Origin of the sequence: Halomonas sp. 1513 (genome assembly GCA_001971685.1) — a bacterium.
Classification (GTDB): Bacteria; Pseudomonadota; Gammaproteobacteria; order Pseudomonadales; family Halomonadaceae; genus Franzmannia.
Window position 1 is genome coordinate 1 of sequence record CP019326.1, and the last position, 227,230, is coordinate 227,230.

The following is a 227,230-nucleotide window of genomic DNA, read 5'->3' on the forward strand; positions in this document are numbered from 1 at the left end:
ACGCGTGTGGATAACTTGCTGCTTGGGCGATACAATGGCCGGTCATTCATCAACGGGATGGTGAGGTCGCGTGTCGGTCGCTCTTTGGCAACAATGTTTGGATTTTTTGCAGGACGAGCTCAGCTCGCAGCAGTTCAACACCTGGATTCGCCCTCTTCAGGCGGAGCAGGGGGAATCCAACGAACTCTGCCTGTTGGCGCCCAACCGTTTCGTACGGGATTGGGTTAGCGACAAGTACATCAAGCGAATCAATGAACTACTACGCGAGCTGGCGCCCACCAAGCCGCCCAAGGTAACCCTTGTCGTGGGCAGTCGGCGTGCTGCGCCTAGCCCACAGCCGCGAGAACTGGGTAACCCGGTCTCTGCCACCCCACGTCAGCCCGCGGCACCGGCGGTGCATACCCCGCCACGTGGAGATCTGGCCGACGAGCGCGAGATCGAGGCGTCCACCGAGGCGTCGACCCGCGGCGGCTCCTCACGCGGTGGCGAGCGGCAGGTTCAGGTCGAAGGCAGTCTCAAGCACCAGAGCGGCCTCAATCCCAACTTTACCTTCGACACCTTTGTCGAGGGCAAATCGAACCAGCTGGCTCGAGCGGCCTCCCGCCAGGTCTCGGAAAATCCGGGGGGCGCCTATAACCCGCTATTTCTCTACGGCGGGGTTGGCCTGGGTAAGACGCACTTGATGCATGCGGTGGGCAATGCGCTGGCCACTCGCCGCGACAACGCCAAGGTCGTCTATCTGCATTCCGAGCGCTTCGTGGCCGATATGGTCAAGGCGCTGCAGCTCAATGCCATCAACGACTTCAAGCGTTTCTATCGCAGTGTCGACGCGCTGCTGATCGATGATATCCAGTTCTTCGCCGGCAAGGAGCGCTCCCAGGAGGAATTTTTCCATACCTTCAATGCGCTGCTCGAAGGTGGCCAGCAGATGATCCTGACTTCTGATAGATACCCTAAAGAAATCAATGGGGTAGAGGAGCGGCTCAAGTCCCGTTTTGGCTGGGGATTGACCGTGGCCATCGAGCCGCCGGAGCTCGAGACGCGGGTGGCGATCCTGATGAAGAAGGCCGACCAGGCCAAGGTCGACTTGCCCCACGATGCCGCCTTCTTCATTGCGCAGAAGATACGTTCCAACGTGCGTGAGCTGGAAGGCGCCTTGAAGAAGGTGATCGCCGACTCCCACTTCATGGGCAAGACGATCACCCAGGATTTCATTCGCGAGTCGTTGAAAGACCTGCTGGCGCTCCAGGACAAGCAGGTCGGGGTCGACAATATCCAGCGCACCGTCGCGGAGTACTACAAGATCAAGCTGGCGGACCTGCTCTCCAAGCGTCGCTCGCGCTCGGTGGCGCGACCGCGTCAGGTGGCCATGGCGCTGGCCAAGGAGTTGACCAACCATAGCTTGCCGGAAATTGGCGATGCCTTCGGCGGGCGCGATCACACGACGGTGCTGCACGCTTGTCGCAAGGTGCAATCTCTCAAGGAAGAAAGCGCGGATATCCGCGAGGACTACAAGAACCTGCTGCGATTGCTGACCAGCTGATCGCGGCGATGCAAGCCATTGAAACTCAGGATAAGAGTGGAGCCTCCATGAAATTTTCCATCTCCCGTGAAGCCTTGCTGCGCCCTTTGACGCTGGTCGCCGGCGTGGTCGAACGGCGTCAGACGCTGCCGGTGCTTTCCAACGTGCTGATTCAGGCCAGTGCCGACGAGCTATCTCTGACGGGGACCGATCTCGAAGTCGAATTGATCGGACGTACGGTCCCCTCTCAGGTTGAGCAGCCGGGGGCTGCAACGGTGCCGGCGCGCAAGCTGATGGACATCTGCAAATCGCTGCCCGAGCAGGCTGAGATCAGCCTTGCGCTGGAAGAGGGGCGCGCCGTGCTGCGTAGCGGCCGGTCGCGCTTCACCCTGTCGACGCTGCCAGTCGCGGAATTCCCCAATATCGAGGAGAGCCAGGGGAGCGTAGAGTTGAGTTTGCCGCGCGGCACCCTCAAGCACCTGATCGATGCTACCTCGTTTGCCATGGCCCAGCAGGACGTTCGTTATTACCTGAATGGCATGCTGCTCGAGCTGCGTTCCAACCTGGTGCGCACCGTAGCCACCGATGGCCACCGCCTGGCCGTCTGTTCGCGCCCGGTGGAGATCAGCGTCGAGCCGGCCCAGAAACTGATCGTGCCGCGCAAGGGCATCCTCGAGCTGGTGCGACTGCTCGATGACAGCGATGAGCCGGTGAGTCTTACCCTGGGTGCCAGCCATGTGCGTGCCCATACCGGTGACTTCACCTTCACGTCCAAGCTGGTCGATGGCAAGTTCCCCGACTATGAGCGGGTAGTGCCACGTGGCGGCGATAAGGTATTCATCGCCGAGCGGGCCGAACTTCGCCAGGTGCTATCGCGCACATCGATTCTTTCCAACGAGAAGTATCGCGGCGTGCGCTTGCATCTGGAAGAGGGCAACCTGCGCGTCATGGCTAACAATCCAGAGCAGGAAGAGGCCGAGGAGAATGTCGCCGTCGAATACAGCGGCGCGGCCATGGAGATCGGCTTCAATGTCGGCTATCTGATCGATGTACTCGGCGTGCTCGATGAGGATCGCGTGCAGATGACCCTGGCCGACCCCAACAGCAGTGCGCTGATGGAAGAGCCGGGTGGTGGCGACGCCATGTATGTCGTCATGCCGATGCGCCTCTAGGTCCGGACCCACGTCGACCACATGCCGATAGATCGCCTCGCCTTCCAGGGGCTGCGCAACCTGGCGCCCCTGGATATGCGTCCGCAGCCGGGTATCAATCTGTTATTGGGTGCCAATGGCAGTGGCAAGACCAGCCTGCTCGAAGGCATCCACGTGCTCGGTATGGGGCGCTCCTTTCGTACCCAGCAGCTCAAGCATGCCATTGCCCACGATGCCGATTCGCTGACGCTGCATGCACGCATCGCCGGTGATCCTCCGCTGCCGTTAGGGGTTCGTCGCCAACGCAGCGGTAGTGAGCTAGAAATGCGCATGGCCGGTGAGCGCGTGGCGCGGGTAGCACAGATGGTGGATGCCCTGCCATTGCAGCTGATCAACCCAGATGCATTTCGCCTGCTCGAGGGTTCTCCCTCTTCGCGCCGAGAGTTTCTCGATTGGGGTGTGTTTCACGTGAAACACGACTTCTTCGAGGTCTGGAAGGGTGTCAGGCGAGCACTGAAACATCGGAATGCCCTATTGAGGCATGATAGAATGGATGGTCGATCCCTGGCTGTTTGGGAGCATGAGCTGGCGCAATGGGGTGAACGACTCGATACCCTGCGCAGCGACTATATGACCGCCTTCGTGCCCGTTTTCGAGGAGACGCTGGCAGCCCTGCTGCCGCTCCCCGGACTGTCACTGCGCTACTCTCGGGGCTGGGATCGGCAACGCTCCTTGGCCGAGGTGCTCGAACAGGCCAGGGGTAGTGACCGCCAGATGGGGTTTACTCAGCAGGGGCCTCAGCGAGCCGATCTTCGTCTTAGGCTCGAGCGCCGGCCGGCGGTGGAGGTGCTGTCGCGGGGACAGCAGAAGCTGGTTGTCAGCGCCCTGAAGTTGGCCCAAGGGCGCCTGCTGGAACATCAGACGGGACGTCGCTGCCTGTACCTGATCGATGATCTGCCAGCAGAGCTCGATGCACGTCATCAACAAGTATTTTGTCAGTGGTTGGAGGCGATGCAGTGTCAGGCCTTCATCACCAGCGTAGAGCCTCAGGCACTGCACGGCGCCTGGCAACCGGAAACGCCGCTGGGTGTGTTTCACGTGAAACATGGCAAGATCGACCCGGATGGTTCGGTGGTATTGAGTCACGGAACGAAAGACTTCACGACGGAGTAGTCAATGAGCGAACAAGCTTACGACTCATCGAGCATCAAGGTCCTGAAGGGCCTGGATGCGGTACGCAAGCGTCCCGGCATGTATATCGGTGACACCGACGACGGCACGGGGCTGCACCATATGGTGTTCGAGCTGGTGGACAACTCCATCGATGAAGCTCTGGCAGGTTACTGCAGCGAGATTCGTGTCATCATCCACCCGGACGAAACGATCACCGTAAGCGACAACGGACGCGGTGTCCCCACGGATATCCATGAAGAGGAAGGCGTGTCCGCTGCCGAAGTCATCATGACCGTGCTTCACGCCGGCGGCAAGTTCGATGACAACTCCTATAAGGTGTCAGGCGGCCTTCACGGCGTAGGCGTGTCGGTGGTCAACGCCCTCTCGGAAGAGCTCAAGTTGACGATCTGGCGTGCCGGACTGGTGCATGAGCAGATCTATCATCACGGGGTGCCCGAAGCGCCGCTGGGTGTCGTAGGCAAGACAGAAAAATCAGGTACCCGGGTGCACTTCCGGCCGTCGCCCGATACCTTCGGCAATATCGAGTTTCACTACGATATTCTCGCCAAGCGATTGAGAGAGCTCTCTTTTCTCAATTCCGGCGTTGCCATTCGGTTGCTCGACGAGCGCAGTGGCAAAGAAGAACTGTTCCACTACGAGGGCGGGCTGCGGGCCTTTGTCGACCACCTCAACACCAACAAGACGCCGCTGAATCCTGTGTTCCACTTCAGCGCCGAGCGCGAGGATGGCGTTGGCGTCGAGGTGGCAATGCAGTGGAACGACACCTTCGCCGAGAATATTTTCTGTTATACCAATAATATTCCTCAGCGCGATGGTGGTACCCACCTGGCAGGCTTTCGCGCCTCCCTGACCCGAACCTTGAATAATTACATCGAGGCGGAAGGGCTGCTCAAGAAAGCCAAGGTCAATACCGCCGGAGATGACGCCCGTGAAGGCTTGACGGCGATTATCTCGGTCAAGGTGCCCGACCCCAAGTTCTCGTCGCAGACAAAAGAGAAGCTGGTCTCTTCTGAGGTCAAGACGGCGGTAGAACAGGAAATGGGCCGTTTGTTTGCCGAATATCTGGTGGAAAAGCCCAACGAAGCCAAGGCGATCGTCAACAAGATGCTCGAAGCGGCGCGCGCTCGTGAAGCGGCGCGCAAGGCGCGTGATATGACACGGCGCAAGGGCGCCCTGGATATCGCGGGCCTGCCCGGCAAGCTGGCCGACTGTCAGGAGAAGGATCCTAGCCTCTCCGAGCTCTACCTGGTCGAGGGTGACTCGGCGGGGGGCAGCGCCAAGCAGGGTCGTGACCGCCGTACCCAGGCCATCCTGCCGCTCAAGGGCAAGATCCTCAACGTGGAAAAGGCTCGCTTCGACAAGATGTTGTCGTCAGCAGAGGTGGGCACACTGATTACCGCACTTGGTTGCGGCATTGGGCGTGAAGAGTTCAATCCGGATAAGCTGCGCTATCATTCGATCATCATCATGACCGATGCCGATGTCGATGGCTCGCATATCCGCACCCTGCTGCTGACCTTCTTCTTCCGCCAGATGTCCCAGCTGATCGAGCGCGGCCACGTCTTCATTGCCCAGCCGCCGCTCTACAAGATCAAGCGAGGTAAGCAGGAGAGCTATCTCAAGGATGAACAGGCACTGATCGATTACCTGACCACCACCGCCCTGGATGGCGCGCGTCTCTACGTGAACGCCGATGCGCCGGGGATCGCAGGTGAACAGCTCGAGACGCTGGTCAACCAGTACCGTGACGTCATGAAGCGAATCGATCGGCTGTCGCGGGTCTATCCGAGCGAAGTCCTGCGCAAGATCGTGCATGCCGCCACCCTGGAGGCTGAAGCCAGCCTCAAGGATCGCGTCACCATGCAGCACTGGATCGAGTTCCTCCAGCAAGAAATGGACGATCTGGTGGCCTATCAGGGTGGTCCACGCTACACCTTCGAACTGCAAGAGGACACTGAGCGCGGCTTCTTCCTGCCTGCTGTCTCCTTGGCTGCGCATGGCGTGACGACGGACTACGTCTGGGGTGTGGATTTTTTCCGTAGCGCAGACTATCGCGCCATGGCCAAGCTTGGCGAAACGCTCAACGGCCTGCTGGACGAAGGTGCCTATGTGGCGCGTGGTGAGCGTCAACAGCCGGTGACGACCTTTTACGAAGCGCTCGAATGGCTGATGAAGGAGGCTCAGCGCGGCTTCTCCATCCAGCGCTACAAGGGGCTGGGGGAGATGAACCCGGATCAGCTGTGGGATACCACCATGAATCCGGAGACGCGGCGTATGCTGCGAGTCTCGATCGAGGATGCGGTGGCCGCTGACATGATGTTCAACACCCTGATGGGGGATGAAGTCGAGCCGCGTCGCGATTTCATCGAGCGCTTCGCGCTGGTGGCCAACCTCGACGTGTGATGTTTCACGTGGAACATGCGGGTTAGCGCCAAGCGCCAAGCCAAAGCCTCGACATTCTAGGGAATGTCGGGGCTTTTTTATCGTCGCAAGGGTGCTGCTATGTGCTTACTGCGCGTCTAGCAACCAGTCAGCGAAGCCGCTCAGGTCATCGAAGATCTGTGTTTGAGCTTCTGGAGAAGTGAGTTCCGGATGCTTGGCCAGGGTGCGCTCGCCCTTGCCCGTGCGAACCAGCACGGACCGGCAGCCCATGGATTCGCCGGCCTGGAGGTCGCGCAGGCTGTCGCCAACCATCCAGCTGCCCTTAAGGTCAGGCATGTGCAATGCCGTGCGGATTTGCTCGAGTAGGCCGGGGAGCGGCTTGCGGCAATCACAGTTATCCGCAGGTGAGTGTGGGCAGTAGGCGAGATGCGCTAACTCGCCGCCAGCGTCGGCCACCAAGGATTGCAGATGCTCATGCATGCTGGCCAGCGTGGCGTGGTCATAGTAGCCCCGCGCGATACCCGATTGGTTGGTGGCGACCGCGACGGTCCAGCCGGCGCGACACAGCCGGCCTATCGCATGGATAGCGCTGGGGTAGGGCAGGAACTCCTCCAGCGATTTCACATAGTCATCGGAGTCGCGGTTGATGACACCGTCGCGATCAAGAATTATCAGGCGGTCTGCTCTCGGCATGAGGATCCTGCTGTGTGCACGGCTGGGGAGTGAACGCAGAGTGTTTCACGTGGAACATCACCTGCCAAGTCCGCTCAGCGGCTCCCACGTCGTGTCGGGTTCGGCTGAGCCATGCCGTACAGCGCGGCATGTTCCACGTGAAACATTGGGCCGACTGCGAACGACTGGGCATAGAAAAGGGCCGGCGAGGGCAACTCGCCGGCCCTTGGGGGCTAGTGAATAGGGCTACTGCTGGAGTTCGGTGATATCCGCCACTTCCAGGAACAGGGACTGCAGTCCAGCCAGCAGCGCCAGGCGGTTATGGCGTACCGCAGGGTCCTCGGCCATCACCATTACCTGATCGAAGAAGGCGTCCACCGGCTCACGGAGGGTAGCCAGGCGATCCAGGGCGGCGCTGTAGTCGGCGGCCTGGAACAGCGGGGCGACCTCTTCGCGGCGCGCTGCGAGTGCCCGATGCAGGGCCTGCTCAGCATCCTCGTGCAGCAGCTGAGCGTCCACGCTGGTGCTACCGTCATGGTCCTGCTTGGCGAGGATATTCGAGACTCGCTTGTTGGCAGCGGCCAGAGCGGCAGCCTCATCGCGTGCGGTGAAGCCGTGTACGGCGCGCATGCGGCGGGCGAAGTCGAGTGGCTTGGTGACTGGGCGAACACGTACCGCCAGGTAGCTCTCGACCGAGATGCCTTCGTCCTGGGCCCAGGCACGGAAGCGATCGAGCATGTAGGCCAGCACGTCATCGACCAGCCCGTCGACCTTGGGCAGCTGCTGATGCTGTTCGACGGCCAGATTCAGTAGCTCACGAAGGTCGAGGTCGAGCTCGCCCTTGACCATGATGTTGAGGACACCGATGGCGGCGCGGCGCAGGGCAAACGGGTCCTTGGCGCCGGTGGGGCGCTGGCCGATACCGAAGATGCCGGTAAGGGTGTCGAGCCGATCGGCCAGTGCCAGTGCCAGGCCGGTACGCGACCGGGGGATCTCGTCAGTGGCAAAACGCGGCAGGTATTGCTCATAAAGCGCTTGAGCGACCTCCTCGGGCTCGCCGTCCTGGCGCGCATAGTAACAGCCCATGATGCCCTGCAGTTCCGGGAATTCGAGCACCATCTCGGTGACCAGGTCGCACTTGGCGAGCAGGGCGGCGCGCTCTGCGTGGGCGCTGCTACCGCCAATTCGTTCGGCGATGGCGTGTGCCACGATGGCACTGCGGCGGGCCTTGTCGGCCAGCGAGCCGAGTTGTTGCTGAAAGACCACGCTGGTGAGCCCGGCCTGACGTTCCGCGAGAGGCGTCTTGCGGTCGATATCATAGAAGAAGGCGGCGTCGGCCAGGCGCGGACGGATGACCTTCTCATTACCGTCGATCACCCGCTCGGGTTCATGGCTTTCGATATTGGCGATGGTGATGAACAGCGGCTTGAGCTTGCCGTGGTCATCGAGCAGGTGGAAGTACTTCTGGTTGGCCTTCATCGAGGAGATCAGACACTCCGGCGGCACCTCGAGGAAGCGTTCATCGAAGCTACCGGTAAGGGCCACCGGCCACTCTACCAGGCCGCTGACCTCGGTGAGCAGCGTCTCGTCGATGACCGCCTGGGCATCCTGCACCTCGGCTTCGGCGAGGACCTGCTCGCGAATGCGCTCGCGACGACGCTGGCGGTCGGCCAGCACGTAGGCGTTCTCCAGTGCGTCGAGGTAGTCATCGGGGTGGGTCAGCGAGATGGCTCCCGGGGCATGGAAGCGGTGGCCGTAGGTGATGCGGTCGGCACTCAGGCCCAGGGTCTCGGCCTCGATCACGCGATCGCCGTAGAGCATGACCAGCCAGTGCACCGGGCGTGAAAACTCGATACGCGACCCGCCCCAGCGCATGTTCTTGGGTACCGGCAAGCTTGTCACGGCCTTGTTGACGATACCCGGCAACAGCCGTTCGATGCTCTCGCCCTGCTGCTGTTCACGGAAGCCGAGCCAGGTGCCCTTATCGGTCTCGAGATGAATCAGGTCGCTGACCTCGACGCCGCAGGAGCGCGCGAAGCCTTGTGCCGCCTTGGTGGGCGCGCCGTCCTTGAAGGCCGCAGCGAGTGCTGGCCCGCGGCGCTCGACCTGACGGTCGGGCTGCTTGTCGGCCAGCTCGTGAATATGCACCGCGAGGCGCCGCGGCGTGGCGTAGGCGGTGACGCGGGAGAAGCTGACCTCGGCGTCGCTCAAGCCCTGGCGGATGCCCTCGGCGAGCGCATCGGAGAGGCGGTCGATGGCCGCGGGTGGTAGTTCCTCGACGCCGAGTTCAACCAGTAACGGGTGAAAAGCCATGCTCATGCATCTCCCTGTTTGTCGGCGGCTGTGGTGTCGAGCAGCTCGCGGCGAAGCTCATCCGGGGCCATGGGGAAGCCGGCGGCCCGGCGTGATTCATAGTAGGCGTGGGCCACGTCACGGGCCATGGTGCGAACACGCAGGATGAAGCGCTGGCGTTCGGTGACCGAGATGGCGTGGCGCGCATCGAGCAGGTTGAAGGTGTGCGAAGCCTTGAGCACCATCTCATAGGCGGGCAGCGGCAGGCCGGCCTCGAGCAGCTTGCTGCACTCGCGCTCCTGGTGGTCGAAGGCGTCGAACAGCGCCGGTACGTCGGCATGCTCGAAGTTGTAGGCCGATTGCTCGCGCTCGTTCTGCAGGTAGACGTCGCCATAGGTGACCTTGCTGCCGTCGGGGGCGTGGGTCCAGACCAGGTCATAGACACTGTCGACGTCCTGCAGGTACATGGCAATGCGTTCCAGGCCGTAGGTCAGCTCACCGGTGACGGGGTAGCACTCGATGCCGCCGGCCTGCTGGAAGTAGGTGAACTGGGTGACCTCCATGCCGTTGAGCCAGATTTCCCAGCCCAGGCCCCAGGCGCCAAGCGTGGGCGACTCCCAGTTATCCTCGACGAAGCGGATATCATGGACCAGCGGGTCGATACCCAGGCGCGCGAGGGAACCCAGGTAGAGGTCCTGGAAGTCAGAGGGGGAGGGTTTCATGACCACCTGGAACTGATAGTAGTGCTGCAGGCGGTTGGGGTTCTCGCCATAGCGCCCGTCGGTGGGGCGGCGCGAGGGCTGAACGTAGGCGGCGTTCCAGGTCTCGGGACCAATGGCGCGCAGGAAAGTGGCCGGATGAAAGGTGCCGGCACCGACTTCCATGTCCAGCGGCTGCATGATCACGCAGCCGTGTTCGGCCCAGTATTGCTGCAGGGCAAGGATCAGGCCCTGGAAGGTTGTCACGTCTGGCGTCGACTGTGTCATTGCTGATGCACCGTTGGCCCATGAATTCAAGAACCGCCAAGTATACAATTACCAGCGAATCGGTTATAGGCGCGGTGCAGGAATGTCGGCCTGGCCATCGGTCCGTGGCCTGCCTCCGGCAGGCGCGGCAACCAAGAGGATAGACACATGATCGTAGTCACGGGCGGCGCCGGGTTCATCGGCGCCAATCTGGTCAAGGCGCTGAACGCGCGCGGCCGCAACGATGTGCTGGTGGTCGATGACCTGAGCGACGGCACCAAGTTCGTCAACCTGGCCGACTGCACCCTGGGGGACTACCTCGACAAGGACGATTTCCTGATGCGCGTCGAGGCGGCGCTGCGCGGTGAAGAGGCCGGCTTGCCGAACATCGAGGCGATCTTTCACGAAGGCGCCTGCTCGGATACCACCGAGTGGGATGGCCGCTTCATGCTCGAGAACAACTTCGAGTACTCCAAGGTGCTGCTGCACTACTGCCAGCACAAGGGCATACCCTTCCTGTACGCCTCTTCGGCGGCGACCTATGGCGGCAGCGAGGTGTTCGTCGAGGCCCCCGAGCACGAGCGGCCGCTCAACGTCTACGGCTACTCGAAGCTGCTCTTCGACCAGTACGTGCGGGCGCGCTGGGAGCAGTTCTCGAGCCAGGTGGTGGGCTTTCGCTACTTCAATGTCTACGGGCCCCGCGAGCAGCACAAGGGCAAGATGGCCAGCGTCGCCTATCACCACCACACCCAGGTGCAGGCCGGCGAGAACCCCAAGCTGTTCGGCGCCTGGGACGGCTATGCCGCCGGCATGCAGAGCCGGGATTTCGTGTATGTCGGCGACGTGGTCGACGTCAATCTGTGGTTCCTCGACCACCCTGAGCAGTCGGGCATCTTCAACCTCGGCAGCGGCCGCGCCGAGCCGTTCAAGGCCATCGCCGAGAGCGTGATCGACTACTACGGGCGTGGCGATATCGATTACATCGACTTTCCCGACGAACTCAAGGGGCGCTATCAGAGCTACACCCGCGCCGATATCTCGCGGCTGCGGGCCGCTGGCTACTCCCACGACTTCAAGACCGTGGCCGAGGGCGTGCAGGCCTATCTGGAGTGGCTGAATGGCTGATGCCGGCGAGCGGATCCTGGTCGTGGGACCCTCCTGGATCGGCGATATGGTGATGGCCCAGAGCCTGCTGATGACCCTCAAGGCGCGCCACCCCGACTGCTATATCGGGGTGGTGGCGCCGGCCTGGTCGTTGCCGATGCTGGCACGGATGGCCGAAGTCGACGAGGCGGTTCCCCTCGAGGTGGGGCACGGAGAGTTTGGCTGGCAGGTGCGACGCCGGGTGGCGGTGACGCTGCGAGGTCGCTTCGATCGCGCCATCGTGCTGCCGCGCTCGTGGAAGTCGGCGCTGGTACCGTTCCTGGCGCGAGTGCCGGTGCGCCTCGGTTTCACCGGCGAGCAGCGGCTGGTGCTGCTCAATCAGCGTCGCCCCCTCGACAAGCTGCGGCTCGACCAGACCGTCAAGCGCTTCGTCTCGCTGGGCTTGCCGGTCGCTGAGGCGGCCGGCGGTGAGTTTGCGATCCCCCATCCGCGGCTGGCGGTGGACGCCGATAACCTGGTTGAGCTGCGTCTGCGCCTGGGGCTGTCGTCACGCCCGGCGATCGGCATGATGCCGGGGGCCGAATACGGTCCGGCCAAGCAGTGGCCACCGGCGTATTTCCGGGAGCTGGCCCTGTGGTTGGTGGAAGCCGGCTTCGAGGTGCGGGTGCTGGGTGGCCCCAAGGACGTCGAGGACGGCGAGCATATCGCCGCTGGCCTGGAGCACGTGCACAACCTGTGCGGCAAGACGCGTCTGGCCGATGCCGTGGACCTGCTCGCCGACTGCCAGCAGGTGGTGACCAATGACTCGGGGCTGATGCACGTTGCCGCGGCGGTAGGCACCCGGGTGCATGCGCTCTACGGCTCCTCGTCGCCGGCCTTCACGCCGCCGCTGAGCGCTCGCGCGCATATCCACCGCCTGGGGCTGTCGTGCTCGCCGTGCTTCGCCAGGGTCTGCCCGCTGGGCCACACCAACTGCCTCAACCAGTTGGTGCCGCAGCAGATCTTCGCGGCGCTGACCGAGCCCGCCTAGAGCACCGGCGGCAGCTGCTCCTCCTCCTCGCTGAGGCCCTCCTGCTCTTCCTGGCGGGTCGGCGCCAGGCCGTCCCACAGCCTCAGCTGCAGCTCACGCTCTTCGCGCAGCTTGGTGTTGATCAGTTGCAACTGGTGGCGTTCGAGCAGCGTCTGCACCGGCGACAGCAGCGAGGCGCCGAGGCCGGCGCGATGCTGGTGAATCTCGAAGCCCATGGCTTCGAGGATGGTCGGGAAAACGTCGACCATCGATGACTCGCGCTCGATGCGCTGTGGCTCCAGGTCGTTGCCGAGCAGCATGAAGGTGTTGTCGCGGGGGCTGGCGATCAGCTCATCCCAGGCCGAAACGCGCATGGTCAGGTGGTCGCTGGCGATGACCACCAGGGTGTTGTCGAGCAGTTCCTCGGCAGCCAGATCGTCGAGCAGCTCGCGGGTCAGCCAGGCGTTGCACTCCACCGAGTAGAGGATGTCGACGCCGTCGAATTCACCCTGGCGGTCGAGGCAGCGCTGGGCCGGATGACCGTAGGGCGCGTGGCCGCCGATGGTCAGGGTGGTGAGGTTCCAGGGGGCGTCGCCTGCGGCCAGCTCGCGCACCTCCTCGATGACGAAATCGAACAGGGTATCGTCGTAGAGGCCCCAACTGTTGAGGTACTCCGGGTCCTCCATGCGCGGGGTCAGCTCTTCGCGACCATAGACGGTGTCGTAGCCGTGGCCGTAGTAGAACAACCCTTTGCCGGCGAAGGTCTTGCTGGCGCCGCCCAGGTAGGTCTGCTGGTAGCCCTGCTCGCGGAGCAGGTCGCCGAGGCAGGTCACCCCGGGTACCACCTCGTCGAGGGGTTCGAACTGACGGTCATGAAGCAGGCCCGCGGGCATCAGCGGACTGCCGCACTGGCTGGCGATCATGCCGGCCATGGTCCAGCCGGTGTTATCGAGCTGGCGCACGCCCTCGAAGACCTTGGCATCCTCGCCGATGGCGTCGAGGTCGGCGTAGGCGTCGCCGAAACGCTCGCGGTCGGCGTAGGTGCGCTCGATGCTCTCCAGATAGATCAGCAGCAGATTGGGCGGCGTCTCCGGTGCGCTATGGATCACCGGCTCCACGTAGCGGCGGTCGAGCCAGGCACCGTCCTCGGCGACGATGGCGGCACTGCGCTGGGTGATGCCGTGGAGCAGTGGATTGCTGGCCAGCAGCAGCAGGGCCAGGATGCGTTCGAACAGCCGCCAACGGTGGTCGTGGCGCACCAGCCAGGTGAACGCCACGATGATCAGCACCGCACACAGCGTGGAGAGGATGGCGGCCAACACGCGGCTGGCGCCACCGTGGTCGGTCATCCCCGCCTGGAGATGAAAGTAGATGGCGCCGAGGTCGACGATGCCGAAGCTGGCCGCCAGATAGACATACAGCCACCACAGCAGCAGGGGGGCCAGCGACCAGGGAATTACCGCCTTGGGCGGCCGAGGGCGGCGTGGCGCCCCCCAGCGGAACAGATAGGCTGCGAGCAACCACGCCGCGGCGACCAGGAAGAATGGCCAGGGGCCGAAGGGCAGCAGCGAAGCGGTGGCGTAAGCCAGGCAGCCGCCCAGGAAAATCAGCGTCCACCAGCGGGGCTGGCGTAGCCTGGGGTTGCGAAGTACGGCGGGGGTCATGGCAAGCGCTCGGCAGTGTCTGAGTGCCTTCTAGCTTAGCAAGGCCGGGCCCCCGGTCATATGCTGCCGGCCGCCAGTTTGCCGGGTCCGGCGAGCGGCTCTACACTTGGCGGTTTGCCGACCCGTAAAGGATGCCCCATGACGCTGGCCGCGGTACTGATCGTAAAGAACGAGGCCGACCACCTGGCCGCCTGCCTCGATACCCTGCGCTGGGCCGATGAGCTGGTGGTGCTGGATGCCGGCAGCCAGGATGCCACGCTCGAGATCGCCCGGCGCTACGCCGACAAGAATGCCGACAAGGTCGAGGTCAACGCCGACTGGCAGGGCTTCGGGGTCCAGCGTCAGCGCGCCGAGGCGCTGGTCGAGAGCGACTGGATCCTGATGATCGATGCCGACGAACGGGTTACCCCCGCGCTGCGGGCCAGCATCGAGACGGCGGTGGCCGGGACGCCAGCCATCTATCGTCTGGCGCGCCTGTCCTGGTGCTTCGGCGCCTATATCCGCCATGCCGGCTGGTATCCCGACCGCGTCGCGCGGCTCTATCCGCGTGGCCGCGCGAGCTATGACGGTGCCCTGGTGCATGAGAAGCTCACCAATCCCGAGGGGCTGGCGGTGCGCGACCTCGACGGCGACCTGCTGCACTTCACCTACCGCGACCTGCGTCACTACCTGGAGAAGTCGGCCCATTACGCCCAGGCCTGGGCCGAGCAGCGCGCCGCGCGCGGCAAGCGCGGCAGCCTGGCCGCGGGTATCGGCCACGGCCTGGGCTGTTTCCTGCGCATGTATTTGCTCAAGGCGGGGTTCCTCGATGGCCGCGCCGGACTGCTGCTGGCGCTGCTGTCGGCGCACTCGACCTTCGCCAAGTACGCCGACCTGTGGGTCAGGACCCGGACCGCACCGCCAGACGATCCAGCAGCGCGCTGATACGCAGGGCGGCGTCGTTGAGGTCGATGCGCGACATGTCGCTCTCGCTGTCTTTGCCGGGCGGTGGGCTGAAGGCCAGGCGGCGTTCGGCGGCGTTGCAGGTCTGCCAGCGCAGCGGCGTCGATGAACGCTTGGCCGGATAGAACCCGGCGGTGGCCAGGTTCAGACAGCCGGCCACGTGGAGCGGGCCGGTGGAGCCGGCGATCAGCAGGTCGGCAGCGGCCAGGCCCTGGGCAAAGTCGCGCAGCGAATCGCGCGGCGGAACCAGCTGGGCGTCCAGGCCATGCTCACCCAGCGCGTTGCACAGCGTCTCGGCGGCCTGTTGCTCGCCGGGGCCGAAGGTCAGCAGCCAGTGCGGAGAGGCCTGGGCGTGACGTGCGATGGCGCTGGCCAGGTGGGCGTACTGCTCGAGGTCCAGGTTGACCGCTGAGCCACCGCTGCCCGGGTGCAGGAAGACCCAGGGGCGGGCGAAATCGAGGTCGAGGGTCTGCGCCAGGCGCCGCCGCTCGTCGTCGCGAGTCGCCGGCTCGAGCGGCCAGTAGGGCGGGGCCACCTGAGGCGGGGCGATGCCCAGTCGCGTCAGCAGGGCTTCGGCCAGCTCGAGGTTGTAGGCGTACTCGGGCTTGAGCGAGCGCGACCTGCGCTGGGTCAGGCGATGATTGTAGAATAGCTGCGCCCACTTGGTGGCCGGCGCCAGCCGCAGGGGAATGCCGGCGCGAAAGCCCAGCCAGGCGATACGCGGCGTCGAGAAGAGCGTCAGCAGCGCGTCGAAGCGCGCCGCGCGCAGCTGTTCGAGCAGCTCGCGCTGGGCCTGGCGCGGGGCGTCATCACCGGGGTCGAGGAGCACCGCGTCGATCCACGGGCAGGCCTCGGCCAGGGGGGCGGTATAGGCCGGCACCAGGGCGGTGACATGCAGCGCGGCGTCGGCCTGCTTGAGGCAGGCCAGCGCCGGCCAAGCGAGCATGAAGTCGCCGAGTTTATCGTTACGCACCACCAGAACGCGCCGCGGCGCTGCCTGGGGCGCGGTCATGGGAGAGTCGTCTTGTCGCACAAGGTCATGCACATCTGCCTCTCGAGCGGCTGGGGTGGTCTGGAAATGTATCCCTCGCGGATTATACCCGAGCTGCAGCGCCAGGGCTGGGAGGTCCACGGCCTGGCGCTGGCCGACTCACGGGTCGCCGAGAGCTTCGCGGCGGCGGGCGTGACGCCGCTGACGGTGGCGTCACGCGGTGGCGCACTGCTGGCCGTGGCGCGCATCCTGGGCTATCTGCAGCGCCATCGTATCCAGGTGCTGCACTGCCACAAGTCCTCCGATCTGCGCCTGGTCGCCCTGCTCAAGACGCTGCGGCCCAGCCTGCGGCTGTTCTTCACCGAGCACATGGGCGTGACCCGACCCAAGAAGGGACTCTACCATCGCTGGGCCTACGGTAAACTTAGCCGGCTATTCTCGATCAGCGAGGCCACCCGGGCGCGCAACCTCAAGGCCTTCGCGCTGCCGCCCGAGCGCATTCAGCGGCTCTACCTGGGCATCGATCCGACGCCCTATGCCGCCCACGGCGACATCGACGCGCTGCGTAGCGAGCTCGGCGCACCGCCCGGGGCACTGCTAATCGGCCTGCCCGGGCGGCTGACGCCGGGCAAGGGCCAGGATATCTGGCTGCAGGCGCTGGCGCGACTCGCCGTACGCGCACCGGCCCTGCAATGGCACGCCGTGATGATCGGCGGCTTGCATGCCAGCGAAGGCAGCGACGAGTCCTATGTCGCCGAGCTCGAGGCCAAGGTGGCGGCGCTGGGGCTCGCTGAGCGGATCACTTTCGCCGGCTTTCGCGGCGACCTGCCGCGCTTGCTGAGGGCGCTGGATATCGTCTGCATTCCCTCCACCAACGAGGCCTTCGGGCTGACGGTGATCGAAGCGATGGCCGCCGGCCGTCCGGTGATCGGCGCCGACAGCGGCGCGATTCCCGAGCTGCTCGACGGCGCGGTCGGACGCCTGGCCGCCCCCGACGACCCCGACGCCTGGGCGCAGCAGTTGCAGGCCCTGGCCGACGACCCCGCGCTGCGCCAGCGGCTGGGCTTGGCGGCGGAGGAGCGGGTACGCCGGGACTTCTCGTTGAGCGCCCATGTTGCGGCGCTATGTAACGCCTATGCGCGGGAATAGCCGCGGCGAATGGTCTCCATGGCACCCGGCGGGGCGTCGAACTTGGCCAGCGAGCGCGCCAGGCGGTCGAGGTTGGCGGCCTGCCAGGCGCCGGGCGGACGCAGCCGGCAGCGGTCGAGATCGATCAGCCATACCCGATCTGTCGCGTCGACCAGCAGGTTGCGGGCGTTGAGGTCGACGTGGTCGAGGCCGGCGGCATGGAAGCGTGCAATGCTGGCGCCGACCCGCTCCAGCAGAGTGGCGTCGGCGTCAGCCAGCCGCTCGGCCAGCGCCCGTGTGCCCGCCAGCCGCACGGTGATCAGCGCTGCCCGGTAGCTCAGGCCGTGCCGCCAGACGCAGGCCGCCACCGGCGGCGGCACCGGCAGGCCGCGGGCGTGGAGCTCGGCGGTGAGGCGCAGCTCGCGGAAGGCGCGGGTTCGTTCCAGGCCGGTCCACAGGTAACGATCACGGATGACGCGGCCGATCAGGCCGCCACGGCGATAGTGACGCAGCACCCACTGCTGTGAACCGGCCTGCACGAACAGGCTGGTGCCGCGTCCGGGTGCCTCGCCGACCACGCCGCCGTGCTGGCGCCAATAGGCGGGGGAGAACAGTGCGGGGTCGATTTGTGAGGCAGGCAAGGCGTCACATACACTGTGCGCATCATATAGAATGAACGTTTTCGCCGCCTGGAACCTTGCCAACTGCATGAAGCGTCCTCTACCCGCCCAGCCCCGCCATATCGGCATCCTGCGCCTGTCGGCGCTGGGCGATGTGTGTAATCTGGTACCCACCGTGCGTGCCTTGCAGCGCCAGTGGCCCGAGGCGCGCATCACCTGGATCATCGGCAAGGGCGAGCACAGTCTACTGGCGGGCCTGTCCGGGGTCGAGTTCGTGGTCTACGACAAGGCCTCCGGCCTGGCCGGCATGCGCGTGCTGTGGCGCCAGCTCGCCGAGACGCGCTTCGATGTGCTGCTGCACATGCAGCAGGCGATCCGCGCCAGCCTGCTGGGGCTGGGGCTCAAGACCGACGTGCGGGTGGGCTACGACAGGGCGCGCGCCAAGGACGCCCAGCACTGGTTCACCCACCGCCAGCTGCCGCCGCACCCGCGCGCCCACGTGGTCGATTCGTTCATGGACTTCGCGCGCCTGCTCGGCGTCGAGGATACTCGCCTCGAGTGGCGGCTCAGCGTGCCGGACGCCGCTTGCGACGAAGCCCGACGGTTGAGCGCCGGGCGTCGCTACCTGGTGGTCAGCCCGTGCAGCAGCGTGAGGGTGCGCAACTTCCGTAACTGGTCGGCGGAGGGCTTTGCCGCGGTGATCGAGCACGCCTGGCAGCAGTACGGCCTGGTCACCCTGCTCACCGGCAGCGGCACCCCCAAGGAGCGCGAGATGTGCGAGCGCATCGCCGCCCAGGTACCGGACCGCGAAGCGCTGGTCGACGCTGTCGGCCAACTATCGCTGAAGGGGCTGCTGGCGCTGATCGACGAGGCCCAGGCGGTAATCGCCCCGGACTCCGGCCCGGTGCACATGGCCAATGCCTTGGATACGCCGGTGATCGGCCTCTACGCCACTTCCAACCTGCAGCGTACCGGGCCCTATCACTGGCGCCACCTGGCGGTGGACCGCTACCCCCAGGCGGTGGCGCATTTTCTGCACAAGGACGTCGAGGCGCTGGGCTGGGGCGAGCGGGTGCGCCACCCCGACGCCATGTCGCTGATCGCCGCCGACGACGTCATCGACCGTTTGGATACCCTGCTCTCGGAGCCCCGTGATGAAACTTGACCTCACCGCCCTGGAACATGCCCGCGTGCTGGTGGTCGGCGATGCCATGCTCGACCGCTACTGGCACGGCGGCACCTCGCGGATCTCCCCCGAGGCGCCGGTGCCGGTGGTGCGCGTCGAAGAGGCCGACGACCGCCCCGGCGGCGCCGCCAACGTGGCGCTCAATATCGCCTCGTTGGGTGGCCATGCCGGCCTCGCCGGCCTGGTCGGCGACGACGCCAACGCCGACCTGCTCACTGCCCGCCTCGAGGATGCCGGAGTGAGCACTCACTTCCAGCGCAGCAGCGAGATTCCCACCATCACCAAGCTGCGCGTGATGAGCCGCAACCAGCAGCTGATTCGTCTCGACTTCGAGCAGGGGCTCGGCGAGGTGGATACCTCGGCGCTGCTGGCCCAGGTCGAGGCGGCGCTGGACGGCGTCGACCTGGTGATCCTCTCCGACTACGGCAAGGGCACGCTCAATCGCATCGAGGAACTGATCGCGCTGGTGCGCGGTGCCGGCAAGCGCGTACTGGTCGACCCCAAGGGCAGCGACTTCCGCCGCTACCGCGGGGCCAGCGTGATCACCCCCAACCTCACCGAGTTCGAGACGGTGGTTGGCGCCTGCCGCAGCGATGAAGAGCTGGCGGCCAAGGGGGAAGCGCTGCGCGCCGAGCTCGAGCTGGAGGCGCTGTTGATCACCCGCAGCGAAAAGGGCATGACGCTGATTCGTGGCGATCACGCGCCGCTGCACCTGCCGACCCGCGCCCGCGAGGTGTTCGACGTCACCGGCGCCGGCGATACCGTGATCGGCGTGCTCGGCCTGGCGCTGGCCGCCGACCACGGCTTCGCCGAGGCCATGACCCTGGCCAACCTGGCCGCCGGCCTGGTGGTGGCCAAGCCGGGTACCGCGACACTGTCGATCGCCGAGCTCTACACCGCCGTGCATGGCGACAAGCTCGCCGAGTTCGGGGTGATCGACGAGGCGCCGCTGATCGAGGCGGTGCGCGCCGCCCAGGCCCGCGGCGAGCGGGTAGTGATGACCAACGGCTGCTTCGACATCCTCCACGCCGGCCACGTTGCCTACCTGGAGCACGCCCGTCAGCTCGGCGACCGCCTGATCGTGGCGGTCAACGACGACGCCTCCATCGGACGCCTCAAGGGCCCCAAGCGCCCCATCAACCCGCTGGCGCGGCGCATGCAGGTACTCTCCGGCCTCGGCGCCGTGGACTGGGTGGTGCCCTTCGGCGAGGACACCCCGCAGCGCCTGATCGAGGCGGTATTGCCGGATATCCTGGTCAAGGGCGGCGACTACCGGCCCGAGGATATCGCCGGCGGCCAGGCGGTGCGTGACGCCGGCGGCGAGGTGCGCGTGCTGGGCTTCGAGGATGGCGTCTCGACCACCGCCATGATCTCCACCATCCTCGACCGCGAGCGCTGATGGCGGCGGGCAAGCCCTGGGCGCGGCGGCTCTATTCGCTGGCGCTGGCGCTGCTGACGCCGCTGGTGTGGCGTCGGGTGTGGCGCGAGCAGCGCCCCGCTCGGCCGCGCCGCGAGCGGCTGGGGCTGATTACGGCGCCGCCCGGCCCCGGCCTGTGGCTGCACTGCGCCTCGCTGGGCGAGGTGATTGCCGCCCGGCCGCTGATCGCGGCGCTGCTCGACGACTACCCCGGCCATCACCTCACGGTCACCACCATGACCGCCACCGGCGCCGAGCGCGTCGAGGCGCTGCGCCGTGAGGCGGGCCTGGCGGCGCGGCTTCACCACCGCTTCCTGCCCCTGGACTACCCCGGGGCGACGCGGCGCTTTCTGGCGCGGCTGGCGCCGCAGATGGCGATCATCTTCGAAACCGAGCTGTGGCCCAACCTGCTGGCCGCCTGCCGCCGGCGGGGCATACCGCTGGCGGTGGTCAACGGCCGGCTCTCGCCGCGCGCCTTTGCGCGCTACCGGCGAATCCGGCCGCTGATGCAGGACGCACTGTGCGGTGTCGACTGGCTGGCCGCCAAGTCGGAGGAGGATCTTGCCCGCTTCCGGGCGCTGGGCATGGCCGTCGACCGCAGCCAGGCGGTAGGCTCGCTGAAGTTCGATATCAGCGTGTCGCCGGAGCTGCGCAGCGCGGCACAGGCGCTGCGTACCGAGTTCGGCAAGCGGCCGGTATGGATCGCCGGCTCCACCCACCCAGGAGAGGACGAGCAGCTGCTCGAGGCTCATGCGCTGCTGCGTCGCTCTCACCCCGACGCCCTGCTGATCCTGGTGCCCCGTCATCCGCAGCGCTTCGCGGCGGTGGCAGCGCTGTGCGCGGCGCAGGGCATGGCGGCGCCGCGCCGCTCGCGAGAACAGCTACCCACGCGCAACGATGCGGTTTACCTGGGCGATACCCTGGGTGAGCTTACGCTGCTCTACGGTGCGGCCGATCTGGCCTTCGTCGGCGGTAGCCTGGTACCGGTGGGCGGCCACAACCTGCTCGAGCCGGCGGCGATGGGCACTCCGGTGCTCAGCGGTGAGCAGCTGGCCAACTTTCAGGACGTTGCCGAAACGTTCGCTGCGGCCGGTGCCCTGGTAAGCGTCGCCGACGCCGACGCGCTGGCCAGGGCGCTGGCCGCCCTGTTCAACGACGACGCCGAGCGGCTGCGCCTGGGCGAGGCCGGTCGGCTAGTGGTGGCGGCCAACCGCGGCGCCCTGGCGCGCACCCGGGAAGGTCTGGCGCGACTGCTAATAAGTGAGTGAGTGCTCGCTCACTCGATGGGCGTCAGGCGCTCGACGCCGTGCGTATCGCCGAGCAGCAGCACGTCGGCACCGCGGGCGGCGAACAAGCCGTTGGTGACTACCCCGACGATGGCGTTGAGTCGCGTCTCCATGGCCAGCGGGTCGTCGATCATGAAGTCGAAGCAGTCGATGATCTGGTTGCCGTTGTCGGTCACTACTCCCTGGCGATAGACCGGGTCAGCGCCGAGCTTGACCAGCTCGCGGGCCACGTAGGAGCGTGCCATGGGGATCACCTCCACCGGCAGCGGGAAGGCGCCGAGGCGCGCCACTCGCTTGGAGGCGTCGGCGATGCAGATGAAGCGCTCGCTGCAGGCGGCGACGATCTTCTCGCGGGTCAGCGCCGCGCCGCCGCCCTTGATCATATGCAAGTGAGCGTTCACTTCGTCTGCGCCGTCGATATAGAAAGGCACGCTGCCGACCTCGTTGAGCTCGAAGACCTCGATGTCGTGGCGCCGCAGACGCTCGGCGCTGGCCTCGGAGCTGGCCACGGCGCCCTTGAAGTCGTCGCGCAGCTCGGCCAGGCGGTCGATGAAAAGGTTGGCGGTGGAGCCGGTGCCGATGCCGAGCACGCTGCTGCGGGCGAGATGCGGACGGATTTCATCGATGGCGGCGGCGGCCACGGCGTCCTTGAGTTCGTCTTGGGTCATGGGAGTTGATCGCGGCTGGTGAATGTAGGCGCCGCCAGTATACGTCAGCCACCTGCCACTGTGGATGGCGCGCTGGACGCCGGGGCCGCGGCAATGCTACCAATAGGGGTTTTCTCTGCCGTTTACGGCAGGCGCTTTTCTCGCTGCCTTCCCCCATCAGGACATCAGGATGCTCGAAGCTACCGTCAAGAAGATTCTCCAGGCCCGGGTCTACGATGCCGCCCGCGAAACGCCGATCTCACCGGCACCCTTCCTTTCCCGTCGCTTCAACAACACCATTCTGATCAAGCGCGAGGACCTGCAGCCGGTCTACTCGTTCAAGATTCGCGGCGCCTACAACAAGATGACCCAGCTCAGCGAGGCGCAGAAAGCCAAGGGCGTGATCGCCGCCTCGGCGGGCAACCACGCCCAGGGCCTGGCCATGGCCGCCAAGCTGATGGGGGTCAAGGCGGTGATCGTGATGCCGCGGATTACCCCCGACATCAAGGTCCAGGCGGTGCGTGCCCGGGGCGCCAAGGTGATCCTCAAGGGCGACGCCTTCTCTGCGGCCGCCGAGCACGCCCGCGAGCTGGTCGCCGAGCACGGCTATACCTACATCCCGCCGTTCGACGATATCGATGTGATCGCCGGCCAAGGCACCATCGGCGTGGAGATCCTGCGCCAGCACGGCGGCCGCCTCGACGCGGTGTTCGTGCCGGTCGGCGGCGGCGGCCTGATTGCCGGGGTGGCGGCCTACCTCAAATACCTGCGTCCCGACATCAAGGTGATCGGCGTCGAGGCCGAGGACAGCGCCTGCCTCAAGGCGGCACTGGACGCCGGCAAACGGGTGACCCTGGACCAGGTTGGCGTGTTCGCCGAAGGCGTGGCGGTGGCGCAGATCGGTGAGATGCCGTTCAAGATCATGCGCGACCTCGTCGATGAGGTGATCACCGTCAATACCGACGAGATGTGTGCCGCGGTCAAGGACATCTTCGATGATACCCGGGCGGTGGCGGAAACCTCCGGGGCGCTGTCGCTGGCGGGACTCAAGAAGTATATCCAGCAGACCGGGGTCGAGGGCCATACCCTGCTGTGCATCAACTCCGGGGCCAATACCAACTTCGATCGCCTGCAGCATATCGCCGAGCGCACCGAGCTCGGCGAGCAGCGCGAGGCGATACTGGCGGTCACCATTCCCGAACGGCCGGGCAGCTTCAAGAAGTTCTGCAAGACCATCGGCAAGCGCATGGTCACCGAGTTCAACTATCGCTATGCGGACCCGGAGAGTGCGCATATCTTCGTCGGCGTGCAGGTCAAGCCGGGTGGAGAGGACCGCCAGGCGGTGATCGACCGGCTGCGTGAGGCGGGCTACCCGGTGGAGGATCTCACCGACAATGAGCTGGCCAAGCTGCATATCCGCCACCTCGGTGGCGGCCGGCCCAAGCAGCATTTCGACGAAGAGGTCTACCGCTTCGAGTTCCCCGAGCGGCCTGGCGCGCTAATGAACTTCCTGACCCACCTGCCCCACGATTGGAACATTTCACTGTTTCATTATCGTAACCACGGTGCCGCCTATGGCCGGGTGCTGGTGGGCATGCAGATCCCCAACGGCGATCGCAGCCACGTCGAGGAGCACTTCGACGAGATCGGCTATCGCTATTGGAAGGAGACCGACAACGCCGCCTATCGGCTATTCATGGCCTGATCGGCCAGGCATCTAGCGTAGTAAGCGCCAACTTACCTTGAGCTTCTGATATGGCAGGGGTTTGAGGGTCAAATCGTGGAATTGCGACGGTTGTTTTTGTCGCCCTTGGGGCCTATAGTCAGCCTGTCGTCAGGGGCGACATTAACGTTTCTGAATGTAACAATTCCACGGAGCTATACATGAAGCGCAAGCCCGATCTGGTCATGGCATTGGCGCTGCTGTTTGTCATCGGGGTGGTGGCGACCGGCTACGCCCAGGCACTCGCCGGCAGCTGAGCAGTCATCCCTGGTACGGCAGTGCCATGACCAGAGAACGACCGAGCCGATACGGGGTAACCCGTATCGGCTTTTTTTGCGCACGACTAGGTGCGCGGCGGGCGTATCACCCTAGTGTCGCTGACGATGGCATCCAGCGGGATATCCCAGCTGGCGCTGGGCAGCGCCGCGACCTGCTGGCAGGCGTGGGCGATACCCAATAGCCGTGGGCGCGGCCCACCGCGGCGGGTAAAGGCGAAACTGCGGTCATAGAAGCCACCGCCCATGCCCATGCGCTGGCCGTGGGCGTCGAAACCCACCAGCGGCAGCACTACCAGGTCGAGTGCCCACGCCGGCAGACGCCGAGCACGATGGGCGGCGTGGCGCGTGCTGGGCTCGAGGATGCCGAAACGGTTGCGCACCATCGGCGTGGCGGTGTGATAGTGGACGAACCACAGGCGGTTGGCGGTCAGCGGCATCAGTACCGGCAGATAGACGCGGGCGCCTCGCCGGCGTAGCCAGTCGACTAACGGCGTGGGATCGATTTCGCCATCGTTGGGCAGGTAAAGGGCAACGCGGCGAGCGCGCTGCAGCTCCGGCAGCAGGCGCAGTTGACGGCACAGGCGGCGTGAGGCCTCGCGCTGCTGGCTGGCGCTCAGCGCACGGCGGCGGCGGCGCAGGTCACGACGCAGCTGGCGTCGCTGCTCGGCGAGTGTCGAGATGGCATGGGTCACAGAGTGGCAACCGCGCGATAGATGTGAAGAGTTCTCCAGAGTGCCGCTGTCGTTCTGGCCCTTGAACCCATTGGTTCAAGGTGGGTGGCCGCAGACAGACCGTCAGGCTTTCCGTCGCACGGACATGCACACGGGTCTGTCTAGCATTTGGCCCCCTGGGTACTGCGCATAGGCTCGAGGGACTATAACGACTGGCGCACACCCCAGAGAACTCATTCATCCTATCAGAGGCAGAGGATGCACCAAAGGCGTCGCCGGGAATAATCGTGTTGGCTCAGCGTGGCGTAACGTCAGCGAGTGCCCGTTCGAGGCGTTCACCGAGCCGCTCGAGGGCGGCATCGCTGTCCTTGCGCTCGTCGAGGGCCTGCAGCAGCTCGTGGGTAATATTGAGCGCCGCCATGATGGCGATCTTCTCGGCGCCGAGGACCTTGCCGCGGGCATGAATGCCGTGCATGGCGCGATCGAGGTAGCGGGCGGAGCGATTGAGCTGCTCCTGCTCTTCCGGCGGGCACGCAATGACGTAGCCGCGCCCCAGCAGCGTGATCTCGGTGGTCGGCCGGCTGTCATCGGTCATGGTGCGCTCCCGGGCAGGGATGAGGGTGGGCCAAGAATGGGGCAGATGCGTTAGGCTATGACGATTCGATCATCATAAGAGAGCCGCTTGCAGACGGTCAACGCGCCGCGGCGGCTCGCCCTTCTCTTTCGGAAGTCTAGTCATGTCACTGATCAATCAACAGCTCAGCTTTTCCGACGTCGCCGACGCCTTTCTGATACACGGTAGCCTGCAGTCGCCCGCCTTCCTGGATGGTCGGCTGGCCGCCGGCCTGGCCCTCCATGACCTGGCCGCCGAAGCCTGGCTCAATGAGCTCTGTGATGCGCTGGGCGTCGACCAGCCCCACGACCAGGAAAGCGCCGAGGTGCTGCTGGCCTGGCGTCGCCAAAGCCTCGAGGCGTTGGCCGGCGAGGCGCTCAACTACGAGCCGCTGCTGCCCGACGAGATGTTCTCGTTGGCCGAGCGCGCCCGCGGCCTGCAGGAGTGGACACTGGGCTTTCTGGAAGTGCTCAACGATGTCGACCCCGTCCGCCGCCAGGGCTGGTCGGCGCCGCTGCGCGAAGCGCTGGACGACCTCGAGGGGCTGGCCGCCATCGACACCGAGCTTGAAGAGAGCAGTGAGAACGAGAATGACCTGTTCGCGCTTACCGAGCACGTCCGCATGGCGGCAATGCTGCTGTATACCGAGCAGCACCCCGGCAAGCCCCAGGTCGAACAGGTCGAGGAGCCCCACTGAATGTCGTCTCGAGATAGCATGCTGCTGCCCCCTGCCCTGCCGCGACCGGCGCCGATCGGCCTGGCCGAATATCGCCGCCGCCGCGACACCCTGATGGCCTCGCTGGCACCCAATAGCGCCGTGCTGCTGCCCTCCGCGGGCCTGGTGACCCGCTCGCGGGACAGCGAGTTCGCGTTCCGCCAGAACAGCGACTTTCACTACCTCACCGGTTTTCCCGAACCGGACGCCCTGCTGCTGCTGCTGCCCGGCCGCGAGGCCGGCGAGTGCGTGCTGTTCTGCCAGGACAAGGACGCCACCCTCGAAGCCTGGACCGGCATTCGCCTCGGCGCTGCTGGCGCCGAGGCCGAGTTCGGCATCGACCAGGCGTTCGAGAACGCCGAACGCGAGCCGCGCTTGGCAGAGTTGCTCGATGGACGCGAGACGCTCTACTTGCCCCTCAATGACGCCGAGGCCATGGCCCTGGCCGAGAGCGTACGCGCCGAGCTGCAGGGGCGCCGGCGTCAGGGGGCCATGGCGCCCGGGGGCTTTCGCGACGTGGCGGCGCTGCTTCACGAGCAGCGCCTGATCAAGAGCGAGGCGGAGCTGGCACTACTGCGCCACGCCGGCGAGATCTCGGCGCGTGCCCATCTGCGCGCCATGCGCAGTGCGGCGCCGGGGCTGCATGAGTATCAGCTGCAGGCCGAGCTGGAGCACGAATTCGTATGGCACGGCGCCAGCGGCCCGGCCTACGCCAGTATCGTCGGCGGCGGCGCCAACGCCTGCGTGCTGCACTACATCAGCAACCGCGCTGCGCTGCGCGACGGCGAGCTGGTGCTGATCGATGCCGGCGCCGAGTTCGAGCTCTATGCCGGCGATATCACCCGCACCTTCCCGGTCAACGGCCGCTTCAGCGCGGCCCAGCGCGCGCTCTACGAGGTGGTGCTGGCGGCCCAGGAGCGCGCCGTGGCGGCGGTGACGCCGGGGGTGACGCTCAAGGCGATTCACGACGGCGTGGTGCGCGATCTGACCCAGGGGCTGCTGACGCTGGGCCTACTCGAGGGAGACCTCGAGGCGAATATCGAGAGCGAGGCCTATCGTCGCTTCTACCTGCACTCCACCTCGCACTGGCTCGGCCTGGACGTCCACGACGTCGGCGACTATCGCCAGGGCGGCGAGCCGCGGTCGCTGGTGCCCGGGATGGTCCTGACCGTCGAACCGGGACTCTATGTGCCCGACGCCGATGACGTTCCCACTGAGTATCGCGGGATCGGCATCCGTATCGAGGACGATGTGGCGGTGACGGTAAACGGCCACGAGGTGCTGACCGCGGCGGTGCCCAAGCGGGTCGCGGATATCGAGGCGTTGATGGTCAAATCCTGATCGAGGTGGCGCACACGGGCGGTGGCGTTACGTAAATTACGTAATACTGGCGGGGTTCACTACGCATGAAACACGCAGTCTCACGGGTGGATATCGCCATCGTCGGCGGCGGGCTGGTCGGTGCCAGCCTGGCGGCGGCGCTGGCGCCGTTGATCGAGGGGCAGGGGCTCCGGGTGGCGGTCATCGAGCCGAGCGCCCTGCCTTCGAGTATAGACGCCGAGACGCAGGCGCAACCCAGTTTCGATGCGCGCGCCAGCGCCATCGCCCAGGGCTCCTGCGAACACTTTGCGCGGCTCGGGCTATGGCCGCAGCTGGCGCAGCAGGCCGAGCCGATCCGCACCATCCACGTCAGCGAGCGCGGCCGCCTGGGCGTGACCCGGCTGAGTGCCGAGGAGCTGGGGGTGGCGGCGCTGGGCCATGTAATCCCCAATGCCTGGCTGGGGCGGGTGCTGCACCAGCGGTTGGCGACACTGCCGCTCGACTGGCACTGCCCGGCGCGGGTCGAAATGATCGCGCCCCAGGCCGGCGGGCATCGCCTGGCGCTGTCGAACGGCACAGCGCTGGAGGCACAACTGACGGTGCTGGCCGATGGCGGTCGTTCGGGGCTCAAGGAGCAGCTGGGTATTGCCAGCCAGGCAGCCCCCTATGACCAGGTGGCACTGATTGCCAATCTCGAAGTCAGCAAGCCGCACCGCGGCATGGCCTTCGAGCGCTTCACGGCGGACGGCCCGCTGGCGCTGCTGCCGCTCTCCGGGCAGCGCATGGAGTTGATCTGGACCCACCGCGCGGGGGCCGAGCAGGCCACCCTGGCGCTTTCCGACAGCGACTTCCTGGCCCGGCTGCAAGCGGCGTTCGGCGATCGCGCCGGCCGCTTCCGCCGCGTCGGCAGGCGCCACTGCTACCCGCTGTCGCTGGTCACCGCCGAGGAACCCACTCGTCCTGGGCTGGTGGTGCTGGGCAACGCCGCCCATGCGCTGCACCCGGTGGCCGGCCAGGGCTTCAACCTGGCGCTGCGCGGGGTGATGGACCTGGTCGCGGCACTCGAGGCCGCGCGGCAGTCCGGCCTGGGCCCGGGCAGTCACGAGGTACTGGCCGACCTCGAACGCCGTCGCGGCGTCGACCGGCATAACGTGATCCGCTTCAGCGATGGCCTGATCCGGCTGTTCGGCATCGATAACGGGTGGCTCTCCCACGCCCGTGCCGCGGGCCTGGTGGGGCTCAACCTGGTGGGGCCGCTGCGCCGAGGTCTGGCGCGGCGCGCGATGGGCCTGGAGCGCTGAAACGGCGATTTGCGTCGGCACCAACGGCCCAGGGCCCGGCAGTCGATTGCCGGGCCCTGGGCGTTTAGTGGCGTTCGCTCACGCTTACTGCTTGGGCGTGACCGTATCGGCTGCGGCCGCGGTTTCGTCCGCCTCGATGGGCTCACGCGCTGGCTTGCCCGGTAGAATGGCGTCGAGCAGCAGCGCCGCTACCGCCGCCGGCACCAGGCCCGACTTGAGCAGCAGGCCGGCCTGGCCGGGCATGGTCTCGGAGATGGCTTCCACCGCCGGCAGGCCGATGCCCAGGCTCAGCGATACGGCGATGATCAGCATCGCGCGCTGATTGAGCTCGCACTCCTGGATGATCTTCAGCCCCGCCGAGGCGATCATGCCGAACATCACCACGCCAGCGCCGCCCAGCACCGCATGCGGCATGGCCGCGACCAGGCCGCCGAGCTTGGGGAACAGGCCCATGCAGATCAGCAGAATGCCGCCGATGGTCACCACGTGGCGGCTGACCACGCCGGTGAGGGTGATCAAGCCGACGTTCTGGGCATAGGCGGTGTTAGGCAAGGTGTTGAAGATCGCCGCGAAGGAGGTGGCCACGCCGTCGGCCATGACGCCGCCGGAAAGCTCGCGATCCTTGGCCTGGCGGCCGGCGCCGCCGATGGTGATGGCGGAGATGTTGCCGATGGTCTCCAGCCCCACCACGAACATGATCAGGGTCATGCCGATGATGGCGGTCAGCTGGAATTCCAGCCCGTACTGCAGCGGCCGGGGAATGGCGAACCAGGCGGCGTCGGCGACGCTGGCGAAGTCCACCATGCCAAGCAGGATCGCCAGGAGATAGCCGCTGGCCAGGCCCACCAGAATCGAGGCCGCCTTGAGGAAGCCGCGACCGAACTGGTGTACGCCGACGGTCACCACCAGCACGAAGAAGGCCAGGCCCAGGTTGGTGGGGGAGGCAAAATCTTCCGCTCCCACGCCGCCGGCGGCGTAGTTGAGACCCACCGGCATCAGGGTAATGCCGATCAACAGCACCACGATGCCGGTGACCACCGGCGAGAACCAGTGGCGGATCTTCTTGAGGAAGGCCCCCAGGCCCACCTGCAGACACCCGGCCACCAGAGAGGCGCCCAGCACCGCGGGTAAGCCGAAGGTGCCGGCCAGCGGCAGGGCCACCGGCAGGAAGCCGAAGCTGGTGCCCTGGACGATGGGCAAGCGGGCGCCGATCGGCCCCATGCCGATGGTCTGGACCAGGGTGGCGATCCCGGCGACGAAGAGGGCGACCTGAATCAGGAAGATCTGTTCGCCGGTGGTAGCGCCGATCACGCCGGCGATGATGATCGGCGGCGTCACATTGCCGGCGAACATCGCCATAATGTGCTGAATGCCCAGGGGGATCGCCTTGCCGAGCGGCGGCATGGCGTCGGGATCCTGATTGATGGTGCGTGAGGGACGCTGGCCCTGTTCGAGTTGACTCATGAGATAGCCTCTACTGTGCACTGTTTTTGTATACTGATAGTGGGCTCTTTCGACACACTAGCTCCGTTGTTGTGTACACAAAATAGACTTCTGTGAAAAACATTTCCACCCGTTTTGTGTATCGCACAGTGCTGACTCGAGTGCGCTGCGCCGGCGTGAGATACTCGGCGCTCCGGTCAGTCGTCAAGGAGATGCCCATGCAGGCGCAAGTGATCATCGTCGGTGGCGGAATGGTGGGCGCCAGCCTGGCGGCGCTGCTGGGCCAGGCGGGGCTGGCGGTGACGGTGGTCGACGGGCGGCCGGCCCCACTGCCACAGCCTTATCTTCCGAGCGCTACGCCATCGCCGCGGGTCAGCGCCCTGACGCCGGTGTCGCAGCGCCTGCTTGAGGGGCTTGGCGTCTGGTCGCGGCTGGCGCGGGTCACGCCCTACGACGGCATGCAGGTGTGGGATAGCGAGGGCAGCGGCGAGATTCACTTCAGTGCCGACCAGGCCGGGGTGCCTCAGCTGGGCCATATCGTCGAGAACGAGGTGGTGTTGGCAGCCCTGGCGTCGCGTCTCGGCGAACTGCCGAGCGTCACCCAGCGCTTTGCTGCGCGGGTCACGGGCTGGCGCGAAGGCGCGCCCGGCCACATGCTGACCCTCGATGACGGCAGCGAATTGACCGCACCGCTGGTGGTGGCCGCCGACGGCGCTCGCTCGCGGCTGCGTGAGCTGGCCGGCATCGAGACCCGCGAGGCCGACACCGGCCAGCGTGCCCTGGTCACCACGGTGCGCGTGGCGCGCAGTCACGCAGGGGTCGCCCGCCAGGTATTTCTCCCCAGCGGCCCGCTGGCGTTTCTACCGCTGACGCTCGAGGGCGAGCCACACTACTGCTCGATCGTCTGGTCGACGACACCGGATGAGGCCGAGCGGCTGGCCGGCCTGTCGCGAGGTGCGCTGGGGGCGGCGCTGTTCGAGGCCTTCGAGGGGCGGCTGGGGGAGGTCGAGGTGATCGACGACGCCATCGATATTGCGCTGGTGCAGCGCCATGCCCGCGACTACGTCAAGCCCGGCCTGGCGCTGATCGGCGACGCCGCGCACAGCATCCACCCGCTGGCCGGCCAGGGCGTCAACCTGGGCCTGATGGACGCCGCGGTGCTCGCCGAGGAGCTGCTCGAGGCGCAGCGCCGCGGTGCAGCGCTCGGCGACCCGCGCATCCTGGCGCGCTACGCTCGGCGGCGGCGCGGCGACAACGCCGCCATGCTGGCGCTGATGGATGGCTTCCGGCTGCTGTTCGGCGCCCGCCACCCGGCGCTGACCCTGGCGCGCAACGTCGGCCTCTCCGGCGTCGACCGGCTGACCCCGCTCAAGCGGCTGCTGATGCGCCAGGCCATCGGCCAGCGCGGCCGCCTGCCCGCGGCCTGCCGCTGAGGCGCGCGGCCGCCAGCGCGGCGGCCAGCTAGGCCGTGGCGTGGGTCCAGACCCGCGTCATGGCGTCGAGCTGGCGCGACAGGCGCGACTTGAGCGCCTCCAGGCTCATGGCATCGTCGCTGACGAACTCCACGAACATCATGTTGAGGCCGTTGAACAGCAGGTCGCCCAGGGCGTCGCTATCCAGCCGTGGATCGATCTCCCCCTGGGCCTGGCCGCTGGCGAGTAGCGCCTGCACCTGGGCGCGCAGGCGTTCATCGAGTTGATGGTAGAGCACCCCGTTGGGCGTCAGCGGCGCTTCGATGGAGAGCGCCATGGCGGCGCGCCACATCTCCTTGCTCAGGTAGTTGAGCGAGTGGTCGTAGTAGTGGTTGATCAGCGCCTGCAGGGCATCGCGCATACCCGCAGGCGGGCTGGCCAGCAGCGCCTCCCCGGCGGCCAGCACCTCCTCGACCTCCATGGCGACGATGGCGATCAGGATATCGCCCTTGGTGGCATAGTAGTTGTAGACCGTCCCCACCGAGACCTCGGCGATCTCGGCAATATCCTCGATGCGCACGTGACGATAGCCGCTGCGGCGAAACAGCAGCATGGACGCCTTGAGGATGCGGCGCTTGCGGTCGGCTTTCTGGCGTGTACGAAGTCCCGTCAATCACCGTCTCCCTGGTGAGCTGAGTAGCGTTTAAAAATATTATTGACGTCAAACTTGAATCTATTCAATATTTTTTTGAGCCAGCCAGTGCTCGTCGCTGCCGGCCGCTACCCAACACCGGGAGACAACAACATGAACAAGATCCGTTTTGCGCAGGCCGCCGGCCTGCCCGCCTGTGCCCTGTTCGGCCTGGCGGCAATGCCCGCCCAGGCCCAAGATAGCCTCAATGCGCTGGTATGGTGCGACCACACCGATGCCTCGCTGATCGAGCCCTTCGAGGAGGCCCACGGGGTCACCGTCAATCTGCGCGAGTACGAGGGTACCGGCGCCGCCTTCGCCATGCTCGAGCAGTCGCGGCCCGGCGACTGGGACGTGCTGGTCATCGATACCATCGACGTGCCGCGGGCCGTCGAAGCGGGCCTGCTGGCCGCGCTGCCGGATGACGAGCTGCCCACCGACGACTTCTTCCCCGAGGTGGTGATGGCCTCGAGCAACAGCGTCGATGGCACCACCTATGCGGTGACCGAGAAGTTCGGCTACAACACCATCTCCTACAACGCCGACCGGGTCGATCCCGCCGATCTCGATGATCTGCTGGCCATCTGGTCGGGTGAGAGCGGTTCACGGATCGCCATCTACGACTACTACCTGCCGGTGATCGGCCTGGTGGCGGCGGGCCTGGGGCTGGATACCCAGGCGCTTACCGCCGAGGACCTGCCGGCGATTCGCGAAGAGCTGTTCAAGATGAAGGCGGCGTCGCGCTCGGTGGGCGAAGTGGTAGCGAGCCAGACCGCCCTGGCCACCGGCGAGGCGGATATCATCGTCGGCGGTGGCGAATGGTTGACCGCGGTGCTGGCCGAGGAGCAGCCCGAGCTGACCTGGACGATTCCCGAGCAGGGCGCGGTGCGCTGGTCGCAGTCCATCGCCGTGCTCGAGGAGAGCCAGAATCGCGACCTGGCGGTGGAGTTCGTCAAGTACATCGTCAGCCCGGAAGGCCAGGCGGCGCTGGCCACCTCGTCATGCTTCTGGGGCATGCCGGCCAACCAGCGCGCCGGTGAGGTGCTCAGCGACGAACAGAAACAGGTGCTGCGCTGGGATGAACAGGACGACTACCTGTCGCGCACTCAGCTGTATCCGGCCCCCGATGCCCAGCTCGACGGCCAGATGCAGGACCTGTGGCTCGAGATGCTGCAGCACTGATCATGGCGATATCCACCACGCTGCGCGGCTGGGGGTTCGTCACCCCGGCCCTGCTCTGGACGCTGGCCTTCTTCGTCGCGCCTTTCGCCATCATGCTGGCGATGAGCCTGGCGACCCTGGAGGGCCGCGAGCTGATCTGGGGCTTCGATCTGGCCAACTACCGGCGCCTGTTCGGGCAGTCGTTCCTGGCTGGCGCCATTGTCGTGTCGCTGCAGATCACCCTGACGGTGACGCTGGTGTCGATTCTGCTGGCCTATCCGCTGGCCTGGATCATCGCCTTCCGGGTGCCGCCGCGCTGGCAGCGACTGGTGCTGCTGCTGGCGATCCTGCCGTTCTGGACCTCCTACGTGGTGCGCTCCTACTCCTGGCTGCTGGTGCTGTCCCGCGAGGGCATCGTCAACAAGGCGCTGATGTCGCTGGGGGTGATCGCCGAGCCGCTGCAGATGGCCAGCACACGCTTCGCTACGGTGACCGGCTTCGTGCACTTCTTCGTGATGCTGCTGACGCTGACGATTTTCGCCAACCTGGTGCAGCTATCGCCCAACTACCGGCGAGCGGCCACCGATCTCGGCGCCAGCGGCTGGCAGGCGTTTCGCCACGTGATTCTGCCGCTGACCCTGCCGGGTATCATGGTCGGGGCCTTCCTGACCTTCGTGCTGTGCATCGGCGACTACATCACGCCGCAGATTCTCGGCGGCAACAACGAGCTGACCGTGCCCCAGGTGATCATGGTGCAGCTGGGGCGTCGCGGTGACTTCCCGCTGGCCGCGGCGCTGTCGATCGTGCTGATGGGCCTGGTGAGCCTGGCCTATCTGGCCAGCGCGCGCTGGCTACGACTGGATCGGGTGTGACCATGCGTAGATTGCAGTGGGGCTATCTGTTCGTGGCCTTCGCCTTCATCTATCTGCCGGTGGCGTCGCTGGTGCTGTTCTCGTTCAAGGACGGCAGCCTGCCGCTGCCGCCCTTCGAGGGGCCGACGCTGCGCTGGTACGCCGAGGTGTTCGGCGACAGGCGCCTGATGGCGGCGCTGGGCCACTCGCTGATGGTGGCGGTGGGCTCGTCGCTGACCGCCTGCGTCCTGGGTTTCCTGGCCGCCTACGGCCTGGCCCGCCACGTGCTGCCGGGGTCAGTGTGGCTGCGTGGGCTGCTGATCGCCCCGATGACGGTCAGCTACCTGATCGTCGGCCTGGGCCTGCTGATCGTCTTCAATCAGCTCGGCATCGGCCTGTCGCTGTGGGCGGCGGGCATCGGCCACGTGGTGATCAACCTGCCGCTGTGCTTTGCGATCATCTACGCCTCGATGGGCGCCCAGCAGCAGAATATCGAGCGCGCCGCCCGCGATCTCGGCGCCGGCGAGGTGCGGGTGATTACCCAGGTCACGGTGCCGATGCTGGCGCCGGCGATCCTGGCGGCGTTCTTCCTGGCCATGACCCTGAGCTGGGACGAGTTCGTGATCGCCTTCCTGCTGACCCGCTTCGAGGTGACCCTGCCGGTGGAGATCTGGAGCCTGCTGCGCTCGGGGCTCTCGTCGAAGACCAACGCCATCGGCAGCATCGTGTTTCTCGGCTCCGCCGCCATCGTGCTGCTACTCGAACTGTTCATCTTCGGAAGGCGCCGCCCATGACTGCTCCCATTACCATCGAGTCGCTGTGCCACGACTTTCAGGACTTTCGTGCCCTGAGCGATATCGCGCTGGAGATCGACGCGGGGGAGTACATCGTGCTGCTCGGCCCGTCGGGCTGCGGCAAGACCACCCTGCTGTCGATCCTCGGCGGCTTCATCGTGCCCTCCCGGGGTGCGGTGAAGATCGGCGGGCGCGACATGACCGGGGTGGCGCCGGCCAAGCGGCCCACCACCACCATGTTCCAGGACTATGCGCTGTTTCCGCACATGACCCTGCGCGACAACGTCGCCTTCGGGCTGCGCATGCGCGGCATGGCCAGGCGCGAGCGCCACGCCCGCGCCGAGCGGCTGCTCGAGCTGGTCGGGCTGCACGGCGATGCCGGCAAGCGTCCCCACGAGCTGTCCGGCGGCCAGCGCCAGCGGGTGGCGCTGGCGCGGGCGCTGGCGGTGGAGCCGGATGTGCTGCTGCTCGACGAGCCACTGGGGGCGCTGGATCTCAAGCTGCGCCGCAGCATGCAGGATGAACTCAAGAGCCTGCAGCGCGAGTTCGGCACCACCTTCATCCACGTCACCCACGACCAGGAGGAGGCGATGGCCATCGCCGACCGCATCGTGGTGATGAATCGTGGCCGTATCGAGGACGTGGGGCCGCCGGAGCGGGTTTATCAGCAACCCGCCAGCCTGTTTGCCGCCAACTTCATGGGCGAGACCAACCGCCTCCCGGCCACGCGTGGGCCCCAGGGGCTGGAAACGCCGTTTGGCCCCCTCGCGGCGCCGCAGGCGCCGAGCGGCGACGGGCCCTTTACCGTCTGCCTGCGTCCCGAGCAGATTCGCAGTGGCACTGACGGCTGGTCGCTGGGCAGCGCGCGGGTCGGCGATAGCGCCTTCTTCGGCACCCATTTCCGCTGCCATCTACACTGTGAGGATGATGCCGAGACGACCCTGATCGCCCACCTGCCACCCGAGGTGCAGCCGCAGCCCGGGGCGCGGTTGACGCTGTCGGTGGATCCGGCGCGATTGAGCATCTTCGCTGCCGAGGAGGTGGCCCCATGAGCCAGCGTGCCCGCCCCCAGGAGTGGTATGCCACGCGCAGCGTGGGAGACGCCGTTACGCATATCGAAGAGCCCTTCATCCAGGCCTTCTATCGCTGCAATATCTGGCATGTGCGCGGCCGCGATCGCGACATGCTGGTCGACAGCGGCATGGGCGTGGTGTCGCTGCGCGAGTGGGTGCCGCTGGTCACCGAGCGGCCGCTGACCGCGGTGGCCAGCCATACCCACTTCGACCATATCGGCTGTCACCACGAGTTCGACGAGCGCGTGGTGCATCGCGCCGAGGCGGAGATCCTGGCCCAGCCCGGGCGTCGCGCCACCCTGGCCGACCCCTACGTCAGCGATGATATCTTCGAGCGGCTGCCCCCCGAGCCCTTCGCCGCCACCACCTACGCGGTCAAGGCGGCGCCCGCTACCCGGCTGGTGGAGGAGGGTGACGTCATCGATCTCGGCGACCGCGTCTTCGAGGTGATCCATACCCCGGGGCACTCGCCCGGCGGGATCGCGCTATGGGAGGCGCGCAGCGGCATCCTGTTCTCCGGCGACATCGTCTACGACGGGCCGCTGATCGAGGACACCTACCACGCCAACGCCACCGACTACGAGCGCTCCATGCGTCGCCTTCTTGAGCTGCCCTTGAGGGTGGTCCACGGCGGCCATTTTCCCAGCTATGGTCGCGAGCGGCATCGCCAGATCATTCGCGGTTGGCTGGATGGCAAGGCCCGCGGTAGCTGAGGGGCGCCCACCTCCCATGTAACGCAACGGGGCCTGGCGGTCGACCGCCAGGCCCCGGCCGTATTGACGGCGCGTGATTCCGCGGGGGTCAGCCCGCCGCGGAGCGGCGCTGGCCAACCACGTTGAGTGCCTTGAGCAGGTTGAGGGCTTCGTTGAGCTGGTAGTCGTCGCGCAGACGCTCGCTGGTGGCGCTGCGTTCGCGGGTCTCTTCCCGCGAGCGCAGGTGGCCCTCGAGGTCGGATTCGCGCAGCTGGCGGCTGCTCTCGGTGACTTCCAGCCGGCCGCGCACCACTTCCACGTCAGGCACGATGCCCTGGGCCTGAATCGAGCGCCCGTTGGGAGTGTAGTAGAGCGCGGTGGTCAGCTTGAGGCCGTCGCCGTTGCCCAGCGGCATGACCTGCTGCACCGAGCCCTTGCCGAAGCTCTCGGTGCCCATTACCACGGCGCGGCGCTGATCCTGCAGCGCACCGGCGACGATCTCCGCCGCCGAGGCGCTGCCGCCGTTGATCAGCACCACCAGCGGCACGTCCGGGGCGGCGGTGTCGCGGTTGGCGGAGAAGCTCAGCTCGCTGTCGGCCAGGCGGCCCTCGGTGTAGACGATCAGGCCGCTGTCGAGGAAGGCATCCGAGACCGCCACCGCGGCCTGCAGCACGCCGCCGGGGTTGTTGCGCAGGTCGAGCACCAGGCCGTCGAGGGGCGCGTCGGCCTCCATACGCGCCAGCGCCTGGCGCACCTGCTCGCCGGTGCGGTTCTGGAACTGGCTGACCCGCAGATAGCCGTAGCCGGGCTCGAGCAGCTCGCTGCGCACGCTCTCGCTGCGGATCACCTCGCGGGTCAGGGTGATGTCGCGGGGGCTGTCCTCGCCGCGCCGCTGGATGCTGATCTCGAGCTCGGTGCCGGGCTCGCCGCGCATCAGGTTGACCGCCTCCTGCAGCGACATGCGGTCGGTGGCCTGGCCCTCGACGCTCATGATCAGGTCGCGGGACTGCAGGCCGGCGCGTGAGGCCGGGGTGTCGTCGATGGGGGTGATCACCGTCAACTGGCCATCTTCCATGCCGACTTCGATGCCGATGCCGCCGAATTCGCCCTGGGTCGACTCGCGCAGGGTGCGGAACTCGTCCTGGTCGAGGTAGGCGGAGTGCGGGTCGAGCTCGCTGAGCATGCCGCGCATGGCGTTGCGTAGCAGGGTGCTGTCGTCGACTTCGTCGACGTAGGCGCGCTTGATGCGTTCGAAGATCTCGGCGAAGGTCTGGACATCCTCGACCGGCAGCTCGTTACCCGGCGTGCTGTTGGCCGCCGTGGCGTGCAGGGGCAGCGCCAGCAGCGCCAGCGAGGCGACCCCGGCGATCAGGGATTTGCAAGCAGTGTCGAGCATGATGACTCCGATCCGCAGGTAAGAGACGGCACCAGCGCACGCCGATGTGGTGCCCAGCATAGCCGCTGCGCCGTCGGTGAATCCATAGTGGCCTTATGACCACATTTTCTCAGCGTTGTGCGATCCAGCCTTGAGGATCGATCGGCTCGCCGTTGCGGCGTACCTCGAAGTACAGCGCGGCGCGGCCCTGGCCACCGCTGTTGCCCACGGCGCCTAGCTCGTCGCCGCGCGATACGGCACTGCCGACCTCGGCGCTGAAGTGCTGCAGGTGGGCGTGGAGGGTCATGACCTGGTCGCCGTGGTCGACGATCAGCAGGTTGCCGAAGCCGCGCATCCAGTCGGCGAACACCACCCGGCCGCTGTGCACCGCGGTGACCGGCGTGCCCTCGCTGGCCTGGATCAGCATGCCGTTGCGGCTGATGCCGTCGCCGCGGCCGAAGCTCGAGGCCACCGAGCCCTGTACCGGCCAAGGCAGGTCGCCCTGGGTCTCGGCGATGGCGGTGGAGGGCGGCGGCTCGGAGAGGCGCGCCATCTCCTCGCGCACCTGCTGTAGCACCCGCTCGGCGTCGTCGCGGTCGCGGTCGAGGCCGTCGAGGCGCTCCTGCTCGCTGCTGTAGCGTGCGTCCAGCGATGCCACCAGCGCCTCGCGCTCCTGCATCTGCGTGGCCAGGTCGGCGCTGCGCGCGGCCAGTTCGTCGCCGAGGGTTGCCAGTTCGCTGTCGCGCTCATCGAGCGCTGCCTGGTTATCGGCCAGGTGCTCATCGAGGACGGCGATGGCGTCGAGGCGCTCGTTGCGGGCACGGCTCAGGTGATTGAGGTAGGTCTGCAGGCGGTCGAGACGTGCCGGGTCGTCCTGGTTGAGCAGCAGCTTGAGCTGCGGGGTATGGCCCAGCCGATAGAGCGCCTCGAGCTGGGTGGCCAGCGCCTCCAGCTGGGCGTCGCGCTCGGCCTCGAGCACGCCGCGCTGGCGCTCGAGTTCGTCGATCTCGTCGGCCACCTCGCGGCGCTCGGCCTGCAGCGCATCCAGGCGGCGGTGGGTATCGGCCAGTGCGGTTTCCACCTCACGCAGCTCGCGGTCGGCGTCATCGCGGTCCTCGCGGGTCGACTCGAGGCGCCGCGACACCGCCTGGATCTCGCTGCCGATGGCGTCGAGCCGCTCCTGGGCGCGGCGTTCCCGGCCCTCGCCGGCGTGTGCCGCAAGCGACAGGCCCAGCAGCAGCCCGGCGGCGATTGCCACCAGGCCACAGCGCAGGCTGCGTCCTGCCTCAGGCCTCATGCAGGGGCGATCAGCACGCGTCCGCTCATCTCCTCGGGGGCTGCCTGGTCCATCATCGCCAGCAGCGTCGGGGCCAGGTCGCACAGGCTACCGTCGTCCTGCAGGGTGACCTGGCGCTCGCCGACGTAGACCAGCGGCACCTCGAAGGTGGTGTGGGCGGTATGCGGGTTGCCGGTCTCGGGGTCGACCATCTGCTCGGCGTTGCCGTGGTCGGCGGTGACCAGGCAGGCGCCGCCGGCGCGCTGGATCGCCTCGACCACGCGTCCCAGGCAGATGTCGACCGTTTCTATGGCCTTGACCGCGGCGTCGAAGTCGCCGGTGTGGCCGACCATGTCGCCGTTGGCGTAGTTGCAGATGATCAGGTCATGGGCGCCGGATTCGATGGCCGCCACCAGCTTGTCGGTCAGCTCATAGGCGCTCATCTCGGGCTTTTCGTCGTAGGTCTTCACGTCCCGCGGCGAGGGCACCAGGATACGGGTCTCGCCGGGGTACTCGGCTTCCTGCCCGCCGGAGAAGAAGAAGGTCACGTGGGGGTACTTCTCGGTCTCGGCAATGCGCAGCTGGGTCAGGCCGCGCTCGGCCACCACCTCGCCTAGGGTGTTGGTCAGCGCCACGGGCGGGAAGGCTGCCGGCGCCGGAATGTCGGCGGCATACTGGGTGAGCATCACCAGGCCGTCGCCGGCGAGCCGCGGGCGTGTGTGGCGGGTGAAACCGTCGAAGCCGTCCTCGACGAAGGCGCGGGTCAGCTCGCGGGCGCGGTCGGCGCGGAAGTTCATGAAGATCGCTGCGTCGCCGTCCTCGATGACCACCGCGGCATTGTCAGGGCGCACGCTGGTGGCGCTGACGAACTCGTCGGTCTCGTTGCGCTGGTAGGCCTCGCGCAGTGCGACCTCGGCACTTACCGCGTCGAATTCGCCGACACCTTCGGTGATCAGTCGATAGGCCTTCTCGACGCGGTCCCAGCGGTTGTCGCGGTCCATGGCGTAGTAGCGGCCGATCAGCGAGGCGATGAAGCCGTTATCGGCCCCGACCAGCTCGGAGAGCCGCTCGTTGACTCGCTCGATGGAGGCCAGGGCGCTCTTGGGCGGCATGTCGCGGCCGTCGAGGAAGGCGTGCAGGTAGATACGCTGGGCGCCGCGGCGTGCGGCCAGCTCGGCCATGGCGATGATGTGGTCCTCATGGCTGTGCACGCCGCCCGGCGACAGCAGGCCGAGCAGGTGCACCGCGCGCTGTGCCTCCACTGCGTCGTCGATGGGCCGGGTCAGGGCGGCGTTGTGGTCGAGGTCGCCGTCCTCGATGGCCTTGGTGATGCGGGTGAAGTCCTGGTAGACGATGCGTCCGGCGCCGAGGTTCATATGGCCGACCTCGGAGTTGCCCATCTGGCCGTCGGGCAGGCCGACATAGTTGCCGTCGGTGTGGATCAGGCTACTGGGGCAGTCGCGCTGCAGGCGGTCCATCACCGGGGTGTCGGCGGCGGCTACGGCGTTGGCCTCTAGGGCCTCGTTGTGGCCGTAGCCATCGAGGATGATCAGCGCCACGGGGCGCGGGGTGGCATCAGACATGCAATTGGCCTCATTGATAAGCGTCGTGCCCGGGGCGTCCCGGGGTCGCGACTCACGGCTCCATGAGGCATCATATCGCACAGCCGCGCCGGGCGTCAGCCTGGTGGCAGGGCGATATGATGCCGCTAAGCGAAGGACGCCGGGGACAGGCCGAAGAGGAGGTTTGCGCCATGGATGGCGCAAGGTAGCGCCCAGGGATGGGTTCACAGCGCCTCCTCGTAGGCCTGTCGACGGATCAGTTCCGAGCGTTTCTGCCTTATCTGCGATAGCCCCGAGCCTGGCGGCCGGCGCGCAGACGCGATCACGCAGCTTGTGTATACTGGGCGCCGCTCGGCGCAACCGTTACCCAACAAGAGTTATCCGGACCCATGATCGACCAGCTCTTCGAATTCGTGCAGAACCACCCGCTGCTGGTGGGGGCGTTCCTGTTGGTGCTGACCGCCTGGATCGCCTATGAGGTGAGAGGCAGCAGCAAGAGCGGTGTCTCGGCCAGCGAGGCGACCCAGCTGATCAACCGCGAAGACGCCGTGGTGGTCGATATTCGCGAGGCCAACGACTTCAAGGTTGGCCATATCGCCGGGGCGCGCAATATTCCCCAGAGCAAGCTCGACAACCGCATCAGCGAGTTGGAAAAGTCGAAGGACAAGCCGATCATCGTGGTCTGCAAGCACGGCCAGTCATCCGGTGCCGCCCAGGCCAAACTGGAGAAGGCCGGCTTCGAGCGCGCCTTCAAGCTCAAGGGTGGCATGACCCAGTGGCAGGCCGACGGCATGCCGGTGGTCAAGAAGTAACCAGCGCTACTCACTTATCACACGCAACAGACGTCAAGGACCCTTCTCATGGCGGAAGACAACAATCAGCCTGCGGCCAGCAACGCCCAAGGTGGCGCTGCCGGCGACCAGGAAAAGCCCCAACTGAAATTCTCGCTGCAGCGCATCTACGTCAAGGACATCTCCTTCGAGTCGCCCAACGCGCCGGCGGTGTTCCAGCAGCCGTTCAAGCCCAAGGTCGGCCTCGATCTCAACACCTCGAGCAGCCAGATCAGCGAAGATCTCTTCGAGGTAGTGGTCAAGGTCACCGCCGAGGTCAAGCACAGCGAGACCGGCAACACCTCGTTCCTGGCCGAGATCGAGCAGGCCGGCCTGTTCCGTATCGCCGGCATCGAGGGGCAGCAGCTCGAGCACACCCTGGGCGCCTTCTGCCCCAACGTGCTGTTCCCCTATGCCCGCGAGTGCATCGACAACCTGGTCAACCGCGGTGGCTTCCCGCCGCTGATGCTGGCGCCGGTCAACTTCGAGGCGATCTACGCCCAGAAGAAGAAGCGCGAGGCCCAGCAGGCCAGCGAAACCACGCAGTAAGGGCCCGTGCACCTGCTCGTGACTCGCGGAGCGGCTCGTTGAGCGGGCCGCGCATCCACGTCGCCGCCGACTTCACCGTTGGCGGCGACGTCGTTCTGCCCGAGGGGCCGGCGCGCCACGTCGGCAGGGTGCTGCGCATGCGCCCCGGCGAGCGCCTGGCGCTGTTCGACGGACGCGGCCAGGAAGCCGATGCGGTACTGGTCGAAGCCGAGCGCAAGCGGGTAGTGGCGCGAGTCGAGGCCATCGCCCCCGGGCGCGGTGAATCGCCACTGGCGGTGCATCTGGGCCAGGCGATCTCCAAGGGCGACCGCATGGACTACGCCATCCAGAAGGCCGTCGAGCTGGGCGTGGCCGCGATTACGCCGCTCTACACCGAGCACGGCGACGTGCGCCTCAAGGGCGAGCGCGAGGCCAAGAAGATCGCCCACTGGCAGGCGGTGGCGGCCAGCGCCTGCGAGCAGTGCGGCCGCGCCACGCTGCCGCCGGTGCATCCGCCGCAGCCGCTCGGCGACTGGCTGGCGGCCCGCGACGAAACGCTGCGCCTGGTGCTGCACCCGGCCACCGACGGCACCTTTGCCGAGTCCCGCGGCGTGACCCGCGCGGCGCTGCTGATCGGCCCCGAAGGCGGCCTGTCAACGGCCGAGGTCGACGCCGCCCGACGGGCCGACTTTTCTCCCCTCACCCTCGGCCCGCGTATCCTGCGCACCGAGACCGCCCCGGTGGTGGCGCTCTCGCTGCTGCAGTATCGGTTCGGGGATCTAGCCTGAGCTAGGCCTGTTAGTTGGAAGCAAGTTTGTCTTTGGTGGTTCGGTAGACGCTATCGAGGTGGGCGAGCATGGCGCGCTCGGCGGCGTCAGGGTCTTGGCGGCGCAAGGCGTCGACGATGTGCGCGTGCTCCCGGTAGCTGCGCTCGATCGCCCCCTCTTCCACCATCACCTGGCGACGAATGTTGAGGCCGTAATCGTACAGCTCCCCGGCGTAACGCAGCAGCAGGGCGTTATTCGCGTACTCGGAGATCAGCTTGTGGAAGCTCTGGTCCGAGAGCTGGAAGTACACCGGTGAGTTGAACAACTTGCTCTGGGCATCGAGCATTCGCTCCAGCTTTTGAATCCCCTCGGCGTCGATCCTGATCGCCGCTCGCCGGGCGATAGCGGCCTCGACCACGATGCGGCTCTCGAATACGCAGTCCACGTCGTAGTGTTCGAGCTGGCTTGTCTTGGCTGCTCCCTCGCGTGTTTCCTCGAATCGCGATAGTGCTCGCTCGTCAGCACTGATGCGGGTCTTGCTGCCATGAGAGACGCTGATCAGCCCATAGGCCGTCAGCTGGGCAAGGGCGCCGCGCACGGTTTCCCTGCTCACCTCGAAGAGCTGTGCGAGCTCGCGCTCGCTGGGCAGCACATCGCCTTGCCGCAGCAGCCCTGTCAGCATCATATCGACCAGCTTCTCGGCCAGGATGTCCTTCTTAGTCTTGTTCTTGAGCGCCTTCTCGAAGGCGAAAGCGGGATTGTCCATTAATTTGTCTCCTGCCAACTGGTCTATATGTTAGACCAAAGTGCCTCCCTTACGCTACCAACCTGACACGACTAGACAAAAGTCTATATTCAAATGTACAAACTTGACGGCTGTCTATGCGGGATCTAAATTGCTTATCAACTGGTCTGGTAAGCCAACCAGCAGACCAGAGGAAAGCCGTGATGCATTCCTTGACCTATAAGAGATGTTGAGCTAACCCTTTATGGTATGGCTGTATGACAGCTATGCAGTCAGCCTACAGGCAGGCGCCGTTACGCCTGACATGGACACGACTAGTGTATGACAACAACAAATGGAGCTCGCCCATGAAGACATTTGCTCGAAACAAGATCAGTAAAGCCATCGCATTCGGCATAGGTGCAGCAGCTCTCGGGGCCTTACAGGCCCAGGCAATGGCTGCGAATGAGCGCATCGTGATGGCGGTCGACCCACCTGCCAGTGAAACGAATCTGTACTGGGGTACAACTGTAGATGTTTCCCTATTTCCCATGTTACTGCCGCTGGTGGGTAACCATCATGAGACGGGGGAGTATGACAATAGTGGTCTCGCTCGCGAATGGGAGGCGAACGATGATTTCACCACCTGGACTTTTCATCTCCATGAGGGTGCCGAATGGCATTTTGATTGGGGAGACGTGACAGCCGAGGATGTCGCACATAGTTATGAGCTGCATACTTCTCCGGACTCGGTGCAGACAGGGGTCTCACTATTGCGAGGCGCTGACATAGAAGTGGTTGATGACTACACTATAAAATTCCACTTCGACGCCCCCCGGCCTGGCTTCCTGTTTGCGCTCGCTCTCCGTGGTTCCATGATCATCTATAGCAAGGCGCAATACGATGAAGAAGGCCTCGACGGCTATAGAGAGCGTCCTGCCGGCACTGGACCTTTCCGCTTCGTAGAGCGCCGCGACGGCGATCGGCTGGTAATGGAGCGTGTCGACAACCACTGGCAGGGCCAAGATGCTCTAGTTGAGGAGTTAGAGTTCCGGTGGGCTGCAGAACCATCTACAAAACTAGCTCTACTTCAGTCCGGTGAAGCTCAGATCGCCGATCTACCTCGCGAGCTGCAGCCCGAGGCCGAGGCAACGGGTAAGCAAGTTATCGGCTCTCTCAACCCAGCGGTACAAGTCACGCTGATGTTCAACGGACTGTACATGCAGTCCGGGGATGAGGCCTATAACCCTGACCTGCCGTGGGCAGATGTGAAAGTCCGCGAAGCCATGAATCGCGCGCTGGACAGAGATCAGCTCATTGAAATTCTTTACAACGGACGCGCTGATCATCTGGTTCGTTATGGTATGCATGAGCCTCATGAGGGCTTTGTTCCTGAACTCGTGGAGCGCTTCGACGATGACTATGGCTACGACCCTGAGCGTGCTCGGGAGCTGCTAGAAGAAGCGGGCTATCCGGATGCCTTCGAGGATCCTGTTATCCCAATCACCGTTAGCGTGGTCTCTGGTAATCCGGAATTCCCAATATTAGCCGAATTAGCACAAGTCTTCTTCGAGGAGGTTGGTCTGCAAACGGAGTTGCGCGAAGTAGATTGGTCGTCCATCGCGTCAGCTGGTCGTGGGCGGCAAGCCTACTTTATCAACCCCATCCGCAACGCGCCCATCCGGCCTAGCGATGTGGCCTTGAGCAATACCTTCACCCCGGGTGGCTCTCCATATCACGGCTACGAGGATGATCATATTCAGGAGTTAATTGATCAGATCGAAAGCACATTCGATGCCGAAGCTCGAGAATCCCTGATTCAAGAGGCTTTTATTTATACCTACGAGCAGTATACCGATATGCCTATTGCGGCTCTCGATGTCGAGATGACAATCGACCCAAGTTCCGTATCAGAGTGGCGATATCCGGGGGTGACTACCGCCGGCATGAGCCACTGGCATCTGATTACCCCCGCTGACTGACAACTGAGACGGGAGGATGCAGATGGGGCCGACGTGAGTCGGCGACGTCTGCACTCCTTCCTCGGTGAAAATGATCCCCCATGAGAGGGGAACTTGCGGAATCAAGCGGGTATAATGATGAAAAAGTTTATTGCCATACGTTTCTTGCAATCGATTTTTGCACTTTGGGCGATCAGCCTAATAGTGTTCATGCTGACTCGCCTAACCGGGAGTCCCATCGACTCCTTACTACCAGATGATGCATCCCAGGAGCAAATCCTGGCGGTGATGCAGCACTGGAACTTGGACAAGCCACTCCATCACCAATATTTCTCCTTCCTCTTTAATGCTGTTCAGGGGGATTTCGGCGAGGCTTTGAGTCGCCGAGGCTATTCCGCCATGGAGGTGGTGATGGCCAGGCTGCCTGCCACATTGGAGCTTTCCGGTGTCGCGATACTGATGAGTATCGTGATCGCCATACCGCTGGGCGTGCTCTCTGCGGTCAAGAAGGGCACGGCCGCCGACAGCATGGCCAATGTGGTGGCACTGTTTGGCCAGTCGCTTCCCCAGTTCTGGCTGGGCATCATCCTGATCTGGTTCTTTGCCGTTACCTTGGGCTGGTTGCCTACCTCGGGAAGGGGAGGACCGCAGCATATCATCCTGCCGGCACTGGCCATGGCGCTGTTCCAGATCGCCGCCCTGACCCGATTGACTCGTTCGGGGATGCTGGAGGTGCTCGACTCCGAATACATCAAACTGGCCCGGGTGAAGGGCGTGCCTGAGTGGAAGGTGATCTGGAAACACGCGTTCCGCAATGCCGTGATCATCCCGCTGACCTACTTCGGCATCCTGCTGGGTTCGATCCTCACGGGATCGATCGTCATCGAGACTGTCTTCGCGTGGCCAGGTATCGGCTATCTGGCGATGGATGCCATTAGGGGGCGAGACTTCCCGCTGGTCCAGGCAGTGGTGATCTTCTTTGCCATGGTGTTCATCGCGGCCAACTTTGTGGTCGATATCCTCTATGCCTATATCGACCCACGGATTCGCTACAAGTGACGGCGGCAATGGCATAGCCCAATCCCTCGGTATTCCACAATAATTTCTAGGTGTGACAGTCATGGCCATTACCAGAGATTCTCAATCTCCCTTCGGCAAGGGCAGGCGCGAGACCCCATGGAAACGCTTGTCCCGCTATCCTTTGATACCCATCGGGGTACTGTTGATAGTGCTGGTCATACCGGCACTCTTCGCCAGCTATATTGCACCCCATGACCCCTACCAGAGCTATCTGACTAATCGTCTCGCACCACCGGTCTGGGCGGGAGGCTCTTGGGAGTTCATTCTGGGTACCGATCGACTCGGGCGCTGTGTCTTGAGCCGTACTCTGCACGGTGCCTGGTATGCACTCTCCGTCTCAATGGTCGGTATCTTCTTAGGAACCGTCATCGGCACGATTCTCGGCTTAATCGCCGGCTTCAAGCGCGGGTGGGCAGATATCGTCATTATGCGGCTGGTGGATGTCTCCCTGGCTCTGCCCAGTGTCCTGCTGGCCCTGGCACTGGCGACCATCTGGGGGCCCAGCTTTCAGTCGGTGCTGCTGGTAGTGGCCTTCGTGCTCTGGTCTTATTTCGCTCGTCAGATCCGCGGCGAGGTGTTGTCCCTGCGGGAGCGCGACTTTGTGGCCCGCTCTCGGGTCTCGGGGGCATCCGATTCGCGGATTCTGGCGCGTCACATCTTTCCCAATGTGGTCAATACCATCGTCGTCATGGCGACCCTGCAGATCGGGGTAGTCATCGTCCTCGAAGCCACGCTCAGCTTCCTGGGAATTGGAATACCGCGTCCCACCCCGGCCTGGGGGCTGCTGGTCGCCGATGGTCGCCAACTCGTGGTGAGTGCCTGGTGGATATCCTTCTTTCCGGGACTGGCCATTCTGCTGACCGTGCTGTCCGTGAATCTGCTGGGCGACTGGCTGCGCGACCGATTGGACCCGAAGCTCATATAAGGGGGCGATATGACGATTATGGCTCATGAGAAGCGCACTCAGGAGGACATCGCTCAGGATAACGTCCTGTCGGTCGAGAACCTGCATACTCAGCTGGAAACTAAGAACGGCATTGTTCATGCGGTAGATGGCGTGAGCTTCGAGTTGCGCCGGGGGGAAATACTCGGCGTGGTCGGCGAGTCGGGTAGCGGCAAATCCATGACCGCCTTGTCGTTGCTGCGCCTGCTGCCGCGCCCAGCCGGACGCATTGTGGAGGGCCGGGTCACCCTGGAGGGTGAGGAGCTGCTGGACAAGAGCGAACGGGAGATGCGCAAGATACGCGGCAAGCAGATCTCCATGATCCTCCAGGATCCACAGACCTCGCTGAATCCTGTTTTCACCGTCGGCAGCCAGTTGCGCGAAGCCCTGAGGGTCCATACTCGCGATACCCGCAAGAACTTCATGAGCAAGGCGGTCGAGGGGCTGAGGCGAGTGGGGGTAGCGGCACCGGAGAGCCGTGTCGATGATTACCCCCATCAGATGAGTGGGGGCATGAAGCAGCGGGTCGTGGGCGCCATCGCGCTATCCTGTAATCCCAAGGTGATCATCGCCGATGAGCCCACCACCTCGCTGGACGTCACCATCCAGGCGCAATATCTGCGGTTGTTGCAGGACATCCGCGAGAAGCAGGATGTTTCCATAATCTTCATCACCCATGACCTGGGCATCGTGTCCAAGATGTGTGATCGGCTGTTGGTGATGTACGCCGGACGTGTCGTCGAGTCGGGCAATGTCCGCGACATCTTTAATCATCCCAGCCACCCCTATACCCAGGCCCTGCTGAAATCCGTTCCCTCCATGCGTCACAAGGCCGAGAGACTCTACTCGATAGACGGTCAGCCGCCCCCCCTGTGGAACATGCCCGAGGGCTGTCGCTTTGCGGCGCGCTGTCCCCACGCCGATGAACGCTGCCGGAGAGAGTACCCCCCCGAATTCCAAGCCAGCAGTGACGTCGGTGCTCCCCACTCTGCAAACTGCTGGAAACTAGAGGCCGAAGATGAGTGATACCCAAGCGCTTCTCGACGTTCAAGACTTGACCAAGCACTACGAGGTCGTAAGCGGCAGCTTCTTCAAAAGGAAGCAGAGTATCGTGAAGGCCGTGGAGAAGGTGAGTTTCAGCCTGGCGCCGGGTGAAACCATGGCACTGGTCGGCGAGTCGGGGTGTGGCAAGACCACGACCACTAAGATGCTGCTGCGACTGGAGCAGCCCACCGGCGGGGTGGTGCGCTTCGAGGGCAAGGATGTCCAGAGTCTCGACCGCCTTGGCCTGCGCCATTACCGCAATTCGGTACAGGCTGTCTTTCAGGACCCTTGGTCCTCCCTGAATCCGCGAATGCGGGTCTACGACATCATCGCTGAGGCACTGTACATCAACCAGAAGCACTTGACCCGCGACGATATCGATAAGCGCATCGCGAAGGTGATGGAGGATGTCGGGTTGCGTGCCGAGCAGGCGCGAAACTTCCCCCACGAATTCTCGGGCGGCCAGCGGCAAAGGGTTGCGGTGGCAGCCGCCCTGGTGTCGGACCCCAAGCTGATCGTCCTTGATGAGCCGGTGTCGGCCCTGGATGTCTCGGTGCGGGCGCAGATCATGAACCTGTTTAAGGATCTGCAGAAGGAATATGGCATGAGCTATGTATTGGTCGCCCACGACCTGGGCACCACGCGCTTCATGGCTGACAAGATTGCGGTGATGTACCTGGGGAAAATCGTCGAGATTGCTGACACCGAGGAAATCTTCAATAACCCTAGCCACCCCTACACCAAGGCCCTGTTCTCCGCTGCCCTGCCGGCGCATCCCGATGAGCAGACCGAGGAGATTATCCTGCATGGCGAAGTGCCCTCTCCCCTGGACCCGCCCTCCGGGTGTGCCTTCCATCCGCGCTGCCCGGAGAAGATCGGCAAGGTCTGCGAAGAGGAGGCACCCGAGCTCATCGAGGATCCAGCGACCTTGCATCGCACCGCCTGCCATCTGTGCACGCGGGAGGCGAAGGACGCGGGCGCGGCGGCGTCGGTATTTCACAGGCAGGGCGAGGCAGAGCCACCGAAACCCGCGGTGGGATCCTCGTGATGTCTTCGAGTCGCTTCACGCCGAACAACGAACACCAAGGAGAACAATCCATGAGCCAGCATTACGACGTTCACGAGATGACCCGCTTCAGCACCGAGCTGCTCGCCGCTGCCGGACTCGATGACGACAAGGCGAGGGTAGTGGCTGAGATCCTCGTCGGAGGCGACCTGATGGGGCACACCACCCACGGCCTCCAACTGTTGGCCCCTTATCTTGGGGAGATCCAGTCCGGGCGGATGCCAGTGACCGGGGGACCGGAAGTGATCTCTCAGCGTGCCGCCGTGGAGACATGGGATGGCTGCTATCTGCCGGGCCCCTGGTTAATCATCAGGGCGCTTGAGTCGGCCGAGGCGATGGCGAAGACCTGCGGTACCGGAACCGTGGTGATTCGCCGCTCCAATCACATCGCCTGTCTGGCCGCCTACCTCAAGTGGGCCACCGACCGCGACTTAGTGGTGGTGATCGAGTCCTCCGATCCGGCGACAAAATCAGTGGCGCCCTATGGTGGTTTGGAAGCGACACATACCCCCAACCCCATTGCCGTGGGCTATCCCACAAGCTCAGGGCCAGTGCTACTGGATGTCAGCACCTCCATCACCACCAATGGCATGGTCGGGCGGCTTAACAAGCAGAACAAGCAGCTGCCCCATCCTTGGCTCAAGGATCATCAAGGACATGCGACCGTCGATCCCGGCGTCCTGTTCAACGACCCCAAGGGCAGCATCATGCCTATTGGCGGCCTTGATCATGGGCACAAGGGCTATGCGTTAGGACTGATGGTGGAGGCACTGACTTCGGGCCTGGGGGGCTTCGGTCGCGTTCAGGCCCCGGACCAGTGGGGCGCCTCGGTGATGGTCCAGGTGCTGGATCCGGATGCCTTCGGCGGTCTGGAGGCTTTCAAACGCGAGACAGGGGCGCTGGTAGATGCATGCCGCTCCAACCCCGTGGCCGACGGCGATCCCGCGGTGAGGATCCCAGGGGAGCGGGGCCTTGCGCTCCACGAGACCTATCTCCAGGAGGGGGTCCCCCTGCCGGAAGGCGTTCCGGAGGCGCTTGGTGAATGGGCCGAACGACTGGGGGTAGCTTTCCCTCGGGCGCTGTGAAAAGGCTTGGGAAGCACGGCAGTGAAGCTAGGCCGCACGCGAATAACGATTCAGGGGCAAGTATGAACAAAACAGCACGTATAGGATTCATTGGCCTGGGCCTGATGGGCAGGGAGATGGCCGGGCACATAGTACGCAAAGGCTATCCGCTGGCTGTAATGGCCCATCGCAACCGGGCCCCGTTGGAGTCGCTTTGTCGTGAAGGCGCGGTGGAGGTTGCCACCCCCGCGGAGATGGCGAGGCAAAGCGATATCGTCTTTATCTGCGTTCCGACATCTGAGCAAGTCGGCGACATCGTTGCTGGTGAGCAGGGACTACTGGCCGGAGAGCAAGATGGGCTGATTATCGTTGATTGCTCGACGGTACATCCCGAGTCTACAGAGCGTCTCGCCAAAATCGCATCGCGCCATAGTGCGATTTTGGTTGATGCGCCCTTGGCCAGGACACCCAGGGAGGCTCGAGAGGGGCGCTTGAATGTCATGGTGGGCGGTGAAGAGCTTACGGTGGCTCGCATCAGGCCAGTGATCGAATGCTTCGCTGAGAATATTTTTCATGTTGGCAAGCTCGGCTCGGCACACAAACTGAAACTGATTAACAACTTCCTTTCACTGGGGTCAGCCGCCTTAGTAGCTGAGGCCGCTACCATGGCGGCACGCATGGAAGTCGATCAGCATAAATTGCTGGAGATTTGCTCTCAGGGAGGAGCGAATAGCGCCATGCTGGCGCCGATCATGGAGTGGGTCCTGGAGGGGGAGTGCACCCGGCTGCAGTTCAGTATTGGTAATGCTGAGAAGGATATGCGCTATCTTGCCGAGACTCTAGTCACCTATCAAGCGAAGTCCAGCATGCTCCCTGCTCTGTGCGAGTACCTGAATCTTGCCAGAGGCGACTTAGGACCCGATGCTTTCGTTCCCCAGTCCTATGATGCAACTGCACGCCGCAACGGCATTGATTTGCCACGGCCTCCACAACCATGAATAACTCACAGGCAGGCTTCGCCATAGTTGGGAGAGTATGATGGAACTGATCAATGACTATCCGGTGGTTATCCGCCTAGATCCGAGTGATAACGTGGGCGTGGCCACCCGCAACATCCCTGAAGGAATGTCCCTGGGTGCAGGATTTTCCAGCGCTCGGGAGAATGTAATGGCGGGACATAAGCTCGCACTGGTCGAAATCGCGGCAAATGATACCGTGGTTAAATATGGCCAAGTGATCGGTTTGGCTAGTCGCGATATCTGCGTCGGCGAACATGTACATACTCATAACCTGTCCATGCTTGAGCGCGACACCTCCCTCGAGAGTTTTTCTCCGGCAAAGCCGACCCCGGTGGAGGTAAGTGAGCTAACCTTCGATGGATTTTACCGCCATGATGGCCGAGTTGGCACACGAAATTATATTGGGATTGTTGCGACGGTCAATTGCTCCGCTACTGTAGTCAAGGCCGCAGCGGATAGCCTCAATGCCACGGCTGGGCTGGAAGAGCTCGGCTTCGATGGTGTGGTGCCAGTTACCCATGGCTCAGGCTGCGCGATGAATACTGAGTCAGAGGGCTTCGCCTTCTTGGAGCGTGTTATCACCGGCTATGCGGTAAACCCGAATTTCGCCTTCGTGCTCGTTATAGGTCTGGGCTGTGAGACCAACCAGGTCAAGACCTTGGTGGATAAATATGGACTCTCACAGAGTGGGCGGATCGATTATTTCAATATCCAAGGAGCGGGTGGCACACGTGCCAGCATCCAGCGCGCCAGTGATCGGGTGCTCGATATGGCCAACGTCCATGCTCATGCGCGGCGCCAACCGGCTTCGCTTAGCCACCTCACCGTCGCCCTGCAGTGCGGCGGCTCTGATGGTTACTCGGGAATCACAGCTAACCCCGCCCTAGGCTATGCGGCGGATCTTATCGTCCGCCACGGAGGTAGCGTCATTCTGGCCGAGACGCCAGAAATCTATGGTGCTGAGCACCTGCTTCTCAATCGTGCCGTGGATGTCAGTGTCGCTCGCAAGTTGTTGGAGCGTATCGCCTGGTGGAAGAACTACACCCGCATAAATGGGGCGGAGCTGAATAACAACCCTTCGCCGGGTAATAAGGCCGGTGGGCTCTCGACAATACTTGAAAAATCGCTTGGGGCAGTATCGAAAAGTGGCTCTTCAAGTCTAAACGATGTTCTCGAATATGCAGAGATTCTCAAGACACAGGGGTTTAATTTCATGGACAGCCCCGGGTATGACCCCGTTTCAGTGACGGGCCAGATCGCCTCGGGATCGACGATCGTCTGCTTTACTACTGGGCGTGGCTCGGTCTCAGGATATAAGCCGGCCCCCTGCATTAAGCTTGCCACCAATACACCCATGTATGAAGCTATGTCTGAAGACATGGATATTAATTGTGGTGGAATCCTTGATGGTGACGTAACAGTAAGAAGCTGTGGTGAAGATATATTTGAAAAGATCATTGCGATTGCTTCTGGTGAGAAGACAGCTAGTGAATCCTTGGGATACGGTAGCAACGAATTCGTTCCGTGGATGGTGGGAGCCGTTACCTAACGAATGTAGAGCATCTCAATTAATCGCGATGTGGTCTGAGCGATTCGTTAGCCATGCTTTCATAGCGGCACAATTAAGTGAAAGGAATGATTAGAGGAAACAGTATGAAGCCTTCCCCCGCTATCGGCTTTATCGGCACAGGTATCATGGGTGCCCCGATGGCAGGCCGCTTAGCCAAAGCTGGCTATCGCGTGCGTGCCTGGAACCGAACACAGCGCAAGGCCGAGGTCCTTCAGGCGCTGGGGGTCGATATGATGGAGACACCCCAGGCGATGGTTGCGGACTGTGATGTCGTCATCATTATGCTCAGTTCAGGCCCTGTCTGTGATGAGATCCTGCTGGGCCCAGAAGGTTTAATCAGCAACATGAAGCGCGATGCAACGCTGATCGTCATGAGTTCGATACCAGTGGAAACGGCTCGTCGCCAAGCTGAGGCGGCAGCCTTACGGCAGGTGCACTATCTGGATGCGCCGGTATCCGGGGGCGAAAAAGGCGCCATCGATGGCACCCTGGCGATCATGGTGGGAGGTGCTATCGAGAGCTTCGCAGCCGTCGAGCCCGTCCTGGCCGTTCTTGGTACGCCCGTGCATGTGGGCCCTGCGGGTAGCGGGGAGCTAGCCAAGCTTACCAATCAGCTGATCGTCGCTAACACTATCACCACGGTTGCTGAGGCCTTGTTAATGGCGGAGCGCGGCGGTGCCAATCCCGCTAGTGTTTTAGCCGCCATGCAGGGTGGTTTTGCGGACTCGACTATTCTACGCGTCCATGGGCAGCGCATGATTGCTCAAGACTTTACACCGGGAGGCCCCGCCAAATGGCAGTTAAAAGATACGCAGACGGCTCTGTCATTTGCTGGAGAGCTTGGCCTGAAACTGCCAGTTTCATCACTTGTCAATGACCTCTTCGCAAGCCTCGTAGATAATGGTCATGGTGAGTTGGACCACAGCGCCATAATACAAGAAATCAAACGAATAAACAGTACTCCTGAGCCTTAGTTAAGGGGTTGATCATGCTCTTTGTATGATTGTGAAGCGTTTGGCGAGCCCCCCTTAGACAAGGTGATTAGCCAGGTACGTCGTATGAAAACAAGAACAAACACTCTCATCAATGCCACGGGGCACTAGGAGTCTTATTATGCTACACACCATCAATTATTTAACCAAGATTGTTTTTGGCTCAGGGGCGGCTGCCTCGATGGCCACAGAGCTTGATGGTCTTAACGTAAAGCAACCGCTTCTGATAACCGACCCAGGGTTAATTGAAAGTGGCGTCTTCCAACTCTTTCTGGAAAAGGCAGGATTCACCGCCGCGACCCCTGTTTTCGCGGAGACGCCTTCCAACCCGACGGAACACGCTGTGCATGAAGCACTCGCCATGCTCCGACAGCATGACTGCGATGGCCTTGTCGCCGTGGGCGGCGGCTCGAGCATTGACTTAGCCAAGGGGGTGGCGCTGCTGGCGACGCATGCGCCGCCACTCCGCCAATACGCGGTGATCGACGGTGGGGCTTCCCGGATCACCGCTCAGGTATTACCTCTGATTGCCGTACCCACGACGGCAGGCACCGGGAGTGAAGTAGGACGAGGCTCGTTAATCTGCATGGATGACGAACACAAACTGGGCTTCATTTCTCCCTACCTGATCCCTTCGGTGGCGGTTTGCGACCCCGAAATGACCGCCTCGCTTCCCCAGTACCTCACAGCGGCAACGGGGATGGATGCCATAGCGCACTGCATCGAGACATACCTGAGCCCTCGTTTCAATCCGCCGGCCGAGGCCATCGCACTCGATGGGCTACAGCGTGCCATTCATCACATTGAGGAGGCCTCGGGACCTACACCGAGCATGGCCGCGCGCAGTGAGATGATGATGGCCGCTGTGGAGGGCGCCTTGGCGTTCCAGAAGGGGCTTGGGGCCGTGCACTCCCTGTCCCATGCCTTGGGTGGTTTCCAAGAGCTGCCCTTGCACCATGGCACCCTCAATGCCGTCCTGCTACCTACGGTATTGCGCTTCAATCAGTCTCATTGCGAAGAGAAATTCGCCACCCTGCGCACGGTCATGGGACTCCCTGCGGGTGACGACCTCGCGGTGTTTTTCGAAGGGCTGAATGAGAGACTCCATCTTCCCACACGCCTCTCGGCGCTTGGCGTGACGGCCGATCTGTTCGATCGGGTCTCTGCATGGGCCTGTGAAGATCACTCCACACCGACCAACCCGCGGCCAGCGACGTTACAAGATTTTCGCGCGATGCTCGAAGAGGCGCTCTGATCCGACAGTGTTTTACCTAGCAGTTAAAGTTTCTAGTACAACTTGGTGAGATTACCATGCGACTGATCCAATACCTCGACGAGGACCAACTGCGGGTGGCCTTGGTGGAAAACTCCGGCGCGGTGCGCCCCATCGATATCGACGGCGGCACCTATGCCCTGGCGCAAATCGCCATTGACTCCGGCCAGCCGCTCACCCGGGTCATCGAAGCGCGCCTCGGCGGGACGCTGGTCGACTACCGGACGCTGGTCGACGAGCGGCGCCTGCTGCCGCCGCTGACCCATCCCGACCCGGCCCACTGCCTAGTCACCGGCACCGGCCTCACCCACCTGGGCAGCGCCGATACCCGCTCGGCGATGCACACCAAGACGCAAGTGAAGGAGGAGGAGCTGACCGACTCCATGCGCATGTTCAAGCTCGGCGTGGAGGGCGGCAAGCCCGCCCCCGGCGAGCCCGGTGCTCAGCCGGAGTGGTTCTACAAGGGCGACGGCGACTGCATCGTGGCCCCCGAAGCCGCGTTGCCGGTGCCTGCCTTCGCCGAGGACGCCGGCGAGGAGCCGGAGCTGGCCGGGCTCTACCTGGTCGGCGCCGACGGCACACCGTGGCGGGTCGGTTACGCCATTGGAAACGAATTCTCCGATCACGTCACCGAGCGCTTCAACTACCTGTGGCTGGCCCACTCCAAGTTGCGCGCCTGCAGTTTTGGCCCGGAGCTGTTGGTCGGCGAGCTGCCCGAGCACCTGGAGGGCGTCAGCCGTATCGTACGCGACGGCCAGACGCTGTGGCAGAAGCCGTTCCTCACCGGCGAGGCCAACATGGCGCACAGCCTGGCCAACCTTGAGCACCACCACTTCAAGTACCCCAACTTCCGCCGCCCCGGCGACGTCCACGTGCACTTCTTCGGCACCGCGACGCTGAGCTTTGCCGACGGCATCAAGACCCGCGATGGCGATCGCTTCGAGGTCGAGCTGCCCGCCTTCGGACGGCCGCTGCGCAATCCGCTGCGCTTCGAGACCGACTCCGTAGATGGCCAAGTTTCCCCCCTCTGACAGGAGAGCCCTATGAGCTTATCTGGACAACTCATCATCGGCCAGCAGGCCGTCAGCGGCGATCGCGCCGAGATCCGCGCCACCAATCCCGCCACCGGCGAGGCCCTCGAGCCGGTCTATCGCGGTGGCGGCCAGGTCGAGGTCGCGCAGGCCTGCGAACTCGCCGAGGCGGCCTTCGACGCCTACCGCGAGACCACGCTCGAGGAACGCGCGACCTTTCTCGAGACCATTGCCAGCGAGATCGAGGCGATCGGCGATGAGCTGACCCAGCGCGGCATGGCCGAGACCGGCCTGCCCCAGGCACGCCTCGAGGGCGAGCGCGGCCGCACCTGCGGTCAGCTGCGCCTGTTCGCCTCGGTGGTGCGCGCCGGCGAGTGGCTCGACGTACGTCACGACCCGGCGCTGCCCGAGCGCGCGCCGATGCCCCGCGTCGACCTGCGCCAGCGGCATATCGCCCTGGGCCCGGTCGCCGTGTTCGGTGCCTCCAACTTCCCGCTGGCGTTCTCGGTGGCCGGCGGCGACACCGCCTCGGCACTGGCCGCCGGCTGCCCGGTGGTGGTCAAGGGCCACTCCGCCCACCCCGGCACCTCGGAGCTGGTGGGCCGTGCCATCCAGCGCGCTGTCGCCAAGTGCCGCCTGCCCGAGGGCACCTTCTCGCTGCTGTTCGGCTCGGGGCGTGAGATCGGCCAGGCGCTGGTCAGCGACCCACGCATCCAGGCAGTGGGCTTTACCGGCTCGCGCAGCGGCGGTACCGCCTTGATGCAGACCGCCCAGGCTCGGCCACAGCCGATCCCGGTCTACGCCGAGATGAGCTCGATCAATCCGGTGTTCCTGCTGCCGGAAGCGCTCGCGGCGCGCGGTGTCGAGATCGCTGACGGCTTCGTGGGTTCCTTGAACATGGGCGCCGGCCAGTTCTGCACCAACCCCGGCCTGGTGCTGGGCGTCAAGGGCGAGGCGCTGGACGCCTTTATCCGTGCCGCCGGCGCAGCGGTCACGGCAAGCGCCGCCCAGACCATGCTCACCCCCGGCATTCACGGCGCCTATGCCGACGGCCTGGGCGCGCTTGCCGGTAACGCCAAGGTGCGTGAAATCGCCCGCGGCGCATCGGGTGATGGCCCGCATCAGTGCCAGACCGGGCTGTTCGTGGCTAGCGCCGCGGACTTCCTCGCCGACGAGGCGCTACAGGCCGAGGTCTTCGGTGCCACCTCGCTGGTGATCGAGTGCGCCGACCAGGCCGAGATGCAGCGCGTGGCCAAGGGCCTGGAGGGGCAGCTGACCGTCACCCTACAGATGGACGATGGCGACCTGGCCGCCGCCAAGGCGCTGCTGCCGATCCTCGAACGCAAGGCCGGGCGGATCCTCGCCAACGGCTGGCCCACCGGGGTCGAGGTATGCCACGCCATGGTCCACGGCGGCCCTTATCCGGCGACGTCGGATGCCCGCACCACCTCGGTGGGCAGCGCCGCGATCCAGCGCTTCCTGCGCCCGGTGTGCTACCAGGCGCTGCCGGAAGGGCTACTGCCCGAGGCGCTCAAGGACGGCAACCCACTGGGCGTGTCACGGCTGGTGGACGGCAAGCGCGAAGCGTGATGCAAGACGCAACAGTGTAAGAACCTGGGCGATGCGCCCGTGTGAGGCAAGCAAGTGAGACCTTTATAGCGGCCTGCGGGCCGCTTTTTTTGATCGCTCTTTGCCGCCCGCGGCATTGCCACGACATAATGGCGACCACTTTGCTGTTTACTTGGATATACCCCTATGCCACGCCCGCCTCGGGAGCCCCCCATGTCGTCCGCTGCTGTTTCTCCTACACCCCTGGCCCGCGTTGGCGAGGTGGCTTACCTGGAGGTGGTCACGGTCAATGCCACCGGGGCCTTCCTGGCCTGGGGCCAGCCGAAGGACCTGCTGTTGCCGTTCGGTGAGCAGCGTTTCCGCCCCGACGTCGGCAAGCGGGTGCTGGTGGTGATCTATCAGGATCAGCAGGGACGGCCGGTGGCCTCGCAGCGCCTCGACCGCTTTATCGTCGACGCTGCCGAGGGCCTGGCCGCGGGGGACGAGGTGACGCTGATCACCGAGGATCGCACCGACCTGGGCGTCAAGGCGGTGGTCAATCACCGCTACTGGGGGCTGCTCTACCACGACGACCTGCCGCGCGCGCTGCGCCGCGGCCAGCGGCTGACCGGCTACGTCAAGCGGGTGCGCGACGACGGCCGCCTCGATCTGTCGCTGCTGCCGCCCGGTGCAGCCAAGCTTGACGTGGTCGGCGAGGCGGTGCTCAAGGCGCTACGCGAGAGCGGTGGCTACCTGGCGCTGGCCGACAAGAGCCCGGCTGCGGAGATCAAGGCGCGCCTCGGGGTCAGCAAGAGCGCCTTCAAGCAGGCCATCGGGCGGCTCTACAAGCGTCGCTTGATCGTCATCGAGGAGGGCGGTATTCGCCTGGTGCCGGGCAGTCACGAGGGCCGCTGACGCCAGGCTGACGGCTAGCGCCGTGGCGTGGCCATTGGCGATAGGCTGGGTCATACTGCGCGCATCGTTAGTCGAACCGATGGATACTGTCTCGATGAGCAAACGCGCACTCAGGATTGGCGTGGTGATGGACCCCATCGCCGATATCGCCTACAAGAAAGACACCACCATGGCCATGCTGTGGGCGATCCAGGATCGCGGCTGGTCGCTGTCTTACATGCAGCAGGAGGACCTGTTCCTGCAGGATGGCCGCGCCTATGCCCGGCAGTCCGAGCTCGAGGTGCACCGCGACCCCCAGCACTGGTATGACCTGGGCGCGCCAGCCGCGCGGCCGCTGGCCGAGCTCGACGTGATCCTGATGCGCAAGGACCCGCCGGTGGACGCGCACTTCCTCAATGCCGTACACCTGCTGGGCTTCGCCGAGCGCGAGGGCGTGCTGGTGGTCAATCCGACCCGCGCGCTGCTGGAGTGCAACGAAAAGCTGTTCGCCCAGCAGTTCCCGCAGTGCTGCACGCCGACCCTGGTGTCGTGCAGCGAGCCGGTGCTGCGCGCCTTCCACGCCGAGCATGGCGATGTGATCTTCAAGCCCCTCGACGGCATGGGCGGCAGCGGCATCTTCCACGTGCAGTCCGAGGGCCGCAATCTCGGCGCCATCATCGAAACCCTCACCGAGCGCGGCCAGCGCCAGATCATGGCCCAGCGCTATATCCCCGAGATCCGCGACGGCGACACCCGCATCCTGCTGGTCGACGGCGAGCCGGTACCCTTCGGGCTGGCGCGGGTGCCGATGGCCGGCGAGACCCGCGGCAACCTGGCCGCCGGCGGCACCGGCATCAGCCGCGAGCTGACCGCACGCGATCACTGGTTGATCGAGCAGGTTCAGCCCATGATTCGCGACAAGGGGCTGCTGTTCGTCGGCCTCGATGTGATCGGCGACTACATCACCGAGATCAACGTCACCAGCCCGACCTGCGTGCGCGAGATCGACGACCAGCGCGGCACCGATATCGCCGGGATGCTGCTGGACGCCATCGCGCGGCGGCTCGGCTGAGGCGGCCCACATGGCCAGCGTCGGCGATGCCATCGACTACGCGCCGGTCACCCGCGGCTACCGGCGCTGGCTGGCCTGGGCGCTGGCGATCGTGCTGCACCTGGCGATCCTGGGAGTGGTGGCGAGCTGGACGCTGAGTCCTCAGGTGGCGCCGCGGGCGAGTATCGACGTGGTGCTGGTCAGCCAGCCCGCTCAGCAAGCGGTGGACAGCGACAGCATCGCCGAGGCCGACCAGCAGGCGCGCGGCGACAGCGAGGCCAGTGCGGCGGCGGCCCGCCTGTCTGCCGCCGACCAGGCCCTGACCGCGCCCGCCGCCGAGGCCGGAGAGCTGACCCCCGACCTGTCTGCCGCGCCGACGGCGCCGCTGGCGGCGGTGGTCAGCGCCAGCCAGGGCGAGCCGAGCCCGACCCGCGTCGACCCGGCGCTGGCGCAAGTGCCGGCCCTGGCCGACCCGCGCCCTGAGGCGCAAGCCGGGGCGCGCGACAGCCGTGACCCGCTCGGCCAGGCGGCGCTCAGCCTGCGGCAGCAGGGCGAGGCCGCTACGCTGGCCGCCGAGCAGCCCGGAGAGGCACGCCAGGCTGCCCGCGCGGCCGCCGAGGCGCGCTATATCGAGGCCTGGACGCGGCGTATCGAGACCTACGGCAACCGTGACTATCCGGCCCCGCCACACCTCGACGGTGAGCTGCGCATCCGCGTGGTGATCGGCCGCGACGGTCAGCTCCGCCAGGCAGAGGTGGTACAATCATCGTCACATCCCGAACTCGACCGGGTGGCGCTGGCCACCGTGCACGGTGCGGCCCCCTACCCGCCCTTCGAAGAGGCACTGGGGGAGCTCGATAGCCTGTCGATCACCCGCGTCTGGCGTTTCGGGAAAGGCAATCATATCGGCGTGCAATGAGGGCAGGACCGCCCCGCGCCCGGGAGGCCCATGCAAAGCTTGAAACACCATTTTTTGCTGGCGATGCCTCATCTCGAGGACGCCAATTTCGCCGGTAGCCTGAGTTACCTGTGCGACCACGATGACAACGGCACCATGGGGGTGATCGTCAATCGCCCCCTCGACCTGACCCTCGACGCCCTGTTCGAGCAGCTCGACCTGGGCGGCGATGACAGCCCGCACTGCGATGCGCCGGTCTACTACGGCGGCCCGGTGCACAAGGATCGCGGCTTCATCCTGCACCGCGGCACGGCCGCTGCCTGGGACTCCAGCATCCAGGTTGCCGAGGATATCGCCCTTACCACCTCCATGGACATGCTCCAGGCGCTGGCCGCTGGCCGCGGCCCCGAGCAGTTCCTGGTCTGCCTGGGGTGTGCCGGCTGGGAGGCCGGCCAGCTCGAGGGCGAGCTCATGGAGAACGCCTGGCTGACCGTGGAGGGCAGCGCACAGATTCTCTTCGACACCCCGCCCGAGCAGCGCCTTCAGGCCGCCGCCGGCAGCCTCGGCGTGGATCTCAACCTGATGAGTCGCGAGGCGGGTCACTCATGAGACTCGGGCGCGGCTGATGGGCAAGGCCGGTGAACGCCTGATCCTGGCCTTCGACTTCGGCACTCGGCGGATCGGCGTGGCGGTGGGCAACGAGCTGCTGGCCAGCGCGCGCCAGCTCGAGCCGCTGAGTGCCCGCGACGGTATTCCCGACTGGGCGGTCGTCTCGCGGCTGGTCGACGAGTGGCGCCCCGACCTGTTCGTGGTCGGGCTGCCGCTGACCCGCGACGGCGACGAGCAGGAGATGAGCGTGCGGGCGCGCAAATTCGGCAAGCGCCTGTTCGGTCGCTACGGGGTTCCCTGCGAGATGGTCGACGAGCGTGGCTCGACCCGGGAGGCCAAGGCCATTGCCAAGGAGGCGGGGCACCGCGGCAATTACCGTGACGACAGCGTCGATGGGATTGCCGCGGTGCTGATCCTGGAGGGCTGGTTCGCCCGCCAGGAAGGATTACTCGGCTAGTCGCTGCCGACGCCGGTGTTCTGCTTGGCGATATCGTCGGCGGTGATGCAGGTGTACTTCTCGATGAAGAACGCCAGGGTCGCCGGATGGCTGAAGCGCTCCTCGAACTGCTCGACCTCGCCGCCGTGCTCGCGGCGCACCCGCACGCTGTAGTGGTTGCCCTCACGGCCCACGGTGACGCTGGCCTTGCGCTTGTCGTTGACGTTCTCCGCGCTCAGCGGTGACTGGCGCTTGAGCAGCGTCTCGAGCGTCTTGCCGCCCTCGACGTCCTCCTCGGAGGCCCACAGCGCCTGGTCACGGTTGCCGTAGTGGAACAGGATCACCACCAGCAGGGCCGAGAATACCGCGCTGATCAGCATCCAGGTGATGTCGGTCTTCGACAGGCCCGCGGTCAGTACCATGACCACCTGCAGCACCACGGCAATCGCCAGTATTCCCGCCAGCGGCCGCCAGATCCGCGGGTTCATGAAACCGCGTCCCAGGGTATAGCCCCACAGGCCGACCACGGCCAGTGCGCCAATGCCAAGCTGTACGATCGACACGGCCGAGCCGCCGCCCATCAGCAGCGCCAAGGCGCCGATGGCAATCAGCAGGCTATAGAAGGCTCCCAGTGAGAGGTAGGCGGTGTGCATGTTCATGGGCGATATGACTCCTCGACAGTACGCATGATTGTTGTTGGTGGACGATGCCAGGCCGATATTCGCAGTCTCGCACATTCCACGGCGTTCGGCAGCCTATCCCATCGGCTAGGATACGGCGTCGTCGACCCCCACCCGTTCAGGCACGAACCAGCGCACCGGGCGCAGGTCCTGCTCGATCAGGTCCTCGACCTGCAGCAGGGTGGCGAAGATTGCCATGCGTACCGGTATGCCGTTGTCGGTCTGGCGGAAGATCGCCAGACGCGGGTCGCCGTTGAGGTCAACGTCCAGGTCGTTGGCCTCGGCACGACTGTCGCGGGGCAGCGGGTGCATGACGATGGTGTCGCGGCCACAGCGCGTGTCCATGAAGGTACGGTCGACGCTGAAGTCCCGCGACAGGCTGAAGCCCTCGCTCATCTCGGCGGTGAAGCGCTCCTTCTGAATCCGCGTGGTGTAGACCACGTCCACGTCGGCATAGTCGTCGGCCAGGCTCTCGCGCTGCTCGACCCGGTGCCCGCGGGAGGTGACCAGGTCGATCAGGTGACTCGGCATCTCCAGTCCCGGCGGCGCCACCAGGGTGATGCGCATGGGGTCGTAGAGCGACAGCAGCTTGATCAGCGAGTGCACGGTGCGGCCGTACTTGAGGTCGCCGGTCAGCAGCACATGGGCACCGGCCAGCGGCTTGCCGAGGCGCGCGAACTCCTTGTCGATGGTATAGAAGTCGAGCAGCGCCTGGCTGGGGTGCTCGCCGGGGCCGTCGCCACCGTTGATCACCGGCACATGGGTGGCGGCGGCGAACTCGGCCACCGAGCCCTGGTCGGGGTGGCGCATGACGATGGCGTCGCAGTAGCCGCTCATCACTCGGCTGGTGTCGTAGAGCGACTCGCCCTTGGCCATCGACGAGAAGGTGAAGCCGGTGGTGTCGCAGACGCTACCCCCCAGGCGGCAGAAGGCGGCATTGAAGCTGACCCGGGTACGGGTGCTGGCCTCGAAGAACAGGTTGCCGAGCACCGCGCCCTCCAGTACCCGAGTGACCTGGCGGCGCTGGGCAATGGGTTCCATGCGCGCGGCGACCCGCAGCAGGTGATCGACGCGGTCACGGGAGAGAGAATCGACGGACAGCAGGTGGGGACTCATCGCGGGCCTCGCAGTGCGGCAGAAAACTGGTGCTCAGTGTACCCGCGAACGCGTGGTACGGCACGAGCCCGCGGCGATCAATACTCGTCGGCGCTGGGCAGGCGGCCGCCCAGCTGGGTGGTGATCTCGCGGGCGGCGCGGCTGACCAGGCCGCCGAGCTCGGCGAGCCGCGATTCGGGAATCCGCGCCACCGGCCCCGAGACCGAGATGGCGCCCAGCGGATTGCCCTGCTCGTCGTGGATCGAGGCGGCCACGCAGTGCAGGCCCACGGCGTGCTCCTCGCGGTCGCAGGCGTAGCCCTGGCGGCGAATCTCGGCCATGCCCTGGCGCAGCCGTGCGGGGGTGTCGATGGTGTTGTCGGTGACCTTGGGCAGCCCGCGGGCCTGCAGGATACGCTCGACCTCCTTCTCCGGCAGCCAGGCCAGCAGCGCCTTGCCGACGCCCGAGGCGTGCAGCGGCGCCCGCGAGCCGAGGCGGGTGATCATGCGCATCATCTGCGGCGACTCGCTCTGGGCCAGGAACACCGCCATGCCGTCGTCGCGGATGCCGAGGTTGGCCGATTCGCCGCTCTCGTCGGTGAGCCGCCGCAGATAGGGGCGGGCGGTGGCAACGAAGTCGCGGGACTCGAGGAAGGTGTTGCCGATCTGGAAGGTCTTGACGCCGATCTTCCATAGCCCCAGCTCGGCATCCTGGGTGATGAAGCCCTGCTTGTGCAGCGCCTGAAGCAGGCGATGAGTGGTGGAGGGCGCCAGGCCGACGATCTGGGCAATGTCGGACAGCGCCAGGCCCACCGGCGCCGCGGCCAGCCCCTCGAGGATATTCAGCCCGCGCACCAGCGACTGGCTGTGCCCGCCGCTGCTCTTGCCCGACCCGGCCGGCCGGCCTACCGCCTTGCGTTTGGTCTCGCTCACGCCTTGCTCCCCATCCCCGTGCACCAGTAATCGCTGGTGCATAGGATACACGCTCGCTGTCGAGCTGTCGTGTCGGCGGAAATCGATTCCATTCCGCTGCGGCAGCTAGTCCACGCGGCTCTCGAGCCTCAGCAGGGCAATGCGATTGATCTGCTCGACGGCGGTGCGCCGCTCCTTGGCGGGGTCGTTGTCGAGGCGGGTCTCGAAGGCGGCCAGGATATCGTGCCGGTCGTTGCCCTTGACCGCCATCACGAACGGGAAGCCGAACTTGGTCTTGTAGGCGTCGTTGAGGCGCTCGAAGCGTGCCAACTCCTCCGGGCTGCACTGGTCGAGCCCAGCGCCGGCCTGCTCACGGGTCGAGTCGTCGGTCAGCTCGCCGGCCAGCGCCGCCTTGCCGGCCAGGTCGGGGTGGGCGCGGATCACCTCGAGCTGACGCTCGGCGCTGGCGCGGCTAAGTACCTCGCCCATCGCCGCGGCGAGGCCGGCGGGGCTGTCCTGTGCAGCGCTGAGGCCATCCTCCCAGGCCAGCTCGGCGACCCACGGCGAGTGCTCGTAGATGTCGCCATAGCTTGCCACGAAGGCGTGGCGGTCGAGTTGGCTGGGGCGAGGGGTCAGCAGGGAAATGCTCATGATGGCGGCCTCCTTGGGCGTGCTCGTCGGGTCAGGAATAATGCAATACACTTACTGTATACAAAAAAACTTTGAAATGTACTCTATTAACGGCTAAAACTGTCTTCATAGGATAGGGTCTAGCCACCTCACCAACAACAGGAGATCCCCATGGGACGCTTGACGACGCATGTATTGGACACCTCTCTGGGTCGCCCCGGGCACGGCATTCGTATCGAGGTGTTTCGCCTCGAGGGCGAGCAGCGCACCCGCCTCGGTGAGGTGGTGACCAACGACGACGGCCGCTGCGATGCGCCGATCCTCGAGGGCGACGCCTTCAGCGTGGGCGAATATGAACTGCTGTTCCACGCCGGCGAGTACCTGACCCGCCAGGGCGTGGCCGGCCGCGAACCGCGCTTTCTCGATCGCATCCCGCTGCGCTTCGGCGTCGCCGATGCCGGCGAGCACTACCACGTGCCGCTGCTGCTGTCGCCCTACAGCTACTCGACCTACCGCGGCAGCTGAGCGGCGATACCCTGACCCAGAGACGACACAACAACCACCGCGAGAGCTAGCGTATGCAATCCTTTCTCCTGGAGTTCGCCAACTTGCTGCTGCGATGGCTACACGTCATCGCCGCGATTGCCTGGATCGGCGAATCGATCTACTTCGTGATGCTGGACAACGGCCTGAAGAAGCCCAAGGCCGCCGAGGACCGCGACAAGGGCGTGTTCGGCGAGATGTGGGCGGTCCACGGCGGCGGCTTCTATCACAACCAGAAGTACGCCACGGCGCCGGCCAAGCTGCCCGATGACCTGCACTGGTCGTTCTGGAAGTCCTACGCCACCTGGCTGTCGGGCTTTGCGCTGTTCGTGCTGCTATATATGGCCAACCCAAGTTTCTACCTGGTCAATCCCGGCAGCAGCTGGGAGTGGGCCGCCAACCTCAGCGGTACGCAAGCCAATATCCTGGCGCTGGCCTTCCTGCTCGGCGGCTGGGTGGTCTACAACGAGATGTGCAAGCGCATCAGCCCCAACATGGAGCGCGATGGCCTGCTCAGCCTGGCCGTGGCGTTACTGATGGTGGTGGTGGCCTACCTGAGTACCCAGATGTTCTCGGGCCGTGCGGCCTTCCTGCTCACCGGTGCGGTAATGGCCACGGCGATGTCGGCCAACGTGTTCTTCTGGATCATCCCCGGTCAGCGGCGCATGGTCGCGGCGATGAAGGCCGGCGAGACCCCCAACCCGCTGGACGGCAAGCGCGGCAAGCAGCGCTCGGTGCACAACACCTACTTCACCCTGCCGGTGGTGCTGCTGATGATCAGCAACCACTACTCGTTCGCCTATAACCATGATCAGGCCTGGGTGATCATGTCGCTGTTCATCTTCGCCGGGGCGCTGATCCGTCAGTTCTTCGTGCTGATGCACTCGGGCAAGATCCAGCCGGCCTACCCGGCCGCGGGTACCGCGCTGATCGCCTTGGCGATGTGGGTGGCCATGCCGGCCGGCCCCGGCGCGCCGGCCGCCGACGGTGACGAGGGCACCTCGATGGAAGAGGTCACCACCATCATCGAGCAGCACTGCGTGCAGTGCCATGCGCGGAGCCCCAGCCATGCCAGCTTCTCCTCGGCGCCGGCCGGTGTCACCTACGACTCCGAGGACGAGATTCGTCGCCAGAGGAGTCAGATCCAGCAGGTGGTCGAGAGCGGCTACATGCCGCTCGGCAACATGACCAATATGACCGACGAGGAGCGTGAGGCGATCGCCGCCTGGCGCGACTGACCGGCCAAGCCCCGCCCTTCATGCCTGCGGCCCGCCACCTCGGCGGGCCGCAGTCGTATCCGCTGTCGCGATGTGTATACAATGAACGCATGACCCGTGCAGCTGCCCCCGCTTCACGGCCCTGCGTCGACGACGAGGAGAGATGCCTATCATGACCCAGCGACAGCCCGCCTCCACGGCGGCGCCCAGCGATGCCAAGCCACGCAAGCGCCTGGGCAAGAACGGCGACGGCGCCGAACGTCACGATGCGATCTACCGTTCGATCAGCGATGCCATCATCGAGCACCGCCTGAAACCCGGTGCGCGGCTGCGCGAGGACGCCCTGTCGGAGGTGTTCGGGGTCAGCCGTACCGGCATCCGCAAGATCCTGCAGCGCCTGGCATTGGAGCAGCTGGTAACCCTGACCCCGCGTCGCGGGGCCAGCGTGACCCGCCCCACCGCCGAGGAAGCCAAGGACGTCTTCGATGCCCGCCAGATGGTCGAATGCGGTCTGATGTCGGATGTCGCCCGGGGCATCACGCCAGCAGATGTCGGCGAGCTGCGTGACATGGCGTGTCGCGAGCGCGAGGCACTGCGCGCCGGTGAACAGAGCACCGCGATCAAGCTCTCAGCGGCCTTCCACGAGCGTCTGGCGCAACTCTCGGGTAATGCCACCCTGGCCGAGTTCGTGGGCAGGCTGTGCTCGCGCTCGTCGCTGATCCTCGCCGTTTACGGCAACCCCGGCCACCTGGGCTGCGAGTCCCACGACCATGACGAGCTGATCCGCTTCCTCGAGGCGGGTGACGGCGAGCGTGCCGCGGCCTTTATGAGCCGCCACCTCAAGGCCATCGAGGCCTCGCTGTCGATCGTCGAGGAGGTCGAAGAGGTGCCTGACCTGCAGCGCATCTTTGGCGGTTGAAGTGCTGTGTGGTTTTATTTGTGTGAACAGGCCGCAGGCACTAGCTGACTTATTGGCTTGGTTTTGTTACGGGCTCAGCAGACCATTCGGCGGCGCTCATGACAGTGATAGGGGAGCTGGATATCGTATAGACCCTCCCAAAGCATTATAAATGCAGTATATCTACATAAGATAAAGACGATACGTGTTGATTTACGAGCATTGATGCTCTCTCCTCTCTCTTCTTTCCTCTCTACTCACAGCCTAGTTATGTACTCAATAAATCAATAAAATTGTATACATGAAAAGTGTGCTGCTGATTCCCGCGGCGCGCATAATGGCTCGCGATCTCTCATGCCAGCGTTGAAGAACGAGTAAAAGTGCCTGATATCATGGGGTTACCTCTGCGATGGGCTCGGAAGAGGTTGCGAGGTGGTGCATCGCCCTCCTTTTTTTGTATACGAAAAATTGATTTTTGGTATTTTGGTGACTACCTTCAGGTATACGGGATGGGGCTTAAGCTCCAATCGTGTCGCACTTACAACAATCACTCCAATGGCTAGGAGAATTATCATGCGCCATTATTATCTACCCGTAGCCGCCACACTCATGGCTTCGCTTGTCGCAGTTTCGGCAGTAGCAGGGCCCACTTCTATTAGAGTACTAGGCCAACCGGTGGGCTCAGGGGCTATTCAGAATGATCTTGAACAGCCATTCTTTGAGAGCTTCTCTGATCGCACAGGGCTGAGTACTCAGATCAGTTACAGCCCGGTAGATACTGCTGGTGTCAGCGATTCTGAGGGATTGCGCGTCCTACGTAACAACCTGTTTGGGATCGTATCGCTTCGCTTGTCGCAGATAAGTGGTGATGAGCCGACATTGCTGGGTTTCGATCTCGTTGGCCAAAATCCCACCTATGAAATAGCGCGTGAGAATGTTGATGCTTATATGCCGGTTGCTGATGAGCGACTGCAGGAGCGTTTCAACTCCAAGCTACTAGGCGTCTGGCCAGCGGGGCCTCAGGTGCTGTTCTGTGAGCCGGAAATCAGCAGCCTGGATGACCTGCAAGGCAAGCGTGTGCGGGTCTATGACAATATCCTAGGCAACTTCATCTCCAACCTCGGCGCGTCTGCAGTGCCGCTCTCATTCCCCGAGACCCAGCAGGGCATTGCCCGGGGGGTGGTCGACTGTGGGGTAACTGGCCCAAGTTCTGCCAATGCCGCCGGCTGGCCCGAGGTTACCAGCTATGTCTACCCACTTGCGGTTCAGATGGCCATGAATGGCTATGCTATCAACTTGGATACCTGGAATCAGTTCTCTGAAGAGGAACAGGTTCAACTGAAGTCGGCTATTGAGGAGTTAGTGGACGAGATCTGGGCCTATTCCGAAGAACTGTACGAGGATGCATCGCGGTGCAATACCGGGGGCGAACCCTGCGAGAATGGCCGGTCCTATTCGCTGACCAGTATCGAGGTAACCGAGCAAGATTTGCAGCGTGTCAGCGAGGCCGTTGAGGCAATGTCGCTGCCTAATTTCACTGAGCTTTGTGATAATACCAATCCGAGCTGCTCGGAGGACTGGAAAGCCACCGTGGGTCGTAACCTTGGCCTGTGAGCCACACGGTCGGCAGCCTAACTGCCGGCCCTGCTCCCTTGGAGGTGACTATGGGTAGTGTCGTCAGAGTCTTCAGTATCGTGTTTGGGGTGATCTTTTTCGCCCTTTCATTCCTAGTCAGTATAGAGACGCTTACCAGAAGGTTATTCAATATTTCTCTGGGAGGCGTTGACGAGATCTCTGGCTATGCGGTAGCAGTTGCCGCCGGCCTGGCTTTCTCGGTAACCCTGATCCAGCGTGCGCATATACGTATCGATATCGTTACGTCGCGATTATCCCCACAGAAACAGGCGTTTCTGAACTGGCTCGCTAGTGTCTCCCTAGCCGTGCTGTGTCTGTTTTGCGTCTGGCTAGCTTACGGCGTTATTAGCGACACCCTCGCCTACGGCAGTCGCGCGCCTACTGTATGGGCCACTCCGCTGATTTATCCCCAGGCTCCCTGGTTCATAGCACTGCTGCTGTTCTGCGCTCTGGCGCTGCTTCTCGCTGGTCATGCAACCCTGCTGCTGGCTCGCCGCGACACCCGACGGCTGCTCAAGGACTTCGGCCCGCGTAGTGCCAAGGATGAGCTCCAAGAGGAAATGGAAGATATTAAACAGCGTGAGCAGGAGGGCATTTCACCATGACTCTGTTCTATGTATTTATCGCCTTTCTAGTCATGCTGGGCATGATGCTGATGGGCATCCCAATTGCTGTTTCCATGGTGGCCATCGGGGTAGTAGGCGGTCTTATCACTTTCGGTATGCCATTGGTCGAGTCTATGGGGTCGGTGATCTGGGCATCCCTCAATCAGAGCCTGCTCACGGCCATCCCGCTGTTCATCCTGCTAGGGGAACTCTTGCTGCGCGGTGGCATTGCCGACCGCATGTTCTATGCCCTGTCGATCTGGATGAACCGTCTGCCGGGGGGACTGCTGCATACCAATATCGCTTCCTCGTCGCTGTTCGCGGCGACCTCCGGTTCCTCGGTGGCCACCGCGGCGACCATCGGCACCCTGGCCCTGCCCACCCTGGAGAAGCGCGGCTATCCCATGGGGCCGGCGCTGGGCTCGCTGGCGGCCGGTGGTACGCTGGGAATCCTGATCCCGCCTAGCGTCAATTTGCTAGTTTTCGGTTCTCTGGCCAATGTCTCGGTAGGGCAGTTGTTCCTGGCCGGAGTGATCCCTGGCATTGCCCTAACCATGCTGTTCAGCCTTTATTTGTTGATCAGCCAGTGGGGCAAGCAGTATGGCGATGAGGAGGCACGCATCCCGCTCAGCGAGAAGCTCAAGGCCTCGAAGAGCCTGGTGCCGCCGCTGGTGATCTTCTTTATCGTCATGGGCTCGATCTATGCTGGCCTGGCCACGCCCACAGAGTCGGCAGCACTCGGAGTGGTCACAGCGATCTTCTTCGTCTGGCACGGCGGGCGCCTGAATTTGGAACTGCTGGAGTCGGTGTGCATCAACTCGGCGCGTACCACCGGCATGGTGCTGCTGGTGATCATCTGTGCGCTGATGCTTAATGTGACGGTGTCGCTGACGGGAGTTGCCCAGACCCTGACCCAGTGGGTGGTGGCTTTCGATCTCTCGGTACTGGCGCTGCTTCTAATTCTGATCGTCTTCTACATCCTGCTGGGCATGTTCATGGACGTGATGTCGATGTTGGTGCTCACCGTGCCGGTGGCTATGCCCATCGTCATTGCGGCAGGCATCGACCCGATCTGGTTCGGCATCTTCATCATCCTAATGTGCGAGATCGGCTTGATCACGCCCCCGGTGGGGATGAACCTCTATGTGGTGCACGGCGTGCGTCCAAGTGGCGGTGATTTTCGCGAAGTGATGTGGGGCGCCTTCCCGTTCGTGATCATCCTGTTGCTGTTCACCTTCCTGTTGATCGCCTTCCCTGATATCGCTCTCTGGCTACCTCGCAACATGATGGGATAGCCGCGCGACCCGAACAGATCTTGTTTTTCCGCAGAACTGTAGACCCCACCCTTGGCCCTTAGGGCCAGAGGTGGGGGAGGAGTCATGTATGCGTTTATTACTGCTGAATGGCAATGCCAATGCTGCGATGACCGAGCAGATGGCTCAGCGAGCCCGTGAGCGACTAGGCGAACGGGTCGAGGTGGTGGCTGACACGCCGACCGACAGCGTGGCCTACATCGGCTCGCGTCGTGAGTGCGCCTTGGCCGGCGCCGTCCTGGTGACGCTGGTGGAGCGCCACCTCGCGGCCGAGGGAAAACCCTTCGATGCCATCCTGCTGGCCTGCTTCGGCGAACCGGGTATGGCCGCGGTACGCGAGATCAGCCCGGTGCCGGTGATCGGTATGCTTGAGGCCTCGCTGCTAACGGCGGTGCAGTTGGGAAGCCGATTCTCAATCATTACCCCAGGGGCGCGCTGGCCGCGAATGATCGAGGATGTGCTACATGACCTTGGGTTGGCCCGACGCTGCCTGGGTGTCGATGCCATCGTGATCGATGACTTGGCGCTACCGCAGCAGCGTGATGAGGCGAAACGGCGGCTGTTTGACACCCTCAGCGCTCAGCAGGTACGGCTGTCCCCTGAAGTCATCATCATCGGCGGGGCAGCGTTTGCCGGGCTGGCCGAAAGCCGCATGTCGCTAGGGGCGTGCCGGCTGCTGGACTGCTTCGATGCTGCCGTCTTGCAGTGCCAGGCGCTGATGCAGCTGACCCAGCGTGGGTCGAGTTGAGGAGGCCACAGGGGCTTGCAAGATCATTGAGTACAGTTTAACTTACTATTGTATACACTTTGTGTTGCCATTTATGGGCGCCAAGCGCCTCCAGGCAGCACTCATCCACAGAACAACAAGGAGAGGTGCAATGCGCTCTGCTAGTACCCACGACTACCCACGCGACCTGATCGGCTATAGCCGTAACCCGCCCCAGGCCAACTGGCCGGGCAAGGCCAAAATTGCGGTGCAGTTCGTGCTCAACTACGAAGAGGGTGGTGAGAGCTGTGTGCTGCATGGCGACAGTCACTCCGAGAAGTTTCTCTCCGAGATCGTCGGCGCCGAGGCTTACCCTGAGCGCCACCTGAGCATGGAGTCGATCTATGAATACGGCTCACGGGCCGGGGTATGGCGAGTGCTCAACGAGTTCGACAAGCGCGGCCTGCCGCTGACCGTATTCGGCGTGGCCATGGCGCTGGAGCGCCACCCCGAGGTGGCCCATGCCTTTCAGGAGCTGGGCCACGAGATCGCCTGCCACGGTTATCGCTGGCTGCACTACCAGGGCATGCCCGAGAGCCTCGAGCGCGAGCACATGCAGCGCGCCATCGAGATATTCCAGACGCTCTACGGCGAAAAGCCACTGGGCTGGTACACCGGCCGCGACAGCGTCAATACGCGCCGGCTGGTGCTCGATGAGGGCTCGTTCCTCTACGACAGCGACTACTACGGCGACGACCTGCCGTTCTGGACCCGCGAGCAGGACAGCCAGGGCGATACCCATGACCACCTGGTAGTACCCTATACGCTGGATACCAACGATATGCGCTTCGCCACGCCTCAGGGCTTCAACACCGGTGAGCACTTCTTCAGCTACCTGCGTGACGCCTTCGATGTGCTCTACGCCGAGGGCGAGGACGCGCCGAAGATGATGTCGGTCGGCCTGCACTGTCGCCTGATCGGCCGCCCCGGGCGCTTCCGTGCCCTGCAGCGCTTCCTCGATCACATCGAAGCGCATGACCGGGTCTGGGTGACACGGCGGGTGGATATCGCCCGCCACTGGGCCGAGCAGCATCCGGCAGCGGCGCGCTGAGCAGGCATGCTGGGGATTCTGCAGGCTTCGTCCGCGGCCTCCCCCCGGCCGATCAGGCCAGGGGGAAGACGCACTGGGGCAGCGGCTAGCCGCTCAGCCGACCCACTGGGTCGCCTGGGCAAAGGCCAGGAAGGCCAGCGCGATCAGCACCCATACGCAGAACAGCGGGAAGAAGAACTTGACCCACTTCTGCCAGGGCACGCCGGCGATGGCCAGGGTGGCCATGAAGTAGCCGGAGGTCGGGTAGAGGATATTTCCCATGCCGTCGCCGAGTTGGAAGGCGAGTACGGCGGTCTGGCGAGTGACGCCGATGATGTCGGAGAGAGGCGCCATGATCGGCATGGTGACCAGCGCCTGGCCGCTGCCGGACGGCACCACGAAGTTGAAGGCCAGTTGCGCGAAGTACATGCCGATCGCCGAGAGCATGGTGGGCAGCTCACCGACCAGATTGCCGAGGCCGAATACCAGGGTATCCATGATCTGGCCGTCCTCGAGCACCACGGCCACGCCGCGCGCTACACCGGCGATCATGGCGCCCACCAGCACGTCGCGAAAGCCCTTGTTGAAGCCTTCGCAGATGGCCTCGGTGGAGAGCCCGGCAATCAGGCCGACGACGATGCCCATGACGATGAACAGGCCGGCCATCTCCATCATGAACCAGCCCTGCTGCAGTACGCCGTAGACCAGGATGCCAAAGAAGGCGAAGGTCGCCAGGGCCGCCAGTTTCTGGCGGGTATTGGCGATCAGCGCGCCCTCATCACCAGCATGCTGGTAGGTGGCACGCTTTTCCGCCTCGCTGGCGTCGCCGGCCATCAGGCTCAGTTCCGGGTTATCGCGCACCTTGCGTGCGTAGCGCATCACGAAGTAGATGCCGGCCGCGAGCACGATGACGAAGGCAACGGCGCGCAGACCGAAGCCGGAATAGAGCGGCAGATCGGACAGCTGCTGACCGAGTCCGGTATTGATCGGGTTGAGTACCCCGGTGGCAAAGCCGGCGGTGGTGGCACACAGCGCCACGGCCGCGGCGGTCACCGAGTCGAAGCGCAGCGCGATCATCAGCGGCAGGATCACCGGCACATAGACTAGCGCCAGTTCTTGAGTGCCGATGACGGTCGCGACCAGGGCAAACACCGTCATCAATACCGGGATCATCATCAGGCTCTGGTTGGCGAAGCGCCGGGTCAGCTTGTCGACGCCGATCTCGATGATGCCTGTGCGCCGCAGCACCATGAACATGCCGCCGATCATGAAGGTAAAGAACACTACCTCCCCGGCGCTCATCAGCCCGCTGGGGATGGCCAGCATGAAGTCGACCACGCCCACCGGCGACGGCTCGACGTGTTGAAACGACTCGGGGTCGATGGTGATGCGCCCCTCGGGGCCGGGGATGCGCTCGAACTCGCCGGCGGGAACGAAGTGTGTGGCCACCGCGGCGATGGCGATGAACACGAACAGGATCACGTAGATATGGGGGATCCTGAGCCATCCCTCTTGGCTTTCATTGGTGTCGCCGGGGGTGTTGGACGAAGAGTGGGAGTTGGTCATGATATACCTCGCGTTGTTGTTGGGAGAGTCGACATCGATGGTGTCGGGGTTGGGGGTGTCGTTATAGTGTGGTGGCGCCGTGGCGACTGCCCATGGCAGCAGGGCTTTTTTATGGAAATCATTTCTATAATTTTATCGAGTGAATTTAATGACGCCTTCTGGCGCAGCTCGGCAGTTTTGAATCGCGCGTGAAGGAGTTGCACTTGAGGACGCCACAGATGGCCATGACGCCACATATCGGCCAGCGGATATCGGCTCAGTATGCTGACTTGAGCGCCCAGGAGCAGAGGGTGGCCAGCTTCATTCTGGATCATTTCGATGACCTGGCCGTCTATAGTGCGGCTGACCTGGCCCGGCTGACGGGCGTCTCCAAGTCGACGGTCAGTCGCCTCTTCAAGCGCCTCGGTTTTGAAAACTTTCAGTCGGTGAAACAGCATGCTCGGCAACTGCGCAGCTTGGGCATGCCGCTGGTCACTGATGCCAGCACGGCGAGTGGCAACGGCGAGCGCTTCAAGCGCCACATGGCTCGCGAGCAGGACAACCTGCAGCGCGTTCTGTCCAGCATTGAGCCAGCGACGTTCGAGGCCATTGTCGAGGCAATGGATCGGGCGCGACGCCTGTTGCTGGTAGGCTTCCGCAACAGTTATCCGCTGGCCATGCATTGCCGCCAACAGCTGGTTCAAATTCGTGGTGATGTCGGACTGGCGCCACAGCCCAACCAGTCGCTGGCCGAGGAGCTGGCGGGTTTGGCAGAAGATGATGTGGTCGTGGTGTTCGGGTTTCGGCGCCGCCCGCGGCTGTTTGAGGCCTTGATGGATACCCTGGCCGAGATGCCTGTTCGAGTGCTGCTGATCGGCGATGCGACGGCGGCGGGATATGCGGCCCGGGCTGACTGGTGGCTGGAGTGTCCGCTGGATAGCATTTCTGCCTTCGACAGTTATGCCAGTGCCATGAGCTTGGTAAGTCTCTTGGCCAATGGATTGTTGCACCAGCGGCTGGCGCAGGGCCGGGCGCGCATCGATAGCGTCAGCGAGCTCTATTCGAGCCTGGACGAACTCTCCCCCTGACGCCTGGGCGTGGCGGCGAGGCGGGTAGGGAGGTTGCGGTGAGACGATGGTGTGATCCAGCGGCATGGACACCCTTTCGTTTGTCGACGCATGAAACAAAAGTTTCTGGACACGTTAACTCTGGGAATATAGTTTCACAAGTCACAAGAGATAGGTTTTTCGGCCTATGCAAAGGCCGCCATTGCATATGAGGAGCCAGCATGACAACAAGACGCTACTACGCCCCCCACGGCGGTCATCCCCCCCAGACGCAGCTGTTGTCCGACAGGGCCGTATTCACCGAGGCCTATGCGGTGATCCCCAAGGGCGTGTTCGGCGATATCGTCACCAGCAACCTGCCGTTCTGGAACGACACGCGGCTATGGGTGCTGGCACGGCCGCTATCTGGCTTCGCCGAGACCTTCTCGCAGTACATCATGGAGGTGGCGCCGGGCGGAGGCAGCGAGCGGCCCGAGCTTGATCCCGCCGCCGAGGGTGTGCTTTTCGTGGTCGAGGGCGAAATGACCCTGACCCTGGCCGGCGAGCGCCACCACATGACGTCGGGCGGCTACGCTTTCATTCCGCCAGGCAGCGACTGGCAGCTGCGTAACGAGTCGGCGGCGCCGGTACGCTTCCACTGGGTGCGCAAGGCGTTCGAGTTCGTCGACGGCCTCGAGGTACCGGAGGCCTTCGTCACCAATGAGAACGATATCGCGCCGGTCGAGATGCCGGATACCGAGGGGCGCTGGGCTACCACTCGCTTCGTCGACCCTGCCGACGTGCGCCACGACATGCACGTCAATATCGTTACCTTCCAGCCGGGCGGCGTGATCCCCTTCGATGAGACCCATGTGATGGAGCACGGCCTTTATGTGCTGGAGGGCAAGGCGGTCTATCACCTCAACCAGGACTGGGTAGAGGTCGAGGCCGGCGACTTCATGTGGCTGCGCGCCTTCTGCCCACAGGCCTGCTATGCCGGCGGCCCGGGACCGTTCCGCTATCTGCTCTACAAGGACGTCAACCGCCATCCGGCGCTGCGCTTGGGTGCTCGCTGAGACCGAGCAGAGCACTTCGGAGAGCGAGAGGCGCCGGGGACAGGTCGTAGAGGGGGTTTGCGCCATGGATGGCGCAAGGTAGCGCCCAGGGACGGGTTTACAGCGCCCCCTCGTAGGCCTGCCGCCGGATCAGCCTCGAGTGGCGCTACTCTGCCATTGCGTTGCCACACATAACAAAGCCTGGGAAATGGAGTCTACATGCTGGAACTCAACGCCGCGCCGCTGACCCCGGAGGCCTTCGCGCCCTTCGGTGACGTCATCGATACGCGCACTGCGGACTACTTTCATATCAACGCCGGGCGCACTCGTCGCTATCATGACCTGGCCAGGGTCGAGACCCTTGGCGAGCAGGCGCATACGCTGATCAGCATCTTCGTCAGTCAGCCGGTGGGCGTGCCGCTCGAGCTCGACTTCCTCGAGCGCCACCCCCAGGGCAGCCAGGCCTTCATGCCGCTGCACGAGGAGCGCTTCATCATCGTGGTCGCCCCGCCGGGGGATAGCATCGACCCGGGCGACGTGCGCGCTTTCGTCACCGACGGCCGCCAGGGCGTCAACTACCGCGCCGGTACCTGGCATGCCATTCAGTCGGTACTCGAGCGCGAGGGCGAGTTCCTGGTCGTCGACCGCGGCGGTGCCGGCAATAACTGCGACGAGTATCCGCTGGCGCTGCGCGTCAGCCTCGACTGACCCGTCAGGTCGCCGCCGAGCATGGCGGTGCCGACCAGCATCTGCTCTAGCGGGCGGGGGGCTTGCCTCCCGCCCGTTTGGCATGCCCGTTTGAGGTGCCTGCTGTGAAGCATTTTTTGTCTGCCACTGCATGGCGACATGCTTGAATAAAAAAGCCAAATAACCGGTATAAGAATTTTAGTGGAAATATTTTCCATAAAATATTGACGCCCATTCGGCGGCGGTCTAGCTTGGTATACAACAACCGTTGCTCACGTCACTGAGGAGAATCGTCGTGGCCAAGATGACCGCAGCAGAAGCCGCTATCCACGTGTTGAAGAAGGAAGGCATCGAGATGGCGTTCGGCGTGCCCGGCGCCGCCATCAACCCGTTCTACGCCGCCATGCGCAAGGTCGGCGGCGTCGACCACGTGCTGGCGCGCCACGTCGAGGGCGCCTCGCACATGGCCGAGGGCTATACGCGTACCCAGGCCGGCAATATCGGCGTGTGCATCGGCACTTCCGGCCCCGCTGGCACCGACATGATCACCGGGCTCTACTCGGCCAGCGCCGACTCGATCCCGATCCTGTGCATCACCGGCCAGGCGCCGCGTGCCAAGCTGCACAAGGAGGACTTCCAGGCGGTGGATATCCAGGCCATCGCCGGACCGGTGACCAAGTGGGCGGTCACCGTGCTCGAGCCGGCCCAGGTGCCGCGGGCTTTCCAGCAGGCCTTCCAGCTGATGCGCAGCTCGCGCCCCGGCCCGGTGCTGATCGACCTGCCGATCGACGTGCAGATGAGCGAGATCGAGTTCGACCCGGACACCTACGAGCCGCTGCCGGCCTACAAGCCCAGCGCATCGCGCGCCCAGGCCGAGAAGGCCATGGCGATGCTCAATGCCGCCGAGCGGCCGCTGCTGGTCGCCGGGGGTGGCATCGTCAACGCCGACGCCAGCGAGCTGCTCACCGAGCTGGCCGAGATCACCGGTGTGCCGGTGATCCCGACGCTGATGGGCTGGGGCACCATTCCCGACGACCATCCGCTGATGGCCGGCATGGTGGGGCTGCAGACCTCGCACCGCTACGGCAATGCCACCCTGCTGGCCTCGGATTTCGTGATGGGCATCGGGAACCGCTGGGCCAATCGCCACACCGGTAACCTCGAGACCTATACCGAGGGGCGTACCTTCGTCCACGTGGATATCGAACCGACCCAGATCGGACGCATCTTCGGCCCCGACTACGGCATCGTCTCCGACGCTCGCGCGGCCCTCGAGCTGTTCGTCGAGATCGCCAAGGAGTGGCGGGCAGCCGGCACGCTCAAGGACCGCAGCGCCTGGGCCGAGGCGTGCCAGGCGCGCAAGCGCAGCCTGCTGCGCAAGACCCACTTCGACAACGTGCCGGTCAAGCCGCAGCGCGTCTACGAAGAGATGAACAAGGTCTTCGGTCGCGACACCCGCTACGTGAGCACCATCGGCCTGTCGCAGATTGCCGGCGCGCAGTTCCTGCACGTCTACAAGCCGCGCCACTGGATCAACTGCGGCCAGGCCGGGCCGCTGGGCTGGACCATTCCCGCTGCGCTGGGGGTGTGCCGCGCCGATCCGAGTGCCGAGGTGGTGGCGCTCTCCGGCGACTACGATTTCCAGTTCATGGTCGAGGAGCTCGCCGCCGGGGCCCAGTTCAAGCTGCCCTACATCCACGTGCTGGTGAACAACTCCTACCTGGGGCTGATTCGCCAGGCCCAGCGCGGCTTCGACATGGACTACTGCGTGCAGCTGTCGTTCGAGAACATCAACTGCCCGGAGATCAACGACTATGGCGTCGATCACGTCTCGGTGGTGGAGGGGCTGGGCTGCAAGGCGCTGCGCGTCACCCGGCCCGACGAGATCGCCCCGGCGCTGGAACAGGCCCGCGAGCTGATGCGCCAGCACCGCGTGCCGGTGGTGGTCGAGGTGATCCTCGAGCGGGTCACCAATATTGCCATGGGCACCGATCTGGACGGCGTCAACGAGTTCGAAGACCTGGCCGAGAACCAGGAAGATGCGCCGACCTCGATCAGCGCCCTGACGTGACGTTCAGAACACCACACGGGGCGCCGGGGATAGGCCAGAGGGGAGGTTCTACGCCAGGGATGGCGTAGGTAGCGCCCAGGGAAGGGTTTACGGCGCCTCCCCGCAGGCCTGTCGCCGGCTCCGCCCCGGTGCAGAATAGAACCAGCGACCCAATGGAGATGAGATATGCCCAAATTTGCCGCCAATCTCAGCATGCTGTTTACCGAGGAGGCGTTCCTCGACCGTTTCGAGGCCGCCGCCCAGGCCGGTTTCAAGGGCGTCGAATACCTGTTCCCCTACGACTACCCGGCCAGCGAGATCAAGGCCCGACTCGATGCCCACGGCCTGACCCAGGTGCTGCACAACCTGCCGGCCGGCGACTGGGCCGCCGGCGAGCGCGGCATCGCCTGCCATCCGGATCGCGTCGAGGAGTTTCGTGCCGGCGTCGAGCAGGCCATCGACTACGCCACTGCGCTGGGCTGCAAGCAGGTCAACTGCTTGGCCGGCATCCAGCCCCAGGGCGTCAGCCAGGAGCAGGCGCGCCAGACGCTGATCGACAACCTGCGCTACGCCGCCGACAAGCTCGAGGCGGCGGGCATCCTGCTGCTCGCCGAGCCGATCAATACCCGCGACATCCCGGGGTTCTTCCTCAATCGTACCGATCAGGCATTAGCGCTGTTCGAAACGGTGGGAAGCGCTAATCTCAAGCTGCAGTACGACATCTACCACATGCAGATCATGGAGGGGGATCTGGCGCCGACCATCGAGGCTAATCTGGCGCAGATCGCCCACGTGCAGCTGGCCGACAACCCGGGGCGTCACGAGCCGGGAACGGGCGAAATCCACTACCCGTTCCTGTTTGCCCACCTCGACCGGCTCGGCTACGACGGCTGGATCGGCTGCGAATACAAGCCGGCCACTACCACCCGCGAGGGCCTGGGCTGGCTGGATAGCGTGCGATGAGTCGGGTGGGTGTTGCCCAGCAGCGATGAGCTGTGCCGGCGGCAAGCCTTCGCGAGGGCGCTGTGAACCCATCCCTGGGCGCTACATTTGCCATCCATGGCAAATAACCCTCGCTTCGCCTTGCCCCCGGCGCTCATCTCTACAGTGGCTGGAAACGAGCGCACACTCAGCAAGCACACTGACAATCTGACAGGAGACATATTATGAGCAAGATCGGATTTATCGGCCTGGGCATCATGGGCCGCCCCATGGCCGGACATCTGCTGGACGCCGGCCATGAGCTGCTGACGGTGAAGCGCGGCGCGCTGGACGCCAGCCTGGCCGAAAAAGGCATGCGCGAGCTGGATACCCCGGCAGCCGTCGCCGCCGAGGCCGAGGTGATCATCACCATGGTCCCGGACACCCCGGACGTCGAGCTGGTGCTGTTCGGCGAGGGCGGCGTGATCGAAGGCCTCAAGCCCGGCACCCTGGTGATCGACATGAGCTCGATCGCGCCGATCGCCACCCAGGAGTTCGCCAAGCGCATCCATGACGCCGGCGGCGAGTACGTCGATGCGCCGGTCTCCGGGGGCGAAGGTGGTGCCATCAACGCCGCCCTGACCATCATGGTCGGCGCCACCGCCGAGGGCTTCGAGCGCGCCCTGCCGATCCTCGAGGTGATGGGCAAGACCATCACCCATATCGGCGATCACGGTGCCGGCCAGACCTGTAAGGTCGCCAACCAGATCGTCGTCGCGCTGACCATCGAAGCGGTGGCCGAAGGCCTGCTGTTCGCCTCCAAGGCGGGTGCCGACGTGGCCAAGGTGCGCGAGTCGCTGCTCGGCGGCCTGGCCCAGTCGAAGATCCTCGATGTGCACGGCGAGCGCATGATCAAGCGCACCTTCGACCCGGGCTTCAAGATCAAGCTGCACCAGAAGGACCTCAACCTGGCACTGGAGGGCGCACGCAGCCTCAAGTTGTCGCTGCCGGGTACCGCCAACGCCCAGCAGCTGTTCCAGGCCTGTGCTGCTCATGGCGGCGACGATTGGGATCACGCCGGCATCCTGCGCGCCCTCGAGCAGCTCGCCGATCACGAAATCGGCAGCTGAGGCCCCGCCCCGCTTGGCCTGACACAAGGAGCACGTGTGCTCCAACCGAGTTGGCAGGCGTCGGGTCGTCGTCTGCCATCGCCACGGCATGTGGCCTTCCACCGGTGACAGGTGCCCCCTGCAACGTGCGGCTTGTCACCGGTTTTTTTGCTTTCCCGATACGCGATCCCGCTTTTACTTGCGACGCGCGCTGCGTGCTGTGAGGAGTTGACCGATGAATGCCTTTACCCCCCCTGCCCCCTTCACCAGCGGCGAGGCTACACGCCAGTGGCTATTGCGTCTTGCCCAGGCAGCGGTTGCCGCCGTGCATCCCGATGCCCTGCTGCCAGACAACCTGCCCGCGCCGCCTGCCGGGCGCACGCGTGTGGTGGGGGCCGGCAAGGCCGCTGCCGCAATGGCCCAGGCGCTGGAGCATGACTGGCAGCGACACCATCCGCAGGCTGAGCTGGGTGGCGTGGTGGTCACCCGCTACGGCCATGGCGCCGAGTGCCGTCATATCGAAGTGCTGGAGGCGTCGCACCCGATGCCCGATGCGCTCGGCGAACAGGCCGCTCGGCGCATGCTCGACAGCGTGAGTGGTCTCGGCGAAGACGACCTGGTGATCGCGCTGGTCTCGGGCGGCGGCTCGGCGCTGATGACGCTGCCGGCGCCGGGCCTGGCGCTGCGCCAGAAGCAGGCCATCAGCCAGGCACTGCTGCGCTGCGGTGCCCCGATCCGTGAGATCAACACCGTGCGTCGCCACCTGTCAGCGATCAAGGGCGGGCGGTTGGCGGCGGCGGCGCATCCGGCACGGGTGGTGACCTATCTGATCTCCGATGTACCCGGCGACGACCCGACGCTGATCGCCTCGGGGCCGACGCTGCCGGATGCCACCACCCCGCAGGATGCGCTGGCGATTCTCGAGCGCCACGCCATCGAGATTCCCGACAGCGTGCGACGCCATCTGGTCAGCGATGCCTCGGCGCCCCAGGTCGGTACGCCGGGCTTTACCCGCGACGCCTCGCAGGTGCTGGCCAAGGCCAGCGACGCCCTGGCCGCCGCTCGCGGTCGCGCCGAGCGTAGCGGCGTGCAGGTGCGCTTGCTCGGCGACGACCTCGAGGGTGAAGCGCGGGATCTGGGCCGCGCCCAGGGGCGCTTGGCGCTCACCGCCCAGGGCGAGATCAACGCCCCGCTGCTGATCCTCTCCGGCGGCGAGACCAGCGTCACCGTCAAGGGCGACGGTCGCGGCGGGCGCAACGTCGAGTACCTGCTGGGGCTGTTCGATACCCTCAAGGGGACGCCGGGCATCTATGCCCTGGCCATCGATACCGACGGCATCGACGGGTCCGAAGACAACGCCGGGGCGCTGTTCGGTCCCGAGTGCTGGGACCGCGCCCGAGCGGCGCGGCTATCGGTCGCCGACCATCTGGCGCGCAACGACGCCTACAGCTTCTTTGCCGCGCTCGACGACCTGATCATCACCGGCCCGACCCGCACCAACGTCAACGACCTACGCGCCATTCTGGTGCTGCCGAGGACCTCATGAGTATCGACCTGCCTGCCATCCGCCGCACCAAGATCGTCGCCACCCTGGGCCCGGCCAGCGACCGCGACGGCGTCCTCGAAGCCATGCTCGAGGCCGGCGTCGACGTGGTGCGCCTCAACTTCTCCCACGGCAGTGCCGACGACCACCGCCGCCGCCTGGCCCGGGTCCGCGAGATCGCCGCGCGCCTCGGCAAGAGCGTCGCCGCCCTCGGCGACCTGCAGGGCCCCAAGATCCGCATCGCACGCTTTGCCGACGGCGCCGTGACCCTCGACGAGGGCGCCCCCTTCATCCTCGACATGGCGCTGGACAGCGACGCCGGTGACGCCTCCCGGGTCGGCTGCGACTACAAGACCCTGGCCGCCGACGTCGCCGTCGGCGACCGCCTGCTGCTCGATGACGGTCGCCTGGTGCTCGAGGTCAGCGCCATCCAGGGCGACGAGGTCCACACCACGGTGGTGGTCGGCGGCAAGCTGTCCAACAACAAGGGCATCAACAAGCAGGGCGGCGGCCTCTCCGCCGCCGCCCTCACCGACAAGGACAAGGCCGACCTCGAGACCGCCATCGACATCGGCGTCGACTACCTGGCGGTCTCCTTCCCGCGCTCCGCCGCCGATATGCAGGAAGCGCGCCGCCTGCTCGGCGAGGCCGGCAAGGAGATCGGCCTGGTGGCCAAGGTCGAGCGCGCCGAGGCGGTGGCCGACGAGGCCACCCTCGACGGCATCATCCTCGCCTCCGAGGCGGTGATGGTGGCCCGCGGCGACCTCGGCGTGGAGATCGGCGACGCCCAGCTGATCGGCGTGCAGAAGCGCATGATCAAGCGCGCCCGCAGCCTCAACCGCGCGGTGATCACCGCCACCCAGATGATGGAGTCGATGATCGACTCGCCGCTGCCGACCCGCGCCGAGGTGTTCGACGTCGCCAACGCGGTGCTCGACGGCACCGACGCGGTGATGCTCTCCGCCGAGACCGCCGCCGGCGACTACCCGGTGGAGACCGTCGAGGCGATGCACCGGCTGTGCCTGGGCGCCGAGCGCGAGCGCACCGCCCAGGAGTCGGGCCACCGCATCCACGAAGGCTTCACCCAGGTCGACGAGACCATCGCGCTGTCGGCGATGTACGCCGCCAATCACCTCGAGGGCGTGGCCGCCATCGCCTGCATGACCGCCACCGGCTATACGCCGCTGATCGCCTCGCGGATCCGCTCGGGACTGCCGATCGTCGGCCTGGCTCACAGCGCCACCGCCCAGCGGCGCATGGCGCTGTATCGCGGCGTGGTCTCGCTGCCCTTCGACACCGCCGACATGGACCCCACCGAGCTCAACCGTCAGGCCATGGCGATTCTCAAGGACCACGGCATCGCCGAGGCCGGCCAACTGATGATCCTGACCCGCGGCGACCACATGAACGCCCACGGCGGAACCAACACCCTGAAGATTCTCGAGGTGCGCTGACAGGCGCGGCATATGGCGCCACACTAGCATGGGTAACCCATTGGCAAAGGGAGTCATGCATGGCGCGCGCATGGTGCTGTGACAAGGGCACGCTGGAGGGCGGCGATGCGCTGCTGGCGGACGTCAGCTTGCCGGCGGCGGTGATCCACGAGGCGCCGCTGGCGCACAATCTGGCCTGGATGCAGCGCTTTGCCGACGCCCACGGCGCGCGACTGGCGCCGCATGGCAAGACCAGCATGGCGCCGGCGCTGTTCCAGCGCCAGCGAGAAGCCGGCGCCTGGGGCATCACCCTGGCCACGGCGGCGCAGTGCCGGGCGGCCTTCGCCCACGGCACCACGCGCCTGCTGATGGCCAATCAGCTGGTGGGCGAGGCCAACATGGCGATCATCGCCGACCTGCTCGAGGCCGGCGCCGACGTCTACTGCGTGGTCGATGGCGTCGCCAATGTCCGTCACTTGGGGCGCTACTTCGCCGCCCGTGGCCTGCGACTCAAGGTGCTGATCGAACTCGGCATCGAGGGCGGCCGCTGCGGCTGCCGCGATCACGACCAGGTGCTGGCGCTGGGCGAGGCGATCGATGTCGAGCCGGCGCTAGTGCTGGCTGGCCTGGAGGGCTATGAAGGCGTGGTGCATGGCGACGACCCGGAAAGCGCCGTGCGCGCCTACGCCTGGCAGCTGGTGGAGGCCGCCCGAGCACTCGACCACGACGGCTTGATCGAAGCCGCAACGCCGATCATTACGGCCTCCGGCTCGGCTTGGTATGACCTGATCGCTGCCGCCTTCCGCGATGCACGCCTCGATGGGCGCATTATCTCGGTGCTGCGCCCCGGCTGCTATGTGGTCCACGACCACGGCCTCTACCGCGAGGCTCAGCGCGGCGTGCTGGCGCGACGCCCCGAGCTGCAGCAGGGCCTCGAACCGGCGCTGGAGGTGTTCGCCCAGATACAGTCGCTACCCGAGCCGGGGCTGGCCATCGCCGCCCTCGGCAAGCGCGATATCGCCGCCGACCAGCTGCCGCTGGCGCTGCGCCGCTATCGCGAGGGCGGCAGCCCGGACGAGCCGCTCTCGGTCGACGGCTGGCGGGTCACCAAGCTGATGGACCAGCACGCCTTCATCCATCTGCCCGACCCGATCGACGACGACGTGCGCATCGGCGATATCGTCGCCTTCGGTGCCTCCCACCCCTGCCTGACCTTCGACAAGTGGCGCCAGCTGCTGCTGGTCGACGACCGGCTGCGCGTGCGTGAGATCCTGCCGACGCTGTTTTGAATCACGCCCCTGCGATCCCGCGCTAGCCCGCAGCTGGCGCATCTTATCGACTAATGTCTAGCTAAGTGCCGCTGGGGCGATTCAGATGCTTTGTTCGCCATCGCCATAAGCTTTTTCGGAAACTTTTTTTCGCTTCATGAGTTTCCCGAACAGCAAACCTATTTCGTAAAGTAAATACATAGGTATCGCCAGTAGACTTTGGGAGATGATATCCGGCGGTGTCAGCAGCATGCCGACGACGAAGCAGCCGAGGAAGATGTAGGGGCGCTTCTTGGACAGGCTCTCTACGCTGGTGGCGCCGGAGAAGATCAGCAGGAAGGTGGCGATGGGGATCTCGAAGGCCACGCCGAAGGCGAAGAACAGCTTGAGCACGAAGTTGAGATAGGCGTTGATGTCGGTCATTACCGCTACGTTCTCCGGCCCGGTCTGGGTGAAGAACTGGAACAGCAGCGGGAACACCACGTAGTAGGCAAATGCCGCGCCGGCATAGAACAGCGCCACGCTGGAGGCGAGGATCGGAATCGCCAGGCTCTTCTCGTTGTCGTAGAGGCCCGGCGCGATGAACGCCCAGGCCTGGTGCAGTACGAAGGGCACGGCGATGAACACTGCCACCACCAGGGTCAGCTTGAAGGGCGCCAGGAACGGCGAGGCGACCTCGGTGGCGATCATCTGCGAGCCTTCCGGCAGCATGTCCATCAGCGGCTGCGCAACGAAGGTATAGATATCGTTGGCGAAGGCGTAGAGGCCGAGGAAGATCACCAGGATCACCACCACCGAGCGCATCAGCCGCGAGCGCAGCTCGATGAGGTGCTCGATCAAGGGGGCCTGGGACGCTTCATTGTGCTGGTTGCGCTGCTTGTCTCGAGAGGCGTCGTCGCTCATCGTGAGGGCGAATCCTTGTCACTGGGGGGCGATGATGGGGTGGCCTGCTCGGAGCCCACCGAGTCGCGCCGCGCCTTGCTCGCCAGCGCCTTGTCCAACCGCTCGCTGGCGGCAGGCGCCTCATCCTGGTCGGCTGCGGCGGGGCTGTGCTGGGCGTCACCCTTGGGCGGCGTGCCGCTATCGGGCTCGGCGTAGCGCTCCACGTCGCGCTTGACCCTGCCCAGGCTCTCGTCGAGCTTCTTCTGCTGTTCATCGAGTTTCTGGCGCAGCTCTTCCGCCTCGAGCTGGGCGTTGATCTCGCGCTGCATGCCCGACACGGTGCGCTTGATCTTGCCGATCCACAGGCCAGCGGTGTGTGCCGCCTTGGGCAAGCGTTCGGGGCCCAGTACCAGCAGGCTGGCGGTGCCGAGGATCAGCAGTTCGAGAAAGCCGATATCAGGCATAGTCGGTTACTTGCGCTCGCCTTGTGCCTTGGCTCTGTACCCGGCCTTGATGTCGTAGGCTGGGCTTGAGGGTTCATGGTCAAGCTGACCCTGAGGCTGGGGGCTATCACTTTCTTTTTCATCTTCGGCGTGCATGGCCTTCTTGAAGCCCTTGACGGCACCGCCCAGGTCGCCGCCGACGTTGCGCAGCTTCTTGGTACCGAACACCAGGATGATAATGCCGAGTACGATTAACAGCTGCCAGATACTGATGCCGCCTAACATGATGATTCTCCGCCGGAGTATAATGGTGGCCTTGGCCAATGACACGACATTGGCTGGACTGGGTCATACGTTGACAAGAGTGCATGGCGCCTTCTATAGGCCGTGACTTGTCAATTGCGTTGGGTCATCCATCTTGCCTGTCGTGCGAGATGATAATCTTGCCCAGGGAAACCCACGAGCTGAAGCCCGAAGGGCATGCCGGCGGCGGTCATTCGTGGGACAGAGAAGGCTGGCGCTCCCAAGAGGGTGCTGTACACCAGGAGGCGACGAGAGCCGGTAAATTCGAAGCCATGGGGCGCCGGCCCCGATGCCGCGGGCAGGATAAAGGCATCATAATCGCCGGCGAGTGCCTGCAGCCGTCCCTGTAGTTGGTGCTGGTCGATGAGTAGCTGACGGTACTGGGCGCGCGTCATACGGGAGGCGCTCTCCATCAGGCCGTGTATGCGCTCGCCAACCTTGCTGGGATGCGTTTCCACATAGTCTTGGAAGGGCCAGCGCATTTCATAGGCCAGCAGCTCCAGTGAGCGCTCTGGGGCATCATGCAGAGTGTCTACTAGCGCCTGCAGCAGCGGGTCATCCTCCGGCTCGACGAGGGTGATGCCGTCGAGGCGCAAGGTGTCGAGTTGCTGCTCGAAGGCGCTCAGGCTGGTGGCATCCAGATCCTCGAAACCATTGGTGCGCAGCACGGCCAGGTTGGCAGGCTTTCCTGGCGCTACTGGACCTTGCAAGGGCCCCGACAGCCCTGGGTGACACTGTTCCGGGGCGTACTCTGATACCCACCTGGCCAGCCACCAAGCATCGTCCACGCTGTCGGCTATCACACCTAGATGGTCGTGCGACTTCGACAAAGGATGTACCCCATTCAGCGACAGGGAGTTCAGTGTCGGCTTGAAGCCCACCACGCCACAGAACGATGCCGGCCGAATGATCGAGCCCTGTGTTTGGGTACCGAAACCTGCCGGAAACATCCCTGCGGCGACCCCTGCCGCTGTCCCCGATGATGACCCACCTGGCGTGTGTTCGGGGTTGTGAGGATTTGTCGTTGGGCCTGAGCGGCCAATAGCGAACTCGGTGGTCACGGTCTTGCCGATGGCAAAGGCGCCACCCTCTTTGATGGCGCGGACGCACGCGGCATCGGTCAAGGGGCGGTGCCCGCTGAAGATGCTGCTGTTCATTTCTGTCGGCATATCGCGCGTGTCGATGATGTCCTTGATACCGACTGGCATCCCATCGATGGGAGAAAGGGGCCGTCCTTCGGCGTAACGCTGGGAAGATGCATCGGCCCGCTCGCGAGCCTGCTCGAAGTCGTGATAGGTGAAAGCTTTTACCAACCCTTCGCGGTTCTCGATGGCCTCGATGCAGAGCTCCAAGTAATCTCTCGGCGAGCGGGATCCGTCGCGAAAATCTTTTGCAAGGTCGCTAAATGTAGGTTGTGTAGCAAGCAGAGGTGACGCCATGAGCACTCCTTTTCCTGTTGTTGGATGTACTGCCCCGAGCTTAGCCTGCATGTCATCTGTTGACAATATTCATTTTTGATCTAGCCTTTGGTAGGGTGAATAGCACATGATCTATGGTCTCATGACTCTCCTGTGGGCCACTCGGACAGGCTATCCCATGCGGATAGACATATTTTGCAGTATGCCTATCCTATTGAATTATCAATAATTTCAACTATAGGGGCTAATAATGTCTGATAAGTTAAACACTAGCCGCCGCCGTTTCCTACAGGGCTCGGTTGCGACAGTTGCTGGCGTAGCATTCGGCGGCAGCCTGCTTACCAAGCCCGTATTTGCTAACGAATTCCCCAGTGGTCGCATTGAAGTGCTGGTTCCCTTTTCACCAGGTGGTGGTACCGACCGCTCGGTACGACTTGTGACGCCCGCGTGGCAAACCGCCCTTGGCATGAGTGACCCCTTCCGCCTCAATCACTCTCCCGGTGCAGGGACTCTTATCGCACAGAATGCATTGAAGGACGCCTCACACGATGGCCACACCGTATTGTTCACGCCTGCACCGCACGTAGCCTGGCTAAGCGTATTGCAGTCAGATGAATTTTCTCTAGGGCAGGTCGCCTGGCTTGGGTCTTACTTTCAGGATCCCAACGTCCTACTGGTGCCCTCGGACTCGCCTTATCAGACTGCGCAAGAGCTCATCAATGATGCACGTGAAACTGGGAGAACCCTGACTGCCTCAGTGTCAAGCCCCATGTCGGCTGCACACGCTGCAACTGTAGTGCTGCGGGAGAGGGCCGGTATTAATATTCGCATCGTTCCGTTCGATGGCGGGGGGGAGGCACGTAACGCCGTAGCGGGCGGCCACGTTGATATGTGTATGGCTCCTTATTGGTCGGCCATCAACGTTCTCGAACTGACTCGTGCCCTGTGCATCTTTGCCGATGAAGACCCCTCCACTGGCCTATGGGATGCACCCCCGGCTAAAGATGAGCTCGATTTCGAGATGCCTAATCTTTATGAGCCCTATGGCGCCATGGTATCGGCGCAGGTCAGGGATGATCATCCCGATACTTTCGAGCGGCTTTCTTCAACCTTCATGCAAGCTCTTGAGTCCGATGAGTTCCGCGAAGCCGCAGAAGATCAGGACATCCACTTCTTTGCTCAGGCCTGGGGCCCGGACAGGATGAACCAATTCATCGAAGAGTATATTGCTCTGCTCGATGAGTTTCGTCCGGCCATGGAGCAGGACCTGGAAGAGATGTAATAAGATTTTCCAACAGCGCATTATGGCAGCCGTGGCTGCCATAATGTGATACACGCTATGGAAAGAGAAGAGACAGCATGTCCACTCAAGCTATCTTGCGAGTGCTGTTGGTACCGGCATTAATTCTGCTGGCCACTGCGCTCTACTGGTACAGCATTCAGGATGCTGCAAGTGGTGCTAGGCGCGTTCCCGACGTGGTCATGATCTTCATAATGATCATGTCTATAGTGGTAGTCGTGCGCGATTTTATGACGGGAGTAGGAGGTAGTGGAAAGCAACCTGCGCCGGACGAAGGCGCGCTAATGGATAGCCTCCGTCGCTGGGAAAAAATACATCGGAAGAGATTTGTCTTCACCACAATCAGCTTGGCATACTTCCCTGTCTTTTTGTCACTTGGCTTTAACATTGCAAATTTCTTGTTTCTTGCCTTGGCCCTGCCTCTATCTGGTCTGGGTGGAGAGCGATCAATGGGGCTACGCATTGGCCTAAGTCTGAGCATTTCCCTGTTCGCTACGCTGGTCTTCCATGTGCTGGCTCAAGTAATGGACTTCAATGTCCCGATATCCCCATTCGGCTTCTAAAGGGTACCACCCATGTATGATATCGATGCCATCTTGATGGGTTTGTTTGCCCTATTTCAAGCTCACACTCTGGCTTTCCTTTTGCTGGGTTTCTTTCTCGGCTTCTTCGTTGGTGCTATCCCTGGATTCAACGACGCCAATATCATGGCGATTTTACTACCTTTCACACTTCTGATGGAGCCAGTGGTTGCAATCGTATGCATGGCAGCTATCTATGCTGGTGCCCAAGCCGCAGGCTCGATACCTGCTATTCTGATGAATATTCCCGGGACGCCTGGCAACGCTGCGACCACCCTGGAAGGTTACCCCATGTCTAAGGCCGGCCGCTCGGGTTATGCTCTTGGTATCTCTCTGGCCGGATCTTCTATTGGAGCCATGCTAGGTGCGATCCTAGCCCTCATCTTTGCTCCGGTTCTTGGTATGTTCGCCTTGCGCTTTGGTCCAGCCGAAATGTTCATGGTGGCAGTGTTGGGACTGACGGTCGTCAGTACGCTGTCTGCAGAAAACATGAGCAAGGGACTACTGGTGGTTGGTTTTGGAATTCTGATCTCGCTAATCGGTGCAGATTCCATGACGGCTTTTCCACGAGGTACTTATGGTATTTCATTTCTTTATGACGGGATGCCGTTGATCCCGGTTCTGCTAGGCCTGTTCGGCTTCTCAGAGTTACTACTTTTGCTTGGCAAGAAGAGTATCTCTAGTCATGATGGCAGCCAGGCACAGGGCTGGTCTGAGATCATCCTTGGTGCGAAGGACGCTATCAAGCAAAGGACCAACCTTGTTCGCTCTTCTGTATTAGGCTTCTTTGTTGGAGTAATTCCCGGTGCTGGCGCCACCATTGGTTCGTTTTTGGCCTATGGCCAGGCTCGGCAATGGTCTCGCACGCCTGAAAAGTTTGGGAAGGGACACAACGAAGGGCTTGTGGCTACCGATTCCGCCAACAATGCTACTGCTACCGGAGCGATGGTACCCATGTTAACATTAGGCTTGCCCGGCAGCGCCTCTACCTTAGTGATGTTGGCGGCGCTGGTGTTGCATGGCGTTCGGCCGGGGCCACAGTTCTTCAATAACTTTCAGGTCGAGGCCTACACTATTTTGCTATCATTGTTTGTTGCATCTCTTCTGATCGGAGTTCTGGGGGTGTTTCTAAGTCGGGTAGCGCAGCGCGTGGTCTTTGTTCCCACAGCGATTCTGGTACCAATTGTCACCGTGTTGGTTTTTACTGGCGCGTATGCTTGGCGCTTCCTGGCCTTTGACATCATGCTGATGATAATCTTCGGTTTGATCGGGGTTCTGATGCGTGCGCACCGCTATCCTGTCCCGGCACTGATGCTGGCAATTATTCTCGGTCCAATGCTGGAGTCGAATTTCTTGCGAGCCACACGAATCGGTGGCTTAGAGTCGCTAATCGCTAGCCCAATCTCAATGGTTTTGTTGGCGATGATTGTCATATCGTTGGTGGCGCCCGGCATCATGTCTCTATCGCGCAGTTTGCGTAAGAATGCAAGGAGGACTTGAACGTATAGCTTGGTATGCAACCTGCTGCTGCGTGTGTTGAGACAATGGGCGTGAACTGAGCGGTGCCGGGATTCCATGAGGCTCCAAATCTTGAGAGGGTGGAGCCATGGGTACATCGAAACGTTACTCCCCCAAAGTGGGTTAGCAGGCGGCTCGTATGGTCTTCCAGCATCAGGCCGGTTATCCCACGCAGTAGGCGGCTATCGGTGTCATTGCGCCAATATCGGGTGTACACGAGAAACCCCGCGTAGCTGGGTCCGCAAGGCTGAACGCGACGCCGGGAGCAGGGAGGGCATGATTACCACCAAGCGTGAGCGAATCAAAGTGCTGGAGCGTGAGGGCCGGGAGTTGAAGCAGGCCAGCGAGATCCTGAAGTGCCCCCTTCTGAGCTGCACAGGCTATAGTGCAGCCATCAGGAGGACAGGATGAATGACGATAACCCCGTCAAGCGCCTGCTCGACGAGGACGAGAACTCGTGAGGTCGTTGCAGGCGCAGCTGGCTGAGGAAGGCCATGTGGTATCGCTCGTCACATTTTGTCGATGGCTGGGGCTTCCCCGGCGGACCTTGTATTACCGCCCCAAGCCGCGGCGTCGTGTGATCAATGCCGACCTGGCAGCGCGCGTGAAGCTGGCCCTGGAGCGGTTTCCCACCCCGGCTATCGCCGTCTAGCTTGCGTGCTTGGTGAGAACCGTAAGCCGATTCAGCGCATCCTTCAACTGAAGGGTTGGAAGGTGCGCAAGCGATCTTAGGGCCTTTGACTGCGCGCCAGGAGCCTGCCGTCTGTGGCCTCACGGCCAGATGAGCGCTGGGCCACCGATCTAACGCATGTGTGGTGCGGCAAGGATCGGCGGGCCAGCCTGGCGGTAATCATCGACTGCTGCACGCGGGAGATCCTTGGCTGGCCACTATCGGAAAACGGCAGCAGCAAGGCCGCTGAAGCGGCGCTGGAAGAGGCTCAGGTGCATCGATTCGGCGCACTGGGCCGTATTCATCAGCCGTTGGCCCTGCGCTCCGATAATGGTCTTGTCTTCAGCAGCCGACACTATACCGGGACGGTGAAGGCCTACGGACTCACCCAGGAGTTCACGACGCCCTATACGCCGGAACAGAACGGGCTCGTTGAGCGCTTTTTCCGGTCCTTGAAGGAAGAGTGCATTTGGCAACATCGGTTCGAGTCGCTGGGCCAGGCCCGAGCGGTCATCAGCCGCTGGATTCGGTACTACAACGAAGAGCGGCCACATCAGCCGTTGGGCTATGTGGCTACCCCGGGCACACCCGGCATTAGCTGCGTAGGGTCTGCAGAAACCAGGTGGTCATTACATGCCGATAGATTCAGCCCTCTAAAGGTGATATTGGATGTCATTAGTATCAGGTTTCCTGTTTGTGGCCGTGGTTTTTATGACCTCGGCGTTATCAGGTGTTTTTGGCATGGCCGGTGGGCTGGTGCTGCTCTGGTTTCTGTTGATACTGTTCCCCGTTGCTACGGCGATTGCGGTACATGGTGTCATCCAGCTTACAGCTAATGCTTCTCGGGCCTGGCTTTCACGGCGTTTCATAGCATGGAGAATCGTGTCACTTATGACTTTCGGTGTGGTAATAGCCGCAATCTGCCTGCTATTGGTCAACTACACGCCGAATGCCGTGACTGTCTCGCTACTGATCGGGCTGATGCCGATCCTGGTATGGATGCCCAAGGCCTGGTTCCACTTTAATGCAGCGAAAGCTAGTCATGCTATGGGCTGTGGTTTCGTGGCAGGAGGGTTGACCATCGCCGCTGGCTTGTCGGGACCGCTGATCGATATCTTCTTTATCCGCACCAACATGGATCGGCGTCAGGTGGTGGCCACCAAGGCGATGATCCAGGTGATATCGCACGGTATAAAGATCGTGTTTTACCTAGGGGCCGCATTGAGCTTGAGCAAGGGGGACTGGACTATGATCCTCCTTGCTGCCCCCTTCGCAATGCTGGGTACTCAGGCCGGTAACCGCATTCTGCAGCGCCTCACAGATGCCAATTTCCGTACCTGGACGCGTTGGATCGTCACCGCCATCGGCGGTTTCTATTTTATTCAGGGCGTTGCCATGGCTTTGTGAAGCCCGGCTGGCCAAGCTACAGGCCGGCGTGGGAGCAAAAAAATCGGCCAAATAACTGTTAACAGTTGACAGAAGGCAGATGGGCGTCGATAGTCGTATTTGAGCGAATTCATGCCGGGGCGGGAGACTCCCTCCTTTCACAACGTTAACTGGTTCGATCTAAAGGAGCCCATATGTCAGAGAACACCAAAGCGTCCATCGAGAAGTTCACCCCGGATATCGAATCCAAGCACGGTGAGGGTTTGACTCGAGAAGTAGTGCAGTTCATTCGCGACATTGACTACGATTCGCTGCCTGCTGAGTTGATCGAAGTCGGTAAGAAGTCGATCCTTGACGGGATTGGCCTGGCGCTGTCTGGGTCGGTTGCTGAGTCGGGTCGTATCGTGCAGCAATATCTGAAGGGCCAGGGCGTATCCGGCGAGGCTACCGTGATCGGTACTGGCATGCGCGTGCCGGAGCGCTTCGCGGCCTTTGCTAACGGTGTGGGTATCCACGCCGACGATTACGATGACACCCAGCTCGCAGTAGGGCCAGATCGCGTTTATGGTTTGCTGACGCACCCGACTGCGCCCTGCCTGCCGGCAGCCCTTGCGATTGCCGAAACCCAGGACATGAGTGGCAAGGATCTGATGCTGGCCTATCATATTGGGGTTGAGGTCGAGACCAAGGTCGCTGAAGCGATTTCGCCACGCCACTATCAGCATGGTTTTCATGCCACTGCTACATGCGGCACCTTGGCCGCGGCTTCTGCTGCTGCACGCTTGCTGGACCTCGACGAGGAAACTACGCTTCGTGCATTGGCAATTGCCGCCAGCCAGTCGGCAGGCTTGCGCGAGAATTTTGGCACTATGACCAAGCCATTCCACGCTGGTCGATCGTCTGAGTCGGGTGTGGTGGCTACCGATTTTGCACGTGCAGGCTGGACTGCCACTGACAAGATCCTTGAGTCGCCGCGCGGCTTCTTCCAGGCACATGGTGGTGGTTACATGCTTGAAGCGATCTCGGGCAAGCTTGGCTCGCCATGGACCTTCCTTGAACCGGGCGTATCCATCAAGCCGAACCCCTCTGGCTCGCTGACCCACCCGGGTATGACTAAAATGATGGAGCTGATCCTTGAGCATGACATCAAGCCTGATCAGGTTGATTACGTCGATGTGGGCACCAATCACAACATGCCCAACGCGCTGATTCACCATCGCCCTAAGAACGAGCTGCAAGCTAAGTTTTCCATGGAGTTTTGCATGGCGATTTTGCTGCTTGAGCGCCGTGGCAGTCTGCCGGAATTTACCGATGAGGTTGTCAATCGTGACGACGTGCAGGAGATGATCGGTCGTGTTCATTTTGGTGTGCATCCAGAGGCTGAGGCCGCGGGCTACGACAAGATGACCACCATCATCGACATCCATCTCAAGGATGGCCGCACCATCTCTGGCCGCGCCGATTTTGGAAAGGGTAGCCCGGCCAATCCGATGAGCTACGACGAAGCTGCTGAAAAGTTCCGCGGATGTGCCGAGTTCGCCGGCTGGAGCGAAGAGAAGACTGAGGCGCTGATTGAGGCGGTGCGCAACCTAGAGTCACTCTCCTCGGTGCGCGAACTGACCAAACTGATGAGCGCTTGAGCTTCACCGAAGTGCTGAACTACGACTGTCCCGGTGCCGTGGTCCCGGGCAGTCGTTTTGCTGTGAACGAAACGAGAGGCGAATCATGAGCTGGACCTTGGACCTGCAGGGGCATACTGCCGTGGTAACCGGTGGGACACGCAACATCGGGTTAGCAATTGCCCAAGGCCTGCGGCATCACGGCGCCAGGGTATGCATTGTCGGCGGCGCTGACCGCGCGGCGCTGGACCGGGCGCTGGAAGTGCTTGGTGGCGAAAGCAATGCCGTTTCTGGGCTATTGGCTTCGGTCGACAATGAACGCGATGTGGAGGCTATCTTTGACCATGCAGAGGCACGACTCGGTACAGCTTCGATACTAATCAATGGAGCGGCTAGCCGACCGCACAACGTACTGGTAGACATCACCCGTGAGCAATGGCAGCAGGTAATCGACGTAATCTTGACAGGGGCTTTCCTGACCGCGCAGCAGTTTTTCCGTCGCTTGCCGGAGGGGCGCCAGGGGGCGATCGTCAATCTCGGTGGATTGAGCGCCCACGTGCCCAAGGTCGAGCGTCCCCATGTGATAGCCGCCAAGGCTGGCCTGATTGGACTGACACGAGCTCTGGCCGAGGAGGGCGTTGGGCGGATTCGTGCCAATTGCGTGGTGCCAGGCACCATCGAGACCGAGCGCAAGCCCGGTCAATCCAACCCTACCGCAGCCGAGACCGGCAAGAGGCGGCCTGTGGGCAGCAGTGAGGACGTGGCACGTCTAGTGTTGCCGTTTACCGACCCGCGAGACTACTACGTCACGGGCCAGACAGTGCACGTTAACGGCGGTCGGTTCATGCCGTGATTGCTACACGTGCGCTAATTGTTGCCGGGGTGCTAGTGTTAGCGCTGACTGCGGGCTACCAAGGTGCGGTAGTTGGGGTCCCTTTGCCATGGATCCTCGGCCCGATGCTGATCAGCGCACTGGCGGCACTGACCGGCCACGCCTTGCCTGAGCCCAAGGCGGTGCGCCAATGGGCTCAGGTGGTGCTGGGTGCGGCGATTGGCCAGAGCTTTACTATTGCAATTCTGGTCTCGCTGACCTGGCTGATACCGTGGATGGTGCTGTTTTCGCTCTGGTCATTGGTGATGTCGGCGCTGGGTTCATTGCTGCTGGCGCGCTGGGCTCGGCTGGATCGACATACCGCACTGCTCGCCAACCTGCCCGGTGGGGTGGCGGAAATGGCCTTCCTTGGCGGTAAGGCAGAGGGTGCCAGCACCGCCATTGCACTAGTGCAGGCGCTGCGGCTGAGCTCGCTGGTGTTGATCTTGCCGCTTGCGATGGCGCTATTTCTTGATGAGACCTCAAGCCCGCAAGCGGTGCCGTTGGCTGGAGGCGCGCTGGGCCTGGGTACATTGGTCGTGCTGGGCTTTGGGTTCTTGCTGGGGTGGAGCATCGATCGTTTGGGAGTCCGAAATGCTTTCATCGTCGGGGCTTTGGCCGTTTCTGTGGCGACCACCGTCTCTACTGGACTCGACGTAGGCATTCCCGACCCTCTTTTCATCGCCGGTCAGGTGGCGATTGGACTGGCGCTGGGCTCTCGTTTCGAACGTCGTGATGTGGCACGCATGCCGCGCTTGGTCGCCGCTGGACTAGCTGCATCCCTATTCACATCGGTGTTGACTATTGTCTCGGCGATATTGGTGGCGCTTCCGCTGGGGGTCGCGGTGCCCGTGATGGTTCTGGCAGGCGCACCAGGTGGAGTCGCCGAGATGGTCATCACCGCTGCGGCACTCGGGTTTGGGATCGCCCATGTGGTCGCTTTTCAGACCGTACGTATCTTCGTCGTCAACCTCTTCGCCGCGCCGGTCGCCGCCTTATGGCTGCGGCTGGCAGACGCGCTCTGGCCTGAAGCGGTCGTCGAGGGAGAGGCAGGCGATTCGAAACGCTAACTGTGACACCGTCATCATCACAAGAAGGACATGTCCATGAATGAATGTTTACGCCTCCCTCCCTCTGCCCGGCCCATAGCGGGTGACATGTTTCCCGGCTTCCATCAGGTACAGGTTACTACCTCAGGAACCGATATCAACTTAGTGTGCGGTGGTGAAGGGCCACCTTTGCTGCTGCTGCACGGTAACCCTCTCACCCATGTAAGCTGGCACAAGATCGCTCCGCAACTAGCCCGTCATTTTACGGTTGTTGCCCCTGATCTACGCGGCTATGGCGATAGCGGTAAGCCCGAGGGTGGCCCTGACCATGGCGCTTATTCATTTCGCGCAATGGCCCAGGACCAGATCGAGGTAATGGAGGCATTAGGATTTGAGCGCTTCAGGGTGGCTGGTCACGATAGGGGGGGGCGTGTAGGGCATCGCATGGCGCTCGACCACTCGGAAAAGGTCCAGCGACTAGCGGTGCTCGACATCGTGCCTACTCATCACTTGCTGACACACATCAGTAAAGGCTGGGCCACCGAGTCCTACCACTGGTTCTTCATGGCTCAGGCTGCGCCGTTTCCCGAGAAGCTGCTTGGGGCTGACCTTGAGTACTACATTCGCTACAAGCTGGCCAAGAAGGGTGTCGGTCTTGGGCCGTTCACGGAGGAGGCGATGTCTGAATACATCCGCTGCTGCACACCGGAGAATATCCATGCGGTGTGTGAGGATTACCGTGCGACACTCACTATCGACTTTGAACTCGATGCAGCGGACCGCGGCAAGCGTTTCGTCGAATGTCCCCTGCTGGCGTTGTGGGGGGAAAATAGCCATGTTGGTCGTCATTTCGCGCCAGTCGAGGCCTGGCGTGAATGGGCAAGCGACGTGACCGGCGTCCCGCTGGCCTCCGGTCATTATCCAGCGGAGCAATGTCCGGACGAGACAGCCGAGGCTTTATTAGGCTTTATGGCTTAGATCTGTGGCTTACTGGCAATCGCCTATGTTGAGGGCTTGCGGTATAATATTGTCCACTGTCGACCAAATGACCTTTCAGTGGTGACCATATGGCGCTCTCGACGGATAGATCTAAAGTTGTAAAAGCACTGGCGAATCGGAGCATACGTGCTCCGTCTCTTACCGAGCTGGCCTTTCGAGAGATCGAAGGGATGATTATCACCGGCGAGCTGGAGACCGGCGAGCGTCTCAATGACTCGCAGCTTGCCAAGCGCTTTGGGATAAGCCGTGGGCCGGTCCGCGAGGCGATCGGGCGCCTAGCTGCCGCGGGGCTGGTAGAGATGATCCAGAATCGTGGCGCCTACGTCCGAGTGATCGATGTCGAGGACGCACTGGAGATTTATGATATTCGAGCTGCGCTGGAGCGTGCCGGGGTGGCGGGAGCGGCTCGCAATATGACCCCCGAACTGCTGGTACGCCTACGGGATCAAGTTGCCCTCATGGATCGCTGCGAACAGGAAGGTGACCGCGAAGGCTACTTCAACGGCAACCTGGAGTTCCATCGCCTAATCCATGAGGTGGCCGGCAATGCGCGCTTGCTCGAACTTTGCGAACGCTTTGCCCGCGAGCTCAAGCTTTTTCGTCACCTCTCGTTGATCACTGCCGGTATACACCAGTCCAATCAGGAACATCACCAGATTCTTGCGGCGCTGGAGGAGGGCGACGCCGACAAGGCGGCCGCGGCCATGGAGGCCCATGTATGGCAGGCAAAGGCCCGCCTGATGACGCTTGCCGAGAATCTCAAAGGCAAACCGCACGACCTCAGAACCTCCAGTACCCGATAGTGCCGTAACCCCTCAACGTTATACGAGCACGGTCCTGGTTGCCTTGCCAAGGGCGCGGAGCTGTCCGGCCTCGACGTGCCCGGTCATTGCCTCTAAGCTGCGCAGAGCGTCGCGAGCCTCGAGCGCCGTCACGATCTCGCGATGTTCGCGATTGGAGTCGAGCATGCCGTCACCGCTGACCAGGCCACGCGAACGGAACAGGTGCAGTTGTCGCACGAGGTCGTGGTAGGTCGTGATCAGTCGCCGGTTACCGGTCGCCGACACCAGGAAGTCGTGGAAAGTCAGGTTCGGTGCGTAGTAGCGATCAAAGTCGTTGGCCCGAGCAGCCTCCTCCATCTGTTCTATCAACTGCTTTAGGTAGGCCAGTTGCGAGTCGTCGATCCGCTGGGCCAGTAGCATGCCGGCATAGCCGAAGATCCCGGCACGAATCTCATATACCTCACGTGCCTCCTCCTCGCTGATCACCCGAATGAATACACCCCGGTTGGGGATCAACTGTACCAGCCCCATAGCAGCCAGAGTTCGGCATGCCTCTCGCACGGGGCCTCGGCTGATGCCTAGCTGATTGGCCAGCGCGTTCTCATTGATGCGCTCCCCCGGCATGAATAGGCCACCAAGAATCATGCGCTCAATCTCAAGCTGGGCAAGGTTAGTCAGCGAGTGGGCCTGCAGCGGGCCGTTTGCGGGGGCTAGAGTGTTCACGGTTGTCGCTCTTGGTTTGTTAACTGTAAGCAATTTTCAATTAATACTTTAGCATAACTTTCATCGCCATTACAGCTAACTAAACGAGTGTGTTTGTCTCGGGGTACTGAATATTGTTGACAGTTTACGGCTGGGCATGGTTACTTGTGGCAAGAATACTACGTGCACCCGGTAGGGCCGGTGCATCACCAAGATCGAGAAGGCTCGCGATACGCCCATGATCAACAGCGCTCCATCAGATACCTCGCGTCAGCGGATTGATATGGTCTTGGCCATAGTGATCGGCACTATGGGCGGTGGGGTGGCGAGCGCGCTGGGAGTACCGCTGCCCTGGATGTTAGGGCCGTTTCTCGCTTGTGCGGGGGCGTCGATTGCTGGGCTCAGGCTTATGGGGCTGCCGAGGGGGCGCGAGGTTGGGCAAGTGGTAGTGGGCCTGGCGATTGGTATGCGCATGACCGCCGCCGCACTGGCCACCACCCTTGCCCTGTTGCCGGCGATGTTCTTCGGCACGCTTTTCATAATAGTCATGACCATGCTTGCAGCACTGCTCTTGATGCCACTGGCACGGGTTGATGCGCGCACGGCGTTCTTCGCTACGGCGGCGGCGGGGATGGCCGACATGGCCACTGTGGCTCAGCAGCGCGGCGGCGATCCCGACGTAGTTTCGCTGATGCATGCGATCCGTGTGGCCTCTGTGGTGGCAGTGGTGCCTGTCATGGTGTTCGCTTTCGGCGAGCCCGGCGTGCTGGTGGAGAGTGCCACACAAGCTAGCCGCTCACTGGTTGCCCTGGCTCTGGCGCTGGGACTGGCTCTGGCCACTGCGCTACTGATTCGTCCGCTGCCATTTCCCAACCCTTGGCTGGTGGGGCCGATTTTCCTGGGCGCGGCGTTGAGTGGGTCGGGCATGCTAATAGTGGCGGTGCCCGAACTATTGATTGTGCTGGCGCAATGGCTGATAGGCATTTCGCTGGGTTGCCGGTTCAAGCGCGCACTACTGTTTCGTCTCCCGCGGGTGGTGGCGGCGGCGCTGGCAGTATCAGCCTACATGATCATGGCGTCCGCTGGAGCTGCCTGGATCATGGCGGCCCTGAGCGGGCTTCCGTACGTGACCAGCTTCCTGGCGCTGGCTCCGGCTGCGGTGACCGAGATGGTGATCACCGCAAAGGTGATGAATCTGGATGCTGAGGTGGTTGCGGCTTTTCACGTGATGCGTATTGCGGTGATCGCCTCCACCATCTTAGTGACTTTTACCTTGTTCGAACGACTCGCAAGGCGACTGCGCGGCGCGTTTGGCTAGCGTGGTGTGGCGCCAAACGCAACATGCTGCTTCAGCAGTGGCAGCGTGTCGCTCCAACCAAGAGGAATAAATTATGTCCCTGCGCTCCGATGTAACTCGTGCACTGGCTGAATGGATCGTCGACTGCGATTTGGAAAAGATTCCCGCCAATATACAGCGCGAAGGCGTACGCACCTTCGTTAACTGGCTGGGTTGCGCGGTAGGCGGTGCTCGCCATGAGACAGTCGACCGCGCGCTGGCAGCGGTGACGCCATTTTCGGGTCAGCCGACCTCCACGGTGCTGGGCCGGGGTGAAAAACTCGACGCGCTGCACGCCGCGCTGCTCAACGGCATAACCTCGCATGTGCTCGACTACGATGATACCCACCTTAAAACCATCATTCATCCAGCGGGGCCGGTGGCATCGGCATTGATGGCGGTGGCCGAGACCCGTCCGGTATCTGGCCGGGAGTTCCTCAATGCCCTGATTGTCGGCATTGAGGTCGAGTGCCGGATCGGCAACTCGGTCTACCCGCACCACTATGATCGCGGTTGGCATATCACCGGCACCGCCGGGGTATTCGGCGCCGCCGCCGCGGTTGGTCGCCTGCTGGGCTTGAGCGTACAGCAGATGACGTGGGCACTGGGCATCGCGGCTACCCAGTCGTCGGGTTTCCGCGAGATGTTCGGCACTATGTGCAAAAGCTTCCATCCAGGGCGTGCCGCCCAGAACGGTGCCGTGGCTGCCTACCTTGCCCATGCCAACTTTGACTCCTCCGAGCATGCCATTGAAGCGCCGCGCGGCTTCGCCAGCGTGATGTCGGACAAGCAGGACTATAACGAGATTCTCGGCGCGCTGGGCGAGACCTGGGAAGCTGGCCTCAACTCCTACAAGCCGTTCGCATGCGGCATCGTGATCCATCCCGCCATCGATGGCTGCATCCAGCTCCGCGAGGAGTTAGGCGACGACGTGGGGAAGATATCGCGCGTTGAACTGGTGGCGCATCCACTGGTGCTGGAGCTCACCGGCAAAACCGAGCCTAAGACCGGCCTTGAGGGTAAGTTCAGTGTCTTTCACTCGGCGGCGGCGGCCCTTCTACGCGGCGATGGCTCACCCACTGCCTTCACCGACGAGGCTGTCACCGATCCCGAGTTGATGGCCATGCGCCGTAAGGTCGAGGTAACTACGGACAAGGCCTGCCACGAAGCCTCGGTCACCATTACCGTGACGTTGGAGGGCGGAGAGCGCCTGGAGAAGCACATCGAGCGCGCCATCGGTTCGCTCGAGAAACCACTCACCAATGAGCAGATCGACACTAAATTTCGTGGCCAGGCAGTGCTGGTGATCGGCGAGGCCGCCTGTGAAGCGCTGCTCGCACAGGCTTGGACGCTGCCCGAGATGACTAGCGTCGGCAAGCTGGCCGCCACCAGCCTGCCACGTTGAACTCGCTGCGTCACACAACCACGACGATTCGAAAGGAGAGCAGCATGTCACAGCATCACCTCACTCTTGGCGTCCTCAACGGCGACGACATCGGCCATGAAATCGTGCCGGCCTCGGTTCAGGTGGCTCAGGCTGCAGCCGAGCATTGTGGGCTGTCAATCGACTGGAGGCATATGCCCCTGGGGCGCAAAGCCCTCGACGAACTCGGCACCACCATGCCCGAGGGCACCTTGGAAACGCTGGCCACTTTTGATGGCTTCATACTGGGGCCGATAGGCCACCGCGAGTATCCCAAGGTGGACGGTGCGATCAACCCGCACCCCATCCTGCGCAAGAAGTTTGACCTATTCGCCAACGTGCGGCCGACCCGCTCCTACCCGGATATTGGCTGCATCTACGACGATATCGACTTAGTGATCGTGCGCGAGAACAACGAGGGCTTCCAGCCCGACCGCAATGTGGTCGCTGGTTCAGGCGAGTTTCGACCCACCGAGGAAGTGACCATCTCGGTGCGCGTGATTTCCCGCGAGGGCAGCCGCAAGGTTGCCACTGCGGCTCTTGAGCTGGCGCGTGCCCGCAACAAACGTCTCACCGTCGTGCACAAGAACACCGTCTACAAGTTGGGATGCGGCATGTTTGTCGAGGAGTGCTATAAGGCGGCGGAGGACTATCCGGATGTGACTGTTGACGAAGCCATCGTCGATACCTTCGCCATGCACTTGATCCGTAATCCTCAGCAGTTCGACGTAGTGGTCACCACCAACATGTTCGGCGACATCCTTACCGACGAGGCCGCCGGCCTGGTGGGGGGCCTGGGCATGGCACCCGGTTTGTGCATCGGCCGCGGTGACATCGCCATGGCCCAGGCGACCCACGGCTCAGCACCCGACATCGCCGGGACTGGACTGGCTAACCCCTACGCCATGATAGAGTCGACGCGCATGCTCATTGAGTGGCTGGGTCGCCGCCATGGGCTGCCTGAAGCCCAGGCCACAGCCGACCTGATGCGCAAAGGCATTGAGGCAGCTCTCGCAGACCCAGCCAAGCGCACGCCTGACATTCGTGGTACTGGTCGCCTAAGCGATATGGTCGACGGCATGCTATCTGCCATTGATAAGGAAGCTCGCCATGCGTAATCATAGGATTGCCGCGATTCCTGCGGACGGCATTGGGCCGGAGGTGATCGGGGCCGGCTGCGAGGTGCTGCGGGCCCTGGCCAAGGCAGACGGTGGCTTCTCGTTAGATATCGAATGGTTCGACTGGGGATCCGACTACTATCGCCAGCATGGCGTGATGATGCCCGCAGATGGCGTCGAGAGGGTGTGTGGCTTCGACGCCATTTACTTCGGTGCGGTGGGCGACACCCAAATCCCCGATGACATCACCCTATGGGGCTTGCGTTTAGCGATCTGTCAGGGGCTCGACCAATACGCCAACGTGCGTCCCACTCGCTTGCTGCCCGGAATTTCCGGGCCCCTTAGGTCGACCCTAGGCGAGGCGATCGACTGGCTGATCGTGCGCGAGAACTCCGAGGGAGAATACGCCGGTGTGGGTGGCCGGGCACACCGCGGGCTGCCGCTCGAGGTTGGAATGGACGTGGCGGTGTTCACACGAAGCGGCATTGAGCGCATTGCTCGCTTTGCCTGCGAGGCAGCGCTGACAAGACCACGGCGGCGGCTCACCATCGTCACCAAGTCCAACGCCCAGCGACACGGTATGGTGATGTGGGATCAAGTGTGCCAAGAGGTGGTCAGAGATTATCCGCAGCTCGATGTCGACTGGATGCTAGTCGATGCCATGACCACACGCATGGTGCTAGATCCCAGTAGCATCGACACGGTACTTGCCACCAACCTGCATGCCGACATCCTCTCCGACTTGGCCTCGGCACTGGGCGGTAGCCTGGGCATCGGCGCCACCGGTAACCTCAACCCTGAGCGTAGCGTTCCATCGATGTTCGAGCCGATCCACGGCACAGCTTTCGATCTTACCGGCAAGGGTGTGGCCAATCCTATTGGCGCGTTCTGGACCGCTAGCTTGATGCTCGAGTATCTGGGTGAGCACAAGGCTGCCGACAGCCTGATGCAGGCTATCGAGTCTGTCACTGGGCGTGTGGACGCAGTTCTACCATTAGATTTGGGCGGTCAAGCAGACACTGCTGCAGTTACGCGAGCAGTGATAGAAACGCTTCGACAAATATATCTGAATACTGTTGACAGTTGACTATGGCGGGGCTTACATTCAAGAGGCTAGTGGCTCGTAGACTACCCTCTTGTCCGCATGGCCTGGTGGTGCTCTAGCTATTGCACCATATGCATGAGCGGCCGAGCCAAGACAGTTTTAACGCCAGCAGCGACTAGTATCGCTAAATGACTCTTAGGGAGGCATCATAATGACAAACTACTCACGCCGAACCGTTCTGAAATTTGCCGCCGCAGGTGCCGCTTCGACTGTGCTTGCCCCGTCTATGTTGATGGCCCAGAGTAACGGTTGGCCCGAGCGCCCGCTTAATATGGTGGTGCCTTTTGCTACCGGCGGCTACAATGATCGACTGGCTCGGGCCTTTATTCCTTTCCTTCAAGAAGAACTTGGTCAGCCGCTGAGCGTGGCCAATCGCCCTGGCGCTGGGACCCAGTTAGGGAATACTTATTTTCTGCAGCAGCCCAATGACGGTTACACGCTGCAGTGCAATTCTGTCGCCCCTTACATTCCATTGACCATCCTGCTGCAAGATGCCCCATATTCGGCAGATGATTTCCAGATGATCAACCTACCGTCGCGAGATTTCACGTTAGCTGCGGCGCCGGGTGACTCAGATTTGGAGAATATGGAGGAGGTAATCTCACGCTTGCGCGAAGATCCTCGCAGTCTCAGCCTAGGTGTGCAGCCGGCCTCTGCAGATTATCTCAACTTGATGCTAATGCTGAACGCGGCAGGCATCGATAGCTCTGCTATCCGCCTAGTGACCTATGACGGGGGTGGACCGGCCCGTAACGCTGCTGCTGGGGGACATGTTGATGTTGCTTTCGTAGGCGGTGAGGGCTTCCTGCCACTTGCGGATCGAATTAAACCGCTGATGGCATTTTCTCAGGATCGAGTTGATGTTTTCCCAGATACCATGTCGTCCGGTGAGCTTTCTGAGTCTATTAGTGAGGAAGTCGAGAGTGTTGAGGGTTCCCAGCGTGGCTGGGTGGTATCCAGAGCATTTGTTGATGAGCACCCTGACCGTTACGAAATACTGGTTGATGCTATTGAGCGTGCTACCAAAAACCCTGAGTGCATCGAGGCACTAGAAGAACAGCAGTTGGCCACTACTTGGTATGGTCCTGAACAATCTCAGGAAGACTACTTGGCTAATTTCGAATCACTCGAGCGGCATATCGATCTACTTCGCGAATCTTAATGCGTCTGCCCTCTGGCCAGCTATTGGCTAGGGGGCGGGTTTTTATTTTTGCTTTCGGTCGTGGAGTATTCTGCCATGCGAATCGGCAATAATCATTATACAGTCGATTGGGGGCACTTGCTGGTCGTCACTGTGATCGCCGTAATTTGTGCGGCATACTTGCGTGATACACTTGCCACCTCGACACATGTCAATAACATTCTTTTTGTATTGCCTGCGGTAATCATAGCGTTGATGCTATGTTTTGCGATTCTACCGCAGATTGTTCGAAGGGCAGATCCAGATAAGGGGACGAGTAATAAACAGACCCGGCTGGATGTCAAGCCAGGTGAGCAGGCGACAACGCAAAGCTGGTCCGAGCTGGGTTGGATAGCGCTCTTAATTGTTTGCTTTGGGGCTTATGTCTATTTGTTAGATCGTATCGGCTTTGACGTAGCCAGCTGGCTCTTTATTACTTTGGGGTTGTTCATATGTGGTGAGCGTCGCCTATTATCTTTGGTGATTTACCCGCCGATTGCGACCACATTGATTGTAGTTGGCTTTAATGCGCTGATACCTTATCCCATGTACACGCTGATTTTCTGAGGTCCATTATGATTGATTTAGTCGCTTCCAGCGCGGCATTACAGTTACTGGCCTCCTCCCCTGATGCCTGGCTGTGGGTTATACCCGGGCTAGTTATCGGCTTGGTATTTGGTGCTATGCCAGGTATTTCTATTACCATGGCCATGGCGATTTTCTTGCCGGCCACTCTTTATATGGATTTCCTGCCGGCCATTATTTTTCTTACTTCAATGTATACTGGTGCAGGCTTTGGTGGGTCCGTGCCCGCTATTCTTATGAATATCCCCGGGACGTCATCAGCAGTCGCAACGACTTTTGATGGCTACCCGATGGCTCGGGATGGACGACACAACGAGGCCATGGGGGTTGCGCTGACCTCATCAGTTTTTGGCATGTTACTGAGCTATTCGGTGCTCTTTCTAGTTATTTCACCGCTGGCCGATATCGTACTCGGTATTGGGCCACTCGAGATGCTCGTAATTGCGCTGTGGGGTATTCTGCTGCTCGGGTCGCTAGCCGGCAAGCATATGACCCGGGGCATATTGGCCGGAATATTTGGTTTAATATTGGGTACCGTAGGAATGAATACAGCCGGCTATATGCGAGGCACTATGGGCGTGCCTTGGCTACTCGACGGTATTCCTGTTGTGCCAGCAATGATGGGACTGCTGGCTGCTAGCCAGTTATTTAATCTAGTGAATTCTAATTTTCTAGTAGAAGATGAGTCCAAGCGGGGGATTAATGCTGGGAAAATATTCTATGGATTTAGGTTGGCATTCAAGCACCCTGTTGTCATTCTCCGTGGTTCTTTCATTGGGGTTTTTATAGGGGCGATTCCAGGGGTCGGGTCCTCGATTTCTAATTTGCTCTCGTATGCTTATACTAAGCGAGGAGATGACAATCCTGAAACCTTCGGTGAAGGTAATCCAAAGGGTGTTGTAGCTGCAGAAAGTGCCAACTCAAGTTCGGAGGGTGGTGCTATGGCTACTATGTTGGCACTGGGCATCCCTGGGGGGGGGGCGACGGCTATACTGCTAGCGGCTTTTGCCATGCACAACATCGTTGGTGGGCCTAGCTTTATCGCTAATAATCAGGAAATTGTTTATGCGATCTTGTTCTCTAATTTTGCCCAGGGGATTTTGCTGTTAGGCGTCGGTCTAGGCTTTGTGTTCGTTGCCAGTTCTGTAGTGAGAGTTCCACTGCGTTATCTAGTTCCAACGGTTCTTTCGGTGGCTTGCTTCGGCGCCTATGCGGTAGATGGAAGTATGGCAGGTCCCATTACCTTATTTGTATTCTCAGTGATTGGCTGGATGATGGCACGTTATGGTTACCCTGTGGCAGCGGTAGTGGTAGGCTTGCTATTAGGTGGTCTGGTTGAAACGCAACTGCTGCGCTCTAATCAGGTAAGTGGTGGCGATTTCACCTACTTGTTTGACCGTCCTGCGGCTATGGCTATTATTGGTGTCATTGTGTTCTCTATGGGCTTCACTGCTTGGGCTAAGCAGCGTCGTAAACGTCGCTCATTACAATCTTTGAGTGATTAATAAATATCTTTCTTATCACTTCGGCCCTCTTGAAGGGCCGTATTTTTTGGTTCGACCTGCCGGATACCGGATGATAAAGTGAGCCGAATATGACTGCTATCACTGCACAAGCTCTTAAACATCACCTAGCAAATAATGAACAAGAAATTGCTTTTCTCGATGTTCGTGAGTTAGGTGAATTTGGCCTGGGCCACCCATTCCATGCCGTTAATATTCCCCTCAGCCGACTAGAGGCGTGCATTGGGCGGTTAGTGCCGCGTCATGGAGTCCCAATCGTAGTTACTGACGAGAGAGATGAAGGTCGCGCAAGATACGCTGTGCGTCGCCTACAATCCCTAGGTTATTGTAAACTGTCGTTTTTGAGTGGTGGCGTTAAGGCCTGGCAAGCAGCTGGCTATGGCGTTTTTTCAGGCGTCAATGTAGTGAGTAAAACATTTGGTGAATTGGTACATAAATGCTTTAGCACCCCGCCGATAAATGCATCGACGCTAGCTGATTGGAAAGAACAAGGAAAAAGTTTTTTTGTGATTGATGGTCGTCCGATTGATGAATACCATAAGATGAACATTCCGGGTGGTATTTGTTGCCCCAATGGCGAGTTGGCCAAGCGGCTATCATCAATACTTGACGGCGATACTACATCACCAGTTGTAATTAACTGTGCAGGGCGCACTCGCAGTATTATTGGTGCGCAGACCTTGAAGTGGCTGGATATCGATAACCCTGTCTTCGCACTAGAGAATGGAACTCAAGGCTGGCGGCTGGCAGGGTTTGAGCTTGAGCATGGCAGTACTCGCCATTATCCACGTGTTGTCCGATCAAGTGCCTCGAGCGGTGCTGCTGCACGCCAACTCGCCATGAAGCATGGCGCTCAGTCAATAGATACACGGACGGCGCAATCATGGCTGGATGATGATCAGCGCACTACTTATATATTTGACGTGCGAAGTGCTGAAGAGTATCAGCATGCCACTCTTAATGGTGCAGTACATGCTCCTGGTGGTCAGCTGATTCAGGCAACGGATCAATGGGTAGGTGTCCGTGGTGCACGCCTCTTGCTTATCGACGACGATGAATGCCGCGCTCCGCTTACTGCCACTTGGCTTACTCTGATGGGCTTTGAGACCGCTTGGCTATGTGGAGGGACGAAACAGTGGTCAGGGTTGGTTTCCTGTGTTGAGCGAACGATGCTCTCTTTCGCGCTTACTGCTCCGCCTGCTAGTAATCTTGAGATGGCCATGGACCCGAATACGCTACTGCTGGACTTTCGACCAGGGATGAAGTTTCGCAAGGTACACTTGCCTGGATCACGCTGGGTCAATCGGTCTATTCTTAAATGCCAGTTGTCAGAGTTCGATAGAAATCAACTGGTAGTGCTTGTCGGCGACGCCGATGGTGCCGCTTGTCTAGAGCCGGACCTTGTGATGTTGGGGTTTAAGCGTGTAGCTTGGTTGAGGGATGACTTTGATACTTGGGAAAAGAATGGAGTCGAGCTAGAAAGCACCCCAAACTATCCCGGCGATTCTTGTTGTATCGACTATTTGTTCTTTGTCCATGACCGTCATGATGGAAACTTTGAAGCTTCTCGCCGCTACTTGGCGTGGGAAACCGGTTTGCTAGCCCAGCTTGATGCCCAAGAGAGAAATGTTTTTAACATTTAGGTGCTGTATTCGATGTTATTAATTTTCTCTTGACAAGCAATTTTCGACTTTTAATATTCTTGAGTCGCCAGCTATTGAGAGGTTTTGTTAAAATCCTTTTGGTTTCTAGTATAGGTAATATTATATGGCCTATTTTGTCACCTTGGTCCGTCCGCTAAGAGTTTAACATGACTTCATAGCCACTCATAAAAGCATTTAGGGTTGTTTTATGCAGGGGCTTAATATATAAAATGCGCGCTTCGATATGTGGGCTCGGTTCGAGTTATATGTCAATTTTAGTGTTGTTTCTTCTATTAAGCGGTGTTTTGATTTTAAGCTTTTGCTTTTCCATTTGCAACTGGCTATTTTAAGCTCACGAAGCAGTAGAGTGTAATGCATTGAAGTTCTTATGAGGAGAAAATAATGAATTCCAGCAGCGCCAGCGGCAAGGTGTGGTCACCGGTGGTCACGCCGTTTCACGACGACCTGTCCCCCGACCTGCCACGCTACATCGAGCACTGCCAATGGCTGGTCGACAACGACGTGGGCCTGGCCGTGTTCGGCACCAACTCCGAGGCCAATTCGCTGAGCGTGAGTCACAAGCAGCAGCTGCTCGATGCCCTGGTCGAGGCCGGCATACCGGGCAGCCGACTGATGCCGGGCACCGGCAGCTGTGCCATCGAGGACGCCGTGACGCTGAGCCGGCACGCCCTGCAGGCGGGTTGCCACGGGGTGCTGATGCTGCCGCCTTTCTACTACAAGAACGTGCCCGATGAGGGCCTCTATCGCTACTTCGCAGAAGTGGTCGAGCGGGTCGGCGATGCGACGCTCAAGATATATCTCTACCACATCCCACCGGTGGCCCAGGTGCCGATCAGCCTCGGCTTGATCGAGCGGCTGCGCAAGGCCTATCCCGAGACCTTCGTCGGTATCAAGGACAGCTCGGGCGACTGGGATAACACCCGGGCGATGATCCAGCAGTTCGCCGGCGATGGCTTCCAGGTCTATGCCGGCAACGAGCGGTTCCTGCTGCAGACCATGCGCGAGGGCGGCGCAGGCTGCATCAGCGCCACCGCCAACGTCAACGGCCGGGCCATTGTGGCACTGGCCAAGCAGTGGCAGCAGAGCGACGCCGACCAGGCACAGCTGGCGCTGAATGCCACCCGTGAGGTGTTCGAAGGCTTTCCGATGATCCCTGCGCTCAAGTCGGCGATCGCCGACTTCCGCGATAGTGCCGACTGGTGCCGGGTGCGTCCGCCGCTGGTGGCGCTGGACGAGGCGCAGCGTGGTCAGCTCGCCACCGCGCTCAATGAGCACGGCTTCTCCATGTGAGTGCAGGAACCCTTCGATGACGCAACGCAATCGTAAGCTGGCCGGTATCCTCAATCTCCACGATTTCGAGGTGGCGGCCAGGAAGAAACTGCCGCGGCCAATCTTCGGCTACGTGTACAACGCCGCCGAGGACCGCAAGACCTATCAGGCCAACCGCAGTGCCTTCGACGACTACCGCTTCGTGCCGCGCACCTTCGTCAATGTCTCGTCGATCTCGCTCGAGACCACGCTGTTCGGTGAAACCCACCAGGCACCCTTCGGCATCGCGCCGATGGGCATCAGCGCTATCTCCGCCTACCGTGGCGACCTGGTGCTGGCGCAGGCGGCCAAGCATGCCGGCATTCCGATGATTCTCAGCGGCGCCTCGCTGATCCCCATGGAAGAGGTCGCCGCCAGCGGCGGCACCGACTGGTTTCAGGCCTACCTGCCAGGCACGCCGGATGCCATCGAGGCGCTGATCAGGCGCGTCAAGCGCGCCGGTTTCCAGAACCTAGTGGTGACTCTGGACTATCCGGTGCCGCCCAATCCCGAGCACAATATCCGCAGCGGCTTCTCATCGCCGCTCAAGCCTACCGCGCGGCTGGCGGTGGACGGTCTGCTGCGGCCGCGCTGGCTGCTGGATACCTTCTGCCGCACGCTGCTGCGCCACGGCATGCCGCACTTCGAGAACAACTACGCCCAGCGCGGCGCGCCGATCATCTCGCGGCACGTGGCCCGCGACTTTTCCGGCCGCAGCCACTTCGACTGGGAGTACCTCGACCTGGTACGCCGGCTGTGGCCGGGGCGCCTGGTGGTCAAGGGCGTGCTGCACCCCGAGGATGCGGTGCGCGCGCGTGATGCCGGGGTCGACGGCATCATCCTCTCCAACCACGGCGGGCGCCAGCTGGACGGTACCGTCTCGCCACTGCAGGTGCTGCCGCGGGTGGTGGCCGATGTCCCGGATATCCCGATCATGATCGACAGTGGCTTCCGCCGCGGCAGCGACGTGATCAAGGCGCTGGCGCTAGGGGCCAGCTTCGTGTTCCTCGGGCGGCCCTTCAACTACGCCGCGGCCTGTGCCGGCGAGGCCGGGGTGCGCCATGCCGCGACCCTGCTGGCCGATGAGGTGCGCCGCGACCTGGCGCTGCTCGGCGTCACCGAGATCGGCGCCCTGGGCCGCGAGCATCTCTACGAGACCAGCCGCCTGGCCAGCGGCGCCTGATCACAACCATAAGTCACCAGGAAGCCTTGCCATGCGTATTACCGATATTCGTGCCTCGATTCATGCCCTCAACGTCGATGTGCCCGGCGTCGAGGCGTCGGTGGAGCGCCGCGTGTTCGTATTCGTCGAGGTCGAGACCGACGCCGGTATTGGCGGGTTCGGTCTCACCGGAGCAATGCTGCCGGCGGCGGTGGTGGCCTGCATCGAGCATCACCTCAAGCCGGCACTGCTCGGCATGCCGGCGCTGTCGCGTGAGCGCATCCACGCCCACGTCTGGCGCAAGCTCAATATCCGTGGCTATACCGGGGTGATCTCCAATGCGCTGTCGGCCATCGACATCGCGCTGTGGGACATCTGGGGCAAGCAGGAGCAGCGCTCGGTGCACGAGCTGATCGGCGGCTACCGCGACTGGGCGCCGACCTACGCCACCTTCGGCTATCCGTTCTTCGATACCGACCAGCTCGCCGAGCACGCCAAGCGCTTCCTCGCCGATGGCCACCAGATGCTCAAGATGGTGGTGGGCGGCGATCCGTCTCGTACCTGGAAGGACGACGTGGAGCGGGTGCGCTGCGTGCGTGAGGCGATCGGCGACGACGCCGACCTGATCATCGACGCCAACTGCTGGTTCGATCCCTTCGAGGCGCGCCAGCTGGCCCAGGCGGTAGCCGACTGTCGGCTGCTGTGGTTCGAGGAGCCGATCCAGCAGAACGACGTGCGCGCGCTGGCCGATTTGCGCAACCAGGTGAGCATGCCGCTGGCGGTCGGCCAGATGGAGGGCAACCGCTGGCGCTACCGCGAGTTCATCGCCGAGCGCGCGGTGGACATCATCCAGCCCAACGTGATCTACAACGGCGGCTTCACCGAGTCGATCAAGGTCGCGCACATGGCCCAGGCCTTCAACATGCCGATGACCAACGGCGGCGGCTGGCCGATCTTCAACATGCATCTGCTGTGCGGCCTGATGAACGGCGGCGCGGTGGAGTTCCACTACGGCATCTGGCAGGTCGGCAAGCACTTCTTCCACGGCACCCCCGACCCCGAGAATGGCCGCATGCAATTGTCGGGCGCGCCGGGGCTAGGCTTTACGCCCAACCACGCTGCGCTCGAGGCGGCGCGCCTCGATGCGACCCAGCTCGCCACCTCGAGCAGCCACGATGCCCACGGCTATCGCCTGAGAGGCTGAGCGCGGCTCACTGCTCGATGCCGTTCTCCTTGAGCTTCGAGGCCAGGCGGTTGGCGACGCGGTCCATCTGGAAGGGGTCGACGCCCGGCAGCATGCGCCGGGCCTCGGCGAAGAGCGTGGCGGCCTTGGTGTGGCGGCCGGAGTAGATCAGCATGATCAGCGTGCCTTCGATCTGCTTCTCGGTATGGGCCGGGGCGTTCGGGTTGTCGCGTTTGCCGCTGCGGCTGCGGGAAATTCTCAAGGGCGGACTCTCACAAGGATTCGGTGATCGCCTCTCAAGCGGGCGTTTGACGTTAGATTATCGGTAATATCGGCCGCAGGGTCATTTACTTGATGATGTATATCGCTAACGCGGTGGCGCCGCCAGGCGTGCCAAGCGGTCGCCGAACAGGTAAGCCCCCAGTGCGGTCAGGATCAGCAGCGCGCCGACCACCATCGAGGCAGAAGGCTGTTCGGCGTTGAAGGCCATGCCCAGCCCCAGCGCCAGCACCGGGGTAATTAGCGTCACCAGGGCGACCGTGGCGGCGCTGAGGCGCGACAGGATCAGGTAATAGCACAGAAAGCCCAGCAGCGAACCGAATACCCCGAGGTAGAGCACCGACCACAGGCCGCGCTGGCTCAGCGAGACGCTCAGCGGCTCGCCGCTGACCAGCCACAGCACCGCGAAGCACGGCATGCTCAGCAGCAGCGCGCCGACGGTCTGGTTGAGCGGGTGCAGGCCGGCGGCCACGCGCTGCACGGCGATGCCGCTGCCGCTGAACAGCGTCACCGCAACGACCATCAGTGCCAGGGCGCCGAGCTGCTGGCGGCCGACCTGTAGCGAGTCGGCGAAGATCACCGCCAGCCCGACCACCCCCAGCACGCAGCCGATCCAGTGCCAGCGGGCCAGCTTGTTGGCGCCGGGCAGCAGCTGCAGCATCAGCCCCGAGAGCAGCGGGGCCAGGCCGAACATCACCGACATCAGCCCCGAGGCGAGGGTCTGGGAGGCGTGATAGCTCAGCGCCATGGCGCCAAACACCCCGGGCACCGCTGCGGTGTAGCTGGCCACGGCGCGCCTGGCCAGGCTCAGGCGCCGCCCGCTGGCGTAGAGGATCGCCAGCCCCAGCACCACCGCAATCGCCATGCGCAGCCATACGCTGCCCACCGGCGCGCCGGCTTCGGCGCTCCACTTGATGGCCAGCGGCGTAGTGGCCCACACCAGTACCACGATGAGATAGGCCGCTGAGGTGGGCATGGCATCCGTCCTTGGTAAGCTGAGCCGGCGGGACATGCTGCGCAGCAATGCGCGTCACAGCAGTGAATCCTCTCGATTGGTGCCCTCAGCATAACAAAAACCGCCGCCTCCTCCAGGGAGGCGGTGGTTGAAAGAAGATGCTCAGTGTTGGCCGGTAGCTTCCTTCATGACCCGCGGGTCGCGGCCGATCGGGTGGGGCTCGCCGCGGGCCTTGGCCAGATCGATCTGGCGCTGGCGCTCACGGGCGGCGGCGCGGGTCTTCTCGGGCAGCGAATCGATGCAGTGCGGGCAGCTCACCCCGGGCTCATAGGCGGCGGAGCGCATCTCCTCGACCGACACCGGCATGCGGCAGGCGTGGCACTGTTCGAAGTCGCCCTCGCTGAGGTCGTGTCGCACGGTGACGCGGTTGTCGAACACGAAGCACTCGCCGCGCCACAGCGACTGCGCCTCGGGCACCTTCTCGAGGTAGTTCAGCACCCCGCCCTTGAGGTGGTAGACCTCCTCGAAGCCCTCCTTGAGCATGAAGCTCGAAGCCTTCTCGCAGCGGATGCCGCCGGTGCAGAACATCGCCACCTTCTTGTGGCGGGCCGGATCGTAGTGACGGCGCACGTAGTCGGGAAACTCACGGAAGGTCGTGGTGCGAGGATCGATGGCGCCCTCGAAGCTGCCGATGGCGACCTCGTAGTCGTTGCGGGTATCGATCACCAGCACCTCGGGGTCGCTGATCACGTCGTTCCACTGCTCGGGCTCGACGTAGGTGCCCACCGTATCGTTGGGGTCGATATCGGGCACGCCGATGGTGACGATCTCGCGCTTCAGCTTGACCTTGGTGCGGTAGAAGGGCGGCTCGTCGCAGTACGACTCCTTGTGATCGATATCGGTCAGGCGCGGGTCGGCGGTGAGCCAGGCGAGCAGGGCATCGATGGCCTCGCGGCTGCCGGCCACGGTGCCGTTGATGCCTTCGCGGGCCAGTAGCAGGGTGCCCTTGACGCCGTGCGCGAGCATGGTCTGACGCAGCGGCTCGCGGAGTGCCTCGAAATCATCCAGGGTGACGAACTTGTACAACGCCGCGACCACGATCCGCGGCGAATCGACGCTTTCTTGCATGCTTGGCTCCTGGCTGTCGCCCTCGCAAAGGGCGGACCATGGGTTGAGGCGGGCATTCTACGACAGCACCACGGGCGCTGCATCTCCTGCCACCTGATCCAGGTCAAGCCGATACAAGAAGGCCTCGTCACCGGTGGTGACGAGGCCAGGTGGAACCGTGAGCAGCGGCTGGCTCAATCCTCGAAGTTGGTCTCCGAGTAGAGCACGCGCACGCGCAGGGTATGCTCGACCTGCTTGAGCGCCTTGAGCGCCTGTGCGCCGTAGGCCTTGTCGACGTCGATCACCACGTAGCCGACCTTCTCGTTGGTCTGCAGGTACTGGCCGGAGATGTTGATGCCGTTCTCCGACAGCACCCGGTTGATCTCGGACAGCACCCCGGGCACGTTGTCGTGAATGTGCAGCAGGCGGTGCTTGTCGGGGTGCGCGGGCAGCGCCACCTCGGGGAAGTTGACCGAGGTCACGGTGGTGCCGTTGTCGGAGTAGGTGATCAGCTTCTCGGAGACCTCGACGCCGATGTTCTCCTGGGCCTCGAGGGTCGAACCGCCGACATGGGGCGTGAGGATCACGTTGGGCAGGCCGCGCAGCGGGCTCTCGAACTCCTCGTTGTTGCCCTTGGGCTCGACCGGGAAGACATCGATGGCCGCCCCCAGCAGCTTGCCGGCCTTGAGCGCCTCGGCGAGCTCCTCGATCACCACTACGCTGCCGCGCGAGGCGTTGATCAGGATGCCGCCCTGCTTCATCAGGGCGATCTGCTCGCGGCCGATCATCCACTTGGTCGAGGGCAGCTCGGGGACGTGCAGGCTGACCACGTCGGCGCGCGCCAGCAGCTCCTCGAGGCTGGCCACCTGGCGGGCGTTGCCCATGCCCAGCTTGGTCACCACGTCGTAATAGATGACGTCGAAGCCCAGCGATTCGGCGAGCACCGAGAGCTGGGCGCCGATGCTGCCGTAGCCGACGATGCCCAGGGTCTTGCCGCGCGCCTCGTGGGAGTTCTTGGCCGACTTCAGCCAGCCGCCCTGGTGGGCGCGGGCGCTCTTCTCGGGGATGCCGCGCAGCAGCATGATCGCCTCGGCCAGCACCAGCTCGGCCACCGAGCGGGTATTGGAGTAGGGCGCATTGAATACCGGGATACCGCGGGTCAGCGCCGCCCCCAGATCGACCTGATTGGTACCGATGCAGAAACAGCCCACCGCGGCGAGCTTCTCGGCGGCATCGAACACCCGCTGGGTCAGTTGGGTGCGTGAGCGAATGCCGAGGAAGTGAACGTCGCGGATCTTGTCGATCAGCGTGTCCTCGTCCAGCGAGGTCGACAGGTGCTCGATGTTGGTATAACCGGCGTTGAGAAGGTTGTCCACTGCACTCTGGTGGACGCCCTCGAGCAGCAGAATCTTGATCTTGCTCTTGTCCAGGGAGGTTTTGGCCATCGTCGAATCAACCCTTTGTGCGGCGCAGCCGCTTGCTATCGGTATCGTGGTGAGCCTGTTGCAACAGGGTCGCTATCCTAGCACAGCAGGCTCGCGCCTCGGCCGGCGGCGGCGATGAAAATCCTGCGCCGTGACTATGAGCGGGCTGCATGTAGCGGCTGGCATAACCTGGGGCAGACGACCCCGGGGGTAGAGCGTGTATACTGTGGCATCATTTTCCCACGTGCGAAGAGCTACATACGCCATGGTCGATAGCCCGGCTGATATGCCCCCGGCGCCGCAGGATTTTGCCGCCACCCTCGAACGTCTCGAAGCGCTGGTCGCCCGGCTCGAGTCCGGCTCGCTGTCGCTGGAAGACTCGCTGGCCGCCTTCGAGCAGGGCGTGGGCCTGACCCGCGATGCCCAGCAGCGCCTCGATGCCGCCGAACTCAGGGTGCGCCAGTTGATCGAGCAGCCCGCCGGCGAGCTCGGCGAAGCGCCGTTCGACGCCGAAGGCCCGGCGCAGTGACGGCGGCACCGCTGACGCTGCGCCTCGTCGAGGACCGCGCGCGGGTCGATGGCTGCCTCGAGGCCCTGTGGCAAGCGCGGCGCCCCGTCGAGCCACGCCTCGAAGCGGCCATGCGCTACGCTGTATTGGGCGGCGGCAAGCGGCTGCGCCCAGTGCTGGTGTATGCCGCCGGGCGGGCGCTGGGGGCGGCGGATGTCGACCTCGACGCGCCGGCGGTGGCCATCGAGCTGATTCACGCCTATTCGCTGGCGCATGACGACCTGCCGGCGATGGACGACGACGACCTGCGCCGCGGTCAGCCCACGCTGCACAAGGCCTTCGACGAGGCTACCGCGATACTCGCCGGCGATGCCCTGCAGACGCTGGCCTTCGAGGTGCTGGCGGGTAGCGATTCGCCGCGCCTGGCGGCGCTGATGGGCACCCTGGCCAAGGCCGCCGGCCGCGACGGCATGGTTGCCGGCCAGGCGCTGGACCTGGCGGCGGTAGGCGGGCAACCCGATGTAGCCGCCCTGGCGCATATGCACTGCCATAAGACCGGTGCACTGATTTGTGCCGCGCTGCGCCTGGGGGGATTGATCGCCGTCGCCGAGGAGGATCCGCGGCTGGCGGCGCTGGTTGCCTATGGCGATGCCATCGGCCTGGCCTTTCAGATTCACGACGATGTGCTCGATGTCATCGGCGACACTCAGGTGTTGGGCAAGGCCTCCGGGGCCGACGCCGCACGCGACAAGCCGACTTACCCTAGCCTGCTCGGCCTCGATGGCGCCCGCGCCAAGGCCGACGGGCTGCTCGATGACGCCCTCGTGGCGCTGGCGCCGCTCGGTGAGCAAGGCGCGGCGCTTGCCGAGCTGGCGCGGTACATGATCGAGCGCGACCACTGACGACGGTATTCCATGAAGCTGTTCGACGAAATTCCCGCCGAGCGCCCGGCCACGCCGCTGCTCGACACGCTCGATACCCCGGCCGGGCTGCGTGCCATGAGTGCGGCCCAGCTGGCCCAGGTGGCCGATGAGCTGCGCGCCTATCTGCTCTACAGCGTGGGCTGCAGCGGGGGGCACTTCGGCGCCGGGCTCGGCGTGGTCGAGCTGACCGTGGCGCTGCACCACGCCCTGAGTACGCCGCATGACCGGCTGGTGTGGGACGTCGGTCATCAGGCCTACCCGCACAAGATCCTTACCGGGCGTCGCGAGGCGATGCTCGGCATTCGCCAGTACGGCGGCCTGGCGGCGTTTCCACGTCGTGCCGAGTCGGAGTACGACACCTTTGGCGTGGGCCACTCGAGCACCTCGATCTCGGCGGCACTGGGCATGGCCCTGGCCGCGCGCGCGCGCGGCGAGCGGCGGCGCGTCTGCGCGGTGATCGGCGACGGCGCGCTGACCGCCGGCATGGCCTTCGAGGCGCTGGCTCACGCCGGCCACGTCGACGCCAACCTACTGGTGGTGCTCAACGACAACGAGATGTCGATTTCCGAGAACGTCGGCGGCATTGCCAGCTATCTGGCGCGGATCCTGGCCAGCAAGCCCTATACCGCGATGCGCGAAAACAGCAAGCGTGTGCTGTCGCATCTGCCCGGCGCACTGGAGCTGGCGCGACGCACCGAAGAGCACATGAAGGGCATGATCAGTCCGGCCACTCTGTTCGAGGAGATGGGCTTCAACTATATCGGGCCCATCGACGGCCACGACCTCGACGCCCTGACCCATGCGCTGGGCAATATGCGCGACCTCGACGGTCCGCAGTTCCTGCACGTCAAGACGCGCAAGGGGCGTGGTTTCCAGCCCGCCGAGGCCGACCCCATTGGTTTCCATGCGATCACCAAGCTGGAGAAGGGCGCCGATACGCCGCCACCCGTCGCGCCGTCCAAGACGCTGAGCCGCGATGCAGCAGGCCCGGCGCCGCGCAGTGATCTACTGCGCCCGAAACCGCGCAAGTATTGCAACGTCTTCGGCGACTGGCTTTGCGATATGGCCGCCGCTGACGAGCGGCTGATCGGCATCACCCCGGCGATGCGCGAAGGCTCCGACCTGATTCGCTTCTCCCGGGAGTACCCCGAGCGCTACTTCGATGTGGCGATCGCCGAGCAGCATGCCGTGACGCTGGCAGCGGGGATGGCCTGCGAGGGCGCCAAGCCGGTAGTGGCGATCTACTCGACCTTCCTGCAGCGCGGCTACGACCAGCTGATACACGACGTGGCGGTGCAGCACCTCGATGTGACCTTCGCCATCGATCGCGCCGGGCTGGTCGGCGAGGATGGCCCCACCCACCACGGCAGCATGGATCTCTCCTTCCTGCGCTGTGTGCCAGGCATGGTGATCCTGGCCCCCGCCAACGAGGCCGAGTGCCGCGCCATGCTCAGCGCCGCCTATCGCCATCCGGGCCCGGCGGCGGTGCGCTACCCGCGGGGCACCGGGCCTGGCACCCAGATTCCCGAGCATCTCGAGCCGCTCGCTATCGGCCAGGCCGAGGCGCGGCGCCAGGGACGTGGCGTGGCGCTGTTGGCGTTTGGCAGCCTCAATGGCCCGGCCGCCGAGGTCGCCGAGCGGCTCGATGCCAGTCACCTCAATATGCGCTCGGTCAAGCCGCTGGATCGTGACGCCGTGCTGGCCGCGGCCCGCGAGCACGACCTGCTGGTGACCCTGGAGGAGAACGTGGTGGCCGGCGGCGCCGGCAGCGCGGTCAATGAGCTGCTGGTCGCCGAGGGCGTGGCGGCCGAAGTGCTCAACCTGGGCCTGCCCGACGCTTTCGTCGAGCACGGCAAGCCTGCTGAGCTGCTCGCCGAGTGCAGGCTGGACGCCGCGGGCATCGAGGCGGCGATTCTCCAGCGCCTGACGGGCGGCTAGTCCGCCACTCTCACAGCGCCTTACGTGGAATAGCAACGCCTCGGCTGTGAACTGCACCCCGAAAGTTGGACATCCAACCCAACCTTCGGGGTGTTTCTATGAGGAATCGATATAGCGAGCAGTTCAAGTGGCAGGTGGTGCAGCAATGTCTGCGCGTGGGGGGCAGCATAAAGGAGGTAGCCCGCCAGCTTGAGCTGGATTATTCCATGGTCCGGCGATGGCTGGAGCATTACCGGCAGCATGGTCCTTCAGGGTTACGCCAGACGCGCCACCACTACGGCTCATCGTTCAAGCGTGAGGTGCTGGAAAGGATGTGGCGCGACGGCTTGTCGATCCGTCAGGCCGAGGCCCTGTTTGATATCCGTGCCGCTGGCGCTATTGGCAGATGGGAACGCCAATATCATAGTGGGGGTCTGACCGCGTTAGCCCCAAAGCGTAAGGGACGCCGCCCCATGCCCCAGAAGCCCCCATCACCGCCCAAGCCTTGCGCCGATGAGGAGCGCTCCCATGAGGAACTGCTCGAGGAACTGGCCTATCTACGGGCAGAGAATGCCTACTTAAAAAAGCTCGATGCCTTGATCCAGGAAAAGCGGGCGACGACGCGGGGCAAAAAGCCCAAGCCGTCCAAGGATTAAGGCATGAGCACTCACTGGCGCTGCTGCTGCGTGCGGCCGAGCTGCCGCGCAGCACGTTCTACTACCAGATCAAGGCCTTGGACGCTGACGATCGGTACGCGGCTCTGAAGGCGCGTATCCGGGCGATCTACGACCGCCACAAAGGGCGCTATGGCTACCGTCGCATCACCTCCGTTCTGCGGCAGGCAGGTGAGGCGATCAACCACAAGACCGTCCAGCGGTTGATGCAACAGCTAGGCTTGAAGTCCCTGGTTCGCCCTAAGCGGTATCGTGCCTACCGAGGCGCGGAAGGCTACGCCGCCCCGAATACGTTGCAGCGTCGGTTTCAGGCTCAGCGTCCCCATCAACGGTGGGTGACAGACATCACCGAATTCAAGGTCAATGGCCAGAAGCTCTACCTGTCACCGGTCATGGATCTATATAACGGAGAGATCATTGCCTTCCAGACAGGGCCACGCCCGGTGTTCGACCTGGTGAAGGGTATGCTCAAGAAAGCCTTTAGCAGGCTGATCGCGGGGGACCGGCCGCTGCTCCACTCGGATCAGGGCTGGCATTATCGCCACCCCAGATATCGCCGCCTAGTGGTGGAGAAGCGGATACTCCGTAGCATGTCACGGAAAGGGAACTGTCTGGACAATGCTGCGATGGAGAGCTTCTTCGGCACCCTGAAGGCTGAATACTTCCATTTGAACCGGTTCGACACCATAGAGCAGCTGCAGCAAGGCCTCGACCGTTACATCCATTACTACAACCACGAGCGTATCAAGATGAAATTAAAAGGCCTGAGCCCTGTGCAGTACAGGACTCAGGCCTTGAGCGCCGACTGAATGAGCCGTCCAACTATTGGGGGTCAGTTCACCCTTGGTCGGGGCGTTCTTACGTTTATCGTAAGGCGACGTTATGGATGAGGTTTGGCGACGAAATTACCGCCACTTTATGTAAGACATATCTGACATTTAATGTAGTCAACATCGATGAGACGGTGATGGCGACTGCTATAAAATGCGCGAAAAATCAGGAAAGATTGCCGATATAAAGGGCATTGGCACCTATCGTGCTTCCTCTCTGCTTCGCACTTCGGCCCCTTGGCAGGCCGTTACCCCCTCTGGATTGCCCGTCGGCGTCTGCCTACCCTCGCGCCCTCGATACAAGATTATTCAGGGTTCACCGCAGGGGGTCGCAGCATGGCGAAGGAAGGGACCGTCGCGCCGAAAGAGCGCATCAATATCAAATACGTGCCTGCCACTGGCGATCAGCAGGCCGAAACCGAGCTGCCGCTGAAGCTACTGGTGGTCGGCGACTTCAAGGGCGGTACCGAAGAGACGCCGATCGAAGAGCGTGATGCGGTCTCGGTCGACAAGAACAACTTCCAGTCGGTGATGCGTGAGGCCGGGCTCGGCCTGCAGGCCAGCGTGCCCAATCGTCTCACCGATGGTGATGACGCCGCCGATCTGGCGGTGGATCTCGAATTCAAGTCGCTCAGCGACTTTGCCCCGGACAGCGTGGCCCGCCAGGTGCCTGAGTTGCGCAAGCTGGTCGAGCTGCGCGAGGCGCTGGTCGCCCTCAAGGGGCCGCTGGGCAACGTGCCGGCGTTCCGTGACCGGCTGCAGAAGCTGCTGGAGAGCGAGGATGCGCGCCAGCAGTTGCTCGCCGAGCTCGAGCTGCTCGACGGCGAGGCCAAGGGCGACAGCTGATTTTTTCGCTGGCGCCCTAGGGCGCCGCGATCATCCATGAATTCGAGGCATAGTGATGAGTGATACGGCACAGCAGCAGGGCCAGGCCGCCGAGGCCGTGGCCGAGGAATCCCTACTCGACCAGGTCATGGCGCAGACGCGCATGGCACCGGCCGACGAGGGCTACGACGTCGCCAAGCAGGGCGTGGCGGCCTTTATCGCCGAGCTGCTCAACAGCGACAGCGAGGCCCCTCAGGTCAACAAGTCCGTGGTCGACCGCATGATCGTCGAGCTCGACCGCAAGATCGGCGGCCAGGTCGACGAGATTCTCCACGACCAGGGCTTTCAGCAGATCGAGTCGGCCTGGCGCGGCCTCAAGCTGCTGGTGGATCGCACCGACTTCCGCGAGAACATCAAGCTCGACCTGCTGCATGCCACCAAGGAGGAGCTGCTCGAAGACTTCGAGTTCGCTCCGGAGCTGAGCCAGAGCGGCCTCTACCAGCACGTCTACGCCTCGGGCTACGGGCAGTTCGGCGGCGAGCCGGTGGGCGGCATCATCGGCCACTACGACTTCTCGCCCTCGACCCCCGATATCAAGCTGCTGCAGTACACCTCGGCGGTGGGGGCGATGGCTCACGCGCCCTTCCTGTCCTCGGTGGCGCCCAGCTTCTTCGGTGTCGACAGCTTCGAGGAGCTGCCCAATATCAAGGACTTCAAGGCAATCTTCGAAGGGCCCAAGTACGCCCGCTGGCGCAGCCTGCGCGAGTCGGAAGACGCCCGCTACCTGGGCCTGACCGCGCCGCGCTTCCTGCTGCGCATGCCCTACGACCCGGTCGAGAACCCGGTCAAGAGCTTCAACTATCGCGAAACCGTCAGCGAGAACCACGAGCACTATCTGTGGGGCAACACCGCCTACCTGCTCGCCGAGCGCCTCACCGACAGCTTCGCCAAGTACCGCTGGTGCCCCAATATCATCGGTCCGCAGAGCGGCGGCGCCGTCGAGAACCTGCCGGTGCATACCTATGAGGCGCTGGGGCAGATCCAGGCCAAGATTCCCACCGAGGTGCTGGTCACCGACCGGCGCGAGTTCGAGATGGCCGAAGAGGGCTTCATCTCGCTGACCATGCGCAAGGGCAGCGACAACGCCGCCTTCTTCTCCGCCAACTCGGTGCAGAAGCCCAAGGTCTTCCCCAACACCGCCGAGGGCAAGGCCGCCGAGACCAACTTCAAGCTCGGCACCCAGCTGCCCTACATGTTCATCATCAATCGCCTGGCGCACTACATCAAGGTGCTGCAGCGCGAGCAGATCGGCTCCTGGAAGGAGCGCCAGGACCTCGAGCGCGAGCTCAACGCCTGGATCCGCCAGTACGTCGCCGACCAGGAGAACCCGCCGGCCGACGTGCGCAGCCGCCGGCCGCTGCGCGCCGCCTCGATCCAGGTTTCCGACGTCGAGGGCGAGCCGGGCTGGTACCAGGTCTCGCTCGCCGTGCGCCCGCACTTCAAGTACATGGGCGCCAACTTCGAGCTGTCGCTGGTCGGGCGTCTCGACAAGGAATAAGAGGAGCGCCACCGCCATGGCTGATGAGATTGGCGGCGTGCTCGGAAGCCGGCTGTTCGAGCGCCTCGCGGCGCCCGAACGGGCCGCTGCAGCAGGGGAAACTGGCCTGGCCGAGGCCGTTGAGTCGATCAAGCGCCACCTGGTGGATCTGCTCAACAGCCACCCGGGGCACAGTGAATGTGCCCCGGCGCTGGGCCTGCTCGACTTCAATGACGCGACCATCGGCGTGCTCGATCTGGAGCTCAACATCCAGCGTGCGATACGCCAGTGCATCGAGCGCTTCGAGCCCCGGGTGCGTCGCGTCGAGGTCGAGTCGGTGCCCAATCGGGGCGACCCCCTGCAGCTGCACTTCCAGGTACACGCCACCCTGGCGCTGGGCCGCGAGAACGCCCAGACCACCATCGATCTGCTGCTCAATAACAAGCGCTATCAGTGCCTTGATTGATCGCCGTTGCCAGCGAGGCTTGCATGCTCAATCGTTATTATCGGGACGAGCTCAACTTCTTGAAGCGCCAGGGGCGGGAGTTTGCCGAGGGCAATCCCGGCCTGAGCCGCTTCCTGTCCGAGCGTAGCACCGACCCCGACGTCGAGCGGTTGCTGGAGGGCTTCGCCTTCCTCACCGGGCGCATGCGCGAGAAGGTCGAGGATGAGTTTCCCGAGCTGACGCACTCGCTGCTTGGCATGCTGTGGCCCAACTACCTGCGCCCGGTGCCAAGCATGACGGTGGTGCAGTTCACGCCAACCTGGCATGCGCTGAGCGCCAGCCAGCGGGTGCCGCGGGGCACTGCCCTGGCCAGCCGCCCGGTGGAGGGCACGGCGTGCCGCTTTCGCACCTGCCACGAGGTGGCGCTCTATCCCCTGGCCCATGCCGGGGTCGAGGCGCGTCATTCGCGGGAGTCCTCGATCGTCGAACTGGCGCTGGACGTGCACAGCGACCAGCCGCTGGATGCCCTGGGGGTCGACGACCTGCGCCTGCACCTGGGCGGCGATGGCTACACGGCGCGTACGCTCTACCTGTGGCTGAGCCACTACCTGGCGCGCCTCGAACTGGAGGTGGACGGCCAGCTGGTGCCCTTGCCCAGCAAGCTGCTCCAGCCGGTGGGCTTCTCCCGCGAGGATGCGCTGCTGCCCTATCCGCGTAACGTCTATCAGGGCTACCGCATCCTGCAGGAGTACCTCTGCTTCCCCGAGGCGTTCCAGTTCTTCGATCTGGTCGGCCTGGGGGATCACCTGCCGGCGCGGCATGCCGGGCGGGTCACGCTGCGGCTGGTGTTCTCGCGCACCCTGCCGGCAGATGCCAGGGTCCGCGACGAGCATCTGGCACTCTACTGCACGCCGGCCATCAACCTGTTTTCCCACGACGCCGATCCGGTCGATCTCAGCGGCGAGCGCAGTGAATATCGTATCCATCCCAGTAGCCGCTACCCGTCGCACTTCGAAGTGTTCAGCGTCGATGCGGTACACGGCTGGCTGGAGAGCGACGCGGGCAAGGTGCGCGGCGAGCCGCGCAACTATGTGCCGTTCGAGAGCTTTCAGCATCAGATCGAGCGCGACCGCCAGCGCGAGGCGCTCTACTACCGGGTGCGCGTGCGCGACAGCCTGCGCGGCGACGGCTTCGACCACGACATCGCCTTCGTGCGCGGCGACGAACGCGCCTGCCTGGGCCTGCGCGAGACCGTCTCGCTGCGCCTGACCTGCAGCAACCGCGAGCTGCCCGAGCGCCTCACGGTGGGCGATATCTGCGTGCCCACCGAGGACAGCCCGGCCTATGCCGGCTTTCGCAATATCACCCGGCCGACACCGGCGCTGCGCCCGACCCTCGACGGCAGCCTGCTGTGGACCCTGATCTCCAACCTGTCGCTCAACTACCTGTCGCTGCTCGAGCGCGACGCCCTGTGCTCGGTGCTGCGCGCCTACGACTTCCGGGCACTGGTCGACCGCCAGGCCGAGCGGGTCGCCCAGAAGCGCCTGGCCGGGATCGTGGCGATCGAGACGACGTCCATCGACCGCCTGGCGCGGGGCTTGCCGGTACGCGGGCTGCGCTCGGTGATGACCCTCGACCAGGAGGCGTTCGGCGACGAGGGCAGCCTGTATCTGTTCGGCAGCGTGCTGGCGCGATTCTTTTCGCTCTACGCCAGCATCAACTCGTTCCATGAGCTGCACGTCATCAATCGCCACAACCGCGAGCGCTACACATGGACCTTGCAGTCGGGACAACAGCCACTGATGTAGCGCTGGCGCCCCTGCTGCGAGGGGCCCGCCGCTACGACTTCTACCAGCTCGTCGAGCTGCTGCACCGCCACCATGAGGATGACCTCGAGGCTGGTGGGGGCGGTAGCGTGGCCGAACGGGTGCGCTACCGGGCCTCGGCGTCGCTGGGCTTTCCCGGTAGCGACGTGGTGGCCCTGGCGCCGACCGCGGCGGGCCACTACGACCTGGAGGTGAGCTTCTTCGGCCTGCAGGGCGCCCAGTCGCCGCTGCCCGGCTACTACCTCGAGACGCTGGCCCACGAGGCCGCCCACCGCGAAGGGGTGGCCGGGGACTTTCTCGATTTCTTCAACCACCGCCTGCTGACCCTGGTGCACCGCAGCTGGCGCAAGTATCGCCACTACGTGCGCTACCAGGATGGTGCCCGCGACGGCTTCTCGGCGGCGGTGTTCGCGCTGGTCGGCCTGGCCGACGGCGAGCTGCGCGGCGAGACGCCGATCAACTGGAGCAAGATGCTGGCCTATGCCGGCCTGCTGGCCGGGCGCTCGCGCTCCCCGGAGGTGGTCAGCAGCGTGGTCGGCCACTGCTTCGATCTCGACGGCGTGGAGGTCGAGGAGTGGGTGATGCGCTGGGTCGAGATCCCCGCGGACCAGCGCAGCCGCAGCGGCATGAGCGGCATGACCCTGGGCCAGGACATGGTCGCCGGCGAGCGGGTCGCGGATGTCGGCGGCAAGTTCGCGCTATGCCTGCGCGGCCTGAGCCTCGAGCGCTTTCGCGATTTCCTGCCCGACGGCTGTGAGCACGCGCCGCTCAAGACGCTGGTCGACTTCGTGCTGCGTGAGCCGCTCGCCTACGACCTCGAGCTGGAGCTGCTGGAGAGCGCGGTGCGCCCCATGCGACTCGGCGAGGCCGGCAGCTGCCAGCTCGGCTGGACCACCTTCGTCAATCCCGAATCCGGCGGCGCCGCGCGGCGCCGCCGAGTGCGCATCCAGATGACAGGTTAATGCCCATGCACGCGACCCGACACTCGGCCATCACCCTGGTGGTCACCAACAGCGAGCGCCTCGAGGGGCGCTCGACCAGCAGCCACGTGTTCCACGAGGCGGGCGGCACCCTGGGCAGCGGCGGCAGCGACGACTGGCTGCTGCAGGACCACGCCGGGCGCATCCAGCCGGGCCACGCCCAGCTGCAGCGCCAGGACGGGCGCTTCTGCCTGGTCGACCGCAGCGGCCAGACCTTCGTCAATCACGCCACCCTGCCGGTCGGCCGCGACCGGCGAGTCGCGCTACGCGACGGCGATGAGCTGCTGGTCGGCGAGTACCGGCTGCGGGTTCACCTCGGCGACCGCCAGGCGGCCCAGCCCGGCGCCCAGCCGCTGGCGGCACTGGTCACCGAGGAGCAGGAGGCGCTGGACGGCAGCGGGGCGCCGCTCAAGCAGGCCGCCCCGGCGCGCCATGACGATCCGCTCGAGGCGCTCGGCGAGTCGACCCCGGGAGCGCGGCAGCGCGACCCGCTCAGCGCGCTGGCCGACCCGGCCGGCGACGACGAGACGGTAATCGATGTGCTCGACAGCGCCTGGGACGAGACCCAAGCCCCGGGCGACAGGGCATATGACCTACACGATCGGCGTCAGGCGGCGATGCGCATGCCGGCCATCAAACAACGCGAGGAGACGGGCATGGACAGGAGTACGCAAATGGATGAACGGCTGCTGGACGATCTGGAGCGCTCGGTGGGCGAGCAGCTCGAGGACCGCTGGCAGGAGCCGGCCCCCTCGGCGGCAGGGCACGTCGGCGCCGATCCGCTGCTGCGCGCCATGGGCGCCGAGCTGCGCTTTCGCGACACGACCGAGCAGCAGGCCTTCCTGCAGGAAGCCGGCAACACGCTGCGCGCGGCCATCGAAGGCTTGCAGGCGCTGCACCAGGCCCAGGACGACAGCCGCTACCCGCTGCGCGACCGCCGCCTGCAGCCCATCGAGGACAACCCGCTGCGCCTGGGCCAGCCCTACCGCGAGACCGTCTCCACCCTGTTTGCCGCCAAGCGCAGCCCGGTGCACCTCTCGGCGCCGGCGGCGGTGGCCGAGTGCCTGACCCACCAGGGCCAGCACCAGGCGGCGGTGGAGGATGCCATCGGCGAGGCGCTGCAGGCGATTCTCTCGGCCTTCGCTCCCGAGGCGCTGCTCAAGCGTTTTCATGCATACCGCGGCGCCGGCAGCCGGGTCGAGGACGAAGGCGGCTGGGCCTGGGACATGTACCGCCACTACTTCCAGGAGCTCAACTCCGGGCGCCAGCAGGGCTTCGAGAAGCTGTTCTGGGAAGTCTTCGAGCAGGCCTATGACCAGTCGGTGCGTCGCCAGCAGCGGGAGGGAGCATGACTCATCTGACCTCCCGCTACGCCGGCTGGTGCTGCCTGGTACTGGTCGCCCTGCTGCTCAGCGGCTGCGCCTCGACCCGTGAGGCCGGCAGCAAGACCTGGCAGGTGCTGCGCGATCCGTCGATACCGGTGGGCTACCCCGAGGATCGCCCGACGCGGGTCGACCTGGCGATGATCGCCGAGCCCGACGTCAATCCCAACGTTGACGGCGAGGGCACGCCGCTGCGCTTCCAGATCCTCCAGCTCAAGGACGACTCGATGCTCATGGCCGCCGACCTCGGCCAGCTGCGCGACGACCTGGAGGAGGCGCTGGGCACCAACTACCTGACCCACGACGACTTCACCCTGCTCCCCGGGCAGTGGAAGTTCTACGAGCCGTTCGAGGTCGACGAAGAGACGCGCTATATCGGCCTCATCGCCTTCTACGCCAACACCGAAGAGGCGGAGTGGAAGAAGGTGGTCAAGGTGCAGTCGCGGGGCCAGCACTATCACCTGCTGGTGCATCTGCGCGCCCTGGAAGCCGAGCTGAGGAAGGAAGACTGATGGCCAGCCGCAACCGAGTGGTCTGGAGTGAGGGGCTGTTCATCAAGCCGCAGCACTTCCAGCAGCAGCAGCGCAGCCTCGAGGGGCTGGTCGACATGCGCCTGCGAGGGGTCAGTCATGACCTCTACGGCTTTCTGACGCTGGAGCTCAACGCCGAATTTCTCAGCTTCGGGCGCGTCGCCATCAGCCGCGCCAGCGGAGTGATGCCCGACGGCACTGCCTTCCAACTGCCGGATGACGACATCGAGCCTGCGCCGCTGGAGATCGACGACGCCTCGATCACCAATCAGGTAGTCTACCTGGGCCTGCCGCTGGCCACCGATGCGGTGGGCGAAGTGCACTGGCCCGACGACGCGCTGCCGGCGCGCTACCGCGCCTCGACCCGCCAGGTGCGCGACCTGCACTCCCGCGACGGCGACCACGCCGATCTCGAAGTGGCGCGGGTGGCGCCGCGGCTGCTGCTCGAGCGCGACGACCGCAGCGCCTACGCCTGCCTGGCGGTGGCGCGCATCGTCGAGCGGCGCGCCGACGGCAGCCTGGTACTCGATGACCCGTTCCTGCCGACCCTGCTCAACGTCCAGGCCGCCAGCGGCCTGCAGCGCTTCGTCGGCGAGATGGCCGGGCTGATGCGCGAGCGCGCCCGCAATATCTCGCAGCGCCTGGCCACGCCGCACCAGACCGGCGTCGCCGACGTCTCGGATTTCATGCTGCTGCAGCTGCTCAACCGCGCCCAGCCGCGCTTCCAGCATCTGGCGCGGCTCGGCCAGCTGCACCCCGAGCGGCTCTACGACGCCATGCTCGAGACCGCCAGCGAGCTGGTCACCTTCACCGACGAATCGCGGCTGCCGCCGGAGTTTCCGGCCTACGACCACGATCACCCCGAGCGCGCCTTCCGACCGCTGATGCAGAGCCTGCGCCAGTCGCTGTCGACGGTGCTCGAGCCGCGCGCGCTGGCCATCCAGCTGCAGTCGCGGCGCTTCGGCCTGCTAGTGGCGCCGCTCTCGGACCCGAGCCTGCTCGACGCCGCCGACTTCATTCTCGCGGTGCGTGCCGACATGCCCCACGAACGGCTGCGCAAGCTGTTCCTGCAGCAGACCAAGGTTGCCAGCGTCGAGCGCATTCGCGATCTCATCAGCCTGCAGCTGCCCGGGGTGCCGCTGACGCCGCTGCCGGTGGCGCCGCGTGAGCTGCCCTATCACGCCGGCTACAGCTACTTCCAGCTCGACCGCCAGAGCCAGGCCTGGCAGATGCTCGACGGGGCCAGCGGCTTCGCCTTCCACGTGGCAGGCGACTTCCCTGGATTGGAAATGCAGTTCTGGGCGATCAGGAGCTAAGCATGCAAGACCTCACGATGACAGGCAGCAACGCTGCACAGGACCGCTACAGTCCGCTACGCCACGAAGATCGTATCGACAACAAGGGCCTCGATCAGCTGATCCACAGCCACGCCGAGCATCTCGATGCCGACGAGGACTACTGGTTCCGGCTGCGCGGCCACAGCCTCAACCCGCTGGTGGATGCGGCGAGCTCGCTGCTGGGCATGGTGGTGCGGGTACGCCAGCTCGACAGCATGGATGACATCGAGCGGCTCTACCGCCAGGTGGTCGACGAGATCGCCGCGATCGAGGTCGAGCTCACCGAGCAGGGCTACGACCGTCCGACGCTGCTCGCCTACCGCTACGTGCTCTGCTCGTTCATCGACGAAGCGGTGATGGGCAGCGACTGGGGCCAGCAGAGCGCCTGGGCGGAGCACTCGCTGCTGACCCGCTTCCACAACGAGACCTGGGGCGGCGAGAAGGTCTTCTCGATCCTCGCCCGCCTGCAGCAGGAGCCGCAGCGCTACCGCGACATGCTGGCCTTCATCTACCTCTGCCTGTGCCTGGGCTTCGAAGGGCGCTACCGCGTCATGACCCAGGGTCGCGAGGAGTACGAGCAGGTGGTGCGTGCCCTGGGCGACCAGCTGGCGGCCCTCGGCGAAGCGCCGGACGACATGCTCACCCGGCCGCTCGACAACGTGGTGCGCGGTCGCCGCCGCGGCGGCCGTGGCCTGCCGATATGGGCGATCTTCGCGCTGTTTGGCGTGGCCATGGTGGGCGTCTATCTGGGGCTCGCCTGGTCCCTCGACCAGCAGGCCGGCCAGGTCAGTGCCTTGCTCGATCAGATTCATCGTTAGGAGACGACATGCTCAGGGTAGCGCTTCCGGCACTCATCGGCCGACTCAATGCCATCGCCCGCCAGGGCCTGGAACAGGCCGCCGTGCTGTGCGCCGAACAGCAGGCGCCGGAGGTCACCGCCGGGCACCTGCTGCAGGCGCTGATCGACCAGCCGCTGTGCGACCTGCGCAGCCTGCTCGACACGCTGGAGATCGACGCCGAGACGCTGCGTGCGCGGCTGGCCGAGGAGACTCGCCCGGCCCAGGATCTCGAGGTCGCCACGCCAAGCTTCTCGCCGCTGCTGGTCGAGCTGCTGCAGGACGCCTGGCTGCTGGCCGCCACCGAGTACGGCCACCAGACGCTGCGCAGCGGGGTGATCTTCACCGCGCTGTTGCACAACGCCTCGCGCTACCTGGGGCCGCGCAGCCAGGCGCTGCTCGCCGGGATCAACCGCGAGAGCCTGCGCGCCAATCTCGAACGGCTCAGCGCGGATTCCGCCGAGGCCCCGCGTGACAGCGACGCAGCGCCAGCGCGGCGCAGCAGCGCCGCCGGCGCAGGCGACAGCGCCCTGGCGCGCTTCGCCACCTCGCTCACCGAGCAGGCCCGGCGCGGCGAGCTCGACCCGGTGCTGGGCCGCGATCCCGAGATCGACCAGATGCTCGATATCCTCGGTCGGCGGCGCAAGAACAACCCCATCGTGATCGGCGATGCCGGGGTCGGCAAGAGCGCCGTGGTCGAGGGGCTGGCGGCGCGCATCGTGGCCGGCGAGGTACCCACGGCGCTGGCCGATGTCGAGCTGATGACCCTCGACCTCGGCGCGCTGCAGGCCGGTGCTGCGGTCAAGGGCGAGTTCGAGAAGCGTCTCAAGGCGGTGATCGACGAGGTCAAGCATGCCGCCAAGCCGACCCTGCTGTTCATCGACGAGGCGCACACCCTGATCGGCGCCGGCAACCAGGAGGGCGGCGGCGATGCCGCCAACCTGCTCAAGCCGGCGCTGGCGCGGGGCGAGCTGCGCACCATTGCCGCCACCACCTGGCGCGAGTACAAGAAGTACTTCGAGAAGGACCCGGCGCTGTCGCGGCGCTTTCAGCCGGTGGCGCTGGCCGAGCCCAGCGTCGAGCAGGCGCTGGTGATCCTGCGCGGCCTGCGCGACGTCTACGAGCGGGCCCACGGCGTGCTGATCGGCGACAGCGGCCTGCGCGCCGCCGCGGCCCTCTCGGCGCGCTATCTGGCCGGCCGCCAGCTGCCCGACAAGGCCATCGACGTGCTGGATACCGCCTGTGCACGGCTCTCCCAGGCGCTGGAGACGCCGCCGCGGCGGCTCAGCCACCTCAAGAGCGAGCATCTGGCCACGCTGCGCGAGCGCGACCAGCTCGAGCGCGAGGCGCTGCTGGGCCGCAGCCCCGACGCCGAGCAGCGCGACGAACTGGCGGCGCGGCTGGGCCGGCTGGACGACGAGCTGGCCAGCCTGGAGGCGGCCTGGCAGCAGCAGCGCGAGTGCGTCGATGCCATCGTCGCGCTGCATCGCCAGTTGCTCGACGGCGAGGAGGACAAGAGCGAAGAGCAGGACGCGGCCGACCCCCACGCCGCCCTGGCCGAGCACGAGGCGCGCCTGCGCGAACTGCAGCAGGCGTTCGCGCTGGTCAATGCCAGCGTCGAGGAGGCGCAGATCGCCCAGGTCATCGGCGACTGGACCGGGGTGCCGGTGGAGCGCATGACCAGCGACGAGCTGACCCGTCTAACCGAGCTGCCCACCCACCTGGGGCGGCTGGTGCAGGGGCAGGAGATCGCCATCGAACGGGTTCACCGCCACCTGCTGACCGCGCGCGCCGACCTGCGCCGCCCCGGCCGGCCGCTGGGCGCCTTCCTGCTGGTTGGGCCCAGCGGCGTAGGCAAGACCGAGACCGTGGTGCAGATCGCCGAGCACCTCTACGGCGGCCGCCAGTTCCTCACCACCATCAACATGTCCGAGTACCAGGAGAAGCACACCGTATCGCGGCTGATCGGCTCGCCGCCGGGCTATGTGGGCTTCGGCGAGGGCGGCCTGCTGACCGAGGCGATCCGTCAGCGTCCCTACTCGGTGGTGCTGCTCGACGAGGTCGAGAAGGCCCACCCCGACGTGCTCAACCTGTTCTACCAGGCCTTCGACAAGGGCGAACTGGCCGACGGCGAGGGGCGCCTGATCGACTGCAAGAACGTGGTGTTCTTCCTCACCTCCAACCTCGGCTTTGAAGCCATCGTCGCCCACGGCGATGACCGCGAGGCGCTGGACGCCGCGCTCTACCCGGTGCTGGCCGACTTCTTCAAGCCGGCGCTGCTGGCACGCATGGAAGTGGTGCCCTACCTGCCGCTCTCCGGCGCGACCCTGCAGGCCATCGTCGCCGCCAAGCTCGAGACCCTGGCACGGCGCATCGGCGAGCGCCACCGGCACGCCGAGGTGCACCTCGATGACGCCCTGCGCGACGCCATCTGCGCCCGCGCCACGCGCAGCGAGAACGGCGCCCGCATGCTCGAGTCGGTGATCGACGGCGAACTGCTGCCGCCGCTCTCCCAGGCGCTGCTCGAGCGCATGGCGCGGCGCGAGACGGTGACTCGAGTGGCGCTGGGCTTGGATGCCGAGAGCGGCGCCTTTACCGCGGAGGTGGCGTAACACCATGAGTGCGCGGGCGATCGACATGGCGCAGGGCGAGGCGCGGCAGGCCGCGAGCCTGGGGCTCGCTGCCATGCCCACGGCGCTGGCGCTGGTCGAGTGCGCCACCCCGGCGGCCCTGCGCGCGTGCAGTAGCCGGCTGCTGTGCGACAGCCTGGGACTGGCCTGGGTCGAGTGCCTGTTCGTCGAGGGCAGCGGGCGCTGGCTGGGCCGCGATGATGCCGATGTGCGCCTCGACTGCGGCGACTTTCGCCACCCCTACGCGCATGCCATCCGCCGCGGCGAGCCGCTTGACCTGAGCGTGGCCGAGGCGCGCACGCGGCTCGATCATCCCGATTTCCAGGCCCAGGTGGCGGCGCTGCCGGGCGCCCTGCGGCTGCAGATTCGGCCGCTGCGCGCGCTGGATGGTCCCCGCGAGTGGCTGGGGGCGCTGGCGCTGGCCGGCGAGGCGGACACCCTCGCCGGGCTGGCCGCGGACGCCGAGTTTGCCGCCTTCGAGGCGCTGCTGTGCCGGCTGTGGGCGCGACTGGCGCGGGCCCAGGGCGAGCGTCAGCGTTCGGCGGTGCTGCGCGACTCGCTGGCCAAGCTCAACGATGGCGCCCGGCGCCAGAGCCTGGCCGACCAGCTGGCCGATGACCTGCTGGGGGATTCGGCGGCCATGCAGCGCCTGCGCAGCCAGGTGATTCGTGCCGCCGAAACCCAGCTGGCGGTGCTGCTGCAGGGCCAGACCGGCACCGGCAAGGACTGCGTGGCGCGCGCCATTCATCGCTTCTCGGCGCGGGCCGAGGGGCCGTTCATGGCCATCAACTGCGCGGCGATCCCCGAGGCGCTGCTCGAGTCGGAGCTGTTCGGCCACGCCAAGGGGGCCTTCTCCGGGGCCGACCAGGCCCGCGAGGGGCTGATCGGCCAGGCCGACGGCGGCACCCTGTTTCTCGACGAGATCGGCGACATGCCGCTGGCGCTGCAGGCCAAGCTGCTGCGCGTGCTGGAGAGCGGTCGCTACCGCCCGCTGGGGGCCAGCGACGAGCGCTGTGCCGACCTGCGGCTGGTGGCCGCCACTCACCAGCCGCTGCGCGAGCGAATCCGCGACCAGCGCTTCCGCGCCGACCTCTACTATCGCCTGGGCCAGTTTCCGCTCAGCCTGCCGCCGCTGGGCGAGCGGCGCGAGGACATCGCCACCCTGGCCCAGGCATTCGTCGCCGACTTCTGCGTCCGCGAGGGGCGCGACGAGGTGGGTATCACGCCGGCGGCGCTGCGCCAGCTGCGCGAGCGCGACTACCCGGGCAACGTGCGCGAGCTGAAGAACCTGATCGATTACGCCTGCGCCATGTCGCCGCCGGGGGCCGACCTCGAGGCCTCGGCGCTACCCGGCGAGGCCAGCGAGCCGGTCGCAGAGGCCCACGCTGCAGCGCCGCCGGCGGCGTCCGCGCGGGTCGATGACCTGCGCCAGGCGCTGCGCGACTTCGAGGCCGAGCTGATTCGTCAGCGCCTGCGCTATTTCGACGGCAACCGTGCCCTGGCCGCCGAGAGCCTCGGCGTGCCCAAGCGAACCCTGGCACACAAGTGCCGACTGCTGGAAGTGGATGCCCCATGAATGTGATGCGAGTGATATGGCCGAGCGGCCAGGCCGCCCTGGTGGGGCTGCTGCTCGCGCTGAGTCAAGCGGCCATTGCCGATCCGCTCGAGGCGGCGCGTGAGTGTGCCGCCGAGCCCTCGCGGCTCGAGCGCCTGGGCTGCTATGACGCCCTGTTTAAGGACCTGGACGAGGCGGCGGACGAGGTCGGCCTGCCACCACTGTGGCACGCCATCGAGCGCCTGGAAGCCGGCCGCGATGCCGACGATTTTTCGCTGCGCGTCGACGCGCGTAACGGCGACGTGCTGCTCAGTGCTCCGGCCCGCGGCACCACGCCGCCGCGGCCGCTGCTGGTGATCGCCTGCGAGAAGTCGATCACCCGCTTCCAGCTGCACCTGCCCGAGGCCCTCGATGTGCCGCGGGCGGAGCTGACCCTGGGCGCCGGCGGCCGGGCGCTGAGCCAGGCGTGGCGGGTGCGTGATGCCGGCCATGTGGTCAGCGGCGGCCGCGGCCTGCCAGCGATCGAGACCCTGCGTCAACTGCTCGACGCAGACGAACTGCTATTGGCCAGCGAGGTCGCCACCCTCGACGGGCTGCGCTTCGATATCGGCGAGCTGCGTCAGCGCATCCAGCCGCTGCGCGACAGCTGTCGTTGGTGAGGGAATCCATGCGTATCACGTCCGACACTCAGCTTGCCGCACTGCTCGCCCCGCTGGGCGAGTCGCGGGTCGGCGCCGACGTCGAGGAGAGCGCGGACTACCTGTGGCTCGACGAGGAGATGATGAAGGTCGGCTCGCTGCAGCACGGCGAGGTCGACTGGGAGGGCGCCGAGACCCGCGCCGTGCGCCTGCTCGGCCAGGCGGGCAAGGACCTGCGGGTGCTGGGGCATCTGCTGCACTGCCTGCAGCGCGACGGCGACGCGGTGCGCTTTGCGCTGTCGCTGCGGCTGCTGGCCGGCTGCCTCGAGCAGTGGTGGGACGCCGCCTACCCCTATGCCGGGCCGCGTGGCGCCAAGCGTCGTCCGCGGCTGTTCGCGCAGTTCGCCCAGCGCGCGGTGAAGCTCGCCGCTGCGCTCGACTTCGGTAGCGCCGAGGACGAATACCAGGCCTGCCAGCAGGCCCTGGAGGCGCTGCGCGAGGCGGCCACGGCCCGCCAGCTGCCCGACGATGCCCTGGCCGAGCTGGCGCGCCAGCTGCACGCCCTGCGGCCAAGCCGTGAAGCGCCGCCCCCCGCGGCGGCGAGCAATGCCGCGTCGGCAGCCAACACCCCGGGGGCGAGCACGCCGCCGGCGAATAGCGCCACCAAGCTGCCCGAGCTACGCCTGGAGGCGTGCAATGAGCGCGCCAACCGCCAGGTGCTGCTCAAGCTGGCCGACTTCCTCAACGAGCAGTCGCCCGGCGAGGCGCTCGGCTATCGCCTGCGCCGCCACGCCATCTGGTCCGCGATCCAGGCGCTGCCGGCGTCGCGGGAGGGCGGCCGTACCGAGCTGGCGCCGGTCTCCGCCGACCGCATCGCCGACTACCGCGAGGCACTGGCCAAGGGCGGCGACCTGGCGCTGTGGCGGCGCATCGAGAACAGCCTGGCGGTCAGCCCTTACTGGCTGGAGGGCCACCGGCTCAGCGCCCAGCTGGCCGAGCGGCTCGGCCACGCTCGCTGTGCGGCGGCGATTCGCGACGAGGCGGCGCGCTTTCTCGAACGGCTGCCGGGCATCGAGGCGCTGAGCTTCAACGATGCCAGCCCGTTCGTCGACGACGAGACGCTGCGCTGGCTGCACAGCGCCCCCGGGGCCGCCGGCGAGGCGCGCGGCGGCGGCGACGCCGAGCCGTGGCAGGTGGCCCTCGACGCCGCCCGCGAGTGCCTCGACAGCGAAGGCCTGGCGCCGGCGCTGGGCATGCTCGACCAGGGCCTGGCCGCGGCGCGCTCGCCCCGCGACAGCGCCTACTGGCGGCTGGCCAGTGCCGACCTGATGGCGGCGGCGGGCCTCGAGAGCCTGGCCCAGCAGCACTACCAGGCCCTGCACGACGCAGTGGCCGGACTCGAATTGGAGCAGTGGGAGCCGGCGCTGGTCGCACGGCTTCGGGCATCGCTCAAGGGCTGATGCCGAGTAACAGGCGCTGCGCGCGCAGGAGCACGACCATGCATGACACAACGCACGACAGGGACGAGGGATAAGGCTCATGTGGAGAGGAATCAAGTCGGCGCTGGGCCGCTTCGTGCCTGGCGCATCACGCGCCCAAAGCAACGTCAATCAGGCCAAGGGGCATGCCAACAAGGCCAAGGGGCTCAAGCGCGTCATCGTGGCGCTGTGGTGGCTGCTGTTGATCGCCCTGGTGGTGGCGATCTGGTGGCTGGGGCCGCGCTGGGAGGTCCGTGAGGTCTTCCCGCTCGGCCCCTGGCCCAACCGCCTGCTGGCGACCCTGGCGCTGGTCACCGTGGTGGCAGTGGTATGGGGCGTGCGGCTGGCGCGCCGCCTGCGCCAGGTCGATGAAGAACGCAGCCACACCGAGCGTCTGCAGCTCGACCCCGCCCAGGCCCAGGTAGAGCGCCAGGAAGCGACCCTCGACGCGACCCTGTACGAGCTGGAGGACAGCTTGGGCGGCGGTGGCAGCGCGCGCTACAAGCTGCCCTGGTACCTGGTGATGGGCATCGAAAATGCCGGCAAGACCAGCCTGATCAACCGCTCCGGGCAGAACTTCTCCCTCACCCACGTGATGAAGGCCTCCGGCCAGGGCAAGAAGCACGGCCAGTTCGGCTTCGACTGGTGGATCGGCGACAAGGCGGTACTGATCGACCCCGACGGCGAGCTGCTCACCCAGGGCGCGCTGGAGGGCGGCGAGCCCCAGGAAGTCCAGAGCCGGCTGTGGGACCACTTCGTCGACTGGCTGGAGCACCGGCGTGCGCAACGCCCGCTGGACGGCGTGGTGCTGGTACTCGACCTGGCGCGCCTCAGCGATGCCCGGGTCGCGGTGCGCAAGGCCTACGCCTCGCTGCTGCGTGCCCGCCTGCGCGAGCTGATGGAGCGCCACGGCGCGCGCCTGCCGGTCTATGTGACCTTCAGCAAGATGGACCTGCTGCACGGCTTCGATGACTTCTTCCGCCACTACTCGCGCGCCGCGCGCCGCGCGCCGCTGGGCTTCACCTTCAGCCCCGAGTCGATCGAGCGGCCCGGGCTATGGGAGAGCGAGTTCGGCGACTCCTTCGACGCCATGCTCGAGCGCCTCAATGCCAGCCTGCCGACGCTGCTCGCCGAGTGCCGTGACCGTGAGGAGCGCGAGGCGGTGTTCCGCTTCGTGCGCCAGCTCGCCGGCTTGCGTGACGTGCTGCAGGGCTTCCTGACCGAGGCGCTGTCCAGCGACCGCTTCTCCACCGCGGCCATGGTCCGCGGCACCTACTTCACCTCGGTGTATCAGCAGGGCGTGCCCGAAGATCCCTTCGTCGACGCCGCGGCGCGCCGCTACGGCATGGCCGACAGCGTGCAGCCGGCCCATCGGGCGGCACGCAGCGCGCTCTACTTCACCGAGGAGCTGTTCGACAAGGTGATCTACCCCGAGGCGGGGCTGGCCGGCGACAACACCCGCGCCGCCCGGCGTCGCCAGCGGCTGCGCCGCGTCAGCATGCTGGCGTGCCTGTTCGTGGGGGCGGCCATGGTCGGCGGCTGGAGTCACTTCTACCAGAAGAACGCCGCTGCGCTGGCCGATGTCGAGGCGCGCACCGAGGCCTTCCTCGCCGCGCAGCCCTCCGAGCTGCACAGCGACGACCCCACCGGCTATGCCCTGCTCGAACCGCTCGACCGCCTGCGCGGCGCCACCCTGGCCTTCGGCGACCACCGCGAGCAGATGCCGCTGATCGCCGATATGGGGCTCTACCAGGGCGCCGTGGGGCGCGACGTCGAAAGCGCCTACCTGGCGATGCTCGAGTACCACTTCCTGCCCTCGCTGATGGTCGGGATCATGGATGACATGAACCGTGCCGAAGAGGGCAGCAACGAGCAGCTGGCGCTGCTGCGCATCCTGCGCATGATGTCGGATGCCAGCGGCCGCCAGGCCGAGCGGGTGCACGACTTCATGGCGCGCCGCTGGCAGCGCGAATTCCCGCAGCGCGGCAGCGTCCAGGAGCGCCTGCTGGCGCACCTCGACTACGCCCTGGCCTTTACCGACCTCGAAGGCCATGCCGCCGCCGGCGACCGCCAGGCCGAACTGGCCATGCAGCCGCTGCGCGGCAGCATCGAGAGCGCCCAGCAGGCGCTCGCCCGCCAGCCCATGGACGAGCGCGTCTACGCCACCCTCAAGGCCGGCAGCGACCGCCGCAGCGGCGCCGTGCTGGACCTGCGCCAGGGCGTTGGGCCGACCTTCAGCGCGGTGTTCATGGCGCGCGACGACGACCCGGACAATGTGCGCACTCCCAGCCTGACGACGCGCAACGGCTTCGAGGGCTATTTCCTGCAGGAGCTCGACCAGGCCACCGACCTGGCGCTGATCGACCTGTGGGTGCTGGGCCAGCGCGACGACATCGACTTCAGCGAGGCCGATCAGCGCCAGCTGCAGGATGCCCTGCGCGAGCGCTACGTCAGCGACTACCACGTCACCTGGCGCCAGGCCCTCGACGATATCGCGCTGGTGCCGATCCCCGACATCGACCAGGCGGTGGTCGTGGCCGATGCGCTGCTCGGCGCCAGTCGCCCGCTGGACCGGCTGCTCGGCGAGGTCGCCACCCACACCCGGCTCTATCCCGAGCTGCCCGAGGACGACGAGACTGCGCGCCGCGCGCTGGAGCGCTCGCCGCGCTACCGCCTGGCCGGCGATATCGAGCGCCACTTCCGCGATCTCAACGGCCTGCTCGAGGCGCGCAACGGCAATCCGGCGCAGCTCACCGAGATCAAGGAGGCGATCGCCGAGCTGCGCGACTACCTGCGCCAGGTGCAGGGCGCCAGCGATCCGGGCCGCGCGGCCTTCGTCAGCGCTCGCGACCGCCTGGCGCTGCGCGGCGGCGACCCGATCCACAACCTGCAGCGCATCGCCGAGGACACCCCGGCGCCGGTCGACGGCATGCTCGAGAGTCTCGCCGACCAGAGCTGGCAGCTGCTGATGGCCAGCGCCATTCGCCACCTCGAGCACCAGTGGCTGGATGACGTGGTGGCGCCCTACCAGGAGCGCCTGGCCGGCCGCTACCCGCTGGCACCGAGTGCCTCGCGGGACGTGGCGCTCGCCGACTTCGAGACCTTCTTCGCCCCCGGCGGCACCCTCGATGCCTTCTATCAGGACAACCTGCGGCCGTTTATCGAGGAGGCGCCCCAGGAGCTGCTCGATGCCGACGGCAACTCGCTGCTGCGCGACAGCGTGTTTACCGCCGTGCAGCGCGCCGAGCGCATCCGCGAGGCCTACTTCGGCCGCGACGGTGCCCTCGACGTGGAGTTCTCCCTCGAGCCGGTCAGCCTCAGCCCCGACAAGCGGCGCAGCGTGATCAGCGTCGATGGACAACTGATCGAGTACGCCCACAGCGCCAGCAGCCGGGTCTCGATGATCTGGCCCAATGCGCTGCGCGGCGGCACCGAGAGCCGCGTGACCCTGGTGCCCAGCGAGGTCAACCGCTCGCCGCGCAGCCTGACCCGCGACGGCGCCTGGGCCTGGTTCCGGCTGCTCGACGAGGCCGAGATCACTTCGGCCAGCGAGCGTGAGCTGGAGCTGCGCTTCAGCGTCGACGGCGGCAGCGTGCGCTACCGCCTGAACGCTAGCGGCTCACGCAATCCCTTTACCCGTCCGCTGGCTGCCGGCTTCCAGCTGCCCACCGCCCTCTACGCCGAAGGAGGCCTGGATGCTGAGGACACTTAAGCGGCTGCTGGGGGGCGAGCGCGCCTCCCCGCCTGCGCGGCAAGCCGGCCAGGCGCTTGGCGGTGGCCTGGCGGCGGCCCGGGAGGCGGATATCCAGCGCTTCCTCGACGCCGCCTGCCGCGCCGACGAGCGCAACCAGGCGCCCTGGGTGCTGCGCGACGAGGCGCGCATCGAGACCCTGCGCCGGGCGCTGGAGTTCACCCTGCACCGCGGGCTGTGGCTGCAGCGCGAGGCGCAAGGCGTGGCCCACTGGCAGGGCCGGCTGCTGGCGCTGCGCCACGCCGACGGGCCGCCGCTGGGCATGCTGCTGGCCTGCCGTCCCGACGACGAAGCCGCCTGGCAGCTGCGCTTCTTCTACATCGAGCCGGAGTGGCAGGGCAGCGCTCACGGCGCCCGGTTGCTGATGGCGGCGCGCCGCAGCCTCAGCGGCAGCCCGCTGCAGGTGCGCCTGCCGGTCAGCTGCAAGGCAGCCATTAACAGCCTGGAGGCCGCCGGCTTCCAACACATGCATACCGACGCCACCCAGGTGGCCAGTTTCGAGGCGCCGGCCGAGTGGCACTGACGGCGACGCCCTGACCAGAGGAGGACGACGGATGGGACGCAAGCTCGTACTCGTAGGAGATATCGGTACCGACCATGACGGCTTCCCGCCGACGCCGGTCATCGCCGGCAGCCCCACGACCATGATCGATGGCAAGCCGGTGGCGCGCCTGGGCGACCCCCTGGCCCCCCACGACAAGCCCAAGCACCCGCAGCACCCGCGCGCCATCGCCGAGGGCTCGGGCTCGATCCTGATCGACGGCAAGCCCGCCGCCCTCACCGGCCATGCCGTGGACTGTGGCGGCGTGGTGATCGGCTCCGCCACCGGGGAGGGCAGCTGAGATGGGCACCGGACTGCAATTCACCCTGGCCCTGGCCAGTGACGACGCCCTCGACCTGGCGGTGCTCGACTTCACCCTCGAGGAGTCGCTCTCGGCGCCGTTCCGCCTCGCGGTCGAGTTCGCCAGCCGCGACCCCGACCTCAGCCCCGCGGCCTTCCTCGACCGCGAGCTGACGTTGACGATCTGGCAGGACGGCGAACCGCTGCGCCGCATCCACGGCATCGCCGCCGAGTTCAGCCGCGGCGACCGCGGCCACCGCCGCACCTTCTACTCGCTGGTGATCCGCCCGGCGCTGTGGCGCCTCTCGCTGCGCCACAACTCGCGCATCTTCCAGCAGGTCTCGCCGCTGACCATCATCAACACCCTGTGCGAGGAGCGCGGCATCACCGACGTCGCCTTCGCCGTCACCCGCGAGCCCGAAGAGCGCGAGTACTGCGTGCAGTACCGCGAGACCGATCTGGCCTTTGTCCAGCGCCTGGCCGCCGAAGAGGGACTGTTTTACTTCCACGAATTCGAAGACGAGGTCGGCGGCGCCCACCGCCTGGTGTTCGCCGACGACCCGCAGATGCTGACCGCGCTGGGCGAGCGCAGCTACCACAGCCGCGCCGGCGGCAGCGCCCCGACCCGCCATGTGCGCAAGCTCCGCCAGGTCGCCCGGGTCGCCCCGGCCAGCGCCACCCTCAAGGACTACTCCTTCAAGCAGCCGGCCTATTCACAGCTCCACGAGCACGTGGCCGGGGGCCTCGAGGAACATGCGCAAAGAGACGACTACGAGCACTACGACTACCCCGGGCGCTACAAGCACGACGCCTCCGGCGAGCCCTTCACCCGCATCCGTCTCGACGCGCTGCGCCGCGACGCCGCCACCGCCGAGGCCGAGAGCGACCTGCCCGAGCTCGCCCCCGGCAGCCGCTTCACGCTGAGCGACCACGACGCCGACAGCCTCAACCGCGACTGGCAGGTGGTGCGGATCATCCACCGCGGCGAACAGCCCCAGGCGCTGGAAGAGGACGGTGTCACCCAGGGCGACGCCAAGGGCATGACCCGCTATTACAACCAGATCGTGCTCACCCCCGGCGACGCCGCCTGGCGCCCCGAACCGGACCCCAAGCCCCGCGTCGACGGCCCCCAGGTCGCCTTCGTGGTCGGCCCCGAGGGTGAAGAGATCCACTGCGACGAGCACGGCCGGGTCAAGGTGCAGTTCCCCTGGGACCGCTACGCCGAACCGGATGACACTGCTAGCTGCTGGATCCGCGTCGCTCAGGGCTGGGCCGGCGGCGGCTACGGCAGCATCGCCATCCCGCGGATCGGGCATGAGGTGGTGGTCTCATTCCTCGAGGGCGACCCGGATCAGCCGCTGATCACCGGGCGCACCTACCATGCGGTCAATACCGCGCCCTACACGCTGCCCGAGCACAAGACCCGCACCGTGATCCGCACCCAGAGCCACCAGGGTGAGGGCTTCAACGAGCTGCGCTTCGAGGACCAGGCTGACCAGGAGCAGATCTGGTTGCACGCCCAGAAGGACCTGGAACTGCTCACCAACAACGACCGCACCGAAGAGATCGGCCGCGACAGCCATCTCAAGGTCCACCACGACCGCATCAGCGAAATCGACAGCGACGACCACCTCACGGTGCACGGCAGCCGCCACACCCAGGTCGACGGCGACGACCACCTGATCGTCGACGCCACCCGCCACGAGAAATACGGCCGCGCCCAGCTGGTCGAGGCCGGCCAGGAGGTCCACCACAAGGCCGGCATGAAGGTGGTGATCGACGCCGGCGCCGAGATCACCCTCAACGCCGGCGGCAGCTTCGTCAAACTCGACCCCAGCGGCGTCACCATCGTCGGCCCCAGCGTCAAGATCAACTCCGGCGGCAGCCCCGGCTCGGGCTCCGGCCAGGCATCGCAAGGGCCCAAGCTGCCGCGGGAGGTGGAAGGCGCGCCACAGTTCACGCCGGTGGAGGCGCCGCAGCACGCCGCGCTGCTGCAGCAGCAAGCGCTATGCCCGGTATGTGAAAAGGGCAGTGACGGGTGACGAGCATGCGGCATTGGCCACTGACAAATGGCCTGCTGGGCGGCGAGTGGCGCTGGCCCAGTGAGCACAAGGTATATCTGCTGCTCGACGGTGTGCGAGTGCAGGACTTGGCCCGTCGACTCTATGAATGGTCGGAAGGACGCTTGGAGGCGGACCTGCTGTATGCCGGCACGCCCTGGTCAGACGTCAACGACGTCTCGCCCTGGCTGGTGCACCTCGCCGGGCCAGAGGACCCTGTCTTGCGGCAGTTTCTGGAGGAGGGCCTCGCGCCGGAATGGGGCTACCTGATCGTCAGTGAGTCCGGCCTTGTCGAGCTTAGCGACCATCTCCGCGGCCTGATCCAGGTCGTGCATCCCGCCGGTATTCCGCTGCTGCTGCGCCTGGCTGATCCGGCGGTGATTGCCGCACTCTTAACGCCGGATAGCTCGCCCGTGCAGGTGCCATGGGGGCCTATCGACAGCGTATTGGCGCCGGACGCTGTGGCTGAGGAGTGGCGCTGTTGGTCCCCCGCGGTGACCGATGCAGCCCCTAACTCGCTGGACCATGCCTATCGACTCTCAGAGCTGCAGCTCCAGCGACTCCAGGCATGCGACCTGCGCCGCGATACTCGGCGACTGATGGCCTTTGTGGAGCGCCACTGTGTTGACTGGCTACCCAGCATCGGGGGCGCGCAGCGTCATGAGCAGCTTGCCGCGATCATCGCGGAGGCGCGTGATTTCGGGTTCCACGCCCCACGCGAGTGGGCGCTGCTCTGTACCCTGATGGCCCGTCTCGGCATTACCACTTGGCGAGAGGGTGCCACCGATACCGCCGCCTACCGCTGGCTCACTGCACCGGATCGCAGCCCTATCGCGCGTCTCGAGGCTGCCCTGCAAGCGGCCAACCCGCATTCATCCCCCGTCATGACATAGGGAGCCTGTCATATGTCCGCGTTCGAGCGACCCACCGATGACCGTGAAGATGGCGCCCTGGCCGCCTACGAGCTCTCCAATCGAGACTGCGATGAGGGTGGCACCTGTCCGCTGAACAGCGGCAAGGTGCAACTGCTGCCACTGCGCTATGGCCTCGTCGAGGAACTCGAGCCGGGATGCGCCACCCCCTATACCCTGAGCGCCCGGCCGCTGGGGATTCGCCTGCTGCGCAATGGCTATCTCTACGTGCTCGACGCAGAGACCAACGAACTCGCCGAGTACGAGTTTCGTGACCAGGGTGATGAGATCACCGGCGGCAAGCTTGAATACGATACCGACCGCACCCTCTACGTCTGTTTCTCCGAAGTGAAGTGGACCGACGCCAAGCGCGCCCAGGTGGTGGACAGCGAGGAAGACCGCGACGCCTTTATGCAGGCCGTCGATCTCTCGGGTGCCAATCCCATCAACGGCGGTGGCGAACACCTGATCACCACGGCCCAGGCAGAAGCCTGGGTCGCGGAATTTGCCGAAGAGGCCGAGCCGGAGCCACCCGAAGACGGCCACGCGCAGGAAGGCGAGGCCTACCACTGGGAAAACGACCACTACTACCACAAGACCCGCCTCGGCAAGCTGCTCAAGCAGCACGACGTCGAGGATCGCGATGAGTGCCTGTGCCTGGTGGTACGCGACGACATCGGCGTGATGCGCGACCTGGCCATGTATCAGGACAACGTGGTGGGGTGGATCGAGGAGTGGACGGAGGAGCAGGAGAAACGGACGCAACGCAACTATGTGCTGGGCTGTTATATCGAGTCCATCACCCAACTGTCGGCAGAGACGCTGGAGTCGCTGGCGCCAGGTGAAGAAGGCTCGCCGGAGTTGGCGCTTTGGCAAGACCTGGAGGCACTGGAGGAGCCGAACAGAGAGCGCACTCGGCAAACGCTGCTCGACTACCTCAATACGGAGCAAACCCTGCCGCGGTCCTATGACCCTGATTTGCCGGATGAGCTAAGAGAAAGACTGCTCGAGGTAAGTCCGGACCCCAGTCGAACCAATGCCTATAAGATCCAGCAGATCCAGCAACGGGAAATACGCCGCTACTACGCCAACGATGCCCTGGCAGACGCCGATGGTGAGCTTGTCGAGCGGCATCTGGACACCTTGGTCGACCTCAAGGAGACCAATAATCGGCGCGTTCGCGATATTCTGGAAGGGGCCTCCTTCGGTCAGCGCGGGGTCAACGACCTGATTCGCCGCGGCGAAATGGATCGATTCCTGGAGCAGCAGCGGCCCAAGCTCGAGCGCTGGAACGCCTTGCTCGCCCAAATCAGCCAAGATCGAGCTGAGATGTTGTGCTCAAGCGCCTTTCACGTCGCTGCCTGGTATTTTGACGCCGACAGTGAAGAGCAAGTTGAGAAAGCGTTCTCGGCGGAATATGCCTGTACGCGGGATATCTGCCGGGACGACGACGTCATCGAAAGAATCAAGCAGTGGCTCACCGAACACCCCGAGTATGATCGTCCCCTCTTTCATACCCGTAGCCTGGAGGAGCAAGCTGCGCTGATAAAGGACTACACGGCGCTCATTTCGGCGGGATACGGCATTCTGAATCACCTGGACAACTGGGTTGATAGGCTAAAAGAGGCCGAAAATGGGAAACTGCCCGACCTGACGAAATTGCCGAAGGAGTTACAACCCTTGGCAAATGGTGCCAGAACCAATCTTACGCCTGCAGTGGGTGCTGGTTTAGCCAAGATCATGGAACAATTGCAACAGTCGATGGGGCAGGGCGATTTCGTCATGCCGGATCTTGAGGACCTGTTTCGCCAGCTTGATCCCCCTGCTGCATGGGCGCGCATCGTCGATGCTGCGAAGGAGAATGGCGCCCGCTTTGTTTTCTCGACGCAGAGCCTTGAAGAGCTGATGGACCTGGTGGAAGAGACCCTGGCCCTACGCCAGCGCCTGACTAGCCTGAACAATAGGCGGCAGGCGGCTTCAGGCACCGAACGTGAGCAGCTTAGTAATCAGCGCCGCAGTGTACAGGCACAGTTGGATGCCAATGAGCAGCGCTTGGCTGCTGCGCTAAGCCCGGTCGGCGACGTGGGGGCAGACGATCTTACCCTATCGGAAGGCGACAGCGGCCGTGCTGGTCTGGTGCTGGAGTTCGATGATGCCGGCAAGGCCGTGGCAGTCGGCAAGCTAACCAGCAATCTTAGGCATGGGATCTACCGTGCCCCACCCGCGGGGCTATTGGGCGATGGTGTTGGACTGCTGGTATTTATTGGCCAGGCGGTGGGGTTATGGGCGGCGACGAGTGCACTGCGTAATGTGGGTGATGATAAAACGCACGAGAAATTAAAGGATTTAGAGAAAAGATTTTGGGCAGCAACATTTGCGACAGGTGCAGCGGGTTTTTTGGCAGCACAAAGTATTGGTGATACCGCGCTTCAGGCTCAGGCGCGTGCGCTGGGGAATGCTGTTAACTCAAGCCGCGCAAGCGGTGTATACGCTCAGTTAGGGCGAATGCATTTTGGGTTGGGTGTTGCGGGATATTTTACCGGGCTCGGGGCTTCTGTATTCGGTTTATCTAGTAATAGAGGTAACTGGCAGGACGCGGTGCGGAGGGGAAATGCTGCGGCTCAAGGGGCCGCCGCGCTGTCAATGGTGGGAGATGCCGGGCTGATGGGGGCCCACGGATATGGGTTGGTTTCCAATGCTAGGGTGGGAGTTGCCGTTGCGCGAGGCGCTACGACATGGGCAATGGCAGGCCCGCATCTGGCATCGGTCTTTTGGCGCTTTAATGGCATTGGCCTGGCGTTTTCGATTCTGCAACTCGGTGGCACTTGGCTCTATAATCGCCACAATATTAGCCAGCACGATCAATGGCTGTTGGCCTCGCCTTGGGGAACCGAGGAGGGTAATGAGTCCCTTGAACATTATCTCGATGAGCTAAGACGCATCAGCCAAGCCGCCCATATCACCTTGGAAGAGGTCTACGCAGAGAGCTGGCGTCCCAACTGGACGCGTAGCCCCGACTACTATCAGGTTGCGCTGCATCTACCTGGACTGTCCCCCGAGGCACTGCAACCCCCACTGGTTGGGCAGGCGCCCGTTCGCCTCTTGCTCAAGGCCTGGCAGGTGCAGCCTGTAAAGATCTGGCAGCGTGATGGCACGGTACGGGCACCGGAGCATTGGCTGGAGGCGACTAGCGAGCTGGCAGAAGCGATGGCGCTAGGGACCGATGGCGATAAGGGCCATGTGCTGTTATCGGGGCTGGCGCCGAACCATCGGCAGACCCCTCATGGGTATGACACCGAGCACTGGGTGGTTGGGATACGTCTGGAGCACCTCGATGACGAAGGGGACTATCAGGCAAGCGACGTTTACATCTATATCGACCCGCGCGGTGGGACCGGTAGCGGCAAACGCTATATGCCCTCGGCGTTTCCCCGTCGAGGCGATCCGGGGAGCTGGTATGCTGTGGATCTTTGACCAGCAGGCGATAAGAGACGAAAGGGAACTCGACTATGAATAATAAGGGACCGGACTTGCCGCAGCCTGAGCTATCTCAGCCTCACCATGCGGGGGACGTACAGGCGATTCCCGGGGGCCGTATCACCTATCTGGCGCCACTGCCCTTATCGACGGGTCAGCCGCCTCTGGATATGAGCAAGGCCATCAGCGAACTTAACAACACTTGGCTGGATGTCGGGGGGGGGTGGCCAAGTGTCTATGGGTGGCAGATGATTACTGCGGGATGGTTTGGGTTTGTATTACTATGCTTGATAGGGTTTCCTCTTGTTAGCTTAGCTTTATTACCTTTAGATATGGCCAAGAGCGTGTATCGCGGCTTTTTTTGGTCGGGTATAGTAGGCGGGGCGGCAGGTTTATTGCTCATGTATATAGGCCACTATTTGGGCCTTCAGGATTTAAAGAAAAGCATCCCCGTCCGCTTTAATCGCCAGCGCCGGGAAGTCTGCTTTACCCTTACCGATACGCAAGAAACCGTCTACGTGCCCTGGGAGTCCTTGATGGCCTGGGTGGTAGAGGCGCGTGGTGCCACCCAGTACGGCGTACAGCAGCAGTATGGCATGGGCGTCGGCTATGCCCACCCGGAGACGGGGCAGTGGCTAAAGCTCGAGTACATGACGGCGGGGCTGCCCCTGGCGATCAGCAACTGGGAAGCGATCCGTGCCTATATGGAGTATGAGGTCCACTCCCTTCATGAGATCCAGGATCCCCACCTGCCGCGAGGCAAGGACGACCCGCCCTGGGAGGGCATGCATACCCTGCGCAATGCGCGCCACCGGATGCGCGAGCGCCGGGCCAAGGGGGAAGTCGGGCCGATTTTTACGTTCTTCTGGTATGCCTACCACGTTATCGAACTATGGAACCTGCCCGGCTACTTGACCGAGTGGGAAGCCAAGCGGTTGATGAAGAGCCGCCCCAAGCTGCGTCCGGCGGAGGTGGAGGAATGGTCCAAACCCCTCCCCGAAGATCAGTGGGCCAAGCCCAGCGAGGAGTTGGTGAGGCTCTCCAACGAGGTGAGGCGGATCCGCGAGCGCGATCCGCAGCGTCCGGTCGACGAGGTGTTCGCCGAGGCGTATCGGCTGGAAGGGATCGAGGCCTAATGTCTAACCTCGCGTAAAGAAACTCAATGTTTAACACCAGCCCCAAAGAGGCCCTTCCCCCGATGCGCTCAGGCGAGCGTGAAAGCCGCGCCGGGGGCGAGCAGTACTGCCTTAGCCCGTTACCGCTCCCCGTGGATAGCGAGCACGGGGTGGACGTGGCCAATATCGATGTTCGCCATGATGACGTCACCATGGATATTCGCCAGGGGGCAAGCCCCGAAAGCCTTATGACAGCGGGCCACGTTGCCAGCGGGTTATCGCTTTGCATGATACTTCTTTTTCTGATTCTCTGGGCGGGGTTAGGAGGCTATTCCCCAGGTTTCCAGTTAATGACTTTTTTCGGGGGGGGGGTTATATTTTGTTTTTCTAAATTTCTTTATTCTAGGCATTATATGGATTAATACGCTGCTCAAGCGCCTCCCACCTATTCGCCTCAATCGACAGCGCCGTGAAGTAGCATTTGTAGTGGATCCCCCGGGGCGCTTTTGGCTACCTGCGCCTCATAATCTGTGGTTAATATCGACGGTGGGTACAGCAGCAGCGATATTGGGGGTTCTAGGTATTATTGAAATAGGAGAGTGGTTGCGTGGCGCTCGGGAGAGTTTTCCACTTGGTTTGACGGTACTGCACCTCGGCGCAATGGCTTTTCTCTTTATTTATCCCCCTCTCTACGATGCCATCTGCCGCCTCTTCAAGCGTGAGCGCCGCACGGTGTTGGTGCCTTGGGAAGACGTCGTTGCGGTGTGTGGCTTTAACCCCAGTTTGGGGCCGGGGGCCATTACCGGCTTTGGCTGGAACTTTGCCCTGCTGCCGCCCGATCCCGAACGGCCGGGTTATACCCTGCCGGGGGCGGGGATTATGGTTGGCGTTGGCGGCCTGCCCGGGGCCCTGGCCCAGTGGGAGTACATCCGCCGCTTTATGGAAGAGGGCGCCGAGGCGATTACGCCCTCGGCCAAGGAGTGGGGCCTCGAGTGGTACGACGCCTACGTCGCCCGTGAAAAAGCGGCATGCGAACGCACCAACGACAAGGCCCGCTGGCGGCGCTTTCGACGCAAGCGCCTGTGGGAACACGCCCGCTTCGCCCACTGGTACACCGAGTACCGTATGAAGCATGTACTCCCAAGGCGGTCCCCAAGGACTGGCTGGAGGAGTGGTCCAAGCCGCTACCCAAGGCGCAGTGGGCCAAGCCCTCTGCCGCCGTCACCGAGCTGAGCGAGCAGCTCCGCGCCGCCTACCAGCGCGGCGAAAAGTTTACCGAGATGGGCGATATCGAAAAGCGCTTTGGGGTCGAGGTGGCACCGCCTGCTCAGTCGGCCTATCGTTCACTGCCCTTTGCGGCGAATCCGCATTGAGACTGCCGCAACGCTAATGACGAGTCCTAACGTCGCGCCCAGCTGGTCGAAGCCGGCCAGGAAGGGCACCATAAGGGGGGCACGAGGTAGTGAGTGTCTGAGTCCTTGATGCCGAGGGCATCGAAGGCACGATCTGCGCCCGGCTGCCATAATCCCTGTTTTCCTCGACGTTAGAGATCGCAATGTTATTTCTGATCATCGTATTTGGCCTGATCGGCCTCGCCGTTGGCGGCCCCATCGGTCTCCTGGTGGGCGGCGGCCTGGGCTGGTGGCTGGGGCGGCAGCTCAAACGCCGCTTGAGTGTCGCGCGGATGCGTATCCAAGAGGGCTTTCTAGAATCGATTTTTTCGGTAATGGGCTGCCTGTGCCAGGCGGACGGCAAGGTGACCGACGGCGAGCTGGGCGTTGCCGAAAAACTCTTCGATCAGATGCGCCTGCAAGGCGAGCAGCGAGCCAGGGCACGTGCTGCGTTCGAGCGCGGCCGGGCCGACGACTTCGATTTAGACGCCGAGCTTGTCAGCGTGAATCGCCTCACCCGGCACCAGCCCGTGATGCGCCAGGTATTTCTGCAGGTTCAGCTGTCGGCGATCGCGGCTGATGGCGTGCTGCATCCCGCCGAGCACGAGATGATTCTGCGTGTGGCTCGTGGCGTGGGTTGTAGCGAGGCCGAAGTACAGCAAATCGAAGCCATGCTGCACGGCGCTGCCGCCAACTCGCAGGGCGCCAGCGAGGAAGCCCTTCATGATGCCTACCGAGTGCTGGGTGTATCGGAAGACGCCAGTGACGCCGAGATTAAAAAGGCCTACCGGCGCCTGATGAGCCAGAACCATCCGGACAAACTGGCGGGCAAAGGGCTGCCTGAGAGCATGCGCGAGGTGGCCCAGGCGCGAACGAGCGAAATCAGCAACGCTCATGAACGGATTCGCGCGGCCCGCGGCTGATCGCGCCTAAGCATTCGCCGTCAACAGGCGACTCGGCGAAATTTACCCGCCTATGACAGCGCCAAAGGAGGATTGATGATCACGCTATATGGTTTCCCCTCATCCCGCTCGCTGCGGGTGGCCTGGACGCTTGAGGAGCTGGGTCTGGCGTATGACTATCACTCGATCGACATGATGGCTGGCGAGGGGCAGAGCGAGGCGCACTTGGCGCGCCACCCCGACGGCAAGGTGCCGGTGCTGGAAGACGATGAGCTGGTGCTGTTCGAGTCGCTGGCGATATGCCGCTACCTGGCCGAGCGCTATGGCGAAACGAGCGGTCTGCTGCCAGCCTCGCCGGTCGAGCGCGCGCAGGTCGATCAGTGGCTTAGCTTCGTGGTCAGCGAGCTGGAGCAGCCGCTGTGGACCCAAGGCAAGCACAAGTTCGCGCTGCCCGGCGAGCGCCGCGTGCCGGCGGTGCTGCCCACTGCGGCGTGGGAGTTCCAGCGCGCCTTGGCGGCCATGCAGAGGCGGTTTAGCGGAGACGACTGGCTGGTGGGCGGGCGCTTCACGCTGGCCGATGTGTTCGTGGGTCATACCCTGAGCTGGGGTGTGAAGTTCAAGAATCGCCTGCCGCTGGAGCTCGAGGCGTATCGCGAACGCTGCATGTCGCGTCCGGCGCTGGCGCGGGCGGTCGAGCGGGAGAAGCCGACCGGCTAAGCCGGGGACAAGGCCGCCGAACTTAGGTGGGCGGCCCGTTTTTTCGGTTAGGCTTGGCGTGCCTTGTCGTTACCCCTCATACACCGTGGGGCAGCACCGCGGCGTATACCGCGAAGTAGTGGCAGGTGCTGCCGCCGAGCACGAACAGGTGCCAGATGGCGTGATTGAAGGGGATTGCCCGGATGGCGAAGAAGATCACGCCGAGGGTGTAGGTGATACCGCCGGCCGCGAGCAGGGCGATGCCCGCGGTGGGCAGGCTGGCGCTCATTTCGCCGCTGGCAAAGACGATCAGCCAGCCCATGATCAGGTAGATCGTCACCCGCAGGACGGTGAAGCGCTGTGGCCAGATGAGCTTGCAGGCTATGCCGGCCAGCGCCAGCCCCCAGATGATGGCGAACAGCGTCCAGCCGGTGGTGCCGCGCATGTTGACCAGCAAGAAGGGGGTATAGGTGCCGGCGATCAGCAGGTAGATGGCGCAGTGGTCGAGATGCTGGAAGATACGCTTGAGGCGCGGTTGGCGAACGCCGTGGTAGAGCGTCGAGATGCCATAGAGCAGCACCAGGGTAACGCCGTAGAAACTGATACCGACGACCTTCCACGGATCGACGTGAGCGGCCACGCTGACCATCACGATCAATACCACGAACCCGATCAGGCTCAGCACGGCGCCGATGCCGTGACTGATGCTATTGAGCAGCTCCTCGAGGTTGCTGTGGTGCTGCGGGGTGGCGTGTGGCATGGCGCGAGACATTGGCTGCACTCTGTCGGGTGGATACCCGATACCGGTGCGCGGCTCAGCGCTTGCGGTCGATATCCACGTCGCTGGCCTGGGTGAAATCACCCAGTGCCATCATATGCCCCAGTTTGCCAGCTTTGGTGGCCAGGTACTGTTCGTTGTGCGGATTTAGGCCAGTGGTCAGCGGCTGGCGTTCGCTGATGGTCACGCCGTCGCGGGTCAGCGCCTCGACCTTGCGCGGGTTGTTGGTCATCAGCTTGAGCGAGGCCACGCCAAGGTGCTCGAGCATCGGCACGCAGAGGTCGTAGCGGCGCATGTCGGCACCGAAGCCCAGCTGTTCGTTGGCTTCGACGGTGTCGGCGCCCTGGTCCTGCAGGTGGTAGGCGCGGATCTTGTTGAGCAGGCCGATGCCGCGGCCCTCCTGGCGCAGGTAGAGCAGTACGCCGCGGCCTTCGGCGGCGATGCGCTTGAGGGCCTCCTGGAGCTGGTAGCCGCAGTCGCAGCGCATCGAGAACAGGGCATCGCCGGTCAGGCACTCCGAGTGCACGCGGCCCAGCACCGGGGCGCCGTCGTCGATGTCGCCGAGGGTCAGGGCGATATGGTCCTTGCCGGTGGCGTCGTCTTCGAAGCCATGCATGGTGAAGGTGGCCCAGGGGGTGGGCAGCTGGGAGGCGGCGATGAAGCGAATCGACACGGAAAACCTCGATACAGTGACGGCGGCCAGGCCGGCGAGTGGGCAATTATTCTACCAGCTTCGGCCAGAGCGCTCACGGCGCGATGAATAATGCCTATAGGTGGGGGGTGAGCGGTCCGTAATCAAGCCGCGAGCGCCGGCTTTGGGTACAATGCGGGCAAATTCGTCATGATAGAGCCCACCATGGAACTGCAAAATGATCGCTTCCTGCGCGCCCTGGCCCGTCAGCCGGTGGATCGCACCCCGGTATGGATGATGCGCCAGGCCGGCCGCTACCTTCCCGAGTATCGCGCCTCCCGCGCAGACGCTGGCAGCTTCATGGATCTGTGCCGTAACCAGGATCTGGCCTGCGAGGTGACGCTGCAGCCGCTGGAGCGCTACCCGCTGGACGCCGCCATCCTGTTCTCGGACATCCTCACCATCCCTGACGCCATGGGCCTGGGGCTCTACTTCGAGACCGGCGAAGGGCCGAAATTCCGTAACCCGGTGCGCACTGCCGAGGCGGTCGCCGCGCTCAAGGCGCCGGATGCCGAGCGCGACCTCGACTATGTAATGAACGCGGTGCGCACCATTCGCCGCGAGCTCAACGGGCGGATGCCGCTGATCGGCTTTTCCGGCAGCCCCTGGACGCTGGCCACCTATATGGTCGAGGGCGCCTCGAGCAAGGACTTTCGCCATGTGAAGTCGATGCTCTACGGCAACCCTGACACCATGCATCAGCTGCTCGATACCCTGGCCACGGCCGTCACCGACTACCTCAATGCGCAGATTCGCGCCGGTGCCCAGGCGGTGCAGATCTTCGATACCTGGGGCGGTGTGCTGTCGACGCCGGCCTATCTGGAGTTCTCGCTGCGCTACATGGAGCAGATCGTCGCCGGGCTGATCCGCGAGCACGACGGGCGTCGGGTGCCGGTGATCCTGTTCACCAAGAACGGCGGCCAGTGGCTGGAGCAGATCGCCAGCGCCGGCAGCGATGCGGTAGGTCTGGACTGGACCACCGAGCTCTCCGATGCCCGGGCCCGAGTCGGCCACCGCGTGGCGCTGCAGGGCAACCTCGACCCCAACGTGCTGTTTGCCAAGCCGCCGGCGATTCGCGCCGAGGTGGCGCGGGTGCTGGACAGCTACGGGCCGGGTGAGGGGCATATCTTCAACCTCGGCCACGGTATCAGCCAGTTCACCGACCCGGACCACGTCACCGCCTTCATGGAAGCGCTGCACGAGCTGAGCCCGGCGTACCATCAGGGCAGCTGAGGTGGGTACGAAAGAGGCCCTGCGCCGCTGGCATGAGCGCCGCCGGCTGTGGCTGGTGCTGGCGCTGCTGGCGGCGTTGGTAATCGCCGTGGGTAGCCTGACGCCGGGCAGCGAGATGCCCCAGCGGCTGCCGTGGGACAAGTTCAATCACTTCGTCGGCTACGGCGGGCTGGCCGCGCTGCTGGCGTTGGCGGGTATGCGTCCGCTGCGCGCTTTTGCCCTGGCAGTGGCCTATGGCATCGCCATCGAGTATGCGCAGATTCCGGTGCCCGGCCGCAGCGGCGGCGATGGCTGGGACATCCTGGCCAATACCCTGGGCGCCGGGAGTGCCTTGCTGCTGCTGGTTTGGCTGCGTCGGCGCCTGTTCGGCCAGGCCTGAGCAAACCCTGGATGCTTACCAAGACTCGCCCCCGGCAGCCTACTGCCGGGGGCGAATTCGTTTTGGTGCGAAAGGTGGGGGGCGGCGTTGAGTATTGCACTACGCAGGTGCATGAAAAAAGAGACGATTACCGATGGCGTCTTACGCTGAAGCAGAAGAACCGGCGTTTTGCCTGGATTATCTGCGTTGAATAAATGTTATTTCCGGTTACTGCGCGTGTTGGAACACTCTTTGCTATGGTCTTGGCACATGCTTGCGGCACGCATGTCACAATATATTGACCATTACGTGAGGGAATCCTCGATGATGTACAAGAATAACAAGCTGGTACTGCTGACCTCGGCCACGTTACTGGCCGCAGGCGCCAGTGCGATGGCGTCGGCCTCGACTCTGGAAGATACCGTCAACCGTGGCGCCGTGCAGTGCGGAGTGAGTGACGGCCTGCCGGGCTTCTCGTCGCCGGATGACGACGGCGAGTGGCAGGGCCTGGATGTCGATGTGTGCCGCGCCGTGGCCGCTGCCGTGTTCGGCGATGCCGAGGCGGTGCGCTTCGTGCCGTTGAACGCCGTCGAGCGCTTCACCGCCCTGCAGTCCGGTGAGGTGGACGTGCTGTCGCGTAACACCACCTGGACCACCACCCGCGACACCACCCTGGGCCTCAATTTTACCGGCGTGACCTTCTACGACGGCCAGGGCTTCCTGGTGTCGTCGGATCTGGGCATTTCCAGTGCCATGGAGCTGGATGGCGCTGCGGTCTGCGTGCAGTCCGGCACCACCACCGAGCTCAACCTGGCCGACTATTTCCGCGCCAACGGCATGGAATTCGACCCGATCGTCTTCGACACCTCCGAGCAGACCGTGGGTGGCTTCGAGGCCGGCCGTTGTGACGTGCTGACCTCGGATACCTCGCAGCTGGCGGCGCTGCGCATCCAGCTCGATAACCCGGACGGTGCCATGGTGCTGCCGGAGATCATCTCCAAGGAACCGCTCGGTCCGGCCGTGCGCCAGGGTGACGATCAGTGGTTCAACATCGTCAAGTGGTCGCTGTTTGCCATGCTCAATGCCGAAGAGCTCGGCATCAGCAGCGACAACGTCGACGACATGCTGGGTTCCGAGGATCCGGACATCGCCCGCCTGCTGGGTGACGACGGCAACTACGGCGAGGGGATGGGTCTCGAGGCCGACTGGGCCTACCACATCATCAGCCAGGTCGGTAACTACGCCGAAAGCTTCGATCGCAATGTGGGGATGGACTCACCGCTGCAGATCGAGCGCGGCATCAACGCTCTGTGGACCGAAGGCGGCATCCAGTACGCGCCGCCGATCCGCTAAGCGATCCGCCTGATGCGCCGACATGCTCGGCGCATTGACGTCAACGTCTGGCTGGCCGCAACGCGGCCAGCCAGACGCTGGCATGTATCATCCAGCCCCTCCAGGCGGAGACGATTCCCATGTCTGCTCGACCCAAGGCCTCACAGATAGGCCCCAAGCCCCCGTTCTGGCGCGATCCCGCCAAGCGGGCACTGATCTTTCAGGCGTTGCTGGTGGCGGCGGTCATCGCCGCGCTGCTCTATATCATCGGCAACACCCAGGACAACCTGTCCGCACGTGGTATCACCACCGGCTTCGGCTTTCTCGACAGGACCGCTGGGTTCGGCATCGGTCAGACCCTGATCGAGTACAGCTCGCAGAGCACCTACGGTCGCACCTTTCTGGTGGGGCTGCTGAACACCCTGCTGGTGGGCGCTCTCGGGGTATTGGCGGCCACCATCATCGGCTTCATTGTCGGCATCGCGCGGCTCTCGCCCAACTGGCTGATCGCTCGACTGGCCAACGCCTATATCGAGATCTTCCGCAATATCCCACTGCTGCTGCAGATCTTCTTCTGGTACTTCGCGGTGCTTCGCGCCATGCCCAGCGCCCGCGACAGCCTGGCGTTCGGCGAGGTGATCTTCCTCAACGTGCGCGGGCTCTACCTGCCCGAGCCGCTGTTCGAGTCGGGCTTCGGGTTGATTCCGCTGGCCTTCGGCCTGGCCATCGCTGCCAGCATCGCGCTGCTGGTCTGGAACAAGCGCCGCCACGAGGCCACCGGCAAGCGGATTCCGGCGGGCTGGATCTCGCTGGCATTGATTCTGGGGCTGCCGCTGCTGGTCCTGGTGGCGACCGGCGTGCCGGTGACCTGGGACGTACCCGAGCTGCGCGGCTTCAACTTCCGCGGTGGCATCACGGTGATCCCCGAGTTCCTGGCGCTGTGGCTGGCGCTGTCGATCTATACCGCCTCGTATATCGCCGAGATCGTGCGCTCGGGTATCCAGGCCATTTCCCACGGCCAGACCGAAGCGGCCCAGGCGCTTAGCCTGCCGGCGGGATTGGTGCTGCGCCTGGTGATCATCCCCCAGGCGATGCGGGTGATCATCCCGCCGCTGACCAGCCAGTACCTCAACCTGATCAAGAACTCCTCGCTGGCCACCGCCATCGGCTATCCGGACCTGGTCTCGGTGTTTGCCGGTACCACGCTGAACCAGACCGGCCAGGCCATCGAGGTCATCGCCATGACCATGGCGGTGTACCTGACCATCAGCCTGTCGGTGTCGCTGTTCATGAACTGGTACAACGCCCGCATGGCGTTGGTCGAACGATAGGGGCGGGCCATGATTCACAACCACAAGATGATCGAGGCGCGACCGGCGCCCTCCAACACCATTGGCCCCCTGGCCTGGCTACGTGCCAACCTGTTCAGCGGGCCGATCAACAGCTTCTTCTCGCTGCTCGGGCTGTATCTGCTGTACCTGATGCTGGTACCGACCATCCAGTGGGGGCTGATCAATGCCGACTGGGTGGGGACCAGCCGCGACGACTGCTCCCGCGAAGGCGCCTGCTGGGTGTTCATCAATGCCCGTTTCACCCAGTTCATCTACGGCCTCTACCCACGCAGCGAGCTGTGGCGGGTCGACCTGACCTTTGCCACCTTCGCCGGGCTGATCGGCTGGCTGATGATTCCGCGGCTGCCGTTCAAGCGCTGGGTGGCGCTGGTCACCCTGATCGGCTTCCCGGTGTTTGCCTACTTCCTGCTCTACGGCGGCCATTTCGGCCTGCCGGTGGTGCAGACCCATCGCTGGGGCGGTCTGATGCTGACCCTGGTGCTGGCCGTGGTGGGCATGGTCGGCGCGCTGCCGATCGGCATCCTGCTGGCACTGGGGCGGCGTTCGCAGATGCCCATCGTCAAGAGCTTCTGCGTGGTGTTCATCGAGTTCTGGCGCGGCGTACCGCTGATTACGGTGCTGTTCATGGCCTCGGTGATGCTGCCGCTGTTCATGCCCACCGGGGTCAGCGTCGACCGCCTGATCCGCGCCTTCATCGGCATCACCCTGTTCCAGAGCGCCTACATGGCCGAGGTGGTGCGCGGCGGCCTGCAGGCCATTCCCCGCGGCCAGGAAGAGGCCGCAGCGGCCCTCGGCATGGGCTACTGGAAGCGCATGGGCCTGATCGTGCTGCCCCAGGCCTTGAAGATGATGATTCCCGGCATCGTCAACACCTTCATCTCGCTGTTCAAGGACACCACCCTGGTGATGATCATCGGCCTGTTCGATCTGCTGGGCATTGTCCAGGCGGCACTGTCGGACTCGCGCTGGTTGGGCTTCGCGCTGGAGGGTTACATCTTTGCGGCGTTCATGTTCTGGATCTTCTGTTTCAGCATGTCGCGCTACAGCCAGTATCTCGAGAGAAAATTACACACCGGCCATAAGCGGTGAGGACGAATAATATGAATGAACAGGCAACCCAGGCCGGCGCCGGCGACCTGATGGTCGAGATGCGCGGCGTCAACAAGTGGTACGGCGACTTCCACGTGCTGCGCGATATCGATCTGGAGGTGCGGCGCGGCGAGCGGATCGTCATCTGTGGCCCCTCGGGGTCGGGCAAGTCGACGCTGATTCGCTGCATCAACCACCTCGAAGAGCATCAGCAGGGCGAGATCGTGGTCGGCGGCATGCCGCTGACCCAGGACATCAAGCGCATCGAGCAGATTCGTCGCAGCGTGGGGATGGTGTTCCAGCACTTCAATCTCTTTCCTCACCTCACGGTGCTCGAGAACTGCTGCCTGGCGCCGATGTGGGTGCAGAAGAAGCCGCGCCAGGAAGCCGAGGCGCGGGCCATGCAGTACCTCGAGCGGGTGCAGATCGCCGAGCAGGCGCTGAAGTATCCGGGGCAGCTTTCCGGCGGCCAGCAGCAGCGCGTGGCGATCGCCCGCTCGCTATGCATGCACCCCGAGGTGATGCTGTTCGACGAGCCGACCTCGGCGCTCGACCCGGAGATGATCAAGGAGGTGCTCGACGTCATGGTCGAGCTGGCCAAAGAGGGCATGACCATGCTCTGCGTGACCCATGAAATGGGCTTCGCCAAGACCGTGGCCGATCGGGTGATCTTCATGGATCAAGGGCAGATCATCGAGGAGAACGCCCCGGAGCCGTTCTTCAACGACCCGCAGTCCGAGCGCACCCAGCTATTCCTTAGCCAGATCCTGGGTCACTGAGGCTGGCATCGCCCAGCAGCAGGCGGCGCAGTTGCGTCCGGCATGTTTGGCCGCATACAGCGCTCGGTCTGCCTGGGCGGTGGCCACGTCCAGGGCGTGGTGGGGATCCGAGTGGCGAGGGAGCCTGGCAATGCCCAGGCTCACCGTCATCGAGACCTGACCATGCTGGCCGGCCGCACTCTCGAGCTGAAAGGGTGAATCGCCGATACGACGACGTAGTCGCTCTGCCAACTGGTAGGCATCATGGTCGCTCATGCCGCTCACCAGCAGGGCAAACTCCTCGCCGCCGAGACGCGCCAGGCCATCGCCAGGCCGCAGCTCGTGGCTCAAGCGCCGGGTCAGCAGACGCAGCAGTGCATCTCCAGCGGGGTGGCCGTGGCGGTCGTTGACATGCTTGAAGTAATCGATATCGATCAGCAGCAGATGATGCGTCGGCGACCGCGGCATTGCTTCCTGGAGATGGCGTCCCAGTCCGCGGCGGTTCAGCACCCCGGTCAGGTCATCATATTCGGCGGCGGTCAGCGCCTGCTCCTCGTTGAGCTTGCGCTGACTGATATCGATGGCCAGCCCTGCGACGCCTCGCCAGTTGCCGTCGTCGTCGAGAATCGCCTCGGCGACCAGCTCGTGCCAGCTGGGTTCGCCGCCGGCGGTGTAGAGCCGCACGTCCAGCCGCCAGCCGAGCTGCTGAGCATGTCTGCTGGCGCGCAGGGTCTGCCACAGCCGCTGACGATCGGTGGGTACGATGGCGTGCAGCAGCCGGCGTAGCGGCAGTCGCGCATAGCGTTCGGGGTAGCCCAGGCGCTGTAGCAGGCTGCGCGAACACCAGGTCGAGCCACGCTGCAGATCGATCTCCCAGATGCCGCAGTCGGCAACGCGTTGGAACAGCTCGATCTGGCGCCGTCGGCTGGTCAACTGGTGGCGATAGATAGCCGATGCGATCAGTTCGGCAGCCACGCGCAGGGCATGCAGCCCGGCCCCTTCCCAGCGCAGCGCGCGTTCACAGTCATCGATCCCCAGCGTGCCCCACCACTGGCCGTCGACCATGATCGGCACGGTTACCATCGAGGCGATGCGCTGGCTCTCCAGGTTGTCGCGCAGCGAGCCTGCGGGCATGTCGTCGATCACGAAGCGCTGGGCCTCACCGCGCTGCCGCTCTTCGATCAACTGGCGGTAGACGGGATCGTCGAAGCTAGAAGTGAAGAAGCGAAAGCGCTTGTGCGTTAACTGACGGTAGCGAGGCGCGGCGGCCCATTCGAAGACATAGTCCTGGACCACGCCCCGGTCGTTGACCTCGAGTAGCTGGAAGATCCACACCCGGCTGGCAGCGGAGGCCAGCCCCAGGGCTTCGAGCAGGGAGTCGACGCCATCGGACCAGAAGTGCGCATCGATCAGCGCCTGGCTGCCGTGCGCCAGCGCCTCGAGGAGCAGGGTGTCATCCGGGGCAGCGGATACCGTCATGGCCAGCGGCTCGTGGATCGGGTGATAGCGCTATCATAGCAGAGCCCCGACTCACCCGAGCGGCGTGATGCTGGCCGGTGTCAACGCTGGGCGGTCGCGGTGCGCGCTAAGCGGCTGGCCCGCCAGCGCGGTCAGCAGGATCTGCAGCGGGTCGCCGTGGCTGACCAGCAGGATCGTTGCGTCGAGATACGTCTCCTCAAGCTCGGCAATGACCGCCTGCAGTCGTTCGGCGACGCTTGCCACACTCTCCACACCGTACTCGCCATGCGTCGGGTCCTGGGCATCCAGCGCCCAGACCGCGGGGTAGTGGCTATCGGCCTGGCGCTCCAGAGCGCCGAAGCAACGCTCGCGCAGGCGTACGTCCACTTCCGTGTCGAGGCCAAAATGACGGGCGACCCGGGCGGCGGTCTCGGTGGTGCGCAGGAAGTCGGAGTGCACGACCCGGGTGGGCGTCGGCCACGACCACGCAGCGACTAGCTGCTCGAGCTGCGACTCGCCAAGTGGCGACAGTCCGTAGCCGGTGAGGCCGTTGTCGGGATGGCTGATGATCAGCCCCTGCTGATTGGCCAGGCTATGGCCGTGGCGCATCAGCAAATAGCGATTTCGCCAGCTCCCCGAAGGGTGAGGTAAAGTGTTTGACATGCGATTGTCATAAAACCTAGATTGAGACTTGTGTTTTCGAAAACAATCATTTTATACGGCTAATGTCGAATTTCGAAAAGCCGTATACTGAATTCGACCCAATAATTCGATAAAAACAACCTCCAAGAGGCACGCCATGAAAACCAAAATCGAGCTATCCGCTGTCCCGGCAGCACCCCTCAAGAAACGCCCACTGGCGTCGCTGGCGCTGATCTCGCTGCTGCCGTTGGCCATGCTGGCCTCGGCCAGTGCCCAGGCCGACTGCCCGCGCGGTGACCTGGACTCGCTTTACTGCGACGAAGATGGCGACATGGTCGCCGACCGCCCTACGGACGAATCCGAGTGGGTCAATCCCGATACACTGATCTTCGCCTACACGCCGGTGGAAGATCCAGCCATCTACTCCGATATCTGGCAGCCGTTCATCGATCACCTGGAAGAGGTGACCGAGCGCGACGTGCGCTTCTTTGCCGTGCAGTCCAACTCGGCCCAGGTCGAGGCGATGCGCAGCGGCCGGCTGCATATCGCCGGTTTCTCCACCGGGCCGACGCCGTTTGCGGTCAACCTGGCCGGGGCGGTGCCGTTCGCGCTGATGGGCTCCGACGATGGCCAGTTCGGCTACACCCTGCAGGTCTATACCCACGTCGACTCCGGCATCGATGAGCTCGCCGACCTGGCCGGCAAGCGGGTGGCCCACACCTCGCCGACCTCCAACTCCGGTAATCTCGCCCCGCGGGCCTTGTTCCCGGACCTCGGCGTGGTCCCAGATGAGGACTACGAGGTGGTCTATTCCGGCAGCCACGACCAGTCGATGCTCGGCGTGGTGGCGCGCGACTATGATGCGGCCCCGGTGGCATCGGAGGTGGTCGATCGCATGGCCGCGCGTGGCCTCTATGACGAGGACGAGGTCAAGATCATCTACGAGACCGATTCCTTCCCCACCACGTCCTACAACTATGCCCACAACCTGCACCCCGATCTGGTCGAGAAGATCGAAGAGGCCTTCTTCAGCTTCGACTTCGCCGGCACTGCCTTGGGTGAGGAGTTCGAGGGCGTCGACAAGTTCGTGCCCATCAACTATCAGGACAACTGGGAGATGATCCGCACCATCCAGGCGGCCAACGACGTACGCTATACCCGCGAAGACCTGGAATAGAAGCTAGGCGCCGCTCCGGCCGGCTGGCCGGAGCGGCGGCGATCGTCTAGATGAGGTGACGGATGCTGGAAATCTCCAATCTGGTCAAGCGCTATGGCCATGATGAAGCGGTACTCAAGGGCCTCGATCTGACGGTGGAGGGCAACAGCGTGGTGGCCATCGTCGGCGCCTCCGGGGCCGGCAAGAGCACCATGCTGCGCTGTATCAATCGCCTGGTCGAGCCCACATCGGGGTCGATCAAGCTCAACGGCCACGAACTGGTCAAGCTGCGCGGTGCCGCCCTGCGGCGTGCGCGACGCAAGATCGGCATGGTATTCCAGGGCTTCAATCTGCTCGACCGGCTGACGGTAATGGAGAACGTGCTGGCCGGTCGGCTCGGCTATGTCAGCCTCTATCAGGCCATTTCGCGGCGTTACCCCCCCGCCGATATCGAGCGCGCCTTCAGCCTGATGGAGCGGGTGGGCATCGCGCATTACGCCAACAAGCGCGCCGATGAACTCTCTGGCGGCGAGCGCCAGCGGGTGGGGGTAGTGAGGGCGCTGATGCAGGAGCCGGAAGTGCTGCTGGCCGACGAGCCCACGGCGTCGCTGGACCCGCGCACCTCCGAACAGATCATGATGCTGCTGCAGAGCCTGGCCAGTGAGCTGTCGCTGCCGGTGCTGATCAACATTCACAACGTATCCCAGGCCAAGACCTATACCGAGCGCATCGTCGGACTGCGCCACGGCAAGATGATTTTCGATGGCGCACCCGGCGATTTCAACAAGGAGGCCCTCGACGCCATCTACGGCGGCATCGAGTCGCCAGACGACGAGGCCGATGAAGCACCGCCGAACGTGGCAGGGGTGAGACATGACCAGGCCTGACGCCAGTGCCACGCCGCCGGCCAGGACCTGGCGCAAACCGCCGTTCATCGCCAACCCCTGGCTGCGCTATGGCCTGTGGCTGGCGGTGGTGGTCTACCTGGTGTGGGCCTTCGGCAGTCTGCCGTTCAACTGGGAGCGGATCAGTGAGGGCTTGCCGCGGGCAGCGAGGATCTTCGGTGGCGGCTTTCCACCCAGCTTCGAGCGCGGCGGCCTGTTGCTGACCGGGTTCAAGGAGAGCTTCCAGATCGCCATCCTGGCAACTCTGCTGGGGGTGGCGCTATCGATTCCCTTTGCGGTGATGGCGGCACGTAACGTCGCCCCACTGCCCGTCTACCTGTTCGGCCGTGCGGTGATCATCGTGTCGCGCAGCTTTCATCCAGTGATCGTGGCAATTTTGTTCGTTGCCGCCGTGGGCTTCGGCCCGTTGGCCGGCATCCTGACCCTCACACTCTACTCGATCGGCTTCGTCGGCAAGCTGCTGGCCGAGGAGATCGAGGAGATCGACTGGGGCCAGGTCGAGGCGATGCGCGCGACCGGGGCCGGCTACATGGCGACGCTGTTCTATGCGGTCTTTCCGCAGATCCTGCCGCGCCAGGTGGGGCTGTCGATGTACCAGCTCGACAGCAACCTGCGTGCCTCGGCGGTGGTCGGCATCGTCGGTGCCGGCGGCATCGGCGGCACCCTGATGAACGCCTTCGGGCGCTATGACTATGACTTCGCGTTCGCCATCCTGCTGATCATCATTGCGGTGATTCTGCTCAGCGAAGGCATCAGCGGCTGGGTAAGGAAGAAGATATGGTAGACCAAGCCACACTACTGGCCGATCGCGTCTGGCAGCGCTACGACCGTCGCGAGCGCCTGATTCGCTATGCCGTCCTGCTGGTGACGATGATGGTGGTCTACTGGGCGGTGCGCGACATCGATATCTTCTGGCCCTGGGTGTGGGATGCGCCGAACCAGATCTCGAGCCTCGGGGCGCGCATGTGGCCACCGGACCCGAGCGGCCTGGCGGCGATCGTCAATGCGATGATCGAGACGGTGCATATCGCCACCCTGTCCACCATGCTGACCATCTTCGTGGCCCTCCCGGTCTCCTATATCGCCGCGCAAAACACGACCCCCAACCGCTTCTGCCTGTGGCTGGGGCGCTTTATCCTGGTCTCCAGTCGCTCGGTCAACACCATCATCTGGGCGCTGCTATTCGTGGCCATCTTCGGTCCTGGGGTGCTGGCCGGGATCCTGGCGATAATGTTTCGCTCGATCGGCTTCATCGGCAAGCTGATGGGCGAGGCGATCGAGGAGATCGACCGCCGCCCGGTGGAGGCGATGGAGGCCACCGGCGCCTCCAAGGCCAAGGTGATCGCCTACGCCATCGTGCCCCAGGTGATGCCGGCGTTTTTCGCCATCGTGATCCTGCGCTGGGACATCAACATCCGCGAGTCGACGGTGCTCGGGCTGGTCGGTGCCGGCGGTATCGGGGTCATACTGCAGGGCTCCATTGATACCTTCGCCTGGCCCACCGTGGCGACCATCCTGATCGCCATCGTGGTGCTGGTGCTGATCGGTGAGGCGATCACCAGCCTGCTGCGCCGCAAGGTGCTATAGCGTTACAGCCGAGGCTCCTGGCGACTGGGCGGCTCCGTCACGTCGCCAGCGGCCAGGTCGAGGGACGGTTCGTCGACGCCGCGCCGCCTGGCCCGGGTGACCCTTGCACTACCCACGACGCCATCCTCGACCTGCACCTCGCGGGCCTGGCTGGTCCATGCCTCCTGGCTGTCGTGGACGGCCGGGCGCCGTTCGAAAGAGCGGGTTACCACGGCGCTTGGCGCGAAGCCGCTGCGGGCCTGGCCGAGATGATGGGGCAGTAGCCACAGCTCGGCCAGCAGCCGCAGCGCTACCATCGCCAGCAGCAGGCTGCCGCCGCCAAGTGCCAAGTGCGGCCAGGCCTCGCTCCAGCCGGCGCCGCTCAACCACGGCGTTCGTGGGACCAGCCACGACGCTGCGCCCACCACCAGGCCGACTTGCAGCAGCAAATGGCAAGACAGCAGCGTGGCACGCGCCAGCGGCGTACGGGGAAACAGGAACTGACGCATGGGGACTAACCTCCTGGTAAGCGAGCGCGGAGATGCGCGCGGGTTGCGCCGACTTCCGTGACGGCGCCCTGATGCTACCCCAGTTAGCGGCTGGCGTCAGTTGTTTGCCAGGTGGTTGACCGCATGCTCAGCGCTTGCCACGCTCAACAGGTGATCGGCGGATGGCCGCCGACCGCTATTCCTAGGGCAACCGCCAAGGAGACACGATGACGACTTATATCGTAGTGGCAGATGCAGCCAGGGCGCGCTTATTCACTCGTGACGCGCTGACGCTGCAAGAGCAGGAGAGTCTGGTTCACGCCGAAGGTCGCCTGCACGAGGGCGACCTCGTCACTGACAACGGCGCCGATGTGCATGAGTCGACCTCGACGACGTCACGTTCCTCCGGAGGCGAAAACACCGCCTCACAGCATCAGGCCGAGATCTTTGCCAAGCAGGTGGCCGAGCGGCTTTATCAAGCGCGGGTCGACAACAGTCTGGAAAAGCTGATTCTGGTGGCCCCGCCCAAGTTTCTCGGCCTGCTGCGTGAAAAGCTCGATGGTCCCACGACCAAGCGGGTCATTCACTCGTTGCCCAAGGATCTTTCCAAGGCAACGCTGGGCCACATTCAGGAGGCCGTCAGCGACTTGCGCTAATCGAGTTGCGACCTCATTGCCCACGGTGGCCAGGAGTTGTCGCGGCCACTGAGAAAGCCGTCTCCGGCCTGCAGCATACATCGGCCTCGATGGAGGCTATCTCCCGCACCGCCGAGCAGCTCAAGGAGCAGGCCGAGCGGCTCGACACGGTGATCGGCGGCTTCACCCTGGCCGAGCATGGCGACCGGGCAGCGCTGCTGGAGCGCCCGGCGCTGGCCTAGGGAATATAGGGCAGGTCGATCTCGTCGCTGCGCGAGATGCCGGCGGTCATCTGCCGGCATAGCTTGAGGAACTCGCGTATGCCGGTGGTCAGGTACTTGTGGCGGTGCCAGATGAAGGTGAACTGACGCTTCAAGTCCAGCTCCGGGGTGGCGATGGGTACCAGGCTGCCGCGTCGAAAGGCGTCGCGTAGCGCCAGACGCGACACGCAGCCGATGCCCAGCCCCGACTCCACGGCGCGCTTGATACCCTCGGTATGCTCCAGCTCGAGCAGCGTGTTGAAACGCCCGCGACGGTGACGTGCGGCGTGTTCGAGGGTCAGCCGGGTGCCCGAGCCCGGCTCGCGCATGATCCAGTCCTCGCGTAGCAGCCGATCCATCTCCAGGGTGCCGGCAGCGGCCAGCGGGTGGCGCGGCGAGCAGAACACCACCAGCTCATCCTCCACCCACGGCTGCATCACCACGTCCTCGTGCTGACAGTCACCCTCGATCAGGCCCAGGTCCAGCTCGTGCTGGACGATGCGCTCGATGATCGCACTGGTGTTGCGCACCTGCAGGCGCACGCGGCTGTCCGGATGCCGCTGCATGAAGTCGCTGATCAGTAGCGTGGCCAGGTAGTTGCCGATGGTCAGGGTGGCGCCGACGTCCAGCGAGCCGATACCGCGCTGGCCGCGCAGCAGCTCCTCGATCTCCTCGGCACGATCGAGCAGGGCGACCGCCTTGGGCAGAATCTGAAAGCCCAGTGCGTTGAGCTTGAGACGCTTGCCGATGCGGTCGAGCAGCTGGCAGTCGAACTGCCGCTCGAGCTCGGCCAGGGCGGTACTGGTCGCTGACTGCGACAGTGCCAGGGCATTGGCTGCCCGCGACACGCTCTCGTGCTGGGCAACGGCCACGAAGACTTCCAACTGGCGCAGGGTATAGCGCATCTCGGTACTCCCATGCGGGGCAATGCTGCATATCTATATTATAGATATGCTTTATCCATACAACCCATTTAACAGATATGGCTGGGGCGCATAGACTACACGGCATAAGCAATGCGGCGTCTTATGCGCCAATGGAATAGTTATCTTATCCTCACCCGGGAGCCGGTCATGAGCAAATTTGCATTGGAAGACGTGCTTAGCGTTCACCACTGGAACGACACCCTGTTCAGCTTTCGTACCACCCGTGAACGCAGCCTGCGCTTCAAGAACGGCCAGTTCGTGATGATCGGCCTCGAAGTCAACGGCAAGCCGCTGATGCGCGCCTACTCTATCGCCAGCCCCAACTATGAGGATCACCTCGAGTTCTTCAGCATCAAGGTGCCGGATGGCCCGCTGACGTCGCGGCTGCAGCACCTCAAGGTAGGCGACCAGATCATGGTCAGCCGCAAGCCCACCGGCACCCTGGTCACCGATGACCTGCTGCCGGGCCGTAACCTGTACCTGCTCTCCACCGGCACCGGCCTGGCGCCGTTCATGAGCCTGATTCAGGACCCCGAGGCCTACGAGCGCTTCGAGAAAATCGTGCTGATCCACGGCGTGCGCACGGTCAGCGAGCTGGCCTACGCGGACTTCATCACCAAGGAGCTGCCGGCCCACGAGTATCTCGGCGAGGAGATCGCCGAAAAGCTGGTCTATTACCCGACCGTGACCCGCGAGGATTTCCACACCACCGGGCGCCTCACCGATCATATCCGCTCCGGCAAGCTGTTCGACGACACCGGCCTGGCGCCGCTCGATCCCAAGCAGGATCGCGCCATGATCTGCGGTAGCCCGGCGATGCTCGACGAGACCAGCGCGCTGCTCGACGACCTGGGCTTCAATATCTCGCCGCGCATGGGCGAGCCCGGCGACTACGTGATCGAGCGGGCATTCGTCGAGAAGTAAGCAGGCCCTGCGGGCAGCGCCCAGCTGCCCACAGACGGGCACTGAGTGTCGAACCAAGAAGCCCGCCGAACTGATACTCGGCGGGCTTCTTGGTTGATGCTTATCTCGTATGCAACATCATGCTGTGGCGCTTGGCGCTTGGCGCTTAAACCGCGTCCTTGCCGGTCTCGCCGGTGCGAATCCTGATGACCTGCTCCAGCGGCGAAACGAAGATCTTGCCATCGCCGATCTTGCCGGTGTTGGCCACGCTGGTGATGGCATCGATGACCTTGTCGGCCATGGCGTCATCCACGGCGACCTCGAGCTTCACCTTGGGCAGGAAATCGACCACGTATTCGGCGCCGCGATACAGTTCGGTGTGACCCTTCTGGCGGCCGAAGCCCTTGACCTCGGTCACGGTGATGCCCTGTACGCCGATCTCGGAGAGTGATTCGCGAACGTCGTCGAGCTTGAACGGCTTGATGATGGCAGTCACCAGTTTCATGGTCTTTCTCCTCGCATCCTGTGGGTGGGGCGGACCCCATAGTTCAAGCGTTGCCTGCTACCAGCATACACCGCCCGACCAGATATGAAAAAAGGCCCCCCGAAGGGGGCCAGGGGAGCACGCCAGCTCACTCGGTATCGCGCCGTTACTTCTTTGAGGCGCTGAATTCGGGATAGGCTTCGAGGCCACATTCGGCGATATCGACGCCTTCATACTCTTCTTCTTCGCTGACCCGGATGCCCATGACCGCCTTGAGCACCAGCCATACCGCCAGGCTAGCTGCGAAGACCCAGACGAAGATGCCGAGGATGCCGATGATCTGGGCACCGAAGGTAGCGTCGGCATTCGACAGCGGCACCACAAGGACGCCCCAGATACCCACTACGCCGTGCACCGAAATGGCACCCACCGGATCGTCGAGCTTGAGCTTGTCGAGGGTGACGATGGAGGCGACCACGATGGCACCGCCCACGGCGCCGATCAGCGTGGCGCCAAGTGCAGACGGTGCCAGCGGCTCGGCAGTAATCGCCACCAGGCCGGCCAGCGCGCCGTTGAGGGCCATGGTCAGGTCGGCCTTGCGGAACCACAGCTTGGCCAGGATCAGGGCGGCCAGTACGCCACCGGCGGCGGCGGCATTGGTATTGACGAATACCTGAGCAACGTTGTTGGCTGAAATGCCGTCGGACATCTTCAGCTCTGAGCCGCCGTTAAAGCCGAACCAGCCCATCCACAGGATGAAGGTACCGAGGGTCGCCAGCGGCATGTTGGCGCCGGGAATGGCGTAGATGGCGCCGTCCTTGCCGTACTTGCCCTTACGCGGACCGAGGATCAGTACACCAGCCAGAGCAGCGGAAGCGCCCGCCATGTGCACGATGCCCGAACCGGCATAGTCGGAGTAACCGAGGGCGTCGAGCCAGCCTTCGCCCCAGGTCCAGTAGCCGGAGATCGGATAGATGACGCCGGTCATCACCACCGCGAAGGCCAGGAAGGCCCACAGCTTCATGCGCTCGGCCACGGCACCCGAGACGATCGACATGGCAGTCGCCACGAACACCACCTGGAAGAAGAAGTCGGAGCGCATCGAGTAGTAGGGGGCGTCGTCATCGCCGGAGGTGATGGCGTCGAGGGTGTTTTCGCTGCCGATCAGGAAGCCCAGGTTGGGCAGGAAGCCGCCGCCGGCGCTGGAGTACATGATGTAGTAGCCGACCAGCAGGTACATGGTACAGGCGATGGCGAACAGCGCGATGTTCTTGGTCAGAATCTCGGCGGTGTTCTTGGAGCGTACCATCCCGGCCTCGAGCATCGAGAAGCCGGCGGCCATCCACATGACCAATACGCCACAGATGAGGAAGTAGAAGGTGTCGAGCGCGTATGTCAGCTCTGCTAATTCTGTCATTGGTGGTTCTCCTGAGCCCTTGTCGTGCAGCGGGCCGCGTCAGTGTCCGCGTTGAGCGTCATTTTTTGATGCGTTTTTTTGATGCCTGCGTACTGGGACGAGCGCTAACGGCGCTTACACCGCATCGGCACCGCGTTCGCCGGTCCGAATGCGGATAACGTCTTCCAGCGGCGTGACGAACAGTTTGCCGTCGCCGATCTTGCCGCTGTTGGCCGCGGTGCGGATGGCATCAAGAACGCCTTCGACGCGCGAGTCGTCGACGGCGATCTCGACCTTGACCTTGGGCAGGAAATCGACGACGTATTCGGCGCCGCGGTACAGCTCGGTGTGGCCCTTCTGGCGGCCGAAGCCCTTGACCTCGGTCACGGTGATGCCCTGTACGCCGTTGTCTGCCAGCGCTTCGCGGACATCATCCAGCTTGAATGGCTTGATAATGGCGGTGATGAGTTTCATCCCGAATCTCCCAGATGAAGAGGGTTGAGGCGTGCAAAACGGCTTGCGCCTGATTAGGACATAGCGCGAAGCGTGCCAGGCTTTATAATGTTCTTATGAATCAGTCGTGTAAGGGCGGTCGTGCACCACGTTGCAAAGCAGCAACGGCAGGGGGGCAGGGGCTTTGCACCAAAATGGCGCCTTGAAAAATGGCCGGTGCCTCATCATGAAGCGCGGCTTGTGCATGCGTGCTGCAAGAAGCTTGGGTATGCTTGAATGAACACTTGTTCACTGGACGATGAGGAGAGCCACGTGATCCATCAAGATCGATTCGGCCGCCTGGCCCGCGAATTGGGTGAGCGGTTGCAGGGTGCCTCCCATGCGCCGGAGGAGATCCAGAAAGGCGTGCAGCAGGTGGTGCGCGGCGCCTGTGAGCGACTCGAGCTGGTCTCCCGCGAAGATTTCGATATTCTCATGGATGTGCTGCAGCGCACCCGCAGCCGCGTCGAAGCGCTGGAGGCCCGTGTCGCCACGCTGGAAGCGGCATTGGACGAGGGGACTGCGACGAGCGAGGCAGAGCCCGCAAGCCACGCTGCGGGGCAGCAGACGCCGCCTGCCGAAGATGCCGGCGGGGGCGAAGCCTCGCGCTGACGCGGGGTCATTTCACCGGCGAGGGACCGCCATGACGCTTGCCATCATCAATACCCGGGCCAGCCTGGGGCTCGACGCGCCGGAGGTGCTGGTCGAGGTGCATCTGGCCAACGGCCTGCCGGGCCTGACCCTTGTGGGGCTGGCCGAGGCGGCGGTCAAGGAGAGCCGCGAGCGGGTGCGCAGTGCACTGGTCAATGCCGGCCTCGAGTTTCCCACCACCCGCCGCATCACCCTCAATCTGGCGCCCGCCGACCTGCCCAAGGATGGCGGGCGCTTCGATCTGCCGATCGCGCTGGGCATCCTGGTGGCCTCGGGGCAGGTGCCTGGCGAGGCGCTTGCGGATGTCGAGTGCCTGGGTGAACTGGCACTGGACGGCAAGCTGCGCCCGGTGTCCGGCGTGCTGCCGGTGGCGCTGGCGGCGCGGCGTGCCGGGCGCACCTTGATAGTGCCACGCGCCAACGCCGACGAAGCGGCCCTGGCCAGCGGGCTGGAGGTCTTGCCGGCGGAGCATCTCTTAGAGGTGGTCGCGCACCTGCTAGGGCAGCGCCGCATCACACCGCATCACGCCGAGCCGCGACCGCTCGAGGCCGTGGCCAGCGGCATGGACCTGGCCGAGGTGCGCGGCCAGCACCAGGCGCGCCGCGCCCTGGAGATCGCTGCGGCAGGCTCGCACAACCTGCTGCTGGCCGGTCCGCCAGGCACCGGCAAGACCATGCTGGCCAGCCGCCTGCCGGGGATTCTGCCGCCGCTGAGCGAAGATGAAGCGCTGGAAGTGGCGGCGATCCGCTCGGTGATCGGCCAGCCGCTCACCGATGGCTGGGGGCAGCGGCCGTTCCGTGCTCCCCACCATACCGCCAGCGCCGTGGCGCTGGTCGGCGGTGGTTCCAAGCCGCGGCCCGGGGAAATCTCGCTGGCCCACCACGGCGTGCTGTTTCTCGATGAACTGCCAGAGTACTCGCGCAGCGTGCTCGAGGTGATGCGCGAGCCGATGGAGTCGGGCAGCATCTCGCTGTCGCGGGCCAATCACCAGCGCCGCTACCCGGCCCGCTTCCAGCTGGTTGCCGCCATGAACCCTTGCCCCTGCGGCCACCTCGGCGACCCGCGCAGCCGCTGCCAGTGCAGTGCCGCGCAGATCCAGCGCTACCAGCAGCGGCTTTCGGGGCCGCTGCTGGACCGCATCGATCTTCAGGTCGAGGTGCCGGCCCTGCCGCCGGAGCAGTTGACCTCTCAGCAGTCCGCAGAGAGCTCCGCCGCGGTGCGCGAACGGGTGCTGGCGGCGCGTGCCCGGCAGGCCAAGCGCGGCGCGCTGAATGCCCATCTGCCCGGGCGTGAACTGGAAGCCGCCTGCGCGCTGGATACGGCTACTCGCGCCTGGCTGGCTGACGTGCTGGAGCGGCTCAATCTCTCGGCGCGTGCCTATCACCGGGTGCTGCGCGTGGCCCTGACCCTGGCCGACCTGGCCGGCGATGCGCACCCCGAGCGTCGCCAGTTGATGGAGGCGATCGGCTATCGGCAGCTCGACCGGCTGCTCAAGGGCGGTTAAGTCAGCCCCTTTTGTAGAAACCCTCTTACAGCGCGGTGGCGTCGAAGGCGCCGTACAGCGTCTCCTGCCACTGCGGTTCGCTATCTCCCAGGCGGCGCAGGCGCATGTGCAGCGCATAGGGCAGTAGATCGCGGTCCGACAGCCTCAGCCGCGGGCCGTCGGCGCTGAGGCTGGTCTCCAGCAGCCACTGATTGTCCCGCGAGTCGCTGTCCTGCATCTCCGGCGCCCAGTCGATGACCTGCGGCCCGTCGCTGGGGGCCAGTAGCGCGCGGCTTAGGCTCTCGGTGAAGCGCGACTGGCTGACTCCCAGGCTGTCGTCGACGTCGGGAGTGGCCAGCAGCAGCACCACGTCGGGGGTGTTCCTTGTCCACACCGGTTCGCTCAGCAGGCTGGCGGTGGCCGTTTCGCCGAGGCCGAAAAGCGCCTGGCGCAGCAGGGTGGGCGCGTCCGGCGCGCTGGCGCAGCCGCCGAGTACCAGGCAGAGCAGCACCACTCGCCGCCAGGGAGTGCGCTGCTTCATGTGGCTATCCGCGTTACGTCATGGGGCACCAATTCATCGAGGAACCCGCTCAACTCATCGAACAGCACCTGGCGAATCGGCTCGGCCTCGTTGACCAGATGATGGCGGGCTTCGGGGTGGCGATGCACGCGAGCGAGAGGAAACTTGCGCGTCATCACCTCGAGGTTCCAGGCCCAGTCGACGGTCAGATCCTGCTCGCCCTGCAGGATCAGTACCGGCAGCGTGCTCTCCGGCAGTGCGATCAGTTGCGGCATCCAGCGGCGCATGGCGCTGACCCAGGTCAGCGTCAGGTAGTCGGGCTGCAGCGGGTCGGCTTCACGCAGGAAGGCGGTGAATTCGCTGTCCGAGGAGTTGGGGTGGTATTTGCGCGGCAGCGTGGTAATGAAAGGACTGGCCAGCAGGTGCAGCCAGCTCGACTGTGGCCAGCCCAGGGGCCTCACCAGCGGCGCCAGCAGCGCCAGACCGTGCCAGGTGCTGGCCTCGCCATGGCGCAGCGCGTCGGTAGCGAGGATTGCCGCCCCGGTGCTCTGGCCGATCCCCACCCACGGTTTGGGAATCAGTCCCTGCTGATCGAGCTGGGCCTGAAGCGCTGCAAGGCATTCGCCGTAGTCGTCGAAGTCATCGATGGTGGCGCGCTCGCCGCTCGACAGGCCGTGCCCCGGCAGATCCCACAGCACCACCCGCCAGCCCTCGCTCAGCAGCCGTTCCAGCAGGTGGCGGTAGAGGCCCAGATGATCGAAGTAGCCGTGGACCACGAAGGCGGTGCCGCGTGCCGCCTGGGGCGTCCAGACCTGCGTCCACAGACGAAAGCCGCGCGCATCCAGATAGCCGACATGCAGGCCGACATGGTCGGCTAGTAGTGGGGCGAGCTGGTAGTGTGCGAGATAGTGATCGAGATGCGACGTCCATGGCGTACTACCCTGTACGCGGGCCGGCGCGATGGGCCCGAGGGCCTGCAGCGGTGCGAAATCGGTCATCGAACCCTCCCTAGTACGCTTATGCTAGCGCCAGCAGGCGTGGCAAGCCATATTTCGACAGCGGCATTTCATCATTTGGTCGAGCCCTGGCAGACCGCGGTGACATTTTCAGGTAGCATGTGGAAGTCATTTCCATAAAAAAATGTTACTTTTAGGAACACCCAAAACGACCCACGGCCGGTATGTGATGCCGGTCACAGCGCATCAGGAGACTCTCATGACCGATCGTGTCACCCGCCATCGTCTTCAGGTGGCCTCCGAGCTAGACCGTTTCATCAATGACCAGGCCCTGCCTGGCACCGGCGTCGATGCAGAGACCTTCTGGTCCGGTGTCGATGCGCTGTTCCACGATTTGACCCCGAAGAATCGCGAATTGCTCGCCGAGCGCGAGCGGTTGCAGGGCGAGCTCGATGCCTGGCATCGCGAGAACCCCGGCCCGGTCGGCGACATGCCCGCCTACCGCGACTTTCTCAAGCGTGTCGGCTACCTTGCCGAGGCGCCGGCCAAGGTGACCGCCACCACTGCCAACGTCGATGCCGAGGTCGCCAACCAGGCCGGCCCGCAGCTGGTGGTACCGGTGAACAACGCCCGCTACGCGCTCAACGCCGCCAATGCGCGCTGGGGCAGCCTTTACGATGCTCTCTATGGCACCGATGCCATCAGCGAGGAGGACGGCGCCGAGAAGGGGTCGAGCTACAACCCCAAGCGCGGTGACAAGGTCATCGCCTACGCCCGCGGCGTGCTCGATCGCGCCGCGCCGCTGGCCACCGGCTCACACCGCGATGCCGTCAACTATGCGGTGCGCGACGGCCATCTGGTGGTGACCCTCGACGGCGGCCGCGAGACCGGCCTCAAGGACCCCGGCAAGCTGGTCGGTTTCCAGGGCGATGCCGCCAAGCCGGAGGGCATCCTGCTCTCCAACCATGGCCTGCATCTGGAAATCCAGTTCGATACCAGCCACCCGATCGGCAAGACCGACCCGGCCGGCGTCAAGGACCTGCTGGTCGAGGCCGCGCTGACCAGCATCATGGACTGCGAGGACTCGGTGGCGGCGGTCGACGCCGAAGACAAGGTGGTGGTCTATCGCAACTGGCTGGGTCTGATGAAGGGCGACCTGGAAGAGCAGTTGGAGAAGGGCGGCAAGACCATCACCCGGCGCCTCAATCCGGATCGTCAGTACCAGACCCCTGACGGCGGCAGCCTGACCCTGCCCGGTCGCGCGCTGATGTTCGTGCGTAACGTCGGCCACCTGATGACCAACCCTGCGGTGCTCGACGCCGACGGCAACGAGCTGCCGGAAGGCATCCTCGATGCAGTGGTCACTGGCCTGCTGGCGCTGCACGACCTCAACAAGGGCGACGGTGAGCCGCGCAACTCGCGGGCCGGCTCGGTGTATATCGTCAAGCCCAAGATGCACGGTCCCAAGGAAGTCGCCTTTGCCAACGAGCTGTTCGGCCGCGTGGAAGACATCCTGGGCATGACCCGCGATACCCTCAAGATGGGCATCATGGACGAGGAGCGGCGTACCACCGTCAACCTCAAGGCGTGCATCAACGAGGCGGCGTCGCGGGTGGTGTTCATCAATACCGGCTTCCTCGACCGCACCGGTGACGAGATGCACACTGCCATGGAAGCGGGTCCCATGATTCGCAAGGGCGACATGAAGGGCGCCAAGTGGATCGGCGCCTACGAGCGCAACAACGTGCTGGTCGGCCTGGCCTGCGGGCTGCGCGGACGCGCCCAGATCGGCAAGGGCATGTGGGCCATGCCCGACCTGATGGCGGCCATGCTCGAGCAGAAGATCGGCCACCCGAAAGCCGGCGCCAACACCGCCTGGGTGCCGTCGCCTACCGCTGCCGCGCTGCATGCCCTGCACTACCACCAGGTCGATGTCGCGGCGGTACAGCGCGAGCTCGAAGGCCAGGGTGACGTCGACCTGCTCGACGACCTGCTGACGGTGCCGGTGGCCGAGAGCGTCAACTGGTCCGACGAAGAGATCCAGCAGGAGCTCGACAACAACTGCCAGGGCATCCTCGGCTATGTGGTGCGCTGGGTCGAGCACGGCGTGGGCTGTTCCAAGGTCCCGGACATCCACAACGTCGGGCTGATGGAAGACCGCGCGACGCTGCGTATCTCCAGCCAGCACCTGGCCAACTGGCTGCACCACGGGGTGGTCGACGCCGAGCGCGTGCAGAAGACCCTGGAGCGCATGGCCAAGGTGGTCGACGAGCAGAACGCTGGCGACCCCGGCTACACCGCCATGAGCGCCGACTTCAAGGCCTCCAGCGCCTTCAAGGCCGCCTGTGACCTGGTGTTCAAGGGGCGCGTGCAGCCGGCGGGCTACACCGAGCCGCTGTTGCACGAGTGGCGTCAGGTGCACAAGGCCAAGTAATCCCGGTCGCGTGCCATGAACGGGCCCCGGTGCACTGCACCGGGGCCCGTTGCGTTGTGAGGCGGGCGCCGTGTAGGGATATCGCCGTACGGCGCGCCTTGCGCTATCTTGGGCGCAGCGACACTCGCCGCCGAGCCGCCAGGAGGGCGCCATGACCGTAATGACCGCAGCCGCCATCGAGGAATTTCTCGATGAGGTGTTTCCGCATCGCCAGGGCACCATCGAGGGCGTCGACGAGATGCGCGCCACCATGAGCCTGGCCATCGAGGACGAACACCTGCGCCCCGGCGCCTGTGTCTCCGGGCCGAGCATGATGGGCCTGGCCGACGTCTGCCTCTACGTGGCGATCCTGGCGCAGATCGGCCCCGAGCCGATGGCGGTGACCAGCGACATGAACTGCCACTTCCTGCGCCGCGCTCGCGGTGACCGCGACCTGATCGCCAACGCCCGCGTGGTCAAGCTCGGCCGCCGCCTGGCGGTGGGCGAGGTGCAGCTGTTCTCCGCCGGCGACGAGGAGCCGGTGGCGCTGGTGACGGCGACTTACGTCTTACCCGATGCCGATTGAGCGCGTAGCGCGGTGACTGCAAGCATCACCCAGCCGGCGATAAAGGCGACGCCGCCCAGCGGCGTGATCATGCCCAAGCGGCCGATGCCGCTCAGCGCCAGGGCGTAGAGCGACCCCGAAAACAGCAGCACGCCCAGTGCCCAGAGTCCCAGCGTCAGCTGCTGGCCGCGCAGGGGCTGGCCGGCGCGCCAGGCCAGCACCCCGAGCATCGCCAGGGTATGCCACATCTGATAGCGCACGCCGGTCTCGAAGGCCGCCAGCAGGCGTGCCGGCAGCTGGCCCTGCAGGCCATGGGCGGCGAAGGCGCCGAGCGCCACGGCCAGGCCGCCGCTAAGCGCTATCGCCAGCCACCAGGGGGTATCGCGCATGGGGGAAATCTCCTTGTCGAAGGCGCCCATACCGTACCCCGCGGGGGCGTTACAGGCTACAATAGTGGCCCCCGAACCGCTGCGATTCGCTGGAGGACCAATATGCAGATCCTGCTAAACGGCGAAGCCAGAACCCTCGAGGCCGAGGCTACGATCAGCGACCTGATCGCCTCCCTCGACCTGACCGGTCGACGCATCGCCGTCGAGGTCAACGAAGAGATCGTGCCGCGCAGCCAGCACGCCCAGCAGGGGCTGGCCGACGGCGACCGCGTCGAAATCGTCCACGCCATCGGCGGGGGCTAGAGGAGCCATCATGACAGACCGTTTCCAGGACCAGCCGCTGCAGGTGGCGGGTCATCGCTTTGCCTCGCGCCTGCTGGTCGGCACCGGCAAGTACCGCGATTTCGACGAGACCGCCGCCGCCATCCAGGCCTCCGGCGCCGAGGTGGTGACCTTCGCGGTGCGGCGCACCAACTTGGGGCAGCAAGCCGGCGAACCCAATCTGCTCGACGTGGTGCCGCCGGAGCGCTATACCCTGCTGCCCAACACCGCCGGCTGCTATACCGCCAAGGACGCGGTGCGCACCTGCAAGCTGGCCCGCGAGCTGCTCGATGGCCATAAGCTGGTCAAGCTCGAAGTGCTCGGCGATGACGCGACGCTCTACCCCAACGTGGTGGAGACGCTGAAAGCCGCCGAGACGCTGATCGCCGACGGCTTCGAGGTGATGGTCTACACCAGCGACGATCCCATCGTCGCCAAGGAGCTCGAGCGCCTGGGCTGCTGCGCGGTGATGCCGCTGGGCTCGCTGATCGGCTCCGGTCACGGTATCCAGAACCCGCACAACGTTCGCCTGATCATCGAGCAGGCCGAGGTGCCGGTGCTGGTGGATGCCGGCATCGGTACCGCCTCCGACGCCGCCATGGCCATGGAGCTGGGCTGCGACGGCGTGCTGATGAACTCGGCCATCGCCCACGCCCGCCAGCCGGTGTTGATGGCCGGCGCCATGAAGCAGGCCGTCGAGGCCGGCCGCGCCGCCTTCCTGGCCGGGCGCATGCCGCGCCGCCAGAGCGCCGAGCCCTCTTCGCCCTTCGCCGGCCGTATCAACGGCTGATTGCCCGCTACGATGAGATCCGCGTGACGCATGAGTGATACCCACGACGACCGACCCGACGCCGCCACCAGTGCGCCCGAGAGCCCCGCGGCGCCGCTGCACCGGCGCGGCATCAAGAGCTATGTGCTGCGCGCAGGGCGCATGACCATTGCCCAGACCCGCGGTCTCGAGGAGGTCTGGCCGCGGCTGGGGCTGACCCTCGCCGAGGGTCGCCAGGATCTCGACGCGCTGTTCGGGCGCCGTGCGCCACGGGTGGTGGAGATCGGTTTCGGCATGGGCGCTTCGCTGATCGAGCAGGCCGAAACCCACCCGGAGACCGACTTCATCGGCATCGAGGTACACGCCCCCGGTGTCGGCAAGCTGCTCGACGAGGCCGACAAGCGCGGCCTGAGCAACCTGCGCGTATACCGCGAGGACGCCCTGCGCGTGCTCGAGGAGTGCCTGCCCGAGGCCAGCCTCGATACTCTGCAGCTGTTCTTCCCCGACCCCTGGCCGAAGAAGAAGCACCACAAGCGGCGCATCGTCCAGCCGGCCTTCGTCGAGCTGGTGCGGACTCGCTTGAAGCCGGGTGGCACCTTTCACCTGGCCACCGACTGGGCGGCCTACGCCGAGTGGATGGCCGATGTGATGAATGCCGCGCCGGGCTATCGCAACACCGCGGCGGTAGAGACGGCGCCCTATGTGCCGCGCCCCGAGTTCCGGCCGCTGACCAAGTTCGAGGCCCGCGGCGAGCGCCTTGGCCACGGCGTTTGGGACCTGATCTACGCCCGCGATTCCTGAACGCTAGCATCGCATTCGGCGCTGCGCCCCATCTCCATGGTGGGGCGCGTTCGTTGCAGGGATAGAAAAGAAAAAGCCGCTCCGGGAGGAGCGGCGGAAGACCGTGACTAGCTTGATGAGGAGAAACCATGGCAGAAAACCTGACATTCGCTGCGATGGTGTGTGGCGCCTGGCAGCGCCACGGTTGTTAAGATAATCGTTCGCATTCGCGGCGTCAAGCGTAACGAGAATATTTTTTATTTAGCCGCCGACCAGGCGCAGCCACAGCGGCAGCGTCAGCATCGCCAGCAGCGTCTGGCCGGTGATCAAGGCGGCCATCAGCTCGGCATCGCCACCCAGCTGGCGGGCCAGGATATAGGCCGAGGTGGCGGTGGGCAGGGCGGCGAACAGCAGCGCCACGTCGCGGCTCACCGGGTCGAGTCCCAGCAGCAGGGCGAGTGTCAGCACCAGGGCCGGCATCACCACCAGCTTGAGCAGGTTGGCGGCCCAGACGCCGCGGTCGAGGCGCACCAGCGCCCGTGGGCGCAGCGCCACGCCCACTGCCACCAGGCCTAGTGGCAGCGCCGCGCTGCCCAGCAGGCCGATGGTCTGGGCGCTCCAGCCGGGTAGACCGATGCCGCTCAGGTTAAGGGCGATCCCTATTAGGCAGCCGAGTATCAGCGGGTTGCGTACCAGCGCCAGCAGGCTCTTGCCGAGGCTGGCTGGCCCTAACGTGCCGGCGGCGATGAAGCTCGCCACGCACAGCACGTTGACCACCGGTACCATCAGTGCCACGGCCACCGCGGCGACGGTGGCCCCGGCGCTGCCGTGCAGGGCGCTGGCCCCGGCCACGCCGACATAGGTATTGAAGCGCAGCGCGCCCTGGAACACCGAGGTGAAGGCCGCTGGGTCGAGGCCCAGCCGTTGGCGCAGCCGCCAAAGTAGCGCGCCGAGGACGGCCATCACGCCCAGCAGCACCAGTGCGACACGCCCCACCGGCACCTGGCTGACATCCGCGGTAGCCAGGGTGGCCACCAGCATCGCCGGAAACAGTAGGAAGTAGATCAGTTTCTCCATCTGGGGCCAGAAATCACCGCCCGGAAGGCGTTTCCAGCCCAGCGCGGCGCCCAGCAGGATCAGCAGGAACAGCGGGCCCAGCGCGCTGGCCACATCGCCCATGGATACTCCTTGTTATCGACCTTAGGATGCGACAACCTTCCACAGGTCGTCATGAGGCAAACGCTGATAAGCTTACCGGCTATTGCCACTTCATTGGAGGGTCCTGGTGCTGCCATGACCACGCTGCCCCCATCCTCGGACGAGGCGACCCCGCGCTCACCGCTGCTCAATCTGCTGATCATGGTCACGCTGGTGACGGTGGTCGTGGCGATGTGGTATCTCGGCAACTACTATCTGCGCGGCAGCAGCGACGACGTTACCTGGTATCCGCCGAGTTCTCCTTGCGACCTGCATCAGGGCGCCTGCCAGGCGAGCCTGGGCATGGCGTCGCGGCTGTCGCTGGATTTCGACGGTGAGCTGCGCGAACTAGAGATCCTGCCCGTCGAGGTGCAGCTGGACAACCTCGAGGCGCGGTCGGTGACGCTCGAGCTGGTGGGTCGCAATATGCACATGGGCGTGCACCGCTTTATCCTCGAGTCGCAGGGCAACGGGGTGTATCGCGGCAACGCCCAGATCGGCGTATGCACCGAGTCGGTGATGCCCTGGCGCGTTCAGGTAGTGATCGAGACCCCTCAGGGTCGCAAGGGAAGCTGGTTCGATTTCGATATCAAGAGGAGTGCGGTATGACGCGCAAGATGCGGTGGGCGGGCATCGCCACACTGGTATTGGTCGTGGCGCTCGGCACCATCTGGTGGGTGCAGCAGCACGGCGATGACGGCGAACCGCGGGGTGGCGAAGTGGCGCTGCCCTCGACCCAGGGCGAGTTCTCGCTGGCGGCCATGGACGACGACGAGCTGGCGGTGTTGTTCTTCGGCTACACCTACTGCCCGGATATCTGCCCGATGACCCTGGCGGTGATTCGCCAGGCGCTACAGCAGCTCGAGCCGGAGCATGCCGAGCGGCTGGTACCGGTGCTGATTACCGTCGACCCGGCCCGCGATACCCTCGAGCGCCTCGAGGAGTACGTCGGCTACTTCGGCGAGCAGTTTATCGGCGCCCGCGGCAGCGAGGAGCAGCTCGACGATATCGCCGAGCGCTATAACCTGTTCTGGCGCCGGCACGACATGGAGGGCTCGGCGATGGAGTACACCGTCGACCATAGCTCCTCGATGTACCTGGTCGACCGCCACGGCGAGATCCGCCAGCGGGTGCTCTACGCCCCGACGCCGCACTCGCTGATCTCTGCCGTGCGCCACGAGCTCAGCGGCGGCTGAGGCGCGTCGTCAAGCAGTCAGGGCTCAGGGCGACTCTGCTGGGTCGCCGCTAAGCCGCTCGACCATGGCGTGCAGCGCCTGCACCTGATGGCCGTCGCGGGTTTCATAGCCGGCTGAAGGTTCCCAACTGCTTTCATCGAAACCCCACCAGTCCCAGCAGCCCTGGGGATTGGCCATGCTGGTGTCGGTCTGCGGGTAGAGCACGGCCAGGTCATTGGCGTCGGCCCAGGCGTTGAGCCCGGTATGCCGGATAAAGGCGTCCTCGACCTGCTCCTGATTCATGTTGCAGCCGTGCAGCGCCACCACCAGGCCGCAGGTCGCACCCTCCTCACAGGCCTTGGGCAGGTACAGCTTGCCCTGCTCGGCAAGCCCTGAGCCACGATAGAACTCACCTTGATCGAAGGGCAGCAGCGTGCCTCGGCCGTCGCCAGCGGGCGGCGTCAGGTCGTCGTAGAGCCAGTTCAGGACCTCGCCCGACGCATCGCGGTCGCAGGCCAGCAGGTGTGGGCTACCGCCGAGGCGGCAGTCGGCCAGCTCGGTAATGTGGGCCAGGCCGGTGCCGCCCACTGGCCAGCCGTGGCCGACGTCCTCGGCGGTCACGAAACGGAGTTGATCTGGGTGGGCCAACCACTGGCGATATTGGGTCGCGAGCAGCTCGCCGAGCGCCGGGTCGACCACCTCGTCCTCCTCGCCGTGCCACACGAAGACCCGCTGCCGGGCCAGGGCGTCGGCAGGCCCGAGGCGGTCCTCGCTGCGGTAGGTGGCGAGTCGGGTCTCCAGTTCGGAGAGACTCGGCAAGCCATGCCGCTGGGTCATGCACTGGCCCAGCGCCAGGCGCAGGCTGCCCTGGGCGCAGCCCCAGGGGCCGGCGGCGAATACGCCCAGGCCACGGTAGGTCTCGGGGAAGGCCACGGCCAGTTGGGTGGCCATGTAGCCACCCGACGAGACACCCACCACGCTGATGCGCTCCGGGGCAATATCGAGCCCGGGAAGGGCGGGAAGCGTATCGCTGTCGGCCAGCGCCGGGCCCGCCAGGCCCAGCGCCAGACCGCACACTAACAGCGCGGGTTGCATGGTGTTCAATCGTCGATGCCGAGCAGCTCGACCTTGAAGATCAGCGTTTCGTTGGGGCCGATCGGACCACCGGTACCGGCTTCACCGTAGGCCAGCTCAGAGGGCAGGTAGATCATCCAGGTGTCGCCGACGCTCATCAGCTGCAGGGCTTCCTGCCAGCCTTCGATGACCTGATCGACCCGGAAGCTGACCGGCTCGCCGCGCTGGTAGGAGCTGTCGAACACGGTACCGTCGAGCAGCGTGCCCTCGTAGTGCACCTCGACGCTGTCCGAGGCGCCCGGCGATGGGCCATCGCCCGACTCCACCACCTGGTACTGCAGGCCGGAGTCGGTGACCTCGACGCCCTCTTCTTCGGCGTTCTCGGCGAGGAAGGCCTCGCCTGCTTCGCGATTGGTCTCGGCAGCCTGTGAGGCCTGGGCCTCGCGACTGGCCATGGCACTCTCCTGGAAGCGGGTCAGTGCCTCAGCCATCTGCTCTTCGCTCATGGCCAGTTCGCCACCGGCGTAGACGTCCTCGATGGCCTGGGTGAAGGCGTCGAGATCCAGTTCCTCGACGTCCTGTACCAGGCTCTGGCCAAGGGTGACCCCCAGGCTGTAGCTGAGCTGCTCTTGCTCGGTCTCGGGGGCCGCCAGGGCCAGCGGGGAGGCGACCAGCAGGGTGCCAAGTGCCGCAGCGGAAACCAGTGTCTTCATGCAGAGTCCTCGATTCATTGTAAGGCGTCGTGTCTCGGACTCTATCAGGCGCCATGAGTTTCCGCACCCGCGCTATTGCGGTGCATTTGCGCACTCGCTGGGCACCTAGACCACCAGAACCGGGCACTTGGCCATGCTCGCGACCCGCTGCGAGACGCTACCAAGAATACTCGACTCGCCGTTGGTGCCCTTGGAGCCGAGCACGATCAGGTCGCACTCGCGCTTGCGGGCAAAGCGCACGATGGTGCTCGACGGGCGGCCACCCTTGACGAAGGCCCGCACCCCCTCGACGCCGAGCTCGATGGCGCGGTGCTTGGCGTTGAGGGCGATCTCGGAGGCGTACTCCTTGAGCGCGTCGTCGGGGATGTCGAGCTTGGCCGGGCGCACCATCGATAGTGACGCCTCGAGCAGACTGTGGTGCTTGAACACGCACAGCACGTACAGCTCGGCGTGGGTCAGCCGCTGCAGTTCGACGGCCTTGTCCAGCGCCCGCAGGGCGCGCTTGGAGCCGTCGACCGGGACCAGGATTCGCTTGAACATCGTCACCTCCTCCTCGTGGGGCGAGTGGCTCACCGGAACGCCAGGTCACGCAGGAACAGCGCGATCTGCGGGAACATGATCACCAGGGCCGCCGCCACCACCAGCATGAAGATGAAAGGCGGCGTACCGCGGATCACTTCCCAGTAGGGGCGCTTGAAGATGGCGATGGCGGTGAAGATATCGCAGCCGAAGGGTGGCGTGGCCGAGCCGATCGCCACCTGCAGGGTAATCAACACGCCGACGTGGACCGGATCGAGCCCGGAGGCGGCGATCGCCGGGGCGAAGATCGGCGTCAGCACCAGGATCACCACGATCGGGTCGACGAACATGCAGGCCACGAAGAAGGCCACCGAGATGGCGATCAGCACGCCTACCGGGCCGGCCTCGTCGATGCCCACCGCGGCGAGTATCTCCTGGGGAATCTGGGCAAACGAGATGACCCACGAGAAGCCGTTGCCCACCGCCACCAGGATGAAGACCACGGCGGTGATCAGCCCGGTGGACTTGGCGATGGTGTAGATGTGCTGCAGCTTGAGGGAGCGGAACACCACGAATTCCAGCAGCACCGCATACAGCACGCAGGCGGCCGCCGCTTCGGTGGGGCTGAAGATACCGCCATAGATGCCGCCGACGATCAGCACCGGAAAGCCCAGCGGCCACAGCGCGCGCTGCACCGCGGTGAGGCGCTCGCGCCAGCTCGATTTGGGCTCGGTGGGCACGTCCTTGATCACCGCATACAGCACGCAGTAGATCGAGAACATGAACAGGATCAGCAGCCCCGGGCCGATGCCGGCGATGAACAGCTCGCCGATCGAGGTGCCGGAGATCACCCCGTAGATGATCATGCCGATGCTCGGCGGGATCAAAAAGGCGATGTCGCTGGAGTTGATGATCAATGCCAGGGTGAAGGGGTCCTTGTAGCCGGCCTTGAGCATGCGCGGGCGCAGCGGCGAGCCGACGGCCACTACGGTCGCCTGAGTCGAGCCGGAGACCGCGCCAAATAGCGTACAGGACGCCGCGGTGCTTACTGCTAGGCCGCCTTTCACGTGGCCGACGAAGCTCATCACCATGTTGATCAGGCGATGCGCGGACTGGCCGCGGGTCATGATGTCGGCGGCCAGGATGAACATCGGCACGGCGATCAGCGCGGTGGGGCGTATGCCGCCCATCATCTGCTGGATCAGGGTTTCCATCTGGCCAGTGCCGCCGAAGGTCATGTAGAAACCGACGAAGGCGGCGGTGACCAGCGGGATCATCATCGGGAAGCCGAGCAGCAGCAGCACGATCATGATGGAGATAATGATTGTCGTCATGGTGCGTTCCCCGCGTCAGACTTCGGTTTCCGTGTCCTTGTATCCGTCGACCACATGGGTCGAGAGATAGACGTCACGAGAGGTCAGGTTCTTGAAGGCGGTCAGCAGGTACTGGATGCCTGTGACGGTGAAGCCCAGCGGCACCCACAGGTACATGATCCACACCGGAATACTCAGCGACGGCAGCACCCGGCCGCGGCTGTAGGTGGTCTGGATATAGCCGATCGAGTAGTAACACAGCGTGAACATGACAAGCGCGGTGAACAGGCAGATGAAGATCATCAACCAGCGGCGCGCGCCGGTGGGCAGGGCATCGTAGATCGCCGACATGCGGATATGCCGGCCGTGGCGGGCGGCATAGCCAATGCCCGCGAACGTGATCATCACGATCAGGATGCGGTTGACCTCTTCGGAGAAGTGCAGGCTCTCGCCGAACGCGAAGCGGCCGATGACGTTGGCCACGGTGTTGATCGCCATCAGGATGACCCCGGTGGCCAGGATCATGGCCTCGGCCTTGCTGATCCAGGTGTCGACTACGCCCAGCGGCCCGGGCAGGGTGGAGCGGTACTGCTGTTCTGCGACGTCTTCTTCGCTCATGTCCATGTCGAAGGACTCCTCGCGGTCTGGATCACGTGACGGATTGCGTGTAAACGAATGGTGACACCTCCCAGCCTAAGCCGATGCGCTGTCGCCTGCAGGCGCAGAATCAACGCTGTTTGGCCGGGTGGCAACGACGAGGGGGCAGCCTTGCGGCTGCCCCCTGTGCGGTTAGCTGCGTGGCACGCCAGGCGTGCGCGGCGCGGCATCACTCGTTGGTGACGGCCTCGAGGTCGGCCTTGAACTGCTCGAGCAGCGCGGCACCGCGGTCGCCGGTCATCTCCACGAAGCGCTCCTCGACCTGCGGGGCGCGGGCGCGGAAGGCTTCGATCTGCTCCTCGTCGAGGCGGGTCACGGTGACCTCGTCGGAGGATTCCTGAATCGCCGCTAGCGAGTCGTCGGCGAGCCCGGAAATGTGCTCGATGATGTGCTCGTAGGCGGCCTCGGTGGCATCGCGAACCAGCTGCTGGTCCTCTTCGGAGAGGCCCTCGTAGAAGTCCTGGTTGGCCATCATCGCGGTGGTGAACCAGCCATGGCCGGTAAACACCAGGTTGGGCGACACCTCGTACAGGCCACCGGACTCGATCCAGAAGATCGGGTTCTCCTGGCCCTGGATGATATTGGTCTGCAGGCCACCGTAGACCTCGCCCCACGGCAACGGGGTCGGCGTGGCACCAAAGGCGCGGTAGGTCTCGGAGAGCAGCGGGTTGGTCATGGTGCGGATGTTCTTGCCGCGCAGCTCTTCGGGGGTGGTGAAGGGTTCGTCCAGGGTGACGACCATTTCACCTTCCGGGTACATCTTGAGCAGTTCGAGGCCCTGCTCGGCATACAGCTCGGGGAAGGTTTCGTGAATCGCCGTAGAGGTGTTGAAGAACTCGATCACGGTCTCTTCATCGGTGGGCAGCAGATAGGGGATGAAGAAGATCTGCGCCTCGGGGATCAGCGAGCCGGTGAAGCCCGGTGACTGGTTGACGAACTGCAGGATGCCGGCCTGGGTCTGCTCCATGATATCGTCGGACTCGCCGAGCTCACCGAAGCGATAGATCTGCACGGTGTGGTCGGAATTTTCCTCGACATACTCCTTGAAGGCTACGGCGAAGACGTCCTGAACATCGCCTTCGAATTCCTCGTGGGCGTAGCGCCAATTATCGGCACTGGCAGCGGCGGAAAGGCCGAACAGCAGGGCGCCGACACTGGCGGCGGTGAGTAGGTTGCGAACCATCATTTTTGTCTTCCCTCACAAGGTTGAGCCAGTATCGCTACATCCCGACTGGCTGAAGTGCAGGTTTAAAAACATGCAGTTGTGATTTCAGGCTAGCGCGGGCCCCGGGAGGGGTCAAGGCAGCGTTCGAGGGTTTGCAGGGCGTCGAGGTGGTGTTTTTTGCGTTCGGGTAGCCAGGCGTACAAGCGATTCACCAGGGGCAGATCGCTCGGCTCGCGAGGTCGGAGCAGGCCCCCGGCGGCCAGTCGATCCTCGCTGATTCGCTGCAGCTGCCGCAGCGCTTCACGCTCGGCCAGCAGTTCGGCGCGTTTGAGCACCTCGCGCAGCTCGGCGATCTCGGGGTTGGTGAGCGCTTGCTGTTTCAGGGCGCGCCGGCGCTGTCGCAGCGGCCGGGTCATCTCGGCCTGCCAGTGGCGCAGCGTTGCCAGCTCTGTGCCGAGCTCGCCCTGAGCTACCAGCCCGTGGGCGTCGAGCCAGCACAGCCACAGCAGTTCGCAAACATCGGCGTGAGCCTCGTCCTGTAGCTGCAGGCAGGCCGCTTCTACGCCGTCTCGGGCATACAGTGCCAGGGCAAAGTCCCACAGCGGCGCTTCGCGTAGACAGCGCCGCAAGCGGGCCGACAATTGGGTAGAATCCATGCCATTCGTTCCTCAGGGGTGGAGAGCCACCCTGCCGATCTACCGGAGCCAGCATGATCGCACTGCGCCAACTCTCGCTGCAACGCGGCACCCAGACGCTGATCGAGGGCGCCGAGCTGACCCTGCATGGCGGCCACAAGGCCGGTATCGTCGGTCCCAACGGGGCCGGCAAGTCGAGCCTGTTCAAGCTGCTGCTGGGTGAGCTGGCCCCCGATAAGGGCCAGGTCGAGATGTCCGGCGGCCAGCGTATCGCGCACATGGATCAGGAGATCGCCGCGCTGGACCGCGCCATCGTCGACTATGTGCTCGACGGCGACCGCGAGCTGCGCGCCACTGAAGCCGCGCTGGCTGAGGCCCAGGCGTCCGGCGACGCCCATCGCGAGGCCGAGCTGCACGGCAAGGTCGAGTCACTCGACGGCTACAGTGCCCCGGCGCGTGCCGCCCAGCTGCTGGTAGGGTTGGGCTTTGCGCAACGCGATCTCTCGCGGCCGCTGGCGGACTTCTCCGGCGGCTGGCGGATGCGCGTCAACCTGGCGCGGACGCTGTTCATGCCGTCCGATCTGCTGCTGCTCGACGAGCCCACCAACCACCTCGACCTCGACGCTCTGCTGTGGCTCGAGCAGTGGCTGGTGCGCTATCCCGGCACCCTGCTGCTGATCTCCCACGACCGCGACTTCCTCGATGCGGTGTGTGACCACATCGTGCACTTCGACCGCGGCCGGCTGGTGCTCTATCGCGGCAACTACTCGACCTTCGAGCGTACCCGTGCCGAGAAGCTGGCGCTGCAGCAGGCCGAGGCCGCCAAGCAGCAGGCGCGCAAGGAGGAGATCGAGCGCTTCGTGGCGCGCTTTCGTGCCAAGGCCACCAAGGCGCGTCAGGCCCAGAGCCGTCTCAAGATGCTCGAACGCATGGGGGATATCGCCCTGGCCCATGCCGACTCGCCGTTCCACTTCTCGATTCCCGCGGCGGACAAGACCTCGCATCCGCTGCTGGTGCTGGACGAGGCGCGGCTCGGCTACCGTGATGAGGCGGGCAACGAGAGCGTGCAGCTCGACGACGTCAAGGTCACCCTGCTGCCCGGCAGCCGTATCGGCCTGCTCGGCCCCAACGGCGCCGGCAAGTCGACGCTGATCAAGTCGCTGACCGGCGAGCTGGCGCCGCTGGCCGGCAAGCGGGTGCCCGGCGAGCACCTGGCGATCGGCTACTTCGCCCAGCATCAGCTCGAGGGGCTCGACCTCGCGGCCAGCCCGTTCATGCACGTGCAGCGGCTATCGCCGACCGCCAGCGACCAGGAGATCCGCAACTTCCTGGGCGGCTTCGGCTTCAAGGGCGATGACGCCTTCGAGGTAGCTGGCAGCTTCTCCGGCGGCGAAAAGGCGCGCCTGGCCCTGGCCCTGGTAGCGTGGCAGAAGCCCAACCTGCTGCTGCTCGACGAGCCCACCAACCACCTCGACCTGGAGATGCGCGAGGCGCTCACCGAGGCGTTGGCCAGCTTCGAGGGCACGGTGATCATCGTCTCCCACGACCGCCACCTGCTGCGCGCCACCGTCGACGAGTTCTGGCGCGTGGCCGACCACCGGGTCGAGCCCTTCGACGGCGATCTCGAGGACTACCGCGCCTGGCTCAAGGCGCGCCTGGAGGGAGAGCGTCGCGAGGCGCGGGCCGACAAGAGCGAGGATGCGCCCCGCGAGGATCGCAAGGCGGCCCGCCGCGCCGCCGCCGAACTGCGCGAGAAGCTGCGTCCGCTGAAGAAGCAGCGCGACCGCGCCGAGCAGGCGATGGACAAGATCCAGGCGCAGCTGGCCGCGGTGGAGGAAACGCTGGGCGATGCCGAGCTCTACACCGATCCCGCGCGCAAGGCGGAGCTGACCGCGGCCCTGGCGCGCCAGGGCGAGCTCAAGTCGCAGCTCGACGACCTCGAGGCCGACTGGCTGGCCGCCGAGGAGGCGTTGGAGGCCATGGAGGCCGAGCTGAGTGAGAGTTGACTCTGGCGTCGCTAGGCTTGGCGGTCAGGCGCCGCCGACGCAGCGCACTCACGGGTAAGCACGAAAGCGACATATACCGCGGGTTGCTGGCGCAAGCGAAGCGACGTCCGGCGCTCGCCATGGATGGCGAGCGAGGGTCACTCGTGAGGGATTATGTTGTGACCCGACGGACAGGTCGCGAGCGCAGCGTCAGGGTTTCAACCCGGGGGGCGCGACTCGTGCTTACTCGGTGAGTGCATGCTGGCGGAACTGGGCACTCTCAACTCTCCAGCAGAAAGGTCACCGGCCCATCGTTGATCAGCGCCACCTGCATATCGGCGCCGAATTCGCCGCAGGCGACCCGCGGCCAGCTCGCCTGGGCGCGGCTCAGCAGGTAAGTGAACAGTCGCTCACCCTCGGTGGGCGGCGCGGCGCTGGAGAAACTCGGGCGCAGGCCCTTGCGGGTGTCGGCGGCCAGGGTGAACTGCGAGACCAGCAGCAGCCCGCCTTCGGCCTGCTGCAGGTTGAGGTTCATCTTGCCCTCGGCGTCGCTGAATACACGGTAGTGCAGCAGCTTGTGCAGCAGCTTGTCGGCGCGGGCCTCATCGTCGCCCTTCTCGACGCCGATCAGCGCCAGCAGGCCGTGGTCGATGGCGCCGATGGTCTGGCCGTCGACCTCGACGCTGGCGCGGCGTACGCGTTGGATCAATGCTCGCATGCGGGCTCCTGTGACGAGTGGTCGGCGCGCCAGTATAGCCGCTCAGCGTCCCAGCAGGGCGTCGCGGAAGTCGCGGCGCAGCGGGTTGCTGCCCAACCAGATGCCGAACAGGGCGTTGGCCAGCGCCAGGTCGCCGCTGCGGTAGAGCGTCTCGGCGTTGAGCGCCAAGCGCAGCTCGCTGCCGTTCCAGCTCAATGCGTAGCGGTCGCCGGGGACCACGTCGCGATAGGCTTGATTGAAGGCATCCAGCTCGTCACTGAGCCGGGCAAAGGCCTCGGCATCCAGGGTGTCGCGAAGCGTTTCGCGGGTCGCATCGGCGAAGTCCTCGGCCTCGATGGCATGGAAGTACTCGAGCTCCAGCCGCTTGGGGACGTCGGAGAGCGGCGCGGGGGCGCTGGCATCCTCGTCCTGATAGTAGGCGCCGGCGTAGGCGTTCCATACCAGATAGCGGAATACGCCGCTGCCGAGCAGGGCGTAGCGGATGCCGTCGTCGTCGAGACGGGTGTCGAATTCGGCGCCGCGCACCTCGACCCGCGACTCGCTCTGGGCCAGGGCAAATGGGCTGCATAGGATCAAGATCACGGCGGCGATGCGGGACAGGGACGCAGGGCGCATGGGGACTCCATCGGCAGGAAACGATTCCATACAGACCGCGCGTCAATGTATAGGTTCTGTACTATTCTGGCGAGGCATCAGCTACCAGGCACGACACACCATCACATCGCAGTGTGGTTCTGCCAGCAGCTGCTCGGTGAGGTGGCCCTGGCGGCCCAGCGGGCCGCGGCTGCCCAGCGCCAGCAGGTCCGGCGGCTGGCGGCGCAGGCGATTGAGCAGCACCTCCAGCGGATCACCCTGCTCGAGCACGAGATGGACCTCGGGCACGGCATCGAATTCGCCCATCAGCTGGTCGATCTCGCGCTCCAGCTGCTGACGCAGCCGCGCCACCTCGCTATCGCGCCACTGCGCATAGTGGCTGTCCGAGCCGAGTTCGCGCTCGCCGGGAATATTCCAGGCGTGAAGCAGGGTGACGCTGGCCTCGGGGAAGCGCTTGAGGGTCTCGCGCAGAGTGTGGCGGCAGGCCAGCGAGAAGTTGACCGGCACCAGGATGTCCTGCCAGGTCTGGGTCGCCAGGTGGCTCGCCGAGAGCACCGGGCAGGGCGCACCGCGCAGCACCCGAGCCAGCGTCGTGCCGCCGACCAGGTCGAGCTGGCCGCGCTTGCGGTGAGCGCCGAGCACGATCATGTCGACCTCGCGCTCGTGGGCCTCGCGAATGATCTCGGCGTAGGGTGCACCGGCCACGGTCTGCAGCAGGGTGGCCGGCTCGGGGAGGGCGTAGTCCTCGCGCAGGTCGGTCAGGATGCGCTGCATCTCCTCGATCACCAGCGGCTCGAGGTCGCGTAGCGCCTGGCGCGGCAGATGAGGATCGAGCACGTGGATGACATCGAGGCGCGCGCCGCTCTCATTGGCCATGCGCAGGGCGCGGGCGAAGGCGGCGCGGTTCTCGGCGGACAGGTCGCAGGCAAACAGCAGGGTGTGGGCCATGAGCTTCCCTCCCTCGATGCGGGACACGTGGCGCCAGCTGTGGCGATGGCGCCGTCACTCCCAGCATGGTGCCAGTTGTCAAAGCCTGCAAGCTGAGGGGGCCCACCCCGGCGTTCTCTCAGTCGGCAGCGTCCGAGAGTGATCCGCCGGCAAGCCTTTGCGCCGCTTACCACCAGGCGTGGAAGTGGTGCACCGGGCCGTGGCCACGGCCGACGTTCAGGCGTGCGCTGGCGGTGAGCGCTGCGCTCAGCCACTGCTTGGCGGCGCCGACCGCCTCGGGCAGGGCATCGCCGCGGGCCAGGCAGGCGGTCACCGCCGACGACAGCGAGCAGCCGGTGCCGTGCAGGTTGTCGGTGGCGATGCGCGGGCCGTCGAGCCAGCGTGCGCCGCCGGCATCGGCGAGCAGGTCCGGGCAGCGCTCGCCGCGCAGGTGGCCACCCTTGAGCAGCACATAGGGGGCGCCGAGCTCGCCCAGCGCAGGCAGCATGGCCTCCATCTCGTCGGGGCTGGCCGGCGTGCTGCGTGCCAGCAGTACCGCCGCCTCCGGCAGGTTGGGGGTGATCAGGTCGGCCAGCGGCACCAGGATGTCGCGCACCGCGGCGATACCGGCATCGTCGACCAGCACGTCGCCGCTCTTGGCGACCATCACCGGGTCGAGCACCACCCAACGCGGGCGGCGGCGCGTCAGCGCCGCGCGGATCACCTCGGCGACCTCGCGGCTTGCCACCATGCCGATCTTCACCGCGTCGATCTCGACGTCATCGAACAGGGTGTCGAGCTGGGTGGCGATAAAGTCGGCGGGCACCGGGTGCACCCCCCTCACGCCGCGAGTGTTTTGGGCGGTCAGGGCGGTGATCACGCTGGTACCATAGGCGCCCAGCGCGGAGAAGGTCTTGAGGTCGGCCTGGATGCCGGCGCCGCCGCTGGGGTCGGAGCCGGCGATGGTCAGGGCATTGGGGATGGAGACGGGAGTGGTCATGGCAAGGGTGTCAGTATGGTGTCGATGAAGGCTAGGCTACTGCAGCAGGCGGGGTGGGCGCCATGCTGAGTCTGTTCTTGGTGGCGCTGGTCAGTGCCACCCTGCTGCCCGGCGGCTCCGAGGTGTGGCTGGCGCGCCAGTGGTGCCTGGGCCAGCCGGCCCTGGCGCTGTGGCTGGTGGCCACCAGCGGTAATACCCTGGGCAGCCTGATCAACGTGTGGATGGGCCGCTATGCGCGGCGCTTCCAGGATCGGCGCTGGTTTCCAGCCAGCCGCGCCGGGCTGGCACGCGCCGAGCGCTGGTATCATCGCTTCGGCGAGTGGAGCCTGCTGCTCTCCTGGGCGCCGCTGATCGGCGACCCGCTCACCGTGCTGGCCGGGGTGTTCCGGCTGCCGTGGTGGCGGGCGATCCTGCTGATCACCCTGGCCAAGGGCACCCGCTACGCGGTGGTGCTCTACCTGGCCCACGCCTGGCTGGCGCCGCTCTGCCAGTAGGCGTTCACAGCACCGAGGGCAGCCAGGTGGCCAGCGCCGGGAACAGCGCCAGCGCCCCGAGCATCGCCAGCTGCAGCAGTATGAACGGGATCACGCCGCGGTAGATCGCCGTGGTCGGCACCGAATCCGGGGTCACGCCGCGCAGATAGAACAGCGCGAAGCCGAACGGCGGGGTCAGGAACGAGGTCTGCAGGTTGATGGCGATCATGATCCCCAGCCAGATCGGGTCGACGCCCATGGCCAGCAGCACCGGCCCGACGATCGGCACCACCACGAAGGTGATCTCGATGAAGTCGAGGATGAAGCCGAGCAGGAAGATCACCAGCATCACCACCAGGGTGGCGCCGACCACGCCGCCGGGCAGCGCCTCGAACAGCTCGGTGACCAGGTGCTCGCCGCCGTAGGCGCGGAACACCAGCGAGAACAGTGCCGCGCCGATCAGGATCAGGAACACCATGCTGGTGACGTGGGTAGTGGTGCGCGCCACGTCCTTGAGCACGCTGAACGACAGGCGGCGCTTGGCCAGCGCCAGCACCAGCGCGCCGAAGGCACCGACCGCCGAGGCCTCGGTGGGAGTGGCGAAGCCGCCGAGGATCGAGCCCAGCACCGCGACGATCAGCAGCACCGGCGGCACCAGCCCCTTGAGCAGCAGCGGCCACAGGCTGCCGCGGTAGTCGAGCTCGCGCATCAGCTCCTGGCGGTCGGCTGGCGGTGCGGCCTCGGGCTTGAGCCAGGCCACCGCCGCGACATAGACGATATAGGCCACGACCAGGATCAGCCCGGGAATCAGCGCGCCGATGAACAGGTCGCCCACCGACAGGGTGCGCGGGCTCCACACCCCCATCGACAGCTGGGCCTGCTGATAGGCGTTGGAAAGCACGTCGCCGAGCAGCACCAGGGCGATCGACGGCGGGATGATCTGGCCCAGGGTGCCGGTGGCACAGATGGTGCCGGTGGCCAGCGCCGGCGAGTAGCCGCGCTTGAGCATGGTCGGCAGCGACAGCAGGCCCATGGTGACCACGGTGGCGCCGACGATGCCGGTGGAGGCGGCCAGCAGCATGCCGACCAGCACCACCGAGATGCCCAGGCCGCCGCGCAGCGCGCCGAACAGCAGCGCCATGGCGTCGAGCAGGGTCTCGGCGACCCGCGACTTCTCCAGCAGCACCCCCATCAGCACGAACAGCGGCACCGCCAGCAGGGTCTGGTTGGTCATGATGCCGTAGAGGCGGTTGGGCATGGCCGACATGTAGCGGCCCTCGAAGGGCACCGCCACGCCCAGGCTCTGCAGTGCAAAGCCCAGGCCGGCGAAGGCCAGCGCGGTGCCGGCCAGCGACAGCGCCACAGGGTAGCCCAGCATCAGCACGCCGCAGACGGCGAAGAACAGCACGAATGGCATATAGACGAGCACGGCTTCCACTTACAGTATCTCCTCGTGCTCGTGGGTCTTCTCGGCAGGCAGGCGCCCGCGCAGGATAAGGATCTGGCGCCAGGCCTGGGCGATGCCCTGCAGCAGCAGCAGCAGGCACATCAGCGGGATCAGCGTCTTGAGCAGGAACACCGCCGGCAGGCCGCCGTCGGAGGAGCGCTCGAGGATCGCCCAGCTGCTGGCCACGTAGCGCAGGCTACCAAGGCCCAGGAACAGCACCACCGGGATCAGCAGCAGCAGGGTGCCGAACAGCTCGATCCAGGCCCGGCCGCGGGGTGACATGCGCCGGTTGAAGACGTCGACGCGCACGTGGCCGTCGTGCTTGAGGGTGAAGGCGGCGGCCAGCATGAAGACCGCGGCGTGCATGTACATCACCGATTCCTGCATGACGATGCTGTGGACGTTGAACAGATAGCGCATCACCACGATGGCGAATTGCACCAGCATCATCACCAGCACCAGCCAGGCAACGCTGCGGCCGATGACCTCGGTGAAGGCATCGAGTCGGGACAGCAGCATCGGCTCGCGAGTCGCGCGGCTCATGGGACCTCTCAACGGTAAACGGTTGTTCTAGCGTGGCGCGACATGATCGCCGATTATGGCGACAAAATCATCCATCAATGCCCCGGTGTCCTTCATTGGGGACGGCTCATCCCGTGGACTTGATACGCCCCAGCGCCTGCTGGCAGGCATGCGGCAGGGTCAGGTCGACGGCGATCGGCAGGTGGTCGGAGAACAGCTGGTCGAGGACCCGCACCTGGGTGGTGGCCAGCGACGAAGAGAGCAGGATATGGTCCAGCGCGCGGCGCGGCTGCCATGAAGGGTAGCTGGGCAGCGGCAGCACCGGGTGCAGCGGCAGCGAGCGGCAGAAGCGGTCGTGGGTATGCAGCTGCTCGGGGGTGCAGTTGAGATCGCCCATCACCACCACGTGGCGCAGCGGGGTAATGATTTCGCTGAGATAGTCGAGCTGGCGCACCCGGGCGCGATGGCTCAGCGCCAGGTGGGCGACGAACAGATGCAGGGCGTCGGGGCCTTCGCCGTAGCTGGCGTGGATGGCGCCGCGCCCGGGCAGGGGGCCGGGCAGGCGGTGCTCCTCGATGCGCGCCGGCGGCAGCCGCGACAGCAGGCCGTTGCTGTGCTGGGCGAAACGCCCCAGGTTGCGGTTGAGCTGCTGGAAGTGGTGCGGGAAGCCGGCGCGGCTGGCCAGGTACTCGACCTGGTTGACGTTGCCGGAGCGGAAGCTGCCGCCGTCGACCTCCTGCAGGCCGACGATATCGAACTTGCCGAGCACCTCGCTCATCAGGTCGAGGCGCCCGGCGCGCTTGGGATGCGGCAGGAAGTGCTGCCAGCTGCGGGTCAGGTAGTGGTGATAGGCCGAGGTGTGGATGCCGACCTGCAGATTGAAGGTCAGCAGCCGCAGGTGACTGGCATCGTGGGGACGATGCAGGACATCGGCCTGGCTCACGGTTACCGGCTCCGCTCTTCTCGTACCATGTCGATCAGCGCATCGGCGACCTGCGGCATGTTCTCGAGGCTGCCGGCGCTCGATGGGCTGACCACGTAGCGGCCGTCGATGACCAGGGCCGGGACACCCATCACCTGCATGGCGCGCATCCGCGAGTGGGCCTGGTTGACCTGGCTGCGTACGCCGAAGGAGCCCAGCGCCTGGCGTGCCTCGTCGTCGCTGACGCCGTAGTCGCTGAAGAAGTCGGCGATGTCGTCGTCATCGGTGAGTGCGCGACCCTGGTCGTGGATGGCAGCGAAGAAGTCGGCGTGGACGTCTTCACGAATGCCGAGCTCCTCGGAGGCATAGTAGGCCGCGGCGTGCTTGTTCCAGTCGCCACCCATGGTCGCCGGCATATGGATCACGGCGACGTCGTCGTCGAGCTCCTCGAGCCAGGCGTTGAGGGTGGGCTGCAGGCGGTTGCAGTGCGGGCAGCCGTACCAGAAGACTTCGGTGACCTCGATCAGGTCGTCATCGACGCGGGTCTCCACCGCCTCGTCGATTACCTCGTAGTGCTGGCCTTCGACCACTTCCTGGGCCGCGACCAGCCCGGAAAGACCGAGCCCGGCAATGGCCACCATCAATGTCTTGAACATGCGTAGTTTCTCCTTGGCATACAGCGCGTGGAGCCCGGCAGTCCGGGCGCCACTCTTTGAGCAGGCGAACCGACCGGGGTTCCCAGCGTATCATGCAGCAAATCGTGATGGTGTAAAACGCCGAGGGCGGCCATTGGCCGCCCTCCAGGCCCCGCCAGGCGCGGGGCGTGACACTCTGCCGCGGCTGGCTCAGTCGTGCAGGCCATAAAGGTAGTTGGCCACCGCTTCCATGTCGGCATCGCTCATCTTGGCGGCGATGTCGCGCATCATGTCGTTGGGATCGTTGGCACGCTCCCCGGCGGCGAAGTCCTGCAGGGTGGACACGGTATAATCGGGGAACTGCCCGGCGAGCCCCGGATAGACCGCGCTGCCGATGCCTTCGCCGCTGGGGGTGTGGCAGGCGGCGCAGGACGGAATGCCCTTGGCCATGTCGCCGCTGCGGTAGAGCTCTTCACCGCGTGCCAGCAGTTCTTCATCGTCATCCGACTGGCCGATGTTGGCCTCCTGCTCGGCATAGAAGGCCGCTACGTCCCAGGCGTCCTGGTCGGAGTAGTCGTCGACCTGGCCAGCCATCTGCGGCACCACGCGGTGGCCGTCGCGGATATCCTTGATCTGCTTGGCGAGGTAGGAGGCCTGCTGGCCTGCCAGATGCGGGAAGGAGGCCGAGGGGCTGATGCCCTCCTGACCGTGACAGGCGGCACAGGTGGCGGCCAATTCCTGGCCCGCGGCCGCATCGCCTTCGATTTCTTCTGCGTGGGCTACGCCCACGGCGCCCATGGTAATTGCCAGGCTTGCCAGTAACTTTCTCATCGCTAATCCACTATGCCGTTTCGTTGTTTACCGGTACGCACCCTGGGTGCCGCCCGGGCCCGCGGTGACCGCAGCCGAGCCCGCCAGTCGCGCGACAGCCGTGCCTTGAGCGGGCAGGTCGCTGTCGACGAGAGCACGGTGGTACACTAGCGTGCCCCAGGTCGCAGACAAAAGACACCGCATTATAACGAATCCGCCGGATAACGTGAATGCGGCTGTACTGCGCCGTGCGCCATCAATCGTCGTATACCGGCCCTAGACAGGATCCTGCTGCCCCATGCCGCGCCTCAATTACCAGACCGCCCGCTTCCTCACCAGCGCTCCGACCCTGGCACAGTGCCCCCCCGATGCCGGCGCCGAGGTGGCCTTCGCCGGCCGCTCCAATGCCGGTAAGTCTAGCGCCATCAATGCCTTGACTCAGCAGAAGGCGCTGGCGCGCACCTCCAAGACCCCCGGCCGCACCCAACTGATCAACTTCTTTTCGCTGGCCGGCGGCGAATCCCAGCGGCTGGTCGACCTGCCCGGCTATGGCTATGCCAAGGTGCCGGAGAAGGTCAAGCTCGAGTGGCAGCGCCACCTCGCCGACTACCTGCGCAATCGCCAGTCGCTGCGCGGCCTGGTACTGGTGATGGACGTGCGCCACCCGCTCAGCGAGTTCGACGAGATGATGCTCGGCTGGGCCGACGAGCAGGACATGGCGGTGCATATCCTGCTGACCAAGGCCGACAAGCTCAAGAGCGGTGCGGCCAAGAGCGAGTTGCAAAAGGTCCGCGGCCGGCTGCGTGAGTGGGAGGACCTGGTCAGCGTGCAGCTGTACTCGTCGCTCAAGCGCGAGGGGGTCGAGGAGGCTCAGACCAAGCTGGACGAGTGGCTGGTGGCTGACTAATCCAGGCCGGCCAGCAGATCCGGCAGCTCGCTGACGTGGCGCAGCCGATGAACCCCCGGCGGCAGGCTGGCGGCGCCTTCGTCACGGGCATCGATCCACGCCACGCGCATGCCCAGCCGCTGGGCGGGCAGCACATCCTCGCGCCATGAATCCCCCACGTGTAGCGCCCGCGACGGGCGGCTGCCGAGGCGTGCCAGGGCGGCCAGGAAGGGCCGCGCGTCGGGTTTGGGGGCGAGCATCTCGCCGGCGGCGATGGTGACCCGGAAATGCGCGGCGATGGGCAGCCGGGCCAGGTCGACATTGCCGTTGGTAATCGCGCCGAGGCGGTAGCGGCCGCCGAGGTCGGCGAGCAGTGCGGCGACCTCGGGATAGGGCGTCAGCCGGTGGCGCATGTCGAGGAAGCGCGCCATGCTCGCCGCCGCCCACATGGCGGCGGCGCTGCGCGGCAGCCCGTACTCCTCGAGCAGCTCGCGCAGGGCGCGCTCACGAATCCAGGTGAAGTCGCCGCGGCGCAGCGGCACGCGCTCGGCCAGCTGCTGGCGGCGGGCCTGGTAGGCGTCGAGCGGGAAGCGCTCGGCGTAGCGCCCCAGGCTTGCCGACTGCGCGCCGTGCCAGGCCGCCAGGGATTCGTCCAGCCAGCGGTAGTGGCCGTGTTCGGCGTGTTCCATCACCGGGCGGTTGTCCCACAGGGTATCGTCGAGGTCGAAGGTCAGCGCATCGATGGGCGGCATGGCGTGCTCTCAGGGTGTCGGGTCACGGCGCCGCTTGGCGCGCGGGTGGGCGGCGTCGTAGCTGGCGGCGAGGTGCTGCCAGTCGAGGCGCGTATAGACCTGGGTGGTGGAGAGATTGGCATGGCCGAGCAGCTCCTGCACCGCGCGCAGGTCCTGGCTCGACTCCAGCAGGTGACTGGCGAAGGAGTGGCGCAGGCGGTGCGGGTGGAGGTGCTCGGCCAGGCCGCGCTGGCGGGCCAGGGCGGCGAGGCGCAGCTGGATCGCCCGATGGCCGAGGCGGCGGCCGCGCTGGCCGACGAACAGTGCGCTTTCAGCCTCGCCGGCCAGATCGCCGCGCACCGCCAGCCAGGCGTCGAGTGCCTGGCGCGCGCGCTGGCCCACCGGCACCTGGCGCGGCTTGCTGCCCTTGCCGACCACCCGCACCCGCTGGGCCTGGAGTTGGTCGATATCCAGCGCGGCGAGTTCGGCGAGGCGCAGGCCGCTGGAGTAGAGCAGCTCGAGCATGGCCTGGTCGCGCCGCGCCAGCGGCGAGCCGTCATGGGGCGTGTCGAGGAAACGGCCGAGCAGGTCGACGTCGACGGGGCGCGGCAGGTGGCGCGGCTGGCGCGGTGCCTGGGTCAGGCTCACCGGGTTGTGAGCCAGCAGGCCGCGGCGCACCAGGTGGTCGGCGAAGCGTGACAGCGCCGCGCGGCGCCGGGCCAGACTGCGCGCGGCCAGGCCGCGGCTGCGCTCGGCGCCGAGGAAGCGGCGTACCAGGGCCAGGTCGAGGCTCTCCCAGCCCGCCACGCCGGCCGCGTCGGCAAAGCCCGTCAGCGCGGCCAGATCGCGACGATAGGCGTCGACGGTGGCCGGGCTGGCGTGGGTGGCCAGCTCGACCAGGAAGGCCGCGACGTCATCCTGCAGGACGCTGTTGCTCACGCCGCCGGCCCGTGGCGTACCAGCAGCCGCGCCACCACGTCGCCGAGATACTCGGTGAACAGGGTGTCGAGGCTGGCGCGGAAGTGCTCCGGGTCGCTGCTGGCGAGCACCAGGTAGCCCAGCGGCTCGCCCAGCGATAGTCGGGTGATGGCGCAGGAGCCGGGCTGTTCGGGGGCCGGCAGGTGCGGCAGCAGGCGCTTCCAGTCGGTCACCGTGAGCCGCGTGCAGCGGCTGGTACGGCCGTCGAGGAGTGCCGCCAGGCGAGTGCTGGCGGCGTCGTCGAGCACATGGCGCGGGGCTTGCGGCGGCCGCGGTTCGCGGTCGGTGAGGCTGGCCGGGCACCACAGCGCCACCGCCGGGGTGCGAAAGCGCTCGGCCAACTGAGTGGCCAGGGCCTGGCCCATGGCATCGTTGTCCTCGGCCTCGAGCAGGGCCAGCACCATCTCGCGGATGCGCCGGTACTGGGCCTCGTTGTGGCGCGCCGACTCCAGCAACTGCTCCAAGCGCCATTCGGCGCTCTCGGCGCGCTCACGCAGGTCGTGCACCAGCCGCTCGAGCAGCGAGGTGGCGCCGCGCGCTTCGGGATGCGGCACCTTGAGCTGCTGCAGCAGGCCTTCACGGCCGACGAAGAAGTCGGGGTGGCGCGCCAGCCACTCGGCGACGCGTTCGGGGGCCAACGTCTGGCGCGGTTCGGGGGCCGGAGCTCGGGCCATACGGGACTCCTTCTATCGCAGCGGGTCGGGGGTCAGGTCAGTGCCACCCGGCCGTCGAAGACCCGGGTCGCCGGGCCGGTCATGATCAGGCTAGCCGCATCGCCGGGCCAATCGATGGTCAGGGCGCCGCCGGGCAGGTGCACGGTGACCGGGCTCTCGAGGATACCCTGGCGGATGCCGCAGGCGACCGCCGCGCAAGCCCCGGTGCCGCAGGCCAGGGTCTCGCCGCTGCCGCGCTCGAACACGCGCAGGCGGATCTCATGCGGCGATACCACCTGCATGAAGCCGGCATTGACCCGCTGGGGAAAGCGCGGATGCCGCTCGATGGCCGGGCCGAGGCGCGCTACCGGGGCGGCATCGACGCTGTCGACGCGCACCACCGCATGCGGGTTGCCCATCGACACGGCGCCGATCTCGAGACGCTCGCCGTCGACCTCGAGCGGGTAGCTGAGCCGCTCTTCGGCGGCATCGAAGGGGATCGCCTGGGGCGCGAAGCGCGGCGCGCCCATGTCGACGCTGACCCGGCCGTCGTCTTCCACCACCAGGGTCAGCGGGCCGCCCTGGGTCTCGACGCGGATCTCGTGCTTGTGGGTCAGGCGCTGATCGCGCACGAAACGCGCGAAGCAGCGCGCGCCGTTGCCGCAGTTCTCCACCTCGCTGCCGTCGGCGTTGAAGATCCGGTAGCGGAAGTCCATGTCCGGGTCGTGGGGCGGCTCGACGATCAGCAACTGATCGAAGCCGATGCCCAGGTGGCGATCGCCGAGCTGGCGGATCTGCTCGTCACGCAGCCGCGCGCGCTGGGTGACCAGGTCGACGACCATGAAGTCGTTGCCCAGCCCGTGCATCTTGGTGAAGTGCAGCAGCATCAGCGCGCCTCCTCGGTCTCGGGCAGCAGCGCTTCGCCGGCCCACAGGTCGCTGAGGCGCTCGCGGCGGCGCACCACGTGCAGCCGGTCACCGTCGACCATCACCTCGGCGGGGCGCGGGCGGCTGTTGTAGTTGGAGGCCATCACGAAACCGTAGGCACCCGCCGAGCGCACCGCCAGCAGGTCGCCGGCGGCGATCGCCAGTTCGCGCTCCTTGCCCAGGAAGTCGCCGGTCTCGCAGACCGGGCCGACCACGTCAAAGGTGCCGGTGTCGCGGGGCTGGCGGGTATCCACCGGAAGGATCGCCTGCCAGGCCTGGTAGAGCGCCGGGCGGATCAGGTCGTTCATGCCGGCGTCGACGATGGCAAAGCTCTTCTCCTCGCCGGGCTTGAGGAATTCGACCCGGGTCAGCAGCACGCCGGCGTTGGCGGCGATCGAGCGGCCGGGCTCGAACAGCAGCGTCAGCCGCTGGCCGTCCTGCCACTGCGAGAGCCGCTCGAGCAACGAGGCGGCGTAGTCGAACGGCGCCGGCGGGCGCTCGTCGCGGTAGGGCACGCCGAGGCCGCCGCCGAGGTCGAGGTGCTCGACCTCGATGCCGCGCGCCTTGAGCTTGTCGAGCAGCAGCAGCAGGCGGTCGAGGGCGTCGAGGAACGGCGACAGCTCGGTGAGCTGCGAGCCGATATGGCAGTCGAGCCCGACCACCCTGAGGTTGGGCAGTGCCGCGGCGCGCTCATAGACGCTCAGCGCCTCGTCCACCGGGATGCCGAACTTGTTGGCCTTGAGGCCGGTAGAAATGTAGGGGTGGGTCTTGGCGTCGACATCGGGATTGACCCGCAGCGACACCGGCGCGACCTTGCCCAGCCCGCCGGCCACCGCGTCGAGGCGCTCGAGCTCCGGCAGCGACTCGACGTTGAAGCACTTGATGCCCACTTCCAGCGCCCGGGCCATCTCGTTCTCCTGCTTGGCGACGCCGGAGAACACCACCTTGGCGGGGTCGCCGCCGGCCGCCAGTACGCGCTCCAGCTCGCCCACCGAAACGATGTCGAAGCCGGCACCGAGGCGCGCCAGCAGGCCCAGCACCGCCAGGTTGGAGTTGGCCTTGACGGCATAGCAGATCAGATGTGGATGGCTGCCCAGCGCCTCGCTGTAGGCGCGGAAGTGGCGTTCCAGGGTGGCCCGGGAGTAGACGTAGCAGGGCGTGCCGATACGCTCGGCAACCTGCATCAGCGGCACGTCCTCGGCGTACATCACGCCATCGCGGTATTCAAAGTGGTCCATGCTCAGCTCTCGTCGTCGGGCGTGGCGTCGGCCGGATCGCCGTAGCGCTCGGCGGCCTGTTGGTCGTCGGGCAGGTAGAGCGGCCCCTTCTGGCCGCAGCCGGCCACCAGCAGCAGCGCCAGGGCCAGCGGGGCGAGGCGCGCGATCATGCCGGCCTCCCGGCGAGGTCGTCGCGGGCGCGCTGGGCGGCGGCGCGCACCTGGTCGGGGGCGGTGCCGCCGATATGGTTGCGTGCCGCCACCGAGCCCTCCAGGGTCAGCACCTCGAAGACATCGTCGCCGATCGTATCGGAGAACTGGCGCAGCTCGTCGAGGCGCATCTCGGAGAGGTCCTTGCGCTGCGCGATGCCGTAGGCCACCGACTGGCCGACGATCTCGTGGGCGTCGCGGAAGGCCACGCCCTTGCGGACCAGGTAGTCGGCCAGGTCGGTGGCGGTGGAGAAGCCGCGCCGCGCCGCCTCGCGCATGTTGTCGGGCTTGGCCTGGATGGCCGGGATCATGTCGGCGAAGGCGCGCAGGCAGCCCTTGACGGTGTCGAGGGTGTCGAACAGCGGCTCCTTGTCCTCCTGGTTGTCCTTGTTGTAGGCCAGCGGCTGCGACTTCATCAGCGTCAGCAGGCTGATCAGGTGGCCGTAGACCCGGCCGCTCTTGCCGCGCACCAGCTCGGGCACGTCGGGGTTCTTCTTCTGCGGCATGATCGACGAGCCGGTGCAGAAGCGGTCGGGCAGGTCGATGAAGTCGAACTGGGCGCTGGTCCACAGCACCAGCTCCTCGCTCATCCGCGACAAGTGCATCAGCAGCAGGCTGGCGAAGGCGGTGAACTCGATGGCGAAGTCGCGATCGCTGACCGCGTCGAGGCTGTTCTCGGCGGGACGCTCGAAGCCCAGCAGCTCGGCGGTGACGTGACGGTCGATGGGGTAGGTGGTGCCGGCCAGGGCGGCGGCGCCCAGCGGCATCACGTTGACCCGGCGGCGGCAGTCGGCGAGGCGCTGCTGGTCGCGGGCGACCATCTCCTGCCAGGCCAGCAGGTGGTGGCCGAAGGTTACCGGCTGCGCGGTCTGCAGGTGGGTGAAGCCGGGCATGATGGTGTCGGCCTCGCGGTCGGCGAGCTCGATCAGGCCCTCGCGCAGCCGCGACAGTTCGGCGTCGACCACGTCGATCTCGTCGCGCAGGAACAGGCGGATGTCGGTGGCCACCTGGTCGTTACGCGAGCGCCCGGTGTGCAGCTTCTTGCCGGTGATGCCGATCTTGTCGGTGAGCCGCGCCTCGATGTTCATGTGCACGTCTTCCAGCGGCACCGACCAGGCGAACTCGCCGCGGGCGATCTCCTCGCCGATCTCGCCGAGCCCGACGATGATGGCATCGCGCTCGTCCTCGCTGAGCACGCCGACCCGCGCCAGCATGGTGGCGTGGGCGATGGAGCCGCGGATGTCGTGCTGGGCGAGGCGCTGATCGAAGTCCACCGAGGCGGTGAAGCGGGCGACGAAGGCGTCGGTGGGCTCGCTGAAGCGGCCGCCCCAGGACTGGTTGGTTGGCTTGGTCATCGGGCTTGGCATCCTGCTGTGATCGTGTCGGCGGTTACGGTCGAAGACTCGCGCTCATGGCCGCAAAGTGTACCAGAGTCGTGCAGGCTGGCCACGCTGTGCCCCGTGCCGAACACGGCGCATTTTTCCTGCCTGCGCCGGTGCATTATGATGGGGGCATCATGCGAGGCCAGCGCGCCTCGCCGTGCTCATTGCCCGGCCCATGGTGGCCGGGCCCACCTAGGAGCCCCCCGTGCCCGCTTATAGCACCCTGCGCATTGCCACCCGCAAGAGCCTGCTCGCCATGTGGCAGGCAGAACACGTGCGTGACCGCCTGATGGCGGCGCACCCCGGCCTCGAGGTGGAGCTGGTGGCGATGTCCACCCGCGGCGACAAGATTCTCGACACCCCGCTGGCCAAGGTCGGCGGCAAGGGGCTGTTCGTCAAGGAGCTCGAGGAGGCGATGCTCGACGGCCGCGCCGATATCGCCGTGCACTCGATGAAGGACGTGCCGATGCACTTTCCCGAGGGGCTGGGGCTGTCGGTGATCCTCGAGGGCGCCGAGCCCACCGACGCCTTCGTCTCCAACCACTATGACTCGATCGACGCGCTGCCCGAAGGCGCGCGTATCGGTACCTCGAGCCTGCGCCGCGGCCTGCAGATGCGTGAGGCGCGCCCCGACTTCGAGGTGCTGAGCCTGCGCGGCAACGTCCAGACCCGCCTCGGCAAGCTCGACGCCGGCGAGTTCGACGCCATCATCCTGGCCACCTCGGGCCTGCGCCGGCTGGGGCTGGGCGAGCGCATCGCCGCCGAGCTGGCGCCGGAGGTGTGCCTGCCGGCCTGCGGCCAAGGAGCGCTGGGCATCGAGTGCCGCAGCGACGATCACGCCTTGATCGAGCTGCTGGCGCCGCTCGATGATCCCGACACGGCGACGCGTGTGCGCGCCGAGCGGGCCATGAATACCCGTCTCGAGGGCGGCTGCCAGGTGCCCATCGGTGGCCATGCGGTGTTCGAGAACGACGGCCAGACGCTGTGGCTGCGCGCGCTGGTGGGTAACCCCGAAGGCACCCAGGTGCTGCGCGCCGAGGGCCGCGGTTCGGCCAGCGAGCCGGAAACGCTGGGCATTCGTGTGGCCGAGGACCTGCTCGACCAGGGCGCCGGCGAGATCCTTGCCCAGGTCTACGGCGACGTCTGATGGCGTCGCCGATCCTGCTGACGCGCCCCGGCGAACGCGGCACGCGGCTGGCCGCGGCACTGGCTGCCGAGGGGCACGCGGCGCAGCACCTCGAGGTGATGCAGCTCGAACCGCTCGAGGAGGACGCCCGCCAGCGCAGCGTGTGGCTGGATATCGACCAGTTCGCGCGCATCGTGGTGGTCAGCCCCTATGCGGCCGAGCGGCTGGCCGAGGCACTCGACCGCTACTGGCCGCAGCTGCCGCTGGGGCCGGCCTTCTACGCGGTGGGCCAGGCCACGGCCGAGACGCTGCACCGCTGCCTGGGCGTGCGGGTACATGTGCCGCCGCCGGGCAGCGGCGACACCAGTGAGGACCTGTTGACGCTGCCCTCGCTGGCGCGCTTGGACGAGCAGAAGGTACTGCTGGTGGCCGGCGAGGGTGGCCGGCCGCTGCTCGCCGAGACCCTGGCGGCGCGTGGCGCCCGGGTCACGCGTCTGGCACTCTATCAACGTGTCATGCGTCCGCCGCGGGGCGCCGCCGCCGAGCGTCTGGCAAGCGGCGACTATGCGGCGTTGGTGATCTCCAGCGGAGAACTCCTCGAATATCTGGCAGGATGGTGTCAGACACGCGCCTTGCACCAACCGCTAATCGTTTCCAGTCGGCGTTTGGCTACACTGGCAGGCAGCCTAGGCTTCAGCGATGTGCGCATCGCCGGTGGTGCCTCGGTGGCGGCCCTGAGTGCAGCAGTCGCCGATATGGACGCGCGGGACGATGGCGCAGCAATCGATCATGACGATCTTGAAAAGGGCTAGCGACAGATGAGCAAGCAACCACACGATCAGGACGATAACCAGACGCCATCCGGTGAGACCCCGCCAGGGATATCTTCCCGCGACGCCGACGGCGTACCCGCGACCTCATCTGATACGGCCGCGTCGAGCAAGGGGGGAGGGCGCTCGCGCAGCCGTCGCCGCGGCGCCAAGGCCCCCGCCGAGAACGCCGCTGCGGCCAAGTCAAGCGATAGCGCCGCGGACAAGCCCAGCGACACTTCCTCAGGCCAGGCTAGCGAAACGTCTGACGCCAAGCCCAGCGAGACGTCGGCGGCCAAGCCCAGCGACACTTCCGCAGGCAAGGCTAGCGAGACGTCTGACGCCAAGGGCGCCCGCAAGCCCGGCGCTGGCGGCTCCGCCAACAAGCCATCGAGCGCGGCCGCCAAGACCAGCGCCGATGCCTCCGGCAAACCGAGCACCGCTAAGGGAGGCGGCGCCGACAAAGCGCCCCCCGCCTCGTCGGCCACGCCGCCGCCCCGCGACGGAGGCGGCAGCAAGACGGGGCTGATTGCCCTGGTGCTGGCGCTGCTGCTCGGCCTGGCACTGCTGTTGGCCGCCTGGCAGGGCTGGGAACGGCTCGAGGCGCAACAGCAGCGTATTGCCGACCTCGAGGCGCGCAGCGGTGACGCCGCGACGCGCGATGAGCTGGCGGCGCTGGAGGAGCGTCTCGACGAGGGTGAGAGCGAACGCGACGCGGCGCTGGACGACGCCTTGGCTAGCCTGCGCGGCGAGTTCGACGACTACCGCGGCGAGGTCGATGCGACCCTCGATCAGGTGCTCGACGAGCTCTCCCGCGAGCAGGAAGCCGATGAGCGCGAATGGCTTCACGCCGAGGCCGCCTACCTGCTGCGCCTGGCCAACCAGCGCCTGCAGCTGGAGCGCGACGCCGACGGCGCCGCAGCGCTACTGCGCACCGCCGATGGCCGCCTGCGCGATGCCGATAACCCGGCCCTGACCGCGGTGCGCCGCGCGATTTCCTCCGAGCTGGCAGCACTGGACGCGGTGCCGCGGGTCGATCGTACCGGCCTCTATCTGGCCCTCGACGCCCAGCAGGAGCAGCTTGCCGGGCTGCCGCTGGGCCAGGACATCGAACAGATCGCCGCCGAGTCGGGCATCGAGCAGCCGCCCTCAGGCACCTGGCAGCAGCAGCTGTCACGCTTCGGTGCCGAACTGCGCGACCTGGTCACGGTGCGTCGCCACGACGAAGCGCTGGAGGCGCTGATTGCGCCGGAGCAGGAGGCCTACCTGCGCCAGAACGTCCGGCTGCTGATCGAGCAGGCTCAGCTGGCGCTGCTCAAGGAAGAGGAGGCGCTGTACGAGGCCAGCCTCGACAAGGCGATCACCCTGGTCGAGGCCTACTACGACACCGATAGCGAAGGCGTGCAGCGGGTCCTCGAGCGCCTCGGCGAGCTGCGCGAGGCGGCGATTCGCCCCGAGCTGCCCGACATCAGCGCTTCCCAGCAGGCCCTGGCCGAGTTTATCGAGCGGCGCTTCAACGGCGCGGCGGATAACGGCGACGATGAGGGAGACGAGGCATGAGAAAACTGATCCTCATCGTCGTCCTCGGCCTCGCGCTGGGGGCGCTATTTGGCCAGCTGATGGTCAGCGTGCCCGGCTACTGGCTGGTGCGGGTCGGCGATACCTCGCTGCAGACCTCGTTCTGGTTCGGGTTGATCCTGCTGCTGGGCGGCTTCCTGGTGCTGCACTTCGTACTGCGCGTGCTCAGCCGGCTGCGCCACCCGGTCAGCCGGCTCAAACTGTGGAACAGCCGCACCCGCAACCGCAACGCCATGAAGAGCACCGTGCGTGGCTTGGTCGCACTGGCCGAGGGGCGCTGGAAGCGCGCCGAAAAGGCCCTGGTCAAGTCGGCGGACGACTCCAGTACGCCGCTGGTCAACTACCTCTCGGCGGCGCTGGCGGCTCACTACCAGGGCCGCTACGACCAGGCCGACACCCTGCTCAAGCGCGCTCATCTGAGTACCGAAGGCGCCGACACGGCGGTGGGCATGATGCAGGCCCAGCTGATGCTCGACCGCCAGCAGTTCGAGGAGGCGCTGGCCACCCTGACGCGCCTCGACAAACAGCTGCCCAACCACCCTCAGGTGCTCAAGCAGCTCAAGCAGGCCTATCTCAGCGTCAATGACTGGGACGGCCTGCGGCGATTGATCCCGCGCCTCGCCGCCCAGCAGCTGATTGCCCCCGAAGAGCGCCAGACCCTCGAGCAGCGCGCCTACCGCGAACTGATCGTGCAGGCGGCGCGCCAGCCGGGCGATATCGAGCGGGTGCGCAACCTGTGGGCCGACATGCCCGACTACCTGCGCGGCGATATCGAACTGGTGGTGATCTATGCCGAAGCGCTGGTGCGCGGCGGCGAGGAGGGCATCGCCGAGCGCCTGCTGCGCCACTCCCTCAAGGAGCACTGGGATCATCGCCTGGTGCTGCGCTACGGCCTGCTCAATGTCGACTCGGCACGCCAGCTGGTCTACGCCGAGAAGTGGCTGCAGGAGCGTCCCAACGACCCTGACCTGCTGCTGACGCTGGGCCGGCTGTCGCTGCGCAATGCCTACTGGGGCAAGGCGCAGGAGTACTTCGAGGCCAGCCAGCGCCAGCGTCCCAGCGGCGTGGTGTGCGCCGAGCTGGCGCGTCTCTACGCCAACCTCGGCGAGCACAACAAGAGCCAGCTCTACTATCGCCAGAGCGTCGAGCTGCTCGACAAGTCGCTGCCGTCCCTGCCCCAGCCCAGCGACAACAATCGCTGAGCCTGCCGATTTGCTCTCCTGGGCGCCGTGAGGCGCCCTTTTTTATGCCGCCAAAAGCGTATCCAGTGATTTGCCCTTTTGTATACGTCATTGGTCTACCAGTGCTTGTCCAAGTGGTCAGATATTGCCTACCCTGTGTGTCTCGATTGACCAAAAGGTCAAAAAACCTGATCGATGATGTCCAACAACAACAGGACCGTGACCATGGAACAGACCTCTACCACCCATCACGACGAGCCACCCCGCGCCGCCGACGCGCAGGGCAACTGGCTGGAACGCTATTTCCGTATACGCCATCGCGGCTCGACGCTACGTACCGAGGTGCTGGCCGGTGTCGCCACCTTCCTCGCCTCGATGTACATCATCGTGGTCAACCCGGCGATCCTGTCGGATGCCGGCATTCCCTTCTCGGCGGCGCTCTCGGCCACCGTGCTGATCAGCTTCATGAGCAGCCTGGCGATGGGGTTGTATGCGCGCAATCCGATCCTGGTGGCGCCGGGGATGGGCATGAACGCGCTGTTCACCTACACCCTGGTGCAGGGCGCCGGATTGTCGTGGGAGGTGGCGCTGGGCTGTGTGTTCTGGTCGGGGGTGCTGTTCGCGACCCTGGCGGCCTTCAACGTGCGCAAGGCGATCATCGAGGCGATCCCGGCCTCGCTGCGCTATGCGATCACCTGCGGGATCGGCCTGTTCATCACCTTCATCGGGCTCAAGAATGCCGGCTTCATCGTTGGCAGCGATGCCACCCTGGTGTCGCTGGGCAGCATGGACCCGACCTTGATCACCTTCTTCATCGGCATGATGGCCACCGCGATCCTGGTCATCCTGCGCTTCAACGGCGCGCTGATCCTGGGTATCGCCCTGACCACCCTGCTGGCCACCCCGATGGGGCGCATGTGGGGTGGCGAGGTGATGGTCGAGTGGAGCGGCCTGGCCGCCTGGCCCGACTTCAGCGCCGTCATGCAGGTGGATATCTGGGGCGCGCTGAAGGTCGCCTACCTGCCGTTCATCTTCGTGATGCTGTTCACCAACTTCTTCGATGCCCTGTCGTGCTTCATGGCACTCTCCGAATCCGCCGACCTCAAGGACAAGGACGGTAATCCGCGCAACCTCAAGCGCTCGATGACCGTCGACGCCTTCGCCTCGATGATTGCCGCGCCGCTCGGCACCAGTGCCGCCCAGACCTTCATCGAGTCCGGCGCGGGGGTTGCCCAGGGCGGCCGCACCGGGCTGGTGGCGGTGGTCATCGCGGTGCTGTTCCTGCCGTTCCTGTTCCTCTCGCCGCTGCTGTCGCTGGTGCCATCGATCGCCACCGCGCCGGCGCTGGTACTGGTCGGGCTATTCATGCTGGCGCCGATCAGCAAGATCGACTGGACGCGCTACGACGAAGCCTTCCCGGCCTTCCTGGCGATCATCCTGATGCCGCTGACCTACTCGATCACCCTGGGGATCGCCTTCGGCTTCCTGAGCTTCGTGATGATCAAACTGTTCACCGGCCGCATCGAGGCGATCAAGCCGGCGATGTGGGTCTCGGCGGCGCTCAGCGTGGTGATGCTGGTGACCACCCACTGATCCAGCCGCTGCGGGCAAGCCGCAAAAAGGGGGCTGCCGATGGCAGCCCCCTTTTGCGTGGGTGGCAGGCGCGCGATCAGTCGTCGTCGAAGTCGCCCTTGAACTCGGGGTTGGGCTGCGAGCGCGGGTCGTCCTGCCCGCTGCGGCTCTGCTCCCCGGAGCGCGGTTGGCCACCCGGGCGGCCGTCGATATCGAACGGCTGCTGCATGAGGCGCAGGTTGGCCGGCGGCGCTTCGCCCTCCTTGCCGACACCGAAGTAGAGGGTGGTGTGGGGGAAGGGAATCTCGATGCCCTTGGCGTCGAAGTGCAGCTTGACCAGACGGTTGAAGGCGCGGCCGGTGGCCCACTGGGTGCCCGGCGTGGTCTTGATGCGCACGCGGATATTCACCGAGCTGTCGGCGAGGGCGACGACCCCTGCAACTTCCAGCGGGGCAAGGATATTCATCTTGCTATCCTCGCTGGCGGCCAGTTCATCGAAGGCCTCGCGCAGGGCAATAATGGCGTCATCGATACTCTCGCGGTAGGCGATGCCGTACTCGCCGACGTGGTAGCCGAACTCGCGCATGTAGTTGGAGACGGTGTCCACGCTGGAGAAGGGCACGATATGGTAGGTGCCGTTGAGGTCACGGATGCCCACCGAGCGGATGCTGAGACGCTCGGCGGTGCCGGTGATACCGCCGACGGTGACCACGTCGCCGTTGTTCATGGCGTTCTCGATCTGGATGAACACCCCGGTGATGATGTCCTGCACGAGCTTCTGAGCACCGAAGCCGATGGCCAGGCCGAGCACACCGGCACCGGCGATCAGCGGGCCGATGTTGATGCCGATCTCGGCCAGCACGATCATCAGCGTGATGGTGACCAGGGCAATCGCCAGGGCGTTGCGGAACAGCGTCAGCAGCGTCTTGGCGCGGGCGTCGGGCTCGCCGGTGCCGGTCTCGGGGTTGAGCTTGTGCTCGATCAGGCTGGCGAGTGCCAGCCAGGCGCCGATGGACAGCACCAGAATGATGGCCACGCTGACGGCCTTGCCGATCAGCCCGCGGCCGGCCTCGGAGGCGTACCAGGCAGCGGCGTCGAAGGCGCCCCAGGCGTTGAGCACCAGCATGATCACGGCGATCAGAATCAGCGCACGCACCACCCGCAGAGCGTTGGGGACGTAGCTGTTGAGGCGCGGCTCGAGCATCGGCAGCTTGCGGCGCAGGTCATCCGAGAGGCGGATATGGCGGCCGATGGTCTGGGTCAGCAGCGCCGACAACAGCGCGCCGGCACCGACTACCAGTAGTGTCTGCAGGGTGGCGACCATCACGAACGGCAGTGCATCCTCGGGACGGATCAGCGTCACCACCAGCACCATCAGGAAGTACAGGATGGCCAGCCAGTGCCACAGTCGCGCGAACAGCTGCAGCGACATGCGGGTCGCACTCAGCGAGCTGCGTTCGGCGATGCCCTCGATGGCGAGGCGCAGCTTGAGGCGGTTCTTGAGTACCTTGCCGACGGCGTAGACAAAGGCGCCGAACATGATCAGGGTGCCGACGCTTTCGCCGAGGGCCGGCGAAACGTAGAAGTTGAGCAGCGGTACCACGGCCAGCAGGCCGTAGCCGACCAGGCCGATCAGTCGGGCGATCCAGGTGTTCCAGTAGGAGGCCTCTTCGGCGCTGATCGGCAGCAGGCGCAGTCCCTGATAGCGCGAGGCGAACAGCATGCGCACCGCGGCCTTGAACAGCTCGATGACCAGGAAGGCGTTGAGGAACAGCGAGGCGCGGGTCGACAGCTCGCCGGTCTCGCCCACCGCAAAGGTGGCGATCAGGTTGCCGCCGACGTAGGCCAGTGCCACCACCAGCACGTCGATGACCGCGGCCACGGCGACCGCAATCACCAGGCGCAGGATCGGCGTCAGGCCGGCGCCCTCGCGGGACCACTGGCTGATGCGCGTGAAGGCCGGCTTGGCCAGGTAGCGGAAGCCGATGAACAGCGTGAAGGTGGCGATGATCACCAGGCCAAGGTTGATGGCGGCCTCCATGAAGGCGGCGCTGTCGAAGCCCGGCTCGCCGGTGGGCTGTCCGCTGAACAGGCCGCCGAGCACGTTGACCAGATTGTTGAACTGGCTGCCGACGTCGCCGGCGATATTGCTGGTGGCTTCGGCCAGGCGGCGCGGCAGCGAGACCTGATCGGCGCTCTGGCCGCTGGGCGCGGTGGCGGCGATTGCCTCGGCGGAGACCTCGCCTTCCAGTCCCAGTGGCGCGACCGGGTCCTGCTGCGACAGGCCGCGCAGCTCTTCTATCAGGCGATTGCGTGACTGCTCGTCTTCCAGCAGGTCGGCCAGAGTGTCGTAAGCGGGTGGCGGTGCCGTGGGATCCGGCTGTTGGGCGTGTGCCGGTGACAGCACCAGCATGGCCAGCAGCAGGCCGAGAAGTATCGTTAGGAGACGTGGAGCAAGCACGCTTCTACCTCCATGAGTCAGCGTGAAAGGGCGATTGGCGACAGCGGGTACAGCGCGTCCATCATGGCGCATCTCAACATGCCGGCGCCCGCGCAGACAAGTCGCGCGCTGTCACGCGTGCGTCATGCCAGGCGGCGAGACTGTCCAAGATGCCCCTGATTCAGGGGCTATTATACCCGGGATATTCTGTACAAACATTGTACATGGGTAGAAAATTGTGCCACTGTATATTCATCGCTATTGCCTAGGTGATCAGGGAAGAGCATCACGCATTAGGAGGAATCCCCGATGTTGGTAGTCCCCTTGGAGCTGCGCTGCAATGTCTGCGGCCACGATCGTTTCACGTTGCCCGCCGCGGACGCCATGGATCAGGACGTGCGCTGCGGCGAGTGCCTGGCCTTCAAGTGCCGTGCCGACGACCTCGAACAGCACATGCTGGCGGCCGCCTCGAGCCTGGTGCCACAGCCGGGCAAGAGCCCCCGCCGCCCCAGCGCCGGCTAAACAGAATATTGGCAAGCATGCGGTAATTTTCACCACCCGTTCGCGGGTGGTTTTTTGTGTCTGCTAGGATGGCATCTTTGCCGCACGGGAGGGGGGGAAGGCGTGGTCGATGGTCAGGCGCTGATGTTGGTGGGTGCCGGTGGCGCACTGGGCGGTGCACTGCGGGTGGGACTGACGGCCGTAGTGACGGCGCGCTGGGGGGCGAGGTTTCCCTGGGGAACGCTGGTGGTCAATCTTAGTGGCGCGCTGCTGCTCGGGCTGCTGGCCGGTGCTTGGGGGCTCGACCTGCTACTGCTGCAGGGTCCGACCGCCAGCTGGTGGCTGCTCGCCGTCGGCGTGCTCGGCAGCTACACCACGGTGTCCTCGTTCAGCCTACAGAGCGTGACGCTGCTGCGCAGTGCCGAACCCTGGCGCGGCTACCTGAATATCGGCGCCTCGCTGTTTGGCTGCTTGCTGGCGGTATCGCTGGGCCTGATCGTCGGCCGGCTGGTGGCGGGAGGCTCGCTATGAAGGCGGCAATTGCCAACTATGCGGCGGTAGCGGCCGGCAGTGCGCTGGGCGCCATGGCACGCTACCTGTTCTCGGTGTGGCTGCTGGCAGCCCCCGGCGGGCTGCCGTGGGGCACCCTGAGCGTCAATCTGCTCGGCTCGATCGCCATTGGCCTGATCGCCTCGCTCAGCGCCGGGCGCTGGCCGCTCTCGACGCGCATGCAGCTATTCCTGATCGGCGGCGTGTGCGGTGGCTTTACCACCTTCTCGATCTTTAGCCTCGAGGTGCTGACCCTGGCCGGCACCGGCGCGCTGGGCATGGCGCTGCTCTATATTGGCCTGTCGCTGGCGCTGTGGCTGGCCGGGGCTTGGTTCGGCACCGGCATGGGCGCCTGGCTCAATCGGCGTCCGGGTCGTTAGCCACGAACTCGGCGTCTTCACCGCAGTCGGCACCGTTGATGAAGGTCTCGCGCACGTCGAGCAGTCCCAGGTGTTCGATGGTGCGACGCCCCAGCAGCAGCGGGTAGAACATCTCGCTGCGGTCGCGCAGCCCGACCTGCTCCTCGTAGACACGCTCACCGATACAGAACTCCATCAGTACTACGGGGCGTTCGGCGCGGCCGCCGGCACCGCGCACGGTGATGTCGCGATAGATCGGCTTCTCTACCTCTTCGGCGAGCACCTCGTCGCTGCGCTCGTCCTCCAGCTCGAGGCGGAAGCGCACCCACTCTTCGCCGTCCTTTTCGAAGCGCTCGATATCGCGGGCGTCCAGCGATGAGGTCAGGGCGCCGCTGTCGAGCTTGGCTTTTATGGTGGTGCCCCAGGGCTCCACGGTGGCCATCTCGACCCAGCCGAAGACGGGGTCGTCGGCACTGGCAGAGAGCGCGGTGGTGGCCATTAGCAGGGCGGCAGCAGCGCCGATCAGGCGCGAGTGCGGCAGTGGGCGGGTGGGCATGGGATCTCCTTGTCTTATGCAACGCGGAGATAGAGTACCATGGCGGCAAATAATTCCCCCGCGGCCCGGCGGGGGCGCCAAAGGACCAGAGATGCTGCCCGACTACTCCTGGCTCGCCTGGAGCCTGATCATCTTTTCCACCTACCTTACCGGGGTCTCCAAGGGCGGCTTCGCCGGTGGCTTTGGCACCCTCTCGGTGCCGCTGATGGCGCTGGCCATCGGTCCCATCGAGGCGGCCGGCCTGCTGCTTCCGCTGCTGCTGGTGATGGATGCCTTTACCGTCAAGGCGTGGTGGGGGCATCACGACCGCGGCGAGGTGCGGCGCCTGCTTCCCGGGCTGGCACTGGGGGTGGTCATCGGCACGCTGCTGATCGGCAGCCTCGACGAGGACGGCGTGCGTCTGCTGCTGGGCGTGCTCTCGCTGCTGTTTGCCTTGTACATGCTGCTGCGCCCTGCGGCAGGGCGCCCGATCTCGCCGCGCTGGGCGCCGCTGGCCGGGACCGGCTGCGGCTTCACCAGCTTTCTGGCCCACGCCGGCGCGCCGCCGATCAACCTCTACCTGATCCCCCGTCGCCTGGCCAAGCGTACCTTCATCGCCACCTGCGCCATGGTGTTCGCCGCGGTCAACCTGATGAAGCTCGGCCCCTACCTGTGGCTGGGCGAGATAAACCTGACCAGCGCCTGGGCCTCGCTGGTGCTTGTGCCGGTGGCCTGGGCCGGCGTGCGCAGCGGTCTATGGCTGCAGCACCGGGTCAACGAGACGCTGTTCTACCGCCTGATCATCATCGCCATGGCCGTCGTCGGCGTGCAGCTGGTGGTCAAGGCGCTGGGGTAAATCGTCGAGCCGTTGCGGTCATTCGGGAATACGCCAGGTATCTGGGCACTCGTTGCTACGAAACAGCCGCTGGGCGGTATAGGCATTGGCGCGCTGGGCAACTACCTCGCGGCCTTCGCTTAGCGAGGCCAGCCGCGCCGGGGTGGGGTGGCGCACCGAGAGCAGCGTCAGGTCGTCGTGGCGGGTCAGCGCATAGTCGGCGGCCAGCGACTCGACCAGCGGGGCGAGGCGCGCGGGATGGGCGTCGAGGCATAGCGACAGGCGCATGGCGCCGCCGTCGATCAGGTTGGCGTGCAGGCCGGCGTCGACCAGCCGGCCAAACACCTCGTGCTGGCGGACTTCGTCCATGAACGAGAAGTCGCGGGGCTGGATCTCCAGCAGCACCTGCTCCTCGGCCAGGATATAGGCCGGCACCAGGTCGTCGTCGCCGTGCTGCGAGATCACGCTGGGCGGAGCGTCCGGGGTCTCGAACGAGCGCACCTTGAGGGGTATGCGGCGCTCGCGCAGCGGCGCCAGGGTCTTGGGGTGGATCACCTTGGCACCCAGCCAGGCCAGCTCGATGGCCTCGTCGTAGCTGAGTTGCATCAGCTGTTGGGCGTTGTCGAAGCGCCGTGGGTCGGCGTTGAACAGCCCCGGCACGTCCTTCCAGATCACCACCTCCTCGGCGTCCAGGCAGTGGGCGATGATCGCGGCGCTGAAATCCGAGCCCTCGCGGCCCAGCGTTGTCGCGACGCCGCCGGCGCTGCCGCCGATAAAGCCCTGGGTGATGACCATTCGTCCGCCGGCGAGCGCCTGCAGCCGCTGCGAGGTCTCGGCCCAGTCGACGTTGGCGGCCTGGTGGTTGGCATCGGTGACGATCAGCCGGCGGGCGTCGTGCCAGTCGCAGGCCAGGCCGATCTGGTTGAACCAGGCGCTGACGATGGTGGTGGAGAGCAGTTCGCCATAGCCGATCGTCTGGTCGTAATGAAACGCCCGTTCCGCGTCGCGATGCTGGCGATGGCAGTCGTCCAGTTCGCTCAGCAGTTCCTCGACGCGCTCGCCAAGCTGGCCCTGCCGTGTTCCGAACAGGCTCTCGACGGCGGCCAGGTGGTCGCGGCGCAGCGCCTCGAGCTGTTGGCGGTAGTCGTCCTCGTCGCTGCCGCGGGCGGCGGCGAGCAGCGCCTCCAGGGCATTGGTGGTTTTGCCCATGGCGGAGACTACCACCACGTCGGGGCGCGCCTCGAGGTGCTGCAGCAGCTCACCCAGGTGGCGAATCGCATCGGCGTCCTTGATGGAGGCGCCGCCAAACTTGAATACCGTGGTCATTACCGTCTCTCCCTGGCGGTGGATGTGGCACTGATACCTTGCGGCAATCCCGGGCCGGACGAAAGAGGCGCGGCGCAGCGTGCAAGCGATTGGGTGCCATGGCGTAAATGCGCCCAGCAAAAAGGCACCCGAAGGTGCCTTGTCTAAGCCGATGAGACTCGCTCAGCTGAGCCGCTGCATATAGTCCACGTAGCCGAAGGTCCGCACCGTGCGCACCTTGCGGCTCGCCTCGTCGATGCGGCAGATCGACGGCAGGCGGATACCGTTGAAGGTGGTGGTCTTGACCATGGTGTAGTGGGCCATGTCGGTGAATACCAGGCGGTCGCCGATCTCGAGAGGCGCGTCGAAGCTGTAGTCGCCGATCACGTCGCCGGCCAGACACGTCATGCCGCCCAGGCGATAGGTGTGGGCCTTCTCTTGGGGCTCGCCGGCGCCGATGATCTCGGGCCGGTAGGGCATCTCCAGCACGTCGGGCATATGCGCGGTGGCGGAGGTGTCGAGGATGGCGATGGGGCCGTCGTTGTCGACGATATCCAGCACCGAGCAGACCAAGTAGCCGGTGTTCAGCGCGATCGCCTCACCCGGTTCCAGGTAGACGGTAAGGTGCGGATGGCGCGCCTTGAAGTCGCGGACCACTCGCACCAGCCGCTCGACGTCGTAGTCGGCGCGGGTGATATGGTGGCCGCCGCCCAGGTTCATCCACTTCATGCTGCCGAGGTAGTGGCCGAACTTTGCTTCGAAGGCCGCCAGGGTCGCTTCCAGGGCGTCGCTGTTCTGCTCGCACAGGGTGTGGAAGTGCAGCCCCTCGAGGCCTTCCAGGTCCGCAGGAGCCAGATCCGCGGCGCGGGTGCCGAGCCGCGAGCCCGGCGCACAGGGGTCGTAGAGCGGCACCGCGCCGGTAGAGTGCTCCGGGTTGACCCGCATGCCGCAGGAGACCCGGCGCGGCGCCGTCGCGATGGTCTCGCGGAAGCGCCGCCACTGGCCCGGCGAGTTGAAGCTGAGGTGGTCGGCGTAGCGCAGCACCACGGCCAGCTCCTCCTCGGTGAACGCCGGCGAGTAGCAGTGCACCTCGCCACCGAAGGTCTTGGCGCCCAGACGCGCCTCGTCCTGGCCGCTGGACGTGGTGCCCACCAGGTACTCGCGGATCATCGGGAAGCAGTCCCACATGGCGAAACCCTTCAGCGCCAGCAGGATCCGCGCGCCGCTGGCTCCCTGGACCGCCGCGAGGCGCTCCAGGTTGCGGCGCAGCAGGGCATCGTCCACTACATAGGCCGGGGAGGGGCAGGCCATAATGTCAAAATTGAGCTTGAAGTCCAGGCCCTGCTCGCGTGCGTTGGCCATGGCTCAGGCCAGCGGGTCGTGGTCGGGGTCGAGCTCGACCACCTGCCAGGGCAGGCCCATCTCGCCGATGCGCGCCATGAAGGGGTCGGGGTCGAGCTGCTCGACGTTGAACACGCCCGCGCCCTTCCAGATGCCTTCCAGCATCAGCATGGCGCCGGTCACCGCCGGTACGCCGGTGGTGTAGGAGATCGCCTGGGACTGCACTTCGGCATAGCACTGCTCGTGGTCGCAGATGTTGTAGATATGCACCTTGCGCCGCTTACCGTCCTTGATGCCGTCGGCGATGATGCCGATGTTGGTCTTGCCCTTGGTGCGCGGGCCCAGCGACGCCGGGTCGGGCAGCACCGCCTTGAGGAACTCCAGCGGAGATATCTCGGCATCGCCGACCTTGATCGGCTCGATGCTGGTCATGCCGACGTTCTCGAGCACCTTGAGGTGGGTGATGTACTTCTCGGAGAAGGTCATCCAGAAGCGGATGCGCTCCAGGCCCTTGATGTTCTGGCACAGGGATTCCATCTCCTCGTGGTAGAGCAGGTAGATGTCCTTCTCGCCGATGCCGTCGAAGTCGAACTTGCGCTTCACCGCCAGCGGGTCGGTCTCCTTCCACTCGCCCTTTTCCCAGTAGCGACCCTTCGCGGTGATCTCGCGAATATTGATCTCCGGGTTGAAGTTGGTGGCGAACGGGTAGCCGTGGTCGCCGCCGTTGGCATCCAGGATGTCGATGCGGTGGATCTCGTCGAACAGGTTCTTCTGGGCGTAGGCGCAGTAGATGTTGGTCATGCCCGGGTCGAAGCCGCAGCCCAGGGTGGCCATGTTGCCGGCATCCTTGTAGCGGTCCTGGAAGGCCCACTGCTCCTTGTACTCGAACTTGGCCTCGTCCGGGTGTTCGTAGTTGGCGGTGTCCAGGTAGGGCACGCCGGTGCGCAGGCACGCCTCCATGATGGTCAGGTCCTGATAGGGCAGCGCCACGTGGATCAGCACGTCGGGTTGGAAGGATTCGATCAGGGCGACCAGCGCCTCGACGTCATCGGCATCCACCTGGGCGGTCTGAATCGGGCGATCCAGCTGGTCGGCGATCGCCTTGCACTTGGCCTCGTTGCGGCTGGCCAGCATGATCTCGCTGAACACCGCGGGGTGCTGGGCGCACTTGTGGGTAACGACACCGCCGACGCCGCCGGCGCCAATAATCAGGACTTTGCTCATGGGTTCGCATCCAGATCGGGTAATGTTCGGTCGTGGCCTCGCCCAGGACCCGGTGGGCCGGCGAGAGGGCGCAGATAATGGCTCCCCACGAGGCTGCTCGCAAGTGGTTTTCGCGTCAAGTCTGAGACCACGGCCGATCGAGATCTGAAGGCTGCTTCTGCCTAGCCAAGTTGACGGATAGGCTCTCCCTGTTGCCAGGCGTGGATGTCTTCCACCATCTGCTGGTAGAAGAGCCTGAACGTCTGCTCGCTGGTATAGCCCAGGTGAGGTGTCAGCAGCAGCCGTCCGCTGTCGATCAGCTCGTGATCGCGAAGCGGGTCATCGGCAGGCAGGGGCTCCTGATCGAAGACATCGATGGCGGCTGCGCCTAGGGTCTGGCTGCGCAACGCGTCCACGAGCGCTTGAGTGTCAACAATTTGCCCTCGCGATGTGTTGACAAGGCAGGCCGTAGGTTGCATCAGGCTAAGCGCCTCGCGGCCTATAAGCCCCTGGCTGCGAGGCGAAAGCACCACATGTATCGACACTATATCTGACACCTTCAATAGATCTTCCAGGGAAGGCGCAAGCTCGACGTCATGCTCATCACAAAGCGCTTGCGTCAGATTTTGTGACCAAGCCAAGACGCTCATGCCGAAGGCTTTAGCAAGTGCTGAAACCTGCTGGCCAACCTTGCCCAGCCCGACGATGCCCAGCGTCAGCCCCGCAAGGTCACGCCCCAGTCCCTGCTGCCACTGGCCATTGCGCAGGTGATTTGACTCGACGACTATCCGTCGCTGGCTTGCCAGTATCAGTCCCAACGTCAGCTCGGCAGTGGTGGTTTTCCGCAATTCGGTGCCACATACCGTGATGCCCTGGCGCGCGGCAGTGTCGAGGTCGATCGAGAGGTTGCGCGCGCCCGAGGTAACGATAAGTTTCAGCCGTGGGAGCCTCTCCAGCAGTGCCCCGGGTAGCGGGGTTCGTTCACGCATCACGCATAGGACGTCATAGGCGGCAAGGCGCTCTACCAGAGCGTCCTGACCGGTTATCGTATCCTGGAATACGTCGATCTCTCCCAGCCCGCTCCAGTCCGCTAGTCGCAGGGCATCATTACCATAATCATCTAAAATGGCGATCTTCATATTTTTACTCCCGGTAAAGTGGCCAGTCGAGAGGGCCATCATCGTAGCGAAGCCCCTTTTCGATAACTTTTTCGCGTAAGCCCAGCAAGTCGAGTGTCTTTCCGCCCTGCTTGATGGCCGTGCGCATGGCCTCTTCCTTTTCGATGCGCTGGTGAGAGGCATCGAGAACGCTGGCAGCTCGCTGGCGGGGAACCAAGACGACACCGTCGTCATCGGCCACTACCACGTCGCCGGGGATGACCAAGCGTCCGCCGCACATGATGGGAACATTGACGGCACCTACCGTTTCCTTGACCGTGCCTTGAGGGCTAATGGCCCGCGACCATACTGGAAAGCCTTGCTCTCTAAGGTCCTTGATATCGCGTGCCCCCGTATCAAGGACGGCACCAACGCCGCCTCGCTGTGTCACGAACTCTGCAAGGATATCGCCGAAGAACCCATCGAGGCTGCGTGATGTCGTGCCCACTACTAACACATCGCCTGGCTCCATCAGTTCGATGGCGACGTGCAGCATCCAGTTATCCCCCGGGGCGCAGAGTACGGTAACCGCAGATCCTGCCATTGCTGCACCTGGGACGCCGGCACGGATTTCCGGTTCCATTGCTCCAGAGCGGCCCTGTGCCTCATGGACAGTGGCAACGCCACACTTGCCAAGTGCTTCGATCACCCCCTTTTCAGCACGCTCAATTGTCTTGATAGCAACCTTGTTCATGTTTTCATCCTTATTTTAGGTCATGCTTTTTCAGTGATTTTTTTTCGTGGTTTGAAGCTTCCCCAAGCGACCCAAACTAGTAGCAGAGCCGCCAAGAAGAGGAAGGAAGCGCTGATGGGCCTTTCCAGAAACACCATGAAATCTCCCCTGCTGAGCAGCATCGAGCGGCGTAAGTTCTCCTCCAGCATCGGGCCGAGGATAAAGCCAAGTAGCAGCGGTGCTGCTTCAAAACCCAATTTAATCAATAGATAGCCAACGCCGGCGAAGCCAGCAACAAGTAGCACGTCCATTACAGATCGGTCGAGACTATAGACGCCGGCACAGATCAGAAGGATGATGATGGGGAACAGGAGACGATATGGGATCTGGAGAATCTTTACCCAGATCTTTATCAAGGGAATGTTAAGAATAAGCAGCATCAAGTTGCCGATTAAGAAGCTCACCACGAGCCCCCAGAATAGTTCCGGGTTCTCAGTTACAACCCTTGGCCCTGGCGCAATGCCATGTATCATCAGGGCCCCTAGCATTAATGCCATGATGGCGTCGCCAGGAATACCCAACGTCAAGGTGGGAATGAAAGAGGACTGTGCTGCGGCGTTATTTGCACCTTCTGGTGATGCAATGCCTGCTACTGCGCCCTTGCCGAAGGTTTCCGGCTTGGAGGAAACGCGCTTCTCCACAGCGTAGGCCATGAAGGAAGCCATGGACCCACCGCCCGTTCCGGGTAGAATGCCGACAGCAGTGCCAACGCTTGAGCCACGCAGGATTGGCCAGCCCGATTCTCGCCACTCCTGGCGCGTTGGTAGCAGAGAGCGAAACGTCACGCGAGCCTTGTTAGCGCCACTGCCGGTTTTTCCGATGCTGGAAATAACCTCTGAGACACCAAACAGTGCCATGGCAATTACGATAATGCTCACGCCATCAAAAAGCTCGGGTATGCCGAATGTCATGCGCATTGCACCGCTGTTGACATCGATGCCAACTAGGCCAATCAGTAATCCCAGTACTACGCTTGCAAGTCCTATCAATGGCCGACCCTGACTTATTGAGCCAGCCGCAACTAGACCAAGAATCATCATTGAGAAATAGTCTGCAGAATGAAAGGATAGTGCCAACTGAGCGAGTGGTGGCGCCATGAGAATCAGTACGATTATAGCGAAGCAGCTACCCACAAAAGAAGCGATGGTGGTAATCATCAGTGCGGCACCAGCGCGCCCTTTTTGTGACATTGGGTAGCCGTCCAGGCATATTACGGCTGACGATGCAGTGCCGGGCAAGTTGAGAAGTATCGAGGCGATCGACCCACCGTACTGAGCGCCATAGTAGATCCCCGCCAACATGACCAATGCCGCAGTGGCTGGGACGTGAAATGTCAGTGGCATGAGTAGCGACACTGCTGCCAGGTGGCCAATGCCAGGAAGCACCCCCACAATCATTCCAACACTCACGCCGAGCAGACAGTAGAGCAGGTTCTCCATGGTTAGCGCAGTGGCCAGGCCAAGCTGAAGGCTCTCCAATAGATCCATGATTAACTCCAGATCAGAAATGGAATAGGCACGCCCAGCACCAGGGCAAATAGCGCCCAAATCGCCGGCACCAGGACGCTGGCGAGCAGTACCAGCGCAAACTTATTGGCCTTGGGGTCAGCCAATCCGGAAATGACCACTACAGCGAGGCCCGCAGGAGCAAAGCCAAAGCGCGGTAACAGCCAGGCAAAAGCGATAATCGCCGCGGGAATGACAAGCCAGGGGCGCAGGTTGAGTGGAGGAAGCCTTTCATGAGTACGCAACGAGCTGAGCACGATGCCGGCTCCCAGCAGTAATAGCAGCGTACCGAGGGTGATCGGGAAGAAGCCAGGGCCCATGCGACGTGGCGTACCAAAGCTATAGTCGGAGGCGACTATCAATACCAGGCCTCCCAGGAGCACACAGGCTACTCCCGCCAAGAAGTCCTTGGAGGTAAGTACATTCATCGTCTAATCCCGTCAGAAGTGGCCAGGGCCCAGAACACTGGGCCCTGGCTGGTAATGTCAGTCGGCGCTGATATTGGCTGCTTCGATGATGGTCGAGAACTGCTCCCGAAGCTCATCCAGCATCTGGCCGAATTCTTCTGACGTCATGGGTGAGACAATGGCTCCTCGATCAGAGAAGGTGTCCTGGGCCTGATCGGTTTCCAGATAGGCGACAACATCCTCGTAGATCTTTCCAACGATCTCATCGCTAACACCAGAAGGGGCGAAAAGGCCTGCCCACTGGCCGGCTGCAACGTTGGGAACGCCACCTTCGATCAGGGTTGGAAGGTCTGGATGAGAGTCGACGCGTTCCTGGCGAGCAACCCCCAGTAGTTTGATATCGCCGCTATCGACGAACGGCCCCACTGACGACAATGCCAACACGCCGACCTCGGCTTCGCCAGATGCAACCGCCGTCGCAGCAGGAGCGCCGCCACGATAAGGGATGTGCACGGTGTCTATGCCGGTCTCATAGTTGATCCACTCTGGCACGATATGGTTTAGAGAGCCGATGCCAGCCG

General features: G+C 64.6%; 212 protein-coding genes, 1 other RNA gene and 3 pseudogenes (1 of these 216 cut by a window edge). 140 read left to right on the forward strand and 76 right to left on the reverse strand.

Annotated features, from left to right (window positions below):
• Positions 1-70: 70 nt before the first annotated feature.
• From BWR19_00005 to BWR19_00020, 4 genes are read left to right on the forward strand one after another with little or no spacing between them, the layout of a single operon-like run.
• Positions 71-1,543 carry a chromosomal replication initiation protein DnaA gene (locus tag BWR19_00005; GenBank protein APX91465.1) on the forward strand — a complete coding sequence of 491 codons (1,473 nt, stop codon included), beginning with the start codon at positions 71-73 and terminating at the stop codon, positions 1,541-1,543.
• Positions 1,544-1,590: 47 nt separating this feature from the next.
• The gene (locus BWR19_00010) at positions 1,591-2,694 is read left to right on the forward strand and encodes a DNA polymerase III subunit beta (protein APX91466.1); all 1,104 of its coding nucleotides are present in this window, start codon (positions 1,591-1,593) and stop codon (positions 2,692-2,694) included.
• Positions 2,695-2,715: 21 nt separating this feature from the next.
• Positions 2,716-3,846 (forward strand): DNA replication/repair protein RecF, encoded by a 1,131-nt coding sequence (locus BWR19_00015; GenBank protein ID APX91467.1) that lies wholly within the window; start codon positions 2,716-2,718, stop codon positions 3,844-3,846.
• A gap of 3 nt (positions 3,847-3,849) precedes the next feature.
• Positions 3,850-6,270: a DNA topoisomerase (ATP-hydrolyzing) subunit B gene (locus tag BWR19_00020; protein APX91468.1), complete on the forward strand. Its 2,421-nt coding sequence runs from the start codon at positions 3,850-3,852 to the stop codon at positions 6,268-6,270.
• Positions 6,271-6,375: 105 nt separating this feature from the next.
• On the opposite strand, the gene BWR19_00025 is transcribed toward BWR19_00020, so the two are convergent.
• The 3 genes from BWR19_00025 to BWR19_00035 form a co-directional block, all read right to left on the reverse strand.
• The gene (locus tag BWR19_00025; GenBank protein APX91469.1) at positions 6,376-6,942 is read right to left on the reverse strand and encodes a D-glycero-beta-D-manno-heptose-1,7-bisphosphate 7-phosphatase; all 567 of its coding nucleotides are present in this window, start codon (positions 6,940-6,942) and stop codon (positions 6,376-6,378) included.
• Between the two features lie 225 nt (positions 6,943-7,167).
• Complete coding sequence (locus BWR19_00030; protein APX91470.1) at positions 7,168-9,234, reverse strand: glycine--tRNA ligase subunit beta; 2,067 nt, start codon at positions 9,232-9,234, stop codon at positions 7,168-7,170.
• A 2-nt stretch (positions 9,235-9,236) separates the two neighbouring features.
• Entirely contained in the window at positions 9,237-10,199 is a 963-nt protein-coding gene (locus BWR19_00035) for a glycine--tRNA ligase subunit alpha (GenBank protein ID APX91471.1), read from the reverse strand.
• 147 nt (positions 10,200-10,346) lie between these two features.
• Between BWR19_00035 and BWR19_00040 the strand changes: the two genes are divergently transcribed.
• Both BWR19_00040 and BWR19_00045 read left to right on the forward strand, forming a co-directional pair.
• Positions 10,347-11,303 (forward strand): ADP-glyceromanno-heptose 6-epimerase, encoded by a 957-nt coding sequence (locus BWR19_00040; protein APX91472.1) that lies wholly within the window; start codon positions 10,347-10,349, stop codon positions 11,301-11,303.
• Positions 11,296-12,312 (forward strand): lipopolysaccharide heptosyltransferase II, encoded by a 1,017-nt coding sequence (locus BWR19_00045; GenBank protein APX91473.1) that lies wholly within the window; start codon positions 11,296-11,298, stop codon positions 12,310-12,312. Before BWR19_00040 ends, BWR19_00045 begins: the two co-directional genes overlap by 8 nt.
• Here the strand turns inward: BWR19_00045 and BWR19_00050 are convergent.
• Positions 12,309-13,955: a phosphatidylglycerol--membrane-oligosaccharide glycerophosphotransferase gene (locus tag BWR19_00050; protein ID APX91474.1), complete on the reverse strand. Its 1,647-nt coding sequence runs from the start codon at positions 13,953-13,955 to the stop codon at positions 12,309-12,311. The genes BWR19_00045 and BWR19_00050 overlap by 4 nt on opposite strands.
• A 138-nt stretch (positions 13,956-14,093) precedes the next feature.
• Here BWR19_00050 and BWR19_00055 point away from each other — a divergent pair, with 138 nt between their 5' ends.
• Complete coding sequence (locus BWR19_00055; GenBank protein ID APX91475.1) at positions 14,094-14,879, forward strand: glycosyltransferase; 786 nt, start codon at positions 14,094-14,096, stop codon at positions 14,877-14,879.
• Here the strand turns inward: BWR19_00055 and BWR19_00060 are convergent.
• Entirely contained in the window at positions 14,836-15,909 is a 1,074-nt protein-coding gene (locus BWR19_00060) for a glycosyl transferase (protein APX91476.1), read from the reverse strand. The two genes, BWR19_00055 and BWR19_00060, sit on opposite strands and share 44 nt — an antisense overlap.
• Positions 15,910-15,936: 27 nt before the next feature.
• Here BWR19_00060 and BWR19_00065 point away from each other — a divergent pair, with 27 nt between their 5' ends.
• On the forward strand, positions 15,937-17,037 hold the full coding sequence (locus BWR19_00065) for a glycosyl transferase family 1 (GenBank protein ID APX94830.1): 1,101 nt from the start codon (positions 15,937-15,939) through the stop codon (positions 17,035-17,037).
• Here BWR19_00065 and BWR19_00070 read toward each other — a convergent pair.
• Entirely contained in the window at positions 17,022-17,726 is a 705-nt protein-coding gene (locus BWR19_00070) for a 3-deoxy-D-manno-octulosonic acid kinase (protein ID APX91477.1), read from the reverse strand. The two genes, BWR19_00065 and BWR19_00070, sit on opposite strands and share 16 nt — an antisense overlap.
• Here BWR19_00070 and BWR19_00075 point away from each other — a divergent pair.
• From BWR19_00075 to BWR19_00085, 3 genes are read left to right on the forward strand one after another with little or no spacing between them, the layout of a single operon-like run.
• The gene (locus tag BWR19_00075) at positions 17,725-18,801 is read left to right on the forward strand and encodes a glycosyl transferase (GenBank protein ID APX91478.1); all 1,077 of its coding nucleotides are present in this window, start codon (positions 17,725-17,727) and stop codon (positions 18,799-18,801) included. The two genes, BWR19_00070 and BWR19_00075, sit on opposite strands and share 2 nt — an antisense overlap.
• The gene (locus tag BWR19_00080; protein APX91479.1) at positions 18,791-20,221 is read left to right on the forward strand and encodes a bifunctional heptose 7-phosphate kinase/heptose 1-phosphate adenyltransferase; all 1,431 of its coding nucleotides are present in this window, start codon (positions 18,791-18,793) and stop codon (positions 20,219-20,221) included. The genes BWR19_00075 and BWR19_00080 overlap by 11 nt, the downstream gene beginning before the upstream one ends.
• A complete protein-coding gene (locus tag BWR19_00085) occupies positions 20,221-21,507 on the forward strand; it encodes a 3-deoxy-D-manno-octulosonic acid transferase (GenBank protein APX91480.1) in 1,287 nt (428 codons plus the stop codon). The genes BWR19_00080 and BWR19_00085 overlap by 1 nt, the downstream gene beginning before the upstream one ends.
• An 8-nt stretch (positions 21,508-21,515) precedes the next feature.
• Here BWR19_00085 and BWR19_00090 read toward each other — a convergent pair whose 3' ends face one another.
• The gene (locus BWR19_00090) at positions 21,516-22,193 is read right to left on the reverse strand and encodes a ribose 5-phosphate isomerase A (protein ID APX91481.1); all 678 of its coding nucleotides are present in this window, start codon (positions 22,191-22,193) and stop codon (positions 21,516-21,518) included.
• Between the two features lie 169 nt (positions 22,194-22,362).
• Between BWR19_00090 and BWR19_00095 the strand changes: the two genes are divergently transcribed.
• On the forward strand, positions 22,363-23,877 hold the full coding sequence (locus tag BWR19_00095) for a threonine ammonia-lyase, biosynthetic (GenBank protein APX91482.1): 1,515 nt from the start codon (positions 22,363-22,365) through the stop codon (positions 23,875-23,877).
• Between the two features lie 361 nt (positions 23,878-24,238).
• Here BWR19_00095 and BWR19_00100 read toward each other — a convergent pair whose 3' ends face one another.
• The 3 genes from BWR19_00100 to BWR19_00110 form a co-directional block, all read right to left on the reverse strand.
• Entirely contained in the window at positions 24,239-24,865 is a 627-nt protein-coding gene (locus BWR19_00100) for a 5-formyltetrahydrofolate cyclo-ligase (GenBank protein ID APX91483.1), read from the reverse strand.
• A 28-nt stretch (positions 24,866-24,893) separates the two neighbouring features.
• Positions 24,894-25,078, reverse strand: a non-coding RNA gene (gene ssrS, locus BWR19_00105) — 6S RNA.
• 61 nt (positions 25,079-25,139) lie between these two features.
• Positions 25,140-25,439 (reverse strand): cell division protein ZapA, encoded by a 300-nt coding sequence (locus BWR19_00110; protein APX91484.1) that lies wholly within the window; start codon positions 25,437-25,439, stop codon positions 25,140-25,142.
• A 142-nt stretch (positions 25,440-25,581) separates the two neighbouring features.
• Between BWR19_00110 and BWR19_00115 the strand changes: the two genes are divergently transcribed.
• The 3 genes from BWR19_00115 (at position 25,582) to BWR19_00125 (ending at position 28,793) form a co-directional block, all read left to right on the forward strand.
• Positions 25,582-26,154 carry a hypothetical protein gene (locus BWR19_00115; GenBank protein ID APX91485.1) on the forward strand — a complete coding sequence of 191 codons (573 nt, stop codon included), beginning with the start codon at positions 25,582-25,584 and terminating at the stop codon, positions 26,152-26,154.
• A 21-nt stretch (positions 26,155-26,175) separates the two neighbouring features.
• Positions 26,176-27,513 carry a Xaa-Pro aminopeptidase gene (locus tag BWR19_00120; protein ID APX94831.1) on the forward strand — a complete coding sequence of 446 codons (1,338 nt, stop codon included), beginning with the start codon at positions 26,176-26,178 and terminating at the stop codon, positions 27,511-27,513.
• Between the two features lie 65 nt (positions 27,514-27,578).
• Positions 27,579-28,793 carry a 2-octaprenyl-6-methoxyphenyl hydroxylase gene (locus BWR19_00125; protein ID APX91486.1) on the forward strand — a complete coding sequence of 405 codons (1,215 nt, stop codon included), beginning with the start codon at positions 27,579-27,581 and terminating at the stop codon, positions 28,791-28,793.
• Positions 28,794-28,877: 84 nt separating this feature from the next.
• On the opposite strand, the gene BWR19_00130 is transcribed toward BWR19_00125, so the two are convergent.
• Entirely contained in the window at positions 28,878-30,257 is a 1,380-nt protein-coding gene (locus tag BWR19_00130; protein ID APX91487.1) for a uracil permease, read from the reverse strand.
• Between the two features lie 191 nt (positions 30,258-30,448).
• On the opposite strand from BWR19_00130, the gene BWR19_00135 reads away from it, so the two are divergent.
• On the forward strand, positions 30,449-31,669 hold the full coding sequence (locus BWR19_00135) for a 2-octaprenyl-3-methyl-6-methoxy-1,4-benzoquinol hydroxylase (protein ID APX91488.1): 1,221 nt from the start codon (positions 30,449-30,451) through the stop codon (positions 31,667-31,669).
• Between the two features lie 28 nt (positions 31,670-31,697).
• Here BWR19_00135 and BWR19_00140 read toward each other — a convergent pair whose 3' ends face one another.
• Positions 31,698-32,321 (reverse strand): TetR family transcriptional regulator, encoded by a 624-nt coding sequence (locus tag BWR19_00140; protein APX91489.1) that lies wholly within the window; start codon positions 32,319-32,321, stop codon positions 31,698-31,700.
• A 132-nt stretch (positions 32,322-32,453) separates the two neighbouring features.
• Between BWR19_00140 and BWR19_00145 the strand changes: the two genes are divergently transcribed.
• Genes BWR19_00145 through BWR19_00165 form a run of 5 tightly spaced genes read left to right on the forward strand, consistent with a single transcriptional unit; the run spans position 32,454 to position 36,931 of the window.
• A complete protein-coding gene (locus BWR19_00145) occupies positions 32,454-33,521 on the forward strand; it encodes an ABC transporter substrate-binding protein (GenBank protein ID APX91490.1) in 1,068 nt (355 codons plus the stop codon).
• A 2-nt stretch (positions 33,522-33,523) separates the two neighbouring features.
• A complete protein-coding gene (locus tag BWR19_00150) occupies positions 33,524-34,372 on the forward strand; it encodes a spermidine/putrescine ABC transporter permease (GenBank protein APX91491.1) in 849 nt (282 codons plus the stop codon).
• 2 nt (positions 34,373-34,374) lie between these two features.
• Entirely contained in the window at positions 34,375-35,145 is a 771-nt protein-coding gene (locus BWR19_00155) for an ABC transporter permease (GenBank protein APX91492.1), read from the forward strand.
• Positions 35,142-36,197, forward strand: a complete 1,056-nt coding sequence (locus BWR19_00160; protein ID APX91493.1) for a spermidine/putrescine ABC transporter ATP-binding protein — start codon at positions 35,142-35,144, stop codon at positions 36,195-36,197. Before BWR19_00155 ends, BWR19_00160 begins: the two co-directional genes overlap by 4 nt.
• A complete protein-coding gene (locus tag BWR19_00165) occupies positions 36,194-36,931 on the forward strand; it encodes an MBL fold metallo-hydrolase (GenBank protein APX91494.1) in 738 nt (245 codons plus the stop codon). The genes BWR19_00160 and BWR19_00165 overlap by 4 nt, the downstream gene beginning before the upstream one ends.
• Positions 36,932-37,019: 88 nt before the next feature.
• On the opposite strand, the gene BWR19_00170 is transcribed toward BWR19_00165, so the two are convergent.
• From BWR19_00170 to BWR19_00180, 3 genes are all read right to left on the reverse strand, one after another.
• On the reverse strand, positions 37,020-38,306 hold the full coding sequence (locus BWR19_00170) for a peptidase S41 (protein ID APX91495.1): 1,287 nt from the start codon (positions 38,304-38,306) through the stop codon (positions 37,020-37,022).
• 109 nt (positions 38,307-38,415) lie between these two features.
• Positions 38,416-39,582 (reverse strand): peptidase M23, encoded by a 1,167-nt coding sequence (locus BWR19_00175; GenBank protein ID APX91496.1) that lies wholly within the window; start codon positions 39,580-39,582, stop codon positions 38,416-38,418.
• On the reverse strand, positions 39,579-41,144 hold the full coding sequence (locus BWR19_00180) for a phosphoglycerate mutase (2,3-diphosphoglycerate-independent) (GenBank protein APX91497.1): 1,566 nt from the start codon (positions 41,142-41,144) through the stop codon (positions 39,579-39,581). Before BWR19_00180 ends, BWR19_00175 begins: the two co-directional genes overlap by 4 nt.
• Positions 41,145-41,512: 368 nt before the next feature.
• On the opposite strand from BWR19_00180, the gene BWR19_00185 reads away from it, so the two are divergent.
• The 3 genes from BWR19_00185 to BWR19_00195 are packed head-to-tail and all read left to right on the forward strand — an operon-like array spanning position 41,513 to position 43,269.
• Positions 41,513-41,935 (forward strand): sulfurtransferase, encoded by a 423-nt coding sequence (locus BWR19_00185; GenBank protein APX91498.1) that lies wholly within the window; start codon positions 41,513-41,515, stop codon positions 41,933-41,935.
• A 48-nt stretch (positions 41,936-41,983) separates the two neighbouring features.
• Positions 41,984-42,502 carry a protein-export chaperone SecB gene (locus tag BWR19_00190; protein APX91499.1) on the forward strand — a complete coding sequence of 173 codons (519 nt, stop codon included), beginning with the start codon at positions 41,984-41,986 and terminating at the stop codon, positions 42,500-42,502.
• Between the two features lie 38 nt (positions 42,503-42,540).
• Positions 42,541-43,269: a 16S rRNA (uracil(1498)-N(3))-methyltransferase gene (locus BWR19_00195; protein ID APX91500.1), complete on the forward strand. Its 729-nt coding sequence runs from the start codon at positions 42,541-42,543 to the stop codon at positions 43,267-43,269.
• Positions 43,270-43,279: 10 nt separating this feature from the next.
• Here the strand turns inward: BWR19_00195 and BWR19_00200 are convergent, their stop codons facing one another.
• The gene (locus BWR19_00200) at positions 43,280-44,014 is read right to left on the reverse strand and encodes a GntR family transcriptional regulator (GenBank protein APX91501.1); all 735 of its coding nucleotides are present in this window, start codon (positions 44,012-44,014) and stop codon (positions 43,280-43,282) included.
• 326 nt (positions 44,015-44,340) lie between these two features.
• Between BWR19_00200 and BWR19_00205 the strand changes: the two genes are divergently transcribed.
• The 17 genes from BWR19_00205 (at position 44,341) to BWR19_00285 (ending at position 62,472) form a co-directional block, all read left to right on the forward strand.
• Entirely contained in the window at positions 44,341-45,954 is a 1,614-nt protein-coding gene (locus tag BWR19_00205) for a hypothetical protein (GenBank protein APX91502.1), read from the forward strand.
• Positions 45,955-46,071: 117 nt separating this feature from the next.
• Complete coding sequence (locus BWR19_00210) at positions 46,072-46,992, forward strand: ABC transporter permease (protein ID APX94832.1); 921 nt, start codon at positions 46,072-46,074, stop codon at positions 46,990-46,992.
• 142 nt (positions 46,993-47,134) lie between these two features.
• Entirely contained in the window at positions 47,135-47,938 is an 804-nt protein-coding gene (locus tag BWR19_00215) for a peptide ABC transporter permease (GenBank protein ID APX94833.1), read from the forward strand.
• A gap of 18 nt (positions 47,939-47,956) precedes the next feature.
• Complete coding sequence (locus BWR19_00220; protein APX94834.1) at positions 47,957-48,982, forward strand: dipeptide/oligopeptide/nickel ABC transporter ATP-binding protein; 1,026 nt, start codon at positions 47,957-47,959, stop codon at positions 48,980-48,982.
• The gene (locus BWR19_00225; GenBank protein ID APX91503.1) at positions 48,975-50,048 is read left to right on the forward strand and encodes a peptide ABC transporter substrate-binding protein; all 1,074 of its coding nucleotides are present in this window, start codon (positions 48,975-48,977) and stop codon (positions 50,046-50,048) included. Before BWR19_00220 ends, BWR19_00225 begins: the two co-directional genes overlap by 8 nt.
• A 50-nt stretch (positions 50,049-50,098) precedes the next feature.
• Positions 50,099-51,151, forward strand: coding sequence for a lactate dehydrogenase (locus BWR19_00230; GenBank protein APX91504.1), 1,053 nt, complete (start codon positions 50,099-50,101; stop codon positions 51,149-51,151).
• A 62-nt stretch (positions 51,152-51,213) separates the two neighbouring features.
• Positions 51,214-52,128 (forward strand): hydroxyacid dehydrogenase, encoded by a 915-nt coding sequence (locus BWR19_00235; GenBank protein APX91505.1) that lies wholly within the window; start codon positions 51,214-51,216, stop codon positions 52,126-52,128.
• A gap of 40 nt (positions 52,129-52,168) precedes the next feature.
• Entirely contained in the window at positions 52,169-53,698 is a 1,530-nt protein-coding gene (locus tag BWR19_00240) for a galactonate dehydratase (protein APX91506.1), read from the forward strand.
• 104 nt (positions 53,699-53,802) lie between these two features.
• A complete protein-coding gene (locus tag BWR19_00245; GenBank protein ID APX91507.1) occupies positions 53,803-54,693 on the forward strand; it encodes a 2-hydroxy-3-oxopropionate reductase in 891 nt (296 codons plus the stop codon).
• A gap of 139 nt (positions 54,694-54,832) precedes the next feature.
• Positions 54,833-55,966, forward strand: coding sequence for a 4-hydroxybutyrate dehydrogenase (locus tag BWR19_00250; GenBank protein ID APX91508.1), 1,134 nt, complete (start codon positions 54,833-54,835; stop codon positions 55,964-55,966).
• Between the two features lie 56 nt (positions 55,967-56,022).
• Positions 56,023-57,015, forward strand: coding sequence for an FAH family protein (locus BWR19_00255; protein ID APX91509.1), 993 nt, complete (start codon positions 56,023-56,025; stop codon positions 57,013-57,015).
• A 12-nt stretch (positions 57,016-57,027) separates the two neighbouring features.
• A complete protein-coding gene (locus BWR19_00260; protein ID APX91510.1) occupies positions 57,028-58,605 on the forward strand; it encodes an aldehyde dehydrogenase (NADP(+)) in 1,578 nt (525 codons plus the stop codon).
• Positions 58,606-58,770: 165 nt separating this feature from the next.
• The gene (locus tag BWR19_00265) at positions 58,771-59,478 is read left to right on the forward strand and encodes an RNA-binding protein (protein APX91511.1); all 708 of its coding nucleotides are present in this window, start codon (positions 58,771-58,773) and stop codon (positions 59,476-59,478) included.
• A gap of 94 nt (positions 59,479-59,572) precedes the next feature.
• Positions 59,573-60,529 (forward strand): glutathione synthase, encoded by a 957-nt coding sequence (locus BWR19_00270; protein APX91512.1) that lies wholly within the window; start codon positions 59,573-59,575, stop codon positions 60,527-60,529.
• A 10-nt stretch (positions 60,530-60,539) separates the two neighbouring features.
• Positions 60,540-61,427, forward strand: coding sequence for a hypothetical protein (locus BWR19_00275; protein APX91513.1), 888 nt, complete (start codon positions 60,540-60,542; stop codon positions 61,425-61,427).
• 30 nt (positions 61,428-61,457) lie between these two features.
• Positions 61,458-62,015, forward strand: coding sequence for a hypothetical protein (locus BWR19_00280; protein ID APX91514.1), 558 nt, complete (start codon positions 61,458-61,460; stop codon positions 62,013-62,015).
• A 16-nt stretch (positions 62,016-62,031) separates the two neighbouring features.
• Positions 62,032-62,472, forward strand: coding sequence for a Holliday junction resolvase RuvX (locus tag BWR19_00285; protein ID APX91515.1), 441 nt, complete (start codon positions 62,032-62,034; stop codon positions 62,470-62,472).
• On the opposite strand, the gene BWR19_00290 is transcribed toward BWR19_00285, so the two are convergent.
• From BWR19_00290 to BWR19_00305, 4 genes are all read right to left on the reverse strand, one after another.
• Entirely contained in the window at positions 62,469-63,110 is a 642-nt protein-coding gene (locus BWR19_00290; protein APX91516.1) for a hypothetical protein, read from the reverse strand. The genes BWR19_00285 and BWR19_00290 overlap by 4 nt on opposite strands.
• Positions 63,111-63,218: 108 nt before the next feature.
• Positions 63,219-64,247, reverse strand: a complete 1,029-nt coding sequence (locus BWR19_00295) for an aspartate carbamoyltransferase (protein APX91517.1) — start codon at positions 64,245-64,247, stop codon at positions 63,219-63,221.
• A 77-nt stretch (positions 64,248-64,324) separates the two neighbouring features.
• Positions 64,325-65,158 carry an IclR family transcriptional regulator gene (locus BWR19_00300; GenBank protein APX91518.1) on the reverse strand — a complete coding sequence of 278 codons (834 nt, stop codon included), beginning with the start codon at positions 65,156-65,158 and terminating at the stop codon, positions 64,325-64,327.
• Between the two features lie 105 nt (positions 65,159-65,263).
• Positions 65,264-65,788, reverse strand: a complete 525-nt coding sequence (locus BWR19_00305; GenBank protein ID APX91519.1) for an OHCU decarboxylase — start codon at positions 65,786-65,788, stop codon at positions 65,264-65,266.
• Positions 65,789-65,938: 150 nt separating this feature from the next.
• Here BWR19_00305 and BWR19_00310 point away from each other — a divergent pair, with 150 nt between their 5' ends.
• The 8 genes from BWR19_00310 to BWR19_00345 all read left to right on the forward strand — a co-directional run bounded on the left by BWR19_00310 (position 65,939) and on the right by BWR19_00345 (position 73,795).
• Positions 65,939-66,292, forward strand: a complete 354-nt coding sequence (locus BWR19_00310) for a hydroxyisourate hydrolase (GenBank protein ID APX91520.1) — start codon at positions 65,939-65,941, stop codon at positions 66,290-66,292.
• 53 nt (positions 66,293-66,345) lie between these two features.
• On the forward strand, positions 66,346-67,548 hold the full coding sequence (locus BWR19_00315) for a hypothetical protein (GenBank protein APX91521.1): 1,203 nt from the start codon (positions 66,346-66,348) through the stop codon (positions 67,546-67,548).
• A 151-nt stretch (positions 67,549-67,699) separates the two neighbouring features.
• Positions 67,700-68,446, forward strand: a complete 747-nt coding sequence (locus BWR19_00320; GenBank protein APX94835.1) for a GntR family transcriptional regulator — start codon at positions 67,700-67,702, stop codon at positions 68,444-68,446.
• Positions 68,447-68,980: 534 nt separating this feature from the next.
• The gene (locus tag BWR19_00325; GenBank protein ID APX91522.1) at positions 68,981-70,039 is read left to right on the forward strand and encodes an ABC transporter substrate-binding protein; all 1,059 of its coding nucleotides are present in this window, start codon (positions 68,981-68,983) and stop codon (positions 70,037-70,039) included.
• Between the two features lie 50 nt (positions 70,040-70,089).
• Positions 70,090-70,665, forward strand: coding sequence for a hypothetical protein (locus BWR19_00330; protein ID APX91523.1), 576 nt, complete (start codon positions 70,090-70,092; stop codon positions 70,663-70,665).
• Positions 70,662-71,960, forward strand: coding sequence for a hypothetical protein (locus BWR19_00335; GenBank protein APX91524.1), 1,299 nt, complete (start codon positions 70,662-70,664; stop codon positions 71,958-71,960). The genes BWR19_00330 and BWR19_00335 overlap by 4 nt, the downstream gene beginning before the upstream one ends.
• Before the next feature lie 88 nt (positions 71,961-72,048).
• Positions 72,049-72,726 carry a hypothetical protein gene (locus BWR19_00340; GenBank protein APX91525.1) on the forward strand — a complete coding sequence of 226 codons (678 nt, stop codon included), beginning with the start codon at positions 72,049-72,051 and terminating at the stop codon, positions 72,724-72,726.
• A gap of 130 nt (positions 72,727-72,856) precedes the next feature.
• Complete coding sequence (locus BWR19_00345; protein APX91526.1) at positions 72,857-73,795, forward strand: allantoinase; 939 nt, start codon at positions 72,857-72,859, stop codon at positions 73,793-73,795.
• 93 nt (positions 73,796-73,888) lie between these two features.
• Here the strand turns inward: BWR19_00345 and BWR19_00350 are convergent, their stop codons facing one another.
• Positions 73,889-75,340, reverse strand: coding sequence for a C4-dicarboxylate ABC transporter (locus BWR19_00350; protein APX91527.1), 1,452 nt, complete (start codon positions 75,338-75,340; stop codon positions 73,889-73,891).
• Positions 75,341-75,564: 224 nt separating this feature from the next.
• On the opposite strand from BWR19_00350, the gene BWR19_00355 reads away from it, so the two are divergent.
• The 9 genes from BWR19_00355 (at position 75,565) to BWR19_00395 (ending at position 86,452) form a co-directional block, all read left to right on the forward strand.
• The gene (locus BWR19_00355; protein ID APX94836.1) at positions 75,565-76,407 is read left to right on the forward strand and encodes a MurR/RpiR family transcriptional regulator; all 843 of its coding nucleotides are present in this window, start codon (positions 75,565-75,567) and stop codon (positions 76,405-76,407) included.
• Positions 76,408-76,607: 200 nt separating this feature from the next.
• Complete coding sequence (locus tag BWR19_00360; protein ID APX91528.1) at positions 76,608-77,441, forward strand: (S)-ureidoglycine aminohydrolase; 834 nt, start codon at positions 76,608-76,610, stop codon at positions 77,439-77,441.
• A 198-nt stretch (positions 77,442-77,639) separates the two neighbouring features.
• Positions 77,640-78,128 carry an ureidoglycolate hydrolase gene (locus BWR19_00365; GenBank protein ID APX91529.1) on the forward strand — a complete coding sequence of 163 codons (489 nt, stop codon included), beginning with the start codon at positions 77,640-77,642 and terminating at the stop codon, positions 78,126-78,128.
• Positions 78,129-78,402: 274 nt separating this feature from the next.
• Positions 78,403-80,178: a glyoxylate carboligase gene (locus tag BWR19_00370; GenBank protein ID APX91530.1), complete on the forward strand. Its 1,776-nt coding sequence runs from the start codon at positions 78,403-78,405 to the stop codon at positions 80,176-80,178.
• Between the two features lie 165 nt (positions 80,179-80,343).
• Entirely contained in the window at positions 80,344-81,120 is a 777-nt protein-coding gene (locus tag BWR19_00375; protein ID APX91531.1) for a hydroxypyruvate isomerase, read from the forward strand.
• 203 nt (positions 81,121-81,323) lie between these two features.
• Complete coding sequence (locus BWR19_00380; protein APX91532.1) at positions 81,324-82,208, forward strand: 2-hydroxy-3-oxopropionate reductase; 885 nt, start codon at positions 81,324-81,326, stop codon at positions 82,206-82,208.
• Between the two features lie 214 nt (positions 82,209-82,422).
• The gene (locus tag BWR19_00385; GenBank protein APX91533.1) at positions 82,423-83,733 is read left to right on the forward strand and encodes a glycerate kinase; all 1,311 of its coding nucleotides are present in this window, start codon (positions 82,423-82,425) and stop codon (positions 83,731-83,733) included.
• Positions 83,730-85,184 (forward strand): pyruvate kinase, encoded by a 1,455-nt coding sequence (locus BWR19_00390; GenBank protein APX91534.1) that lies wholly within the window; start codon positions 83,730-83,732, stop codon positions 85,182-85,184. The genes BWR19_00385 and BWR19_00390 overlap by 4 nt, the downstream gene beginning before the upstream one ends.
• Before the next feature lie 59 nt (positions 85,185-85,243).
• The gene (locus tag BWR19_00395; GenBank protein APX91535.1) at positions 85,244-86,452 is read left to right on the forward strand and encodes an amino acid deaminase; all 1,209 of its coding nucleotides are present in this window, start codon (positions 85,244-85,246) and stop codon (positions 86,450-86,452) included.
• 81 nt (positions 86,453-86,533) lie between these two features.
• On the opposite strand, the gene BWR19_00400 is transcribed toward BWR19_00395, so the two are convergent.
• From BWR19_00400 to BWR19_00415, 4 genes are all read right to left on the reverse strand, one after another.
• The gene (locus BWR19_00400) at positions 86,534-87,334 is read right to left on the reverse strand and encodes a twin arginine-targeting protein translocase TatC (GenBank protein ID APX91536.1); all 801 of its coding nucleotides are present in this window, start codon (positions 87,332-87,334) and stop codon (positions 86,534-86,536) included.
• Entirely contained in the window at positions 87,331-87,777 is a 447-nt protein-coding gene (locus BWR19_00405) for a twin arginine-targeting protein translocase TatB (protein ID APX91537.1), read from the reverse strand. The genes BWR19_00400 and BWR19_00405 overlap by 4 nt, the downstream gene beginning before the upstream one ends.
• Positions 87,778-87,783: 6 nt before the next feature.
• Entirely contained in the window at positions 87,784-88,041 is a 258-nt protein-coding gene (locus tag BWR19_00410) for a Sec-independent protein translocase TatA (GenBank protein APX91538.1), read from the reverse strand.
• Positions 88,042-88,151: 110 nt separating this feature from the next.
• Positions 88,152-89,498, reverse strand: coding sequence for a hypothetical protein (locus BWR19_00415; protein APX91539.1), 1,347 nt, complete (start codon positions 89,496-89,498; stop codon positions 88,152-88,154).
• 415 nt (positions 89,499-89,913) lie between these two features.
• Between BWR19_00415 and BWR19_00420 the strand changes: the two genes are divergently transcribed.
• The 10 genes and pseudogenes from BWR19_00420 to BWR19_00465 all read left to right on the forward strand — a co-directional run bounded on the left by BWR19_00420 (position 89,914) and on the right by BWR19_00465 (position 100,273).
• Entirely contained in the window at positions 89,914-90,759 is an 846-nt protein-coding gene (locus BWR19_00420) for a hypothetical protein (protein APX91540.1), read from the forward strand.
• Positions 90,760-90,836: 77 nt separating this feature from the next.
• Complete coding sequence (locus tag BWR19_00425) at positions 90,837-91,340, forward strand: hypothetical protein (GenBank protein APX91541.1); 504 nt, start codon at positions 90,837-90,839, stop codon at positions 91,338-91,340.
• 12 nt (positions 91,341-91,352) lie between these two features.
• Entirely contained in the window at positions 91,353-92,858 is a 1,506-nt protein-coding gene (locus BWR19_00430) for a hypothetical protein (GenBank protein APX91542.1), read from the forward strand.
• A 496-nt stretch (positions 92,859-93,354) separates the two neighbouring features.
• Positions 93,355-94,152: pseudogene (locus BWR19_00435) on the forward strand (transposase).
• A 63-nt stretch (positions 94,153-94,215) separates the two neighbouring features.
• On the forward strand, positions 94,216-94,953 hold the full coding sequence (locus tag BWR19_00440; protein ID APX91543.1) for a hypothetical protein: 738 nt from the start codon (positions 94,216-94,218) through the stop codon (positions 94,951-94,953).
• A gap of 197 nt (positions 94,954-95,150) precedes the next feature.
• Positions 95,151-96,572, forward strand: a complete 1,422-nt coding sequence (locus BWR19_00445; protein ID APX94837.1) for an MmgE/PrpD family protein — start codon at positions 95,151-95,153, stop codon at positions 96,570-96,572.
• An 85-nt stretch (positions 96,573-96,657) separates the two neighbouring features.
• Positions 96,658-97,404 (forward strand): hypothetical protein, encoded by a 747-nt coding sequence (locus BWR19_00450; protein ID APX91544.1) that lies wholly within the window; start codon positions 96,658-96,660, stop codon positions 97,402-97,404.
• The gene (locus tag BWR19_00455; protein ID APX91545.1) at positions 97,401-98,492 is read left to right on the forward strand and encodes a hypothetical protein; all 1,092 of its coding nucleotides are present in this window, start codon (positions 97,401-97,403) and stop codon (positions 98,490-98,492) included. The genes BWR19_00450 and BWR19_00455 overlap by 4 nt, the downstream gene beginning before the upstream one ends.
• Before the next feature lie 30 nt (positions 98,493-98,522).
• Positions 98,523-99,449 (forward strand): alpha/beta hydrolase, encoded by a 927-nt coding sequence (locus BWR19_00460; GenBank protein APX91546.1) that lies wholly within the window; start codon positions 98,523-98,525, stop codon positions 99,447-99,449.
• A gap of 89 nt (positions 99,450-99,538) precedes the next feature.
• Positions 99,539-100,273 (forward strand): hypothetical protein, encoded by a 735-nt coding sequence (locus tag BWR19_00465; protein APX91547.1) that lies wholly within the window; start codon positions 99,539-99,541, stop codon positions 100,271-100,273.
• 18 nt (positions 100,274-100,291) lie between these two features.
• Here the strand turns inward: BWR19_00465 and BWR19_00470 are convergent, their stop codons facing one another.
• Positions 100,292-100,975 (reverse strand): hypothetical protein, encoded by a 684-nt coding sequence (locus tag BWR19_00470; GenBank protein APX91548.1) that lies wholly within the window; start codon positions 100,973-100,975, stop codon positions 100,292-100,294.
• A gap of 262 nt (positions 100,976-101,237) precedes the next feature.
• Here BWR19_00470 and BWR19_00475 point away from each other — a divergent pair, with 262 nt between their 5' ends.
• From BWR19_00475 to BWR19_00525, 11 genes are all read left to right on the forward strand, one after another.
• Positions 101,238-102,272, forward strand: coding sequence for an ammonia monooxygenase (locus BWR19_00475; protein APX94838.1), 1,035 nt, complete (start codon positions 101,238-101,240; stop codon positions 102,270-102,272).
• 73 nt (positions 102,273-102,345) lie between these two features.
• The gene (locus BWR19_00480) at positions 102,346-103,695 is read left to right on the forward strand and encodes a 2-methylcitrate dehydratase (GenBank protein ID APX91549.1); all 1,350 of its coding nucleotides are present in this window, start codon (positions 102,346-102,348) and stop codon (positions 103,693-103,695) included.
• A gap of 44 nt (positions 103,696-103,739) precedes the next feature.
• Entirely contained in the window at positions 103,740-104,831 is a 1,092-nt protein-coding gene (locus tag BWR19_00485; protein ID APX91550.1) for a 3-isopropylmalate dehydrogenase, read from the forward strand.
• Positions 104,824-105,918, forward strand: a complete 1,095-nt coding sequence (locus tag BWR19_00490) for a tartrate dehydrogenase (protein APX91551.1) — start codon at positions 104,824-104,826, stop codon at positions 105,916-105,918. Before BWR19_00485 ends, BWR19_00490 begins: the two co-directional genes overlap by 8 nt.
• 169 nt (positions 105,919-106,087) lie before the next feature.
• A complete protein-coding gene (locus BWR19_00495; protein ID APX91552.1) occupies positions 106,088-107,098 on the forward strand; it encodes a hypothetical protein in 1,011 nt (336 codons plus the stop codon).
• A gap of 75 nt (positions 107,099-107,173) precedes the next feature.
• Entirely contained in the window at positions 107,174-107,683 is a 510-nt protein-coding gene (locus tag BWR19_00500; GenBank protein ID APX91553.1) for a hypothetical protein, read from the forward strand.
• An 8-nt stretch (positions 107,684-107,691) separates the two neighbouring features.
• On the forward strand, positions 107,692-109,206 hold the full coding sequence (locus BWR19_00505) for a hypothetical protein (GenBank protein APX91554.1): 1,515 nt from the start codon (positions 107,692-107,694) through the stop codon (positions 109,204-109,206).
• An 89-nt stretch (positions 109,207-109,295) separates the two neighbouring features.
• Entirely contained in the window at positions 109,296-110,867 is a 1,572-nt protein-coding gene (locus BWR19_00510; protein APX91555.1) for a hypothetical protein, read from the forward strand.
• A 402-nt stretch (positions 110,868-111,269) separates the two neighbouring features.
• Positions 111,270-112,178 (forward strand): dihydrodipicolinate synthase family protein, encoded by a 909-nt coding sequence (locus BWR19_00515; protein APX91556.1) that lies wholly within the window; start codon positions 111,270-111,272, stop codon positions 112,176-112,178.
• Between the two features lie 16 nt (positions 112,179-112,194).
• Positions 112,195-113,379: an alpha-hydroxy-acid oxidizing enzyme gene (locus BWR19_00520; protein ID APX91557.1), complete on the forward strand. Its 1,185-nt coding sequence runs from the start codon at positions 112,195-112,197 to the stop codon at positions 113,377-113,379.
• A 31-nt stretch (positions 113,380-113,410) separates the two neighbouring features.
• Positions 113,411-114,562 carry a mandelate racemase/muconate lactonizing protein gene (locus BWR19_00525; GenBank protein APX91558.1) on the forward strand — a complete coding sequence of 384 codons (1,152 nt, stop codon included), beginning with the start codon at positions 113,411-113,413 and terminating at the stop codon, positions 114,560-114,562.
• Positions 114,563-114,569: 7 nt separating this feature from the next.
• On the opposite strand, the gene BWR19_00530 is transcribed toward BWR19_00525, so the two are convergent.
• The 4 genes from BWR19_00530 to BWR19_00545 form a co-directional block, all read right to left on the reverse strand.
• A complete protein-coding gene (locus BWR19_00530; GenBank protein ID APX91559.1) occupies positions 114,570-114,803 on the reverse strand; it encodes a hypothetical protein in 234 nt (77 codons plus the stop codon).
• A 105-nt stretch (positions 114,804-114,908) separates the two neighbouring features.
• A complete protein-coding gene (locus BWR19_00535; protein ID APX91560.1) occupies positions 114,909-115,796 on the reverse strand; it encodes a hypothetical protein in 888 nt (295 codons plus the stop codon).
• A 141-nt stretch (positions 115,797-115,937) separates the two neighbouring features.
• Positions 115,938-116,903 carry a hypothetical protein gene (locus tag BWR19_00540; GenBank protein ID APX91561.1) on the reverse strand — a complete coding sequence of 322 codons (966 nt, stop codon included), beginning with the start codon at positions 116,901-116,903 and terminating at the stop codon, positions 115,938-115,940.
• A gap of 173 nt (positions 116,904-117,076) precedes the next feature.
• On the reverse strand, positions 117,077-118,327 hold the full coding sequence (locus tag BWR19_00545; GenBank protein APX91562.1) for a D-3-phosphoglycerate dehydrogenase: 1,251 nt from the start codon (positions 118,325-118,327) through the stop codon (positions 117,077-117,079).
• A 265-nt stretch (positions 118,328-118,592) separates the two neighbouring features.
• Here BWR19_00545 and BWR19_00550 point away from each other — a divergent pair, with 265 nt between their 5' ends.
• From BWR19_00550 to BWR19_00685, 28 genes and pseudogenes are all read left to right on the forward strand, one after another.
• On the forward strand, positions 118,593-118,835 hold the full coding sequence (locus BWR19_00550) for an exodeoxyribonuclease VII small subunit (protein ID APX94839.1): 243 nt from the start codon (positions 118,593-118,595) through the stop codon (positions 118,833-118,835).
• Entirely contained in the window at positions 118,832-119,716 is an 885-nt protein-coding gene (locus tag BWR19_00555; protein ID APX91563.1) for a geranyl transferase, read from the forward strand. Before BWR19_00550 ends, BWR19_00555 begins: the two co-directional genes overlap by 4 nt.
• Before the next feature lie 12 nt (positions 119,717-119,728).
• Positions 119,729-121,675, forward strand: a complete 1,947-nt coding sequence (locus BWR19_00560; GenBank protein ID APX91564.1) for a 1-deoxy-D-xylulose-5-phosphate synthase — start codon at positions 119,729-119,731, stop codon at positions 121,673-121,675.
• 98 nt (positions 121,676-121,773) lie between these two features.
• Positions 121,774-122,310, forward strand: a complete 537-nt coding sequence (locus BWR19_00565; protein ID APX91565.1) for a transposase — start codon at positions 121,774-121,776, stop codon at positions 122,308-122,310.
• 20 nt (positions 122,311-122,330) lie between these two features.
• Positions 122,331-123,137 (forward strand): transposase, encoded by an 807-nt coding sequence (locus tag BWR19_00570; protein ID APX91566.1) that lies wholly within the window; start codon positions 122,331-122,333, stop codon positions 123,135-123,137.
• Positions 123,138-123,494: 357 nt separating this feature from the next.
• Positions 123,495-124,004: a type VI secretion system-associated protein gene (locus BWR19_00575; protein APX91567.1), complete on the forward strand. Its 510-nt coding sequence runs from the start codon at positions 123,495-123,497 to the stop codon at positions 124,002-124,004.
• A gap of 55 nt (positions 124,005-124,059) precedes the next feature.
• Positions 124,060-125,541 carry a type VI secretion protein gene (locus BWR19_00580; GenBank protein APX91568.1) on the forward strand — a complete coding sequence of 494 codons (1,482 nt, stop codon included), beginning with the start codon at positions 124,060-124,062 and terminating at the stop codon, positions 125,539-125,541.
• 16 nt (positions 125,542-125,557) lie between these two features.
• Positions 125,558-125,986: a type VI secretion protein gene (locus tag BWR19_00585; GenBank protein APX91569.1), complete on the forward strand. Its 429-nt coding sequence runs from the start codon at positions 125,558-125,560 to the stop codon at positions 125,984-125,986.
• A 23-nt stretch (positions 125,987-126,009) separates the two neighbouring features.
• A complete protein-coding gene (locus tag BWR19_00590) occupies positions 126,010-127,773 on the forward strand; it encodes a type VI secretion protein (GenBank protein ID APX91570.1) in 1,764 nt (587 codons plus the stop codon).
• Positions 127,737-128,753, forward strand: coding sequence for a hypothetical protein (locus BWR19_00595; protein APX91571.1), 1,017 nt, complete (start codon positions 127,737-127,739; stop codon positions 128,751-128,753). The genes BWR19_00590 and BWR19_00595 overlap by 37 nt, the downstream gene beginning before the upstream one ends.
• 5 nt (positions 128,754-128,758) lie before the next feature.
• Entirely contained in the window at positions 128,759-130,123 is a 1,365-nt protein-coding gene (locus tag BWR19_00600) for a hypothetical protein (protein ID APX94840.1), read from the forward strand.
• Entirely contained in the window at positions 130,120-130,665 is a 546-nt protein-coding gene (locus BWR19_00605) for a type VI secretion system-associated lipoprotein (GenBank protein APX91572.1), read from the forward strand. The genes BWR19_00600 and BWR19_00605 overlap by 4 nt, the downstream gene beginning before the upstream one ends.
• Positions 130,665-131,999: a type VI secretion system-associated protein gene (locus BWR19_00610; protein APX91573.1), complete on the forward strand. Its 1,335-nt coding sequence runs from the start codon at positions 130,665-130,667 to the stop codon at positions 131,997-131,999. Before BWR19_00605 ends, BWR19_00610 begins: the two co-directional genes overlap by 1 nt.
• A 101-nt stretch (positions 132,000-132,100) precedes the next feature.
• On the forward strand, positions 132,101-132,838 hold the full coding sequence (locus BWR19_00615; GenBank protein APX94841.1) for a type IV secretion protein DotU: 738 nt from the start codon (positions 132,101-132,103) through the stop codon (positions 132,836-132,838).
• 8 nt (positions 132,839-132,846) lie between these two features.
• Positions 132,847-135,468 carry a ClpV1 family T6SS ATPase gene (locus tag BWR19_00620; protein APX91574.1) on the forward strand — a complete coding sequence of 874 codons (2,622 nt, stop codon included), beginning with the start codon at positions 132,847-132,849 and terminating at the stop codon, positions 135,466-135,468.
• Positions 135,469-135,493: 25 nt separating this feature from the next.
• Entirely contained in the window at positions 135,494-137,062 is a 1,569-nt protein-coding gene (locus BWR19_00625) for a Fis family transcriptional regulator (GenBank protein APX94842.1), read from the forward strand.
• Positions 137,063-137,136: 74 nt separating this feature from the next.
• Positions 137,137-137,700: a type VI secretion system-associated protein gene (locus BWR19_00630; GenBank protein ID APX94843.1), complete on the forward strand. Its 564-nt coding sequence runs from the start codon at positions 137,137-137,139 to the stop codon at positions 137,698-137,700.
• Between the two features lie 8 nt (positions 137,701-137,708).
• A complete protein-coding gene (locus tag BWR19_00635) occupies positions 137,709-139,139 on the forward strand; it encodes a type VI secretion system ImpA domain-containing protein (protein ID APX91575.1) in 1,431 nt (476 codons plus the stop codon).
• 79 nt (positions 139,140-139,218) lie between these two features.
• A complete protein-coding gene (locus BWR19_00640; GenBank protein APX91576.1) occupies positions 139,219-142,869 on the forward strand; it encodes a Fis family transcriptional regulator in 3,651 nt (1,216 codons plus the stop codon).
• Positions 142,853-143,431, forward strand: coding sequence for a GNAT family N-acetyltransferase (locus BWR19_00645; protein APX91577.1), 579 nt, complete (start codon positions 142,853-142,855; stop codon positions 143,429-143,431). The genes BWR19_00640 and BWR19_00645 overlap by 17 nt, the downstream gene beginning before the upstream one ends.
• Before the next feature lie 31 nt (positions 143,432-143,462).
• Entirely contained in the window at positions 143,463-143,750 is a 288-nt protein-coding gene (locus tag BWR19_00650) for a hypothetical protein (protein ID APX91578.1), read from the forward strand.
• A gap of 1 nt (position 143,751) precedes the next feature.
• Entirely contained in the window at positions 143,752-145,791 is a 2,040-nt protein-coding gene (locus tag BWR19_00655; GenBank protein APX91579.1) for a type IV secretion protein Rhs, read from the forward strand.
• Between the two features lie 5 nt (positions 145,792-145,796).
• A complete protein-coding gene (locus BWR19_00660; protein ID APX91580.1) occupies positions 145,797-146,702 on the forward strand; it encodes a hypothetical protein in 906 nt (301 codons plus the stop codon).
• A 12-nt stretch (positions 146,703-146,714) separates the two neighbouring features.
• Positions 146,715-150,194: a hypothetical protein gene (locus BWR19_00665; GenBank protein APX91581.1), complete on the forward strand. Its 3,480-nt coding sequence runs from the start codon at positions 146,715-146,717 to the stop codon at positions 150,192-150,194.
• A 35-nt stretch (positions 150,195-150,229) separates the two neighbouring features.
• A complete protein-coding gene (locus BWR19_00670; protein ID APX91582.1) occupies positions 150,230-151,333 on the forward strand; it encodes a hypothetical protein in 1,104 nt (367 codons plus the stop codon).
• 26 nt (positions 151,334-151,359) lie between these two features.
• Positions 151,360-152,685: pseudogene (locus tag BWR19_00675) on the forward strand (hypothetical protein).
• A gap of 182 nt (positions 152,686-152,867) precedes the next feature.
• Positions 152,868-153,626, forward strand: coding sequence for a molecular chaperone DjlA (locus tag BWR19_00680; protein APX91583.1), 759 nt, complete (start codon positions 152,868-152,870; stop codon positions 153,624-153,626).
• A gap of 75 nt (positions 153,627-153,701) precedes the next feature.
• Positions 153,702-154,322, forward strand: a complete 621-nt coding sequence (locus tag BWR19_00685; protein APX91584.1) for a glutathione S-transferase — start codon at positions 153,702-153,704, stop codon at positions 154,320-154,322.
• A gap of 76 nt (positions 154,323-154,398) precedes the next feature.
• On the opposite strand, the gene BWR19_00690 is transcribed toward BWR19_00685, so the two are convergent.
• Both BWR19_00690 and BWR19_00695 read right to left on the reverse strand, forming a co-directional pair.
• On the reverse strand, positions 154,399-155,073 hold the full coding sequence (locus BWR19_00690) for a hemolysin III (GenBank protein ID APX91585.1): 675 nt from the start codon (positions 155,071-155,073) through the stop codon (positions 154,399-154,401).
• A gap of 43 nt (positions 155,074-155,116) precedes the next feature.
• Entirely contained in the window at positions 155,117-155,752 is a 636-nt protein-coding gene (locus tag BWR19_00695; protein ID APX91586.1) for a GTP cyclohydrolase II, read from the reverse strand.
• A gap of 183 nt (positions 155,753-155,935) precedes the next feature.
• Between BWR19_00695 and BWR19_00700 the strand changes: the two genes are divergently transcribed.
• The 6 genes from BWR19_00700 (at position 155,936) to BWR19_00725 (ending at position 161,913) form a co-directional block, all read left to right on the forward strand.
• The gene (locus BWR19_00700) at positions 155,936-157,003 is read left to right on the forward strand and encodes a uroporphyrinogen decarboxylase (GenBank protein APX91587.1); all 1,068 of its coding nucleotides are present in this window, start codon (positions 155,936-155,938) and stop codon (positions 157,001-157,003) included.
• Position 157,004: 1 nt separating this feature from the next.
• The gene (locus BWR19_00705) at positions 157,005-157,382 is read left to right on the forward strand and encodes a hypothetical protein (GenBank protein APX91588.1); all 378 of its coding nucleotides are present in this window, start codon (positions 157,005-157,007) and stop codon (positions 157,380-157,382) included.
• 306 nt (positions 157,383-157,688) lie between these two features.
• Entirely contained in the window at positions 157,689-158,714 is a 1,026-nt protein-coding gene (locus tag BWR19_00710; protein APX94844.1) for an amino acid ABC transporter substrate-binding protein, read from the forward strand.
• 119 nt (positions 158,715-158,833) lie between these two features.
• Complete coding sequence (locus BWR19_00715; protein ID APX91589.1) at positions 158,834-160,024, forward strand: amino acid ABC transporter permease; 1,191 nt, start codon at positions 158,834-158,836, stop codon at positions 160,022-160,024.
• 9 nt (positions 160,025-160,033) lie between these two features.
• Complete coding sequence (locus BWR19_00720; protein ID APX91590.1) at positions 160,034-161,134, forward strand: amino acid ABC transporter permease; 1,101 nt, start codon at positions 160,034-160,036, stop codon at positions 161,132-161,134.
• A gap of 50 nt (positions 161,135-161,184) precedes the next feature.
• On the forward strand, positions 161,185-161,913 hold the full coding sequence (locus BWR19_00725; GenBank protein ID APX94845.1) for an ABC transporter ATP-binding protein: 729 nt from the start codon (positions 161,185-161,187) through the stop codon (positions 161,911-161,913).
• On the opposite strand, the gene BWR19_00730 is transcribed toward BWR19_00725, so the two are convergent.
• Positions 161,884-163,371, reverse strand: a complete 1,488-nt coding sequence (locus BWR19_00730; GenBank protein APX91591.1) for a diguanylate cyclase — start codon at positions 163,369-163,371, stop codon at positions 161,884-161,886. The two genes, BWR19_00725 and BWR19_00730, sit on opposite strands and share 30 nt — an antisense overlap.
• A 51-nt stretch (positions 163,372-163,422) precedes the next feature.
• The gene (locus BWR19_00735; GenBank protein APX91592.1) at positions 163,423-164,013 is read right to left on the reverse strand and encodes a histidine phosphatase family protein; all 591 of its coding nucleotides are present in this window, start codon (positions 164,011-164,013) and stop codon (positions 163,423-163,425) included.
• Positions 164,014-164,206: 193 nt separating this feature from the next.
• Here BWR19_00735 and BWR19_00740 point away from each other — a divergent pair, with 193 nt between their 5' ends.
• From BWR19_00740 to BWR19_00755, 4 genes are all read left to right on the forward strand, one after another.
• Positions 164,207-165,169: a phosphonate ABC transporter substrate-binding protein gene (locus BWR19_00740; GenBank protein APX94846.1), complete on the forward strand. Its 963-nt coding sequence runs from the start codon at positions 164,207-164,209 to the stop codon at positions 165,167-165,169.
• Positions 165,170-165,231: 62 nt separating this feature from the next.
• Positions 165,232-166,035: a phosphonate ABC transporter ATP-binding protein gene (locus tag BWR19_00745; GenBank protein APX91593.1), complete on the forward strand. Its 804-nt coding sequence runs from the start codon at positions 165,232-165,234 to the stop codon at positions 166,033-166,035.
• Complete coding sequence (locus BWR19_00750; GenBank protein ID APX91594.1) at positions 166,022-166,837, forward strand: phosphonate ABC transporter, permease protein PhnE; 816 nt, start codon at positions 166,022-166,024, stop codon at positions 166,835-166,837. The genes BWR19_00745 and BWR19_00750 overlap by 14 nt, the downstream gene beginning before the upstream one ends.
• A complete protein-coding gene (locus BWR19_00755) occupies positions 166,831-167,640 on the forward strand; it encodes a phosphonate ABC transporter, permease protein PhnE (protein APX91595.1) in 810 nt (269 codons plus the stop codon). Before BWR19_00750 ends, BWR19_00755 begins: the two co-directional genes overlap by 7 nt.
• Before the next feature lie 2 nt (positions 167,641-167,642).
• Here BWR19_00755 and BWR19_00760 read toward each other — a convergent pair whose 3' ends face one another.
• Positions 167,643-168,128, reverse strand: coding sequence for a hypothetical protein (locus BWR19_00760; GenBank protein ID APX91596.1), 486 nt, complete (start codon positions 168,126-168,128; stop codon positions 167,643-167,645).
• Positions 168,129-168,334: 206 nt separating this feature from the next.
• Between BWR19_00760 and BWR19_00765 the strand changes: the two genes are divergently transcribed.
• Positions 168,335-168,763, forward strand: coding sequence for a hypothetical protein (locus BWR19_00765; protein APX91597.1), 429 nt, complete (start codon positions 168,335-168,337; stop codon positions 168,761-168,763).
• A gap of 217 nt (positions 168,764-168,980) precedes the next feature.
• Here the strand turns inward: BWR19_00765 and BWR19_00770 are convergent, their stop codons facing one another.
• Positions 168,981-169,907, reverse strand: a complete 927-nt coding sequence (locus BWR19_00770) for a LysR family transcriptional regulator (GenBank protein ID APX91598.1) — start codon at positions 169,905-169,907, stop codon at positions 168,981-168,983.
• Between the two features lie 168 nt (positions 169,908-170,075).
• On the opposite strand from BWR19_00770, the gene BWR19_00775 reads away from it, so the two are divergent.
• Positions 170,076-170,852: a ferredoxin--NADP(+) reductase gene (locus BWR19_00775; protein ID APX91599.1), complete on the forward strand. Its 777-nt coding sequence runs from the start codon at positions 170,076-170,078 to the stop codon at positions 170,850-170,852.
• 145 nt (positions 170,853-170,997) lie between these two features.
• Here the strand turns inward: BWR19_00775 and BWR19_00780 are convergent, their stop codons facing one another.
• The 3 genes from BWR19_00780 to BWR19_00790 all read right to left on the reverse strand — a co-directional run bounded on the left by BWR19_00780 (position 170,998) and on the right by BWR19_00790 (position 173,185).
• Entirely contained in the window at positions 170,998-171,336 is a 339-nt protein-coding gene (locus BWR19_00780; GenBank protein ID APX91600.1) for a transcriptional regulator, read from the reverse strand.
• A 145-nt stretch (positions 171,337-171,481) separates the two neighbouring features.
• The gene (locus BWR19_00785; protein ID APX91601.1) at positions 171,482-172,732 is read right to left on the reverse strand and encodes an ammonium transporter; all 1,251 of its coding nucleotides are present in this window, start codon (positions 172,730-172,732) and stop codon (positions 171,482-171,484) included.
• Positions 172,733-172,846: 114 nt separating this feature from the next.
• The gene (locus tag BWR19_00790) at positions 172,847-173,185 is read right to left on the reverse strand and encodes a transcriptional regulator (protein APX91602.1); all 339 of its coding nucleotides are present in this window, start codon (positions 173,183-173,185) and stop codon (positions 172,847-172,849) included.
• Between the two features lie 255 nt (positions 173,186-173,440).
• On the opposite strand from BWR19_00790, the gene BWR19_00795 reads away from it, so the two are divergent.
• Both BWR19_00795 and BWR19_00800 read left to right on the forward strand, forming a co-directional pair.
• Positions 173,441-173,815: a hypothetical protein gene (locus BWR19_00795; protein ID APX91603.1), complete on the forward strand. Its 375-nt coding sequence runs from the start codon at positions 173,441-173,443 to the stop codon at positions 173,813-173,815.
• Positions 173,816-173,846: 31 nt separating this feature from the next.
• Entirely contained in the window at positions 173,847-175,358 is a 1,512-nt protein-coding gene (locus tag BWR19_00800; protein ID APX91604.1) for an ATP-dependent protease, read from the forward strand.
• A gap of 25 nt (positions 175,359-175,383) precedes the next feature.
• Here the strand turns inward: BWR19_00800 and BWR19_00805 are convergent, their stop codons facing one another.
• Complete coding sequence (locus BWR19_00805; GenBank protein ID APX91605.1) at positions 175,384-175,878, reverse strand: hypothetical protein; 495 nt, start codon at positions 175,876-175,878, stop codon at positions 175,384-175,386.
• Positions 175,875-176,855, reverse strand: coding sequence for an alpha/beta hydrolase (locus BWR19_00810; protein APX91606.1), 981 nt, complete (start codon positions 176,853-176,855; stop codon positions 175,875-175,877). The genes BWR19_00805 and BWR19_00810 overlap by 4 nt, the downstream gene beginning before the upstream one ends.
• Positions 176,856-177,072: 217 nt before the next feature.
• Here BWR19_00810 and BWR19_00815 point away from each other — a divergent pair, with 217 nt between their 5' ends.
• The gene (locus BWR19_00815) at positions 177,073-179,247 is read left to right on the forward strand and encodes a malate synthase G (protein ID APX91607.1); all 2,175 of its coding nucleotides are present in this window, start codon (positions 177,073-177,075) and stop codon (positions 179,245-179,247) included.
• A gap of 151 nt (positions 179,248-179,398) precedes the next feature.
• Positions 179,399-179,812 carry a phenylacetic acid degradation protein gene (locus tag BWR19_00820; protein ID APX91608.1) on the forward strand — a complete coding sequence of 138 codons (414 nt, stop codon included), beginning with the start codon at positions 179,399-179,401 and terminating at the stop codon, positions 179,810-179,812.
• Here the strand turns inward: BWR19_00820 and BWR19_00825 are convergent.
• Positions 179,788-180,180 carry a hypothetical protein gene (locus BWR19_00825; protein APX91609.1) on the reverse strand — a complete coding sequence of 131 codons (393 nt, stop codon included), beginning with the start codon at positions 180,178-180,180 and terminating at the stop codon, positions 179,788-179,790. The genes BWR19_00820 and BWR19_00825 overlap by 25 nt on opposite strands.
• Before the next feature lie 102 nt (positions 180,181-180,282).
• On the opposite strand from BWR19_00825, the gene BWR19_00830 reads away from it, so the two are divergent.
• The 3 genes from BWR19_00830 to BWR19_00840 are packed head-to-tail and all read left to right on the forward strand — an operon-like array spanning position 180,283 to position 182,071.
• Positions 180,283-180,483 (forward strand): sulfur carrier protein ThiS, encoded by a 201-nt coding sequence (locus BWR19_00830; GenBank protein APX91610.1) that lies wholly within the window; start codon positions 180,283-180,285, stop codon positions 180,481-180,483.
• 10 nt (positions 180,484-180,493) lie between these two features.
• Entirely contained in the window at positions 180,494-181,291 is a 798-nt protein-coding gene (locus BWR19_00835; GenBank protein APX91611.1) for a thiazole synthase, read from the forward strand.
• 30 nt (positions 181,292-181,321) lie between these two features.
• Entirely contained in the window at positions 181,322-182,071 is a 750-nt protein-coding gene (locus BWR19_00840; GenBank protein APX91612.1) for a tRNA (guanosine(46)-N7)-methyltransferase TrmB, read from the forward strand.
• Between the two features lie 240 nt (positions 182,072-182,311).
• Here the strand turns inward: BWR19_00840 and BWR19_00845 are convergent, their stop codons facing one another.
• Positions 182,312-183,229, reverse strand: coding sequence for a transporter (locus tag BWR19_00845; protein APX91613.1), 918 nt, complete (start codon positions 183,227-183,229; stop codon positions 182,312-182,314).
• Between the two features lie 180 nt (positions 183,230-183,409).
• Between BWR19_00845 and BWR19_00850 the strand changes: the two genes are divergently transcribed.
• Together BWR19_00850 and BWR19_00855 are read left to right on the forward strand one after the other, a co-directional pair.
• Positions 183,410-183,856: a hypothetical protein gene (locus tag BWR19_00850; GenBank protein ID APX94847.1), complete on the forward strand. Its 447-nt coding sequence runs from the start codon at positions 183,410-183,412 to the stop codon at positions 183,854-183,856.
• Positions 183,853-184,443, forward strand: a complete 591-nt coding sequence (locus tag BWR19_00855) for an SCO family protein (GenBank protein APX91614.1) — start codon at positions 183,853-183,855, stop codon at positions 184,441-184,443. Before BWR19_00850 ends, BWR19_00855 begins: the two co-directional genes overlap by 4 nt.
• Positions 184,444-184,467: 24 nt before the next feature.
• Here the strand turns inward: BWR19_00855 and BWR19_00860 are convergent, their stop codons facing one another.
• From BWR19_00860 to BWR19_00890, 7 genes are all read right to left on the reverse strand, one after another.
• On the reverse strand, positions 184,468-185,517 hold the full coding sequence (locus BWR19_00860; protein ID APX91615.1) for a poly(3-hydroxybutyrate) depolymerase: 1,050 nt from the start codon (positions 185,515-185,517) through the stop codon (positions 184,468-184,470).
• Positions 185,518-185,522: 5 nt separating this feature from the next.
• A complete protein-coding gene (locus tag BWR19_00865) occupies positions 185,523-186,209 on the reverse strand; it encodes a hypothetical protein (protein APX91616.1) in 687 nt (228 codons plus the stop codon).
• 105 nt (positions 186,210-186,314) lie between these two features.
• Positions 186,315-186,749 (reverse strand): universal stress protein UspA, encoded by a 435-nt coding sequence (locus BWR19_00870; protein ID APX91617.1) that lies wholly within the window; start codon positions 186,747-186,749, stop codon positions 186,315-186,317.
• Between the two features lie 29 nt (positions 186,750-186,778).
• Positions 186,779-188,062 carry a C4-dicarboxylate ABC transporter permease gene (locus tag BWR19_00875; GenBank protein ID APX91618.1) on the reverse strand — a complete coding sequence of 428 codons (1,284 nt, stop codon included), beginning with the start codon at positions 188,060-188,062 and terminating at the stop codon, positions 186,779-186,781.
• Between the two features lie 15 nt (positions 188,063-188,077).
• Positions 188,078-188,665 carry a C4-dicarboxylate ABC transporter permease gene (locus BWR19_00880; GenBank protein ID APX91619.1) on the reverse strand — a complete coding sequence of 196 codons (588 nt, stop codon included), beginning with the start codon at positions 188,663-188,665 and terminating at the stop codon, positions 188,078-188,080.
• A 202-nt stretch (positions 188,666-188,867) separates the two neighbouring features.
• The gene (locus BWR19_00885; GenBank protein APX91620.1) at positions 188,868-189,884 is read right to left on the reverse strand and encodes a C4-dicarboxylate ABC transporter; all 1,017 of its coding nucleotides are present in this window, start codon (positions 189,882-189,884) and stop codon (positions 188,868-188,870) included.
• Between the two features lie 89 nt (positions 189,885-189,973).
• Positions 189,974-190,519, reverse strand: a complete 546-nt coding sequence (locus tag BWR19_00890; GenBank protein ID APX91621.1) for a TIGR02444 family protein — start codon at positions 190,517-190,519, stop codon at positions 189,974-189,976.
• A 53-nt stretch (positions 190,520-190,572) separates the two neighbouring features.
• Between BWR19_00890 and BWR19_00895 the strand changes: the two genes are divergently transcribed.
• Complete coding sequence (locus tag BWR19_00895) at positions 190,573-192,504, forward strand: ABC transporter ATP-binding protein (protein ID APX91622.1); 1,932 nt, start codon at positions 190,573-190,575, stop codon at positions 192,502-192,504.
• A 259-nt stretch (positions 192,505-192,763) separates the two neighbouring features.
• Here the strand turns inward: BWR19_00895 and BWR19_00900 are convergent, their stop codons facing one another.
• From BWR19_00900 to BWR19_00915, 4 genes are all read right to left on the reverse strand, one after another.
• Positions 192,764-193,201, reverse strand: a complete 438-nt coding sequence (locus BWR19_00900) for a D-tyrosyl-tRNA(Tyr) deacylase (protein ID APX91623.1) — start codon at positions 193,199-193,201, stop codon at positions 192,764-192,766.
• 42 nt (positions 193,202-193,243) lie between these two features.
• Positions 193,244-193,816, reverse strand: coding sequence for a hypothetical protein (locus tag BWR19_00905; GenBank protein APX91624.1), 573 nt, complete (start codon positions 193,814-193,816; stop codon positions 193,244-193,246).
• 81 nt (positions 193,817-193,897) lie between these two features.
• Entirely contained in the window at positions 193,898-194,743 is an 846-nt protein-coding gene (locus tag BWR19_00910; protein ID APX91625.1) for a universal stress protein, read from the reverse strand.
• A 166-nt stretch (positions 194,744-194,909) separates the two neighbouring features.
• Positions 194,910-195,722: a bifunctional hydroxymethylpyrimidine kinase/phosphomethylpyrimidine kinase gene (locus BWR19_00915; protein APX91626.1), complete on the reverse strand. Its 813-nt coding sequence runs from the start codon at positions 195,720-195,722 to the stop codon at positions 194,910-194,912.
• Positions 195,723-195,784: 62 nt separating this feature from the next.
• Between BWR19_00915 and BWR19_00920 the strand changes: the two genes are divergently transcribed.
• Positions 195,785-196,216 (forward strand): hypothetical protein, encoded by a 432-nt coding sequence (locus BWR19_00920; GenBank protein APX91627.1) that lies wholly within the window; start codon positions 195,785-195,787, stop codon positions 196,214-196,216.
• A gap of 4 nt (positions 196,217-196,220) precedes the next feature.
• Here BWR19_00920 and BWR19_00925 read toward each other — a convergent pair whose 3' ends face one another.
• The 5 genes from BWR19_00925 to BWR19_00945 form a co-directional block, all read right to left on the reverse strand.
• The gene (locus BWR19_00925) at positions 196,221-197,612 is read right to left on the reverse strand and encodes a C4-dicarboxylate ABC transporter (GenBank protein APX94848.1); all 1,392 of its coding nucleotides are present in this window, start codon (positions 197,610-197,612) and stop codon (positions 196,221-196,223) included.
• A gap of 21 nt (positions 197,613-197,633) precedes the next feature.
• Positions 197,634-198,185: a C4-dicarboxylate ABC transporter permease gene (locus BWR19_00930; GenBank protein APX91628.1), complete on the reverse strand. Its 552-nt coding sequence runs from the start codon at positions 198,183-198,185 to the stop codon at positions 197,634-197,636.
• A gap of 106 nt (positions 198,186-198,291) precedes the next feature.
• On the reverse strand, positions 198,292-199,107 hold the full coding sequence (locus tag BWR19_00935; GenBank protein ID APX91629.1) for an endonuclease: 816 nt from the start codon (positions 199,105-199,107) through the stop codon (positions 198,292-198,294).
• A gap of 2 nt (positions 199,108-199,109) precedes the next feature.
• Complete coding sequence (locus BWR19_00940) at positions 199,110-199,742, reverse strand: disulfide bond formation protein DsbA (GenBank protein APX91630.1); 633 nt, start codon at positions 199,740-199,742, stop codon at positions 199,110-199,112.
• Between the two features lie 189 nt (positions 199,743-199,931).
• Positions 199,932-200,552 carry a cytochrome c4 gene (locus BWR19_00945; protein ID APX91631.1) on the reverse strand — a complete coding sequence of 207 codons (621 nt, stop codon included), beginning with the start codon at positions 200,550-200,552 and terminating at the stop codon, positions 199,932-199,934.
• 277 nt (positions 200,553-200,829) lie between these two features.
• Here BWR19_00945 and BWR19_00950 point away from each other — a divergent pair, with 277 nt between their 5' ends.
• On the forward strand, positions 200,830-201,438 hold the full coding sequence (locus BWR19_00950) for a YihA family ribosome biogenesis GTP-binding protein (GenBank protein ID APX91632.1): 609 nt from the start codon (positions 200,830-200,832) through the stop codon (positions 201,436-201,438).
• Here BWR19_00950 and BWR19_00955 read toward each other — a convergent pair.
• The 7 genes and pseudogenes from BWR19_00955 to BWR19_00985 all read right to left on the reverse strand — a co-directional run bounded on the left by BWR19_00955 (position 201,435) and on the right by BWR19_00985 (position 207,486).
• A complete protein-coding gene (locus tag BWR19_00955; GenBank protein ID APX91633.1) occupies positions 201,435-202,169 on the reverse strand; it encodes a haloacid dehalogenase in 735 nt (244 codons plus the stop codon). The genes BWR19_00950 and BWR19_00955 overlap by 4 nt on opposite strands.
• Positions 202,170-202,178: 9 nt before the next feature.
• Positions 202,179-203,087, reverse strand: coding sequence for a tyrosine recombinase XerC (locus tag BWR19_00960; GenBank protein ID APX91634.1), 909 nt, complete (start codon positions 203,085-203,087; stop codon positions 202,179-202,181).
• Positions 203,084-203,800 carry a hypothetical protein gene (locus tag BWR19_00965; protein ID APX91635.1) on the reverse strand — a complete coding sequence of 239 codons (717 nt, stop codon included), beginning with the start codon at positions 203,798-203,800 and terminating at the stop codon, positions 203,084-203,086. Before BWR19_00965 ends, BWR19_00960 begins: the two co-directional genes overlap by 4 nt.
• A gap of 32 nt (positions 203,801-203,832) precedes the next feature.
• Positions 203,833-204,666: a diaminopimelate epimerase gene (locus tag BWR19_00970; GenBank protein APX91636.1), complete on the reverse strand. Its 834-nt coding sequence runs from the start codon at positions 204,664-204,666 to the stop codon at positions 203,833-203,835.
• Complete coding sequence (locus tag BWR19_00975; GenBank protein APX91637.1) at positions 204,666-205,943, reverse strand: diaminopimelate decarboxylase; 1,278 nt, start codon at positions 205,941-205,943, stop codon at positions 204,666-204,668. The genes BWR19_00970 and BWR19_00975 overlap by 1 nt, the downstream gene beginning before the upstream one ends.
• Before the next feature lie 68 nt (positions 205,944-206,011).
• A pseudogene (locus BWR19_00980) lies at positions 206,012-206,092 on the reverse strand (hypothetical protein).
• Positions 206,089-207,486 (reverse strand): argininosuccinate lyase, encoded by a 1,398-nt coding sequence (locus BWR19_00985; protein ID APX91638.1) that lies wholly within the window; start codon positions 207,484-207,486, stop codon positions 206,089-206,091. Before BWR19_00985 ends, BWR19_00980 begins: the two are co-directional and overlap by 4 nt.
• A gap of 232 nt (positions 207,487-207,718) precedes the next feature.
• Between BWR19_00985 and BWR19_00990 the strand changes: the two genes are divergently transcribed.
• From BWR19_00990 to BWR19_01010, 5 genes are all read left to right on the forward strand, one after another.
• Positions 207,719-208,660, forward strand: coding sequence for a hydroxymethylbilane synthase (locus tag BWR19_00990; GenBank protein ID APX91639.1), 942 nt, complete (start codon positions 207,719-207,721; stop codon positions 208,658-208,660).
• Positions 208,660-209,451 (forward strand): uroporphyrinogen III synthase, encoded by a 792-nt coding sequence (locus BWR19_00995; GenBank protein ID APX91640.1) that lies wholly within the window; start codon positions 208,660-208,662, stop codon positions 209,449-209,451. The genes BWR19_00990 and BWR19_00995 overlap by 1 nt, the downstream gene beginning before the upstream one ends.
• A 6-nt stretch (positions 209,452-209,457) precedes the next feature.
• Positions 209,458-211,008: a hypothetical protein gene (locus tag BWR19_01000; protein APX91641.1), complete on the forward strand. Its 1,551-nt coding sequence runs from the start codon at positions 209,458-209,460 to the stop codon at positions 211,006-211,008.
• Positions 211,005-212,228 (forward strand): heme biosynthesis protein HemY, encoded by a 1,224-nt coding sequence (locus BWR19_01005; protein ID APX91642.1) that lies wholly within the window; start codon positions 211,005-211,007, stop codon positions 212,226-212,228. The genes BWR19_01000 and BWR19_01005 overlap by 4 nt, the downstream gene beginning before the upstream one ends.
• 204 nt (positions 212,229-212,432) lie before the next feature.
• Entirely contained in the window at positions 212,433-213,800 is a 1,368-nt protein-coding gene (locus BWR19_01010; GenBank protein APX91643.1) for a permease, read from the forward strand.
• 76 nt (positions 213,801-213,876) lie between these two features.
• Here the strand turns inward: BWR19_01010 and BWR19_01015 are convergent, their stop codons facing one another.
• Positions 213,877-216,240, reverse strand: a complete 2,364-nt coding sequence (locus BWR19_01015) for a mechanosensitive channel protein (GenBank protein ID APX91644.1) — start codon at positions 216,238-216,240, stop codon at positions 213,877-213,879.
• A 288-nt stretch (positions 216,241-216,528) separates the two neighbouring features.
• On the opposite strand from BWR19_01015, the gene BWR19_01020 reads away from it, so the two are divergent.
• From BWR19_01020 to BWR19_01030, 3 genes are read left to right on the forward strand one after another with little or no spacing between them, the layout of a single operon-like run.
• Positions 216,529-216,741 (forward strand): hypothetical protein, encoded by a 213-nt coding sequence (locus BWR19_01020; protein ID APX91645.1) that lies wholly within the window; start codon positions 216,529-216,531, stop codon positions 216,739-216,741.
• Positions 216,742-216,801: 60 nt separating this feature from the next.
• Complete coding sequence (locus BWR19_01025; protein APX94849.1) at positions 216,802-217,251, forward strand: hypothetical protein; 450 nt, start codon at positions 216,802-216,804, stop codon at positions 217,249-217,251.
• Positions 217,248-217,649: a hypothetical protein gene (locus BWR19_01030; protein ID APX91646.1), complete on the forward strand. Its 402-nt coding sequence runs from the start codon at positions 217,248-217,250 to the stop codon at positions 217,647-217,649. Before BWR19_01025 ends, BWR19_01030 begins: the two co-directional genes overlap by 4 nt.
• On the opposite strand, the gene BWR19_01035 is transcribed toward BWR19_01030, so the two are convergent.
• Positions 217,627-218,184 carry a hypothetical protein gene (locus tag BWR19_01035; GenBank protein APX91647.1) on the reverse strand — a complete coding sequence of 186 codons (558 nt, stop codon included), beginning with the start codon at positions 218,182-218,184 and terminating at the stop codon, positions 217,627-217,629. The genes BWR19_01030 and BWR19_01035 overlap by 23 nt on opposite strands.
• A 91-nt stretch (positions 218,185-218,275) precedes the next feature.
• Between BWR19_01035 and BWR19_01040 the strand changes: the two genes are divergently transcribed.
• A complete protein-coding gene (locus BWR19_01040; protein ID APX91648.1) occupies positions 218,276-219,019 on the forward strand; it encodes a hypothetical protein in 744 nt (247 codons plus the stop codon).
• A gap of 18 nt (positions 219,020-219,037) precedes the next feature.
• Here the strand turns inward: BWR19_01040 and BWR19_01045 are convergent, their stop codons facing one another.
• The 8 genes from BWR19_01045 to BWR19_01080 form a co-directional block, all read right to left on the reverse strand.
• Entirely contained in the window at positions 219,038-220,324 is a 1,287-nt protein-coding gene (locus BWR19_01045) for a hypothetical protein (protein ID APX91649.1), read from the reverse strand.
• Between the two features lie 162 nt (positions 220,325-220,486).
• Positions 220,487-221,614, reverse strand: coding sequence for a carboxynorspermidine decarboxylase (locus BWR19_01050; GenBank protein APX94850.1), 1,128 nt, complete (start codon positions 221,612-221,614; stop codon positions 220,487-220,489).
• Between the two features lie 54 nt (positions 221,615-221,668).
• Positions 221,669-222,868 (reverse strand): saccharopine dehydrogenase, encoded by a 1,200-nt coding sequence (locus BWR19_01055; GenBank protein APX91650.1) that lies wholly within the window; start codon positions 222,866-222,868, stop codon positions 221,669-221,671.
• A 161-nt stretch (positions 222,869-223,029) separates the two neighbouring features.
• Positions 223,030-223,986 carry a hydroxyacid dehydrogenase gene (locus BWR19_01060; GenBank protein APX91651.1) on the reverse strand — a complete coding sequence of 319 codons (957 nt, stop codon included), beginning with the start codon at positions 223,984-223,986 and terminating at the stop codon, positions 223,030-223,032.
• Positions 223,987-223,990: 4 nt separating this feature from the next.
• The gene (locus tag BWR19_01065) at positions 223,991-224,698 is read right to left on the reverse strand and encodes a 4-carboxy-4-hydroxy-2-oxoadipate aldolase/oxaloacetate decarboxylase (protein APX91652.1); all 708 of its coding nucleotides are present in this window, start codon (positions 224,696-224,698) and stop codon (positions 223,991-223,993) included.
• A 20-nt stretch (positions 224,699-224,718) separates the two neighbouring features.
• Entirely contained in the window at positions 224,719-226,224 is a 1,506-nt protein-coding gene (locus BWR19_01070) for a hypothetical protein (protein ID APX91653.1), read from the reverse strand.
• A gap of 2 nt (positions 226,225-226,226) precedes the next feature.
• Positions 226,227-226,670, reverse strand: coding sequence for a hypothetical protein (locus BWR19_01075; GenBank protein APX91654.1), 444 nt, complete (start codon positions 226,668-226,670; stop codon positions 226,227-226,229).
• 57 nt (positions 226,671-226,727) lie between these two features.
• Positions 226,728-227,230, reverse strand: partial view of a hypothetical protein gene (locus tag BWR19_01080; GenBank protein ID APX91655.1) — the 3' portion only. Its footprint extends 469 nt past the window's final position; 503 of the gene's 972 nt are visible here — the last part of the coding sequence; its start codon lies beyond the right edge, outside the window; it ends in the stop codon at positions 226,728-226,730.

Bases quoted from the DNA above. Each gene is read 5' to 3' on its own strand.
- BWR19_00010 (APX91466.1), top strand. From the start codon at position 1,591: ATGAAATTTTCCATCTCCCGTGAAGCCTTGCTGCGCCCTTTGACGCTG.
- BWR19_00015 (APX91467.1), top strand. From the start codon at position 2,716: ATGCCGATAGATCGCCTCGCCTTCCAGGGGCTGCGCAACCTGGCGCCC.
- BWR19_00020 (APX91468.1), top strand. From the start codon at position 3,850: ATGAGCGAACAAGCTTACGACTCATCGAGCATCAAGGTCCTGAAGGGC.
- BWR19_00025 (APX91469.1), bottom strand. From the start codon at position 6,942: ATGCCGAGAGCAGACCGCCTGATAATTCTTGATCGCGACGGTGTCATC.
- BWR19_00030 (APX91470.1), bottom strand. From the start codon at position 9,234: ATGGCTTTTCACCCGTTACTGGTTGAACTCGGCGTCGAGGAACTACCA.
- BWR19_00035 (APX91471.1), bottom strand. From the start codon at position 10,199: ATGACACAGTCGACGCCAGACGTGACAACCTTCCAGGGCCTGATCCTT.
- BWR19_00040 (APX91472.1), top strand. From the start codon at position 10,347: ATGATCGTAGTCACGGGCGGCGCCGGGTTCATCGGCGCCAATCTGGTC.
- BWR19_00045 (APX91473.1), top strand. From the start codon at position 11,296: ATGGCTGATGCCGGCGAGCGGATCCTGGTCGTGGGACCCTCCTGGATC.
- BWR19_00050 (APX91474.1), bottom strand. From the start codon at position 13,955: ATGACCCCCGCCGTACTTCGCAACCCCAGGCTACGCCAGCCCCGCTGG.
- BWR19_00055 (APX91475.1), top strand. From the start codon at position 14,094: ATGACGCTGGCCGCGGTACTGATCGTAAAGAACGAGGCCGACCACCTG.
- BWR19_00060 (APX91476.1), bottom strand. From the start codon at position 15,909: ATGACCGCGCCCCAGGCAGCGCCGCGGCGCGTTCTGGTGGTGCGTAAC.
- BWR19_00065 (APX94830.1), top strand. From the start codon at position 15,937: ATGCACATCTGCCTCTCGAGCGGCTGGGGTGGTCTGGAAATGTATCCC.
- BWR19_00075 (APX91478.1), top strand. From the start codon at position 17,725: ATGAAGCGTCCTCTACCCGCCCAGCCCCGCCATATCGGCATCCTGCGC.
- BWR19_00070 (APX91477.1), bottom strand. From the start codon at position 17,726: ATGCAGTTGGCAAGGTTCCAGGCGGCGAAAACGTTCATTCTATATGAT.
- BWR19_00080 (APX91479.1), top strand. From the start codon at position 18,791: ATGAAACTTGACCTCACCGCCCTGGAACATGCCCGCGTGCTGGTGGTC.
- BWR19_00085 (APX91480.1), top strand. From the start codon at position 20,221: ATGGCGGCGGGCAAGCCCTGGGCGCGGCGGCTCTATTCGCTGGCGCTG.
- BWR19_00090 (APX91481.1), bottom strand. From the start codon at position 22,193: ATGACCCAAGACGAACTCAAGGACGCCGTGGCCGCCGCCGCCATCGAT.
- BWR19_00095 (APX91482.1), top strand. From the start codon at position 22,363: ATGCTCGAAGCTACCGTCAAGAAGATTCTCCAGGCCCGGGTCTACGAT.
- BWR19_00110 (APX91484.1), bottom strand. From the start codon at position 25,439: ATGACCGATGACAGCCGGCCGACCACCGAGATCACGCTGCTGGGGCGC.
- BWR19_00115 (APX91485.1), top strand. From the start codon at position 25,582: ATGTCACTGATCAATCAACAGCTCAGCTTTTCCGACGTCGCCGACGCC.
- BWR19_00125 (APX91486.1), top strand. From the start codon at position 27,579: ATGAAACACGCAGTCTCACGGGTGGATATCGCCATCGTCGGCGGCGGG.
- BWR19_00130 (APX91487.1), bottom strand. From the start codon at position 30,257: ATGAGTCAACTCGAACAGGGCCAGCGTCCCTCACGCACCATCAATCAG.
- BWR19_00135 (APX91488.1), top strand. From the start codon at position 30,449: ATGCCCATGCAGGCGCAAGTGATCATCGTCGGTGGCGGAATGGTGGGC.
- BWR19_00145 (APX91490.1), top strand. From the start codon at position 32,454: ATGAACAAGATCCGTTTTGCGCAGGCCGCCGGCCTGCCCGCCTGTGCC.
- BWR19_00150 (APX91491.1), top strand. From the start codon at position 33,524: ATGGCGATATCCACCACGCTGCGCGGCTGGGGGTTCGTCACCCCGGCC.
- BWR19_00155 (APX91492.1), top strand. From the start codon at position 34,375: ATGCGTAGATTGCAGTGGGGCTATCTGTTCGTGGCCTTCGCCTTCATC.
- BWR19_00160 (APX91493.1), top strand. From the start codon at position 35,142: ATGACTGCTCCCATTACCATCGAGTCGCTGTGCCACGACTTTCAGGAC.
- BWR19_00165 (APX91494.1), top strand. From the start codon at position 36,194: ATGAGCCAGCGTGCCCGCCCCCAGGAGTGGTATGCCACGCGCAGCGTG.
- BWR19_00170 (APX91495.1), bottom strand. From the start codon at position 38,306: ATGCTCGACACTGCTTGCAAATCCCTGATCGCCGGGGTCGCCTCGCTG.
- BWR19_00175 (APX91496.1), bottom strand. From the start codon at position 39,582: ATGAGGCCTGAGGCAGGACGCAGCCTGCGCTGTGGCCTGGTGGCAATC.
- BWR19_00180 (APX91497.1), bottom strand. From the start codon at position 41,144: ATGTCTGATGCCACCCCGCGCCCCGTGGCGCTGATCATCCTCGATGGC.
- BWR19_00185 (APX91498.1), top strand. From the start codon at position 41,513: ATGATCGACCAGCTCTTCGAATTCGTGCAGAACCACCCGCTGCTGGTG.
- BWR19_00190 (APX91499.1), top strand. From the start codon at position 41,984: ATGGCGGAAGACAACAATCAGCCTGCGGCCAGCAACGCCCAAGGTGGC.
- BWR19_00200 (APX91501.1), bottom strand. From the start codon at position 44,014: ATGGACAATCCCGCTTTCGCCTTCGAGAAGGCGCTCAAGAACAAGACT.
- BWR19_00205 (APX91502.1), top strand. From the start codon at position 44,341: ATGAAGACATTTGCTCGAAACAAGATCAGTAAAGCCATCGCATTCGGC.
- BWR19_00210 (APX94832.1), top strand. From the start codon at position 46,072: ATGAAAAAGTTTATTGCCATACGTTTCTTGCAATCGATTTTTGCACTT.
- BWR19_00220 (APX94834.1), top strand. From the start codon at position 47,957: ATGGCTCATGAGAAGCGCACTCAGGAGGACATCGCTCAGGATAACGTC.
- BWR19_00225 (APX91503.1), top strand. From the start codon at position 48,975: ATGAGTGATACCCAAGCGCTTCTCGACGTTCAAGACTTGACCAAGCAC.
- BWR19_00230 (APX91504.1), top strand. From the start codon at position 50,099: ATGAGCCAGCATTACGACGTTCACGAGATGACCCGCTTCAGCACCGAG.
- BWR19_00235 (APX91505.1), top strand. From the start codon at position 51,214: ATGAACAAAACAGCACGTATAGGATTCATTGGCCTGGGCCTGATGGGC.
- BWR19_00240 (APX91506.1), top strand. From the start codon at position 52,169: ATGGAACTGATCAATGACTATCCGGTGGTTATCCGCCTAGATCCGAGT.
- BWR19_00245 (APX91507.1), top strand. From the start codon at position 53,803: ATGAAGCCTTCCCCCGCTATCGGCTTTATCGGCACAGGTATCATGGGT.
- BWR19_00250 (APX91508.1), top strand. From the start codon at position 54,833: ATGCTACACACCATCAATTATTTAACCAAGATTGTTTTTGGCTCAGGG.
- BWR19_00255 (APX91509.1), top strand. From the start codon at position 56,023: ATGCGACTGATCCAATACCTCGACGAGGACCAACTGCGGGTGGCCTTG.
- BWR19_00260 (APX91510.1), top strand. From the start codon at position 57,028: ATGAGCTTATCTGGACAACTCATCATCGGCCAGCAGGCCGTCAGCGGC.
- BWR19_00265 (APX91511.1), top strand. From the start codon at position 58,771: ATGCCACGCCCGCCTCGGGAGCCCCCCATGTCGTCCGCTGCTGTTTCT.
- BWR19_00270 (APX91512.1), top strand. From the start codon at position 59,573: ATGAGCAAACGCGCACTCAGGATTGGCGTGGTGATGGACCCCATCGCC.
- BWR19_00275 (APX91513.1), top strand. From the start codon at position 60,540: ATGGCCAGCGTCGGCGATGCCATCGACTACGCGCCGGTCACCCGCGGC.
- BWR19_00280 (APX91514.1), top strand. From the start codon at position 61,458: ATGCAAAGCTTGAAACACCATTTTTTGCTGGCGATGCCTCATCTCGAG.
- BWR19_00285 (APX91515.1), top strand. From the start codon at position 62,032: ATGGGCAAGGCCGGTGAACGCCTGATCCTGGCCTTCGACTTCGGCACT.
- BWR19_00290 (APX91516.1), bottom strand. From the start codon at position 63,110: ATGAACATGCACACCGCCTACCTCTCACTGGGAGCCTTCTATAGCCTG.
- BWR19_00295 (APX91517.1), bottom strand. From the start codon at position 64,247: ATGAGTCCCCACCTGCTGTCCGTCGATTCTCTCTCCCGTGACCGCGTC.
- BWR19_00305 (APX91519.1), bottom strand. From the start codon at position 65,788: ATGAGCATTTCCCTGCTGACCCCTCGCCCCAGCCAACTCGACCGCCAC.
- BWR19_00310 (APX91520.1), top strand. From the start codon at position 65,939: ATGGGACGCTTGACGACGCATGTATTGGACACCTCTCTGGGTCGCCCC.
- BWR19_00315 (APX91521.1), top strand. From the start codon at position 66,346: ATGCAATCCTTTCTCCTGGAGTTCGCCAACTTGCTGCTGCGATGGCTA.
- BWR19_00320 (APX94835.1), top strand. From the start codon at position 67,700: ATGACCCAGCGACAGCCCGCCTCCACGGCGGCGCCCAGCGATGCCAAG.
- BWR19_00325 (APX91522.1), top strand. From the start codon at position 68,981: ATGGCTAGGAGAATTATCATGCGCCATTATTATCTACCCGTAGCCGCC.
- BWR19_00330 (APX91523.1), top strand. From the start codon at position 70,090: ATGGGTAGTGTCGTCAGAGTCTTCAGTATCGTGTTTGGGGTGATCTTT.
- BWR19_00335 (APX91524.1), top strand. From the start codon at position 70,662: ATGACTCTGTTCTATGTATTTATCGCCTTTCTAGTCATGCTGGGCATG.
- BWR19_00340 (APX91525.1), top strand. From the start codon at position 72,049: ATGCGTTTATTACTGCTGAATGGCAATGCCAATGCTGCGATGACCGAG.
- BWR19_00345 (APX91526.1), top strand. From the start codon at position 72,857: ATGCGCTCTGCTAGTACCCACGACTACCCACGCGACCTGATCGGCTAT.
- BWR19_00350 (APX91527.1), bottom strand. From the start codon at position 75,340: ATGACCAACTCCCACTCTTCGTCCAACACCCCCGGCGACACCAATGAA.
- BWR19_00355 (APX94836.1), top strand. From the start codon at position 75,565: ATGACGCCACATATCGGCCAGCGGATATCGGCTCAGTATGCTGACTTG.
- BWR19_00360 (APX91528.1), top strand. From the start codon at position 76,608: ATGACAACAAGACGCTACTACGCCCCCCACGGCGGTCATCCCCCCCAG.
- BWR19_00365 (APX91529.1), top strand. From the start codon at position 77,640: ATGCTGGAACTCAACGCCGCGCCGCTGACCCCGGAGGCCTTCGCGCCC.
- BWR19_00375 (APX91531.1), top strand. From the start codon at position 80,344: ATGCCCAAATTTGCCGCCAATCTCAGCATGCTGTTTACCGAGGAGGCG.
- BWR19_00380 (APX91532.1), top strand. From the start codon at position 81,324: ATGAGCAAGATCGGATTTATCGGCCTGGGCATCATGGGCCGCCCCATG.
- BWR19_00385 (APX91533.1), top strand. From the start codon at position 82,423: ATGAATGCCTTTACCCCCCCTGCCCCCTTCACCAGCGGCGAGGCTACA.
- BWR19_00390 (APX91534.1), top strand. From the start codon at position 83,730: ATGAGTATCGACCTGCCTGCCATCCGCCGCACCAAGATCGTCGCCACC.
- BWR19_00395 (APX91535.1), top strand. From the start codon at position 85,244: ATGGCGCGCGCATGGTGCTGTGACAAGGGCACGCTGGAGGGCGGCGAT.
- BWR19_00400 (APX91536.1), bottom strand. From the start codon at position 87,334: ATGAGCGACGACGCCTCTCGAGACAAGCAGCGCAACCAGCACAATGAA.
- BWR19_00405 (APX91537.1), bottom strand. From the start codon at position 87,777: ATGCCTGATATCGGCTTTCTCGAACTGCTGATCCTCGGCACCGCCAGC.
- BWR19_00410 (APX91538.1), bottom strand. From the start codon at position 88,041: ATGTTAGGCGGCATCAGTATCTGGCAGCTGTTAATCGTACTCGGCATT.
- BWR19_00415 (APX91539.1), bottom strand. From the start codon at position 89,498: ATGGCGTCACCTCTGCTTGCTACACAACCTACATTTAGCGACCTTGCA.
- BWR19_00425 (APX91541.1), top strand. From the start codon at position 90,837: ATGTCCACTCAAGCTATCTTGCGAGTGCTGTTGGTACCGGCATTAATT.
- BWR19_00430 (APX91542.1), top strand. From the start codon at position 91,353: ATGTATGATATCGATGCCATCTTGATGGGTTTGTTTGCCCTATTTCAA.
- BWR19_00440 (APX91543.1), top strand. From the start codon at position 94,216: ATGTCATTAGTATCAGGTTTCCTGTTTGTGGCCGTGGTTTTTATGACC.
- BWR19_00450 (APX91544.1), top strand. From the start codon at position 96,658: ATGAGCTGGACCTTGGACCTGCAGGGGCATACTGCCGTGGTAACCGGT.
- BWR19_00460 (APX91546.1), top strand. From the start codon at position 98,523: ATGTCCATGAATGAATGTTTACGCCTCCCTCCCTCTGCCCGGCCCATA.
- BWR19_00465 (APX91547.1), top strand. From the start codon at position 99,539: ATGGCGCTCTCGACGGATAGATCTAAAGTTGTAAAAGCACTGGCGAAT.
- BWR19_00475 (APX94838.1), top strand. From the start codon at position 101,238: ATGGTCTTGGCCATAGTGATCGGCACTATGGGCGGTGGGGTGGCGAGC.
- BWR19_00480 (APX91549.1), top strand. From the start codon at position 102,346: ATGTCCCTGCGCTCCGATGTAACTCGTGCACTGGCTGAATGGATCGTC.
- BWR19_00485 (APX91550.1), top strand. From the start codon at position 103,740: ATGTCACAGCATCACCTCACTCTTGGCGTCCTCAACGGCGACGACATC.
- BWR19_00490 (APX91551.1), top strand. From the start codon at position 104,824: ATGCGTAATCATAGGATTGCCGCGATTCCTGCGGACGGCATTGGGCCG.
- BWR19_00495 (APX91552.1), top strand. From the start codon at position 106,088: ATGACAAACTACTCACGCCGAACCGTTCTGAAATTTGCCGCCGCAGGT.
- BWR19_00500 (APX91553.1), top strand. From the start codon at position 107,174: ATGCGAATCGGCAATAATCATTATACAGTCGATTGGGGGCACTTGCTG.
- BWR19_00505 (APX91554.1), top strand. From the start codon at position 107,692: ATGATTGATTTAGTCGCTTCCAGCGCGGCATTACAGTTACTGGCCTCC.
- BWR19_00510 (APX91555.1), top strand. From the start codon at position 109,296: ATGACTGCTATCACTGCACAAGCTCTTAAACATCACCTAGCAAATAAT.
- BWR19_00515 (APX91556.1), top strand. From the start codon at position 111,270: ATGAATTCCAGCAGCGCCAGCGGCAAGGTGTGGTCACCGGTGGTCACG.
- BWR19_00520 (APX91557.1), top strand. From the start codon at position 112,195: ATGACGCAACGCAATCGTAAGCTGGCCGGTATCCTCAATCTCCACGAT.
- BWR19_00525 (APX91558.1), top strand. From the start codon at position 113,411: ATGCGTATTACCGATATTCGTGCCTCGATTCATGCCCTCAACGTCGAT.
- BWR19_00535 (APX91560.1), bottom strand. From the start codon at position 115,796: ATGCCCACCTCAGCGGCCTATCTCATCGTGGTACTGGTGTGGGCCACT.
- BWR19_00540 (APX91561.1), bottom strand. From the start codon at position 116,903: ATGCAAGAAAGCGTCGATTCGCCGCGGATCGTGGTCGCGGCGTTGTAC.
- BWR19_00545 (APX91562.1), bottom strand. From the start codon at position 118,327: ATGGCCAAAACCTCCCTGGACAAGAGCAAGATCAAGATTCTGCTGCTC.
- BWR19_00550 (APX94839.1), top strand. From the start codon at position 118,593: ATGCCCCCGGCGCCGCAGGATTTTGCCGCCACCCTCGAACGTCTCGAA.
- BWR19_00560 (APX91564.1), top strand. From the start codon at position 119,729: ATGAAGCTGTTCGACGAAATTCCCGCCGAGCGCCCGGCCACGCCGCTG.
- BWR19_00565 (APX91565.1), top strand. From the start codon at position 121,774: ATGAGGAATCGATATAGCGAGCAGTTCAAGTGGCAGGTGGTGCAGCAA.
- BWR19_00575 (APX91567.1), top strand. From the start codon at position 123,495: ATGGCGAAGGAAGGGACCGTCGCGCCGAAAGAGCGCATCAATATCAAA.
- BWR19_00580 (APX91568.1), top strand. From the start codon at position 124,060: ATGAGTGATACGGCACAGCAGCAGGGCCAGGCCGCCGAGGCCGTGGCC.
- BWR19_00585 (APX91569.1), top strand. From the start codon at position 125,558: ATGGCTGATGAGATTGGCGGCGTGCTCGGAAGCCGGCTGTTCGAGCGC.
- BWR19_00590 (APX91570.1), top strand. From the start codon at position 126,010: ATGCTCAATCGTTATTATCGGGACGAGCTCAACTTCTTGAAGCGCCAG.
- BWR19_00595 (APX91571.1), top strand. From the start codon at position 127,737: ATGGACCTTGCAGTCGGGACAACAGCCACTGATGTAGCGCTGGCGCCC.
- BWR19_00600 (APX94840.1), top strand. From the start codon at position 128,759: ATGCACGCGACCCGACACTCGGCCATCACCCTGGTGGTCACCAACAGC.
- BWR19_00605 (APX91572.1), top strand. From the start codon at position 130,120: ATGACTCATCTGACCTCCCGCTACGCCGGCTGGTGCTGCCTGGTACTG.
- BWR19_00610 (APX91573.1), top strand. From the start codon at position 130,665: ATGGCCAGCCGCAACCGAGTGGTCTGGAGTGAGGGGCTGTTCATCAAG.
- BWR19_00620 (APX91574.1), top strand. From the start codon at position 132,847: ATGCTCAGGGTAGCGCTTCCGGCACTCATCGGCCGACTCAATGCCATC.
- BWR19_00625 (APX94842.1), top strand. From the start codon at position 135,494: ATGGCGCAGGGCGAGGCGCGGCAGGCCGCGAGCCTGGGGCTCGCTGCC.
- BWR19_00635 (APX91575.1), top strand. From the start codon at position 137,709: ATGCGTATCACGTCCGACACTCAGCTTGCCGCACTGCTCGCCCCGCTG.
- BWR19_00640 (APX91576.1), top strand. From the start codon at position 139,219: ATGTGGAGAGGAATCAAGTCGGCGCTGGGCCGCTTCGTGCCTGGCGCA.
- BWR19_00645 (APX91577.1), top strand. From the start codon at position 142,853: ATGCTGAGGACACTTAAGCGGCTGCTGGGGGGCGAGCGCGCCTCCCCG.
- BWR19_00650 (APX91578.1), top strand. From the start codon at position 143,463: ATGGGACGCAAGCTCGTACTCGTAGGAGATATCGGTACCGACCATGAC.
- BWR19_00655 (APX91579.1), top strand. From the start codon at position 143,752: ATGGGCACCGGACTGCAATTCACCCTGGCCCTGGCCAGTGACGACGCC.
- BWR19_00660 (APX91580.1), top strand. From the start codon at position 145,797: ATGCGGCATTGGCCACTGACAAATGGCCTGCTGGGCGGCGAGTGGCGC.
- BWR19_00665 (APX91581.1), top strand. From the start codon at position 146,715: ATGTCCGCGTTCGAGCGACCCACCGATGACCGTGAAGATGGCGCCCTG.
- BWR19_00670 (APX91582.1), top strand. From the start codon at position 150,230: ATGAATAATAAGGGACCGGACTTGCCGCAGCCTGAGCTATCTCAGCCT.
- BWR19_00680 (APX91583.1), top strand. From the start codon at position 152,868: ATGTTATTTCTGATCATCGTATTTGGCCTGATCGGCCTCGCCGTTGGC.
- BWR19_00685 (APX91584.1), top strand. From the start codon at position 153,702: ATGATCACGCTATATGGTTTCCCCTCATCCCGCTCGCTGCGGGTGGCC.
- BWR19_00690 (APX91585.1), bottom strand. From the start codon at position 155,073: ATGTCTCGCGCCATGCCACACGCCACCCCGCAGCACCACAGCAACCTC.
- BWR19_00700 (APX91587.1), top strand. From the start codon at position 155,936: ATGGAACTGCAAAATGATCGCTTCCTGCGCGCCCTGGCCCGTCAGCCG.
- BWR19_00710 (APX94844.1), top strand. From the start codon at position 157,689: ATGTACAAGAATAACAAGCTGGTACTGCTGACCTCGGCCACGTTACTG.
- BWR19_00715 (APX91589.1), top strand. From the start codon at position 158,834: ATGTCTGCTCGACCCAAGGCCTCACAGATAGGCCCCAAGCCCCCGTTC.
- BWR19_00720 (APX91590.1), top strand. From the start codon at position 160,034: ATGATTCACAACCACAAGATGATCGAGGCGCGACCGGCGCCCTCCAAC.
- BWR19_00725 (APX94845.1), top strand. From the start codon at position 161,185: ATGGTCGAGATGCGCGGCGTCAACAAGTGGTACGGCGACTTCCACGTG.
- BWR19_00730 (APX91591.1), bottom strand. From the start codon at position 163,371: ATGACGGTATCCGCTGCCCCGGATGACACCCTGCTCCTCGAGGCGCTG.
- BWR19_00735 (APX91592.1), bottom strand. From the start codon at position 164,013: ATGTCAAACACTTTACCTCACCCTTCGGGGAGCTGGCGAAATCGCTAT.
- BWR19_00745 (APX91593.1), top strand. From the start codon at position 165,232: ATGCTGGAAATCTCCAATCTGGTCAAGCGCTATGGCCATGATGAAGCG.
- BWR19_00750 (APX91594.1), top strand. From the start codon at position 166,022: ATGACCAGGCCTGACGCCAGTGCCACGCCGCCGGCCAGGACCTGGCGC.
- BWR19_00755 (APX91595.1), top strand. From the start codon at position 166,831: ATGGTAGACCAAGCCACACTACTGGCCGATCGCGTCTGGCAGCGCTAC.
- BWR19_00760 (APX91596.1), bottom strand. From the start codon at position 168,128: ATGCGTCAGTTCCTGTTTCCCCGTACGCCGCTGGCGCGTGCCACGCTG.
- BWR19_00765 (APX91597.1), top strand. From the start codon at position 168,335: ATGACGACTTATATCGTAGTGGCAGATGCAGCCAGGGCGCGCTTATTC.
- BWR19_00770 (APX91598.1), bottom strand. From the start codon at position 169,907: ATGCGCTATACCCTGCGCCAGTTGGAAGTCTTCGTGGCCGTTGCCCAG.
- BWR19_00775 (APX91599.1), top strand. From the start codon at position 170,076: ATGAGCAAATTTGCATTGGAAGACGTGCTTAGCGTTCACCACTGGAAC.
- BWR19_00780 (APX91600.1), bottom strand. From the start codon at position 171,336: ATGAAACTGGTGACTGCCATCATCAAGCCGTTCAAGCTCGACGACGTT.
- BWR19_00785 (APX91601.1), bottom strand. From the start codon at position 172,732: ATGACAGAATTAGCAGAGCTGACATACGCGCTCGACACCTTCTACTTC.
- BWR19_00790 (APX91602.1), bottom strand. From the start codon at position 173,185: ATGAAACTCATCACCGCCATTATCAAGCCATTCAAGCTGGATGATGTC.
- BWR19_00795 (APX91603.1), top strand. From the start codon at position 173,441: ATGAACACTTGTTCACTGGACGATGAGGAGAGCCACGTGATCCATCAA.
- BWR19_00800 (APX91604.1), top strand. From the start codon at position 173,847: ATGACGCTTGCCATCATCAATACCCGGGCCAGCCTGGGGCTCGACGCG.
- BWR19_00805 (APX91605.1), bottom strand. From the start codon at position 175,878: ATGAAGCAGCGCACTCCCTGGCGGCGAGTGGTGCTGCTCTGCCTGGTA.
- BWR19_00810 (APX91606.1), bottom strand. From the start codon at position 176,855: ATGACCGATTTCGCACCGCTGCAGGCCCTCGGGCCCATCGCGCCGGCC.
- BWR19_00815 (APX91607.1), top strand. From the start codon at position 177,073: ATGACCGATCGTGTCACCCGCCATCGTCTTCAGGTGGCCTCCGAGCTA.
- BWR19_00820 (APX91608.1), top strand. From the start codon at position 179,399: ATGACCGTAATGACCGCAGCCGCCATCGAGGAATTTCTCGATGAGGTG.
- BWR19_00825 (APX91609.1), bottom strand. From the start codon at position 180,180: ATGCGCGATACCCCCTGGTGGCTGGCGATAGCGCTTAGCGGCGGCCTG.
- BWR19_00830 (APX91610.1), top strand. From the start codon at position 180,283: ATGCAGATCCTGCTAAACGGCGAAGCCAGAACCCTCGAGGCCGAGGCT.
- BWR19_00835 (APX91611.1), top strand. From the start codon at position 180,494: ATGACAGACCGTTTCCAGGACCAGCCGCTGCAGGTGGCGGGTCATCGC.
- BWR19_00840 (APX91612.1), top strand. From the start codon at position 181,322: ATGAGTGATACCCACGACGACCGACCCGACGCCGCCACCAGTGCGCCC.
- BWR19_00845 (APX91613.1), bottom strand. From the start codon at position 183,229: ATGGGCGATGTGGCCAGCGCGCTGGGCCCGCTGTTCCTGCTGATCCTG.
- BWR19_00850 (APX94847.1), top strand. From the start codon at position 183,410: ATGGTCACGCTGGTGACGGTGGTCGTGGCGATGTGGTATCTCGGCAAC.
- BWR19_00855 (APX91614.1), top strand. From the start codon at position 183,853: ATGACGCGCAAGATGCGGTGGGCGGGCATCGCCACACTGGTATTGGTC.
- BWR19_00860 (APX91615.1), bottom strand. From the start codon at position 185,517: ATGCAACCCGCGCTGTTAGTGTGCGGTCTGGCGCTGGGCCTGGCGGGC.
- BWR19_00865 (APX91616.1), bottom strand. From the start codon at position 186,209: ATGAAGACACTGGTTTCCGCTGCGGCACTTGGCACCCTGCTGGTCGCC.
- BWR19_00870 (APX91617.1), bottom strand. From the start codon at position 186,749: ATGTTCAAGCGAATCCTGGTCCCGGTCGACGGCTCCAAGCGCGCCCTG.
- BWR19_00875 (APX91618.1), bottom strand. From the start codon at position 188,062: ATGACGACAATCATTATCTCCATCATGATCGTGCTGCTGCTGCTCGGC.
- BWR19_00880 (APX91619.1), bottom strand. From the start codon at position 188,665: ATGGACATGAGCGAAGAAGACGTCGCAGAACAGCAGTACCGCTCCACC.
- BWR19_00885 (APX91620.1), bottom strand. From the start codon at position 189,884: ATGATGGTTCGCAACCTACTCACCGCCGCCAGTGTCGGCGCCCTGCTG.
- BWR19_00890 (APX91621.1), bottom strand. From the start codon at position 190,519: ATGGATTCTACCCAATTGTCGGCCCGCTTGCGGCGCTGTCTACGCGAA.
- BWR19_00895 (APX91622.1), top strand. From the start codon at position 190,573: ATGATCGCACTGCGCCAACTCTCGCTGCAACGCGGCACCCAGACGCTG.
- BWR19_00900 (APX91623.1), bottom strand. From the start codon at position 193,201: ATGCGAGCATTGATCCAACGCGTACGCCGCGCCAGCGTCGAGGTCGAC.
- BWR19_00905 (APX91624.1), bottom strand. From the start codon at position 193,816: ATGCGCCCTGCGTCCCTGTCCCGCATCGCCGCCGTGATCTTGATCCTA.
- BWR19_00910 (APX91625.1), bottom strand. From the start codon at position 194,743: ATGGCCCACACCCTGCTGTTTGCCTGCGACCTGTCCGCCGAGAACCGC.
- BWR19_00915 (APX91626.1), bottom strand. From the start codon at position 195,722: ATGACCACTCCCGTCTCCATCCCCAATGCCCTGACCATCGCCGGCTCC.
- BWR19_00920 (APX91627.1), top strand. From the start codon at position 195,785: ATGCTGAGTCTGTTCTTGGTGGCGCTGGTCAGTGCCACCCTGCTGCCC.
- BWR19_00925 (APX94848.1), bottom strand. From the start codon at position 197,612: ATGCCATTCGTGCTGTTCTTCGCCGTCTGCGGCGTGCTGATGCTGGGC.
- BWR19_00930 (APX91628.1), bottom strand. From the start codon at position 198,185: ATGAGCCGCGCGACTCGCGAGCCGATGCTGCTGTCCCGACTCGATGCC.
- BWR19_00940 (APX91630.1), bottom strand. From the start codon at position 199,742: ATGTTCAAGACATTGATGGTGGCCATTGCCGGGCTCGGTCTTTCCGGG.
- BWR19_00945 (APX91631.1), bottom strand. From the start codon at position 200,552: ATGAGAAAGTTACTGGCAAGCCTGGCAATTACCATGGGCGCCGTGGGC.
- BWR19_00950 (APX91632.1), top strand. From the start codon at position 200,830: ATGCCGCGCCTCAATTACCAGACCGCCCGCTTCCTCACCAGCGCTCCG.
- BWR19_00955 (APX91633.1), bottom strand. From the start codon at position 202,169: ATGCCGCCCATCGATGCGCTGACCTTCGACCTCGACGATACCCTGTGG.
- BWR19_00965 (APX91635.1), bottom strand. From the start codon at position 203,800: ATGGCCCGAGCTCCGGCCCCCGAACCGCGCCAGACGTTGGCCCCCGAA.
- BWR19_00970 (APX91636.1), bottom strand. From the start codon at position 204,666: ATGCTGCTGCACTTCACCAAGATGCACGGGCTGGGCAACGACTTCATG.
- BWR19_00975 (APX91637.1), bottom strand. From the start codon at position 205,943: ATGGACCACTTTGAATACCGCGATGGCGTGATGTACGCCGAGGACGTG.
- BWR19_00985 (APX91638.1), bottom strand. From the start codon at position 207,486: ATGACCAAGCCAACCAACCAGTCCTGGGGCGGCCGCTTCAGCGAGCCC.
- BWR19_00995 (APX91640.1), top strand. From the start codon at position 208,660: ATGGCGTCGCCGATCCTGCTGACGCGCCCCGGCGAACGCGGCACGCGG.
- BWR19_01000 (APX91641.1), top strand. From the start codon at position 209,458: ATGAGCAAGCAACCACACGATCAGGACGATAACCAGACGCCATCCGGT.
- BWR19_01005 (APX91642.1), top strand. From the start codon at position 211,005: ATGAGAAAACTGATCCTCATCGTCGTCCTCGGCCTCGCGCTGGGGGCG.
- BWR19_01010 (APX91643.1), top strand. From the start codon at position 212,433: ATGGAACAGACCTCTACCACCCATCACGACGAGCCACCCCGCGCCGCC.
- BWR19_01020 (APX91645.1), top strand. From the start codon at position 216,529: ATGTTGGTAGTCCCCTTGGAGCTGCGCTGCAATGTCTGCGGCCACGAT.
- BWR19_01030 (APX91646.1), top strand. From the start codon at position 217,248: ATGAAGGCGGCAATTGCCAACTATGCGGCGGTAGCGGCCGGCAGTGCG.
- BWR19_01035 (APX91647.1), bottom strand. From the start codon at position 218,184: ATGCCCACCCGCCCACTGCCGCACTCGCGCCTGATCGGCGCTGCTGCC.
- BWR19_01040 (APX91648.1), top strand. From the start codon at position 218,276: ATGCTGCCCGACTACTCCTGGCTCGCCTGGAGCCTGATCATCTTTTCC.
- BWR19_01045 (APX91649.1), bottom strand. From the start codon at position 220,324: ATGACCACGGTATTCAAGTTTGGCGGCGCCTCCATCAAGGACGCCGAT.
- BWR19_01050 (APX94850.1), bottom strand. From the start codon at position 221,614: ATGGCCTGCCCCTCCCCGGCCTATGTAGTGGACGATGCCCTGCTGCGC.
- BWR19_01055 (APX91650.1), bottom strand. From the start codon at position 222,868: ATGAGCAAAGTCCTGATTATTGGCGCCGGCGGCGTCGGCGGTGTCGTT.
- BWR19_01060 (APX91651.1), bottom strand. From the start codon at position 223,986: ATGAAGATCGCCATTTTAGATGATTATGGTAATGATGCCCTGCGACTA.
- BWR19_01065 (APX91652.1), bottom strand. From the start codon at position 224,698: ATGAACAAGGTTGCTATCAAGACAATTGAGCGTGCTGAAAAGGGGGTG.
- BWR19_01070 (APX91653.1), bottom strand. From the start codon at position 226,224: ATGGATCTATTGGAGAGCCTTCAGCTTGGCCTGGCCACTGCGCTAACC.
- BWR19_01075 (APX91654.1), bottom strand. From the start codon at position 226,670: ATGAATGTACTTACCTCCAAGGACTTCTTGGCGGGAGTAGCCTGTGTG.